General features: G+C 73.9%; 149 protein-coding genes and 4 tRNA genes (1 of these 153 cut by a window edge). 62 read left to right on the top strand and 91 right to left on the bottom strand.

Annotated elements, in window-relative coordinates; genetic code table 11:
* Nucleotides 1-2,907, top strand: partial view of an adenylate/guanylate cyclase domain-containing protein gene (locus Q0963_RS09145; protein WP_299445116.1) — the 3' portion only. 861 nt of this gene lie to the left of the window's left edge; 2,907 of the gene's 3,768 nt are visible here — the last part of the coding sequence; the start codon falls outside the window, past its left edge; its stop codon occupies nucleotides 2,905-2,907.
* Here Q0963_RS09145 and Q0963_RS09150 read toward each other — a convergent pair.
* From Q0963_RS09150 to Q0963_RS09170, 5 genes are all read right to left on the bottom strand, one after another.
* Nucleotides 2,904-4,283 carry a hypothetical protein gene (locus Q0963_RS09150; RefSeq protein ID WP_299445117.1) on the bottom strand — a complete coding sequence of 460 codons (1,380 nt, stop codon included), beginning with the start codon at nucleotides 4,281-4,283 and terminating at the stop codon, nucleotides 2,904-2,906. The genes Q0963_RS09145 and Q0963_RS09150 overlap by 4 nt on opposite strands.
* A gap of 167 nt (nucleotides 4,284-4,450) precedes the next feature.
* Nucleotides 4,451-5,776: an FUSC family protein gene (locus Q0963_RS09155; protein WP_299445118.1), complete on the bottom strand. Its 1,326-nt coding sequence runs from the start codon at nucleotides 5,774-5,776 to the stop codon at nucleotides 4,451-4,453.
* A gap of 40 nt (nucleotides 5,777-5,816) precedes the next feature.
* Nucleotides 5,817-6,674 carry a MaoC/PaaZ C-terminal domain-containing protein gene (locus tag Q0963_RS09160; RefSeq protein WP_299445119.1) on the bottom strand — a complete coding sequence of 286 codons (858 nt, stop codon included), beginning with the start codon at nucleotides 6,672-6,674 and terminating at the stop codon, nucleotides 5,817-5,819.
* Nucleotides 6,671-8,023, bottom strand: a complete 1,353-nt coding sequence (locus Q0963_RS09165) for a 3-oxoacyl-ACP reductase (RefSeq protein ID WP_299445120.1) — start codon at nucleotides 8,021-8,023, stop codon at nucleotides 6,671-6,673. The genes Q0963_RS09160 and Q0963_RS09165 overlap by 4 nt, the downstream gene beginning before the upstream one ends.
* A gap of 1 nt (nucleotide 8,024) precedes the next feature.
* Complete coding sequence (locus Q0963_RS09170; RefSeq protein ID WP_299445121.1) at nucleotides 8,025-9,308, bottom strand: acetyl-CoA C-acetyltransferase; 1,284 nt, start codon at nucleotides 9,306-9,308, stop codon at nucleotides 8,025-8,027.
* A gap of 105 nt (nucleotides 9,309-9,413) precedes the next feature.
* Here Q0963_RS09170 and Q0963_RS09175 point away from each other — a divergent pair, with 105 nt between their 5' ends.
* Nucleotides 9,414-10,121, top strand: coding sequence for a TetR/AcrR family transcriptional regulator (locus tag Q0963_RS09175; protein ID WP_299445122.1), 708 nt, complete (start codon nucleotides 9,414-9,416; stop codon nucleotides 10,119-10,121).
* Here Q0963_RS09175 and Q0963_RS09180 read toward each other — a convergent pair.
* The 11 genes from Q0963_RS09180 to Q0963_RS09230 all read right to left on the bottom strand — a co-directional run bounded on the left by Q0963_RS09180 (nucleotide 10,063) and on the right by Q0963_RS09230 (nucleotide 19,820).
* Nucleotides 10,063-11,322 (bottom strand): class I SAM-dependent methyltransferase, encoded by a 1,260-nt coding sequence (locus Q0963_RS09180; protein WP_299445123.1) that lies wholly within the window; start codon nucleotides 11,320-11,322, stop codon nucleotides 10,063-10,065. The genes Q0963_RS09175 and Q0963_RS09180 overlap by 59 nt on opposite strands.
* Nucleotides 11,323-11,341: 19 nt before the next feature.
* Nucleotides 11,342-12,688: an FAD-binding oxidoreductase gene (locus tag Q0963_RS09185; RefSeq protein ID WP_299445124.1), complete on the bottom strand. Its 1,347-nt coding sequence runs from the start codon at nucleotides 12,686-12,688 to the stop codon at nucleotides 11,342-11,344.
* A 209-nt stretch (nucleotides 12,689-12,897) separates the two neighbouring features.
* Nucleotides 12,898-12,971 (bottom strand) — tRNA-Val (locus Q0963_RS09190).
* Nucleotides 12,972-13,045: 74 nt separating this feature from the next.
* Complete coding sequence (locus tag Q0963_RS09195) at nucleotides 13,046-13,528, bottom strand: TIGR02611 family protein (protein ID WP_299445125.1); 483 nt, start codon at nucleotides 13,526-13,528, stop codon at nucleotides 13,046-13,048.
* 23 nt (nucleotides 13,529-13,551) lie between these two features.
* Nucleotides 13,552-14,391, bottom strand: a complete 840-nt coding sequence (locus tag Q0963_RS09200; RefSeq protein ID WP_299445126.1) for an aminotransferase class IV — start codon at nucleotides 14,389-14,391, stop codon at nucleotides 13,552-13,554.
* A 3-nt stretch (nucleotides 14,392-14,394) separates the two neighbouring features.
* Entirely contained in the window at nucleotides 14,395-15,435 is a 1,041-nt protein-coding gene (locus Q0963_RS09205; RefSeq protein ID WP_299445264.1) for a chorismate-binding protein, read from the bottom strand.
* Between the two features lie 39 nt (nucleotides 15,436-15,474).
* Complete coding sequence (locus tag Q0963_RS09210; RefSeq protein WP_299445127.1) at nucleotides 15,475-15,996, bottom strand: flavodoxin family protein; 522 nt, start codon at nucleotides 15,994-15,996, stop codon at nucleotides 15,475-15,477.
* A gap of 116 nt (nucleotides 15,997-16,112) precedes the next feature.
* A complete protein-coding gene (locus Q0963_RS09215; protein ID WP_299445128.1) occupies nucleotides 16,113-17,963 on the bottom strand; it encodes a phosphoenolpyruvate carboxykinase (GTP) in 1,851 nt (616 codons plus the stop codon).
* Nucleotides 17,964-18,382: 419 nt separating this feature from the next.
* Nucleotides 18,383-19,198, bottom strand: a complete 816-nt coding sequence (locus Q0963_RS09220) for a 1-acyl-sn-glycerol-3-phosphate acyltransferase (RefSeq protein ID WP_299445129.1) — start codon at nucleotides 19,196-19,198, stop codon at nucleotides 18,383-18,385.
* 42 nt (nucleotides 19,199-19,240) lie between these two features.
* Nucleotides 19,241-19,501, bottom strand: coding sequence for an SHOCT domain-containing protein (locus tag Q0963_RS09225; RefSeq protein ID WP_299445130.1), 261 nt, complete (start codon nucleotides 19,499-19,501; stop codon nucleotides 19,241-19,243).
* 175 nt (nucleotides 19,502-19,676) lie between these two features.
* Complete coding sequence (locus Q0963_RS09230; RefSeq protein ID WP_299445131.1) at nucleotides 19,677-19,820, bottom strand: hypothetical protein; 144 nt, start codon at nucleotides 19,818-19,820, stop codon at nucleotides 19,677-19,679.
* Nucleotides 19,821-19,947: 127 nt separating this feature from the next.
* On the opposite strand from Q0963_RS09230, the gene Q0963_RS09235 reads away from it, so the two are divergent.
* On the top strand, nucleotides 19,948-20,463 hold the full coding sequence (locus Q0963_RS09235) for a DUF421 domain-containing protein (protein WP_299445132.1): 516 nt from the start codon (nucleotides 19,948-19,950) through the stop codon (nucleotides 20,461-20,463).
* Between the two features lie 197 nt (nucleotides 20,464-20,660).
* On the opposite strand, the gene Q0963_RS09240 is transcribed toward Q0963_RS09235, so the two are convergent.
* The 4 genes from Q0963_RS09240 to Q0963_RS09255 form a co-directional block, all read right to left on the bottom strand.
* Nucleotides 20,661-20,735 (bottom strand) — tRNA-Val (locus tag Q0963_RS09240).
* Nucleotides 20,736-20,751: 16 nt separating this feature from the next.
* Nucleotides 20,752-20,822, bottom strand: a tRNA-Cys gene (locus Q0963_RS09245).
* Between the two features lie 23 nt (nucleotides 20,823-20,845).
* Nucleotides 20,846-20,918 (bottom strand) — tRNA-Gly (locus Q0963_RS09250).
* Between the two features lie 108 nt (nucleotides 20,919-21,026).
* Nucleotides 21,027-22,166: a YihY/virulence factor BrkB family protein gene (locus Q0963_RS09255; protein ID WP_299445133.1), complete on the bottom strand. Its 1,140-nt coding sequence runs from the start codon at nucleotides 22,164-22,166 to the stop codon at nucleotides 21,027-21,029.
* A 31-nt stretch (nucleotides 22,167-22,197) separates the two neighbouring features.
* Here Q0963_RS09255 and Q0963_RS09260 point away from each other — a divergent pair, with 31 nt between their 5' ends.
* Nucleotides 22,198-23,850 (top strand): acyl-CoA dehydrogenase family protein, encoded by a 1,653-nt coding sequence (locus Q0963_RS09260; RefSeq protein WP_299445134.1) that lies wholly within the window; start codon nucleotides 22,198-22,200, stop codon nucleotides 23,848-23,850.
* Nucleotides 23,851-23,881: 31 nt separating this feature from the next.
* Here Q0963_RS09260 and Q0963_RS09265 read toward each other — a convergent pair whose 3' ends face one another.
* Nucleotides 23,882-24,886, bottom strand: coding sequence for a polyphosphate kinase 2 family protein (locus Q0963_RS09265; protein WP_299445135.1), 1,005 nt, complete (start codon nucleotides 24,884-24,886; stop codon nucleotides 23,882-23,884).
* 39 nt (nucleotides 24,887-24,925) lie between these two features.
* Between Q0963_RS09265 and Q0963_RS09270 the strand changes: the two genes are divergently transcribed.
* On the top strand, nucleotides 24,926-25,669 hold the full coding sequence (locus tag Q0963_RS09270) for a dihydrofolate reductase family protein (RefSeq protein WP_299445136.1): 744 nt from the start codon (nucleotides 24,926-24,928) through the stop codon (nucleotides 25,667-25,669).
* 10 nt (nucleotides 25,670-25,679) lie between these two features.
* On the opposite strand, the gene Q0963_RS09275 is transcribed toward Q0963_RS09270, so the two are convergent.
* Together Q0963_RS09275 and Q0963_RS09280 are read right to left on the bottom strand one after the other, a co-directional pair.
* A complete protein-coding gene (locus tag Q0963_RS09275; protein ID WP_299445137.1) occupies nucleotides 25,680-26,861 on the bottom strand; it encodes a S9 family peptidase in 1,182 nt (393 codons plus the stop codon).
* Nucleotides 26,858-29,026, bottom strand: a complete 2,169-nt coding sequence (locus tag Q0963_RS09280; RefSeq protein ID WP_299445138.1) for an ATP-dependent DNA ligase — start codon at nucleotides 29,024-29,026, stop codon at nucleotides 26,858-26,860. Before Q0963_RS09280 ends, Q0963_RS09275 begins: the two co-directional genes overlap by 4 nt.
* 115 nt (nucleotides 29,027-29,141) lie before the next feature.
* Here Q0963_RS09280 and msrB point away from each other — a divergent pair, with 115 nt between their 5' ends.
* Nucleotides 29,142-29,570 carry a peptide-methionine (R)-S-oxide reductase MsrB gene (gene msrB / locus Q0963_RS09285; protein ID WP_299445139.1) on the top strand — a complete coding sequence of 143 codons (429 nt, stop codon included), beginning with the start codon at nucleotides 29,142-29,144 and terminating at the stop codon, nucleotides 29,568-29,570.
* A 128-nt stretch (nucleotides 29,571-29,698) separates the two neighbouring features.
* Here msrB and Q0963_RS09290 read toward each other — a convergent pair whose 3' ends face one another.
* The 3 genes from Q0963_RS09290 to hemG all read right to left on the bottom strand — a co-directional run bounded on the left by Q0963_RS09290 (nucleotide 29,699) and on the right by hemG (nucleotide 32,995).
* The gene (locus Q0963_RS09290) at nucleotides 29,699-30,634 is read right to left on the bottom strand and encodes a type IV toxin-antitoxin system AbiEi family antitoxin domain-containing protein (protein WP_299445140.1); all 936 of its coding nucleotides are present in this window, start codon (nucleotides 30,632-30,634) and stop codon (nucleotides 29,699-29,701) included.
* A gap of 196 nt (nucleotides 30,635-30,830) precedes the next feature.
* Nucleotides 30,831-31,556: a hydrogen peroxide-dependent heme synthase gene (gene hemQ, locus Q0963_RS09295; RefSeq protein ID WP_299445141.1), complete on the bottom strand. Its 726-nt coding sequence runs from the start codon at nucleotides 31,554-31,556 to the stop codon at nucleotides 30,831-30,833.
* Nucleotides 31,553-32,995 carry a protoporphyrinogen oxidase gene (hemG, locus tag Q0963_RS09300; RefSeq protein WP_299445142.1) on the bottom strand — a complete coding sequence of 481 codons (1,443 nt, stop codon included), beginning with the start codon at nucleotides 32,993-32,995 and terminating at the stop codon, nucleotides 31,553-31,555. The genes hemQ and hemG overlap by 4 nt, the downstream gene beginning before the upstream one ends.
* Nucleotides 32,996-33,158: 163 nt before the next feature.
* Here hemG and Q0963_RS09305 point away from each other — a divergent pair, with 163 nt between their 5' ends.
* Nucleotides 33,159-34,142 (top strand): DUF4349 domain-containing protein, encoded by a 984-nt coding sequence (locus tag Q0963_RS09305; protein WP_299445143.1) that lies wholly within the window; start codon nucleotides 33,159-33,161, stop codon nucleotides 34,140-34,142.
* Between the two features lies 1 nt (nucleotide 34,143).
* On the opposite strand, the gene Q0963_RS09310 is transcribed toward Q0963_RS09305, so the two are convergent.
* The 3 genes from Q0963_RS09310 to Q0963_RS09320 are packed head-to-tail and all read right to left on the bottom strand — an operon-like array spanning nucleotide 34,144 to nucleotide 36,561.
* Nucleotides 34,144-34,641 carry a DinB family protein gene (locus tag Q0963_RS09310; RefSeq protein ID WP_299445144.1) on the bottom strand — a complete coding sequence of 166 codons (498 nt, stop codon included), beginning with the start codon at nucleotides 34,639-34,641 and terminating at the stop codon, nucleotides 34,144-34,146.
* Nucleotides 34,638-35,714: a uroporphyrinogen decarboxylase gene (hemE, locus tag Q0963_RS09315; protein WP_299445145.1), complete on the bottom strand. Its 1,077-nt coding sequence runs from the start codon at nucleotides 35,712-35,714 to the stop codon at nucleotides 34,638-34,640. Before hemE ends, Q0963_RS09310 begins: the two co-directional genes overlap by 4 nt.
* A gap of 22 nt (nucleotides 35,715-35,736) precedes the next feature.
* Nucleotides 35,737-36,561, bottom strand: a complete 825-nt coding sequence (locus Q0963_RS09320; protein WP_299445146.1) for a DMT family transporter — start codon at nucleotides 36,559-36,561, stop codon at nucleotides 35,737-35,739.
* Between the two features lie 80 nt (nucleotides 36,562-36,641).
* Between Q0963_RS09320 and Q0963_RS09325 the strand changes: the two genes are divergently transcribed.
* The 7 genes from Q0963_RS09325 (at nucleotide 36,642) to Q0963_RS09355 (ending at nucleotide 44,313) form a co-directional block, all read left to right on the top strand.
* Nucleotides 36,642-37,226 (top strand): DUF3000 domain-containing protein, encoded by a 585-nt coding sequence (locus Q0963_RS09325; RefSeq protein ID WP_299445147.1) that lies wholly within the window; start codon nucleotides 36,642-36,644, stop codon nucleotides 37,224-37,226.
* 14 nt (nucleotides 37,227-37,240) lie between these two features.
* Complete coding sequence (locus Q0963_RS09330; protein WP_299445148.1) at nucleotides 37,241-38,479, top strand: HRDC domain-containing protein; 1,239 nt, start codon at nucleotides 37,241-37,243, stop codon at nucleotides 38,477-38,479.
* A gap of 139 nt (nucleotides 38,480-38,618) precedes the next feature.
* Nucleotides 38,619-39,830: a thiolase family protein gene (locus Q0963_RS09335; RefSeq protein ID WP_299445266.1), complete on the top strand. Its 1,212-nt coding sequence runs from the start codon at nucleotides 38,619-38,621 to the stop codon at nucleotides 39,828-39,830.
* Between the two features lie 3 nt (nucleotides 39,831-39,833).
* On the top strand, nucleotides 39,834-41,951 hold the full coding sequence (locus tag Q0963_RS09340) for a 3-hydroxyacyl-CoA dehydrogenase NAD-binding domain-containing protein (protein WP_299445149.1): 2,118 nt from the start codon (nucleotides 39,834-39,836) through the stop codon (nucleotides 41,949-41,951).
* A 135-nt stretch (nucleotides 41,952-42,086) separates the two neighbouring features.
* Nucleotides 42,087-43,631, top strand: a complete 1,545-nt coding sequence (locus tag Q0963_RS09345) for a UDP-N-acetylglucosamine 1-carboxyvinyltransferase (protein ID WP_299445150.1) — start codon at nucleotides 42,087-42,089, stop codon at nucleotides 43,629-43,631.
* Between the two features lies 1 nt (nucleotide 43,632).
* A complete protein-coding gene (locus Q0963_RS09350) occupies nucleotides 43,633-43,980 on the top strand; it encodes an antibiotic biosynthesis monooxygenase (RefSeq protein WP_299445151.1) in 348 nt (115 codons plus the stop codon).
* A gap of 87 nt (nucleotides 43,981-44,067) precedes the next feature.
* Nucleotides 44,068-44,313, top strand: a complete 246-nt coding sequence (locus Q0963_RS09355; RefSeq protein ID WP_299445152.1) for a hypothetical protein — start codon at nucleotides 44,068-44,070, stop codon at nucleotides 44,311-44,313.
* A gap of 130 nt (nucleotides 44,314-44,443) precedes the next feature.
* Here the strand turns inward: Q0963_RS09355 and dxs are convergent, their stop codons facing one another.
* From dxs to Q0963_RS09370, 3 genes are all read right to left on the bottom strand, one after another.
* Complete coding sequence (dxs, locus tag Q0963_RS09360; protein WP_299445153.1) at nucleotides 44,444-46,312, bottom strand: 1-deoxy-D-xylulose-5-phosphate synthase; 1,869 nt, start codon at nucleotides 46,310-46,312, stop codon at nucleotides 44,444-44,446.
* A gap of 155 nt (nucleotides 46,313-46,467) precedes the next feature.
* On the bottom strand, nucleotides 46,468-46,872 hold the full coding sequence (locus tag Q0963_RS09365; protein ID WP_299445154.1) for a hypothetical protein: 405 nt from the start codon (nucleotides 46,870-46,872) through the stop codon (nucleotides 46,468-46,470).
* A 68-nt stretch (nucleotides 46,873-46,940) separates the two neighbouring features.
* A complete protein-coding gene (locus Q0963_RS09370; protein WP_299445155.1) occupies nucleotides 46,941-47,399 on the bottom strand; it encodes a hypothetical protein in 459 nt (152 codons plus the stop codon).
* Between the two features lie 107 nt (nucleotides 47,400-47,506).
* Between Q0963_RS09370 and Q0963_RS09375 the strand changes: the two genes are divergently transcribed.
* Together Q0963_RS09375 and Q0963_RS09380 are read left to right on the top strand one after the other, a co-directional pair.
* Nucleotides 47,507-49,216: a nitrite/sulfite reductase gene (locus Q0963_RS09375; RefSeq protein ID WP_299445156.1), complete on the top strand. Its 1,710-nt coding sequence runs from the start codon at nucleotides 47,507-47,509 to the stop codon at nucleotides 49,214-49,216.
* A complete protein-coding gene (locus Q0963_RS09380) occupies nucleotides 49,213-49,929 on the top strand; it encodes a phosphoadenylyl-sulfate reductase (protein ID WP_299445157.1) in 717 nt (238 codons plus the stop codon). Before Q0963_RS09375 ends, Q0963_RS09380 begins: the two co-directional genes overlap by 4 nt.
* Before the next feature lie 18 nt (nucleotides 49,930-49,947).
* On the opposite strand, the gene Q0963_RS09385 is transcribed toward Q0963_RS09380, so the two are convergent.
* The 4 genes from Q0963_RS09385 to Q0963_RS09400 form a co-directional block, all read right to left on the bottom strand.
* On the bottom strand, nucleotides 49,948-51,270 hold the full coding sequence (locus tag Q0963_RS09385) for a NupC/NupG family nucleoside CNT transporter (RefSeq protein WP_299445158.1): 1,323 nt from the start codon (nucleotides 51,268-51,270) through the stop codon (nucleotides 49,948-49,950).
* 99 nt (nucleotides 51,271-51,369) lie between these two features.
* Nucleotides 51,370-54,180, bottom strand: a complete 2,811-nt coding sequence (locus tag Q0963_RS09390) for an aconitate hydratase (RefSeq protein WP_299445159.1) — start codon at nucleotides 54,178-54,180, stop codon at nucleotides 51,370-51,372.
* A 181-nt stretch (nucleotides 54,181-54,361) separates the two neighbouring features.
* Nucleotides 54,362-55,678, bottom strand: coding sequence for a class I SAM-dependent RNA methyltransferase (locus Q0963_RS09395; RefSeq protein WP_299445160.1), 1,317 nt, complete (start codon nucleotides 55,676-55,678; stop codon nucleotides 54,362-54,364).
* Nucleotides 55,675-57,630, bottom strand: coding sequence for an APC family permease (locus Q0963_RS09400; protein WP_299445268.1), 1,956 nt, complete (start codon nucleotides 57,628-57,630; stop codon nucleotides 55,675-55,677). The genes Q0963_RS09395 and Q0963_RS09400 overlap by 4 nt, the downstream gene beginning before the upstream one ends.
* A 137-nt stretch (nucleotides 57,631-57,767) precedes the next feature.
* Between Q0963_RS09400 and Q0963_RS09405 the strand changes: the two genes are divergently transcribed.
* Both Q0963_RS09405 and Q0963_RS09410 read left to right on the top strand, forming a co-directional pair.
* Complete coding sequence (locus Q0963_RS09405) at nucleotides 57,768-58,433, top strand: TrkA family potassium uptake protein (RefSeq protein ID WP_299445161.1); 666 nt, start codon at nucleotides 57,768-57,770, stop codon at nucleotides 58,431-58,433.
* 19 nt (nucleotides 58,434-58,452) lie between these two features.
* Nucleotides 58,453-59,145 carry a TrkA family potassium uptake protein gene (locus Q0963_RS09410; protein WP_299445162.1) on the top strand — a complete coding sequence of 231 codons (693 nt, stop codon included), beginning with the start codon at nucleotides 58,453-58,455 and terminating at the stop codon, nucleotides 59,143-59,145.
* 10 nt (nucleotides 59,146-59,155) lie between these two features.
* Here Q0963_RS09410 and Q0963_RS09415 read toward each other — a convergent pair whose 3' ends face one another.
* The 7 genes from Q0963_RS09415 to Q0963_RS09445 form a co-directional block, all read right to left on the bottom strand.
* On the bottom strand, nucleotides 59,156-59,875 hold the full coding sequence (locus Q0963_RS09415; protein ID WP_299445163.1) for a DUF3159 domain-containing protein: 720 nt from the start codon (nucleotides 59,873-59,875) through the stop codon (nucleotides 59,156-59,158).
* Entirely contained in the window at nucleotides 59,872-60,231 is a 360-nt protein-coding gene (locus Q0963_RS09420; RefSeq protein ID WP_299445164.1) for an OB-fold nucleic acid binding domain-containing protein, read from the bottom strand. The genes Q0963_RS09415 and Q0963_RS09420 overlap by 4 nt, the downstream gene beginning before the upstream one ends.
* Complete coding sequence (locus tag Q0963_RS09425; protein WP_299445165.1) at nucleotides 60,231-61,013, bottom strand: DUF3710 domain-containing protein; 783 nt, start codon at nucleotides 61,011-61,013, stop codon at nucleotides 60,231-60,233. Before Q0963_RS09425 ends, Q0963_RS09420 begins: the two co-directional genes overlap by 1 nt.
* Before the next feature lie 37 nt (nucleotides 61,014-61,050).
* Nucleotides 61,051-61,509, bottom strand: coding sequence for a dUTP diphosphatase (gene dut, locus Q0963_RS09430; RefSeq protein ID WP_299445166.1), 459 nt, complete (start codon nucleotides 61,507-61,509; stop codon nucleotides 61,051-61,053).
* Between the two features lie 20 nt (nucleotides 61,510-61,529).
* On the bottom strand, nucleotides 61,530-61,829 hold the full coding sequence (locus tag Q0963_RS09435; RefSeq protein WP_299445167.1) for a DUF4193 domain-containing protein: 300 nt from the start codon (nucleotides 61,827-61,829) through the stop codon (nucleotides 61,530-61,532).
* A 147-nt stretch (nucleotides 61,830-61,976) separates the two neighbouring features.
* Nucleotides 61,977-62,849, bottom strand: a complete 873-nt coding sequence (locus Q0963_RS09440; protein ID WP_299445168.1) for an inositol monophosphatase family protein — start codon at nucleotides 62,847-62,849, stop codon at nucleotides 61,977-61,979.
* A complete protein-coding gene (locus Q0963_RS09445) occupies nucleotides 62,849-63,952 on the bottom strand; it encodes a ferrochelatase (RefSeq protein ID WP_299445169.1) in 1,104 nt (367 codons plus the stop codon). Before Q0963_RS09445 ends, Q0963_RS09440 begins: the two co-directional genes overlap by 1 nt.
* A 107-nt stretch (nucleotides 63,953-64,059) precedes the next feature.
* Here Q0963_RS09445 and sepH point away from each other — a divergent pair, with 107 nt between their 5' ends.
* The gene (gene sepH, locus Q0963_RS09450; RefSeq protein WP_299445170.1) at nucleotides 64,060-65,172 is read left to right on the top strand and encodes a septation protein SepH; all 1,113 of its coding nucleotides are present in this window, start codon (nucleotides 64,060-64,062) and stop codon (nucleotides 65,170-65,172) included.
* A gap of 35 nt (nucleotides 65,173-65,207) precedes the next feature.
* Here the strand turns inward: sepH and Q0963_RS09455 are convergent, their stop codons facing one another.
* Genes Q0963_RS09455 through Q0963_RS09470 form a run of 4 tightly spaced genes read right to left on the bottom strand, consistent with a single transcriptional unit; the run spans nucleotide 65,208 to nucleotide 70,345 of the window.
* Entirely contained in the window at nucleotides 65,208-65,885 is a 678-nt protein-coding gene (locus tag Q0963_RS09455; protein WP_299445171.1) for a thymidine kinase, read from the bottom strand.
* An 11-nt stretch (nucleotides 65,886-65,896) separates the two neighbouring features.
* On the bottom strand, nucleotides 65,897-67,048 hold the full coding sequence (locus Q0963_RS09460) for an alkaline phosphatase family protein (protein WP_299445172.1): 1,152 nt from the start codon (nucleotides 67,046-67,048) through the stop codon (nucleotides 65,897-65,899).
* Nucleotides 67,049-67,052: 4 nt separating this feature from the next.
* The gene (locus Q0963_RS09465) at nucleotides 67,053-67,643 is read right to left on the bottom strand and encodes a DUF5998 family protein (RefSeq protein WP_299445173.1); all 591 of its coding nucleotides are present in this window, start codon (nucleotides 67,641-67,643) and stop codon (nucleotides 67,053-67,055) included.
* Between the two features lie 35 nt (nucleotides 67,644-67,678).
* Nucleotides 67,679-70,345, bottom strand: coding sequence for a GNAT family N-acetyltransferase (locus tag Q0963_RS09470; RefSeq protein WP_299445174.1), 2,667 nt, complete (start codon nucleotides 70,343-70,345; stop codon nucleotides 67,679-67,681).
* 54 nt (nucleotides 70,346-70,399) lie between these two features.
* Here Q0963_RS09470 and Q0963_RS09475 point away from each other — a divergent pair, with 54 nt between their 5' ends.
* From Q0963_RS09475 to Q0963_RS09500, 6 genes are all read left to right on the top strand, one after another.
* Nucleotides 70,400-71,029 carry a nitroreductase family protein gene (locus Q0963_RS09475; RefSeq protein ID WP_299445175.1) on the top strand — a complete coding sequence of 210 codons (630 nt, stop codon included), beginning with the start codon at nucleotides 70,400-70,402 and terminating at the stop codon, nucleotides 71,027-71,029.
* A gap of 59 nt (nucleotides 71,030-71,088) precedes the next feature.
* Complete coding sequence (locus tag Q0963_RS09480; protein ID WP_299445176.1) at nucleotides 71,089-73,530, top strand: DNA topoisomerase (ATP-hydrolyzing) subunit A; 2,442 nt, start codon at nucleotides 71,089-71,091, stop codon at nucleotides 73,528-73,530.
* 222 nt (nucleotides 73,531-73,752) lie between these two features.
* Entirely contained in the window at nucleotides 73,753-75,129 is a 1,377-nt protein-coding gene (locus Q0963_RS09485; RefSeq protein WP_299445177.1) for an ABC transporter substrate-binding protein, read from the top strand.
* 344 nt (nucleotides 75,130-75,473) lie between these two features.
* The gene (locus tag Q0963_RS09490) at nucleotides 75,474-76,427 is read left to right on the top strand and encodes a carbohydrate ABC transporter permease (RefSeq protein WP_299445270.1); all 954 of its coding nucleotides are present in this window, start codon (nucleotides 75,474-75,476) and stop codon (nucleotides 76,425-76,427) included.
* Nucleotides 76,424-77,368 (top strand): carbohydrate ABC transporter permease, encoded by a 945-nt coding sequence (locus tag Q0963_RS09495; RefSeq protein ID WP_299445178.1) that lies wholly within the window; start codon nucleotides 76,424-76,426, stop codon nucleotides 77,366-77,368. The genes Q0963_RS09490 and Q0963_RS09495 overlap by 4 nt, the downstream gene beginning before the upstream one ends.
* Nucleotides 77,369-77,406: 38 nt before the next feature.
* Nucleotides 77,407-78,423, top strand: coding sequence for a LacI family DNA-binding transcriptional regulator (locus Q0963_RS09500; protein ID WP_299445179.1), 1,017 nt, complete (start codon nucleotides 77,407-77,409; stop codon nucleotides 78,421-78,423).
* Here Q0963_RS09500 and Q0963_RS09505 read toward each other — a convergent pair.
* Together Q0963_RS09505 and Q0963_RS09510 are read right to left on the bottom strand one after the other, a co-directional pair.
* Nucleotides 78,416-79,861, bottom strand: coding sequence for an APC family permease (locus tag Q0963_RS09505; RefSeq protein WP_299445180.1), 1,446 nt, complete (start codon nucleotides 79,859-79,861; stop codon nucleotides 78,416-78,418). The genes Q0963_RS09500 and Q0963_RS09505 overlap by 8 nt on opposite strands.
* Before the next feature lie 25 nt (nucleotides 79,862-79,886).
* Entirely contained in the window at nucleotides 79,887-82,010 is a 2,124-nt protein-coding gene (locus Q0963_RS09510; RefSeq protein WP_299445181.1) for a type IIA DNA topoisomerase subunit B, read from the bottom strand.
* Between the two features lie 235 nt (nucleotides 82,011-82,245).
* Here Q0963_RS09510 and Q0963_RS09515 point away from each other — a divergent pair, with 235 nt between their 5' ends.
* A complete protein-coding gene (locus tag Q0963_RS09515) occupies nucleotides 82,246-82,464 on the top strand; it encodes a hypothetical protein (RefSeq protein ID WP_299445182.1) in 219 nt (72 codons plus the stop codon).
* A 7-nt stretch (nucleotides 82,465-82,471) separates the two neighbouring features.
* On the top strand, nucleotides 82,472-82,966 hold the full coding sequence (locus tag Q0963_RS09520) for a DUF456 domain-containing protein (RefSeq protein ID WP_299445183.1): 495 nt from the start codon (nucleotides 82,472-82,474) through the stop codon (nucleotides 82,964-82,966).
* Nucleotides 82,967-82,981: 15 nt separating this feature from the next.
* Here Q0963_RS09520 and Q0963_RS09525 read toward each other — a convergent pair whose 3' ends face one another.
* The 6 genes from Q0963_RS09525 to Q0963_RS09550 form a co-directional block, all read right to left on the bottom strand.
* On the bottom strand, nucleotides 82,982-83,386 hold the full coding sequence (locus Q0963_RS09525) for a DUF3040 domain-containing protein (RefSeq protein WP_299445184.1): 405 nt from the start codon (nucleotides 83,384-83,386) through the stop codon (nucleotides 82,982-82,984).
* Between the two features lie 61 nt (nucleotides 83,387-83,447).
* Nucleotides 83,448-84,704, bottom strand: a complete 1,257-nt coding sequence (gene dinB, locus Q0963_RS09530; RefSeq protein ID WP_299445185.1) for a DNA polymerase IV — start codon at nucleotides 84,702-84,704, stop codon at nucleotides 83,448-83,450.
* 18 nt (nucleotides 84,705-84,722) lie between these two features.
* Entirely contained in the window at nucleotides 84,723-85,508 is a 786-nt protein-coding gene (locus tag Q0963_RS09535; protein ID WP_299445186.1) for a bifunctional 2-polyprenyl-6-hydroxyphenol methylase/3-demethylubiquinol 3-O-methyltransferase UbiG, read from the bottom strand.
* 54 nt (nucleotides 85,509-85,562) lie between these two features.
* Nucleotides 85,563-89,468, bottom strand: a complete 3,906-nt coding sequence (locus Q0963_RS09540) for a DNA polymerase III subunit alpha (protein ID WP_299445187.1) — start codon at nucleotides 89,466-89,468, stop codon at nucleotides 85,563-85,565.
* 8 nt (nucleotides 89,469-89,476) lie between these two features.
* Entirely contained in the window at nucleotides 89,477-89,917 is a 441-nt protein-coding gene (locus Q0963_RS09545; protein WP_299445188.1) for an SAV_6107 family HEPN domain-containing protein, read from the bottom strand.
* A complete protein-coding gene (locus tag Q0963_RS09550) occupies nucleotides 89,910-90,212 on the bottom strand; it encodes a DUF6504 family protein (protein ID WP_299445189.1) in 303 nt (100 codons plus the stop codon). Before Q0963_RS09550 ends, Q0963_RS09545 begins: the two co-directional genes overlap by 8 nt.
* Before the next feature lie 196 nt (nucleotides 90,213-90,408).
* On the opposite strand from Q0963_RS09550, the gene Q0963_RS09555 reads away from it, so the two are divergent.
* Entirely contained in the window at nucleotides 90,409-90,948 is a 540-nt protein-coding gene (locus tag Q0963_RS09555) for a YbaK/EbsC family protein (RefSeq protein ID WP_299445190.1), read from the top strand.
* Between the two features lie 100 nt (nucleotides 90,949-91,048).
* Nucleotides 91,049-91,699 carry a hypothetical protein gene (locus Q0963_RS09560; RefSeq protein ID WP_299445191.1) on the top strand — a complete coding sequence of 217 codons (651 nt, stop codon included), beginning with the start codon at nucleotides 91,049-91,051 and terminating at the stop codon, nucleotides 91,697-91,699.
* A 69-nt stretch (nucleotides 91,700-91,768) separates the two neighbouring features.
* Here Q0963_RS09560 and Q0963_RS09565 read toward each other — a convergent pair whose 3' ends face one another.
* The gene (locus Q0963_RS09565; protein ID WP_299445192.1) at nucleotides 91,769-94,495 is read right to left on the bottom strand and encodes a LuxR family transcriptional regulator; all 2,727 of its coding nucleotides are present in this window, start codon (nucleotides 94,493-94,495) and stop codon (nucleotides 91,769-91,771) included.
* 101 nt (nucleotides 94,496-94,596) lie between these two features.
* On the opposite strand from Q0963_RS09565, the gene Q0963_RS09570 reads away from it, so the two are divergent.
* Complete coding sequence (locus tag Q0963_RS09570) at nucleotides 94,597-95,685, top strand: class I SAM-dependent methyltransferase (RefSeq protein ID WP_299445193.1); 1,089 nt, start codon at nucleotides 94,597-94,599, stop codon at nucleotides 95,683-95,685.
* 47 nt (nucleotides 95,686-95,732) lie between these two features.
* Complete coding sequence (locus Q0963_RS09575; protein WP_299445194.1) at nucleotides 95,733-97,868, top strand: alpha/beta hydrolase; 2,136 nt, start codon at nucleotides 95,733-95,735, stop codon at nucleotides 97,866-97,868.
* Nucleotides 97,869-97,895: 27 nt separating this feature from the next.
* On the opposite strand, the gene metF is transcribed toward Q0963_RS09575, so the two are convergent.
* Nucleotides 97,896-98,801 carry a methylenetetrahydrofolate reductase [NAD(P)H] gene (metF, locus tag Q0963_RS09580; protein ID WP_299445195.1) on the bottom strand — a complete coding sequence of 302 codons (906 nt, stop codon included), beginning with the start codon at nucleotides 98,799-98,801 and terminating at the stop codon, nucleotides 97,896-97,898.
* 84 nt (nucleotides 98,802-98,885) lie between these two features.
* On the opposite strand from metF, the gene Q0963_RS09585 reads away from it, so the two are divergent.
* A complete protein-coding gene (locus Q0963_RS09585; protein ID WP_299445196.1) occupies nucleotides 98,886-99,971 on the top strand; it encodes a polyprenyl synthetase family protein in 1,086 nt (361 codons plus the stop codon).
* A gap of 22 nt (nucleotides 99,972-99,993) precedes the next feature.
* On the opposite strand, the gene Q0963_RS09590 is transcribed toward Q0963_RS09585, so the two are convergent.
* Nucleotides 99,994-100,377 carry an Rv2175c family DNA-binding protein gene (locus Q0963_RS09590; protein WP_299445197.1) on the bottom strand — a complete coding sequence of 128 codons (384 nt, stop codon included), beginning with the start codon at nucleotides 100,375-100,377 and terminating at the stop codon, nucleotides 99,994-99,996.
* Nucleotides 100,378-100,526: 149 nt separating this feature from the next.
* Between Q0963_RS09590 and Q0963_RS09595 the strand changes: the two genes are divergently transcribed.
* From Q0963_RS09595 to Q0963_RS09615, 5 genes are read left to right on the top strand one after another with little or no spacing between them, the layout of a single operon-like run.
* A complete protein-coding gene (locus tag Q0963_RS09595) occupies nucleotides 100,527-101,651 on the top strand; it encodes a lytic transglycosylase domain-containing protein (RefSeq protein ID WP_299445198.1) in 1,125 nt (374 codons plus the stop codon).
* Between the two features lie 52 nt (nucleotides 101,652-101,703).
* On the top strand, nucleotides 101,704-103,620 hold the full coding sequence (gene pknB / locus Q0963_RS09600; RefSeq protein ID WP_299445199.1) for a Stk1 family PASTA domain-containing Ser/Thr kinase: 1,917 nt from the start codon (nucleotides 101,704-101,706) through the stop codon (nucleotides 103,618-103,620).
* A gap of 6 nt (nucleotides 103,621-103,626) precedes the next feature.
* Complete coding sequence (locus Q0963_RS09605; protein ID WP_299445200.1) at nucleotides 103,627-104,556, top strand: DMT family transporter; 930 nt, start codon at nucleotides 103,627-103,629, stop codon at nucleotides 104,554-104,556.
* Nucleotides 104,557-104,616: 60 nt separating this feature from the next.
* Nucleotides 104,617-105,255 (top strand): class I SAM-dependent methyltransferase, encoded by a 639-nt coding sequence (locus tag Q0963_RS09610; protein WP_299445201.1) that lies wholly within the window; start codon nucleotides 104,617-104,619, stop codon nucleotides 105,253-105,255.
* Nucleotides 105,252-106,412, top strand: a complete 1,161-nt coding sequence (locus tag Q0963_RS09615; protein WP_299445202.1) for a kelch repeat-containing protein — start codon at nucleotides 105,252-105,254, stop codon at nucleotides 106,410-106,412. The genes Q0963_RS09610 and Q0963_RS09615 overlap by 4 nt, the downstream gene beginning before the upstream one ends.
* A gap of 33 nt (nucleotides 106,413-106,445) precedes the next feature.
* Here the strand turns inward: Q0963_RS09615 and Q0963_RS09620 are convergent, their stop codons facing one another.
* The 6 genes from Q0963_RS09620 to Q0963_RS09645 form a co-directional block, all read right to left on the bottom strand.
* Entirely contained in the window at nucleotides 106,446-107,492 is a 1,047-nt protein-coding gene (locus tag Q0963_RS09620; RefSeq protein WP_299445203.1) for a low specificity L-threonine aldolase, read from the bottom strand.
* A gap of 4 nt (nucleotides 107,493-107,496) precedes the next feature.
* A complete protein-coding gene (locus Q0963_RS09625; RefSeq protein ID WP_299445204.1) occupies nucleotides 107,497-108,849 on the bottom strand; it encodes a class II 3-deoxy-7-phosphoheptulonate synthase in 1,353 nt (450 codons plus the stop codon).
* Between the two features lie 73 nt (nucleotides 108,850-108,922).
* Nucleotides 108,923-109,345, bottom strand: coding sequence for an SRPBCC domain-containing protein (locus Q0963_RS09630; RefSeq protein ID WP_299445205.1), 423 nt, complete (start codon nucleotides 109,343-109,345; stop codon nucleotides 108,923-108,925).
* A 72-nt stretch (nucleotides 109,346-109,417) separates the two neighbouring features.
* A complete protein-coding gene (locus Q0963_RS09635) occupies nucleotides 109,418-110,122 on the bottom strand; it encodes a response regulator transcription factor (RefSeq protein WP_299445206.1) in 705 nt (234 codons plus the stop codon).
* Nucleotides 110,119-111,300 carry a MacS family sensor histidine kinase gene (gene macS / locus Q0963_RS09640; RefSeq protein ID WP_299445207.1) on the bottom strand — a complete coding sequence of 394 codons (1,182 nt, stop codon included), beginning with the start codon at nucleotides 111,298-111,300 and terminating at the stop codon, nucleotides 110,119-110,121. Before macS ends, Q0963_RS09635 begins: the two co-directional genes overlap by 4 nt.
* An 8-nt stretch (nucleotides 111,301-111,308) precedes the next feature.
* A complete protein-coding gene (locus tag Q0963_RS09645) occupies nucleotides 111,309-112,133 on the bottom strand; it encodes a 1-acyl-sn-glycerol-3-phosphate acyltransferase (protein ID WP_299445271.1) in 825 nt (274 codons plus the stop codon).
* Nucleotides 112,134-112,267: 134 nt separating this feature from the next.
* Between Q0963_RS09645 and Q0963_RS09650 the strand changes: the two genes are divergently transcribed.
* Complete coding sequence (locus Q0963_RS09650; protein ID WP_299445208.1) at nucleotides 112,268-112,867, top strand: hypothetical protein; 600 nt, start codon at nucleotides 112,268-112,270, stop codon at nucleotides 112,865-112,867.
* A 6-nt stretch (nucleotides 112,868-112,873) separates the two neighbouring features.
* On the opposite strand, the gene Q0963_RS09655 is transcribed toward Q0963_RS09650, so the two are convergent.
* From Q0963_RS09655 to Q0963_RS09670, 4 genes are read right to left on the bottom strand one after another with little or no spacing between them, the layout of a single operon-like run.
* Entirely contained in the window at nucleotides 112,874-113,560 is a 687-nt protein-coding gene (locus tag Q0963_RS09655) for an endonuclease/exonuclease/phosphatase family protein (RefSeq protein ID WP_299445209.1), read from the bottom strand.
* 7 nt (nucleotides 113,561-113,567) lie between these two features.
* Nucleotides 113,568-114,596 (bottom strand): ROK family glucokinase, encoded by a 1,029-nt coding sequence (locus tag Q0963_RS09660; RefSeq protein WP_299445210.1) that lies wholly within the window; start codon nucleotides 114,594-114,596, stop codon nucleotides 113,568-113,570.
* Nucleotides 114,589-115,005, bottom strand: coding sequence for a hypothetical protein (locus Q0963_RS09665; protein WP_299445211.1), 417 nt, complete (start codon nucleotides 115,003-115,005; stop codon nucleotides 114,589-114,591). The genes Q0963_RS09660 and Q0963_RS09665 overlap by 8 nt, the downstream gene beginning before the upstream one ends.
* 7 nt (nucleotides 115,006-115,012) lie before the next feature.
* A complete protein-coding gene (locus Q0963_RS09670) occupies nucleotides 115,013-115,456 on the bottom strand; it encodes an SRPBCC family protein (RefSeq protein WP_299445212.1) in 444 nt (147 codons plus the stop codon).
* An 83-nt stretch (nucleotides 115,457-115,539) separates the two neighbouring features.
* On the opposite strand from Q0963_RS09670, the gene Q0963_RS09675 reads away from it, so the two are divergent.
* Entirely contained in the window at nucleotides 115,540-117,321 is a 1,782-nt protein-coding gene (locus Q0963_RS09675; RefSeq protein WP_299445272.1) for a long-chain fatty acid--CoA ligase, read from the top strand.
* Complete coding sequence (locus Q0963_RS09680) at nucleotides 117,314-118,654, top strand: hypothetical protein (RefSeq protein WP_299445213.1); 1,341 nt, start codon at nucleotides 117,314-117,316, stop codon at nucleotides 118,652-118,654. Before Q0963_RS09675 ends, Q0963_RS09680 begins: the two co-directional genes overlap by 8 nt.
* On the opposite strand, the gene Q0963_RS09685 is transcribed toward Q0963_RS09680, so the two are convergent.
* Together Q0963_RS09685 and Q0963_RS09690 are read right to left on the bottom strand one after the other, a co-directional pair.
* On the bottom strand, nucleotides 118,611-119,909 hold the full coding sequence (locus Q0963_RS09685) for a hypothetical protein (protein ID WP_299445214.1): 1,299 nt from the start codon (nucleotides 119,907-119,909) through the stop codon (nucleotides 118,611-118,613). The genes Q0963_RS09680 and Q0963_RS09685 overlap by 44 nt on opposite strands.
* A 50-nt stretch (nucleotides 119,910-119,959) precedes the next feature.
* Nucleotides 119,960-120,223, bottom strand: a complete 264-nt coding sequence (locus Q0963_RS09690) for a hypothetical protein (RefSeq protein ID WP_299445215.1) — start codon at nucleotides 120,221-120,223, stop codon at nucleotides 119,960-119,962.
* A gap of 108 nt (nucleotides 120,224-120,331) precedes the next feature.
* On the opposite strand from Q0963_RS09690, the gene Q0963_RS09695 reads away from it, so the two are divergent.
* Genes Q0963_RS09695 through Q0963_RS09705 form a run of 3 tightly spaced genes read left to right on the top strand, consistent with a single transcriptional unit; the run spans nucleotide 120,332 to nucleotide 122,822 of the window.
* Entirely contained in the window at nucleotides 120,332-122,050 is a 1,719-nt protein-coding gene (locus Q0963_RS09695) for a DEDD exonuclease domain-containing protein (protein ID WP_299445216.1), read from the top strand.
* A gap of 53 nt (nucleotides 122,051-122,103) precedes the next feature.
* Nucleotides 122,104-122,505 carry a VOC family protein gene (locus Q0963_RS09700; protein WP_299445217.1) on the top strand — a complete coding sequence of 134 codons (402 nt, stop codon included), beginning with the start codon at nucleotides 122,104-122,106 and terminating at the stop codon, nucleotides 122,503-122,505.
* A gap of 35 nt (nucleotides 122,506-122,540) precedes the next feature.
* The gene (locus Q0963_RS09705) at nucleotides 122,541-122,822 is read left to right on the top strand and encodes an Lrp/AsnC family transcriptional regulator (protein ID WP_299445218.1); all 282 of its coding nucleotides are present in this window, start codon (nucleotides 122,541-122,543) and stop codon (nucleotides 122,820-122,822) included.
* Between the two features lie 15 nt (nucleotides 122,823-122,837).
* Here Q0963_RS09705 and trpD read toward each other — a convergent pair whose 3' ends face one another.
* Both trpD and Q0963_RS09715 read right to left on the bottom strand, forming a co-directional pair.
* A complete protein-coding gene (trpD, locus tag Q0963_RS09710) occupies nucleotides 122,838-123,908 on the bottom strand; it encodes an anthranilate phosphoribosyltransferase (RefSeq protein ID WP_299445219.1) in 1,071 nt (356 codons plus the stop codon).
* Nucleotides 123,909-123,914: 6 nt separating this feature from the next.
* The gene (locus Q0963_RS09715; RefSeq protein ID WP_299445220.1) at nucleotides 123,915-124,364 is read right to left on the bottom strand and encodes a hypothetical protein; all 450 of its coding nucleotides are present in this window, start codon (nucleotides 124,362-124,364) and stop codon (nucleotides 123,915-123,917) included.
* A 219-nt stretch (nucleotides 124,365-124,583) separates the two neighbouring features.
* Here Q0963_RS09715 and Q0963_RS09720 point away from each other — a divergent pair, with 219 nt between their 5' ends.
* Genes Q0963_RS09720 through Q0963_RS09745 form a run of 6 tightly spaced genes read left to right on the top strand, consistent with a single transcriptional unit; the run spans nucleotide 124,584 to nucleotide 130,755 of the window.
* On the top strand, nucleotides 124,584-125,168 hold the full coding sequence (locus Q0963_RS09720; protein ID WP_299445221.1) for a heme-copper oxidase subunit III: 585 nt from the start codon (nucleotides 124,584-124,586) through the stop codon (nucleotides 125,166-125,168).
* Between the two features lie 48 nt (nucleotides 125,169-125,216).
* Nucleotides 125,217-126,029, top strand: a complete 813-nt coding sequence (locus Q0963_RS09725; protein ID WP_299445222.1) for a cytochrome c — start codon at nucleotides 125,217-125,219, stop codon at nucleotides 126,027-126,029.
* A gap of 48 nt (nucleotides 126,030-126,077) precedes the next feature.
* The gene (locus Q0963_RS09730; protein WP_299445223.1) at nucleotides 126,078-127,223 is read left to right on the top strand and encodes a ubiquinol-cytochrome c reductase iron-sulfur subunit; all 1,146 of its coding nucleotides are present in this window, start codon (nucleotides 126,078-126,080) and stop codon (nucleotides 127,221-127,223) included.
* Between the two features lies 1 nt (nucleotide 127,224).
* The gene (locus tag Q0963_RS09735) at nucleotides 127,225-128,967 is read left to right on the top strand and encodes a ubiquinol-cytochrome c reductase cytochrome b subunit (protein WP_299445224.1); all 1,743 of its coding nucleotides are present in this window, start codon (nucleotides 127,225-127,227) and stop codon (nucleotides 128,965-128,967) included.
* Nucleotides 128,968-128,983: 16 nt separating this feature from the next.
* Nucleotides 128,984-130,414 carry a serine hydrolase gene (locus Q0963_RS09740; RefSeq protein ID WP_299445225.1) on the top strand — a complete coding sequence of 477 codons (1,431 nt, stop codon included), beginning with the start codon at nucleotides 128,984-128,986 and terminating at the stop codon, nucleotides 130,412-130,414.
* Nucleotides 130,402-130,755, top strand: coding sequence for a metallopeptidase family protein (locus Q0963_RS09745; protein WP_299445226.1), 354 nt, complete (start codon nucleotides 130,402-130,404; stop codon nucleotides 130,753-130,755). Before Q0963_RS09740 ends, Q0963_RS09745 begins: the two co-directional genes overlap by 13 nt.
* A 13-nt stretch (nucleotides 130,756-130,768) precedes the next feature.
* On the opposite strand, the gene Q0963_RS09750 is transcribed toward Q0963_RS09745, so the two are convergent.
* The 3 genes from Q0963_RS09750 to coxB are packed head-to-tail and all read right to left on the bottom strand — an operon-like array spanning nucleotide 130,769 to nucleotide 133,865.
* On the bottom strand, nucleotides 130,769-131,182 hold the full coding sequence (locus tag Q0963_RS09750) for a cytochrome c oxidase subunit 4 (RefSeq protein WP_299445227.1): 414 nt from the start codon (nucleotides 131,180-131,182) through the stop codon (nucleotides 130,769-130,771).
* 3 nt (nucleotides 131,183-131,185) lie between these two features.
* Nucleotides 131,186-132,946, bottom strand: coding sequence for a cytochrome c oxidase subunit I (gene ctaD, locus Q0963_RS09755; RefSeq protein ID WP_299445274.1), 1,761 nt, complete (start codon nucleotides 132,944-132,946; stop codon nucleotides 131,186-131,188).
* A gap of 25 nt (nucleotides 132,947-132,971) precedes the next feature.
* A complete protein-coding gene (coxB, locus tag Q0963_RS09760) occupies nucleotides 132,972-133,865 on the bottom strand; it encodes a cytochrome c oxidase subunit II (RefSeq protein ID WP_299445228.1) in 894 nt (297 codons plus the stop codon).
* Nucleotides 133,866-133,955: 90 nt separating this feature from the next.
* On the opposite strand from coxB, the gene Q0963_RS09765 reads away from it, so the two are divergent.
* Together Q0963_RS09765 and Q0963_RS09770 are read left to right on the top strand one after the other, a co-directional pair.
* Nucleotides 133,956-135,143, top strand: coding sequence for an aminotransferase class V-fold PLP-dependent enzyme (locus Q0963_RS09765; RefSeq protein ID WP_299445229.1), 1,188 nt, complete (start codon nucleotides 133,956-133,958; stop codon nucleotides 135,141-135,143).
* Nucleotides 135,140-135,397 carry a sulfurtransferase TusA family protein gene (locus tag Q0963_RS09770; protein ID WP_299445230.1) on the top strand — a complete coding sequence of 86 codons (258 nt, stop codon included), beginning with the start codon at nucleotides 135,140-135,142 and terminating at the stop codon, nucleotides 135,395-135,397. Before Q0963_RS09765 ends, Q0963_RS09770 begins: the two co-directional genes overlap by 4 nt.
* Here the strand turns inward: Q0963_RS09770 and aat are convergent.
* The 4 genes from aat to Q0963_RS09790 all read right to left on the bottom strand — a co-directional run bounded on the left by aat (nucleotide 135,343) and on the right by Q0963_RS09790 (nucleotide 138,817).
* Nucleotides 135,343-136,056, bottom strand: coding sequence for a leucyl/phenylalanyl-tRNA--protein transferase (gene aat / locus Q0963_RS09775; protein WP_367180048.1), 714 nt, complete (start codon nucleotides 136,054-136,056; stop codon nucleotides 135,343-135,345). The genes Q0963_RS09770 and aat overlap by 55 nt on opposite strands.
* Nucleotides 136,057-136,069: 13 nt before the next feature.
* Complete coding sequence (locus Q0963_RS09780; RefSeq protein ID WP_299445231.1) at nucleotides 136,070-137,053, bottom strand: carbohydrate kinase family protein; 984 nt, start codon at nucleotides 137,051-137,053, stop codon at nucleotides 136,070-136,072.
* A gap of 78 nt (nucleotides 137,054-137,131) precedes the next feature.
* Nucleotides 137,132-137,500, bottom strand: coding sequence for an iron-sulfur cluster assembly accessory protein (locus tag Q0963_RS09785; protein ID WP_299445232.1), 369 nt, complete (start codon nucleotides 137,498-137,500; stop codon nucleotides 137,132-137,134).
* Nucleotides 137,501-137,650: 150 nt separating this feature from the next.
* Nucleotides 137,651-138,817, bottom strand: a complete 1,167-nt coding sequence (locus Q0963_RS09790) for a glycerate kinase (protein ID WP_299445233.1) — start codon at nucleotides 138,815-138,817, stop codon at nucleotides 137,651-137,653.
* A 71-nt stretch (nucleotides 138,818-138,888) separates the two neighbouring features.
* Here Q0963_RS09790 and nadA point away from each other — a divergent pair, with 71 nt between their 5' ends.
* Nucleotides 138,889-140,085 (top strand): quinolinate synthase NadA, encoded by a 1,197-nt coding sequence (gene nadA / locus Q0963_RS09795; RefSeq protein ID WP_299445234.1) that lies wholly within the window; start codon nucleotides 138,889-138,891, stop codon nucleotides 140,083-140,085.
* 19 nt (nucleotides 140,086-140,104) lie between these two features.
* Here nadA and Q0963_RS09800 read toward each other — a convergent pair whose 3' ends face one another.
* The 4 genes from Q0963_RS09800 to Q0963_RS09815 all read right to left on the bottom strand — a co-directional run bounded on the left by Q0963_RS09800 (nucleotide 140,105) and on the right by Q0963_RS09815 (nucleotide 144,034).
* Entirely contained in the window at nucleotides 140,105-141,601 is a 1,497-nt protein-coding gene (locus Q0963_RS09800) for a SulP family inorganic anion transporter (RefSeq protein ID WP_299445278.1), read from the bottom strand.
* 244 nt (nucleotides 141,602-141,845) lie between these two features.
* Nucleotides 141,846-142,388 (bottom strand): hypothetical protein, encoded by a 543-nt coding sequence (locus Q0963_RS09805; RefSeq protein WP_299445235.1) that lies wholly within the window; start codon nucleotides 142,386-142,388, stop codon nucleotides 141,846-141,848.
* Nucleotides 142,385-142,615 carry a hypothetical protein gene (locus Q0963_RS09810; protein ID WP_299445236.1) on the bottom strand — a complete coding sequence of 77 codons (231 nt, stop codon included), beginning with the start codon at nucleotides 142,613-142,615 and terminating at the stop codon, nucleotides 142,385-142,387. Before Q0963_RS09810 ends, Q0963_RS09805 begins: the two co-directional genes overlap by 4 nt.
* 57 nt (nucleotides 142,616-142,672) lie before the next feature.
* The gene (locus Q0963_RS09815; RefSeq protein ID WP_299445237.1) at nucleotides 142,673-144,034 is read right to left on the bottom strand and encodes a dipeptidase; all 1,362 of its coding nucleotides are present in this window, start codon (nucleotides 144,032-144,034) and stop codon (nucleotides 142,673-142,675) included.
* 90 nt (nucleotides 144,035-144,124) lie between these two features.
* On the opposite strand from Q0963_RS09815, the gene Q0963_RS09820 reads away from it, so the two are divergent.
* Nucleotides 144,125-144,703, top strand: a complete 579-nt coding sequence (locus tag Q0963_RS09820) for a DUF3043 domain-containing protein (RefSeq protein WP_299445238.1) — start codon at nucleotides 144,125-144,127, stop codon at nucleotides 144,701-144,703.
* A gap of 10 nt (nucleotides 144,704-144,713) precedes the next feature.
* On the opposite strand, the gene Q0963_RS09825 is transcribed toward Q0963_RS09820, so the two are convergent.
* Both Q0963_RS09825 and gcvT read right to left on the bottom strand, forming a co-directional pair.
* Nucleotides 144,714-144,929 (bottom strand): hypothetical protein, encoded by a 216-nt coding sequence (locus Q0963_RS09825; RefSeq protein WP_299445239.1) that lies wholly within the window; start codon nucleotides 144,927-144,929, stop codon nucleotides 144,714-144,716.
* A complete protein-coding gene (gene gcvT / locus Q0963_RS09830) occupies nucleotides 144,926-146,029 on the bottom strand; it encodes a glycine cleavage system aminomethyltransferase GcvT (RefSeq protein WP_299445240.1) in 1,104 nt (367 codons plus the stop codon). The genes Q0963_RS09825 and gcvT overlap by 4 nt, the downstream gene beginning before the upstream one ends.
* Nucleotides 146,030-146,086: 57 nt before the next feature.
* Here gcvT and Q0963_RS09835 point away from each other — a divergent pair, with 57 nt between their 5' ends.
* The gene (locus tag Q0963_RS09835) at nucleotides 146,087-147,616 is read left to right on the top strand and encodes a leucyl aminopeptidase (protein WP_299445241.1); all 1,530 of its coding nucleotides are present in this window, start codon (nucleotides 146,087-146,089) and stop codon (nucleotides 147,614-147,616) included.
* Between the two features lie 74 nt (nucleotides 147,617-147,690).
* Here the strand turns inward: Q0963_RS09835 and Q0963_RS09840 are convergent, their stop codons facing one another.
* Complete coding sequence (locus tag Q0963_RS09840) at nucleotides 147,691-147,882, bottom strand: DUF5302 domain-containing protein (RefSeq protein ID WP_299445242.1); 192 nt, start codon at nucleotides 147,880-147,882, stop codon at nucleotides 147,691-147,693.
* Nucleotides 147,883-147,955: 73 nt separating this feature from the next.
* Entirely contained in the window at nucleotides 147,956-148,282 is a 327-nt protein-coding gene (locus tag Q0963_RS09845; protein ID WP_299445243.1) for a hypothetical protein, read from the bottom strand.
* 163 nt (nucleotides 148,283-148,445) lie between these two features.
* Here Q0963_RS09845 and lpdA point away from each other — a divergent pair, with 163 nt between their 5' ends.
* From lpdA to Q0963_RS09860, 3 genes are read left to right on the top strand one after another with little or no spacing between them, the layout of a single operon-like run.
* On the top strand, nucleotides 148,446-149,828 hold the full coding sequence (gene lpdA / locus Q0963_RS09850; protein WP_299445280.1) for a dihydrolipoyl dehydrogenase: 1,383 nt from the start codon (nucleotides 148,446-148,448) through the stop codon (nucleotides 149,826-149,828).
* A gap of 39 nt (nucleotides 149,829-149,867) precedes the next feature.
* Nucleotides 149,868-151,811: a 2-oxoglutarate dehydrogenase, E2 component, dihydrolipoamide succinyltransferase gene (gene sucB, locus Q0963_RS09855; protein ID WP_299445244.1), complete on the top strand. Its 1,944-nt coding sequence runs from the start codon at nucleotides 149,868-149,870 to the stop codon at nucleotides 151,809-151,811.
* 9 nt (nucleotides 151,812-151,820) lie between these two features.
* Entirely contained in the window at nucleotides 151,821-152,771 is a 951-nt protein-coding gene (locus tag Q0963_RS09860) for an epimerase (protein ID WP_299445245.1), read from the top strand.
* Here the strand turns inward: Q0963_RS09860 and Q0963_RS09865 are convergent.
* Complete coding sequence (locus Q0963_RS09865) at nucleotides 152,768-154,258, bottom strand: serine/threonine-protein kinase (protein WP_299445246.1); 1,491 nt, start codon at nucleotides 154,256-154,258, stop codon at nucleotides 152,768-152,770. The two genes, Q0963_RS09860 and Q0963_RS09865, sit on opposite strands and share 4 nt — an antisense overlap.
* 81 nt (nucleotides 154,259-154,339) lie before the next feature.
* On the opposite strand from Q0963_RS09865, the gene Q0963_RS09870 reads away from it, so the two are divergent.
* Nucleotides 154,340-155,266: an LLM class flavin-dependent oxidoreductase gene (locus Q0963_RS09870; RefSeq protein ID WP_299445247.1), complete on the top strand. Its 927-nt coding sequence runs from the start codon at nucleotides 154,340-154,342 to the stop codon at nucleotides 155,264-155,266.
* A 10-nt stretch (nucleotides 155,267-155,276) separates the two neighbouring features.
* Nucleotides 155,277-156,011, top strand: coding sequence for a peptidase E (locus tag Q0963_RS09875; protein WP_299445248.1), 735 nt, complete (start codon nucleotides 155,277-155,279; stop codon nucleotides 156,009-156,011).
* A 12-nt stretch (nucleotides 156,012-156,023) separates the two neighbouring features.
* On the opposite strand, the gene Q0963_RS09880 is transcribed toward Q0963_RS09875, so the two are convergent.
* Both Q0963_RS09880 and Q0963_RS09885 read right to left on the bottom strand, forming a co-directional pair.
* Nucleotides 156,024-157,055: a Gfo/Idh/MocA family protein gene (locus Q0963_RS09880; RefSeq protein WP_299445249.1), complete on the bottom strand. Its 1,032-nt coding sequence runs from the start codon at nucleotides 157,053-157,055 to the stop codon at nucleotides 156,024-156,026.
* The gene (locus tag Q0963_RS09885) at nucleotides 157,052-159,319 is read right to left on the bottom strand and encodes an MMPL family transporter (protein WP_299445250.1); all 2,268 of its coding nucleotides are present in this window, start codon (nucleotides 159,317-159,319) and stop codon (nucleotides 157,052-157,054) included. The genes Q0963_RS09880 and Q0963_RS09885 overlap by 4 nt, the downstream gene beginning before the upstream one ends.
* A 34-nt stretch (nucleotides 159,320-159,353) precedes the next feature.
* Here Q0963_RS09885 and lipB point away from each other — a divergent pair, with 34 nt between their 5' ends.
* From lipB to Q0963_RS09900, 3 genes are all read left to right on the top strand, one after another.
* On the top strand, nucleotides 159,354-160,022 hold the full coding sequence (gene lipB / locus Q0963_RS09890; RefSeq protein ID WP_299445251.1) for a lipoyl(octanoyl) transferase LipB: 669 nt from the start codon (nucleotides 159,354-159,356) through the stop codon (nucleotides 160,020-160,022).
* Between the two features lie 199 nt (nucleotides 160,023-160,221).
* Nucleotides 160,222-161,247, top strand: coding sequence for a lipoyl synthase (gene lipA / locus Q0963_RS09895; RefSeq protein WP_299445252.1), 1,026 nt, complete (start codon nucleotides 160,222-160,224; stop codon nucleotides 161,245-161,247).
* 62 nt (nucleotides 161,248-161,309) lie between these two features.
* Complete coding sequence (locus Q0963_RS09900) at nucleotides 161,310-162,035, top strand: DUF4191 domain-containing protein (protein ID WP_299445253.1); 726 nt, start codon at nucleotides 161,310-161,312, stop codon at nucleotides 162,033-162,035.
* A gap of 18 nt (nucleotides 162,036-162,053) precedes the next feature.
* On the opposite strand, the gene Q0963_RS09905 is transcribed toward Q0963_RS09900, so the two are convergent.
* On the bottom strand, nucleotides 162,054-162,497 hold the full coding sequence (locus tag Q0963_RS09905) for an RDD family protein (protein ID WP_299445254.1): 444 nt from the start codon (nucleotides 162,495-162,497) through the stop codon (nucleotides 162,054-162,056).
* Nucleotides 162,498-162,777 lie beyond the last annotated feature (280 nt).

A 162,777-nucleotide genomic window follows, 5' to 3' on the forward strand; every position in this document is an offset into this window, starting at 1 on the left:
CTTGCGACCGACATCGACACCGACGGCGGCAAGTTCTTCCTGGGCTCCGGAGTCCCCGTGAGCCAGGACGACGACGAGGGCCGGATGCTGCGGGCGCTGCGCCGCATCGCCGACACCAGGCTGCCCCTGGCGATGCGGCTCGGGGTGAACCGGGGTCACGTCTTCGCGGCGGAGGTGGGCAGTGCGCGCCGCGCGGCCTACTCGGCGATGGGCGACACGACGAACACCGCGGCCCGGATCATGTCGGTCGCCCCCCCGGGCGTCCTGTACGCCCACCCCGACGTCCTCGCCCACTCCCGCACGACGTTCGCGACCACCACCGCCGGGCCGTTCACCCTCAAGGGGAAGGCCGAGCCCCTGCACGTCCTCGAGGTCGGGCCCGAGACCGGCACGAGAGTGGTCGCCGACGACGCCCGGCTGCCGCTGCTGGGCCGCGACAGCGAGCTGCACGCCGTCCGGGTCGCCCTGAGCCGGGCCCTCGGGGGTGAGGGCGGGGTCGTCGTCGTCCGCGGGGGGACGGGCCTGGGCAAGTCCCGGCTGGTCGCCGAGGCGCTCGCCTCTGCGCCGCGGGCCCGGACCGCGGTCCTGCGCGGCGAGCCCTACGGGGTGACGAGCACGTACCGGGTGCTGCGGGACCCGATGCGCGCCCTGCTCGGGGTGCAGCGGGACGCCCCGGAGCCGATGGGCGCCGCCCTCCTGGACACGCTGCGCCGGTCCGCCCCCGACCTCGTGCCGCTCGCCCCCCTGCTCGCCGACGTCGTCCACGCCGCCGTCCCCCCGACCCCGGAGGCGGAGCGGGTCGCACCGGAGTTCCGCGCCGACCGGGTCGCCGACGTCGTCATCGACCTCCTCGACCGGCTCGTCGAGGGGCGGTTCGTCGTCGTCGTCGAGGACGCGCACTGGGTCGACGGCGCATCCGCGCACCTCCTGGGCCGGGTCGCGACCGCCACCGCGGGGCGGCCCTGGGCGCTGGTGTGCGTCCGGCGGGGCAGCGAAGGGGGCCTCGTGCCGGAGCACGGGACCGAGGTGGACCTCGCGCCGCTGCCGGACGAGGTCGTGGAGCGGCTGGTCCACGCCGCGACCGAGGACGCGCCCCTGCGGCCGCACGAGGCGGAGGCGGTCGTGGCGCGGGCTGCCGGGAGTCCGCTCTACGTCGCGGAGGTCACGCGGCTGGCGGACCTGCGCGACACCGACGGCCTTCCCGACTCGGTGCAGGCGGCGATGACCGTGCAGATCGACCGGCTGCCGCCTCGGCACCGCGGGCTCCTGCGGCGGGCCTCGGTTCTCGGTCGCAGCGTCCGCCGGGAGATCCTCACCGCCACCCTGGCCGCGGACGGCGTGGCGGACGCGGCGGCCCTCCTCGACGACCTGCCGGAGCTGCTCGCGCCCGACGGTGCGCACCGGGTCCGCTTCCGCAACAGCCTGGTCCGCGACGCCGCCTACGCGGGCCTGGCGTACCGCACCCGGGCCCGCCTGCACCGCATCGCGGGCGAGGTGCTCGAGTCGATGAGCACCGACCCCGAGGCGGACTCCCCTGCCCTCGCACTGCACTTCGCCCAGGCCGGCGACGCGGCCCGCACCTGGCGCTACTCGCGGCTCGCCGGGGACCTCGCGCGACGCTCGTACGCCAACGCCGACGCGGCCGGCCACTACGAGACCGCGCTCGGCGCCGCGCGCCGGCTGCCGCACGTCTCCGACGCCGAGCGCGCTGCGCTGTGGACCCTCGTCGGGGAGACCCGCGAGCAGGCCGGCATGTTCGAGGCGTCCGTCGCCGCCCACCGGCGGGCCGCGCGGCTCCTGCGCGCGGATCCCGTCGCCGTCGCCGAGTCGCTCGTGCGCCAGGCGAACGTGCACAACCGCGCGGGGGACTTCACGAGGACGTTGCGCGTCGTGGCGCGGGCCCGGCGGCTGCTCGCCGCCCACGAGGAGGAGGGCCGCGTCGCGCTCGTCCGGCTCGACAACCTCACCGCGCTCGCGCGGCTCGAGCAGGAGCGTCCTCGCGAGGCCGCACGGTGGGCCGAGCGCGCTGTCACACGGGCTCGCGAGGTGGGCGACCACGAGACGCTCGTCCGGTCGCTCATGCTCGTCGACGGCGTCGACCTGCAGCTCGGGGTGCCGGGTCCCGGCGGGCCTCACCTCGAGGCGCTGGCCATCTGCGAAAGCCACGGTCTGCGCCCGCTGGAGGCGACGATCCGGGGCAACCTCGGCGCCCTCGCGTACTACGCGGGCCGCTGGAGCGAGGCCGCGACGTGGTACGCCACGAGCCGTGAGGTGGCCCAGGAGACCGGCAAGTCGGTCGGCGCGGCCGAGACGGGGGTCAACCTCGGCGAGCTGCTCGTCGACCTCGGGGACCTCGACGGGGCCGAGGCGGTCCTCGCCGACGCCGTGCGCGTCCTGCGTGCCGCCGGTGAGCTGCCGTTCGTGGCCCAGGGCCAGATGCAGCTGGCGCGCGTCGCCCTCGCCCGCGGCGAGGTCCAGGACGCGGAGCGGCTCGCCGAGTCGGCGGCGCGGCGGCTGGTCGACCTCGGCTCCGCCTCCAGCGCGCTCGAGGCGGCGCTCGTGCGAGCCGAGGCCCTGACCCGCGACGGACGGCCCGAGGAGGCCCTCGAGGTCGTCGCTGCGGCCGAGCGGACGGCCCGCAGCGAGTCCGTCCTCAGCCTGCCCCGGACCTGTCGGGAGCGGGCCCGGGCCCTGTTGGCCGTCGGTCGGGCCACCGAGGCGGCTGCCGTCGTCGAGACCGGGCTCGAGTCCGCCCGGAGCCAGGACCTCCCGTACGAGGAGGCGCTGCTGCTGCGGGTCGCGGCCCGGGTCCATGACGCGCTGGGGGACGCCCCGGGGGCCGAGCGCGCCGCGGCGGAGTCGGCGCGGCTCCTCGAGCGGCTCGGGGTGACCCGGCCGGGAGGCTAGTTGTAGCTGAGCTTGGCGTCGCCGTACACGTACACCCGGTCCTGCACCGAGATCCTGGTCGACCCCCGGACCGGCTGGGCCTGCCGGGAGATGACACAGGCGAACTGGGTCCCGGGCAGGTCCGGCTCCTGGTCCGCGCTCGGCGGGAAGCCGGAGTAGCCCACGAAGGTGCCGGACAGGGCGTACCCGTCGGCCGGGCACCAGCCGAGCGTGACGCTCTCCTGGCCCGGCGCCGGGTACTCGTAGTCGATGACGACGTCGCCGAGGGCGGTCGTCCCGGGTGCCGGGGTCTCGCTCCACCCGACGTCCCACACGAACTGGGCAGCCGTCTGGCTGTCGAGGGGCTTGACGAACTGCGCGGCGAAGGGGTCGGTGCCGAGGTGGTACGGGACGGCGACGCAGGTGCTGCCGTCGGCGTTGTCGAGCCGGGTGACGGTCACCTGCGGGGAGTCACCCGCGGCAGCGATCGTGCGGGTGCTCGCGCCGCAGTCGAGGACCCCGTCGACGACCTCGATGATCGAGGCGTCGGGCGTGGACAGCGGCGCCGCCGGCAGGACCGAGCCGTCCGCGCCGCCCTCGAGCGAGAACGAGCCGTTGAGTGCCGTCAGCGTCATCGTGTCGAAGACGATGCCGTCGTCGGGTCCGGTCCAGGACGGCGCGCTGATGGGCCAGCGGCAGTTGTCGTTGACGCCGCTGTCGGCACCGGAGTCGGCGGAGTTCGAGCAGACCGTCTTGTGGCCGGCCGGCAGCTGCCCCGGGGCCAGGCCGTCGGGCACCGGGTTGCTGATGGTCGACCCGCTGTACAGGGCGAAGTAGTGCGTCTGGGAGCCCCGGGTCAGGGTGGCGAGGATCTGCGCGTTCTGCTTGAGCTCGACGTCGAGGTAGGCCGAGGACGCGACCGCCTGGTACCCGAGGGTGGACGCCAGCCCTGCCCCGAGCGTCATCCGCAGCTTCTCGGCCGGTGAGTTGACCTGGTAGCACGAGACCCCGCTCTTCTTCTCCTTGACTCCGATCGACCCGCTCGCGAACGAGGCGAGCGACTCGGTGAACTTCGAGGTCGTCGCGCCGGAGAACGTCACGTACCGGCCGGCCGCCGCACCCTGGTTCATCGCGCAGTCCGACGCCGGGGCGAGGGTCTGGGTGGCCCCGGTGGGGCCGGACGCCGTGTGGAGCCCGACGCCGGCGTCGGCCCCGGTCCGGATCGCGATCCAGGACGCGGTGTACGACGGGGTGGTGAGAACAGCGGCGACCGACGCCTCGGGCGGTGCGGCGGCGGGTGGCCGGACGGCCACGAGGCCCACCGGCACCAGGCCGACGACAGCGGTGACGGCCAGGGCGGCCGTACGGCGGGACCGGGTGGAGACGTGCTCGGACATCGTGAGGCCCTCCCTGCTCGTGCGCCACACCGCCCGGCCGCGAGGTGTGGGTGCCCGGGGGAGGTCGCGCGTCCGTGCGGGTCGCGCGGACCTCTGCCACGGTAGGGAGCGGGTGGCTCCGCGGCTATAGCCCGGACGGGCCATCGTCGACGCTCCGGGCTGCTCGGTCAGGGCTTGTCCGGTGACGCCTCCCGGTCCGCGTCCGGGGCGTCGGCGCCACCGGGCGGTGGGACGACGGGCTGGAGCCGCTCGCGCGCCACGGGGATCTGCTCCTGCAGCTGCCGGACGACCGGCACGGCCTCCGCCAGCGGACTGCGCAGCGGCCCGCTGTCGGTCGGCACCGAGGCGTGCGCGTGGTCCGCCCTCAGCTCACCGACGAGCCGGCGCGCCTCGACGAGCAGCGCGCCGTACGCCGGCCAGGCCTCGGGGTCCTCGGGCGGGGTGCGGCGCACGTGGTCCGCGAGCTCGTCCAGGACCGCCGTCGCCGCGTCGAGGTGCTCGACGATCTCGCGCTCGGCGTCCTCCCGGTGGACGCCGAACCGCGACCCGGCCTCGCCGACGTGCTCCAGGACCTGTGCGTAGCGGGTCAGCCAGTCCGGCGACGGGGCCGGCAGGTGCTCGGCGTCGTCCGCGGCGTCCGAGAGCGTCCGGGCCAGGCCTGCGACGGGCCACTGCATCCGCCGCACCGTCTCGACGGCCCGCTCGTACCCGTCCCAGTCGATGCGGGCCGGACGGAGCCGGTGCCGCAGGTTGAACCGGGTGCTCTCCCGGCCGGTGCGGACCGCGTCGAGCACGTCGGGCACGGCCTCGGCGATGCGCGTGGCCCGGTCGTGCCAGTCGCGGGCCTGGCCCGCGTCCCACCCCTCGCGCAGCCCTGCGGCCATGTCCTCGAGCAGACCGCGCACCCGCTCGGTGAGCTCGACGACGGCGCGGCGCGGCGCGGTGAGGTGCATCGGTGCCAGCACGACCGCGTTGACCGCGACGCCGACGGCACCGCCGACGACCGTCTCGACCAGGGTGAGGTACGTGAAGTCGACGTCGTCCCACTGGAAGGTCAGCAACGAGAGCAGCACCATGGTCGGCACCTGGATCCCGTGGCCACCCAGCCGGTCCCAGCGCCCGATGAGCATCGCGACGAGCATCACGAGCACCATCGACCACCACGTGACCCCCACGAAGGTGCCGACGACCCAGGCCATGCTCATCCCGACGATGACCGCGACGACCCGCTCGACGCTCAGCCAGAGGGACCGGACGATCGTCCGGTCCACGACGAGCAGCGCGGCGAGCGGGGCGTAGAACGGCGCCGGGCTGTCGAGGACCCGCACGGCCAGCTGCCAGGCGATCACCGCGGCGACGGCGGCCTTGACGAGCAGCAGGGCGTCGGTGCGCTCGGGCCCCGGACTACGGACGGCGGCCTGGGCGCTCTGCGACCAGCCGCGCAGGGTCGCATGGACTCCGCGGCGGCCGGTGTCAGGCTCGACACGCGCCATGGCCGGGACTCTACCCACGGCGGCAGCCGCCACCGGCTGGTCAGGCGCTCAGGCTCACGACCACGTGCGCGGTGTGCGGCTCGGTCCGGGAGCGGAGGCCGGCGACCAGGGTGTCCCCGTCTCGTCCGCGGACGAGCTCGACGGTGGACGGCAGGAACACCGGCTTGGTGAACCAGACCCGGCTCGTCGACGGCCCGAGCGAGCCGCGCCCGAGGGCGGCCAGCACGCGGGCGTAGGTCCACATCCCGTGAGCGATGTGCCGGGGGAAGCCCATCGCCCGGGCCGTGAGCGGGTGCAGGTGGATGGGGTTGACGTCGCCGGAGGCCGCCGCGTACCGCCGCCCCAGGTCGTCGGCCAGGCGCCAGACGCCGGCCGGCGGGCCGTCGGGCAGGGCGGGCGGGGATTCGCCGCGCGCCGCGTCCTCGGTGCCGGACCCGCGGGCGAGGTAGACGCTGTCGCACTCCCACACGAGCTCGCCGGAGACCCGAGCCTCGAGGCGCACGTCGAGCGTGCGGCCGCGCCGGTGCGGAGTGATCGCCCCGGCCGTGACGTCGAGGGTCAGCGGCTCGGCGGCGTCCATCGCCCGGTGGGTCGTCAGCCGGTTCTCGAGGTGCACGAGCCCCGGGAGCGCGAGCGGGAAGTCGGGCCTGGCCATGAGCGCCGTCTGGACCGGGAACGCCAGCACCCACGGGTAGGGCTGGGGCACGGTGTCCGACACGGCGTACCCGGTGAGACGCTGGTAGGCGGCGAGGCGGTGCCGGTCGATCCGCACGTCCTCGACGCGCAGGGTCCGGTCCGGTACCTCGCTCCCCCGGCGGCCGCGCGCAGTGAGCACCGCCCGGGTGAGGAGCGGCGCGGTGGCGGGCAGCGACGGCAGGGTCTCGACAGCCACGGTCACGCCCCCAGCAGGCTCTGGCCGCAGACCCGGACCACGTTGCCGGACACCGCGGACTGTTCGTCGGCGGCGAAGTAGGCGATCGTCTCGGCGACGTCCACGGGCAGCCCGCCCTGGGCCAGGCTGTTGAGCCTGCGGCCCATCTCGCGGGTGGCGAGTGGGACCTTGGCCGTCATCTCGGTCTCGATGAAGCCCGGCGCGACGGCGTTGACGGTGATGCCTCGGCGGCTCAGCGCGCGGTCCGTGGAGTAGCCGTCGACGAGGCCGATGACCCCGGCCTTGGACGCCGCGTAGCTGCTCTGGCCGCGGTTGCCCGCGATCCCGGCGATCGAGGAGACGAGGACGACCCGGCCCCCGTCGCGCAGGCCGTCCTTGGCGAGGAGGGTGTCGTTCATCGCGAGGATCGAGCGGAGGTTGACGTCCAGGACCGAGGCCCAGCGCTCGGCGTCGGTGTTGGCCAGCAGCTTGTCGCGGGTGATCCCGGCGTTGTGGACGACGACGTCGAGCCCGCCGTGCCGGGTGCGTGCGTGCTCGAGGATGCGGGCGCCGGCGTCCGCGGCGGTCACGTCGACCTGCATGGCGGTCCCCCCGACCTCGTTGGCGACCGCGGCGAGGTGCGCCCCGGCGGCGGGGATGTCGACGCACACGACGGTCGCACCGTCGCGGACCAGGGTGCGGGCGATGTCGGCGCCGATGCCGCGGGCGGCTCCGGTGACGACCGCCACCTTGCCGTCGAGGGGACGCTCCGGGTCTGCCGGCGCGGCGACGTCATCGCCCTTCCCGACCCGCACGACCTGGCCGTCGACGTACGCCGAGCGGGCGGACAGCAGGAACACCACGGTCCCGAGCGCGGCGCCCTCCGAGCCGTCGTCGACGAGGACGAGGTTGGCCGTCGCACCGTTGCGCAGCTCCTTGGCGACCGACCTCGTGATGCCCTCGAGGGCCCGGCGCGCGGCCCGCTGGGCGACCGACGACGCCGCCCGTGGGTCACGCCCGACGACGACGACGCGGGCACAGCGGCCGAGCCGCTTGAGCGCGGGCGCGAGGGTCGCCCGCAGCGACTCGAGGTCGGCCGGGGTCTCGGCCGCGGTGAGGTCGACAACGACCCCGCCGAGGCGGCCGGTCTCGGGCACGACCTCGGTGAGCGTGGCACCCGCCGAGGTCAGGCCCGCGCGCAGGGCCGCGACCGCGGGGGTGTCGGCGTGACCCCCGACGAGCACGGGGCCGTCGACGAGCGGGGCACCGGGGCTGTGCCGGCGCAGGGGGACCGGCCGGGGCAGGCCGAGCGCGGTCGCCAGCTTCGCGCCGACCCCGCTGTTGACGAAGCTCGTGTAGCCGTCCGAGCGCGCCATCTCAGGCCGCCTCGAGGATCGCGACGACACCCTGGCCACCGGCCGCGCAGATGGAGACGAGCCCGCGCGAGCCCGAGCCCTTCTCCTGGAGGAGCTTGGCGAGGGTGGCGAGGATGCGCCCGCCGGTCGCGGCGAACGGGTGCCCCGCGGCCAGCGAGGAGCCGGTGATGTTGAGCTTGTCGCGGTCGATGGCGCCGAGCGGGGCGTCGAGGCCGAGCCGCTCCCGGCAGAAGTCCTCGTCCTCCCAGGCCGTCAGCGTCGAGAGGACCGTCGACGCGAACGCCTCGTGGATCTCGTACAGGTCGAAGTCCTGCAACGCCAGGCCCTGGCGCGCGAGCATCCGCGGGACGGCGTACGCGGGGGCCATGAGCAGCCCCTCGTCGCCCGAGACGTAGTCGACCGCGGCGGTCTCGCCGTCGACGAACCAGGCGAGGGGCTTCAGGCCGTGCGCCGCGGCCCAGTCCTCGGAGCCGAGGAGCACGGCGGAGGCGCCGTCGGTGAGCGGGGTCGAGTTGCCGGCCGTCATCGTCGCGTTCTCGCCGCGGCCGAAGACGGTGCGTAGGGAGGCGAGCTTCTCGAGGGTCGTGTCGGCGCGCAGGTTCTGGTCGCGGCTGAGCCCGAGGTAGGGCGTCATGAGGTCGTCGAAGAAGCCCCGCTCGTAGGCGGCGGCGAGGTGGTGGTGGCTCGCGAGGGCGAGCTGGTCCTGGGCCTCGCGGGTGACGCCCCAGCGCTCGGCGGTGACGGCCATGTGCTCGCCCATCGACATGCCGGTGCGGGGCTCGGTGTTGGCCGGCACCTGGATGCCGAGGTCGGTCGGGCGCATCGTCAGGGCGGCCCGGGCGCGGTCGGCGGGGGTCTTGGCGCGCGAGAGCCGCAGCAGCTTCCGCCGCAGCTTCTCGGGGACGACGATGGGCGCGTCCGAGGCGGAGTCGACGCCACCGGCGATGCCGGAGTCGGCCTGGCCGAGGGCGATCTTGTTGGCGACGAGGATCGCCGCCTCGAGCCCCGTGCCGCACGCCTGCTGGACGTCGTAGGCGGGGGTGTCGGGGGCCAGGCTCGAGCCGAGGACCGCCTCGCGGGTCAGGTTGAAGTCGCGGCTGTGCTTGATGACGGCGCCGGCGACGACCTCCCCGAGCCGCTCCCCGGCGATCCCGTGGCGGGCCACGAGGCCCTCGAGCGCGGCGGTGAGCATGTCCTGGTTGGAGGCCTCGGCGTACGGGCCGAACTGGCGGGCGAAGGGGATGCGGTTGCCGCCGAGGACGGCGGCGCGGCGCGTGGTGGTCACCGGTGTGGCTCCTCGTGCATCGGGACGGCGGCCCGGTCGGGCCCGCCGAAGATATCCGGTACTGACGGTATCAGGTACCCCTGGTCCCTGCTACCGTCCTGACCTGTGACCTCCCCCGCCTCCTCGACCGACGGCCGCAGCGCCCGCTGGGACGAGCACCGGCTGGCGCGGCGCCGCGAGCTCGTCGAGGCCACCGTCCGGGCGATCCGCGAGCACGGCGCCGGCGTCGGGATGGACGAGGTGGCCGCGGCCGCCGGCACCTCCAAGACCGTGCTCTACCGGCACTTCACCGACCGTGCCGGACTGTACGAGGCCGTGGCGCACCGGGTCGACGGCACGATCGTGCGCGGGATCACCCGAGCCGCCGAGGCCGTCGACGACGGTGCGGCCCGGGGCCCGCGGGAGGTCGTTCGGGCGGTCATCGGCGCCTACCTCCACCTCGTCGAGGACGACCCCGAGGTCTACCGCTTCATCGTCAACGCGCCGATCCTGCCCACCGGCGAGCGCCCCGAGGGGGACGTGGCGGCGGGGATGACCGGCCGGATCGCCGAGCGCGTCGCCGAGATCGTCCGGGCCGGGCGCGGAGGGGACGTCGACGACGCCACGGCGCACCTGTGGGGCACCGCGCTCGTCGGCATGGTCCGCGGCGCCGCGGACGCCTGGCTCGCCGACGGCGCGGCACGCAGCGGGCGCAGCGCGGACGACCTCGCCGACGGGCTCACCGCCCTCGCCTGGGACGGGCTCGCCCCGGATGTCAGGCGGTCCACCACGGGCGCAGCGGCAGCCCGTGGCGGCCGCCCGCCCCGGGCTTGACGGCGAGGACGTGGTGCAGCTGCACGTCGTTGCGCTCGAAGCCCAGCCGCGACCCGGCCATGTACAGCCCCCACACCCGTGACGTGCCCTCGCCGACCTCCTCGACGCACTCGTCCCAGTGCTCGACGAGGTTCGCGCACCAGCCGGCGAGGGTCAGGGCGTAGTGCTCGCGCAGGTTCTCCTCGTGGAGGACCTCCAGGCCCGCGTCCTGGGCCTCGGTGATGATCCGCCCCGACCCGGTGAGCTCGCCGTCGGGGAACACGTACCGGTCGATGAACGGCCCGGTCGACAGCGGGCGGTTGTGGGGCCGGGTGATGCAGTGGTTGAGCAACAGCCCGCCGTCGCGCAGCCGGTCCCGGATGAAGCCGAAGTAGGCGGGGTAGTTGCGCACCCCGACGTGCTCGGTGAGCCCGATGGAGGACACGGCGTCGAACCCTGTCTCGGTCACCGCCCGGTAGTCGCTGTGCCGGATCTCGGCGAGGTCGCTCAGGCCCTCGTCCGCGATGGCCTTCTGGCCCCAGAGCGCCTGCTGCTGCGACAGCGTGACCCCGAGCACCGAGACGCCACGCCGCGCGGCGTACCGGACCATCCCGCCCCACCCGCAGCCGATGTCGAGCAGCCGGTCGCCCGGCTCGAGCCCCAGCTTGTCGAAGACGAGGCGGTACTTGTTCTCCTGTGCGTCCTCGAGGGACGCGTCCGGGGTGGGGTAGCACGCGCACGTGTACGTCATCGACGGTCCGAGGACCATCTCGTAGAACCGGTTCGAGACGTCGTAGTGGTGCTGGATCGCCCGGGCGTCGCGGGTCATCGAGTGCCGCACCCCCTCGGCCACCCGGCGCCACCGCGGCAGGGTCTCCTGGGGCGGCGGGGGCGGCGGGGTGAGCCCCCGGAAGCCGATGGTGCGAGACAGCTCGAGCATCTCCTCGAGCCCCGGGCGGTGGAACCGGACGCTCGCGAGGTCGACGAGCAGGTCGTACGGGTCGCCCGGGTGCACCCCCTCGAGCGAGAGGTCGCCCGCGACGTAGGCCCGGGCGAGGCCGAGGTCCCCGGGGGCGGTGGCGAGGTAAGCAACCCCCCGCGGGGTGTCGATGCGCATCCGGCGGGGCCACCCCTCGGGGCCGGCCACGGACCCGTCGAAGGCCTCGATGCGCAGCGGCAGCGGACCGTCCACGACGGACTCGACGATCTGGGCGATGCTCACGGGGGTCCTCCTGCGCTGCTCAGGCACCCTGCACGGCCTTGGCGTACAGGTTCGGTAGTCGGTGGTCGGGGTCGTAGCGTTCCTTGACGGCCGCGTAGCCGGCGCCGCCGTAGTGGCGCCAGAAGGTCTGCTCGTCGTAGAAGGCCTCCGAGTACAGGGACTTGTGCCCGCCCAGCGCGCTCACCTGCTCCTCGATGCGCCGGTTGGTGGCGCCGGGACCCTCCCCCGGGTCGGCGGGCACGGTGGACCAGAAGCCGACGTTGACGTAGGTCTCCCCCGGCGCCAGCGGGTACAGCGTCCAGGGCCGGTCGTCGCGCAGCCGCAGCGGGCACAGCCAGATCGGCTCGATCGGGACCTCCCGCAGGAACCAGCGGAGGAAGTCGGCCGTCGTCGCCAGGGGAAGCTCGACGTCCTGGACGACCCGCTCCCGCGGTGGCCGGCCGCGGCGGGTCTCGAGGCGGTCTGCGACCCCGAACCGGCGGTCGAGCGCGACGAGCTTCCAGTAGACGCTGGAGCGCAGCCACCGCCGCGGCCAGAGCCGGCGGACGAGCGGTCGCTGGGCACCGAAGGCCCGCGAGCACCAGAACCAGTCGGTGTCCCAGCGCCACAGGTAGTCCAGCGTGGTCAGGGTGTCGCGGGTCGGGCGCGGGCCGTCGTGCTGGATCGAGCGGTAGAAGATCCGCCGGCCCGTGTAGTCGCTCGTGGGCCCCGGCTCGTCGCTGCGACGGCCGAGCACGAGATAGGACTCGTCGGCGCTGAAGACGACCCCGTCGAGGTAGTCGACGGACTCCCCCTCGTACTCGCCGGCGTCGACGATGTCACCGATCGTCGCCACGAGGGTGTCGATGTCGTGGAAGCGGACGTGCCGGAGCGAGACGGTGCGTCCGACGGGCTCCAGCGCGATCCGCAGGCGGGTCGCGTAGCCGAGGGTCCCGTAGGAGTTGGCGAAGGCCCGGAACAGGTCGGGGTGCCGGCGCGCCGCGTCCGCCGTGACGACCTCGCCGCCGCCGGTCAGCACGTCCAGCTCGAGGACCGACTCGTGCGGGAGCCCGTTGCGCCACGACGTCGACTCGATGCCGAGCCCGGTGACCGCCCCGCCGAGCGTGATGGTCCGGAGCTGGGGCACGACGAGCGGGGTGAGGCCGTGCGGAAGGGTCGCGTCGACGAGGTCCTCGTACGTGCACATGCCCTGGACGTCGGCGGTGCGGGCGTCCGGGTCCACGGCGATCACGCCGGTGAGGCCGCTGGTGTCGAGGCCCGGGGCGTCCGTGGCGGTCCGGGCCCGGAACAGGTTGCTCGTGCGCTTCGCGAGGCGCACGGGCGACCCCGAGGGGATGGCCCGGTAGCTCATGACGAGCCGCTGCACGCCCGCTGCATGTGCATCGGCTCCGATGGGGGGCACGCGCGCGACCGGCACTCGCGGAGTGGGACGCACGGCCGACCTCATGGGTCTATGCATACACCCCCGGGCCTCGGCTCACGAGGAGCTTCGGTGGATGTGAAGGGTCCGCTCCGCTCCCGAGCCCCCACGCACCACCACAGCCCCCGCTCGCTGGCGCGATCGGGGGCTGTCGGTGGATGTGAAGGGACTCGAACCCCTGACCTCTCGCGTGTGAAGCGAACGCTCTAACCAACTGAGCTACACATCCTGGTGCTGCGGCCTGCCGAGGATACCCGGCCGGTCCGGCACGCGGAAATCGGGGGCTGCCGACCGCGGCCGAGGTCAGAGCCCGGCGTTGACGTGCAGCCAGGTGGCGACGTCGTCCGGGACGAAGCCGGGCACGCCGATGAGCCGGAACGACAGCCACACGACCGTCGCGACGAACGCGAAGGTGGCGAGCGCGACCGCCCCCTGGACGTACCGGGGCTGGTGACGCACCCAGTCCTCCCATGCGCGGACCCGGTCCTTGACGAAGTCGAGTAGTCGCTGGGCGCGCTCGAACTCGGTGGCCCAGACAGCGATCCCGATGATGACGATGAGCCACCCCGGGCCCGGCAGGGGCACGAGCAGGAGCCCGCCGGCGACGAGCACGAGCCCGAGGATGCCGACGACGACCCGGTAGAGACGGTGGGTGGCCGGGTTGTCCCGGAGCCGGTGGCGCCACTGCCAGTCCGGCCCCACCAGATGGCGCTCCCGGGCGGCAGGGTGCCCGTCGCCGTTCTCCGCGCGGGGCGTCCCCGCGGGCGCGTCGCTGTCGTCGGTCACGGCGCTCTCCCCTCCGGGCCCGGTCACGGGTCCACCGTCCGGGCGGCGTGCGCAGCCCACACGCCCATGACCTTCTCGGTCAGGGGGCCCGGGGCTGTCAGAGCCCGGCCGTCGACCGCCGACACCGGCAGCACGTCCTTGATCGAGGAGGTGAGGAAGACCTCGTCGGCGACCTCGAGGACCTCCAGCGGGAGCGCCTCCTCGCGGACCTCGATCCCGTCGGCGCGGCACCACTCCAGGACGAGCTCGCGCGAGATCCCCGGCAGGCAGCCGCTGTCGAGCGGCGGCGTGCGCAGCACCCCGCCGGTGACGACGAAGATGTTGCTGCCCGTCGCCTCGCACAGCTCGCCCCGGGTGTTCCCGAAGACGGCCTCCAGCGCGCCCTGTGCCTGCGCCCGCGCCAGCGCGACGACGTTGTCGGCGTACGACGTGGTCTTCAGCCCGGCCGTCGCGGACCGCTCGTTGCGGACCCACGGCACGGTGACGACGGCCCCGGTGGCGGGCGGGCGGGCGTGCGCCGTCGCGGTGACGATATAGGTGAGCGTCGAGCCCATCCGGTCCGACCCCAACGGGCCCCGCCCGCCGGTCACGGTCCACCGCAGCCGGCCGAAGTCGATCGGCTCGTCGAGGACGGCGGCGACACCCTCGCGGATGCGGTCGTGGTCGGCCGGCGGCAGCCCCAGACCCGCCATGGTCTTGTCCATCCGGGCCAGGTGCCGTGTCATCGCGAACGGCCGGCCGTCCTCGACCTTCGCCGTCTCGAACCCCCCGTCGCCCACGGTGACGCCGTGGTCCACGGCGCTCACGGCCGGAGCGTCGGCCGGGATGCGGGCGCCGTCGACCCAGACACGGATGTCCGTCATGCCTCACACCCTTCCAGAGATCTGGCCGTGACCGGTGGCAAGGGCGACGAGGCGCGCCGCCTTGAGCTCGGTCTCCTGCCACTCGTCAACGGCCGAGCTGCCCCAGGTGATCCCGGCGCCGGTCCCGAACCGCAGGACCCGGCGGCCGTCGGCGTCGCGGGCCGCCCAGAAGGTACGGATCCCGACGGCGAGGACGGCCTCGTCGCGGTCGGCGTCCACCCAGCCGACCGCTCCGCAGTAGGGGCCGCGCGGTACCGGCTCGAGGTCGGCGATGGCCCGCAGCGCCGTGTGTTTCGGCGCCCCGCTCACCGACCCGGGCGGGAAGGTCGCGGCGAGGACGTCACGCCATCCCACGCCGGGGCGCAGCGCGCCGCTCACCTCCGAGACCAGGTGGACGAGACCGGGGTGGTGCTCGAGGCGGCACAGGGCGTCGACCTCCACCGTCCCCGGGGTGCTGACGTGGGCCAGGTCGTTGCGGACGAGGTCGACGATCATGACGTTCTCGGCGAAGTCCTTCGTCCGCAGGCCGTGCGGGTCGGCGGCGGTCCCCTTGATCGGGCCCGACGTGAGGCGCCGGCCGCGGCGGACGAGGTAGGCCTCGGGCGAGGCGCAGGCCACCTCGAGCCCGGCCTCCGGGATGTCGATCGTCGCGGCGTACGGCGCGGGGTTGCCGCGGGCCAGGACCTCGCCGAGGGCCAGCACCGACGCCCCTTCGGGAAGGTCGTGCTCGAGCACCCGGCAGAGGTTGACCTGGTACACCGTCCCCGCGGCGATGCGGTCGCGGATCTCGTCGACGCCCGCGACGTACCCGTCCTCGTCGAGGCTGCTGCGCCACGGGCCGGTGAGCCCCGGCCAGCCGTGCGGGTCCGGCGCGACGGGACGGCCGTGCCGGCTGACCTCAGCCATCCGGACCGCGGTCAGCACGCCCTCGAAGGTGACGACGACGGCCCAGAACCCGCTGGTCAGGTCACCGGGGTCGTCGGTGACTGCCTCGACGCCCCGGGCCACGACCGCTCCGAACCGCGCCTCCGCCACGCCGAGCATCGTAGGGGGCACGAGCCCGGCGACCTGCCGCGCCGTCGGTCAGCGGTGGGCGTGGTGGGCCCTGGAGGCCCGCGCCACGTCCCGGCCCCACGCCGTCGCCCGCTGCTCCTCGCCGTCGTCCAGCGGACCCGCGACGTCCTGGACGTAGAAGCTCTCCGGCCGGGCCACCTCATGCAGGCCGTGACGGCGCGCTGCCCTCGCGGCGCTGCGGGCTGCGGAGCCGGGCATCCGGCGCACCGAGGTCACCCGGGTGTCGAAGGTGACGACATCGGCGTCCTCGTGGCGGCCGAGGGCCTCGAGCCACTCGCGCAGGCCGGTGTCGACCGAGCCCTGGGTGGCGCCGCGCGTCTGAGCCTCCCGCCGGGTCGAGGCCCGGCTCATCGAGAAGGCGTGGGTCGGCCCCCCGGCGAGGACGAGGGCATGGCCCCGCAGCGTCTGCGGGGCGTGAGCGACATCGACGACATCGACAGGCATCACCTCCGCCACACCCTGCGCGACGGCGCGGGCGACGGTCTCGGTCTGCCCGAACATCGACTCGAAGACGACCAGTGCGCGTTCCATGGTGAGCCTCTTCCGGGACGTCCCGGGTCCGGGACGGGTCCCACCTCCACCGTACGGCGACGGGGCGTGGCCGACGATGTCTCGTCGGTCACGCCCCGTCGTTGGTCGGGCTGCCGTCAGGCGATGACGGTGGCCTCCTGCTCGAGCGCCGCGGCGACCCGGCGGTGCGCGGCCCAGATCTCCTCGGGGAGGTTCGCGAACTGGTTGAGGTGCTCCTCGCGGTGCCCGATCTCCTGGCGCCAGCGGTCGACGTCGATCGTGAGGATCGTGTCGAGGTCGTCCGCGTCGATCTCGAGGCCGTCGAGGTTCAGCTCCTCCTTGAGCGGGATGATGCCCACCGGCGTCTTCCGGCCCGTGACCTCACCCTTCTTGTACTGGACGAGCCACAGGAGGGCGCGCAGGTTCTCGCGGTACCCGGGCCACAGGAAGTGGCCGTCCTCGGGGTCGCGCTGGAACCAGTTGACGTGCGCGAAGACCGGCTGGTCGGCGGCCGCGCCGACGATCTTCAGCCAGTGCGCGGCGTACGGGCCCTCCGGGTACGACATGAAGGGCCGCATCGACATCGGGTCGTAGCGGAGCTTGCCCTCGACGCCCTCGGCCGCGGCGGTGGCCTCGGCACCCAGGGTCAGCCCGTCGTAGACCCCCTCCGCGAGGTCGTCGATGGCGCGCACGAGCGGCTCACGGTCGCGGGTGCGGCCGCCGAAGATGATCGCGTCGATCTTGACGCCCCGCGGGTCCTCGAAGTTGGGCGCGACGTTGGGCACGTTCGCCAGGGTCGTCGTGAACCGGCTGTTCGGGTGCGCCCACGGGTCGCCGGCCTCGTCGGGGTTCCGGTCGGCGATGAGCTCGCCCTTCCAGTCCCGCCAGCCCGTGACGTCGGCCGGCTTGTCGGGGGTGCGCCCCTCCCACCAGACCTCCTGGGTCACCTCGTTGTAGGCGACGTTCGTGAAGAGGGCCTGGGTGCCCGGCTCGATGGAGTCCAGGGCCGTCGGGTTGGTCTTCTCGTTCGTGTCCTTGGCGACGCCGAACACGCCGTTCTCGGGGTTGAGCCCGTACAGCTGGCCGTCCTCGGCCACCCACAGCCACGCGATGTCGTCGCCGTAGAACGACACGTGGTACCGGTCGCCGAGGGCGTCCGGCGCCAGCGTCATCGCGAGGTTCGTCTTGCCGGAGGCGCTGGGAAAGCCGCCGCAGATGTGATGGGTCTCGCCGGTCTGCTTGTCGGTGATGCCGAGGAGCATGAACTGCTCGCCGAGGAACTCCCCGGACGCCCAGCCGTCGTACGAGGCCTGGCGCAGACCGTGGGCGATCTTGCCGAGCAGCGCGTTGCCGCCGTAGGAGCTGCCGAAGTGCAGGATGGTCCGCTCGTCGGCCACGGTCACGAAGTAGCGCTTGTCGCCGTCGGTGCCCTGGCCGAGGTTCGGCAGGTCGCCGGTCACGTGGACGGCGCGCACGAACATGTCGGGGTCGGCGAGGTTGTTGATGAGGTCGACGCCGACCCGCGCCATCCGGATCATGTGCAGGCACACGGTGCGGTTGTCGGTGATCTCGACCCCGGCGGCGAACCGCTCGAGCGGGCTGCCGGGAGGCGCCATGAGGTACGGGATGACGTACATCGTCTTGCCCGCCATCGCCCCCTTCATGTGGCCCTCGACGACGGGGCGGATCTCGTCGGTGTGGCGCCAGTTGTTGTAGACGCCCTCGTCCTCGGGGCGGCTCGTGGCGACGATGGTGCGCTCCTCGGAGCGCGCGGTGTCCTTGGAGTAGCTGCGCGAGTAGTAGAGGCCCTCCCCCGCCGGCTGGATCTCGTCGGCGGCGAGCGACTCCTGGATGAGCCGGGCGTCGTCGGACGCGCTCACCACCTCGATGCGCTCGGCCCCGAGGTACTGCGCCCAGTGCAGGACGTACTCCCGCACCGCCACGTTCGTCAGGCCCGCGTCATCCAGGGGCTTCTCCAGGTCGGCCACGTTGCTCACCCTTCTCGGTCGGTCGCGTGTCGGCCCGAGAGCCGACTCCCCACCGTCGGGGTGTCCGCTCTGCGAGATGGCCATTGCACCGCACCCCCATGTGTTGTGGCCACCCCCGGGACCCGCAGACATGGGAGTCCTTTGTCACACTCGGCCCGAGCCGGAGACATGAGTCACACCGCGGCGGGCCTCGAGAGCCATGAAAGCGTTTCCCCTTGTGGGACAACGTTGTCAGTCGCACGAGCGGCGCGGGGCGGTCATCCGGACCAGCACCCTGTTCGGCATGCGGATGGCCCGCCGGCTCCCTGCGCCGACGGGCCATCCCCTGTCCGCCACCGATCCGCGCCCCGCCGACGGCGGCTGGACAGGGCATCCCCGTCCCTCACTCGGAGATGCGTTCCACGACCTCTCCGGTCGCGTCATGCACTGCCCTGTACCCGCCGGGTCGACGGTGTATGCATGCCCAGGTCGGGGTCCGCGACGCCGTCGGCCCGGGCGACGGCGAGCCGGTCGAGGTCACGCGCGCGCTCCAGGGACGGGGCTCCCCCGCCCCGATGAGCCGGCCACCACCAGGCCGGCACCGGACCCTGCGGCGGCTCGGGGTAGCGGTCCAGCAGCTCCTCGATCAGCCCGGCCAGGGCGGTGTGCACGCGACCGGTGAGCTCGATAGCGGTCTCGCCCGGCAGCGGAGCGATCGGCGGGCCCACCCGCACCCCCACCCACAGCCCGCGGCGCAGCGAGGGCCGACGCCCGACCGTCGTCACGCGGTGCAGCCCCCAGTGAGCGACGGGGACGATCGGCGCCCCGGTCGCGATGGCGAGGTGGGCCGCCCCCCGCTTCAGGTCCCCGCGGTCCTTGAGGGTGAAGGCGTGCCCGATGGTGGCCTCGGGATAGACCCCGACGACCTCGCCGCGACGGAGGGCCTGCAGCGCGGCCCGGGCCGCGGTGACGCCTCGGGTGCGGTCGACCGGGATGTGGTGCATCCCGCGCATCAGCGGCCCGCCGAGCGCCGAGCCGAAGACGGACTGCTTGGCCAGGAACCGGACGAGGCGCCCCCGATGCACCGCGGGCAGCCCGACGACCATGAAGTCGATGAAGCTCTGGTGGTTCGCCGCGACGACCACCGGCCCGGCCGCCGGCAGGTGCTCGCTGCCGGACACCTCGAGGCGCAGGCCGAGCACCCGCCACACCACACGGGCAGCGCGGATCACCGCTCGGTACAGGGCGTCGTCCACGGCTGTGGTTCGGCGCGGTCGGCAACCCCGGATGGCCGAGCCTCAGCCCTGCAGGATGTCCCGCCGGCGCCGGTACTCGTCCTCGTCGATCTCGCCCCGCGCGAACCGCTCGTCCAGGACCTTCAGCGCCGGGTTCTCGGGACGGGCCGTACTACCGAACGCGCCGCCTCCGTGGGGACGTGACCCGCCCCCGGCCGACCGGGCGATGACGAGGACGATGGCGACGATGATGCCCAGGAAGAGCAGCATCATCACGCCGACGACCCCGAGCTCGATGATCCCCATGCCTCGGTTCCAGTACATGCGCGAACCTCCTGACCGCGGCCGGGGGCCGCCCACCCCCAGGATGGCGCACCGACCTGGGAAAAGCACCGGCCTGCCGGCCCCGGGATCGCGGTGGCGGAGGTCCCGGAAACCGCTCGGGCCCCGGGCAAGCTGCCCGGGACCCGAGGGGAACGCTGAGTTCTGGTGCGTGGTGCTAGTACCAGCGGCGGGTGGTCCCGCCGATCGGCACGAAGTTCATGACGAGGCCGATGATGACGAGTGCCACGCCGATCCACAGCAGGATCGAGATGCTGGCGATCAGGCCGATCACCGCGAGAATGATGCCGAGAACCACCATGAGCTACCTCCTTGGTCGGGGTATGTAACCGGAGCCTATCGACGCACGCTCCGTCAGCGCGGTTCTCGAACACACGGATTGCCTGCCTGCGAGCACCACGGCATTCGGCGCCGGTACCGTCCCGGCCATGTTCTTCGACCAGTGGTCCGACCTCGTCCGCGTGCTCGTCGTCGGGTCGACGGCGTACGCGGCACTCGTGCTCATCCTGCGCCTGTCCGGCAAACGGACCCTCGCCAAGCTCAACGCCTTCGACCTCGTCGTGACGGTGGCCCTCGGGTCCACTCTGGCCACGGTGCTGCTCAGCAGCGACATCAGCGTCAGCGAGGGGGTCGCCGCGATGGGCCTGCTCGTCCTTCTGCAGTTCGTCGTCGCGTTGCTGTCCTCCCGCTCCCGGGGGGCGCGCCGGGCGGTGAAGTCGTCCCCGACGCTCCTCGTCCACCGCGGCCGCCTGCTCGAGGACCGGCTGTCGGAATGCCGCGTGACGGCGGGCGAGGTGCGCCAGGCGACCCGCAGCGCCGGGATCGGCGGCTTCGACCTCGTCGAGGCGGTCGTCCTCGAGACCGACGGGAGCCTCAGCGTGGTCCCGCGGGAGTCCGTCGGAGCCGGAGACGCCCTTGCGGACCTCACCGTCCCGCAGGGCTGACCGCGGACACCCTCGGCCGCGGCCGGGAACCGGGACGGTGTGCCTTCGGTTGCGTCAGAATGCGAGGACGGCAACGCACGGAGGTGACCGGTCGCATCGTGCGCGACCGTCGGGGCCGCCGGATCCTCCACGTCTCTTCAGCAGCTGACGTGAGAACGGCCCCTGACCGCGTTCCGCGGGTCAGGGGCCGTTCGAGATGGTGGGCGATACTGGGTTTGAACCAGTGACCTCTTCCGTGTCAAGGAAGCGCGCTACCACTGCGCCAATCGCCCGAGGGGGTACTACTCGAGGTGGAGACGGGATTTGAACCCGTGTACGCGGCTTTGCAGGCCGCTGCCTCGCCTCTCGGCCACTCCACCATTGGGGGGCGGCTAACCCTCCGAGCGGATGACCGGGTTCGAACCGGCGACCTCAACCTTGGCAAGGTTGCGCTCTACCAACTGAGCTACATCCGCGCGCGTCAGACGAGAACTCCGACCGGAATCCCCGCTTGGCGTGCTCCGAGACAGTAGCCGATTCGCGCGCCGATCTCCAAACCGGGGACCGCACCCCGAGGGGGCCGCCTACCGCTCGTGATCGCCCGCCCGGACGGCCGCCCGGGCGGCCGCGGCCTCGCGCGCCGCGCCGGCATTGGCGATCGGCGTCAACGGCCGGTTGGCGGCCTCGCGCAGGCTCCGCAGCTCGAGCTCGTCGGCCAGGGTGTCGGAGTGCGCGTACCCCTCGAACGGGTCCGACCACCCGGGCTCGGGGATGACCCCGCGGCGCCGCTCGCGCAGGTCCCGCACCCGGTCGAACAGCCGGGTGTGCAGGGCGCGCCGCTCCTCGTGCGGCCACAGCTCGCGGATGGCGCCGTTGAGCGCCGCGCCGATGAGCACGGAGATCGCCAGGGCGTACAGCCAGATGAGGATGACGATCGGGGCCGACAGCGGGCCGTAGATCGACGAGCCGCCGAGCGAGGCGGCGATGGTGCCCCGCACGAAGAACGACGCGAGCGCCCACAGCACGAGGGTGAGGACCGCACCGGGCACGTCGCGGCTCCACGGGGACCGCCGGGGCGTGGAGACGTGGTACAGGCTCGTGAGCCCGCCGACGGTGAGGACGGTGACCAGCGGCCAGTAGAGGTAGACGAGGGCGTCCCACGGGTCGGGCAGGAACCCCCCGAGGATCGTCGGGCCGAGCAGGACGAGGGGGATGGTGATGATCCCCATGACGAGGGCGACGATGTAGAGCGAGAACGAGAGCGCCCGGGTCCGGACGATGCCGCGGACCCCCGACTGCCCGTACATGATCGAGATCGTGTCGACGAAGACGTTGAGCGCCCGCGAGCCCGACCAGAGCGAGAGGAGGAACCCGATCGACAGCAGGTCGGCCCGGCCGCCCCGGAACACGTCGTCGACGGTGGGGCCGAGCACGCTCTCGATGACGTCGGGGGTGAGGAAGCGCCCCGCGTAGTCGAGGATCGCGTCGCGGACCTGGACGACGTTCTGGGTCCCGAAGGCGTCGCGGAAGTAGCCGAGCCCGCCGAAGAGCCCCAGGACCAGGGGCGGCAGCGACAGGAGCGCGAAGAAGCCCGCCTCGGAGGCAAGGCCGGTGACGCGGTACCGCAGGCAGATGCGGGTCGTCACGACGGTGAGCCGGGCGATCGTCAGGGCCCCCGGCACCCGCGCGAGCGCCCGGCGCACCCGCCGTTTCGCGTCGGTCATGCCTCCACGGTATCCGCCGTAGCCTGGCGCGGTGCGCACCCACGAAGTGACGAACCAGGTTCAGCCGCTGGAGGACCACGACGTCCTCGGGTCCGACGCGACCCTCGCCGAGGCGGTGGCGCAGTGGGTGGCCCCCCACGACGGCTCCGGATCCGCCGCCCTGCGCGACCTCGGCCGGCTCGCCGGGTCCGCCGAGGCCCGGACCTGGGCCGACCAGGCCGAGCGGGTCCCGCCCCTCCTGCGGACCCACGCCCCGAGCGGCGCACGGCTCGACGAGGTCGAGTACCACCCCGCCTACCACCGGCTGCTCGAGGTCGCGGTCGGGGCCGGGCTCACCGCCGAGCCGTGGCAGCAGCAGCCCGGGTCGGGCGCCCACGCCCGACGGGCCGCGGGCTTCGTCGTGTGGTCGCAGGTCGAGGCGGGCCACCTGTGCCCGGTGTCGATGTCGTACGCGGCGGTCCCGGCGCTTCGCGCGGCCCCCGACGTCGCGGAAGACTGGGTCCCCGGCCTCGCGGCCCGCACGTACGACCCCGGCCTCGCCCCGCACGGGCGGAAGGCCGGCCTCACCCTCGGGATGGGGATGACCGAGAAGCAGGGCGGGTCCGACGTCCGCGCCAACACGACGAGGGCGGTCGCGGCGCCGGACGGCCCGCTGACGGGCGAGACCTACCGGCTCACCGGCCACAAGTGGTTCTGCTCGGCCCCGATGAGCGACGGCTTCCTCGTCCTCGGCCAGACGGCGCCGGGCGTCACGTGCTTCCTCCTCCCCCGCGTCCTGGATGACGGCACCCGCAACGACATCCAGGTGCAGCGGCTCAAGGACAAGCTCGGCAACCGCTCGAACGCCTCGTCCGAGATCGAGCTCGACGAGGCCTGGGCCGTCCGCGTCGGCGACGAGGGCCGCGGCGTGCGCACGATCATCGACATGGTGGCCTCGACCCGGCTCGACTGCATCCTGGGGTCCGCCGCCACGATGCGGGCCGCGCTCGTGGCGGCCCTGCACCACAGCCGGCACCGCCGGGCCTTCGGCGCGTTCCTGTCGGACCAGCCGCTCATGCGCAACGTCCTCACCGACCTCGCGCTGGAGTCCGAGGCCGCCACCCTGCTCGGGATGCGCCTGGCCCACGCCGTCGACGCCGGGGAGCGCGACCTCGGCCGGCTGGGCGTCGCCCTCGGCAAGTACTGGGTGTGCAAGCGCACCGCGCCGATGGTCGCCGAGGCGCTGGAGTGCCTCGGCGGCAACGGCTACGTCGAGGAGAACGGCCTCGCGCGGCTGTACCGGGAGGCCCCGCTCAACTCCATCTGGGAGGGCTCCGGCAACGTCAACGCCCTCGACGTCCTGCGCGCCATCGTCCGCGAGCCCGCGGCGCTCGACGCGCTGCTCCACGAGCTCGACCTCGCCCGCGGGCACGCCCCGGTCCTCGACGCCGCGATCGACGCCTGCCGCCTCGTGCAGGACGCGGCCTCCGGGCCCGACGCCCAGTGGGGCGCCCGCCGGCTCGTCGAACAGCTCGCGGTCACCCTCCAGGCGAGCCTGCTCGTGCGGTTCTCCCCGGCCCCGGTCGCCGACGCCTTCGTCGCCAGCCGGCTGGCCGGTGGCCACGGGGTGACCTTCGGGACGCTCGGCGGCCCCGTGGGCGCCGACGTCGCGCCGGTGGTCCTCGACCGCGCGCTGCCCGCCTGACACCCCCGGCCCCGGGGGGCCAGGAAACGGGTCAGGGGGTCATCGCGAGACGCTCGCGTTCGGCCTCCACGTCGAAGTCCGCAGCGGGCCAGCGCGGGTCCATCGCCTCGAGCTGCTCGAGGAGGAGGTTGGTGACGGCCAGCCGCGCGTACCACTTGTGGTCGCACGGGACGACGTGCCACGGCGCGACGGCGGTGGAGCACTTCTCCAGGGCGGCCTGGTAGGCCTCCATGTAGTCGGCCCAGTAGCCGCGCTCGTCGACGTCGCCGGGGTTGTACTTCCAGTACTTGTCGCCGCGGTGCAGCCGCTCGGTGAGCCTGGCCTTCTGCTCGTCGCTCGAGAGGTGGAGCATCACCTTGACGATCACCGTGCCGTCCTCGACGACGCCCTGCTCGAACCTGTTGATCTGGGCGTAGCGCCTCGACCACGTCGAGCGCGGCACGAGCTCGTGGACGCGGACGATGAGCACGTCCTCGTAGTGGGACCGGTCGAAGACCCCGATCTGACCCGGCCGCGGCAGGGCCTTGCGGATCCGCCAGAGGAAGGGGTGCTTCTTCTCCTCGGCACTCGGGGCCTTGAACGAGGTGATGTCGACGCCCTGAGGGTCGACGGCACCGACGACGTGGCGCATGATTCCGCCCTTGCCGGAGGTGTCCATGCCCTGGACGACGAGGAGGATCGAGCGCCGGCCGCCGCCCTTGGACTCGGCGAACAGCCGCTCCTGGAGGTCGGCGAGCCGCTTCTGCAGGTCCTCCATCACCTGCTCGGCGTCCTTCTTCCCCCCGTCGAAGCCGGGCGTCGAGGCCGGGTCGATGTCGGCGAGGGCGAAGCCGGGCTCCACCCGCAGCAGGTCCGACCAGGACGCGACCTCGACCTCGGCCGCCGCCCGCGCCTCCTTGGCCTTCGCCTTCTTCTTCTTCGCCTTCTTCGCGGCCTTGCCGCTCAGGTCGGCGGCCTCGACGGCGGCGCGCTCGAGAGCCTTCGCCTTCGTCGCGGCCTTCGACTTCTTCGACTTGTTCTTCGCGCCCTTGCCCATCGGGGCATCCTCGCAGAGCGGCGCTGCGAGGATGCCCGGATGCGCATCCTGCTCGACCCCCGCCGTCCGGCCACCCCCGGCGGGCGGCTCACCGTCGCCGCCCTCGTCGACCTCTACGCCCCACCCCCGCGGCGCCGATGGGTCCGGTCGAACATGGTCGCGACGGTCGACGGCTCCGCGGTGGGCGCCGACGGCCGCAGCGGGTCGGTCAACACCCCCGCCGACAACCGGGTCTTCGCGATCCTGCGCGACCACGCGGACGCCGTCGTCGCCGGTGCGGGCACGATGCGCGACGAGGGGTACCGGCGGATCGAGCCGACCCGCCGCTCCCCCGTCCCCGCGACCCTCGTCGCGGTGACCCGCAGCGGCAAGGTGCCCGAGGGGCTGCGCACGCCAACGGCGGGTCGCGGACCCGCCCTCCTCGTCACCTGCGATGCGGCCGGGACGCGCGCGCTGAACCGCGCCCGGTCGGTGCTGGGCGCGGAGTCCGTCCTCGTCTGCGGCGACGACCGCGTCGACCTCGCGCTCGCCCTCGACCTCCTGGCCGACCGCGGGCTTCGCCATGTGCTCGTCGAGGGTGGCCCCTCGCTGCTCGGCACCGCCCTGGCGGCGGGGGTCGTCGACGAGCTGGCCACGACGGTGGCGCCCGTCGTCGTCGGCGGGAACGGGCGGCGGATCGTCACCGGTGCGCCGCTGGCCCCGCCGGCGGGTGTGGCGGTGCGCCCGCACCTGATGCTCGAGGAGTCGGGCACCGTGCTCGCGCTGTGGCGGGTCCGCCGCTGAGGGCGTGTGCTCAGCCGGCCGCGTAGGCGCGCACCACCGACTCCCAGCGGGTGGGGTCGGTGTTCCACTCCTGGCAGTGCCGGGCCTCGCGCCACTGCTCGAAGGTCACGAGGTCGGGGCGGGCCTGGGCGAGGGCGAGCGACGGGCCGAAGGGGACGAACTCGTCGTCGGCCGAGTGGATGAGCAGGAGCCGGTGGCGCAGCTCGTCGGCCCGCCGGACCCAGTCGGTGAGGGCGAGGTCGACGCCCTCGTGGACCCCGACGAGGCGGTGCCCCCAGCGGTGGCGCATGAGCAGCCGGGCCAGCGAGCCCACGGGCCGGGGGACGTGGTGCTCGCGCGCGTGGTGGGCCAGGACGTCGCCCCAGTCGATGACGGGGCCGTCGAGGACGACCCGCGAGACGCGGTGGGACTGCGCGGACCGGTCGAGCAGCTGCAGCGTGATGGCCGCGCCCATCGACCAGCCCATGAGGAGGATCTCCGAGGCCCCGTGCTCGACGGCGTACGTGACGGCGGCGTCGACGTCGCGCCACTCCGACAGGCCGAGGGCGTAGCGGCTGTCGGGAGCGGCGGGCACGTTCACGTCGTTGCGGTACGAGGGGACGAGGCACGTCCAGCCCTCGGCGAGCAGCGGCGGCATGGCCCGCACGGTCTCCTCGCGCTGGGCGCCCCGGCCGTGCACGAGGACGGCCCACCGCTCGGTGGCGGTGCCGTCGGGCGTGACCACCCAGGCGGGCATCGCCCCCAGCTCGCCGCGGTAGGTGACGTGCTCGGTGGGCAGGCCGAGGCTGACGTCGGGCGGCGCACCGTGGTAGTAGCTGTTCCACCGGGCGGGGCCGGGCCGGGGCTCGCCCGCGTCGACCCCCAGCAGCTCACGCCGGACCACCCCCGCGGCGGCGTCGAGGTCGAGCACGTCACCGACCCGGCAGTGCCCGCGCCCGCCGTCGAGCCACAGCCCGTACCGGCCCGACACGACCGTGTCGGCGGTGGTGTCGAGGAGAACGGAGCCGGCCGCGACCTCGCGGACGACGACGTCGTCGGGGCGCCGCGGGTCGGGGGTGAGGATCTTGCGGGCGAAGTAGGCCGCACCGGCCAGCGACCCGGCGGCCGACGCCAGGGCCGAGGTGGCGCCCACCGCGGCGCCGGCCGTCGCCGCGACCCTGGCCCGGCTGGGCCCGGCCGACGACCGGCTCACGCGTGGCCACCGTCGAGGACGGCGGAGAGGTCGTAGGACACCGGCTCGTCGAGCTGGTCGTAGGTGCAGTCGGCGGGGTCCTTGTCGGGGCGCCACCGGACGAACTGCGCGGTGTGCCGGAACCGCACGCCCTCCATGTGGTCGTAGCGGACCTCGACGACCCGCTCGGGGCGCAGCGGCACGAACGACAGGTCCTTGCCGGCCGCCCACCGGCTGCCCGCGGCGTTCTGCGGGGTGCGGGTGCCCTCCTCCTGCTTCGCCCACGCCCACGGATGGTCGTCGAAGTCGGTGACGAGCGGCTGCAGCTCGTCGAACAGCTCCTTGCGGCGGGCCATCGGGAAGGCACCGATGACCCCGACGGACAGCAGGCTGCCCTCGGCGTCGTGGATGCCGAGCAGCAGCGAGCCGATGGCGTCGGGGCCGGACTTGTGCACCCGGTACCCGGCCACGACGCAGTCGGCGGTGCGCTCGTGCTTGATCTTGAGCATCGTGCGCTTGTCGGGCTCGTAGGTACCGTCGGCGGGCTTGGCGACGAGGCCGTCGAGGCCGGCCCCCTCGAACTCGGTGAACCAGCCGCGCGCCACCTCGGGGTCGGTCGTGGCCGGGGTGAGGTGGACGGGCGCCCGGGCGCCGGCCAGGGCCTGCTCGAGCAGTGCCCTCCGTTCGGCGAACGGCCGGCCGGTGAGGTCGTCGTCGCCGAGCGCGAGCAGGTCGAAGGCCACGAACCGGGCGGGGGTCTCGGCGGCCAGCTTCTTCACCCGGCTGGCGGCGGGGTGGATGCGCTGGCTCAGCAGCTCGAAGTCGAGCCGGTCCTCCCCCGGGCGGACGACGATGATCTCGCCGTCGACGACGCACCGCTCGGGCAGGTTGGCCAGTGCGGCCTCGGCGATCTCGGGGAAGTACCGGGTCATCGGCTTCTCGTTGCGGCTGCCGATCTCGACGCGGTCGCCGGAGCGGAAGACGATGGAGCGGAAGCCGTCCCACTTGGGCTCGTAGACGACCGCGGTGTCCTGAAGGGCCTTGGCGTCGAGGCCCTTGACGGGCTTGGCGAGCATCGGCGCGACCGGCGGGACCACCGGCATCCCCCACTCGGCCCGCGTCGCGGCGTCGCGCTCGGCCTTGGGCGCCATGTACTCCTCGTCGGCCTTGTCCTGGCGGCGCTTGGACGGCTGGACCCGCGGCGGTTCGCCCGGCATCTTCGGGTAGTCGGGCGGGAAGTTCAGCTCGCCGAGGCCACGCTCCTCGACGTCGCGGTCCCACAGGGCGATCGCCTGGGCCACGTCGCCCACCGCGTCGTCGATGCCGGCCCAGGCGTCCTCGCGGTCCTCGAGGACGTCGGGCACGGTGAGCACGGTGAAGTCGCCCGGTGCCACGGTGGCCAGCTCGGCCCAGGTCACCGGCATCGACACCGGCGCGCCCGGCAGCGGCCGGGGGCTGTAGGCGGACGCGATGGTCCGGTCGCGACAGGCCTGGTTGAAGTCGACGAACACCCGCTCGCCGCGCTCCTCCTTCCACCACGACGACGTGACGAGGTCGGGGAGGCGGCGTTCGAGCTCGCGGGCCAGGCCGATGACGCCGTGCCGGACGTCGAGGAACTCGTGGGTCGGGGCGATCCGGGCGAAGACGTGCACGCCGCGGTTGCCGCTGGTCTTGGCCCACGCGGTGAGCCCGTGCTCGCCCATGAGCTCACGCAGGGCCTGCGCGGCCTCGACGGCGTCGGCGAACGTGCGGCCGGGCTGCGGGTCGAGGTCGATGCGCAGCTCGTCGGGGTTGTCGTTGTCGGCCGTGCGCACCGGCCACGGGTGGAACGTCACGGTGTTCATCTGCACCGCCCACACCGCCGTGGCGACCTCGTCGACGACGATCTGGTCGTGCCGCCGGCCGCTGGGGTAGCGGCACCGCGTGGTGCGGACCCAGTCGGGCATCCCCTTGGGCGGGTTCTTCTGGTAGAACTCCTCCCCCTCGATGCCCTCGGGGAAGCGCTGGAGCGTCACGGGCCGGTCGCCGATGTGGCGGACGAGGACGTCCCCGACCGCCATGACGTAGCCGGCGAGGTCGCCCTTGGTGATGCCGACGTCGGGCCACATCACCCGGTCGGGGCTGCTGAGGCGGACCTCGCGGACCCCGTCCGGACCATCGACCTCGACGATCTGCGCATCGGCCATGGACCGGAGCCTAACGAGCGACGCCGACGCGGGGGTTCGCGCACCTCACGAGGTTCTGTCGGCGCGGGCCGGCGGGAACCATCCGGGGGCGCCCGGTGTTGCCCAGTGCATGACGATGAAGCCGACCGGCAGCGAGTACAGCGTCCGCAAGTCCGAGAGCGAGTGGCGCGAGGCGCTCTCGCCCGCCGAGTACCAGGTGCTCCGCCAGGCCGGCACCGAGCGCCCGTTCACCGGGGAGTACACCGACACCACGACCACCGGGGTGTACTCGTGCCGTGCCTGCGGCGCCGAGCTGTTCCGGTCCGACACCAAGTTCGAGAGCCACTGCGGCTGGCCGTCGTTCTTCAGCCCGCTCGCCGGCGAGGCGGTCGAGCTCATCGAGGACCGCTCGCTCGGCATGGCCCGGGTCGAGGTCCGGTGCGCGGCCTGCGGCAGCCACCTCGGTCACGTCTTCGAGGGCGAGGGCTACGACACCCCCACCGACCAGCGCTACTGCATCAACTCGATCAGCCTCACTCTCACCCCCACCGACTCCCCCACCTGACCCGCCCCGCCTCCTCCCGCGCCGCTTTCTCGGGTGACCCGAGAACGCCGCACTTCCCCCGGCAAGCCTTCTCGGGGGAAGTGACCGGTAACCGGGTGAGGTGGCGGATGCCGGGGCCGGGACGGCTGTCAGCCGGTCGGGGGTAGCCCGCTGGACACGGTGCACGCCCTGGCCCGGGCTGCGTGCAGCCGGGCGGTCAGCCCGACGGGCCGGTCGAAGTCGCTCCAGACGACACGCTCGAAGACGTAGCCCTGTCGCCGGACCCGGTCCTCACGCAGCTTCTCGCGCCACAACGCCTCCGGGTCCGAGGCGTACTTGACCCGGCCGTCGAACTCGAGAAGCAGGTTCGTGCCCTCGACCCCCAGGTCGGCGTAGGCGAACACGCCGGACTCGTCGGCGACCGGGACCTGGGACACGACGGACCACCCCATCGCGCGCACGAACAGCCGGAGACGGGTCTCGCCGACCGACTCGGCCCTCCCGTCGACAAAGGCCAGCATGGTGCGCACGCGCCCGGCCTCGGGCCACCGCCGGACCACGGCGGCCGCCGCCTCGATCTCCGCGCGGGTGGTCAGCCGATGGTGCAGGGCGTGGTCCGCCGCGACGACGGCTGGGACGTGCCCGTGGTCGAGTGCCGTCTGGACGAGGGCGCCGGCCACCGCGGCTGACGACCCGACCGCGCCGGGACACGGCCTGACAACGGGGTGCAGCGCCCGGATCCGACAGAGCCCGGTGAGGATCTCCCGGTGCACGGGCCTGACGATGTCGGCCCGGGCGAGATCGGCACCGAAGGTCGGGACCGTCCGCAGCGCCAGGGTGGAGACGCCGGCCGGTGCGGCGTCGGGGTACAGCGTCAGAGCGCCCCGGGTGCGCACCGCCAGCCGCGCGTCGTCGTGCTCGGGCCAGTCGGCGGCGAGGACGTAGACCGAGCGGGCCAGCGACACCACCTGCCGGTCCCGGCACAGCCGGGTCAGGGCGCGATCGCCCACCCCCACGCGCCTGGCCTGAGCGGTGGTGAACAGCCCGCCCTGCTGCTGGGCCACGAGGTGGAGTGCCGGTTCCATCCGTGCAGACGAGCACACGTCGGAGGCGACCCCAAGGGCCGCAGCGTTTCCTGTGGACGAGCGTCGGCGGCGGGCGGCGCCTGTGGACGACGCCCCCGGGTCACGTCCCCCGGGTTCCCCGCACCTCACCCCGGAAGGCTTCTCGGGTGAGGCGCGGGTTTCTCGGGTCACCCGATAAAGCCGCAGCCCCCGGGGGTCAGCGGAGGCGGGTGAGCAGGTCGCGGACCTCGACGCGGGGCCCGGTGTAGAAGGGGACCTCCTCGCGGACGTGCCGGCGCGCCTGGGACGCGCGCAGTTCGCGCATGAGGTCGACGATGCGGTGCAGCTCCTCGGCCTCGAACGCGAGGATCCACTCGTAGTCGTTGAGCGCGAACGAGGCGATGGTGTTGGCCCGCACGTCGGGGTACTCCCGCGCCATCTTCCCGTGCTCGACGAGCATGTCGCGGCGCTCGGTGTCGCCGAGCAGGTACCAGTCGTAGGACCGGACGAACGGGTAAACGCACACGTACGCGCCGGGGTCCTCGTCGGCCATGAACGCCGGGATGTGGCTCTTGTTGAACTCCGCCGGCCGGTGCAGGGCGGCCACCGACCAGACGGGGTCGAGCGCCTGCCCCAGCTCGGTGCGCAGCAGCCGGTGGTACGCGTCCTGCAGCGCCTCGATGGTCGCGGCGTGCCACCACACCATGAGGTCGGCGTCGGCGCGCAGCCCAGCGACGTCGTAGGTCCCGCGGACGACGACGCCCTCGGCCTCGAGGTCGGCGAAGAGGGCCTCGACCTCGTCGGCGACGGCCCCTCGGTCGGCGTCGCCGAGCGGCTCGGCGAGGGCGAAGACCGACCACATCGCGTACCGGATCGTGTCGTTGATCTCGCGGATGCGGGCGGCGCCGGGCTTGGCGGGGGCGGGGCGGCTCGGGGTGCTCATCGGCTGTCTCCTCGGGATGGGGTGGTGCGGCTCAGGTGGTCGACGACGCCGCGCGCGGCCCGTGCGGCCGACGCCACGACGGCGGGGATGCCCACGCCGTCGTAGGTGGCGCCGGCGACCTCGACGCCGGGGAGGCGCTCGACGTCGGCCCGGACGCCGGCGACGCGGTCGACGTGGCCCACGTCGTACTGGGGCAGGGCGCCGCCCCAGCGCTGGACGTGGTGGTCGACGACGGGCGGCAGGGGCGCCCCCAGGGCCTCGCCGACCTCGGCGACGGCGAGGGCCACGAGGTCGGCGTCGTCGCGCTGGAGGACGGCCTCCTCGCCGGCGCGGCCGAGCGAGGCGCGCAGATGGGCCACGTCCGGAGACAGGGCGCCGACCCACTCCCACTTGGCGAACGAGAAGGTCGCGGCCTTGATGGAGCGCCCGTCCGCGGGCGGGACGAGGAAGCCCGAGCCCGGCAGGTGCCCGAGGCCGTCCCGCCGCACCGCCATCGTCACGACGGCCATCGACGCCGTCGCGACGTCGCCGAGGGCGCGCGCGGCGGACGGCGCGAGGTCCCGCAGCAGGCGGGACGCCGGTGCCGGCGGCAGCGCGAGCACCACGGCGTCGGCGTCGACGGTCGTCGGGTCGGCGGCGGACCCGACGACGAGCCGCCACCGCGACCCGGCGCGCTCGACCCCGCGGACGACGGCCCCGGTGCGCAGCCGGGCCCCTCGGGCGCGGAGCATCTCCTCGGCGAGCTCGGGGAGCAGGCCCAGCCCACCGCGCACGCCGGCGAAGGCCGGCCGGCGTGAGCCGTCGGGGCCGGGTGCCCGCTCGGGCGCGCCCTCGAGCAGGCTCCGCCCGGCGACGGCCCGCTCCCACAGCGCCGGCATCGTGGCCCGAAGCGACAGCCGGTCGGCGTGCCCCGCGTAGACACCCCCGAGCAGCGGCTCGACGAGGCGGTCGACGACGGCCCGGCCGAGCCGCGCCCCGACGTACTCCCCCACCGCGACGTCCTGGGTGAGCGCCCCGCCCGGCCAGGGCTGCTCGGCCGACGCCCGCTCCACCTCGGCCGGCTCGAGCACTCCGAGCGCGCCGGCGGGGTCGGTGGGGACCCCCATCAGAGTCGCGGCGGGCAGCGGGTGCAGCGCGCCCCGGCTCCAGACCCGCGCCGCGGTCGTGGCCGGCGTGACGAGCCGCTCCCCCGCACCGAGCCGCTCGACGAGGCCGACCCCCTCGGGCCGCACGGCGAGCATCGACTCGGCGCCGACGTCGACGCGGTGCCCGCCCACGGCCTCGAGCCGCAGCTTCCCGCCGACGCGGTCACCGGCCTCGAGGACCGTGACCTCCGCGTCGGGCAGGGCGTCGCAGACCTCCAGGGCGGCGACGAGCCCGGCGATGCCACCCCCGACGACGACGACGCGTGGCCGCGTCGTGACGGGGGCCTCGGGCATGCCCTCAGCGTCTCACGCAGTAGCGCCGCCGCCGGAACCGGGCCGAGCGCCCGGGCCGGGACGACCGCCGTCACACCGTGACCGGATCGAGACCGACGACCGGGAACCCGGCCCCCCGGTGCGTGCGCCCTACCGAGGACCGCCACCCGACGAAGGAGTCCTCGTGCGACCGCTCTCCCGCCCCCCGTCCCGCCCCTCCCGACTCGCGGCCGTCGCCCTGGCCGGCACGCTCGCCCTCGGCCTCGCGGCCTGCAGCGCCGGTGACGACTCCGGCGCAAGCGTGGGCGGGGCCGCCGACCTCGCCACCCAGTCCGACGGTGCCGTGCGTGAGGAGGCGGCGGGCGCTCCCGCGCCGGGCGCCGTGGCCCCGGACAAGGCACAGAGCACGACGACCGTCATCTCGGCGATCACCGACCGCAAGCTCGCCCGCCGCGCCGACGTCTCGCTGCGCGTCGAGGACGTCACCGCCGCGGCGTCCCGGCTGCGGGCCATCGCCTCCGCGGCCGGCGGTCTCGTCGTCGCCGAGGAGGTCTCGAGCGACCCGGACGAGGGCCCGGTCCCGCTCGGCGGCGCCGTCACCAGTCCCAGCGGCTGGGGCTCGGTCACCATCTCCGTGCCCGTCGAGCGGCTCGACGCCACACTCGACGAGGTCGCCGAGGTCGGGACCGTCCTGTCCCGGCGCACCGGGACCAGTGACGTCACCGGTCAGTACGTCGACACCGCCTCTCGGGTGGAGTCGCTCAAGGCGAGCGTCGAGCGGGTGCGGGCCCTGATGAGCCGGGCGACCAAGCTCGCCGACATCGTGACCCTCGAGTCCGAGCTGTCCCGCCGCCAGGCCGACCTCGAGTCGATGCAGCAGCAGCTGGCCGCGCTCGAGGACCGGGTCGCGCTGGCGCCGATCTCGGTCACTCTCAGCACCACCGGTGAGACCCCGCCCACCACGGAGGACCCGACCGGCTTCCTCGCCGGGCTGGCCGCGGGCTGGGCGGCCTTCACGACCTCGGTGCGGCTGCTGCTCACCCTGCTCGGGGCGCTCCTGCCGTTCGCGGTGGCCACGGCGGCCGTCGTCGTCCCGCTCGTCGTGTGGTGGCGGCGGCGGACCCGCCCCGTCATGGCGGCGACTCCGCCGTCGGCCCCGACCGCCTGAGTCAGGCCGTGTCGGCGTCCTGCGCGAGCACCTGCTCGCGCAGGATGTCGGCGTGACCGGCGTGCTGGGCCAGCTCGCGGATCACGTGGAGGTACACCCAGCGCAGCGGCAGGGGCCCGCGGCTGTTCCCGCGGACGAGGTCGTCGAGGTCGAGGTCGGCCACGGTCCGGCGGGACGCCTCGCAGGCGGCGTGGTGGGCCGCCTGCACCGACGCGACGGTGTCGTCGGCGGTGAGGGCGAAGGACTCGTCGACGGTCGCCGGCAGCCCGACCTCGGCACGGCTGCGGCATGTGACGGCGATGTCGAACCACACCTGCTCGACGAAGGTCGCGTGCTTGACGAGACCGAGCAGCGTCGTCAGCGACGGGACGAGACGCCGGCGGGCCTGCTCCTCGGTCAGCCCGTCGAGGCAGGCGCGGAGCTCGGCCCGGTGCTCGTCGAGGAACGCGTCGAGCATCGGCCGCTCGGCGGCGTGGTGGACGGCCGGGTCGTCGGTCATCGGGCGGAGGCCTCGTGCACGAGCTCGACGACGCGGGTGAGCACGTCGGGGTCGGTGGCGGGGAGCACGCCGTGGCCGAGGTTGAAGATGTGCCCGGGGGCGGCGCGGCCCTCCTCGACGATCTCGCGGACGCGCCGCTCGAGAGCCTCCCAGGGCGCGAACAGCAGCGCCGGGTCGAGGTTGCCCTGCAGCGGCCACCGCCCGCCGGTGCGGTCGAGGGCGTCGGTGAGCGAGACGCGGTAGTCGACCCCGACGACGTCGGCCCCGGCCTCGCCCATCAGGGTCAGCAGCTCGCCGGTGCCGACGCCGAAGTGGATGCGGGGCACGTCGAGGTCCGCGACGGCGGCGAGCGCGGTGGCGGAGTGCTGCTGGACGAAGCGTATGTAGTCGGCGCGGCTCAGCACCCCGGCCCAGGAGTCGAAGAGCTGGACGACGGACGCACCCGCCTCGGCTTGCACCCGCAGGAACGCGCCCGAGATCTGGGCGAGCCGGGCGCACAGGTCGTGCCAGAGCGCCGGGTCGCCGTGCATGAGCGCCTTGGTGTGCTCGTGGTTCTTCGACGGGCCCCCCTCGACGAGGTAGGAGGCGAGGGTGAACGGTGCCCCCGCGAAGCCGATGAGCGGCGTCGGCCCGAGCTCGGCGACGAGCATCCGCACCGACTCGGTGATGTCGGGGACGTCGGCGGCGTCGAGGGCGCGGATCCGCTCGACGTCGGCCCGGGTGCGCACCGGCTGGGCCACCACGGGCCCGACGCCGGGGACGATGTCGAGGTCGACACCCACAGCGGCGAGCGGGACGACGATGTCGGAGAAGAAGATCGCGGCGTCGACCCCGTGCCTGCGCACCGGCTGGAGGGTGATCTCGGTGACGAGGTCGGGGCGTCGACAGGACTCGAGCATCCCCACCCCCTCCCGCACGGCGCGGTACTCGGGCAGGGACCGGCCGGCCTGCCGCATGAACCACACCGGGGTGTGCGGCACGTCGAGGCCGCGCGCGGCGCGCACGAGCGGGGAGTCGGGCACGGGAGCGGCGGCCGGGGCCTGCGAGGTCGTCACGAGCCGACATCCTCGCATCCGGGGCGGCCCGGGCTCGACGTCAGAGGGCGATGAGCACGGCTCCGCCCACCGCGAGGACGACCCCCACCTGCTGGATGCGCCGGAGCCGCTCGTCGAGGACGATGCGGGCGAGCACGGCGGTGACGACGGGGTAGAGCGAGCCGAGGACCGAGGCGATGCTCACCGCACCCCGCGACGACGCGACCGCGAAGAGCGCGTTGGCCGCGAGGTCACCGCACCCGATGACGAGGAGCAGCGGGGTCTCGCCGGCCCGCACCCCACCGACCGAGCGCACGAGGAGGGCGACGCAGAGCAGCACCGTCACCGAGGTGACGCGCATCCCCCACAGCGTCATCAGGGTCGACTCCCGGGCGCCCCGGTCGAGGAGGTAGAGGGCGAACCCGAACCCGACCGCGGCACCCGCGGCCAGCAGCACCGGCCGCGCCGACAGCCCGACGGCGAGCTCGGGACCGGAGGCGAGGGTCACCCCGAGGATCGCGACGAGCATCCCGGCCCAGGCGAGGGCCGGAGGCCGCTCCCCACCGAGCACGCCGAGCGCCACCGGGATGACGACGCCGAGGCCGGCGATCGGGGCGATGACCCCCATCGTCCCGCGGGACAGCGCCGTGTAGAAGCAGACCAGGCCGAAGAGCCCGGCGAGGCCGGCGCCCGCCGCCCAGAGGACCCACGCGGTGCCTGAGCCCGCCGGGCCCCGGACGAGGATGATGGCGGTGAGGACGAGCAGCGCCAGCCCCTGGGTCCACCCGACGACGGCGACGGGATGACGGCGCCGGGAGGCCATCCCGGCGAGGAAGTCCGCGGCACCCCAGGCCGCCGACGACCCGAGGGCCAGGATGCTGAGCACCGCGGCAGCGTATCCGCCGTCCGGCCCGAGTCGGCGTGGCCTCACCCGCGGGGCGCCGGGATCGGCTTACATTGCTGCACGTGGCACGCAGCACACTCACCGGTCCGGAGTCCCCGGACTTCACCCAGGCACTCGACGAGCTGCACCATGCCCGGCTCCGGCCCGAGGTGCGGCTCACCGAGGTGCCCGCCCCGCAGCGCATCGCGCCGCACGCCGTCGCCCTGACCGCGGACGTCATCGACCCGCGCGACCCCGACGAGGAGCTCGCGTCGGGGCGCTTCGTCCTCCTCCACGACCCGTCGGCTCCCGAGCCCTGGGGTGGGCAGTGGCGTGCGGTGACGTTCGCCCGGGCCGAGCTCGAGCCCGAGTTCGCGGCCGAGCCCCTGCTCGGGGAGGTCGGCTGGAGCTGGCTCACCGATGCGCTGACCGCACGTGGGGTCGAGGTCCTCGCCGCCGCGGGCACCGTGACGCGCGTGGTGTCCGAGAGCTTCGGCGGGCTCGCCGACCGCCCCGCGAGCATCGAGATGGAGCTGCGCGCGTCCTGGACCCCCGTCGGCCCCGAGGTCGGCCAGCACCTCCTCGCCTGGTCCGACCTCCTGTGCACGATCGCCGGCCTCCCCCCGCTCCCGGAGGGTGTCGTCGCCCTCCCCGGCCCCCGCCGGTGACCCCACCCCAGCCCATGACCACCGCCCAGGACGACGCGCCCACCGACCCGCAGGGCGCCGCAGAGCCCACGGTCCCGCTCGAGGAGCCCGCCGAGGGGGTCCCGCCCGTCGTGGAGTCGGAGCGGACCCTGGACGACGTCGCCCGAGCCGTCGGCGCGGGCCAGGGGCCGGTGGCGATCGACGCCGAACGCGCCTCCGGCTACCGCTACGGCCAGCGCGCCTACCTCGTGCAGCTGCGCCGCGAGGGCGCCGGCACCTTCCTCATCGACCCCATCTCGGTCCCCGACCTCAGCCCCGTCGCGGAGTCCATCGGCGGCGCCGAGTGGATCCTCCATGCGGCCACCCAGGACCTCGCGTGCCTCGCCGAGGTCGGCCTGCGCCCCCGCCAGCTCTTCGACACCGAGCTGGCGGCGCGCATCCTCGGGCTGCACCGGGTCGGGCTCGCCGCGGTCGTTGAGCACTACCTGGGGCTGCGGCTCGCCAAGGAGCACTCGGCGGTCGACTGGTCCACCCGGCCGCTGCCCGACCCGTGGCTGCGCTACGCCGCGCTCGACGTCGAGGTGCTCGGCGAGCTGCGCAACCTCATGGGCGTCGACCTGGCCGCCCAGGGCAAGGACGAGTGGGCCCGCCAGGAGTTCGACGCCCTGCTCCGCTGGTCACCGGCCGAGCGGGTCGACCCGTGGCGCCGGACCTCGGGCATCAACACGCTGCGGCAGCGCCGGTCGATCGGGATCGTGCGTGAGCTCTGGTACGCCCGTGACGCGATCGCCCGCGAGCGGGACACCTCGGTCGGCCGGGTGCTGCCCGACGCGGCGCTCGTCGACATCGCCAAGGCCGCCCCGCGCACCCCCGCTGACCTGCCGTCGGGCCACCGCGCCATCGCGCGGTACGGGCGGCACTGGGTCGAGGCGGTCCGGCGCGCCGAGGAGGTTCCCGAGTCCGAGCTGCCGCCGCGCAGCCTGCCGTCCGACGGCCCGCCACCGCCGCGGTCGTGGGCCGACAAGAACCCCGTGGCCGCCGAGCGGCTCGCGGCGACCCGGGCCGCGCTCACCGCCTTCGCCGAGAAGCACACCATCCCGGTCGAGAACGTCTGTTCCCCCGACCCGCTGCGCCGGGTCGTCTGGAGCCCCCCGGAGCAGCGGGACGTCGACGGCTTCACCGCCGCGCTGGAGGGCTACGGCGTCCGGCGCTGGCAGGCCGACATCGTCGCGCCGATGCTCGCCGCGGCGTTCGACGCCCACCCCGACGCCTGATCCCTCCCCTCCCGTGGAGCTGCGCGGGTGATGGTGCTCACGGGCCCCGGGCATCGACGACTAAGCGCTCGCTTAGTAGCATCGGGGCGTGCCCGGCTCGTCCGGGCCGACCCCCGCACCCGACCAGGGAGGCCACCTCGTGCCCCGTGAGCTCCAGGAGGTCGTCTTCGTCGACGGCGTCCGCACCCCCTTCGGCAAGGCCGGCGAGAAGGGCATGTACGCCCAGACCCGCGCCGACGACCTCGTCATCAAGTGCGTCCGCGAGCTGCTGCGCCGCCACCCCGAGCTCCCCAAGGACCGCGTCGAGGAGGTCGCGATCGCCGCGACGACCCAGATCGGCGACCAGGGGCTGACCCTCGGGCGTCTCACCGCGCTGCTGTCCGGGCTGCCGAAGAGCACCCCCGGGTACTCGATCGACCGGATGTGCGCGGGCGCGATGACCGCCGTCACGAGCGTCGCCTCCTCGATCGGGGTGGGCGCCATCGACGTGGCGATCGCCGGCGGCGTCGAGCACATGGGCCGCCACCCGATGGGCGAGGGCGTCGACCCCAACCCGCGCATCGTCGCCGAGAAGCTCGTCGACGAGTCGGCTCTCGTCATGGGCAAGACCGCCGAGAACCTGCACGACCGGTTCCCGGCGCTCACCAAGGAGCGCTGCGACGCGTTCGCCGTCGGCAGCCAGCGCAAGCTCGCCGCCGCCTACGAGGCCGGCAAGGTCCAGCCCGACCTCGTCCCGGTCGCGACCCGCCATGCCGAGAAGGGCTGGGGCCTCGCGACGACCGACGAGCCGCCCCGTCCGGGCACCACCGTCGAGGAGCTCGCCGGCCTCAAGACCCCGTTCCGGCCGCACGGCAACGTCTCGGCGGGCAACGCCGCCGGCCTCAACGACGGCGCCACCGCCTGCATCCTCGCGTCGCAGGCCGCCGCCGACGAGCTCGGGCTGCCGGTGCGGATGCGCCTGGCCTCCTACGCCTTCGTCGGGGTCGAGCCCGAGGTCATGGGCGTCGGTCCCATCCCGGCCACCGAGAAGGCGCTGGCCAAGGCCGGGCTCAGCATCGAGGACATCGGGCTCTTCGAGCTCAACGAGGCCTTCGCCGTCCAGGTGCTCGCCTTCCTCGAGCACTTCGGCATCGCCGACGACGACGCCCGCGTCAACCCCTGGGGTGGCGCCATCGCCACCGGGCACCCCCTCGCCTCCTCCGGCGTGCGGCTCATGACCCAGCTCGCGCGGCACTTCGAGGAGCACCCCGAGGTGCGCTACGGGCTGACCGCGATGTGCATCGGCATCGGCATGGGCGGCGCCGTCATCTGGGAGAACCCCCACCACAGCGACTACGGCACGGAGGCCTGACCGATGACCACCACCACCGAGGCCCCGCAGCTGCCCGCAGAGGTCGTCACCCGCACCCCGGTGCAGGACGTGGCCCTGCCCGGCGGCGCGGGCACCCTGGCGCTCATCACGCTCGACAACGGCAAGGACCACACCCGGCCCAACACCTTCGGGCCCGAGGGGATCGCCGGGCTCCAGGACGCCCTGGACACCCTGCGGGCCCGCGCGGAGGCGGGTGAGATCCAGGCCGTCGGCGTCACGGGCAAGCCGTTCATCTTCGCGGTCGGCGCCGACCTCTCGGGCATCCCGTACGTCACCGAGCGCGAGCAGGCCGTCCGGATCGCCCGCGCCGGGCACCACGCCTTCGCCACCCTCATGGACCTGCCGGTCCCGACGTTCGCCTTCGTCAACGGGGCGGCGATGGGCGGCGGCGTCGAGCTGGCGCTCGCGGCCGACCACCGCACCGTCTCCGCGGGGGTCCCGGCCTTCGCCCTGCCCGAGACCTTCCTCGGGCTGCTCCCCGGCTGGGGCGGCTGCTACCTCCTGCCGCGCCTCGTCGGGCCCGCGGCTGCGCTCAAGGTCATCATCGACAACCCGCTGTCGCAGAACCGGATGCTCAAGGCCGCGGAGGTCGCCGAGCTCGGCATCGCCGACGTGCTCCTGGAGCCGGCGGACTTCCTCGAGGACTCGCTGCGCTGGGCCGCGGGGGTCCTGACCGGCGCCGTGACGGTGGACCGTGACGAGGTGGACCTCGACGCGGCCGCCTGGGACGCCGCGTGCGACCGCGCCCGCACGGTCGTCCTCGCCAAGACCGCAGGGCGCTCCCCCGGCGCGCTGCGGGCGGTCGACCTGGTGCGGGCAGCCCGCACCGCGACCCGGGAGGAGGCCTTCGCCGCCGAGGACGAGGCGCTCGGCGACCTCATCATGTCCGACGAGCTGCGGGCCGGCCTGTACGCCTTCGACCTCGTGCAGAAGCGTGCCAAGCGGCCCGCCGGCGCCCCCGACCGCGGCCTCGCCCGGCCCGTGACGAAGGTCGGCATCGTGGGCGCGGGGCTCATGGCGAGCCAGCTCGCCCTCCTCTTCGCCCGGCGCCTCGGCGTGCCCGTCGTGCTGACCGACCTCGACGAGGAGCGCGTCGCCAAGGGCGTCGGCTGGGTCCACCAGGAGGTTGGCACGCTGCTCGAGAAGCGCCGGATCTCCCCGGACCAGGCGTCCTTCCTCACCCGCCTCGTCACGGGCTCGACGTCCAAGGACGGGTTCGCCGACGCGGACTTCGTCATCGAGGCGGTCTTCGAGGAGATGGCGGTCAAGCAGCAGGTCTTCGCCGAGGTCGAGGCCGTCGTCCCGGCCGAGTGCGTGCTCGCGACGAACACGTCCTCGCTGTCGATCACCGAGATGGCGAGCGGCCTCGCCCATCCCGAGCGCGTCGTCGGCTTCCACTTCTTCAACCCGGTCGCCGTCATGCCGCTGCTCGAGGTCATCCCCGGCGCGGCGACCGACGAGGCGACGCTCGCGACCGCCTTCGCCACCGGCCGGGCGCTCGGCAAGACCTGCGTCCGCTCGGCGGACTCCGCCTCCTTCGTCGTCAACCGGCTGCTCGGCCGCTTCATGGGCGAGTACTCGCGGATCGTCGACGAGGGAACCCCGGTGGAGGTCGCCGACCGGGGGGTCGCCGGGCTCGCGCCGATGCCGCCGTTCGTCCTCCTCGGGCTCGTCGGCCCGGCCATCGCGCTGCACAACAGCGAGACCCTGCACCGCGCCTTCGGGGACCGGTTCTTCGTCTCGCCGACGCTGCGCCGGATCGTCGAGGCCGGAAAGGGCGGCTACTACCGGATGGAGGACGGCCGCCCGGTGCCGGACCCCGAGGTCGAGGCGCTGCGCGAGCGGCCCGAGCAGCCGGTCGAGCTGAACGCCGAGCAGGTCCGGGAGCGGGTGCTCGACGCCCTCGCCGAGGAGGTCGGGCTCATGCTGTCCGACGGGGTCGTCGAGGCGCCGATGGACATCGACCTCGCGATGATCACCGGGGCCGGCTTCCAGTTCTGGAACGGCGGGCTCATCCCCCTGCTCGACCGCGAGGGCGCCACCGAGCGCGTGCTCGGCCGCCGGGTCCTGCCCCGCGGGGTCGCCAGCGTGCCGGCGTGAGCGACCGCTGGGTGAGACGGCGCGGACACCCGGTGTCCGCGCCGTCCTCGCAGGTCATCGGTCTTCCTGAGAGTCGGGCCAGGCGCGGACGGCCGGCGACTCGCAATATCTCACATGTGATCTACCATGGATGACGTGACGACGACCACCAGCGACACGTACCTGACCCGCATCGGCACCCTGATCCGGGATGCCCGGCGCCACCAGGGTCTGACCCAGAACGAGCTCGCCGAGCTGCTCGGCACGAGCCAGAGCGCCGTCGCGCGCATCGAGCAGGGGAAGCAGAACCTGTCCCTCGAGATGCTGGCCCGGGTCGGCGAGAAGCTCGACAGCGAGTTCGTCTCGCTCGGGCACAGCGGCCCGCAGCACCTGCGCATCGTCGGCGGCAAGAAGCTCTCGGGCTCCATCCCGGTCAAGACGAGCAAGAACGCCGCCGTCGCGCTGCTCTGCGCGAGCCTGCTCAACCGGGGCAAGACGACGCTGCGCAACCTCGCCCGCATCGAGGAGGTCAACCGGATCATCGAGGTCCTCACCTCGATCGGGGTCCGGGTGCGGTGGCTCCCCGACAGCAACGACCTCGAGATCGTGCCGCCGGCGAAGCTCGACCTCGACGGCATCGACATCGAGGCCGCCCGGCGCACCCGCACCGTCATCATGTTCCTCGGGCCGCTGCTCGCGGACTACGACACCTTCCAGCTGCCGTACGCCGGCGGCTGCGACCTCGGGACGCGCACCGTCGAGCCGCACCTGTCGGCGCTGCGCCACTTCGGGCTCGACGTCGCCGCGACGCACGGCTTCTACGAGGCGTCCGTCGACCGCAACCGCAACCCCAAGCGCGCCATCATCCTCACCGAGCGCGGCGACACCGTCACCGAGAACGTCCTGCTCGCCGCCGCCCGGTACGACGGCACGACCGTCATCCGCAACGCCTCCCCGAACTACATGGTCCAGGACCTGTGCTTCTTCCTGCGCGGCCTCGGGGTCGTCATCGAGGGCATCGGGTCGACGACGCTCACCGTCACCGGTGTCGGCCGGATCGACCAGGACATCGAGTACTCCCCCTCGGAGGACCCGATCGAGGCCATGAGCCTCATCGCGGCCGCGGTCGTCACCGAGTCCGAGATCACCATCGAGCGGGTCCCGATCGAGTTCCTCGAGATCGAGCTCGCGACCCTCGAGGAGATGGGGCTGCGCTTCGACCTCACCGAGGAGTACCTCGCCAAGAACGGGCACACCCGCCTCGTCGACCTCACGATCCACCCGGGCCCGCTCACCGCGCCGGTCGACAAGATCGCGCCGATGCCCTTCCCGGGCCTCAACATCGACAACCTGCCGTTCTTCGCGCTCATCGCCGCCTGCGCCGAGGGCACGACGATGATCCACGACTGGGTGTACGAGAACCGCGCCATCTACCTCACCGAGCTGACGAAGATCGGTGGTCAGGTGCAGCTCCTCGACCCGCACCGGGTGATGATCACCGGCCCGACGCCGAAGTGGCGCGCCGCCGAGGTCATGTGCCCCCCGGCTCTCCGGCCTGGCGTGGTCGTCCTGCTCGCGATGCTCGCGGCGCCGGGCACGTCCGTGCTGCGCAACGTCTACGTCATCAACCGTGGCTACGAGGACCTCGCCGAGCGCCTCAACGCCCTCGGGGCGACGATCGAGACCTTCCGCGACATCTGAGATGGGCACCGACGTCCCGGGACGGCCGCGCGTCGGCCAGGTCGTCACGGTCTTCCGCAACCGGCTGCGCCCGGAGCACGAGGACGCCTACCGGGACGAGCTCGCCGTCGTCACCGAGCTCGCCCGGTCGATGCCCGGGTTCGTCGAGACCAAGACCTTCGTGGCCGAGGACGGCGAACGCTGCACCGTCGTGACCTTCGCGGACCCCGCGGCGCACCGGGGCTGGCGGGACCACCCGCGCCACCGCGAGGCGCAGCTGAACGGCATCAGCGACTACTACAGCGAGTACTCGATCGCCGTCGGCGAGACGACGCACGCCGCGGCGTTCACCCACACCCCGCCCACCTGACCCACCCCCGGCGCAGGCCCGGCGCGGCCCGGGGGGCGTGGGGCCGGCTGCTCGACACGGGTGCGCGCCCGGGAGCAGAATCGGTGGATGGAACGCGCGGCCGGCGTGCGGCGGAGCGCGGTCGTCCCCGACGCCCGCGACCAGGGGCGCGCCCTGCGGGCGACGTGGCACCACGAGGCCGGCCTGCTCGTCCTGTCGGTGTGGCGCGGCAACGTCTGCGTCTCGACGGCCCGCCTGCGTCCCGAGGACGTCCCGGTGCTCATCGAGGTCCTGGCGTCGGGACTGGCCGAGGCCTACCCCGCGGTGCCGGCCGCGTCCCCGGCAGCGGGCTGAGCCACCGGCTCCCGGTGGCCGTGCTCGCCGGGGTCCTGGCGACTTGCGGGGGTCCAGGCGCGGTCGCGCCAGGACCCGCGCATTCCGCCAGGAGCGGGGTCGCAGGGGATGGAAGCGCCGGGGCCCGGCGTCAGCCGAGGTGGCGGCGGAGGGCGCCGGCGACCGCGTCGGGGGTGAGCTCGACGGCGTCGAGCACCTGCCCGCGCGCGCCGTGGTCGAGGAATCGCTTCGGCAGCCCGAAGAGATCGACGGGCACCCCGAGCCCGGAGTCCCGGAGCACCTGGGTGACCTGGGACCCGATGCCCCCGGCGACGACGTTGTCCTCGACGACGGCGACCCGGCCGGCGGCCCCGGCCAGCGTCACCACGGCGTCCGGCACGGGGAGTGCCCACACCGGGTCGACGACCCGGACCCGGTGCCCCTCGGCCGTCAGCTTCTCGGCGGCGGTGAGCGCGGTCGCGGCCATCGAGCCCACCCCGATGAGCAGGACGTCGACGGCCCCGTCGTCGGGCTCGGTGAGGACGTCGACGCCGCCGACGGCCCGCACGGCCTCGATCGGCTCGGCGACGCTGCCCTTGGGGAAGCGCACGACCGACGGCGCGTCGTCGATGGCGACCGCGGCCCGCACGGCGCGGGCGACCTGCTGCCCGTCCCGCGGCGCCGCCAGGTGGAGACCGGGCACGACCCCGGCGATCGTCATGTCCCACATCCCGTGGTGCGAGGCCCCGTCGGGCCCGGTGACGCCGGAGCGGTCGAGGACGACGGTGACGCCCGCCTTGTGCAGCGCGCAGTCCATGAGGAGCTGGTCGAAAGCGCGGTTGAGGAAGGTCGCGTACACGGCGACGACCGGGTGCTGCCCCGCGAACGCGAGACCCGCGGCCATCGTCAGGGCGTGCTGCTCGGCGATGCCGACGTCGACGGTCCGCTCGGGGAAGCGGTCGCAGAACGGCTGCAGGCCCACCGGCATCATCATCGCGGCGGTGATGGCGACGATGTCGTCCCGCTCCTCGCCCAGCTGCACCATGGTGTCGGCGAACTCGTCGGTCCAGCTGCGGCCGGCGATCTCGAGGGGCAGGCCGGTCTCGGGGTTGATGACCCCGACCGCGTGGAACTGGTCGGCCTCGTCGGAGATGGCGGGGTCGTAGCCGCGGCCCTTCTGGGTGAGGACGTGGACCAGCACGGGCCCGCCGTACGCCTTGGCCTTGCGGAGCGCGTTCTCGATGGCGGCCTCGTCGTGGCCGTCGACGGGCCCGACGTACTTGAGCCCGAGGTCCTCGAACATCCCCTGCGGGGCGACGATGTCCTTGATGCCCTTCTTCACCCCGTGCAGCGTCTCGTACATCGCGCCGCCGACGACCGGGGTGCGCGACAGGTTGCGCTTGCCCCAGTCGAGGAAGCGCTCGTAGCCGCGGGTGGTGCGCAGCGTCGCGAGGTGGTCGGCCAGGCCGCCGCGGGTCGGGGCGTAGGACCGCTCGTTGTCGTTGACGACGAGGACCAGGGGCAGGTCGTCCTCGGCGGCGATGTTGTTGAGCGCCTCCCAGGCCATCCCGCCGGTGAGCGCCCCGTCACCGATGACCGCGACGGTGTGCCGGTCGCGCTCGCCGCGCATGACGCGGCCGGTGGCGATGCCGTGCGCCCACGACAGCGAGGTCGAGGCGTGCGAGTTCTCGACGACGTCGTGCTCGGACTCGGCCCGGCTCGGGTACCCCGACAGTCCCCCCTGCTTGCGCAGCGCGGTGAAGTCGTGGCGACCCGTGAGGAGCTTGTGCACGTAGGACTGGTGGCCGGTGTCGAAGACGACCGCGTCCTTCGGGCTGTCGAAGACCCGGTGGATGGCGATGGTCAGCTCGACGACGCCGAGGTTCGGGCCGAGGTGCCCGCCGGTGCGGGCGACCTGGTCGACGAGGAAGGTCCGGATCTCCTGGGCCAGCGCGGGCAGCTGGGCCGCCGGCAGGGCCTTGAGGTCGCGCGGACCGCCGATCCGTTCCAGCAGGCTCACCGCCTACCTCCTCGTCGCTCTCGGGGTCGGGTCGAACCCGACGAGTCTAGGCGCTCCGGCCGTGCGGGCCCGAACCCGTCGAGGGTCTCGCTGCAGACCATCACGGAGGCTTCACACGTCCCGCACGTCGCGGCCTCGCCCCGATGCCCCAGACGTCAGTGCGCGCGTCCGACGGCGAGGCGCACGCCGACGGCCACGAGCGCGAGCACGACCGAGGCGAAGGACATGCCGATGACGACGAGGAACACCCCCACGAGAGCCAGCCCCGTCTCGTCCCCGGGCACCGAGCTGCTCGCGAACCCCGCGGCGAAACCCACTGTCATGGCCACACCGACCGCGACGGTGTGCATGAGCGCATGGGCGATGGCCGCGACCGCGAGGAGCGTCAGGATGCAGCCGATGACCTGCCACGGGCGGTAGGGCCCCGCGGCCTGCCCGGTTGCCGGGTCGGTGTAGTACTCGTGGTCCCAGCCCAGCCACGCCCACCACGTCCCGGCACTGACCGCGACGAGGAGCGCCCCGAGGGCGGCGGTGCGGCGCGGGCTGTGGGTCATGGTCATGACGCCGATCATGGCGCGACGGCCGAGGCCCGTCATGAGCCGAAGTACTCACCGCACCAGGCCGCACCTCAGAGGGTGGGGACGAACTCGAGCCCGCGCAGGGCGTCGAGGAGCAGGCCGGCCGCGCGGCGGGCGGCGAGGAGCCGGACCCCCTCGCACTCGAGGTCGGCGAGGACCTGGGTGACGCCCTCGGGGCCGATGTCGTCGACGAGCGCGACCCGCACCTCACGGTAGGAGGAGCGCATCGCGTCGAGCTGGGCGTCGAGGTGCCGGACGGTGAGCCACCCGAGCGCCACCGGATGGCGTCGCCACGACGGGTAGAGCCGGTAGTCCGGCGGGCAGTGGTCGAGCAGCCAGGCGACGCCCCGGTGCTCCCAGCCCCGCTGCCCGGGCGGCGGCACCCCCTGCGGCCAACCGGGAGGGCCACCGGTCCCCGTGGCTCCGGCGGAGGACCGCTGGCGCACGGGAGCGGCCGGGGTCGGGGCGCGCAGGGGCGGCCCACCGGCACCTCCCGAACGATCGAACATGTGTTCGATCATAGTCCTGCTTCCACATCGTGGACGCCCCACGCGCGAATAACGCGGTGTTATAGATTGCATGCCGAACGGTAATCCACCCCCTGAGGACCACCGAGATGACGACGACGACCGACACCCCGGCCCGGACCCTGCGTCCGCCCCGCTCCGGACGGTCCAACGGCCAGTGGGCGGTCGACGGCACCGAACCGCTCAACGCGAACGAGGAGTGGAAGCAGGAGGAGGGCGGGCTCGCCGTCCGGCAGCGGATCGAGCAGGTCTACAGCAAGCAGGGCTTCGCCTCGATCCCCCCGCACGACCTCAGCGGCCGGTTCCGCTGGTGGGGGCTCTACACCCAGCGCCGGCCCGGCATCGACGGCGGCCGCACCGCCCAGCTCGACGACACCGAGCTCGCCGACGAGTTCTTCATGCTCCGGGTCCGCCTCGACGGCGGCGCGCTCACCCTGCATCAGCTGCGGGTCCTCGCCGACATCTCCCTCGAGTTCGCCCGTGGCACCGCCGACATCAGCGACCGGCAGAACATCCAGTACCACTGGATCCGGGTCGAGGACGTCCCCGAGATCTGGCGCCGGCTCGAGGACGCCGGGCTCCAGACCACCGAGGCGTGCGGCGACACCCCGCGGGTCGTGCTCGGCAGCCCGCTCGCAGGGATCGCCGCGGACGAGATCCTCGACCCGACGCCGGTGATCGACGAGATCGTGTCGCGCTTCGTCGGCGACCCCGAGCTCGCGAACCTCCCGCGCAAGTTCAAGTCCGCCGTCACCGGCCACCCCAGCCTCGACGTCGTCCACGAGGTCAACGACCTCTCCCTCGTCGGCGTCGTCCACCCCGAGCTCGGCCCCGGCTACGACCTGTGGGTCGGCGGGGGCCTCTCGACGGCCCCGCGGCTGGCCGAACGGCTCGGCACCTTCGTCAGCGAGGACCGCGCCGCCGACGTGTGGCACGGAGTGGTCCGGCTCTTCCGCGACTACGGGTACCGCCGGCTGCGGACCAAGGCGCGGCTGAAGTTCCTTCTCGCCGAATGGGGTCCGGTCGAGTTCCGCCGCGTCCTCGAGGAGGAGTACCTCGGCTACGCCCTGCCGGACGGCCCCGCTCCCGCCCCCGCCACCACCCCCGGCGACCACGTCGGCGTCCACGTGCAGAAGGACGGCTCCCACTACGTCGGGGCCGCCCCCGTCGTGGGACGGGTCAGCGGCGAGACGCTCGCCGGGCTCGCCGACCTCATGGCGGCCGCCGGGAGCGACCGGCTGCGGCTCACCCCGCACCAGAAGCTCGTCGTCCTCGACGTCGCCCCCGCCCGGCTCGCGGCCCTCGTCGCAGGTCTCGACGACCTCGGGCTCTCGGTGAACCCCAGCCCCTTCCGCCGCCACACGATGGCCTGCACGGGCATCGAGTACTGCAAGCTCGCCATCGTCGACACCAAGGTCACCGCCGCGACGGCCGTCGCCGAGCTCGAGCGCCGCCTCGCGGACGTCACCGGCGACCTCGACACCCCGATCAGCCTGCACCTCAACGGCTGCCCCAACTCGTGCGCGCGGATCCAGGTCGCGGACATCGGGCTCAAGGGTCAGCTCGTCACCGTCGACGGCGAGCAGCGGCCCGGCTTCCAGGTCCACCTCGGCGGCGGGCTCGCCTCGGCGGACCGCGACGAGGCCGGCCTCGGCCGCACGGTCCGTGGTCTCCGGGTGACCGCCGGTGACCTGCCCGACCTCGTCGAGCGGCTCGTCCGTCGCTTCCTGGCGCAGCGGAGCGCCGGCGAGACCTTCTCGTCCTGGGCCCACCGGGTCGACGAGGACGAGCTCCGATGACCGCCGTCGCCACCCGTACCCGCCGCTCGACGGCGCACCTGCGGGCCCTCGCGGAGGACGGCGCCCGCCTCGTCGGGGACGCGCCGGCCGACGAGGTCGTCGCCTGGGCCGCCCGGACCTTCCCCGGCACCCTCGCCGTCGCGAGCAGCATGGAGACCGGGGTCCTCCCCCACCTCGTCTCGCAGCACGCCCCGGGGGTCGACGTGCTCTTCCTCGACACCGGCTACCACTTCGCCGAGACGCTCGGAGCGCGGGACGAGGTCGACCTCACCCTCGACGTCACCGTCGTCGACGTGCGGCCCCGGCTCACGGTGCCCGAGCAGGACGCCGAGCACGGGCCGCGGCTCCACGACCGCGACCCGGCCGCCTGCTGCCGGATGCGCAAGGTCGAGCCGCTGCGCGCCGCGCTCACCGGGTACGAGTGCTGGATGTCCGGGGTGCGCCGGCAGGAGTCGGCCGCCCGCGCCGGTACGGCGGCGGTGACCTTCGACGAGACCAACGGCATCGTCAAGGTCAACCCGCTGGCCGCGTGGTCATCCGACGACATGCTGGGCTACGGCCTGCGCCACCGGGTCCCGGTCAACCTGCTGCTCTCCGACGAGTACCCCTCCATCGGGTGCGCGCCGTGCACCGCGCGGGTCGAGCCCGGCGCGGACCCCCGCTCGGGCCGCTGGTCCGGGCGGGACAAGACCGAGTGCGGGATCCACGGCTGACCCGGCCCGCGGGGGTCCTCAGCCGATGAGGATGCCCGCGATCGCGGCGCTCATGAGGTTCGCGAGGGTCGCCGCGGCGATGGCCCGGATGCCGAAGCGGGCGATCTCGGGGCGCCGCTCCGGGGCCAGGCCGCCGAGCCCGCCGAGGAGGATCGCGAGCGAGCCGAGGTTCGCGAAGCCGGTGAGGGCGAACGTCACGATCGCCCGCGTCTTGTCGCTGAAGTCCTCGGCGACCGGGCCGAACGCGCTGAAGGCGACGAACTCGTTGACGATGGTCTTCTGCCCGACGAAGCTGCCCGCGGCCACCGCCTCGCCCCACGGCACGCCGACGACGAACATGACGGGCGCGAAGACCCAGCCGAGGATCTTCTCGAAGGTGAGGTCCTCGGCGCCGAACCAGCCACCGGCCGTGCCGAGCAGCAGGTTGACGAGCGCGATGAGCGAGATGAACGCGAGGAGCATCGCGCCGATGTTGGCCGCCAGCTTCAGCCCCTGCGCGGCGCCGCCGGCGGCGGCGTCGATGACGTTGACGTGCTTCTCCTCGTCCGCGCTGCCCGCCTCCCCCGCCGATGCGGAATCGGTCCGGGTCTCGGTCTGCCCGTCCGACGAGGCGCCCCCTTCGGCCCCCTCCGTCCTGCGGTCGGCGACGGCACCGGCGGCGACCGGCACGCCGTCGGCGTCGACGTCCTCGGTCTCGGGGACGACGATCTTGGCCATGAGCAGGGCTCCCGGCGCCGCCATGAACGCCGCCGCGATCAGCTGGTCGAGCTCGGCCCCGAGCAGGGCGTACCCGACGAGCACCGAGCCGGCCACCGTTGCCAGGCCGCCGGTCATCACGGCGAACAGGCTGGAGGTGGACATCCGGGCGATGAACGGCTTGATGACCAGCGGCGACTCGGTCTGCCCGAGGAAGACGTTCGTCGCGGCGTTGACCGACTCGGCGCGGGAGGTCCCGAGGAGCACATGGAGCCCGGACCCGAGGACGTTGACGACGCGCTGCAGGACCCGCCAGTGGTACAGCACGGAGGTCAGTGCCGCGAAGAAGACGATGACCGGCAGGACCTGGAGGGCGAAGACGACGCCCTCCTCCGGCACCAGCGGCCCGAAGAGGAAGCCGATGCCGGCCTTGGACGAGTCGATGACCGCCTGCACGCCCTGGGTCGCGGCCGACAAGGCCGCCCGGCCCGGCGGGACGTAGAGGACGAGCACCCCGAACAGCACCTGGGCGGCCAGGGCCGCGAGGACGGTCCGCGGGCGGATCGCCCGCCGGTCGGTGCTGATGGCCGCCGCCACCGCGAGCAGGACGAGCATCCCGCCGACGCCCCAGAGCAGGTCGATCACGACGGCCCCTTACTGCCGTGCGCGGCTCCGGTGACGCCGCGCGGGACCGACACCGTACCCGTGGGCCGGCGGCCCCCGGAGACGGGGGCCGCCGGGGGGTCAGCGGACCAGCGAGCGCAGCACGTACTGGAGGATGCCGCCGTTGCGGTAGTAGTCGGCCTCACCGGGGGTGTCGATCCGCACGACGGCCTCGAAGGTGCGCTCCGCACCGTCCTCACCGGCCACGGTCACCGTGACGGTGTCGGGGACGTCGCCGTCGTTCATCGCCTCGACGCCGGAGATCGAGTACGTCTCGGTCCCGGTGAGCCCCAGCGACTCCGCCGACTCGCCCTCGGGGAACTGCAGGGGCAGCACGCCCATGCCGATGAGGTTGGAGCGGTGGATGCGCTCGTAGGACTGCGCGATGACCGCCCGGACGCCGAGCAGCGCGGTGCCCTTGGCGGCCCAGTCGCGCGAGGACCCGGAGCCGTACTCCTTGCCCGCGAGCACGACGAGCGGGATGCCCGCCTCCTGGTAGGCCGCCGACGCGTCGAAGATCGTCGTCTGCTCGCCGCCGTCGAGGAAGTTGCGGGTGAAGCCGCCCTCGACGCCGTCGAGGAGGAGGTTCTTCAGCCGGATGTTCGCGAACGTGCCGCGGATCATCACCTCGTGGTTGCCGCGCCGCGAGCCGTACGAGTTGAAGTCCTTGCGCTCGACGCCGTGCTCGGCGAGGTACGTCCCGGCGGGGCTGTCGGCCTTGATCGAGCCGGCCGGGCTGATGTGGTCGGTGGTCACCGAGTCACCGAGCAGGGCCAGCACCCGGGCGCCGGAGATGTCCGTGACCGGCTCCGGCTCGGGGCCCATGCCGTCGAAGTACGGGGGCTTGCGGACGTACGTGGAGTCGGCGTCCCAGTCGAAGGTGTCGCCCTCGGGGGTCGGCAGCGACTGCCAGCGCTCGTCCCCGGCGAAGACGTCGGAGTAGTCGTCGGTGAACATCTTGGTGCTGATGCTCTCGGTGATCGTCCGCTCGACGTCGGCGGGCGCCGGCCAGATGTCCTTGAGGAAGACGTCGTTGCCGGCCTCGTCCTGCCCGAGCGGCTCGGTCTCGAAGTCGAAGTCCATCGTCCCGGCGAGCGCGTAGGCGATGACGAGCGGCGGGGACGCGAGGTAGTTCATCTTCACGTCGGGGTTGATCCGGCCCTCGAAGTTGCGGTTGCCGGACAGCACCGAGACCACGGCGAGGTCGTTGTCGTTGACCGCCTGCGTGACCTCCTCGACGATCGGGCCCGAGTTGCCGATGCACGTCGTGCAGCCGTAGCCGACGAGGTGGAAGCCGAGCTTCTCGAGGTAGGGCCACATGCCGGCCTTCTCGTAGTAGCCGGTGACGACCTTGGAGCCCGGCGCCATCGAGGTCTTGACCCACGGCGGGACCGTGAGGCCCTTCTCGACGGCGTTCTTGGCGAGCATCGCGGCGGCCATCATCACCGAGGGGTTCGAGGTGTTGGTGCACGAGGTGATCGAGGCGATCGCGACGTGCCCGTGGTCGATGGTCACCTCCTGCCCGTCGATGGTCACCGTGGCGGGGTTGGTCGCCCGGTCGCCGTTGTCGCGGCGGGCCGAGTGGCTGGGCCGGCCCGCGCTCTCGGAGGTCTCGAGCGCGTCGTGGCTCGGGGAGTCGGAGGCCGGGAAGGTGTCGGCGAGCTCGCTGTCGACGCTGCTCTTCTCGATGCCCCCGCCGTCGACGACGTAGTTCTGGAGGTCGCCGCGGAACTGCCGCTTGGCGCCGGTCAGCTCGATCCGGTCCTGCGGGCGCTTCGGCCCGGCGATCGACGGGACGACGGTCGACAGGTCGAGCTCGAGGTACTCGCTGTACCGGGCCTCGGGCTGGTCCGGGCCGGCGGTGAGCCACATGCCCTGCTCCCTGGCGTACGCCTCGACGAGCGCGACCTGCTCGTCGGACCGCCCGGTGAGGCGCAGGTACTCGAGGGTGACCTCGTCGATCGGGAAGATCGCGCAGGTGGAGCCGAACTCGGGGCTCATGTTGCCGATGGTCGCCCGGTTGGCGAGCGGCACCGCGGAGACGCCCTCGCCGTAGAACTCGACGAACTTGCCGACCACGCCGTGCTCGCGGAGCATCTCGGTGATGGTGAGGACGACGTCGGTGGCCGTCGCCCCGTCGGGGATGGAGCCGGAGAGCTTGAAGCCGACGACGCGCGGGATGAGCATCGAGACGGGCTGGCCGAGCATCGCGGCCTCCGCCTCGATGCCGCCGACGCCCCAGCCGAGCACGCCGAGGCCGTTGACCATCGTCGTGTGGCTGTCGGTGCCGACGCAGGTGTCGGGGTAGGCGACGCCGTCGCGGACCATGACGGTGCGCGCGAGGTGCTCGATGTTGACCTGGTGGACGATGCCGGTGCCGGGCGGGACGACCTTGAAGTCGTCGAAGGCCGTCTGGCCCCAGCGGAGGAACTTGTAGCGCTCCTCGTTGCGCTCGTACTCGATGGCGACGTTGCGCTCGAAGGCGTCGGAGCGGCCGAAGACGTCGATGATCACCGAGTGGTCGATGACGAGCTCGGCGGGCGCGAGCGGGTTGATCTTCGTGGCGTCGCCGCCGAGGTCGGCGACCGCCTCGCGCATCGTCGCGAGGTCGACGACGCAGGGCACACCGGTGAAGTCCTGCATGATGACGCGCGCGGGCGTGAACTGGATCTCGGTGTCCGGCTGGGCGTTCTCGTCCCAGGCGCCGAGGGCGCGGATGTGGTCGGCGGTGATGTTGGCGCCGTCCTCGGTGCGCAGGAGGTTCTCGAGGAGGACCTTGAGGCTGTACGGGAGGGACTCGCTGCCCTCGACCGACGCGAGCCGGTAGATCTCGTAGGACTGCTCCCCCACCTCGAGCGTTCCGTGGGCGTCGAAGCTGTTCGTGCTGGCCACCGGGTCTCCTTTGTTCCTCGTGCGTCGTCGCGCGATGTCCCGTGATTTATCTTGACGTCAAGATATCTAACCACACCGGGTCTCCTGCGTCGAGCCTATGCCCGACCCGGCGCGCGGTGCGAGGGTGAGCCCGCACCCCTCCCACGGGTGAGCCACGGGTGGGCAGCGCCGGAGGCGGTGGTCAGGGCGCCGACGGCACGAAGTGGGCGACGCACTCCACGTGGTGGGTCATCGGGAAGGCGTCGAACGCCCGGAGGCTCTCGAGCCGGTACCCCGCGGCCACCAGCGCCGCGGTGTCGCGCGCCAGGGCCGCCGGGTCGCAGGCGACGTAGGCGATCGCCCGCGCGCCGAGCGCCGCGACCGCACGGACCACACCGGTGCCGGCACCGACCCGGGGCGGGTCGAGGACGACGACGTCGGCGGTCGCCGGCAGCAGCGGCGAACGGGTGGGTCGGCGAGGCCGGCCGGTGCGCCGCCGCGGGCCACCGCGGGTCGGCCGCGGGACCCCGAACGCGTCGTCGACCCGGGCCTGCACGGGCAGCACCCACGGGAGGTCGGCCAGCCCCGCGGTCGCCTGCGCCACGGCGGCGGCGTCGGCCTCGACGGCCACGACCTGGCCCCGCGGCCCGACGGACTCGCCGAGGGCCGCGGCGAACAGCCCCACCCCCGAGTACAGGTCCAGGGCCCGCTCCCCCGGGCGGACGTCGAGCCCGGCCATCGCGGCCGCAAGGAACGTCGCCGCGGCTCCGGGGTGCACCTGCCAGAAGCCCCGGGCCGACACCGTGAACTCGCGGTCGAAGGCGACCGTCGCGCCCGCGGCGGCCGACAGCCACGACGCCACGACCCGCTCGCGCACGTCGGGCACCGGGTCCGACGGCACCGGCACCACGACCGGCTCCCCTACCGACGGCGCGACGGCGTCGACCGCCTCGTGCCCCGGCCAGCCGCGGGCCGTGACCTCGCAGGCGGTGACCCCCGGCGCGGCGATCCGGCACCGGTCGACGGCGACGATCTCGTGCGACCGGTGCTTGCGCAGCCCCGCGACCCCGTCGTCCCGCACGGAGAACTCGACCCGGGTCCGCCAGCCGAGCCCGTCGTCCGCGCCCGGGACCGGCTCTACGCCGACGTCGACGGTGAGCCCCGCGAGCCGCTGCATCTGCTCGGCGACGACCTCGGCCTTGAGGGCACGCTGCCGAGGCAGCGCCACGTGCTGCAGGTCGCAGCCCCCGCACCGGTCCGGCCCGGCCCAGGGGCACGGCGGGGTGACCCGGTCCGGGGACGGCCCGAGCACCTCGACGGCGTCGGCCCGCACGAACCGGGACCCGGCGCCGATCTCGGTGACCCGGGCCCGCACCCGCTCCTCGGGCAGGGCGTGCCGGACGAAGAGCACCTGGCCCTCGTGCCGGGCCACGCAGTGACCGCCGTGGGCGACCCGCCCCACCTCGACCTCGACCTCGTCGCCGACCCCGAGGCCGGCGGCCTCGCCGGCGCCGCTCATCCGCGCCGGACGTCGCCGACGACCGGCCCGTCGAAGCGCTCCTCGGCGCCCTCGGACGAGGCGAGCCGCCAGGGCACGGACGCCACCATCACCCCGGGGGTGAAGAGCAGCCGGGTCCGCAGCCGCAGCGCGCTCTGGTTGTGCAGCAGCTGCTCCCACCAGTGCCCGACGACGTACTGCGGGACGTACACGACGACGATGTCGCGAGGGTTGTCGCTGCGCAGGGACCGGACGTAGTCCAGGACCGGTCGGGTGATCTCCCGGTACGGGCTGTCGAGGGCCTTGAGCGGCACCGGGATGTCGCGGCGGTCCCACTCGGCCTGCAGCGCGGCCGTCTCTTCCGGGTCCACCGCGACCGTCACGGCCTCCAGGACCGAGGGGCGGGTTGCCCGGGCGTACGCCAGGGCCCGCAGGGTCGGCTTGTGGACCTTCGCGACGAGGACCATCGCGTGGACCCGCGAGGGCAGCATCGAGGCGCGGGTGTCGGTCTCCTCGACGCTCAGCTCGTCGCGCACCTCGTCGTAGTGCTTGCGGATGCCGGTCATGAGGAAGAACAGGACGCCCATCGCCGCGACGGCGTAGCCGGCCCCGTGGACGAACTTCGTGGCGAGGACGACGACCAGGACCGTCCCCGACATCGCGGCACCGACCCCGTTGATGACCCGGCTGCGCAGCATCCGGGCCCGCGTCCGCGCGTCCTTCTCGACCCGCAGGTGCCGGTTCCAGTGCCGCACCATGCCGATCTGGGACAGCGTGAAGGAGACGAACACCCCGACGATGTACAGCTGGATGAGGCTCGTGACCTTCGCGTCGTAGATCAGGACGAGCGCGGCCGCCGCACCGGCGAGGATGAGGATGCCGTTGGAGAACGCGAGCCGGTCGCCGCGGGTGTGCAGCTGCCGCGGCAGGAACCCGTCTCGGGCGAGGATCGACCCGAGGACGGGGAAGCCGTTGAAGGCGGTGTTCGCGGCGAGCACGAGGATGAGCCCGGTGACGACCGAGACGAGGACGACGCCGGGGTGGAAGCCGTCGAAGACCGCCTTGGAGACCTGGCCCATGACGGTGTCCTGGACGTAGTCCTCGGGGACGAGTACCCCGTCCTTCGCGAGCTGCAGGTGCGGGTCCTCGGCGTACTTGACCCCGGTCCACTGGGCCAGCGCCACCATCGACATGAGCATCGTCACCGAGATGACCCCCATGAGCAGCAGGGTCGTCGCGGCGTTGCGGCCCTTCGGCTTGCGGAACGCCGGGACCCCGTTGCTGATCGCCTCCACCCCGGTGAGCGCCGCGCACCCGGAGGAGAACGCCCGCAGGATGAGGAAGGCCATCGCGAGCCCGCCGAGTGCCTCGTACCCCGGCTCCGGCCGCAGCTCCAGGGCCGCGCTCTCGGCCAGCGGCAGGGTGCCGGTGGCCTCCCGGACGAAGCCGATGACGGCCATCCCGATGACGGTGACCATGAACAGGTAGGTGGGGATGGCGAAGGCCGACCCCGACTCGCGCACCCCGCGCAGGTTCATCGCCGTGAGCGCGACGATGATCCCGACGGCCACGAGTGCCTCGTGACCCCGGACGAAGGAGAACGCCGCCGCGGCGTTCTGGACCCCCGCCGAGACCGACACCGCGACGGTGAGGACGTAGTCGACGAGGAGGGCACTGGCGACGCCGAGGCCCGCCTTCGGGCCGATGTTGACGCTCGCCACCTCGTAGTCACCCCCGCCGGAGGGGTAGGCGCGCACGTTCTGCCGGTAGCTCGCGATGACGACGGCCATGACGACGACGACGACGAGCGCGACCTTCCACGACTGGGTCAGCGCCAGGGTCCCGCCGGCGAGGCCGAGGGTCAGCAGGATCTCGTCCGGGGCGTACGCGACGGAGGAGAGCGCGTCGCTGGCGAAGACCGGCAGGGCGACCTTCTTCGGCAGGAGCGTCTCGCCGAGCCGGTCGCTGCGCATCGCACGACCGAGGAGAACGCGCTTGACGAGACGACCGGGCGTGGACACGGGGACAACTGTAAGCACGCGCGGCCCCGCGCGGGCACAGGTTCCGGACAGCGGTTCGGAGCCACCCCGGTCGTAGTAGCGTCGGCGCCGTGCACTTCGTCATCATGGGCTGCGGCCGCGTCGGCGCCTCGCTCGCCCGGGCCATCGAACGGGCCGGCCACGAGGTCGCCGTCATCGACCAGGACGAGGGCGCCTTCCGACGGCTCGGCACGGCCTTCGAGGGCCGCACCGTCACCGGGGTGGGCTTCGACCGGGACACGTTGCGGGCGGCCGGGATCGAGGGCGCGTACGCCTTCGCGGCCGTCTCCAGCGGCGACAACTCCAACATCCTCGCCGCGCGGGTCGCGCGCGAGAAGTACGGGGTGGAGCACGTCGTGGCGCGGATCTACGACCCCGGCCGCGCCGAGATCTACCAGCGCCTCGGCATCCCCACCGTCGCCACGGTGAAGTGGACGAGCGACCAGATGCTGCGGCGGCTGCTGCCCCAGGGCCACGTCCCCGAGTACACCGACCCCTCCGGGCAGGTGATCATCGCCGAGATGCCGGTGGCCCCCGCGTGGATCGGGCACCGGGTCAGCGACATCGAGCACGCCACCGGCGGCCGGATCGCCTACCTGACCCGGCTCGGCGAGGGCCTGCTCCCGGTGCGTGACACCGTGTACCAGGAGGGCGACCTGCTGCATCTCGCGCTCCGGCGCGACGACCTCGCGACCGCCGAGCGGGTGCTCGACACCGACCCGCCCTCTACCTCCTGACCTCGAAAGGCCACCGACCATGCGAGTCGTCATCGCCGGAGCCGGCAGCGTGGGGCGCTCGATCGCCCGCGAGCTGCTCCGCAACGGCCACCACGTGCTGCTCGTCGACCGCGAGGCCGACGGCGACCGGGTGACCAAGGTCCCCGACGCCAGCTGGCTCCAGGCCGACGCGTGCGAGATCGAGGCGCTGTCCGAGGCGGGCCTCGCCGACTGCGACGTCGTCGTGGCCGCGACCGGCGACGACAAGGTCAACCTCGTCCTGTCGTTGCTCGCCAAGACCGAGTTCGGCGTCCCGCGGACGGTGGCCCGGGTCAACAACCCGAAGAACGAGTGGATGTTCGACGAGGCCTGGGGGGTCGACGTCGCCGTGTCCACCCCGCGGCTCATGACCGCGCTCGTCGAGGAGGCGGTCAGCGTCGGCGACCTCGTGCGGATCTTCGAGTTCCAGCAGGGCCGGGCGATGATGGTCGAGATGACCCTGCCGGTCGGCAGCCCCTACGCGGGCTCACGGGTGGGCGACGTGCCGTTCCCCGCCGACACGGTGCTCACCGGCATCATCCGCGACGGCGCGCCGATCGCCCCGAGCCGGGACGACGCGCTCGAGCCGCTCGACGAGCTGCTCTTCGTCACGACCCCCGAGGCCGAGGCCGAGCTGGAGTCGCTGCTCAGCCCCGGCGAACGGCAGCGCCGCGAGGACACCGACGACGTCTGAGGCCGGCCCGTCAGCGCGACGGCGCGACGGGCGGGTCGTCCTCGTCGGCCCCGGGCCCGGCCCCGGGTTCGATGGGGGTGTGCCCGGCCACGAGCATCCAGCCCATGACCGCGATGCCCCCGACCCACAGCGGCCACCCGAGCACGACCTTCGCGACGCCGAGCAGGGCGACCTGGGCGCCGAGGTACAGGGGCACCATGACCGCGAGCCGGATGACGTACATGCCGACGAGGACCCAGGTGAGCCGCGCGCAGACCCGGACCATCCCGGCATCCCGGCGCCACGCGAACGGGTCCTCCTTGGCGCGGGGGTCCCCCGCGCCGACGAGGAACCCCACCGCAGGCCACCGGGTGACGATCGACAGGAGGGTCGCGACGAGGTAGGCGGCGCTCGTGAGGATGCCGGGCAGGAAGGCGTCCTCGGCACGGCCGGAGCGCAGGGCGAAGAAGGCGGCGATCGCGGTCGCGAACACCGCCCCGAGGACGTGCTGGAGCGAGGACCGCTGCACGATGCGCACGGCCGCCAGGGCGAGCGCCACCGCGATCGCGACGATGGCGGCGGTGCGCACGTCGTGGTCGTTGACCGACCACAGCACGACGAACACGACGGTCGGCAGGGCGGTCTCGACCGAACCGCGCCACCCGCCGAGGGCCGTCGAGAGGCGGTGTCGGATGAGCGCCTCGACCGTCTCGGCCACGGGGGCCTCGGTGGCCCTCTGGTCGGCGCTCACTGCTTGGGGATGATCTCGTAGGAGGGGTTGAAGATCGTGGGGATCCCCTTGACGGTCGCGACCCGGCCCCGGGCGCGCAGGAACGCGCCCGGCTCGATGCCGCCGATCGCGCGGCGCCCGACCCAGACCAGGTTCACCGCGCCCTTGCCGTCCCACACCTCGGCGACGAGCGCCGGGACGCTGCGGTGCGCCGGCAGGGTCACCGTCCGCACCGTGCCGCACACGCACGCCGGGTGGCGGGCGGCCAGGGCGGTGAGGTCGTCGCCGCCCTCGGTGTACGACTGCTCGCGCAGGTCGTCCGCCTCCTGCTCCATCGTGGTGCGGGCGAAGTCGCGCATGCGCTCACGCAGCCCCATCACCGCACCTCGGTGATCTCGGGGCCGCGCTCGAACGGGTCGAGGCCGCCGTCCTGGTCCTCGTCGTCGTCGCCGGTCCCGGCGTCGGCGTCGGTCTCGGGCCGGGCGTCCTGGGGCAGCTGCAGGGGCAGCATCTCGCGGGGGGCCATCGGCTCGACGCCGCGGACGACGACGACACCCCGGAGCGCCGCGAGCAGCGGCTGGGCGGCGGCCTCGTCGATGGCCGCTCGTCCGGACAGGACACCGCGCAGGAACCAGCGCGGGCCGTCGACGCCGATGAACGTCGCGGGGGCGAAGACCGTCCGGCCGTCCGGGCCGGCGGAGGGCATCCGGGTGCGCAGCTCGGTGCCGAGGGGGCCGTCGGCCTCCTCGACGGTGCCGCCCTGCTGTTCGACGGCCATCGCGATCTCACGCCGGATCTCGGTCCACAGCCCGCTCGACCGGGGGGCGGCGAACGCCTGCATCTGCAGGGCCGAGTCGCCGATGACGGCGGTGACCGCGTTGACCTGCTGGGTCTGCTGCTCGACCTCGAGGCGCAGCTCCATGCCGGGGGTGCCGGAGACCCACATCGCGCCGAGGTCGATCCGGCCGCCGCGGCCGTCGACCTCCTCGACGTCGAACGGCCCGTCGGTGCGCCCTGCAGCCTCGTCGCCGCGTGCCGCCTCGGCGTCGGCGCTGGTGTCGGTGCCGGCGTCCTCGACGTCGGCGGTGCTCGCGGCGTCGGTGGTGCCCACGGCGTCCTCGTCGCGGGCGGCGTCCTTGTTCCTGCGGAAGATGCTCACTGCGGTCTGGTCCTCGGGTCTCGGATGGTCGCGGGTGTCACGGGCTACGGTCGGCGCCGAATCCCCCGGTCGACCCGTGCCCAGTGTCCCCCCGGGTGCTGTCCGGAAGCGAATCCGCGTCCGAGAACTCCGCGTGGAGGTACTCCTGGACGACGAGCTGGGCGATCCGGTCCCCGACCCGGACGGTGAAGTCCTCGGTGGGGTCGAGGTTGACGAGGTTGACGAGGATCTCGCCCCGGTAGCCGGAGTCGACGGTGCCGGGGGCGTTGAGCACGGTCACGCCGTGCCGCGCCGCCAGCCCCGAGCGGGGGTGGACCAGGCCCACGGTGCCGGGGGGCAGGGCCACGGCGATGCCCGTGGGGACCAGGGCCCGCTCCCCCGGTCGCAGGGTGAGGTCGGCGACGCTCGTGAGGTCGGCACCGGCGTCACCGTCGGTGCTGTACCGCGGCGGCAGCGCGTCGGGGTGCAGCCGCCGCACGGGGACGGGGGTGGCCACGGCAGGTGCGGGCGCGCCGGTCAGGCCGCGCACTCCCGGCAGACGAGGACGCCGGACTTCTCGCTCGCGAGCTGGCTGCGGTGGTGCACGAGGAAGCACCGGGCGCACGTGAACTCGTCGGCCTGGCGCGGGAGCACCCGCACCGAGAGCTCCTCACCGGAGAGATCGGCACCCGGGAGCTCGAAGCCCTCGGCGTGCTCGGTCTCGTCGACGTCCACGCTCGAGGCGCGCGTGTCGACCCGCCGGGTCTTCAGCTCCTCGATGGAGTCCTCGGACAGCTCGTCGTCGGTCTTGCGTGGCGCGTCATAGTCGGTTGCCATCGTGGACATCCACCCTTCGTCGTGACAATCGGCCGAGACAACGCACGACGACCCGAGTTTGTGCCCGCGGACCACATCGTGCGCGGCGATTGTGCACCATTGCCGTTGCCGGCGCCACGTCGGGTCCGTCCGTGGACACTCGGGGGCTCAGCCGGCCCCGTCCGCGACGTGGGTCCGGGTGAGCGAGCGGACCCGCTCGGACAGCTCGCCGGCGATGCCCGGCGCGGCGGCCCAGAGCAGCGAGCTCGACGCCACCTCGTCGTCGAGCCCCCCGAGCACGGCGCCCGCCTCGGTGGCGACGAGCTCGCCGGCCGCCCGGTCCCACGCGTTGAGGCCCGTCTCGTAGTAGCCGTCGAGGCGGCCGCAGGCGACCGAGCACAGGTCGAGCGCGGCGCTCCCGTGCCGGCGGATGTCGCGGACCAGCGGGAGGAGGTCGACGAGCAGGCGGGCCTGACGCCGGCGACGGTCCGCGTCGTAGCCGAACCCCGTGCCGACGAGCGAGAGCGCGAGCTCGGTGGTGGCCGACGCCCGCAGCGCGCGGGTCCCAGACCCGGTCGTGAGGTGCGCGCCGCCCCCCACGTGCGCGTGGAACAGCTCGTCGTGGCTCGGGTTGAGGACCGCCCCCGCGACGGGCCGCCACGCGCCGGGCACCGCGGGGTCGCCGACGACGGCGGCCACGGACACCGAGAACTGCGGGATGCCGTACAGGTAGTTGGTCGTGCCGTCGATGGGGTCCAGGACCCAGGTGACGCCCGAGGTGCCGGTGCGGGCGCCCTCCTCCTCGCCCATCGCCGCGTCGTGCGGACGCAGCGCGGCGAGGCGGCCGAGGATGAGCTCCTGGCTGCGCTGGTCCATCTCGGTGACCACGTCGGTGCGGGTCGACTTCGCGCTCTGGGCGAGGTCGGCAGGGCGGTGGTCGACGACGAGACGCCCGGCGTCCCGGGCGACCTCGCACGCCACCCGCTCGAGCTCGGCCGGGTCGACGCCGCCGGGCACCTGCAGTGCCGCAGGAACGGCCATCAGTCGCTCCCGCAGAGCGCCGGCTTGGCCGTGCGCAGGTTGGGGCAGCAGCCGGGGGCGCACACCGAGGGGCGGACGTCGCCGCTGAGCCAGGTGTCGGGCACGACGACCTCGCCGCGCGCCTCCGCGGCCCGCTCGAGGAGCAGGTCGACGAGGCCCTCGACGAACACCTCGCTGTCGTGCGGGGTCGGCACCCGGACGAACGGCACCCCGACCCGGGCGGCGGTCTCGGCCGCCTCGGTGTCGAGGTCGTGGACGACCTCCATGTGGTCGGACACGAAGCCGATGGGCGCGAGGACGACCGGCCCGGCGGACTCGGCCGCCAGCTGCTCGATGCGGTCGTTGACGTCGGGCTCCAGCCACGGCTGGGTCGGCGGGCCGGAGCGCGAGCAGAACACGAGCTCGCCCTCGATGGCCGTCCCGAGGGTCGCGTTGACCTCGCCGGTGAGCCGCTGGGCGAGCCGCAGGTGCTGGTCGCTGTAGAGGTTGCCCTCGCCGTCGCCGGGGCCGGAGGTGTCGTCCATCGCGTCCGGGATGGAGTGCGTGACGAAGAGCAGCCGGGCGGCTCCGGGGTCGGGCAGACCGCGCAGCGCCGCGAGCAGGTTGTCGGTCCAGGCCCGGCCGAGCGCCGGGTGGTGGACGTACTGGCGCACCTTGTCGACGACGAGCCCGTCGGCTGCGGGGCCGACGGCCTCGACGGCGGCGGCGAGGTCCTCGCGGTACTGGCGGCACGAGGAGTAGCACGAGTAGGCGCTGGTGAACAGGGCGACGACCCGGGTCGCCCCGACGTCGAGCGCCTCGTGGACGGCGTCGGCGAAGAACGGCTCCGAGTTGCGGTTGCCCCAGACCACCGGGACCGTCAGGCCCCGGCGCTCCATCGCCGCCCGCAGCCGGGCGAGGAGGTCGCGGTTGAGGTCGTTGATGGGGCTGCGCCCGCCGCGGGCGTAGTAGTGCTCACCGACCGCGGCGAGCCGCTCGTCGGGGATGTTGCGCCCCGCCGTCACCCGCCGCAGGAAGGGCATCACCTCGTCCGCCGACTCGGGTCCCCCGAAGGACCCCAGGAGGACGACGTCGTAGGGGGAGAGGTCGGAGGTTCCTGCCATGCGCCCACGGTATCCGGGCAATCCGGCGCGCCCCGGCGTGGGCTACCAGGGTTGGACGCCCGGAGGTGGCATCGTCGTCGTCGACGACCAGTAACCGGGAGCCCGACATGCGAGACCTTCGCCTCATCGGCGTCCACGAGGACGGGGACCACCTCTTGCTCGCGGACGCGGACGGCGGGCGTTTCCGGCTCCCCCTCGACGAGGCGCTGCGCGCCGCGGCGCGGCGCGACCGCCCCCGGCTGGGCCAGCTGCAGATCGAGATCGAGGGCGGCATGCGCCCCCGCGAGGTCCAGGCGCTCATCCGCCGGGGCCTGTCCGCCGAGGAGGTCTCCGACCGCGCCGGCTGGACGCTCGAGAAGGTGCGCCGCTTCGAGGGCCCGATCCTCGCCGAGCGCGAGCACGTCGCCCGCAAGGCGCGGGAGTGCGCCGTCGGCACCCGGGGGCCGGGTCCGGTCACCCTCGAGGAGCGGGTCTCCGAGCGGCTCCGTGACCGCGGCGTCGACCGCGACGACATCGAGTGGGACTCCGCCCGCGACGCCGAGGGTGTCTGGCAGCTGACGATGACGTTCGCCGCCGGTGGCCGGCAGCGCACCGCGGCCTGGCACTACGAGCCGCTCGGCGGCTCGGTCGCCCCGACCAACGACGAGGCGCGCTGGCTCAGCGAGGAGTCGACGTCCGGGCTCATCCCCACCCCGCACCGGGCCCCGACGCCGGGTGACCTCGACGTGTACGACGTCGACGCCGACGGCGGCCTCGAGCCGGCCGCGCCGCGCCGCCGCGAGCCGCACGAGCCGATCGACCTCATGGCCGCGATGCGCGAGCACAGCGCCCGCGGCCGCCGGCACCGCCGCCGCTCCTCCCCCGCGCACACCCCCGGCGACGACGGGCCCCGCGAGGACGCCCTGCCCATCGAGCAGCTGGCCGGCGACCTCGCCGACGCACCACCGCCCCCGGCCACCCGGGAGCGCAAGCGGGTCGGCGACCACGTCGAGGGGGGCACCAGGTCGACGGCGTTCATCGGCGGCTGGCCCGAGGACGACGAGCCGGCCGCTCCCCGGCCCACCGCAGAGCGGTCCGCCGACGACGACGAGACCACCACCGCCAAGGACGACGCCGCGGCATCTTCCGGCTCCCGCTCCGGCGGCGGCCGTCGTGGCCGGCCGAGCGTCCCGGCCTGGGACGACATCGTGTTCGGCACCAAGGGCTCCGGCCCCGCCTGACCCGCTCGCCGCGGTGCCTGCGGCCGGTCCCGGCGTCAGGCGCGGGGCGGCACCGGGCAGGCGTCGAGGTCGAACGGCAGGGTGTCGGGCGTCGGCGACGCCGCCCGGGCGGCGTGGCTGTTCATCCGGCGCATGTGGTGCCGCCGGCACAGCACCTCGTACTCGACGATCCCCGTCGACGCCGCGGTCGTGTCACCGACGACCACCTGCTCCCCCTCGACGACCATGACGCCGTCGACGATGCGGGCGTTGTGCGTGGCCCGCCGGCCGCACCAGCACAGGGCCTCCACCTGGAGCACCTCCACGCGGTCGGCGAGCTCGACGAGGCGGCGGGACCCGGGGAACAGCTCGGTGCGGAAGTCGGCGGTGATGCCGAACGCCGTCACGTCGATGCCCAGCTCGTCGACGAGCCGGGCCAGCTGCTCGACCTGGACCGGGGTGTAGAACTGCGCCTCGTCGCAGATGACGTAGTCGACCCGCGCCCCGGCCGTGAGGCACTCGACGACGACGTCCCAGAAGTCGAGGTCGTCCCCCACCTCGACCGCCCGGGTCTCCAGCCCGAGGCGGGAGGACAGCACCGACTCGCCGGCCCGGTCGAGCTTGGTGAAGATCAGGCCCGACCGGTCGCGGGCCCGCTGGTTGTGGTCGATCTGGAGCGCAAGGGTCGACTTGCCGCAGTCCATCGTTCCCGAGAAGAAGACCAGCGCAGCCACGAGCGTCAACCCTAGGCGACGCGGGCTGGCAGGTGGACCACCGGCACGTCGAGCTCCTCGCCGCTCAGCGCCCCGTGCATCCCGCGGAGGGCGAGCAGCTGCGGGCGCATCCGCGCGGAGTCGACGATCGTGAAGTCGCCGTCCGCGACGACGACGAGGTCGCCGATCCGGGCGAGGTGGGCCGGGTCGACCGGCCCGAAGAGCCCGGCCGCGACCGCCTGGTCGCGGGTGCGCACCCAGGCCCGGTCGCCGAGCAGCGACGACCAGGCGGCCGCGACGTCGGCGCTCGCCCCGGGCTCGCAGTACACGTGGGTGGCCCGCGGCTCGCCGCCGAGGTGGCGCACCCCGGCCCGCAGCGCCGGCTCGTCGGCCACGTCGACCCGGGTCTCGTGCGGGCACGCGAGCATGCCGTGGTCGGCGGTCACCGTGAGGGAGGCGTCGTCGGGCAGGCCGGCGGCGAGCCGGGCGAGCTCGCGGTCGACGGACTCCAGCTCCTCGGTCCACTCGAAGGACTCCGGGCCGTGGACGTGGCCGAGCTTGTCGACCTCACCCCAGTACAGGTAGACGAGGCTGCGCGGCGTCGCCCGCACCGCCGCGAGCGCGGCGTCGACCCGGGCCGCGAGCGACTCGGCCGCCCGGAACCGCCCGCCCCGCAGGGCCGCCTGGGTCAGCCCCGACCCGTCGAAGAAGCCCGGCCCGATCCGGACCACGTCGAGCCCCGCGGCCGCCGCGCGCTCGAACCACGTGGGATGCGGCTGCCACCGCTCGGGCAGCGGGCCGTCCTCCCACGACAGCTCGTTGAACACCCGGTCCTCGTCGGGGACGAGCACCTCGTACCCGAGCATCCCGTGGGCTCCCGGTGGCGTGCCGGTGCCGAAGGTCCCCATCGAGGTCGCGGTCGTCGACGGGAACCCGGCGGTCACGGTACGGCCGAGGTCGACGTGCGCCCGGAACCACGGGGCGTGGCCGAGACGCCGCGACAGCTGGCGCGCGCCGAGACCGTCGACGAGGACGACGACCCCGCGCCGGGCCTGCGGGAAGCCGAACGCCGGGGGCCGGCCGCGGTCGCCGGACGCTGCCGGGACCCCCAGGCTCGCGGCGAGGCTCGGCAGGACGTCGGCGAGGCTCCCGGTGGCGTACGGCGGCGCGACGGGCCCCGGCACCGGGTCAGCCCTGGCCGATGGCGGCCGACAGGTCCCGCGCGAACGACAGGGCGCCGGCGAGCTTGTCGTCGCCGTCGGCGGCGGCCGAGATGCGCAGCGCGATGTCGTCGCCGGTGATCGTCCCCTCGTAGCCGTGGTCGGCGTCGCAGTCGGGGTCGGTGCACGACGCCGGGACGAGGTCGACCCGCGCGACGGTGCCCCAGCCGAGGGTCAAGGTGATCTCGCGGCCGAGGCTCCCCGGGACGTACTCCCCCGGGCTCGCGACGACGTGCGTGAGCATGACGCCCTTGACGGTGGTGAGCGGGATGGCCTCGGTCGTGGCGGTGGCGACCTCCTGCGGCGCCGGCGGCTCGTCGGCGTGGTCGTCGGCGTGGGCGATGAGCAGCCGGGTCGGGGTGAGGACGAGCACGGTGATGTGGCGGCGCACGACGTCGCGGTCGAACGTCGTCTCGAGGTGCACGAGGTGGTTGTCGACGCGCTCGTCCCCGAGAGCCGCCGCGACGACGTCCGCGACGAGGGCCGGGTAGTAGCCCGCCCGCTCGATGGACGCGGTGAGGGCCGCAGGCAGGACGGGAGCGTGGTGGGCGCGGGTCATGGGGCCATTGTGCCGCCCCGGGGGCCGGCGCCGGGTCACGTCAGGGACCGGCGGCCCGGGTCGATCCGTCGCGGCGCCGGGGCGAGGACGATCTCGGCCCCGAGCACCTCGACCCCGCCCGGGTGGGCGTTGACCGGGTTGAGCACGAGCGAGGCGACCTCGGGCATGTCGTCGGCCAGCACAGACACCCGCCCGATGAGGTCGGCGAGCGCCGCCCGGTGGACGGGGGTCCGCCCGCGGTAGCCGTGGAGCACGGGGGCCGCCTTGACCGACGAGATGAGCTCGGAGACGGTGACGTCGGTGAGCGGCGGGATGCGGTGGGCGACGTCGTCGAGGAGCTCGGTGGGCAGCCCGGCGACCGAGAACCCGATGACCGGCCCGAACAGCGGGTCCTCCTCGGAGGTGATGACGCACGGCACCCCCTGGGACGCCATCCTCTGGACGACGAACGAGTCGGCCCGCAGCGGTGCGAGGTACTCGGTGAGCGACGCCCATGCCGTGCGCAGCGCGTGCTCGTCGTCGAGGTCGACCCGCACCCCGCCGCTGCTGCCCTCGTGGCGCACCATCGGCGCGACCGACTTCAGGACCACCGGCCAGCCGAGCCGCTCCGCGGCCGCGACGGCGTCGTCGACGGTCTCGACGTCGTGCTGGCCCCAGACCTCGATGCCGTACGCCGAGAGCAGCGCCGCCGCCTCGTCGTGGGTGAGCCGTCGGCCCTGCGGGGTCACCGAGAGCACCGTGCCGACGACGTCCTCGGCGATCCGCCGGTTGATGCCCACCGGGGCCACCGGCGTGCCGTGGTCGCGGGCCCGCCACTGGCCGTAGCGGGTCGCGGCCACGAGGGCGCGCACGGCGTCCTCGGGCATCGCGTACACCGGGACCGCCCCGCGCGCCCCACCGGTGCCCTTGACCGAGGAGTGGCCGTCGTCGACGCCCCGGAGCCCGAGGAACGTCGCGGCGCACGGCTTGTCGGCCCCTAAGGCGGCGTCCCGTACCGCGGCGGCCACGTCGGCGTCGCCGGTGGCCAGCGGCGGGATGAAGCCCGCGAGCACGGAGTCGACGTCGTCGTCGGCGAACGCGTCGTCGAGGGCGCTGCGGAAGTCCTCGGCGGTCGCCTCGCTGCGCAGCGTGACGGGGCCGCGGGTGACGGTGAGCCCCCAGCTGGTGCACGCGTCTGCGGTGAGCGCGCCGAGGGCGTCGGAGTTGACGACGATGCCCACCCGCGGCCCGCGCGGCAGCGGCTGGTGCACGACGAGCTGCGCCACGTCGAAGAGCTGGTGGACGTTCTCGACCCGGATGACCCCGGCCTGCCTGAGCATCGCGGAGAACACCTCGGGCCGGGCCTTGGTCTCGCGCACCGTGTGCCCCGGGGGCACCCCGAACCGCGACAGCCCCGACTTCACGACGATGACCGGCTTGATGAGGGCCAGCTTGCGGGCGATCCGTGAGAACTTGCGGGGGTTGCCCATCGACTCCAGGTAGAGCCCCACGGCCTCGGTGGAGTCGTCGTCGATCCAGTACTGCATGAAGTCGTTGCCCGACACGTCGGCGCGGTTGCCGGCCGAGCCGAAGGTCGAGATGCCGAGGTTGCGCCGGGCCGCCGACGCCAGCACCGCGATGCCGAGCGCCCCCGACTGCGAGAAGAGCCCCAGGTGGCCCGACGGTGGCAGCGTCGGCGCGACGGAGGCGTTGAGCCGGACCGCGGGGTCGTTGTTGATGATGCCGAAGGAGTTCGGGCCGATGACCCGCATCCCGGCCCCCCGGGCCCGGCGGACGAGCTCGACCTGCCTGGCCGCGCCCTCGGGGCCGGCCTCGGCGAAGCCCGAAGAGACGACGAGCAGCGCCTTGACCCCCGCCTCCGCGCACTCGTCGACGACGTCGAGCACCGCCGGGGCCGCCACGGCGATGATCGCGAGGTCGACCTGCCCGGGGACGGCGAGGATTGAGGGGTACGCCGTGAGCCGCCGCAGCCGCTTGACCTTGGGGTTGACGGGCACGACCCGGCCCGTGAACCCCGACTCGAGGAGCCGGTCGAGCAGCTGGCCGCCGAAGGTGTCGCGGCTGCGGCTGGCCCCGACGACCGCGATCGTCGCCGGGTTGAGCAGCCGCCGCAGGCTCTGGGCCTCGGCGCGGTGCTCCCGGCTCATCTCGACGGCCCGCGAGCGGTCGGTGGGCTCGATGTCGAAGCCGACCTCGACGACACCGTCCTCGACCCGGCGGGCCACCTCGTAACCGGCGTCGGAGAACACGTCGAGCATCCGGCGGTTCTGCGGGAGCACCTCGGCGGTGAAGCGGGCGATGCCGAGGTCGCGGGCGATCGCCGCGAGGTGCTCGAGCAGGACCGAGCCGATGCCCTTGCCCTGGTAGTGGTCGCTGATGTTGAAGGCGACCTCGGCGGTCCCGGCGTCGATGCGGTCGAACCGGCCGATCCCGATGATCTCCTCGCGCATCGTGACGACGAGCGCGACCCGGTCGACGTAGTCGACGTGGGTGAACCGGTGGACGTCGGCATCCGAGAGCCGGCGCAGCGGGGCGAAGAAGCGCAGGTAGATCGACTCGTCGGACTGCGCCGCGTGGAAGCGGTGGATGCCGTCGACGTCGTCGGGGCGGATCGGGCGCAGGCCCGCGACGGTCCCGTCGCGCAGGACGACGTCCGCCTCCCACTCGACCGGGTACCCCGGGGGGAGCGTCCCGTCCTCCATGGCGCCATCCTGCCACCCCCACATGTCGGGGACGTGACGTGCAGACTGGCCTGCGTGGAGCTACGGGACGCGGTCCGGCGGCGGCGGATGGTGCGCCGGTTCGACGAGCACCGCCCGGTGCCGGGCGGGGTCGTCCGCGACCTGCTCGCCCTCGCCGTGCGGGCCCCGAGCGCGGGGTTCAGCCAGGGCTGGGACTTCGTCGTGCTCCTCGACCCGCTGGACCGGGAGGCGTTCTGGGCCGCGGCGGCCGAACCGGGCCCGCCGGACGCCTGGCTGCGCGGGGTCTCCGCCGCCCCGGCCCTCGTGCTGTGCCTGTCCCACCCGGACGCCTACCTCGACCGGTACGCCGAGCCCGACAAGGGCTGGACGGACCGCTCCCCCGACCGGTGGCCCGTGCCGTACTGGGACACCGACACCGCGATGGCGGCGATGATCCTGCTGCTCGGCGCCGAGGACACCGGCCTCGGCGCGCTCTTCTTCGGGGTCCCGGCCGGGCGCCACGACGCCGTCCGCGGCGCCCTGGACGTGCCGGCCGACCGGCGCATCGTGGGGGTCGTCGCCCTCGGGTACGAGGCCGGCCGGACGTCCGGGTCGGCGCGGACCCGGCCCCGCCGGGGCGTCGACGAGGTCGTCCACGTGGGCCGGTTCGGAGTGTCGTGGCAGCGCCCGGACGGCGGTTTGTGAGGATGGAGGGCGCGGGACGCCCCGCACCCCGTCGAGAACCGAAGGACACACCGCACCGCATGGCCACGCGCACGAACACCCCGCCGCCCGAGGACGACCTCGGACGGGTCGTCGACATCGACGTCGAGGACGAGATGCGCTCGGCGTTCCTCGAGTACTCCTACAGCGTCATCTACTCGCGGGCCCTGCCGGACGCCCGGGACGGCCTCAAGCCCGTGCAGCGCCGCATCCTCTACGGGATGTCCGAGCTCGGGCTGCGCCCCGACCGCCCGCACGTGAAGTCGAGCCGGGTCGTCGGCGAGGTCATGGGCAAGTACCACCCGCACGGCGACCAGGCCATCTACGACGCCCTCGTCCGGCTCGCCCAGCCGTTCACGATGCGGCTGCCGCTCGTCGACGGGCACGGCAACTTCGGCTCCCTCGACGACGGCCCGGCCGCCTCCCGCTACACCGAGGCCCGGATGGCGCCCGCGGCCCTGCTCATGGTGACGAGCCTCGACGAGGACACCGTCGACTATGTCCCCAACTACGACGACTCGATGACCCAGCCGGGGGTGCTGCCCGCGGCCTTCCCGAACCTCCTCGTCAACGGCACGAGCGGCATCGCCGTCGGCATGGCGACGAACATGGCCCCGCACAACCTCGTCGAGGTCATCGGCGCCGCGCGCCACCTCATCGACCACCCGGACTGCTCGCTCGACGACCTCATGCGGTTCGTCCCCGGCCCCGACCTGCCCGGCGGTGGCCGCATCGTCGGCCTCGACGGCGTGCGGGACGCCTACCTCACCGGGCGCGGCAGCTTCCGCACCCGGGCCACCGCCCGGGTCGAGAAGGTCACCGCGCGCCGGATGGGCATCGTCGTCACCGAGCTGCCCTACCTCGTCGGGCCCGAGAAGGTCATCGAGCGGGTCAAGACGCTCGTGCAGTCCAAGAAGCTCCAGGGCATCTCCGACGTCAAGGACCTCACCGACCGCAAGCACGGCCTGCGCCTCGTCTTCGAGATCAAGAACGGCTTCAACGCCGAGGCCGTCCTCGAGCAGCTGTACAAGCACACCCCGATGGAGGACTCCTTCGGGATCAACAACGTCGCGCTCGTCGACGGCCAGCCCCGCACGATGGGCCTGAAGGACCTGCTCCGAACGTACGTGGGCTTCCGCGTCGACGTCGTCCGCCGACGCACCGAGTTCCGGCTCGCCAAGCGCAAGGACCGGCTGCACCTCGTCGAGGGCCTCCTCGTCGCGATCCTCGACATCGACGAGGTCATCCAGCTGATCCGGGCCAGCGACGACGCCGCCGAGGCCAAGGGCCGGCTCATCTCGGTCTTCGACCTGTCCGAGGCCCAGGCCGAGTACATCCTCGAGCTCCAGCTGCGCCGCCTCACGAAGTTCTCCCGGATCGAGCTCGAGGCCGAGCGCGACGAGCTGCAGCGCCTCATCGAGGGCCTCGAGGCGATCCTCGCCGACGAGAAGCTGCTCCGCCGCACCGTCTCCGGCGAGCTCGCCGACGTCGCGAAGGCCCACGGCACGCCGCGACGGACCGTCCTGCTCGAGTCCGCGGGGACCCCGGCGACCCAGAGCACCCCGCTCGAGGTGTCCGACGACCCGTGCTGGGTGCTGCTCTCCTCCACCGGCCTGCTGGCGCGGACCTCCGACGCCGAGCCCGTCCCGGCCGACGGCCCGCGGGCCCGCCACGACGCGGTGGTCGGCGCCGTCCGCACCACGGCGCGCGGCGAGTTCGGCCTGGTCACCTCCCTCGGCCGGATGATCCGGCTGTCGGCGCTGGAGCTGCCGACGCTGCCGCCGCTCGGCGGTGCTCCGAGCCTGTCCGGCGGCGCCCCGCTGGCCGTGTACGTCGACCTCCCCCGCGGCGAGGAGCCGCTGACGATCGTGCCGCTCGACGCCGACGGTCCGGGCATCGCGCTCGGCACCGCGCAGGGCGTCGTCAAGCGGGTCACCACCGACTACCCGGGCCGCACCGACTGGGAGGCCATCGCCCTCAAGGACGGCGACACGGTCGTCGGGGCCGCGGCGCTGCGCACCGGCGAGGAGGACCTCGTCTTCGTCACGAGCGACGCCCAGCTGCTCCGCTTCCCCGCCTCCTCGGTCCGTCCTCAGGGGCGGGCGGCCGGCGGCATGACGGGGATCCGCCTCTCCGGCAGGGCGTCCGTCGTGTTCTTCGGCGCCGCCGACCCCGCCGCCGACAACGTCGTCGTCACCTCCGCCGGCTCCTCGGACGCCCTTCCGGGCACCCAGGCAGGGTCGCTCAAGGTGGCGCCGTACACCGAGTACCCGGCCAAGGGCCGCGCGACGGGCGGCGTTCGCGCGCACCGGTTCCTCCGCGGTGAGGACGCGCTCGTGCTGGCATGGGTGGGGGCCCAACCGGCCCGGGCCTCCGGCAGCGGCGGTGTGCCCGTGGACCTCCCGGAGCCGAACGGCCGTAGGGACGGCTCCGGGGCCCCGGCGCCGGCGGTCATCGCGGGGATCGGCGCCCCCGTCCGCTGACGCACCTCACAACCCTCCGCGGGTTCGGCTTCAGCACAAGGGTTCTCGACGGCCTTCACGAGAGCCGCGACCGCCTCACGTGACGGGCCACGTTACGTAATCGTTACCGCCTCAGAGTGCCCTGGCCGTTGCGCCGCATGTGTAAACGCTTTTACGTTTACGGAGGTTCCCCTCACGGCCGAGGCCCCCCGTCTCGGCGCAACCAGTGAAATGGAGGCGGGCATGGCCCTCAACCACAAGCGCCGGTTCACGGCGCTATCCGGAGTCCTCGCGGCGACCTTCGTCGTGACGGCCTGCGGCTCCGGCGACGACGGCGGCGGCGGCACGGACGGCGGTTCCGGCAGCAGCGCGATCGACTGTGCGCCGTACGAGCAGTTCGCAGACATCGACGGCAAGTCCGTCAGCACCTACGCGAGCATCGTGGCTCCCGAGAGCGACGCCTACGAGGCGGCCTGGAAGCCCTTCGAGGACTGCACGGGTGTCGACGTCAAGGGCGAATGGTCCAAGGAGTTCGAGGCTCAGATCGTCGTCCGCGTCCAGTCCGGCAACCCGCCCGACGTCGCGCTGTTCCCCCAGCCGGGTCTGCTGCAGACCGTGGTCAACGACACCGGGGCGGTCGTCCCGGTGTTCGAGGAGACCGAGGCCGTCGTCGACGAGAACTTCTCCGAGGACTGGAAGGCGTACGGCACGGTCGACGGCACGTACTACGGCTTCCCCAACTCCTCGAACTCGAAGTCCTTCGTCTGGTACTCGCCGAGCGCGTTCGCCGACGCCGGCTACGAGATCCCGCAGACGTGGGAGGAGCTGGTCTCCCTCAGCGACAAGATCGTCGCCGACAACCCGGACGGCAGCGTCAAGCCCTGGTGCGCCGGCATCGCCTCCGGCGACGCCACGGGGTGGCCGGTGACCGACTGGGTCGAGGACAAGATGCTGCGCGACCAGGGCGCCGACTACTACGACAAGTGGGTCGCGCACGAGGTGCCGTTCAACGCGCCCGAGTCCGTCGAGGTCTGGGATGCCGTGGGCACCGTCCTGCGCAACCCCGACTACGTGAACGGTGGCTTCGGCAACGTCCAGACCGTCGCCTCCACGAGCTTCCAGGACGGCGGCCTGCCGATCCTCGACGGCTCGTGCTTCATGTACAAGATGGCCTCGTTCTACGCGGCGAACTGGCCCGAGGGCACGGACGTCTCGGAGAACGGCGACGTCTTCGCCTTCTACTTCCCGGCCAACGAGGGCTCGGAGGAGAAGCCGGTCCTGGTCGGCAGCGAGTTCATCGCCGCCTTCGACGACCGTCCCGAGGTCCGCGCGTTCACCACGTACCTGGCCTCGGCCGAGTACGCGAACCTGCGGGCGAAGGAGGGCTTCGGCTTCGTCAGCGCCAACAAGAACCTCGACGTCGCCAACGTCGACTCGCCGATCAGCAAGCTGGCGGCCGAGCAGTTCCAGGACCCGAGCGCGCTCATCCGCTTCGACGGCGCGGACCTCATGCCGGGGGCCGTCGGCTCCGGGTCGTTCTGGCGCGAGGCAACCGCCTGGATCGCCGAGGGCAAGGACACCAAGGCCGTGCTCGACTCGGTCGAGCAGTCCTGGCCGTGACAGCGGGCGCGTGATGCGCCACGGTTGAACCACACTCGGGGCCGGGACCCTCGTCACGCGAGAGTCCCGGCCCCGAGGCCTCTACCCGTCCTAGCCCAACGGAGGTGACTCCGATGTCTGACACCCAGACCCCGGAGAAGGCCGACGCGTCCGCCTCGGATGCGACGGCCGGCAAGCACAAAAACCCGGTCAGCTACGGCGCGCTGGCCGTCGGCTTCTTCATGATCCTCGTGTTCGCCGGGATCGTCGGCCTCGTCGCAGCCAGCTTCTTCGACGCCGTCCCCGAGATCACCTGGCCGTCCTTCCTCGTCGAGTCCGACACGGCGGTCCGCAAGCTCGGCCTCATGGTCTTCGTGGTCCTGCTGTTCGTCGGGGTCATGGCGCTCCTGCTGTTCATGGTCGACAGCCGCAAGCGGGTCCCGAACTGGACGGTCGCCATCGCTTTCGTCGGTCCGGCTCTCGCGGCACTCCTCCTCGGCCTGATCTGGCCGGGCATCAGCACGCTCATCCAGTCCTTCTACGGCAGGTCCCCCTGGTACGACCCCGAGCGCTCCGAGTTCGTCGGCATGGCCAACTTCTCGACCCTGTTCACGACACCGGAGTTCCAGGTCGTCCTGCGCAACACGCTCATCTGGGTCATCCTCGTGCCGCTCGTCGCCGTCGGCCTCGGCCTCCTGTACGCCGTCCTCATCGACCGCACCCGCGGCGAGGCCATCTCCAAGGGCCTGATCTTCCTGCCGATGGCGATCTCCCTCGTCGGCGCGTCGATCATCTGGCGCTTCGTGTACGAGTACCGCGCCCCCGCCCGACCTCAGATCGGCCTGCTGAACCAGCTGCTCGTGTGGCTGGGGCTGGAGCCATACCAGTTCATCCTCAACGTGCCGTGGAACACGACCTTCCTCATCGTCGTCATGGTCTGGATCCAGACCGGTTTCGCGATGACGATCATCTCGGCGGCGATCAAGGCCATCCCCGACGACATCGTCGAGGCCGCGCGGCTCGACGGCGTGAGCGGCCTGCGCATGTTCCGCTACGTCACCATCCCGAGCATCCGTCCCGCGCTGCTCGTCGTCTGGGTGACGATCACCATGACCACGCTCAAGGTCTTCGACATCGTGCGGACCATGACGGGTGGCAACTTCCAGACCAGCGTGGTGGCGAACGAGTTCTACACCCAGAGCTTCCGACAGTTCGACTTCGGCCTCGGCGCCGCGTTGGCCGTCCTGCTCTTCGTCATCGTCATCCCCGTGGTCGTCTACCAGGTACGCCAGCTGCGAATCTCGGAGGAGATCCGATGACCACCTCGAACCCGGGGATCCCCGTCGAACCGTCGGTCGAGCAGAAGCGGCCGTCAGGCCCCCGCAAGCTCACCAAGGCCGAGATCCGCGCCAGCGAGGCCAAGACGAGGCTCACCTCGCCCTGGGCCACGGGGATCGCGATCATCATGGCGATCCTGTGGACCATTCCGACGTTCGGTCTGCTCATCACCTCGATCCGACCGCAGGCCTCGATCCAGCAGAGCGGTTGGTGGACCTGGTTCACCAACCCCGAGTTCACCCTGCAGAACTACGAGACGGTGCTCACCGGGAGCAGCACCGCGTTCGGCACGTACTTCGTCAACACCCTCGTCATCACGATCCCGGCGGTCGTCATCCCGATCACGATCGCGCTGCTCGCTGCGTACGCGTTCGCCTGGATCGAGTTCCGCGGCCGCGACCTGCTGTTCGTCGCGGTCTTCGCCCTCCAGATCGTCCCCCTGCAGGTCACGCTGATCCCGCTGCTGTCGATCTACGTCGACGTGGGCCTCGCAGGGTCCTTCTGGACGGTCTGGCTGTCGCACTCGATCTTCGCGCTCCCGCTGGCGATCTTCATGTTCCACAACTTCATGAAGGACATCCCCCGTTCGCTCGTCGAGGCGGCCAGGGTCGACGGCGCAGGTCACGTCCGGATCTTCTTCCGGGTGCTCCTGCCGCTGCTCGTCCCCGCGGTGGCCGCGTTCACGGTCTTCCAGTTCCTCTGGGTCTGGAACGACCTGCTCGTGGCGCTGACCTTCGCGGGTGGCACGCCGAACGTCGCGCCGCTGACTGTGCGGCTCGCCGAGCTCTCCGGATCCCGGGGCCAGGACTGGCACCTGCTCTCGGCCGGCGCCTTCGTGGCGCTCATCGTGCCGGTGCTCATCTTCCTGTTCGGTCAGCGCTACTTCGTGCGCGGGCTCCTGGCCGGCGGCGTCAAGGGCTGAGTGGGCCCGCGGGCCCTCGGCCGTGAGGTCGCGCGGCGATGAGCACGATCACGGACGTGGCGCGGGTGGCCGGGGTGTCGGTCGCCACGGTCTCCCGCGCCCTGCGCGGGCTGGACCGGGTCTCCCCGGCCACCCGCCGCCGCGTCCTCGAGGTCGCCGAGGAGCTCCACTACGTGGCGTCCCCGACGGCGACGTCCCTCGCCTCCGGGCGGACCAGGGTCGTCGCCGTCGTCGCTCCGTTCCTCACCCGGTGGTTCTTCGCGACCCTCGTCAGCGCCATCGAGAAGGAGCTGCGGGTGCACGGCCACCATGTCATCCTCTTCGATCTCGAGGACGACACGTACGACCAGCGCCTCCCGCTGACGCAGAACATGCTGTGGAAGCGGGTCGACGGGGTCATCTCGCTCAACGTCCCGATGACCCCCGACGAGGTCGAGCTCGTCGACCGGCTCGGCCTGCCGCTCGTCTCGATCGGGTCCGCGGTCCCCGGGCGGCCCTGCGTACGGATCGACGACCGCGCGACGATGCGCACCGCCGTCGAGCACCTCATCGGGCTCGGACACCGCCGGATCGGGTACGTCGGCGACGTCCCCGCCAACGCCGCGCACACCCAGACGCCCCAGGACCGGCTCACCGCGTTCCGGGACACGATGCAGCAGGCGGGCCTGCCGCTGGTGGAGGAGTGGATCCTCGGGTCGGACTGGACCGCCCGGGCCGCGGCTGCCGACAGCAGAACCCTCCTGGCGAGCGCTGACCGACCGACCGCGATCGTCGCCGCCTCCGACGAGATGGCGATCGGGGTCCGCGAGGCCGCGAGGCGCCTCGACATCGACGTGCCGGGCCGGCTGTCGGTCATCGGGATCGACGACCACGTCCTCTCCGAGGTCCTCGGTCTGTCGACCGTGCGTCAGGACGTTGCTGCTCAGGGCCGGGCCGCTGCCGACCTCCTCCTGCGCGCGCTCGTCGGAGACGAGGACGGAGTGGCCGAGGACGACATCGTCATCCCCACGGTCCTGGTCCCCCGCGAGTCCACGGGGCCGGCCCCCGTCAGTTGACCGCGCCGCCGCCGGAGAGGTCCTCCGGCTCGCGCAGGTAGGTCCGCTTCGCGCGCACGGCACGGTTCGCGAACCAGGTCAGTACCCACAGCACGACGCCGATGGCCAGCAGCCAGCCCGCGATGACGTACTGGACCGGGTCGCGCCCGGTCACCGGCAGGGTGAAGAAGAAGCAGACGGCCGCGCCGAGCACCGGCAGCGGTGTCGGGGTGCGGAAGTGGGCGCGGTCGATGGGGTCACGGCGTAGCACGAGGACGGCGATGTTGACGACCGTGAACACCCCGAGCAGCAGCAGGGCCGTCGTCCCGCCGAGTGCCGCGACCGCGCTGCCCTCGCTCGTCGTGACGAGGGTGATGAGCCCGAGCGCGACGACCGTCGTGAACCCGATCGCGACCATCGGGGTCCCACGGCCCCGATGCACCCGGCCGAGCACCGGGGGCAGCACGTCCTGGCGGGCCATGCCGTAGATGAGCCGGCTCGCCATGAGCATGTTGATGAGCGCGGAGTTGGCGACGGCGAACATCGCGATGAACGGCATGATCGCGGCGATCGGGACGCCCGGCGCGCCGACCGAGACGACCTTGGTGAGGGGGGTGTCGCCCTCCCCCAGCTCCCCGACCGGCACGAGCGCGACGGCGACGACGGCCACGAGGACGTAGATGACGCCGGTGATGCTGATCCCCGTGATCATGATCCGCGGGAAGGTGCGCACCGGGTCCTTGGTCTCCTCGGCCATGTTGACGGCGTCCTCGAAGCCGACCATCGCGAAGAAGGCGAGCGAGGTGGCCGCCGTGACCGCGAGGAAGACGTTCTTCTCGCCCGAGGTGTCGAAGAGCACGGCCCGCGAGAAGTCCGCCTTCCCGCCCGTCGCCGCGTACACCCCGACGAGGAGAACGAGGAGGAGGCCCGACAGCTCGACGCAGGTGAGGACGACGTTGACCCGGACGCTCTCGCCGACGCCCCGGAGGTTCACGGCCGCCACGAGGAGCATGAACCCGACCGCGATGGCCAGCACGAGCCCGGCGCGGTCGGGGTCGCCCCCGACGCCCTCGACGAGGTTGGCGGCGAACGCCCGGCTCGCCGTGGAGGCCGAGGTGAGGCCGGAGGACATCACGGTGAAGGCGACGAGGAAGGTGACGAAGTGGATGCCGAAGGCCCGGTGCGTGTAGAGCGCCGCGCCGGCCGCTTTCGGGTACTTCGTGACGAGCTCGAGGTAGGAGAAGGCGGTGACCATGGCGATCGCGAACGCGACGAGGAAGGGCGCCCACGCCGCCCCGCCGACCTCGGCCGCCACCTGGCCGGTGAGGGCGTAGACGCCCGTGCCGAGGATGTCGCCGACGATGAACAGCAGGAGCAGCTTGGGCCCGATGGCGCGCTTCAGCTCGGTGCGCTCCTCCCCCGCGACCGCACCGCCGGGTGCCTCGTCCCGCGCCCCCATGCCCACTCCCGCCGTCCGGACGCCCTCAGGCGTCGATGCGCTCACGGTCGAGTGCGCCGGCGCTCTCGATGATGAAGTCCTTGCGCGGGCCGACCTCGCCGCCCATGAGGAGCTCGAAGACCTTGCCCGCGGTCTCGATGTCGCCGAGGGTGACCTTGCGCAGGGTGCGGTGCTGGGGGTCCATCGTCGTCTCCGCGAGCTGGTCGGCGTCCATCTCGCCGAGACCCTTGTACCGCTGCATCGGCTTGGTCTTCTTGCCGCGCTTGGTCAGGCCCGACATCGTCCGCCGCATCTCGGCCTCGGAGTAGGTGTAGATGACCTCGTTGGCCTTGCTGCCCGGGTTGACCACCTCGATGCGGTGCAGCGGCGGGACCGCGGCGTACACCCGCCCCGCCTCGACGAGGGGTCGCATGTAGCGGAAGAAGAGGGTGAGCAGCAGGGTGCGGATGTGGGCGCCGTCGACGTCGGCGTCGGTCATGATGATGATCTTGCCGTAGCGCGCGGAGTCGAGGTCGAAGGTGCGGCCCGAGCCGGCGCCGATGACCTGGATGATCGCGGCGCACTCGGCGTTGCCGAGCATGTCGGTGACCGAGGCCTTCTGGACGTTGAGGATCTTGCCGCGGATGGGCAGCAGGGCCTGGTGGTCGCTGCTGCGCGCCAGCTTGGCGGTGCCGAGCGCGCTGTCGCCCTCGACGATGAACAGCTCGGTGCGCTCGGGGTCGCTGCTGCGGCAGTCGGCCAGCTTGGCCGGCAGGCTCGAGGACTCCAGGGCGGTCTTGCGGCGCTGGGTCTCCTTGTGGAGCCGGGCGCTGATCCGCGACTTCATCTCGGAGACGACCTTCTCGAGCACCGTTGCCGCCTGCTGCTTGTAGGGCCGCTTCGTCGAGGTGAGCAGGCTCGTCAGCTCGGTCTCGACGACCTTGGCGACGATGGCGCGCACGGCGTTGGTGCCGAGGACCTCCTTGGTCTGGCCCTCGAACTGCGGCTCCGCGAGGCGGACCGTGACGACCGCGGTGAGCCCGGCGAGGGCGTCGTCCTTCTCGACCTTGTCGTTGCCGGCCTTGAGCTTGCGCGAGTTGGCCGCCACCTGGCCCCGCAGCACCTTGAGCAGGGCCTGCTCGAACCCCGCCAGGTGGGTGCCCCCCTTGGGGGTGGCGATGATGTTCGTGAAGGACCGGACGGTCGTGTCGTAGCCCGTCCCCCAGCGGACGGCGATGTCGACCCCGCACTCGCGCTCGACCTCGGTGGGCGTCATGTGGCCGCGGCCGTCGAGGACCGGGACGGTCTCGGTGAACGTGCCGCTGCCCTGGAGCCGCCACACGTCGGTGACGCCGGTGTCGGGCGCGAGGAACTCACAGAACTCCGAGATGCCTCCGTCGTGGACGAAGACCTCCTCGACCGGCTCGTCGCCGCGCTCGTCGCGCACGACGATGGTGAGGCCGGGGACGAGGAAGGAGGTCTGCCGGGCCCGCGCGAGGAGCCCGTCGAGGTCGAACTCGGCGTCCTTGAGGAAGATCTGCCGGTCTGCCCAGTACCGCACCCGGGTGCCGGTGACCCCGCGCTTGGCCGTGCCGATGACCTCGAGCGCGCTGGTCTTGATGTAGGGCGTGAACTCGTGGTCGGGGTCCTTGCGCCCCTGCGCCCCGGCCACGTCCGAGAAGCTGCCGGGCTCACCGCGGCGGAAGCTCATCGCGTACGTCTTGCCGCCGCGGTCGACCTCGACGTCGAGCCGCGAGGACAGCGCGTTGACGACGGACGCGCCGACGCCGTGCAGCCCGCCCGAGGCGGTGTACGAGCCGCCGCCGAACTTGCCGCCGGCGTGGAGGCGGGTGTACACGAGCTCGACGCCGGTGAGCCCGGTGCGCGGCTCGATGTCGACGGGGACGCCGCGGCCGTTGTCGCGGACCTCGACCGAGCCGTCACCGAGGAGCAGCACCTCGATGTGGTCGCAGTGGCCGCCGAGGGCCTCGTCGACGGAGTTGTCGATGATCTCCCAGAGGCAGTGCATGAGACCGCGGGAGTCGGTGGAGCCGATGTACATGCCCGGGCGCTTGCGGACCGCCTCGAGGCCCTCGAGGACCTGGAGGTGGTGGGCGGTGTACTCGGACGCGGACTTGCTGGTGGCGGTCTTCTTCGCTGCGGTCGGCACGTCCTGCAATCTAACCCCCGGCACCGACGCGGCCGCACCGGCACACCGCCGGTGGCCCGATCGGTGCGGGGCCCTCGGGTGAAAGGTCACGATCTCGACACCAGGCAGCCGGTTGGGAGCCCCCTGCGACCCGGGAAGCATCCGGCGTGCTTGACTGTTGCACAGGTCGCCGATCCGTTCGGGTCGGTGGCCACGAACAACCAGCAGGAACCCCGAGCGAGCCGAGGAGGCCGACGTGAACGCCGCACTGGCACCCGCCCTGACCACCGCGGACCGTTGTGACCGCTGCGGTGCCCAGGCCTACGTGCGGGCGCGCCTGCACGCGGGCGGGGAACTGCTGTTCTGCGCACACCACGGTCGTGAGCACGTCCCCGCGCTCGCCGACAAGGCCGAGATCCACGACGAGAGCGACCGGCTCACCGAGCCCTCGCTCCCCCTCACCGCCGACGACTGAGCCTGGCGTGGACGCCCTCGCGGGCGACGTGTGGCTGATCCTGCCGCCACTGCTGATCCTCGTCGGCATCGTCGGCATCGTTGTCCCGGTGCTGCCCGGGATGCTCCTGGTCATGGCGGGGATGCTCGTCTGGGCGCTGGCCGAGCAGAGCACGACCGGCTGGGTGCTGTTCGGGCTCAGCGTTCTCGTCGCGGGCGCCGGCTGGGTGCTGCAGTACCTCGTCCCGGGGCGCCGCCTCAAGGAGCAGGGCGTCCGCACCTCGACCCTCGTCCTGGCCGTGCTGCTCGCCGTCGTCGGCTTCTTCGTCATCCCCGTCGTCGGGGCCGTCGTCGGCTTCGTCCTGGGGATCTGGCTCGTCGAGACCGGTCGCGGCTCCGCGCGGGACGAGGCTTGGACCCGGACGCGGCACGCGGTCGTCGCGATCGCGCAGAGCATCGGGATCGAGCTGACGGCGGCCCTCGGCGTCGTCGCCCTCTACGTCGTGGGGCTGCTCGTCACCTAGTGCGGAGCGGGCCGGTCACCATTTGTTCTCGCGGCGCTCCCAGCGCTCGTCGAGCCGGTCGATGATCGAGGTGCCCTTGCGCCGGCCGCCGCTCTTGCCGCCACCCTTGCCGCTGCGCTGGTCGACGCCGCCGCCCTCACCGACGACCCCGAGCTTGGCCTTGCGCGGGGGCGTCGCGGCGTAGACCGCCGAGGCGACCATGACGGCGAAGCCGGCCGCACCGACCCACATCGTGGTGTTGACGCCGACGAGCACGAGCCCGAGACCTGCGAGCACCCCGATGACACCGACGACCCACCGTCGACGCTGGAGCGCGCCGAGGCCCCGGCTCTGCATCTGCGAGGCGAACTTCGGGTCCTCGGCAGCGAGAGCCTGCTCCATCTGTTCGAGCATCTTCTGCTCGTGGTCTGAGAGGGGCACGGAACCTCCCGTGGTCGGCCCGGGACGCCCGACGGACGTCCCCGATGTCGCTCCTACCCCCTCAGGATAAATCCCGAGGTCGCTGTGCGGTAGTCGATGGCGAAGGTTGGATGAGAGATGCCGGTCTCACCACCCCGGTCCCGAAGCGGGCCCGGGCCCGGTCGACGGCCCGATCGGCGTCCCGCCAGCCGTGTTCGGGCTCCCCGATGACCCCCTGGATCGGGGCCTCGTGGGCGGGCGTCAGTCCCGACATGCGGACCCCGACGAGACGGATCCGGGCCCGCTGGAGGCCGAGGGCGTCGAAGAGCCCCACGGCGGCCTCGTGGATCGCCCGTCCGCTGTCGGTGGGCTCGCGCAGCGTCCGGGCGCGGGTGATCGTCGTGAAGTCACTGAACCTCACCTTGAGGGTCATGGTGCGGCCGGTCGTCCCCGCGGCGCGCATCCGGGCGGCCGTCCGCTCGCTGAGCGCCAGGAGGTGGCGCCGGATCAGGACGGCGTCGTCGAGGTCGGCCTCGAAGGTCTCGTCGCTGCCGACGCTCTTCTCGCGCTGCTCCCGCTCGACGGTGCGGGGGTCCCGGCCCCAGGCGAGCTCGTGCAGGTGCTGCCCGGTGGCGGCGCCGAGCGCCCGGACGAGCGTGGTGAGCGGGGTGTGGGCGATGTCGGCGACGGTCCGCAGGCCGAGCCGGACCAGCGCCTCCTCCGTCTTGTCGCCCACCCCCCAGAGCGCGGCGACGGGCAGCTGCTGGACGAACGGGACGACCTCGTCGCGGGGGACGACGACCATGCCGTCGGGTTTGGCGAGGTTCGAGGCGAGCTTGGCGACGAACTTGCTCGGGGCGACGCCGACCGAGCACGTGATCCCCTGCTCGTCGTGGACGGCGTCGCGGATCTGCCGGCCGATCGTGGCGGGGCTGCCGAGCCGGCGCAGCGCCCCGGAGACGTCGAGGAACGCCTCGTCGAGCGAGAGCGGCTCGACGACGGGCGTCACCGACCGGAACGTCTCCATGACCCCCGCGGAGATCGTCGCGTACAGGTCGTGGTCGGGCGGGAGCACCGTCGCCTGGGGGCACAGGCGCCGGGCCCGGCCCATCGGCATCGCCGACGCCACCCCGAAGCGGCGCGCCTCGTAGGTCGCGGACAGGACGACGCCGCGGTGGCCCCCGCCGATGATGACCGGTGTCCCGACCAGCTCGGGGTGGCGCAGCAGCGTGGCGGACGCGTAGAAGGCGTCCATGTCGACGTGCAGGACGGTGCAGCCGGTGTCGTCGAGCGGGGCGGAGCCGACCCGCTCGGGGAGGGCGAACTGGCGGCGGCTCATCGGGCGCTCCCCCGGCGGTCAGTCCCGGGTGGCCAGCACGTGCAGGGCGCTGCCGAGGCTCCCGAGCAGCGGGTGGTCGGCCGCGGCGGCCGCGGCCTCCTCGAGGGCCAGGAGGGCCGCACGGTCGGCCTCGGAGTCCAGGAGGGCCGAGGGCACGAGGTCGGTGAAGACCCGCACCCCCTGCACGTGGACCGGGGTGAGGCCGTGGGCACGGACGAGGTCGAGGACGGCGCCCTCGTCGAAGCGGCGCGGGGCGGGGTCGTCCTCCCCCCACCGGCCGTCCGGGCGCTCGAGGACGGCCTTGGCACGGTCGAGCTGGCCCGCGAGGGCACGGGTGAGGACGGCGTGGAGCCGCTGGGCGACGACGAGCGAGAACGTCCCCCCGGGGGCGAGGAGCGCGGCGACGGCGCCGACGGCGGCGGCGGGGTCGTCGACGACCTCGAGGGTGCCGTGGAGGCAGACGAGGTCGAAGGCCGCGTCGGGGCCGTCATTGACGAGGTCGCGCACGGTGTCGGCGTCGCCCTGGAGCGCGCGGACCCGGTGCTCGACCTGGTGCTCGGCGGCCCGGCGACGCAGCGAGAAGAGCGCGTCGGGGCTGGGGTCGACGACGGTGAGGTCGTGGCCGGCGACGGCGAGCGGGACGGCGGTGCCACCGGTGCCGCCCCCGAGGTCGAGGACGCGCAGCGGGCGGCCGAGGTCGGCACGCCGCTGCTCGGTGTAGGCGTCGAGGACCCGCTGGACCGCCGTCGTCCGGGAGCCGCTGGCGGGCCCGTGCCGCTGGGGTCGGCCACGGTCGTCGGCCACGGTCGGTCTCCTCGTCGGGGGCGGGGCGTCGGCAGGGCTGCTGACGTGTCCACCCTAGTGTCCCGAGCTGCCCGGGCTCGCGTGCCACAGCTTGCGCGACGGCAGGGCCGGGGCGGTGGCCGCGGCCGGGGCGCCCCGCCCGGAGCGCGGGTCGGCCCCGGGTGGGCGGACGTCGGCGTAGGGCGACTGCCGGAAGCCCGAGGCGTGGACGAGGACCCGGCGGCCGGTGCGCTCGTCGGCCTCCCGGGCCGCCGCCTCGGCCGCCTCGGCGCGGGCCCGGGCGTCGGACTCCCCCGCGGCGACGGCCTGCCGGACCGCGGCGATCCCGCCGAGCTGCCAGGCGTCCCACAGCGCGGCGAGCTCCCAGGCGCCGGTGGCACGGATCGAGACCCCGCGGTCGCCGGTGCGGCGCACGACCCCGCGGACGAGGAGCATCCAGGAGTGGAAGACGACCTCCGCGTAGGGGCCCTGGACGTCCTCGAAGAACGTGCAGTCGGACGGTCCGGTGCCGTCGTCGAGGGTGAGGAAGACGACGCGCCGCCCGGAGCGCACCGGCGGGGTCTGGGTGGCGACCTTGACCCCCGCCACCCACACCTGGGAGCGGCTGCGGGCCGCGAGGAGGTCGCGGCTGCGGGTGGCCCCGAGCGCGGTGAGGAGCGGGTGGTAGAACTCGATGACGTGGGCCGAGACGTCGAGGCCGAGGACGTCGAGCTCGGCCCGGACCCGCTCCGGGCCGGTCATCTCGGGCAGGCCGGTGCCGGCGACGAGAGCGGGCCGGTCGCCGAGGTCGAGGGTGAGCTGGGTCGGCTGGGCCTGCGCCGGGACGACCTGCCGCGCCGCCTGGCTCTGGGCGGCGGCCCGGAGCCGGACGTCGACCCCGGCGCCCTCCACCTCGCGGGCCGCCGAGACGGGCAGGGTCGTGCGGCGGCTGCCGCGGGGTCGCCCCGCGCCCCGCTCCCAGCGGTCGAGCTCGGCGACGTGGAGCAGCAGGTCGCGCCGGGTGACCCGGCCGCGGCGCCCGAGGCCCGCCCCGGTGGTGCCGTGGAGGCTGTCGAAGGCGCCCGCGAGGACGAGCCGTTCAGTGACCGGCCGGCTCACCCGGGCCCGGGTCCAGAAGTCGCCGACGTCGGAGTACGGCTGGCCCGCGACGACCCGGGCGACCTCGGCCTCGCTGATGCCCTTGACGTCGGCGAACGAGAGCCGGATGCCGTAGGGCTGGGGGGTCTGCTTCCAGCCCGGGACCCGCGCGCCCGCACCACCCACCTCACTCGTCCCGCCCGTCGCTCCCGCACCGTCCCGCTGCGTCGAGAGGAGGGGACACGCAGGCGTCACCTCGTCGCCCCCGGTGTGTTGCCTCCTCTCGTCGAGGTCCAGGACCGGCTCGATCCGGTAGGTGTCGCCGGAGGCGTTGACGTCGAGGCCGAGGACGGGGATGCCGAAGGAGCGGGCGTCGTCCAGGAGCAGCCGCTTCGGGTACATCCCGGGGTCGTGGGTGAGGATCCCCGCGAGGAACGCCGCCGGGTGGTGGGTCTTGAGCCACGCCGAGTGGTACGTGGGCAGGGCGAAGGCGGCGGCGTGGGCCTTGCAGAACCCGAACGACGCGAAGGACCTGAGCACCTCCCAGATGCGGTCGCGGTCGGCGGCGTCGTAGCCGCGGGCCTGCGCCGCGGGGCGCCACCACGCCTCGACCTCCTCCTGGCCGGTCGGGGTGCCCATGCTGCGGCGGACCTCGTCGGCCTGGGCGAGGCTCACCCCGGTGGTCTCGGCGACGATGAGCAGCACCTGCTCGTGGAAGACGACGACCCCCTCGGTCTCCTCGAGGGCCGGGACGAGGCTGGGGTGGAGGAAGCGCCGCTCGCGCCAGCCGTGCCGGCTCTCGAGGAACGGGGTGATCATGTCGGACTTGACCGGGCCCGGCCGGAACAGCGAGATGTCGACGATGAGGTCGTCGAAGGCGGTGGGGCCGAGCTTGCCGACGAGCTCGCGCTGGCCGGGGCTCTCGATCTGGAACATCCCGAGGGTGCGGGTGGTGCGGATGAGCTCGAAGGTGTCGGGGTCCTCGAGCGGCACCTGGGCCTGGTCGTCGAGGTCGACCCGCTCCCCCGTGACCCGCTCGATCTCGGCGACGGCGTGCGCCATCGAGGACTGCATCCGGATGCCGAGGACGTCGAGCTTGAGGAACCCGAGGGTCTCGACGTCGTCCTTGTCGAACTGGCTCATCGGGAAGCCGAGCCAGCTCGCCTCGACGGGCGTGCGGTCGAGCATCCCCGCGTTGGACAGCACGACCCCGCACGGGTGCAGCGCGATGTGCCGGGGCAGGCCGTCGAGGGCCTCGACGAGGTCGAAGAACGGTGCGAGCCGCGGGGAGTCCAGGCCCCGGCTGCGCAGCTCGGGGAGGTCGGCGATGGCGTGCCGGGCGTCCTTGGCCCGGATGTGCGGGAACGCCTTGGCGATCTCGTCGACCTCGACCGGCGGCATCCCGAGCGCCGCGCCGACGTCGCGGACGGCGTGCCGGACCTTGTAGGTGTCCATCATCGACACGCACGTGACCCGCTCGCCGCCGAAGCGCTCGAGGACGGCCTCGTAGATCTCGGTGCGGCGGGCGGACTCGACGTCGACGTCGATGTCGGGCAGCTCGGCGCGCAGCGGGGAGCAGAACCGCTCCATGAGGAGGCGGTGCCGGATGGGGTCGACCCCGCTGATGCCGAGGAGGTGGTTGACGAGGCTGCCGGCGCCCGAGCCTCGCGCCGCGACCCGCACCCCGCGGGCCCGGATGAGGTCGGTGACCTCGGCGACGGTGAGGAAGTACGTGGGGTAGCCGAGCGAGCGGACGACGGTGAGCTCGGCGTCGAGCCGGTCGTGGACGACGCCGAGCTCGGTGTCGGAGGCGCCGGGGTAGCGCCGGCCGACCGCGTCGCGGCAGCGCCGGGTGAGGACGTCCATCGGGTCGGTGCCGGGTTCGATGCCGAGGATCTCGGGCTCGGGGAGGTGGACGGCGCCGATGCCGAGGTCGTCCCGGGCATGCTGGACGCACTCCCCGGCGAGCAGCGCGGTCATCGTGAGGAGCCGGTCGGCGCGGGCGGTGTCGCCGGAGGTGACCGTCAGGGCGCGGGCGCGCATGTCGGCGGTCCCCGCGAGGTGGCCGGCGTCGGTGACGCGGTCGAGGTGGCGGGAGTCGAGGGCGACGAGCCGGCGGGCGGCGTCGAGGACGTCGACGGTGCGGACCTGGCCGGGCTCGGCGTGCCGGACGGCGGCGCTGAGGACGGCCGGGACCCCGGCCGCGTCGGCGAGCCCGAGGAGCCGGGCGGCGTGCGAGCGGCAGCCCGGCGTGCCCTCGGGGCCGCCGTGGAGGACGACCTCGACGGCGAGCCCGTCGCGTGGGAGGAGGGCCCGCCAGCGGGCGAGCAGGTCGCGGGCGTGGTCGCGCTGCCCGGCGAGGACCGCGCGCCCGACGTCGGAGTCCGGGCCGAGGAGGACGACGAGCCGGGCCGGGGCGCCCTCGCCCTCGACGGGCCCGGACCACCGGGCGAGGAGGTCGGGGGTCGTCACCGGGATGCCGCGCTCGCCGCGCAGGTGGGTGTCGGTGACGAGCCGGCAGAGGGCGGCCCAGCCCACCCCGGCACCGGCTCCCCCGCCCCGGCCGCGCGCGAGGACGGTGACCCGGGGCCGGCGGGGGTCGACGATGGCGCCGCCGCGGACCGGGGTGCGGGCCCGGCGGGGCTCCCGGCCGGGGACGAGGTCGGTGACGGCGAGGTCGACGCCGAGGACGGGGTCGACGCCCGCCGCGCCGCACGCGCTCGCGAACCGGACGGCGCCGTACAGGCCGTCGCGGTCGGTGAGGGCGAGCGTGCCCTGGCCGAGCTCGGCGGCACGGGCGACGAGGTCCTCGGGCATCGAGGCGCCGTAGCGCATCGAGAAGCCCGAGGCGACGTGGAGGTGGGCGAACCCGTCGGCGGACATCGGTGGTCTCAGGCCGAGCGAACGGGGACGAGCCGGCGCCCCGAGGCGTGGGCCATCGGGACCCCGAGCCGGGTCGCGACGAGGTCGACGAAGGTCTCGGCGTCGCGCAGCAGGTCGTCGGCCTCGCGAGCGCCGACCCGCACGAGCCCGGTCTCGACCCCGACCCGGTGGCCGGTGACGAGGGCGAAACGGTCGGCCCACTCGGTGAGCTCGGGGGCGGCCCGGGCCGTGAGCACCCACACGTCGTGGGGCCCCGGCCCGGAGGACTCCCGGGCGGGCCGGGCGGCGAGCAGCGCGGCCGCGGCCCGCAGCGCACCGAGCGAGGCCGCGAGGTAGCGGGTGGAGGCGGCCGAGGCGGCGTACCCCGAGGTCACGGCCTCACGGGCCCGCTCCAGCAGGTCGAGGGTCGTCGCGGCGTGGGGCATCAGATGGGTCATCTCCTCAGTCATGGGCCCGCAGGAGGAGCCAGTGGTCGTCGTCGCGGCCGAGGTCGAAGACCCCGGTGGTCCCCGATGGCGGGCAGGCCTCGACCCGCCACACCCGACGTTCGGTGTCGGGGGGGCCGCCCCCGGGCTGGTCGCCGACCTCGCGCCACCACGCCCGGCGCTCCTGCCACGAGGCGAGGACCGCGCAGACGACGTAGCGTCGGCCGCGCCACACGAAGGACCGCGGCCCGGTCTCGTCCCAGACGACCGGACCCTGCCGCCCGCCGGCCCGGAGCGGCTCGTCGTGCCGATGGGCCATGGCGCACCTCCGGGGGGCAGGGCCGACCGCCGGGCCCGGGTCGGGGCCCGGTCGCCGGGACGGTCAATGATCGAACAGGTGTTCGATCAGATGTCCACTGTACCCCCGGCCCCCGACGTCACGTCAAGCGGTTCGCAGCACGTCACGCCGGTCGCGACCTCGCCCCGTCGCCCCCGCGGGTCACTACGCTTCGGTCATGTCGCCCGAGCCCGCCGGCGTCGCCTCGGAGAACAGCCCCCCGGAGCGCGACCTCTCCACCCACCCCGCGGTCGCCGCCGTGCTCGCGGCCCTGGCCCTGCACCACATCCGCCCCGAGCTGCGCCAGCTGCCCGGGGCCGTGCGCACCGCGAAGGCCGCGGCCGAGGCCCTGGGCATCACGCCCGCCGAGATCGCGAACAGCCTCGTCTTCGTCGCCACCCGGGCCGACGGCACCCTCGAGCCGCTCCTGGTCATCGCCTCCGGCGGGCACCGGGTCGACACCACGAAGGTCGCCGCCCTCGCCGAGTACGTCACGGTCGACCAGGCCGACCCCGGCTTCGTCCGGGAGCACACCGCGATGGCCATCGGCGGGGTGGCTCCCGTCGGGCACCCGGTCCACCTCCGCACGATCATCGACGTCACGCTCGGCCGCTACGCGACGGTCTGGGCGGCGGCCGGGCACAGCCACACGGTGTACGCGACCACCTACGACGAGCTGATCCGGGTCACCGGCGGCCAGCCGATGGACGTCGCCTGAGAACTCCCTGAGCGCGGGTCACATCCCCGGGCCGCCGGGGCGACGAACGCCTGGGCAGGACACCAACGGTGGTGTCCAAGTCCATGCAGGAGGACGTTCCATGAAGCTCACCCCGTTCCTCGTCGGCGGCGCCGCGCTCGCGCTCACCGCCGCCACCGTCACCACGGCCTCGGCCGCGCACGACACCAACCCCTCGGCCAAGGTGGCGAGCTACTCGTACTCGCTCGACCCGGTGCAGATGGCGTCGGTCCCGAACAGCCAGGCGACCGGCAAGACCCGGATCAAGAGCCTGCCGAACGGCAAGGTGCAGGTCACCGTCGAGGTCGACGGACTCGCGCCCTTCCTCCCCCACGCCATGCACCTGCACGGCGTCGACGGCTCCCCGATGGACCAGGGCTGTCCCGACGGGCACGCCGACACCGACCACGACGGGCTCACCAACGTCCTCGAGGGCCTCCCGTTCTACGGCGGCATCCTCACCTCGCTGACGACCAAGGGCGACATGACGCCCTCGAGCGCCCTCGCCCTGGACCGCTTCCCGGTCGCGGACGCCTCCGGCCACCTGTCGTACAGCCGCACCTTCGAGAACGCGGCGGCGCTCGCGAACGCCGGCACCGTCCAGGTCGTCGTCCACGGCCTCGACCTCAACGGCAACGGGGTCTACGACTTCGAGTCCGGCCCGTCCGAGCTCGGGGCCCAGTTCCCGCTCGAGGCCACCCTCCCGGCGGTCTGCGGCGGCATCGCCAACTGACGCATCACTCCAGGCAGTGGGCGGTCGGGAACCCATCCCGGCCGCCCGCTGTGGCGTGCCCCTGCACCGTCACGCGGTCTCCGGCATGGCGTCCGCGAGCTCGGCGCGCGAGCGGATCCCGAGCTTGAGGTAGACGTGCCGCAGGTGGTACTCGACCGTCTTCGGGGAGAGGAAGAGCGCCGCCGCCGCCTCGCGGGTCGTCGCACCGCCAGCGAGGATGCGGGCGACCTGCCGTTCCTGTGGGGTCAGCTGCTCGACCCCCGAGACCCCCCGCCGCTGGGCGCTCTCCCCCGTCGCCTTGAGCTCGGTCTCGGCCCGGTCCGCCCACACCCGCGCCCCGAGCGCGTCGAAGGTGCCGAGCGCCGAGCGCAGGACGGGCCGGGCGTCCACGCGGCGGCGGGACCGGCGGAGCCGCGCCCCGTAGGCGAGCTCGGTCCGGGCGGTCTCGAACCCGTCGAGGGTGCGGGCATGGTGCTCGAGCGCGACCTGGAAGTGCTCGTCGACCGCGTCGTCGGGGGCGACGAGCCCGAGCCCCCGCGCCGCGCGGGCCAGCGACCACGGCTGGCCCTTCGCGCGCGCCCGGTCGGCGTACCGCCGCGCCTGGCTGCGCGCCTCGTCACCGGAGCCGACCCGGAGCAGCGCCTCGACGAGCTCCGGCCCGGGTGAGATGTCGACGTCGTCGAAGCCCGACGCCGCGAGCAGCCGGTCCACCTCCTGGAACCGCGTGAGCGCCGCCTCGGCCCGTCCGAGGCCGAGGTCGAGCTCCGCGAGCGCCGTCACCGACCAGACCTCGAAGAACCCCAGCTGCCGCTCCCGCGCCGACGCCAGGGCCTCCTCGGCGTGGGCGAGACACTCCGCCTCGGCCCCGCGCCGGGCCTCGAGCCAGGCGAGACCGGCGAGGCACGCGGCGAGGTCCGTCGCCTGTCCCGCCTCCCGGGCGAGCTGGACCCCCTCGGTGTAGGAGGCCGTCGCGTCGTCCCAACGGTCGGTGGTCGCCTGGTCCCGGCCGACGTAGAACAGCAGCACGGGCAGGACCGCGAGGTCGGTCCTGCTCCGGACGTGCCCCATGACGGCGGCGACCTGCTCGCGGCCACCGCTCTCCCGCAGGAACAGCGTCCCGAGGACCACCCACGGCGCGAGCGGAGGGTCCGCCAGCAGGCCGGGGTCCTCCCGGGTCCGGGCCAGCGCCTCGTGCAGGCGGTCCGCGCCCCCGGTGCCCGCGGCGACGCCGGCGATACCGGTCGCCACGAGAGCGATCCACGCGGAGCGGGCCGACAGCCGTGGCCGGAGTGCCTCGATCGCGGCGGCGGCGCGGCTCATCGCGGTCGCGTCCCCGACGAACTGGGCGGCGACCACCGCCTCGCCGAGCAGCTCCACCGCCCGGTCCGGGTGCCCGGCCGCGATCTGGGCGCCGGTCGCCACGAGCGCGTCGTACGCCCGGACCGGGTCGCCCGCACGGACCGCGATGGTCGCGTCGAGCACCGCGACGCGCACCTCCAGCGCCTCGGGCACCGGGCGGAGCCTCGCCCGCGCGAGCAGCTCCAGCGCCACGTCCGCACCGCCGGCCCGCCAGGCGCTCTCCGCAGCCGCGACGAGGTGCTCGGCCTCGTCTGCGGGCCGGGTGGCGAGCGAGGCGGCCCGCCGGAAGCCGGCCGCCGCCACCGCGTACGCACCCCGCAGGCTCGCCCGCTCCGCGGCGCGCGCGAGCTCGGCCGCGACCCGGGCATCCGGGCCGACGGCGGCCTCGCCGAGGTGCCAGGCCCGCCGGTCGTCCTCGGCCGGGAGCGCGGCCGCCACCGCCTCGTGCACGGCCCGGCGCTCGGCCGGTGTCGCCCGGGCGTACACCCCGGACGGCACGAGCCCGTGCCGGAAGACGACCCGCCCGAGGTCGACGGCGAGCAGCCGCGCGGACCGGGCCTCGTCCAGCGCCGACACGTTGACGCCCAGGTGAGCGCAGGCCCGGGTCACGACCCCCAGGTCGTCGACCCCGCTGGCCGCGACGAGGACGGCGGTCCGCGCGCCCGCCGACAGCCCCTGCGCCCGCTGCGCGAAGGCGTCCGCCACCGACTGCGGGACCGGAACGGGGACCCCCTCGGGGAGGGCGAGGAGGGCGTCGAGGTCCTGGGCGAGCTCGAGCACGGCGAGGGGGTTCCCCCCGGTCACCGAGTGGAGCCGGGTCGCCGCGGCATCGGAGACGGCGCCGACCTCGGCCCGGACCAGGGCCGCCGCCTCGGCGTCCGTGAGCCCGCCGACCGGCAGCGACGGCAGCTCGGCGTCACCGACGACGCACGGGATGTCGGCGCGGACCGCGAACAGGAGGCACAGCGGGTCGGCGGACAACCGTCGCGCCGCGAAGCACAGGGCCTGCGAGGACGGGACGTCCAGGTGATGGGCGTCGTCGACGACGCAGAGCATCGGCGCGTCCTCCGCGGCCCGGCTCAGCAGGCTGAGCGTCGCTGCCCCGACCGCGAACCGCTGCGCCCCGGACCCCGGCGTCAGGGCCAGGGCGGAGCCGAGGGCCGCGGCCTGGGGCGCGGGGATGCTCGGGAGGAAGGACAGGACCGGGCGGAGCAGCTGAAGGAGCCCGCCGAACGGGACCTCACGCTCGGCGGCCACCCCGGTCGCCCACAGGACGGGCATCCGGGCCTCGCGGGCGCGGCCGGCGGCGTCCTCGAGCAGCGTGCTCTTGCCGATCCCGGCCTCGCCGATGAGCACCAGGGTGCCGCTGCGGCCGACGCGCGCCGAGGTGACCAGGGCATCGAGGACCTGGCGTTCGCTCTCGCGGCCGACCAGCACCTCGCCAGTCTAGGGAGGAGACCAGGGGGGTCCCCGGATGCGGCGGGGCGGCCCGGACGCGGAGCCTGGCGGGACCAGCACCCACCACCGAGGAGCACCCCATGACCACCATCGAGCAGACCCCCACCCGCGACGTCGACCCCGACAAGCTGATGTCCTTCGTCTTCCAGGCCGTCGGCGAGGTCGGCGCGGCCCTCAACACGGCGCTGGTCGTCATGGGCGACGCGCTCGGGTACTACACGACCATGGCCGACGGGGAGCCGATCACGCCCGCGGCCCTCGCCGAGCGCACCGGGACCGCCGAGCCCTACGCCCGCGAGTGGCTCAGCGCCCAGGCCGCCGGGGGCTACGTCGAGTACGACGCTCCGACCCGCACCTACACCCTCCCCCCGGAGCAGGCCGTCGCGCTCGCGGACCCGACGAGCCCCGCCTACCTTCCCGGGTTCTTCCAGATCGCGCACGGCACCGTCCGCGACACCCCCGCCGTCCTCGGCGCGGCGCGGACGGGTGACGGCATCGGCTGGCACGCGCACAACACCGACGTGCACCACGGCTGCGAGCGGTTCTTCCGCTCGATGTACAACGGCCACCTCCTCGGCGAGTGGCTGCCGGCGCTCGAGGGGGTCGTCGGCAAGCTCGACCGCGGTGCGCGGGTGGCCGACGTCGGCTGCGGTCACGGCGCCTCCACCATCCTCATGGCCCGCGCCTTCCCGGCCTCGACCTTCGTCGGCTCCGACTACCACGCGGCGTCCGTCGAGATCGCCCGGCAGCGGGCGCACGAGGCCGGGGTGGCGGACCGGGTGACCTTCGAGGTGGCCTCGGCGACGGAGTTCACCGGCGCCGGCTACGACCTCGTGACGATGTTCGACTGCCTGCACGACATGGGCGACCCGGTCGGGGCCGCCGCCCACGTGCGCACGGCGATCGCGGACGACGGCACCTGGATGGTGGTCGAGCCCATGGCCGGCGACCACGTGGAGGACAACCTCACCCCGGTCGGCCGGGCGTTCTACGGCTTCTCCACGCTGCTCTGCACGCCGGCGTCGCTGTCGCAGGACGTCGGTCTCGCCCTCGGCACCCAGGCGGGCCCGGCCCGGATCCGGGACGTCACGGTGGCCGGCGGCTTCACCGGCGGCTTCCGCACCGCCGCGTCGACCCCGTTCAACAACGTGTTCGAGATCCGTCCGTGAGGAGGTCCGAGGGTGACGGCGGAGCCGGCCGGGTGGAGACTGCCGGGATGGGGCAGGACCCGAGCCGGGCCGCGGACCCGGACGTGAGCGGCGTCGCGGTCCGGGACGGGGTGGAGCTCGCCTACGAGGTCTTCGGCCGGCAGCACTCCCCCACGGTCCTGCTGCTGCCCACCTGGTCCATCATTCCCTCGCGGCACTGGAAGGGGCAGGTGGCGTACCTGTCGCGGCGCTACCGGGTCGTGACGTTCGACGGGCGCGGCTCGGGACGGTCGAGCCGTCCCGCCGGGGCCGAGGCGTACACGAACCGTGAGTACGCGCAGGACGTGCTCGCGGTCCTGGAGGCCACCGGCACCGAGCAGGCGGTGCTCGTCAGCCTGTCGTGCGGGGCCGCGTGGTCGGTGCACGTCGCGGCGGAGCATCCCGAGCGCGTGCTGGGGATCGTCGCGATCGCCCCGTCGTGCGGGCTCGACGTCCCGACCCCGGGCCGGGACCACCTGCGGTGGGACGAGCGGCCCGCGACGACGCGCGGCTGGGCGAAGTACAACAAGCACTACTGGCTCGACGGGGGGTACGAGGACTTCGTCCGGTTCTTCTTCGCCCAGATGTACTCCGAACCGCACTCGACGAAACAGATCGAGGACTGCATCGGGTGGGCCCACGGCATCGACGGCCGCATCCTGGCCGACACCCACGCCGGCCGCGAGGGGTACGACGGCGCGGTGTGCGAACCGCTCGCCCCGCTGGCCCGGCAGGTGCGCTGCCCGGTCCTGGTCCTGCACGGCACCGACGACCGGGTCCGCCCGCCGGGGTTCGGCGAGCGGCTCGCCGAGCTGACCGGCGGTGATCTCGTGCTCCTCGAGGGCAGCGGGCACGGCCCGCACGCCCGCGACCCGGTCCGGGTCAACCACCTCCTGGCCGGGTTCGTCGACCGGGTGGTGCCGCGGCCGGCGCAGCCCCGGTGGTCACGAGCCGCCGGGCGGCGACCCCGGGCGCTGTACCTGTCCTCCCCCATCGGTCTCGGCCACGCCCGACGGGACGTGGCCGTCGCGGCTGCCCTGCGCGAGCGCCATCCCGACCTGCAGGTCGACTGGCTCGCGCAGGACCCCGTCACCCGGGTCCTGTCCGAGCAGGGCGAGCACGTGCACCCCGCCTCGCGGTGGCTGCGCAACGAGTCCGGCCACATCGAGCACGAGTGCGGGGAGCACGACCTGCACGCCTTCCAGGCGATCCGGCGGATGGACGAGATCCTCGTCGCGAACTTCATGCTGTTCGCCGACCTCGTCGCCGACGAGCCGTACGACCTCGTCGTCGCCGACGAGGCCTGGGAGGTCGACCACTTCCTCCACGAGAACCCCGAGCTCAAGCGCTTCTCGTTCGCCTGGCTCACGGACTTCGTCGGGTGGCTGCCGATGCCCGACGGCGGAGCCGAGGAGGCGCGGCTCACCGCGGACTACAACGCCGAGATGCTCGAGCAGCGAGCCCGGTACGCGCGGATCCGCGACGCCTCCGTCTTCGTCGGCAACCCGGCCGACGTCGTGCCGGACGACTTCGGGCCCGGCCTGCCGAGCATCCGGACGTGGACGGCGGAGCACTTCGACTTCGCCGGGTACGTCACCGGCTTCGACCCCGCGGCGGTGACCACCGGCGCCGACCTGCGGGCCGGGCTCGGCATCGGCGACGACGAGCGGCTGTGCCTCGTCACCGTCGGCGGGTCGGGCGTCGGGACCTCGCTGCTGCGCCGGGTGCTCGACGCGGTGCCCGTCGCCCGCGCGCTGGCCCCGGACCTGCGCTTCCTCGTCGTCGCGGGGCCCCGGATCGACCCGGCGTCCCTGCCGGCCGTGCCCGGTGCGCACGTCGTGGGCTACCTCCCGGACCTCTACCGGTACCTCGCCGCCTGCGACCTGGCGGTCGTGCAGGGCGGGCTCACGACGTGCATGGAGCTGACGGCCCTCGGCAAGCGCTTCGTCTACGTCCCGCTGCGCCACCACTTCGAGCAGACCTTCCACGTGCGGCACCGGCTCGAGCAGTACGGCGCGGGCCGGATGCTCACCTACGACGAGGCCGCCGACCGCGACGCCCTCGCAAGGGTCCTCCTCGACGAGCTGGCCCGCGACGTCGCCTACCGGCCCGTCGAGACCGACGGCGCCGCCCGGGCGGCGGACGTGCTGAGCGCCGTGTTCTGACCGGGCCGGGCGCGGCGGTGCCGGGGCTCAGAGGCCGAGGGCGTCGTGCACCTCGAGGGTGGCGGTCGAGCGGTTCATCGTGATGAAGTGCAGCCCCGGCGCGCCCTCGTCGAGCATCCGCCGGCCGATCTCGGTGGCGATCTGCACCCCGACGGCACGCACCGCCGCCGGGTCGTCCTTGACGGCCTCGAGCCGCGCGACGACCGTCGGCGGCAGCGGCGTCCCCATGAGGTCGGACATCCGCTGGATCTGCCGGACGTTCGTCACCGGCATGAGCCCCGGCGTGATCGGCAGGTCGCGGCGCGCGGCCACCCGGTCCCGCAGCCGCAGGTAGCTGTCGGCGTCGAAGACCATCTGGGTGATGGCGAACGTCGCCCCCGCGTCGGCCTTGCGGACGAGGACCTCGACGTCGTGGTCGAGGTCGGGGCTGTCCGGGTGCACGTCGGGGAAGGCCGCGACCCCGACCGTGAAGTCGCCGAGGCCGCGCACGAGCCGGACGAGGTCGTCGGCGTGGTCGAGACCCTCGGGGTGCGCCGTCCACTCGCCGCGCACGTTGCCGGGCGGGTCACCCCGCAGGGCGAGGATGTTGCGCACCCCCGAGGCGGCGTAGTGCCCGACGACCTGGCGCAGCTCGCGCACCGCGGCGCCGACGCAGGTGAGGTGCGCCAGCGGGGTCAGCGAGGTCTCGTCGGCGATCCGGGCCGTCACCCGCACCGTCCGGTCCTGGGTCGTGCCGCCCGCCCCGTACGTGACCGAGACGAACGCCGGCCGGACCCGCTCGAGGCGCCGGACGGCGTCCCACAGCAGTGCCTCGGCGGCGTCGTCCTTCGGGGGGAAGAACTCGAAGCTGATGGACGGCCGGTCCGAGCGCAGGCGTGTCGGGATGGACGCCACGAGGTGCTCGGGGCGCCCTCCTCCTCCGTACTGGGCCATGGCGCCGAGGCTACGCGAGCAGCCACCCCGTAGGCTCGGTCGCGCCATCATCCGAACCCCCCACGCCCCGCTCCAGGAGCCCTCGTGACCAGCGTGCTCGACACCGCCGACCTGCGGCGCCGGGTACAGGCCGTCCTCGACGCCGAGCTCGGCGCGCAGGCCGGCGTCCTGGCCGAGCTCGGCCCGGACGTCGAGGACCTGCTGCACGCCGTCGGCGGTCTCCTGCGGGGCGGCAAGCGGCTGCGTGCGGCGTTCCTCTACTGGGGGGCGCGGGCGGCCGGGATCGCCGACTCCGAGGCGCTGGTCCGCCTGGCCTCCGCGATGGAGCTGTTCCAGGCGGCGGCGCTCATCCACGACGACGTCATGGACGACTCCGACACCCGCCGTGGCCGGCCGGCCGCGCACCGGGCCCTCGCCACCCGGCACGCGGCCCGCGGCTGGTCCGGCGACGACGAGCGCTTCGGCCTCGCCGGCGCCGTCCTCGCGGGCAACCTCTGCCTCACCTGGACCGACGAGATGTACGCCCGCTGCGGCCTTCCCGAGGCCGACCTCGCCCGGGGCCGCCCGGTGTTCGACCGGATGCGCACCCAGCTCATGGCCGGTCAGTTCCTCGACGTCGTCGAGTCGATGCGCCCGTGGGACGGCGTCGCCGACGCCGAGCGGGTCGAGCGGGCCGGGCGGGTCATCCGGTACAAGAGCGCGAAGTACACCGTCGAGCACCCCCTCCTCATCGGCGCCACGGTCGGCGGGCTCGACGACGCCGGGCTCGCGGCGCTCTCGCGCTACGGCCTCGACCTGGGCCGGGCCTTCCAGCTGCGCGACGACCTGCTCGGCGTCTTCGGCGACCCCGAGCAGACCGGCAAGCCCGCGGGCGACGACCTGCGCGAGGGCAAGCGCACCGTCCTGCTCGCGCACGCCCTCGCCGGCGCCGGGGACGACGGCCGGGCCCGGGTCGAGCACCTGCTCGGCCGGGCCGACCTCGCCGCCGACGACGTCGACGAGCTGCGGGCCGTCATCACCGGGTCCGGCGCGGTCGACCTCCTCGAGGACGAGATCGGCCGGCTCGCGGCCACCGCCCGGGAGGCGCTCACGGGGGCCCCGGCCCTGGACGACGAGGCCCGCGGGGTCCTGCTCGACCTCGTGACGACGGCCACGGCCCGCTCGGCCTGACGGCCGGCGGGGCGCTGGGGCGCTAGAAGGCCTCTTCCATCGCGCGCCGCCGGACCTCGGTCTTGAAGCCGGCGCGGATGGCGTCGATCGGGGTGCCGGGCACCGGCAACGTGGGGTCAGGGGTGTGCAGCCAGCGGACGATCTCCTCGTCGTTCATCCCGCCGTCGGCGAGGACCGTGAAGGTCCCCTTGAGCGCGTGGAGGGGGCCGTCGTCGCCGATGAACCCTTCGGGGACGGCCAGAACGCGACGCTCCCCGACGCGGACCGCGAGCAGCTCGCGGTCCTCGATGAGCCGGCGGGCGTCGGCGAGCCGCAGGCCGAGGCGTTCGGCGAGGTCGGGCAGGGTCACCCAGGCCGGGACGAGGGCCTCGACGTCGGGTGTGGGGTCGGGCGCGGAGTCACTCACGCGGCCAGGGTGCCACAGGCGACACGCCCGCCGTGCGGGTCCACTCCTGCGAGTACCGGGCGTATCATGCGTCACTCCGCTACCGTTGGCCATCACAGTACCCATCCGCCCCAATCGCACCGGGCGTCTCGAGGCCGAAGGACCGTGTCATGGTTGCCGCCGCACCACCCCCCGCCGCTCCCCCCGTCGAGCAGGTCATGGCCGTCGTCCACCGCTCGACGACGGCTCCGCACGGCTGGACGACGTACCGGGTCCGCTCGGGCGACACCCTCGACGGCATCGCGGCCAGGTACCGCACCACCGTCGGCGCGCTCGTCGCCCGCAACCGCATCCGCACCCCGGGGCTCATCCACCCGGGCCACGTCCTCAGCGTCCCCCGTACGAGCGCGGCCAAGGCCAAGGCCAAGGCCGCGGCCCCGTCCCGGACCAGCGCCCGGACCCACGTCGTGCGCAGCGGCGAGACGGTGAGCCACATCGCGGCCCGATACGGCGTCTCGGTGCCCAGCGTGCTCAAGGCGAACCGCCTCAAGGCGACGAGCTTCATCCACCCCGGTGACCGGCTCACGGTCCGGGCCGGCACGACGTCGACAGCGAAGGCCTCCCGCAGCGCCAAGCGCACCGCCGGGCCGTCGACGCGCAGCTACACCGTGCGCTCCGGCGACACCCTGAGCGGCATCGCCGCCCGCAACGGCACGACCGTCTCGCGGATCGCGTCGGCGAGCGGCATCGGGACGCGCTCGGTCCTGCGGGTCGGGCAGCGCCTGCGCCTGCCGGGCAAGAGCACCACGCATGCGGTCCCCAGCACCTTCGGCGGGGTCACCTACCCCGGATCGGTCGTCGCCGCGGCCCGGCGCAACCACGACACCCTCGCGAAGCGCTCGGTCCCGAGCCGCAGCGAGGTGAAGAAGATGGTGGCCCGCACGGCTCGCCGCCACGGGGTCGACCCCCGGCTGGCTCTCGCGGTGTCGTACCAGGAGTCGGGGTGGAACCAGCGGGCCGTGTCGCCGGCGAACGCCGTCGGCGCGATGCAGGTCATCCCGGCCGCCGGGGACTGGGCCTCCTCCCTCGTGGGCCGCAAGCTGAACCTCCTCGACGCCCAGGACAACGTCACCGCCGGGGTCGTCATGCTCCGGGCGCTCGGCCGCTCGACCTCGAGCACCGAGATGACGGTCGCCGCGTACTACCAGGGGCTGGCGTCGGTCCGCTCCCGCGGCCTGTACTCCGACACCAAGGTCTACGTCCGCAACATCATGCGGCTGCGCAGCACGATGTGACGGGCCCTGGGCGTGAATCGGGGATGAGCCGGTGACTACGTACACTCGTGCGGTGTCATCGACCGGCGACGCCCTCATCGGGCACATTCTCGACGGGCGCTACCGCGTCGTGTCGCGCGTCGCCGACGGCGGAATGGCCACCGTCTACCTCGCGGTCGACGAGCGGCTCGAGCGCGACGTCGCCCTCAAGGTCATGCGCCCGCACCTCGTCCACGACGAGACCTTCGTCAGCCGGTTCCGCCGCGAGGCCAAGGCGGCCGCGTCCCTGTCCCACCCCAACGTCGTCGCCGTCTTCGACCAGGGCCAGGACGGGGGCCACGTCTTCCTCGCGATGGAGTACGTCCCCGGGCTCACCCTGCGCGAGGTGCTCACCGCCGAGGGGCCGCTCTCGCCCCGGGCCGCGCTCGACCTCCTCGAGTCCGTGCTCATGGCGCTGGCGGAGGCGCACGCGAAGGGTCTGATCCACCGCGACGTCAAGCCCGAGAACGTCATCATCAACGACAACGGCACCGTCAAGGTCGCCGACTTCGGCCTGGCCCGGGCGGTCTCGAGCCAGACGATGACGAGCTCGAGCGGGGTCCTCCTCGGCACGGTCGCCTACCTCTCCCCCGAGCAGGTCGAGCGGGGCATCGCCGACGCCCGCTCCGACGTGTACGCAGCGGGGCTCGTCCTGCTCGAGATGCTCACCGGCAGCAAGGCGTTCACCGGCGAGACGCCCATCCACGTCGCGTACCAGCACGTGCACGGCGGCGTGCCGGTGCCGTCCAGCCGGGTCGACGGCCTGCCGCCCGCGCTCGACGACCTCGTCGCCGTCGCGACGGCCCGCGACCCCGACGAGCGGCCTCGCGACGCGGCGGAGCTCCTCGAGCTCGTCCGCCGCACCCGCGCCAGCCTCTCCCCCACGACGCTCGACGCACGCCCGGCCGCCGGGGCCGCCGCGGCCGCCGCCGCGTCCGTCCCCACCTCGACGACGGCGCTCCCCCTCGGGGGCGCGGGCGCCCCGCCGCGCCACGGGTCCGGCGACACCACCGCGCTCGCGGTGCCACAGGCCCCGCTCGAGGGCGTCGTGGTCGCCGGCCACGGGCGCCGCCGCCAGGGCCGCAACTGGTGGCCCGCGGCCGCCGCCTCGGTCCTGGTCGCCGCCCTCACGGCCTGGTTCTTCCTCCTGGGGCCCGGAGCGACGGCCACCGTCCCCTCCGTCCTCGACCGCCCGCTGGAGCAGGCCGTCACGGCGGTCGAGCAGGCCGACCTCGACGCCACGGTGTCCGAGGCCTTCTCCGAGGACGTCGCCGCCGGCACCGTCATGGGCGTCGACCCCGCCGTCGGCGCCACCGTCGGGCGCGGGTCCGAGGTGGTGCTCACCGTGTCCAAGGGCCCGGAGCGCTACACCGTGCCCGACGTCGGGGGGATGACCCTGGCCGAGGCACGACGCCAGCTCGAGGAGAACAGCCTGGCGCTGGGCAAGGTCACCGAGAAGTTCAGCGAGAAGGTGCCCGACGGGCAGGTCGTCTCGCTGACCCCCGAGGCCGAGGCGAGCGTCAAGAAGGGGACCGAGGTCGCGCTCGTCGTGAGCAAGGGCCGCCAGCCCATCGCCGTGCCCGACTTCACCGGCAAGGACGCCGGGGACGCCGAGAAGGCCATCTCCGACCTCGGGCTCGAGGTCGACGCGTCGGCCCAGGAGAACAGCGACTCGGTCGCCAAGGGCGACGTCATCAGCCAGTCGCCGCGCGACGGGACCCTGTTCCGCGGCGACACCGTCACCCTCGTGGTCTCGAAGGGGCCGGTGATGGTCGAGGTCCCGAACGTCGTCGGCAAGCAGCTGCAGGAGGCCCGGCGGATCCTCGGGGACGCCGGCTTCGAGGTGAAGGTCGAGCGGGCCCTCGGGGGGATCTTCGGGACGGTCCGCTTCCAGGACCCCGAGAAGGGCAAGGCCCCCAAGGGCAGCACCGTCACGGTCACGATCGTCTGACCCGCGGTGACCGAATCCCCCCGGCTCGCCCGCGTGGCGACGCTGCTGCTCCTGCTCGTCACCGCCGTCTGGGGCTCGACGTTCTTCCTCATCCGCGACCTCGTCGTCACCGTCCCGCCCACCGACTTCCTCGCCGTGCGCTTCGCCATCGCCGCGGCCCTGATGTTCGCGCTGTTCCGGCGCCAGACCCTCGCGCTGTCGCGGGCCGACCTGCGGCTCGGCATCGGCCTCGGGGTGCTCTACGGGCTCGCCCAGGTGCTCCAGACCATCGGGCTCCAGCACACCGACGCGTCCGTCTCCGGGTTCGTCACGGGCACCTACGTCGTGCTGACGCCGGTGCTCGGGGCGCTGCTGCTGCGGGACCGCATCGACCGGGTGACCTGGGCCGCGGTGCTGCTGACGACGGCCGGGCTGGCGGTGCTGTCGCTGCGCGGCTTCGCCGTCGGCTTCGGTGAGGGCGTGACGCTGGCGTCGGCCGTCCTGTACGCCGGCCACATCCTCGTCCTCGGCCGGTGGTCGACGCCGTCGGCCGCCGTGGGGCTCGCGACGGTGCAGGCCGCCGTCATCGCCCTCGTGGCGTCGGTCGGAGCCGTGCCCGGCGGAGTGACCCTGCCCGCGGGCGCCGGCCAGTGGGCGTCGCTGCTCTACATGGCCGTCGTGGCGGGGGCGCTCGCGCTGTGGGCCCAGACCTGGGCGCAGGCACACCTCACGGCGACCCGGGCGGCGATCGTCATGGCGATGGAGCCGGTGTTCGCGGCGTTCTTCGCGGTGCTCTTCGGCGGGGAGTCCCTCACCGTGCGGCTCCTGCTGGGGGGCGCGCTCGTCGTCGGCTCGATGTACCTCGTCGAGCTGCGCGGCATGCTCGCGCGCCGGCGGCGCTCGGGTGCCACCGCCGCCGAGGACCCGCCCGTCGAGGCGCTGCACCACGACGTCTGACGCCCGCGCCGGGCCGGGCTCGGGCAGGATGGGCCGCACGAAGGCATCCGGAGGTGCGCCGTGGGCACGACAGGGCGAGGACCCCGCTCCCGGCCGTCCTGGTCGACGTACCGGCAGAGCATCGGGGACCGCTCCGGCCTGTTCGCGGCCCTCGCGGCGGCCTGGCAGCCGCGGCGGGCCCTGTACCCCGGCAGCTACCTCGACCTCGCGCCCTCGACGGCGATCCCGTCGGTCACCTACGTCGACACCGACCGGCGGGCCGCAAGGTTCTTCGCCGACCCGGACGCCGTGGCCGCCGACCTCGCGGGTCGCACCCGGCCCGGAGCCGGGGCCGAGATCCGGTTCCTGCACGCCGACTACACGGCGGCCCTGCCGGTGGCCGACGCGGCGTTCGACCTGCTCGTGTCGCTCTACACCGGACCGGCCTGGGACTCCTGCCGGCGGTACCTGGCCCCGCGGGGCCTCTTCCTCGCCAACAGCAGCCACGGTGACGCCGGCCTGGCCGCCCTCGACCCGCGGCTGACGCTCGTCGCCGCGGTGCACCACCGCGGGGACGCCTACCGCCTCGACCGGGAGGAGCTCGGGACCTACCTCGTGCCCACGGCACCGGCGCACGCCGACCCCGACCACATCCGGCGCACCGGCCGCGGGATCGCCTACACCCGGAGCGCCTTCGCCTACGTGTTCCGGCTGACGTGACCAGGTACCGGCCTCGGGCAGGTGGCGGGCTCCGGATCGGCGGGGTCGCCCTCGCCGTGATGCTGGCTGCCGCCGCCTGTACCGACGGGGCCGGCGACGGTGCTGACCGGACGCCGAGCGCCGCCGGGCCCGAGGTCACCGCGGCCGAGGTCGTCGGGGTGGAGGCTCGCGCGGCACACACGGCCACCGGGCTGGCGGACGGGTCGGTGCTCGTCGCGGGTGGCTGTGTCGTCGACGGGTGCGGACGGGCAACCACCTCGGCGTTCCTCCTCCGCGACGACGGCGACGTCGAGGTCGCTCCGATGACCTCGGCCCGGGACGCCCACACCGCGACGCTGCTGGCGGGCGGGGAGGTCCTCGTGACCGGGGGGTTCTCCGCCGAGGGCCGGCCACCGCTGGCCGGCGCCGAGACCTACGACCCCGCCACCGGCGCCTGGGCGGCGACGGAGCCGATGCGGGTGGGCCGGGGCGGCCATGCCGCGGCCCGTCTCGGCGACGGGCGGGTCGTCGTCGTCGGGGGGTGGGTCGGCCCGCGGCAGTACACCGCCACCACGGAGGTCTTCGACCCCGGAGTCGGGCGCTTCGAGCCGGGGCCCCCGCTGCCCGAGGCCGTCGGCGCGCTGGCCGCGGTGAGCCTGGCGGACGGGGCCGTCCTCGTCACCGGCGGCCAGACCGGGCCGGAGGCTGCCTCCGCGACCGCCGTCGTCGTCTCCCCCGACGGCACGCTCCGGCGCGTGGGGTCGCTGGAGCAGGCCCGGTTCAAGCACACGATGGTGGCGCTGCCCGACGGTCGGGTCCTGGTCATCGGCGGCACCAGCACCGACGAGGACCTGCTGGCGAGCACCGAGGTGTACGACCCGGCGACGGGGCGGTTCACGGCGGGGCCGACGATGAGCAGCGGCCGCTACAAGCTGACCGGGTCGGCGGCCCTGCTGCCCGACGGGCGGGTCGTGGTGGCCGGTGGCGGGCCCGGCATCGAGGTCATCGACGTCACTCGTGGCACGAGCACGCCGGTGCCGGGCGTGGGGACCGCACGCGCCTCGTTCTCGACCGCCAGCGTCGTCGGCCCGCAGGTGCGGGTGGTCGGCGGGTACGACGGACGCATCCGCCTCACCCACACCGACCTCACGATCCCGCTGGCGTCGCTCGGGCCATGACCCGGCCGCCGGGAACCGCCCCGGGCACCCGGGTCAGGCGCGGGCGAGCACCGCGGTCGCGGCGTCGACGGCCGCGGCCGTGCCCGCGTCGTCGACGTCGAGGTGCCAGACGAGGCGCACGGCCGTCGGGCCGACGGCGTAGGTACGCACGCCCCGCTCGAGCAGCGCCTCGACGAACGCGGCGGCGCGGAGCCCGACGGCCCCGACGTCGAGGACGACGATGTTCGTCTCGACGGTCGCCGGGTCGACGACCTCGGGGGCCGCCTCGGCGCAGGCGCGTGCGAACCGGGCGGCGCGCTCGTGGTCGTCGGCGAGCCGCTCGACGTGGTGGTCCAGGGCGTGCAGCCCGGCCGCCGCGAGGAAGCCGACCTGGCGCATCCCGCCGCCGTAGCGCTTGCGCCACACCCGTGCCTCGGCCATCGCGTCCGCGGAGCCCAGGAGCACCGACCCCACCGGGGCGCCGAGGCCCTTCGACAGGCACACCGAGACGGTGTCGAACTCGGTGCCGTAGTCGGCCAGCGCGACCCCGGACGCGACGTGCGCGTTCCACAGCCGGGCGCCGTCGAGGTGCATCGCGACCCCCAGGTCCCGGGTGGCCGTGCGCACCTCGCGGATCGCGTCGAGCGACTGCACCGTGCCGCCGCCGAAGTTGTGCGTGTTCTCGACGACGACGAGCGCCGTCTCGACCTGGTACGGCCCGACCCCCGTCGTGACGAGCGACATCGGGCCGGCCGGCTCGAGGCGGCCCCGCACGCTCGGCCAGGTGCGGCTCGTGATGCCCGAGAACGCGGCCGCCGCGCCCAGCTCGGCCCGCACGACGTGCGCCTGCTGGTCGGCGACCATCTCCCGGCCCGGTGCGACGTGCAGCCGCAGCCCCAGCTGGTTGGCCATCGACCCGGTCGGGGTGAACAGCCCCGCCTCGTGCCCGAGCAGCCCCGCCACCCGCTCCTCGAGGGCGCGCACGGTGGGGTCCTCGCCGAAGACGTCGTCGCCGACGTCCGCGCGGGCCATCGCCTCGCGCATCGCCGTGGTCGGGCGGGTCAGGGTGTCGGACAGCAGGTCCGCGACGATCTGGGGCACCGGCTCAGTCCTGCGCGAGCATCTCGGCGACGAGGAACGCCAGCTCGAGGCTCTGCTGGTGGTTCAGCCGCGGGTCGCACACCGACTCGTACCGCATGCCCAGGTCGGCGTCGAGGATCTTCTCGGACCCGCCGATGCACTCGGTGACGTCGTTGCCGGTCAGCTCGACGTGGATGCCGCCCGGGTGCGTCCCGAGCCCCTGGTGGACCTCGAAGAAGCCGCGGACCTCGTCGACGACGTCCTCGAAGTCGCGGGTCTTGAAGCCCGAGGCCGACGAGAAGGTGTTGCCGTGCATGGGGTCGCACACCCAGCTGACGAGGGCGCCCGAGGCCGTGACCTTCTCGACGATGCCCGGCAGCGCGTCGCGCACCTGCCCGGCCCCCATCCGGGTGATGAACGTCAGCCGGCCGGGCTCGCGGTCGGGGTCGACGAGGTCGATGATCCGCAGCAGGTCGTCGACGTCGGCGGTGGCGGACACCTTGACGCCCACGGGGTTGCGGACCCGCGACACGAAGTCGAGGTGGGCGCCGCCGAGGTCGCGGGTGCGCTCGCCGACCCAGATGAAGTGCCCGGAGGTGTCGTAGAGGTCGCCGGTGCGCGAGTCGACCCGGGTCAGCGGCCGCTCGTAGTCCAGGAGCAGCGCCTCGTGGGCCGAGAAGAACTCGGTGGTCCGCATCGCGTCGAAGTCGGCGCCGCAGGCGGCCATGAAGCGCATCGCCTTGTCGATGTCCTTGGCGAGCCGCTCGTACCGGGCGAAGGCGGTGTTGCCGACGAAGCCGCGGTTCCAGTCGTGGACGTGGCGCAGGTCGGCGAAGCCTCCGGTGGTGAAGGCCCGCACGAGGTTCAGCGTCGCGCTGCTCGCGTGGTACGCCCGCACGAGCCGGTCGGGGTCGGGGGCGCGCGACTCGGGCGTGAACTCGTAGTCGTTGACCATGTCGCCGCGGTACGCGGGCAAAGTGACGCCCTCACGGGTCTCGTCGTCGCTGGAGCGCGGCTTGGCGTACTGCCCGGCCATCCGGCCGACCTTGACGACCGGCATCGACGCCCCGTAGGTGAGCACCGCCGCCATCTGCAGGATCGTCTTGACCCGGTCCCGGATGTTGTCGGCCGTCGCGGACGCGAAGGTCTCGGCGCAGTCCCCGCCCTGGAGGACGAAGGCCTCACCGCGCGACACGGCGGCCATCCGGTCCTTGAGGACGTCGCACTCCCCCGCGAACACGAGCGGCGGATAGGTCGCGAGCGTCCCCACGGCCGTCCGGAGCGCGGCAGCATCGGGCCAGACCGGCTGCTGGGCGGCGGGCAGGTCGGAGCCGGCGGCGAGCCGCTGGTGGGGGTCGGCGGGGGTGGTCGTGCTCACGAGCGTCAATGGTAGGCGGGCGCCCGCGATCCGAGACGCCGGGCCCGCATCCCGGATGCCTCTCCCCGACCGGTCAGGCCTCGCTGTCGGCCTTGAGCGCGCGGGCGAAGGTGTCGAACGAGGACTGGAAGTCCGGCAGCGACCGGATGATGAGCGGGGACAGCGGCCCGACGAAGTCCTCGGCCATCGTGAACGTGCAGGTCTGCTCGCCGGAGGGCTCGAGAACGAAGCTCCGTCGACCGGTGCACAGGCCCAGCGGCATACCGCCGGTCCAGGTCATCCGCTCGCTCGGCCGCATCTCCGCGACGGTGAGGGAGAACCCACGCTTCGGTTGCAGCTCGGAGACCAAGGTGATCTTCTCGCCCTCGCGGATGGCGCCGTCGACACTCACCACGCCGTTCTCGGCACGGTTCCACCACTCCGGGTCGGTCACCAGCTGCCACACCCGCTCGGGTGGGGCGCCGATGGAGATGGTGGTGCTGGTGGTCGTCGTCATGAGCTGGTCCGTCGCATCCGGCCATCGTGGCACACGGGGTGCACGGGCCACCCGCGCCGAGGACCCTCCGGCTCAGCGGCCGGCGGGGTCCTCGTCCTCGAGGCCGTGGGCGAGGGCGAACCGGACGAGCTCGACCCGGTTGTGCAGGTGGAGCTTGCCGAGGGTGTTCTGCACATGGTTCTGCACGGTGCGGTGCGACAGCCCCAGCTGCGAAGCGATCTCCTTGCTCGACATGCCCGTCGCGACGAGCCGCAGCACCTCGGTCTCGCGGGCGGTGAGCTGTGGGATGGGCCGGGCGGGGTCGGCCGTGGCCTCGTGCGCGGCCTCCGCGGAGCGCAGGCGCCGGAACTCGCCGAGCACGAGGCCCGCGAGACCCGGCGTGAACACGGCCTCACCCCGGGCCGTCGCGAGGACCGCGTCGAGGATCTCGGCGGGTGAGGCCGACTTCACGAGGTAGCCGGTGGCCCCGGCCTTGATCGCGTCGAGGACGTCCTGCTGCTCGCCGCTGGCCGAGAGGATGAGCACCCGGGTCGGCAGGTCGCCCAGGGCCCGGCACACCTCGTCGCCGCGCAGCCCGGGCAGGTTGAGGTCGAGGACGAGGACGTCGGGGCGGGTGGCCCGGGTCCGCCGCACCGCTGCGGGGCCGTCGGCGGCCGTCCCGACGACCTCGACCCCCCGGCCGACGAGGTCGCGCTCGAGCGCGGCGAGCCACAGCGGGTGGTCGTCGGCGACGAGCACCCGGGGGGCGGCGGCCACCGGCGGGTCGGCCTGGCTCATGGCTGCTCCTGGGGTCGACGCGGGACGACGATGCGCACGGTGCATCCTGCCCCGGGGCGGGTGGTCCACGTGGCCGAACCGCCGAGGTCCTCGACCCGACCGCGGATGGAGCCGCTGACCCCCATCCGTCCCCGCTGGGCAGCCCCGTGCAGCTCGGCGAGGTCGGCCCCGACGCCGTCGTCGCGCACGGTCAGCTCGACCCCGTCGACGTCGCCCTCGAGCAGGACCCACGCCCGGGCGTGGTCGCCGGCGTGCCGGGCGACGTTGTCGAGCACGGCGGCGAGGGCGGCGTCGAGCTCGCGGGCGACGAGGTGGTCGACGAGCAGTGGGTCGGCCGGGACGGCGACGGTGACTCCGGGCCGCTCGTGCCCGGTGACGGTGACCCGGAGGTCGACCTCCCCGCCCGCCGCGCCGTGCAGGTCGGCCGGCGCGTCGCCGGGGGCGCCGGACCCCGAGACGAACCGCCGCAGCGCCCGCTCCTGGTCGGCGGCCAGGACACCGAGCTCGCCCGCCGGCCCACCGAGCTCGGTGCCGCGGCGGTGGATGAACGCGAGCGACTGGAGCACCCCGTCGTGGACGACCCGGGCGATCCGCTCCCGCTCGCGGAGCCGCTCCCGCTCCAGCAGCACCTGCTCCTCGCGCTCCAGCCCCGACCGCGCGAGGTCGACGGCCAAGCCGATGAGCCCACCGAGCAGGACGAGGATGACGATGTTGTGGGTCGTGGCCTGGGTGGGACGCCCGGCGATCTCGACGAGGTCGGCCACCGCGACCGCCCCGGCCGCCAGCAGCCCCCCGCGCGTCCCGGCGACGACCGCAGCGCCCGCCACCGAGCCGGCGGCCCACACCGTGGGGAGGGTGAACTGCCCGGCGCTCACCGCCTCCATGCCGTCGGCCAGGGGGGTCGCGAGGATGGCGAGGACGGCGATGACCACCTCGGCCGCGACGACGCGGCGACTGCGGCGGCGGTACACGAGCAGCCCCAGCGACCAGGCGAGCATGACGCCGAGGGTGGCGACGGCCACCCACGGCCGGACCATCGACTCGTGCCGCTGCCAGGCGAGCAGGGCCGCGTACGCGACCGCGATGGGACGGAACACGTCGAGCCCCCGGTGGAAGGCCTCGACGACGACCGGCTCCCGCCGGCCGGTCCGCGGCGACCGCGGACCCAGGACCCCCACGGCCCGGCTCAGCTCGCGCGTCGCTGCCGGCCGGGGTGGCCGGCCTCGTCGGCGTCACCCTCGAGGCCGTGCGAGTCGAGCTCCTTCTCCAGCTCGCTCACCGCGCGGCCGGGGCTGGCGGCCTCGGCGGCCTCCTTGGCCCGGTTCTTCTTCTCGCGGGCGATGCGGTCCTTCATCGCCGTCGCGTACATGTCGACGTACTCCTGGCCGGACAGCTCCATGAGCGCGTACATGATCTCGTCGGTGACCGAGCGCAGGACGAACCGGTCGCCCTCCATCCCCTCGTACCGCGAGAAGTCCAGCGGCTCACCGATCTTGACCCCGACCCGCACGAGCGAGGGGATCTTCTTGCCGGTGGGCTGCGCCTTGTCGGTGTTGATCATCGCGACGGGGATGACGGGCACCCCGGCCTCGAGGGCCATCCGGGCGACCCCGGTGCGGCCCTTGTACAGGCGGCCGTCGGGGCTGCGGGTGCCCTCGGGGTACAGGCCGAGCAGCTCCTGGCGCCGCAGGACCCGCAGACCGGAGGCGAGAGCGGCCTCACTGGCCCGGCCACCGGCGCGGTCGATGGGCAGCTGGCCCACCCCCCGGAAGAACGCCGCCGTGAGCCGGCCCTTGAGCCCGACCCCTGTGAAGTAGTCGGCCTTCGCGAGGAACGTCATCCGGCGCGGCACGACGAGCGGCAGGAAGATCGAGTCCGAGAAGGACAGGTGGTTGCTCGCGAAGATCGCACCCCCGGTCTCGGGGATGTGCTCGGAGCCCTCGACCCAGGGCCGGAAGAGCAGGCGGAGGATCGGCCCGAGGACGACCGTCTTCAGCACCCAGTAGAACAACCGGACCACCCTCCTGTGCGTGTTCCCGGAAGCCTAGTGCACCGGGACCGGCGAGGGCCTGGCCTGCGCGCGGTCCGGGCACGGGGGACCTCGTGCGAAGATCGTGGGTGTCGGCCCCGACGTCAGGAGAACCCGTGAGCGACCGCCCCGGTGAGATGGACGAGCGCGACGTCGACGCGCGCTTCGCCTCCATCGTCGCGGGGTGGGAGGCACACCCGGACCCCGCCGGTGGCTCCCCCGGCGAGTCCTCGGGTGAGCCGCCCGCCGAGCCCCGCGACGCCGCGGCCGAAGGCGCCGCGGACTCCCCCGAGCCCGGCTCCGGTCCCGCGGGCGACGGCGCACCCGACGACGACGCCTCCGGTCCGCCCCGGCCGGCCTGGGTCAACCCGTCCCCGCTCGACGGGCTCGTGCCGGCGTCGTCCTGGCGCGTCGCCCCGCCGCCGTCCTCCGGCGACGGCGAGGCGGCCCCGACGGCGTCGGTGGCCGAGGACGACGACGAGCACTTCGAGCCGCCGCCCGTCGAGCTGCCGCCGCAGGAGGACCTGCACTTCTGGGGGGCGGTCATCGGGCTCGTCGCCGGCCCGCTGTGCCTCGTCTACGTCGCGATGGCCCGCCCGTTCCACAGCACCCGCTGGTTCCTGGCCGGGCTCGCGCTCTCGCTGATCGGCTTCGCCCTCCTCGTCCTGCGGCAGCCACGCGAGCGCGACCACGGGGACGACGGCGCCCGGATCTGACCGGGTTCACCCCACCTCGAGGTCCACCCACGCCGCACGATGGTCGCTGGCCCGCGCCCACACCCCGTCCGGCACCGCGACCTCGCCGGGCGGCACGACGCCGACGTCCGGTGACGCGAAGAGCACGTCCAGGCGCCGCCGCGGCGCGTGCGCCGGGTACGTCGGCCCGGGCGGGCCCGCCACCTCGAGTGCCCCCTCCACGCCGACGAGGCCGAACGCCTCGCCGCCCTCGGTCTCGTTGAGGTCGCCCGCGACGACGAGCGGCCGGACCCCGGCCAGGGCCGCGAGCACCGCGCGGACGTGGCGCACCCGTTCGGCCGCGTCGAGACCCAGGTGCAGCGAGACGACGGTCAGCTCCTGGCCCCCCGGCAGGCGGACCCGGGCCTCGGCCCACCCGCGGGTCCGGTTCGGCCAGCGCACGGGGAGCCGGTGGTGTGCCGCGGCGACGAGCTCGACCCGCTCGCCGGTGAGGATCGTCGTCCCCCCGCTACCTCGGTGCGGCCCGCTCCATCGCATGCCGCAGGCGTCGGCGAAGCGGCGCAGGCGCCACGGCGCGAACAGCCGGCGGGGCGCCTCCTGGAGGCACAGGACGTCGGGGTCCACCGCGCGGACGAGGCGGGCCGCGAGCCGGTGGTCGTCGAGGAAGTCCCGGGTGTTGTACGTCGCGACCCGGACCCGCACGGGCTCGGCCACGGGCGGGTCAGCCCGCGGGACCGAGGTCGGGCTCGTCGGCCCGGTCGCCGGCCGCGGCCCACGCGAGGTCCGCCGCCCCGACCCGCGCCAGGTCGGCCGCCCCGACGAGACCGGCCTCGTTGCCGAGCTCGGCGGCGACGATCCGGGCCTCGGGGCGGTAGCCGCGCCCGGTGAGCTGGCGCCGGAAGGCCTGCCGCGCCGGCTCGAGGAGGAGGTCACCGGCCGCGCTCACGCCACCGCCGACGACGAAGGTGCCGGGGTCGAGCGCCGCCGCGAGGTCCGCGATGCCGACCCCGAGCCACCGCCCGATCTCGCCGAGCAGCTCGCACGCCAGCGGGTCGCCGTCGCGCGCGGCCTCGGTGACGAGCGGGCCGGTGAGGTCCTCGGGCTTGCCGCCGACGCGCTCGAAGAGGTCGGAGACCACCGGGCTGCCCGCGGACATCAGGGCCCGCGCCTCCCGGACGAGGGCGTTGCCCGACGCGTACTGCTCCCAGCAGCCCCGGTTGCCGCACTCGCAGCGGATGCCGTCGGGCACGACCTGCATGTGGCCGAACTCGCCGGCGATGCCGAACCGCCCGCGGTGCACGCGCCCGTCGAGGACGATCCCGCCGCCGATCCCGGTGCCGAGGTTGACCATGACGAGGTGGCCCTCGCCGCGCCCGGCCCCGAAGCGGTACTCGGCCCAGGCCGCGGCGTTGGCGTCGTTGTCGACGAAGATCGGCAGGTCGAGCCGGTGCCCGAGGGCCGCCCGCAGCGGCTCGTTGCGCCAGGAGAGGTGGGGGGCGAAGACGACCGTGGCCCGGTCCGCGGCGACGAACCCCGCGGCCCCGATGCCCACCGCGACCGCCTCGCTCTCGGCCTCCAGCAGCTCCTGGACGGCCGAGACGATGGTGTCCTCGACGATGCGCGGGCTCTTCGAGCGGTCGGGGGTGTCGCGGCGCGCCCGGCGCAGCACGACCCCCGAGGCGTCGACGACGCCGGCGGCGACCTTCGTGCCGCCGATGTCGACCCCGATCGACAGGGGCCCGTCACTCATCGTGGTGGCCGTCGGGTCGCTCCGCGCGCTCCCGGGCGGACGCGAGGTCGGCCAGGACGGTGGCAGCGAAACCGGCGAACTCGGCGAGCCCCGAGAGGGTCTCGGGGCTCAGCTGGCGGATGAACGCCGAGGCACGGCAGACCGGGCACCACTGGCAGACGGGGTCGGTGCAGGTGAACCCGGCATCGGCGCGAGGGGCGGGGCCGCCGTGCGGGGTGTCGGCGCCGGCCTCGGCCCATGGGTCGGCGGACCCGCCGGGCGCCGCGCCTCGGCCGTCGGCGGCGGGCGGTGGGTCGCCCGCGGGATCGGACGTCTCGGGGTCGCCCCCGACGCGACGCAGGCTCTCGAGGAGCCGCGCGGCCTCCTCGGCGACGCTCCCGGCGTCCTGCGGCCAGCGCTGCGCGGTCATCGGCGGGTCACCCCTCGACGCGCTTCTTCAGCTCGGTGAGCGCCGTGCTGATGATGTGCTTCTCGGCCTTGCGCTTGAGCATCCCGATCATCGGCATCGTGAGGTCGACCTCGAGGTCGTAGGTGACCCGGGTGCCCCCCGCCGCGCTCTCGAGGGTGTAGCTGCCGGTGAGGCCCTTGAGCAGCGACGCCCGCACGAGGTGCCAGGAGATGACGCCGGTGCCGTCGTCGGCCACGTCCCAGTCGTACTCGAGGACGTACTGGTCCTTGATGGCGCCCGCGTCGAGCGTGAACTCGACCTGGTCCGCCCACCCGTCGCCGTCCTCGGTGAGCACCGTGCAGTCCTTGACCTGCTCGGCCCACTCCGGGTAGGCGTCGAACGCGGCGATGACGTCGAGGACCTCGCCGGGCTCGGCGGCGATGTCGACGGAGGATCTGGTGCGGTCGGCCATGGCACCGCAGGCTACCGGTCGGGTGGGGCCTAAGGTTGAGGGGCCGCCCACCCGCGTTCTGAAGGAGCCCGACGGTGCACGAGATGTCGACGCCGCTCATCCTGCCTGCCACGACCGAGGGGACCCTCGGCGACGTGCCGGCCCGCCTGGCGTCCCGGCACCCGGCTCGGGTCGCCTTCTCGATCCGCACCGACGGGGGCTGGACCGACGTCACCTCGGCGACGTTCGCCGCGGAGGTCGCGGCCCTCGCCAAGGGGTTCCTCGCGGCCGGCATCCGCGCCGGGGACGTCGTCGGCATCATGAGCTGCACCCGGTACGAGTGGACGCTCGCGGACTTCGCGCTGTGGGCCGCCGGGGCCGTCCCCGTGCCGATCTACGAGACCTCCTCCTCCGACCAGGTCGGCTGGATCCTCGCCGACTCGGGGGCGGTCGGCATCGTCGTCGAGACCGAGGCCCACCTGGCCGCCGTCGAGAAGGTCCGCGGCACCGTCCCGACGCTCGAGCACGTGTGGGTCGTCGACCACGGCGACATCGACACCCTGAGCCGCGACGGGGCCGACGTCGAGGACTCCGAGCTGGAGGCGCGCCGTGAGGGCCTCGACCGCGACAGCCTCGCCACGGTCATCTACACCTCCGGTACGACCGGCCGGCCGAAGGGCGTCGAGCTCACCCACGGCAACTTCCTCACCCTCGCCGAGAACACCGCCGAGGAGATCGCCGAGGTCGTCAAGGCCGACCAGGCCTCGACCCTGCTGTTCCTGCCACTCGCGCACGTGTTCGCCCGGTTCATCGAGGTCCTCGCCGTCACCTCAGGGGTCCGGATGGGCCACTCCAGCGACCTCAAGACGCTGCTCGCCGACTTCGCGGCCTTCCGGCCGACGTTCATCCTCGCCGTGCCGCGGGTGTTCGAGAAGATCTACAACTCGGCCGAGGCCAAGGCCGAGGCCGGCGGCAAGGGCAAGATCTTCGACGGCGCCGCGACCACCGCGATCGCGTGGTCGGAGGCGCTCGACGCCGGCACCGTGCCGCTCGGCCTCCGGCTGCGGCACGCGGTCTTCGACAAGCTCGTCTACGCCAAGCTGCGCGACGCGATGGGCGGCCGGGTCCAGTACGCCGTCTCCGGCGGCGCCCCGCTCGGCACCCGGCTCGGGCACTTCTTCCGCGGCATCGGGCTCTCGATCCTCGAGGGCTACGGCCTCACCGAGACCACGGCCCCGGCCACCGTCAACCGCCCGCAGTCGATGCGGATCGGCACCGTCGGCCCGCCGCTGCCCGGCGTCGACGTGCGGATCGCCGACGACGGCGAGATCTGCCTCCGTGGCGTCAACGTCTTCTCGGCCTACCGCGGCAACGAGGAGGCCACCCGCGACGCCGTTCGCGACGGCTGGTTCCACACCGGCGACCTCGGCGAGCTCGACGACGACGGCTACCTGCGGATCACCGGACGCAAGAAGGAGATCCTCGTGACGGCCGGCGGCAAGAACGTCGCCCCCGCGGTCCTCGAGGACCTCCTGCGGTCGCACCCGCTCGTCAGCCAGTGCATCGTCGTCGGCGACGGCAAGCCCTTCATCGCCGCCATCGTCACCCTCGACGAGGAGATGTACCCGGCCTGGGCCGGCAACCATGGGCTCAGCGACGTGCCGTTCTCGAAGGCCTCGGGCGACGAGCGCGTCCACGCCGAGATCCAGAAGGCCGTCGACACCGCGAACGCCGCTGTCTCCAAGGCCGAGTCGATCCGCAAGTTCGTCATCCTCGACACCGACTTCACCGAGCAGTCCGGCCACCTCACGCCGTCGCTGAAGCTGAAGCGCAACGTCGTCATGCGCGACTTCGGTGACGAGGTCGACGCGCTCTACGGTGGCTGAACCCGCCCCCGCCCGCCGCGGGCTGTCGCCGGCGGTGGTGCTCGCGGCGTCGTGGCTCGCCTGGTTCGGGGTGGCGCAGTGGAGCGTCGTGCGCTTCCGGGTGCCGATCCTGATCGTCCTCACCGCCGTCACGGTGCTGCTCGCGGTGTGGCTGGCGCGGCGGACCCCGGTGCCCCTGCCGCGGTGGTTCGCCCCCGTGGTCCTCGCCGGCTCGGTGGCCGTCACCCTGCTCGTGCCGCTGTTCTCGTACCTGCCGCCGGCGTCGGCAGCGGCCGCCCTGGGGGTCCTCGCGGTGGGTGGCCTCGGCTGCGCGGCCGCGCTGGCGCTGCGACGGCCGTGGGCCGGTGCCGCCGCGGCGGGTCTGGCGGCGGCGACGCACGTCGTCGTCGCGACCATCGCCGTGCTCGGCGACCGCGCCCCGAAGATCGACGTGTGGGTCATCCTCCAGCAGGGCGCCGACGTCACCGCCCGCCTCGGCAACATCTACACCGCGCGCTGGACGGACTCCCCCGGCGTCCAGGACCACTTCACCTACCTGCCGTGGATGGCGATGCTCACCGCCCCGGGCCGCTGGCTCGCCGGCGACGTCCGCTGGGCGATCCTCGTGTGGACCCTCGTCCTGCTCGCCGGGCTGTGGGCGCTCGCCGGCGGCCGGCGCGGCGACGCGGCCCGCGGCGCGACGGTGGTGGCACTCGTCGTCCTCGCCCCGGGCACCCTGACCCAGGTCGACCAGGCCTGGACCGAGCCGGTGCTCGCGGCGCTGCTCGTCTGGTGGGCGGTGCTCGTGCGGCGCGGCCACGCCTGGTGGGCCGTCGTGCCCCTCGCGCTCGCCTGTGCGAGCAAGCAGCATCTGGCGCTCCTGGCGCCCGTGCTGCTCGTCTGGCAGCCGTTCGGCTGGCGTCGCACCCTCGTGACGGGCGGGCTCGCCGGCGTGCTCGTGTCCCCCTGGCTCGTCGCGGACCCCGCGGCGTTCGTCGACGACACCGTGACGACGCTGCTGACCTTCCACCCGATCCGCTTCGCGAACACGTGGTACCTGTACTTCTTCAACGAGCACGGCATCGAGCTGCCCTTCGCCGTCACCGGCCTCGCGATGCTCACGGCCGTCGGGGTGGCCGTGTGGGCGGTCCATCGCCGCCAGCCGCCCGTCGACGAGGTGCTGCGCTGGCTGGCCCTGGTCCTGGCCGTCGCCAACCTCGTGAACAAGCAGGCCTTCTACAACCAGTTCTGGCTCGTCGCGGTCCTCGTCGCGGCGTCGCTCGCCGTCGCACCCGCGGTGACGTCCCGGGTCACCGCGCGAGGGCGGCCAGCCGCTGCTGCCACCGGCGGGTGAGCGCGGCCCGGTCGAGCCCGAGGACGCGCGGCATGGCCGCGTCGCACCGCTGCTGCGCGGCCTCCTCCCCGCCCGGCCCGGTGCAGGCCCGCACCAGCGCCCGCAGGCCGCTCTCGCCCACCAGGTCGGCGACGGTCTCGGCGGCCTGCCACGACGCGAGGTAGCCGACCTCGATGTCGGTGACCCCGGGGTCGAGGTCGCCCGCACCGGGCAGCGCAGTGGGCGCCGTGCCGGCCCGGACCGCGGCGAGCAGCGGCGCGGCCAGGGTGCGGTGCGGCAGGCCGGCCCGGGCGTACCCGACGTGGTCGGCGTAGCCCTCGGCGAGCCAGACGGGTGCGGTCCCGGGCCTGCTGGCCCGCACGGCGACGTGGACGAGCTCGTGGGTGAGCACGACGTCGCGCCCGGTGGCGGTGAGCCGGCGGCGGGCGTCGGGGTCGAGGACGACCCGGTCACCGGTGGCCAGCCCGTCGGCGGCGGTGGGGCCGTCGGTGGTGGCCGCGACCGCGCCGACGGCGGGGCCGGGGGTGCCGCGCAGCGCGTCGGCCTCGGCCGCGGTGTCCGGCACGAGGACCAGGGTCGAGCGCGGCGTGCCGCTCCACACCGCGCGCAGCGGCGGCAGCGCCCGGTCGACGGTGGCCACGGCCGCGCGCAGCGCCTCGTCCCCGGCCGTCCCGGCGACGACGGCGTGCTCGCCGCGGCGGACGGCGAGGCCGGGCATCGCCAGCCAGGGGGGCGCCGCGTCGGCTCCGGTGGGCGCCTCCGAGACGACGCGCCAGCCCGACCCGGCGCGCTGCACGGCGTAGCGGACCGTCGCGGTGCGGTCGGCGCGGTCGACGCCGGCGACCCGGTAGCGGAGCGTGACGTCGACGGCCGAGGGGTCGTCGACGGGCGGCACGACGTCGTGGGCGACCCCGGTGGCGCGCAGGGCGCGCGCAGCCCGGAAGGAGGCGACCTGGCGCCGGCCCTCGGGAGTGGTGGGGTCGGCCACGGTGGCGGCGAAGGCGGCGGCGTCCGCCGAGGCGAGGGCCGCGTCCCGCCGCGCGAGGAGGGCGTCGACGGCGGTCGCCACGGTGCTGGGGTCCGGGCCGGTGGCCGTCGGCGACGGCGGCGGTGCCGTGGGAGCCGGCGCCTCGCTCGAGGTGGACGTCGGTACGGCCGGCCCGGCGCAGGCCCCGAGGAGGGTCAGGCAGGCTGCGATGACGGCGGCAGCGACGACACGGGCCCGCCGCGGGCGGGACGTCGGACGGCGCGGCACCGCCTCATCGTAGGGAGGCGCCCCGCTCCGGGGACGCCCGCGGTGCGCCGTCAGCCGGCGGCACGACCCGCCCCCAGGCCGGCAGCCGCGGCTCCCGGGTCGAGCCGGGCCCGGGCGGCGGTGGCGGTCTCGGCGTCGACGAGCCCGGCCCGGACGAGACGGGTCACGACCGCCCGCTCGTCGGCGTCGAGGGCGGTGTCGGTGCGGCTGCTCGTGATGCCGAGGAGGACCGGCACCATGCAGTCGTCGCAGTGCAGCTCACGCACGGGGCAGGTGCGGCACTCGACGGTCATCGTCAGATCGGGTCGGGTCATGCGTCTCACCCCTTCCAGGTGGTCGGGAACCACGCTAGGACCGAGCACCGACACCCCTGCGCCGCGCGCCTCGGACGCGGTGTCGGCGGGCCGACCTACGGTCAGGGCATGACGATGGTCCAGGGCACGTTCGACGACCTGGGCACCCCGCTGTCGTCGGTGACCTTCGTCGTCGTCGACCTCGAGACCACCGGCGGCAGCCCGGCCGAGTGCGCCATCACCGAGATCGGCGCCGTCAAGGTCCGCGGCGGGGAGGTCGTCGGCGAGTTCCAGACCCTCGTCAACCCCGGCGAGCCCATCCCGGCCTTCATCTCGGTCCTCACCGGCATCACCGACGCCATGGTCGCCGACTCCCCCCGCATCGAGTCCGCGCTGCCGGCGTTCCTCGAGTTCGCGGCCGGCTCGGTCCTCGTCGCGCACAACGCACGCTTCGACGTCTCCTTCCTCAAGGCCGCCGCGGCGCGCACCGAGCAGGCGTGGCCCGGGTTCCCCGTGCTCGACACCGTCCACCTCGCCCGCCAGGTCGTCCGGCGCGACGAGGTCCCCAACCACCGGCTCGCCTCCCTCGCCACCCTGTTCCGCTCCCCCACCACCCCCGACCACCGGGCCCTGCACGACGCCCGCGCGACGGTCGACGTCCTCCACGGGCTCATCGGGCGGGTCGGCAACCTCGGGGTGCACTCGCTCGAAGAGCTGCTCGACTACACCGCCAAGGTGTCCCCGGCCCGGCGCCGCAAGCGGCACCTCGCCGACGGCCTGCCCGACGCGCCCGGGGTCTACCTGTTCAGGGACGGCCAGGGGCGGGTCCTCTACGTCGGCACCTCGGTGTCCATCCGCACCCGGGTCCGCTCGTACTTCACCGCCTCCGAGCACCGGCGGCGGATGGGCGAGATGGTGCGGCTCGCCGAGTCGGTCAGCCCCGTCGTGTGCGCGACGACGATCGAGGCCGAGGTCCGCGAGCTCCGCCTCATCGCCGAGCACAAGCCGCGGTACAACCGCCGGTCGCGCCACCCCGAGAAGGCGCTGTGGGTCAAGCTCACGGTCGAGCCGTTCCCCCGGCTGTCGGTCGTGCGCTCGGTCGCCGACGACGGGGCCCGCTACGTCGGCCCGTTCGGGTCGCGGCACGCCGCCGAGGCCGCCGTCGCGGCCGTCCACGAGGTCCTGCCGCTGCGGCAGTGCGTCGAGCGGCTCTCCCCCAAGCGCACCCGCGCCGCGTGCGCCCTCGCCGAGATGGGTCGCTGTGGCGCCCCGTGCACCGGCGCGCAGAGCGTCGAGCAGTACGCCGAGGTCGTCGAGCGCGCCGCGCGCCTGCTCGGCGGCGCCACCCGCGACCCGTTCGTCGCGCTCCAGGCCCGGATGGGCGAGCTCTCGGGGGCAGAGCGCTTCGAGGACGCACAGGTCGTCCGCGACCGGCTCGTCGCCCTCGTGCGGGGCGCCACCCGCAGCCAGCGCCTCGGCCCGCTCGCGCTCATCCCCGAGCTCGTCGCCGCCCGCCGCTCGGCCACCGGCGGCTGGGAGGTCGTCTGCGTCCGGCACGGGCGCCTCGCGGGCAGCACCACCTCCCCCCGGGGCGCCGACCCGATGCCGTACATCGGCGCGCTGTGCGCCAGTGCCGAGGTCGTGGCGGCGCCGCGCGCACCGGCGACGGCGGCCACCCCCGAGGAGAGCGAGAAGCTCCTGCGGTGGCTCGAGGCGCCGGGGGTGCGCATCGTCGACGTCGACGGGGCCTGGACGTGCCCGGTCGCCGGAGCCGCCGCCCTCCGCGAGCAGCTCGAGCCGCTGGAGTCCTCCCGCCGCCGCACCGCCGGCTTCGCGGGCGTCCGCTGACCGGGCGGGGTAGCGGACGCGGACCGTCCGCAACGGTCGCTACCGTCGGGCCCATGACCACCACCCCGATCCTCGACCTCGTCGTCCTCGACTGCCCCGACGCCCTGGCCCTCGGCCGCTTCTACGGTCAGGTCCTCGGCTGGGACCTCGAGGACGAGTCCGACCGCGACTGGGCCACGCTCGTCCCGCCCGGCGGCGGCGTGAGCCCCGAGAACCCGCAGGGCCGGGCCACGCTGGCCTTCCAACGCATCGACGACTGGGTCGCCCCCACCTGGCCCGGGGGCGCGCACCCGCAGCAGTTCCATCTCGACCTCTCGGTGGCCGACATCGACGCGGCCGAGCCCGCCGTGCTCGAGGCGGGGGCGCGCGTCCACGACGTACAGCCCTCCGAGAGCGGCAGCTTCCGGGTCTACCTCGACCCGGCGGGCCACCCGTTCTGCCTCGTCCGCGGCTGACCCCGCCGGCCGACGGCGGTGGCTAGGCTGACGGCGTGATCACCGCCATCGTCCTCATCACCGCCGACGTCGACCGCATCCCGGAGGTCGCCCAGGCGATCGCCGACCTCGACGGCGTCACCGAGGTCTACTCGGTGGCCGGCGACGCCGACCTCGTCGCGATGGTCAGGGTCCGCCAGCACGAGTCCCTCGCCGACGTCATCGCCGACCGGCTCAACAAGATCGACGGCGTCACCGGCACGAACACCCACATCGCGTTCCGGACCTACTCCTCGCACGACCTCGAGACGGCGTTCAGCCTCGGCATCGAGGACTGACCCCCGCGGCCCGGCTCAGCCGGCGAGCTCGCGGGTCGTGCGGGCCCAGCGGTCCAGCAGCTCCGCCGCGGACCCGGCGTCGAGGGCCTCCTCGGCCCGCCGCACCCCCGCCCCGAGCGCCGCCACCAGCGCGTCCCGCGTGGGCGCCCCGCCCAGGCCCGAGGCCACGGCCAGCGCCATCCCGGCGTTGAGGACGACGGCGTCACGCACCGGCCCGGCCTCGCCCGCGAACACGCGACGGGCGACCTCGGCGTTGAAGGCGGCGTCGCCGCCGCGCAGCGCCTCGACCGGCGCCTCCCGGACGCCGACGTCGCCGGGCGCGACGGACAGCTCGGTCACCTCACCGCCGGCCACCCACCACACCGTCGAGGTGGTGGCGAGGGTCAGCTCGTCGAGGCCGTCGTCACCGCGGAAGACCGCAGCGGGGCGGCCCCGCCCGGCGAACACGCCGGCGATGAGCGGGGCCAGCCGGGCGTCGGCCACCCCCACCGCGGCGTAGGTGGGCTGCCCGGGGTTGGTGAGCGGGCCGAGAGCGTTGAACGCGGTACCGACGGCCAGCTCACGACGGGCGACGGCGGCGTGGCGCATCGCAGGATGGAAGGCGTTGGCGAAGCAGAAGGTGATGCCGACGCTCGCCCCGACCTCGGCGACCTGCTCGGGGGTCAGCGTCAGCGCCACCCCGAGCTCCTCGAGGACGTCCGCGGAGCCCGACGAGGACGACGAGGCCCGGTTGCCGTGCTTGACGACCCGCAGCCCGGTGGACGCGACGACGACCGACGCCATCGTCGAGATGTTCACCGAGTGCATCCGGTCGCCGCCGGTGCCGACGATGTCGGTGCTCGGCCCGGGCACCTCGATGCGGTGCGCGTGCTCGAGCATCACGTCGGCGAGCCCCCGCAGCTCCTCGACGGTCTCGCCCTTGGCGCGGAGCGCGACGAGGAAGCCGGCCAGCTGCACCGGCGACGCCTCGCCGGTCATCGTCCGGTCCATCGCCCAGCGGGCGGCGTCGGTGGGCAGGTCCTCCCCGCGGAGCAGGGCGGACAGCAGGTCGGGCCAGGTGGGCTCGCCGGACGGCGTGGCGGACACGCGAGGTCAGCCGACGGCGACCCGCTCGCGGGCGAGGCGCGCGATGCCCTCGGCGACCGCGATCGGGTCGAGCGGGTGCGGGACGGCGTCGTCGGCCAGCGACCAGCCCGCGAGCCAGGCGTCCTGCGGGCGCCCGGTCAGGACGAGCACCGGGGGGCACCGGAAGATCTCGTTCTTCAGCTGCCGGCACAGCCCGAGCCCGCCCATCGGGGTGGCCTCGCCGTCGAGGACGACGACGTCGATCCCACCGGCGTCCATCGCCTCGATGACCGCCTCCGCCGTCGCGCACTCGTGCCAGGACACGACCTCGACGTCCCGCGCCGGGCGGCGACCGGCGGCGGCGCGCACGGCGTCGCGCGTCGTGATGTCGTCGCTGTAGAGCAGGACGTGGACCCGGTGGACACCGTCGGCGGCCGGGGTGGTCGGGGTTCCCGCTGCGGCGTGGGAGTCAGTCATGCGTGCATCGTAGCGAGCGGGCCGGGCGCACCCGCCGCTGCCCGGCGCGGATCGGCGCCGCCGCCAGGACATCGATGTCGAGGGTTTCGGGGGGTCGGCTCGGCACGGGGTGGACGGAGTCGGCATAATGCCTGCGTGGCGTCTTCTGCAGCAGCTTCGCTCAAGCCCTCGGGTCCGGTCCCGTCGATCGCCGGTCATGGCCCCGCGACGCGGCCCAACATGGTGGCCGTGGGCACCATGGTGTGGCTGTCCAGCGAGCTCATGTTCTTCGCGGCCCTCTTCGCGTTCTACTTCACGCTCCGGGGCAACCTGCCCGAGCTGTGGGGCCAGCGCACGGAGATGCTCAACGTCCCGTTCGCGGCCGCCAACACCCTGATCCTCGTCATCTCCTCGGTGTGGTGCCAGCTCGGGGTGTGGCAGGCCGAGCGCGGCGTGCCGGCCCGGCCCGCCGGGTCGCCCCTGCACCGCATCCGCGAGTGGGGCATGCGCGAGTGGTACGTCCTCACCTACATCTTCGGCTCCATCTTCGTGGCCGGGCAGGTCCTCGAGTACGCCGAGCTGGTCGCCGAGGGCGTCACCCTCGCGTCCGACTCCTACGGCTCGATCTTCTACCTCGCCACCGGTTTCCACGGCATGCACGTCACCGGCGGGCTCTTCGCGTTCCTCCTCATCATCGGGCGGACGTTCACGACCCGGCGGTACACCCACGCCCAGGCCACCGGCGCCGTCGTCACGTCCTACTACTGGCACTTCGTCGACGTGGTGTGGATCGCCCTCTTCGCGATGATCTACCTCCTCCAGTAACGTGCCCCGCCCGCCGGTCCGACTCGCAGCAGACGACAGGAAACACCCGTGAACGCACTCGCAGCCCGCCGCCGGCACCCGGCCGCGATCGCCATCCTCCTCATGATCGGCCTCTTCCTCACGGGAGCGGCCTACGCCGCGGTCGCCCCCAAGCCCGCCGACGCCACGACCAAGGCCCTGCCGGCCCAGTCGGTCGAGGAGGGCAAGTCGCTGTTCCGGGCCAACTGCGCCTCCTGCCACGGGCTCAACGCCGAGGGTCGCGCCACCGGCAACGGCGACAAGATCGCCGGCCCGCCGCTCGCGGGCGTCGGGGCCGCCGCCGTCGACTTCCAGGTCGGCACCGGGCGGATGCCGATGACCGCGCCCGGTATCCAGGCCGCGCGGGCCGACGACGTCGTCTTCACCCAGGAGCAGATCGACGCGCTCGCCGCCTACGTCGCCTCCCTGGCGCCCGGGCCCGCGGTGCCCAGCGAGGAGGCCGTCGACCCGACGAAGGGCAACCCGGCCTTCGGCGGTGAGCTCTTCCGCGTCAACTGCGCGATGTGCCACAACTTCGCCGGCTCCGGCGGCGCCCTGACCCGCGGAAAGTACGCGCCGTCGCTGCGGGACGTGTCGGGCAAGCACATCTACGAGGCGATGCAGACCGGCCCGCAGAGCATGCCGGTGTTCAGCGACACCAACATCACGCCCGAGAACAAGCGGGACATCATCGCCTTCCTCGACACCCTCGACTCGCAGGAGAACCCCGGAGGCATGACCCTCGGCTCGCTCGGCCCGGTCACCGAGGGCCTCTTCGCCTGGGTCTTCGGCCTCGGCATCTTCATCGCCATCGCGATCTGGCTCGGAGCCAAGGCCGCCTAGCGGCCCCCCGACCGTCCCTATCCCCATCGACGAGAGAACCGGCACCCGATGAACGAGCAGGACACCCCCACCACCGGCACCGAGGTGGCCCACACCGACGGCCACGGGGACGCCGTGCGCCTCGACCAGGGGCACGTCGTCGGCTCGGGCGGCATCCCGGAGCGCTTCGCCAACCCGGGGCTGCCCGCGCACGTCCCGCGGATGGCCGACCTCGCCGAGGCGGCGGCGAGGCGGGCCGAGAAGCAGGTCGCGACACTCTTCGGCATCTCGATCCTGTCCACCCTGCTCTTCCTCGTCCTGTACTTCGCGATCGACGTCACCCAGACCGTCTTCATCCCCGGGATCGGCACCACGAGCGCCTCCAACGTCGCCCTCGGGCTCACCCTCGCGTTCTCGATGCTCGGCATCGGGCTCGGCGCGGTGCACTGGGCCAAGACCCTGATGCCCGACGAGGAGGTCGTCGAGGAGCGTCACCCGATGGCGTCCAGCGAGGCCGACCGCCGCGAGGTCGTGCGGGTCCTCGCCGAGGAGGGCGGCTCCTCCCAGATCACCCGGCGCCCGCTCATCAAGTACACCCTCGGCGGGGCGCTCGGCCTCTTCGCGGTGCCGCTCGTCGTGCAGGTGGCGGGCTCGCTCGGTGAGATGCCGCAGAAGAGCCTGTCGCTCACGTGGTGGCACGGCGGCCCCAGCGGCCCCGGCGAGGAGCCCGAGTTCCGGCCGCTGCGCCTCATGAAGGACCCCGAGAACACCCCGATCAAGGCGTCCGACGTCACCATCGGCTCGGTGTTCCACGTCATGCCCGAGGGCCTGCTGCCGGACCCCGAGACCGGTGAGGGCGGCGCCGACCACCTCCTCGAGGAGAAGGCGAAGGCCGCGGTGCTCCTCATGCGGCTGGACCCCGCCGTCATCGAGTCCCAGAAGGAGCTCGACTGGGGCTACCAGGGCATCGTCGCCTACTCGAAGATCTGCACCCACGTCGGCTGCCCCGTCGGCCTGTACGAGCAGCAGACCCACCACCTGCTCTGCCCGTGCCACCAGTCAACCTTCGACGTGACCCAGGATTGCAGGGTCATCTTCGGCCCGGCGAAGCGTGCCCTGCCACAATTGAAGATCACCGTCGATGACGAGGGCTACCTCGTCTCCGCCCAGCCGTTCCGCGAAGCGGTCGGCCCGAGCTTCTGGGAGCGTGGCTGAGATGTCCACGACCTCGCACGACCCGCGTCCGGCCGACGCGCTCCGCGACGGCGACACCGCGCGTCACGCCGCTCCCTCCACCGCGGTCCGCAAGGTCGGCGGGTTCGCCGGCTGGGTCGACGACCGCACGGGCGCCGCCAAGCCGGTCGGCTACCTCATGAAGAAGGTCTTCCCCGACCACTGGTCCTTCATGCTCGGCGAGATCGCGATGTACTCGATGATCATCTGCCTGGTCACCGGGGCCTTCCTCACGTTCTGGTTCGTGCCCAGCGCCGGCCACACCGTCTACGACGGCTCCTACGTGCCGCTGCGCGGTGTCGGGATGTCCGAGGCCTACGCGTCCTCGCTCAACATCTCCTTCGACATCAAGGGCGGCCTCATCATCCGCCAGATCCACCACTGGGCCGCGCTGATGTTCGTCGTCGCGCTCGTCGTCCACATGTTCCGGGTCTTCTTCACCGGCGCCTTCCGCAAGCCGCGCGAGATCAACTGGGTCATCGGCTCGGTCCTCGCCCTCCTTGCCATCGTCGAGGGCTTCGCGGGCTACTCCCTTCCCGACGACCTGCTGTCGGGCACCGGCATCCGCGCCATGGCCGGGTTCGTGCAGACCGCTCCGGTCATCGGCACCTACCTCGTGTACGGCATCTTCGGCGGCCCGTTCCCCGGCGAGATGATCATCCCGCGGCTGTACTCCGCGCACGTGCTGCTGATCCCCGCCATCCTCGTGGGGCTCTTCATCGCCCACGTGGGGCTGGTCGCCCTCCAGAAGCACACCCAGTACCCCGGCCCGGGCCGCACGAACAACAACGTCGTCGGCTACCCGGTCATGCCGGTGTACGCCGCCAAGGCCGGTGGCTTCTTCTTCATCGTCTTCGGCGTCATCGCCCTCATCTCGGCGCTCGTGCAGATCAACCCGATCTGGGGCTACGGGCCGTACGACCCGTCGCCGGTCACCGCGGGCTCCCAGCCCGACTGGTACATGGGCTTCGCCGACGGCGCGCTGCGCCTGCTGCCCGGCTGGCTCGAGTTCACCGTGTTCGGCTACACGATCTCGGCGAACATCTTCCCGGGCGCCCTGATCCTGCTCCCGCTCGTCTACATCGTCCTCGGGGTCTATCCGTTCCTCGAGCGCTGGGTCACCGGCGACGACCGCGAGCACCACCTCCTGCAGCGCCCCCGCAACGCGCCGGTGCGCACCGGGATCGGCATGGCAGGCATCACCGCCTACACGATCCTCATGTTCGCCGGTGGCAACGACATCCTGGCGATCAAGCTGGGCATGTCGATCAACGACCTCACGTGGTTCTTCCGCATCGGCTTCTTCGTCCTGCCTCCGCTCGTGTTCTGGGTCACCAAGCGGGTGTGTCTCTCGCTCCAGCGCCGTGACCGCGAGCAGGTCCTCCATGGGCGCGAGTCCGGCACGATCATCCGCACGCCCGACGGGCGCTTCTTCGAGCGCCACGAGGCCGAGCTGCCCGAGGACCAGTGGATCCTCGTCCAGCACGAGGCGGTCGCACCGCTCGAGCTGGAGCCGGCCGTCGACGAGCACGGGGTCGCGCGCCCCGCGGCCCGCGGCGACCGCCTCCGCGCCGCCGTGTCGCGGTTCTACTTCCGCGACGCGGTCAACCCGGTCACCCCGGCCGAGCTGGCGGCTGCGCACCACCACGGCGAGGAGACCGAGGCGATCGAGGGTGGCGAGCCCGCCGAGCAGCTGGAGTCCCCGGAAGCGGCGTCCCGGCGCTGACGCCCGCGTGACCTCGGTGAGGCCGAGCCCCGGGCTGCCCCACAGCACGCCGGAGGAGCAGGGCGTCCCGTCCCCCGCTGTCCGCGCCCTCCTGGCCCGCTGGGAGGGCCGCGGGCTGGAGCCGCACAGCGTGAGCATCGTGCGGCACGGCCACGTCGTCGCAGAGGGGTCGTGGGCGCCCTACCACCGGGCCGGCCGGCAGCTCGTGTACTCCGTGAGCAAGACGTTCACGGCGTGCGCCGTCGGCCTCGCCGTCGACGAGGGCCTGCTGCGGCTCCAGGACCGCGTCGTCGACCTCTTCCCCGAGGCCGCACCCCTCGCGGGACCGCGGGCGGCCGCCCTGACCCTCCACGACCTGCTGGCGATGCGCACCGGGCACCGCGCCGACAGCCTCGTCTGGCGCGAGAGCCGCCCCGCGACGTTCCCCGAGACCTTCCTCGGCACCGAGCCCGAGGAGGACCCCGGCTGGTTCGTCTACCACAACGGCGCGACGCTCATGGCGGGCCTGGCGGTGCAGCGGCGCAGCGGGCAGCGGCTGCTCGACTACCTCACGCCCCGCCTGCTCGAGCCCCTCGGGGTGTCCGACGCCGCCTGGAGCGGCGAGGACGGCCTGGACGCCGGCTACTCCGGGCTCCACGTGCCGACCCACGCCCTGAGCCACCTCGGGGAGCTCCTCATGCGTGACGGGGTGTGGCACGGGCGGCGCCTCCTGCCGCAGGGGTGGGTGAGCCTGATGACGACCGCGCACACCGACACCACCCACCACCCCGAGACCGTCGACTGGCAGCAGGGGTACGGCTACCAGATGTGGCGCTGCCGCCACGATGCCGTGCGCGCGGACGGCGCCTACGGGCAGTTCTCGGTCGTCGTCCCCGGGGCCGACCTCGTCGTCGCGCTGACGTCGTGCACCGACCGCACCCAGGAGACGCTCGACGCGATCTGGGAGGAGCTGCTGCCGGCCCTTTCCGACGCACCCCTCCCCCCGGATCCCGACGCGCACGGCGAGCTCACCCGGCACCTCGCGGGCGCCCGGCTCGGTGCCGAGGGCTCGCGCGCCCCGGCCCCGGGCGACGGCCCGTGGGCGTTCACCCACGCGCCCACCGAGGACGTGCCCGCCCTGACCGGGGTCCTGGTGCACCGGGCGCCGCACGGTCCCGGATGGTCGCTGACCCTGCTCGAGGGCGACGCCGAGCTGGAGGTCCCGTGCTCCGACGGCGCCTGGCCCGACCCGGCCGGGGCGCCCTGGGTCGCCTCGGGCGGGTGGACCCAGGCGGGCGCCTTCTCGGCACGGGTCGCCGCGGTCGAGACCCCCCACGCCCTGCTCGTGCACTGCGCCGACGGGGTCGCCACGGCGCGCTGGAACGGGATCCCCCTGACCGCACCGGTGCTCGGCACCCTGCTCGCGCCGGGCCCGCGGGACGGCGGGGCGGTCACGTGGAGCCGCTGAGCGCCGAGCACTTCGACCGGATCGTCGAGGACGCCCTCGACGAGGTGCCCGAGGAGCTGATGGCGATGCTCGACAACGTCGTCTTCCTCGTCGAGGACGAGCCGCCGCCGGACGACCCGGACCTGCTCGGGGTCTACGAGGGCATCCCCCTCACCGAGCGCGGCGACGCATGGTCGGCCGGGGCGCTCCCGGACCGCATCCTGCTCTTCCGGGGGCCGCTGAGCCGGATGTGCGGCGACATCGAGGAGCTGACCGACGAGATCACGGTCACCGTGGTGCACGAGATCGCCCACCACTTCGGGATCGACGACGCCGCGCTGCACGACCTCGGCTGGGGCTGACGGACGAGTCCGCTCAGAGGGCGTGCGGGCCCTTCCAGTACTCGAAGGTCCACGTGACGACAGCCGGGACGGCGAAGAACACGCCGATGATGACGAGCCACCACCCGACGGCGAGGCCGAGGAAGATGATCGCCGCGGAGCCGGCGAGGAACAGCGGCTGCCAGCTGTGCGGGCTGAAGAACCCGTACTCGCCCTGGATCTCGTCGATCTCACCGAGCGGGTCGTCGGAGGGGTCCCGGTCGAGCCGGCGCCGGGTCATCCAGAGGTACCAGGCGATCATGAAGCCCAACAGCGCGGCGAGGATGAGCCCGAGGACCCCCACCCACTCGACCCCGAGCTCGGTGGAGCTGGTCCAGGCCCAGTAGAGCACCGCGACGGCGCCGGCGAACACCCCGAGGAGGATGCCGATCTTCTCCATGGCGCGCATGCGTCAGTCCTTCTTCGTCGGGGTCTCGTCGACGAACGCGGCGTCGTCGATGTCGGCCGGGCCGAGGGCCGAGACCATCGCGTGCTCCTTGCTGGCGCGGGCCTCGGCGTGCGTCCCGGCGGGCGCTGCATGCGGGTGGTGCAGGTCGAACGCGGGGCGCTCGGAGCGGATCCGCGGGATGCGGTCGAAGTTGTGCCGCGGCGGCGGGCACGACGTGGCCCACTCCAGCGAGCCGCCGTACCCCCACGGGTCGTCGGACTCGACGTGCGGCGCGGTCCTCGACGTCTTCCAGAGGTTGTAGAAGAACGGCAGCATCGAGGCGCCGAGCAGGAACGCGCCGGCGGTCGAGATCTGGTTGCCGAGGGTGAAGCCGTCCTCGGGCAGGTAGTCGGCGTAGCGCCGCGGCATGCCCTGCGCGCCGAGGATGTGCTGGACGAAGAACGTCATGTGGAAGCCGATGAACAGCATCCAGAAGTGGATCTTGCCCAGCCGCTCGTCGAGCATCCGGCCGGTGAACTTGGGCCACCAGAAGTAGAAGCCGGCGAACATCGCGAACACGACGGTGCCGAAGACGACGTAGTGGAAGTGCGCGACGACGAAGTAGCTGTCGGAGAGCTGGAAGTCCAGGGCCGGGCTGGCGAGGATGACCCCGGTCAGGCCACCGAAGAGGAAGGTGACGAGGAAGCCCAGCGACCAGATGAGCGGCGTCGCGAACTCGAGCTTGCCGCCCCACATCGTGCCGATCCAGTTGAAGAACTTCACGCCTGTGGGCACGGCGATGAGCATCGTCATGATCGCGAAGAACGGCAGCAGCACCTGCCCGGTGGCGTACATGTGGTGCGCCCACACCGACACCGAGAGCGCCGCGATGGCGATCGTCGCGTAGACGAGGGTCTTGTAGCCGAAGATCGGCTTGCGCGAGAACACCGGGAGGATCTCGGAGATCAGCCCGAAGAAGGGCAGGGCGATGATGTAGACCTCGGGGTGCCCGAAGAACCAGAAGATGTGCTGCCACAGCATCGACCCCCCGCTCTCGGGAGCGAAGATCTGCGCTCCGAAGCGGCGGTCGGCCCCGAGGGCGAACAGCGCCGCGGCGAGGGCCGGGAAGGCGATGAGCACGAGGATCGAGGTGACGAGCACCGTCCACGTGAAGATCGGCATCCGGAACATCGTCATGCCGGGCGCGCGCATCGTGATGATCGTCGTGATGAAGTTGACGGCGCCGAGGATGGTGCCGAAGCCGGCCAGGGCCAGCCCGAAGACCCACAGGTCGCCGCCGAGCCCCGGGCTGTACGTGCTGTCGGACAGCGGGGCGTAGGCGAACCAGCCGAAGGCGGCCGCGCCGTTGGGGGTGAGGAAGCCGGCGCCGACGATGAGCCCACCGAAGAGGTAGAGCCAGTAGGCGAACATGTTGAGGCGGGGGAACGCGACGTCGGGCGAGCCGATCTGGAGCGGCATCAGTGCGTTCGCGAAGCCGGCGAACAGCGGCGTCGCGAAGAGCAGCAGCATGATCGTGCCGTGCATCGTGAAGAGCTGGTTGTACTGGTCGGGGTTGTCGACGACCTGGAGGCCCGGGACGGCGAGCTCGGCGCGGATCACCAGGGCCATGAGGCCGCCGACGAGGAACCAGACGAAGGAGGTGATGAAGTAGAGGTTGCCGATGACCTTGTGGTCGGTCGTCGTCATCCACTTGACGGCGATCGAGCCCGGCGAGACGCGACGGGCGCGGGCCTTGGTCGTGGTCGTCGTCGTCTCACGCAGCATGCGGGCGTCGGAGGCGGTGCTCATCTCAGTTCCCTCCGCCGGTCGTGACGGTCTGGCCATCCATGAGCTGGCTCCTGTTGAGGGTGTTGTTCAGCAGCCCCGTCTGGCCCGCCGCGCGCAGCTCGGCCATGTGGGCGTCGTACTCGGCACGGGGGACGACCTTGACGTTGAAGAGCATCTGCGAGTGGTACGCCCCGCACAGCTCGGCGCACTTGCCCTTGAACTGGCCCTCCTGGGTGGGCACGACCTGGAACCGGTTGACCCGGCCCGGCATCATGTCCATCTTCTGGAGGAACGCGGGAATCCAGAACGAGTGGATGACGTCGCGCGAGGTGAGGACGAACTCGGTGCGCTCGTTCACCGGCAGGTAGAGCGTCGGGATGGTCTCCTCGGCGCCGGGCTTGCCGGTGAGGATCGCCTGGGTACCGACCTCGTGCACGTCGTCCTCGAGGTAGTTGAAGTCCCAGCTCCACTGCTTGCCGACCACGTTGACCGTGACGTCGGGCTCCTTGGAGGTGTCGATGAGGGCGGCCTCGTCGCGGGCGGTGTAGTAGAAGAACACGACGACCATGAGCATCGGCACGACCGTGTACAGGATCTCGATCGGGATGTTGTACCGCAGCTGCACCGGCAGCTCGTTGTCGTCCTTGCGGCGGCGGTAGGCGACCATGCACCAGACGGTGAGGCCGATGACGAGCAGGCCGACCGCGATGAGGGTGATCCACGCGCCGATCCACAGCGTGGTGACGCGGTCGCCCCCCTCGGTGACGGCGGGCGGGAGCCACCCGGTGGACGCGTCGCCGCGCAGGTTGCCGGCCGCGCAGCCGCCGAGGACCGTGGTCGTCAGTGCGCCGATGACGGCCCAGGCGCCGAGACGGCGACCTGGGCGACGGGGCGAGGAGAGGTCGTGCTGGCGCACCGCTTCACCCTTCGGGGTCGAGTGGACGAACGGTGCAAACCCTACTGCACCGTGCTCGGAGACGGCAGTGCGGGGGGCTAGTGTCGAAGGGTGGCGCACACCACGGTTCACCCCCCCTCAGACCCCCGCTCGGAGCCCCCGGCCGGCCCGTCCGCGGCCGGGGTTCTCGACGCCTCCAGGGGGCCGCTCCATCCGCTGGCCGCCCGGACGCTGGGCGCCGCCGTCGAGGCGGCCTGGGCCGACCCGACCCGGCTGCACGGCCCCGGCCGCCGGGCCCGGGCCCTCCTCGACACCGCCCGCGAGGTGCTCGCGGAGGCCGTCGGGGTCCGCCCCGACGAGCTCTCGGTGCACGCCAGCCCCGAGGACGCCCTCGCGGTGGGCCTCGACGGGCTCCGGCACGCCCGCCGCCGGGTGGGCGGTCGGGTCGTCGCGTCCGCCGTGGAGCGCAGCGTCGTCCTCCTGCGCTGCGGTGACGACGAGCCCGTGCCGGTGAGCGCGCAGGGCCGGGTCGACCCCGACGCCTACCGGGCCGCGGTGGGCCGGCCCGAGGTGGCGGCGGCCGTCGTGCAGACGGCCAACGGCGAGGTCGGCACCCGCCAGCCGGTCGCCGAGCTGGCCTCGGCGGCCCGCGACGCGGGGGTGCCGCTGCTCCTGGACGCCACCGCCTCCCTCGGTCGCGACCCGCTGCCCTCCCACGGCGACGTCGTCGTCGCCGACGCCGCGGCGTTCGGCGGTCCGCCGGTCGGGCTGCTCGGGGTCCGCGCGGGCACCCGGTGGGGGCTGCCGGGCCCGCGCCGGGAGTCCGAGCAGGGCCGCACGCTCGCCGCCCCGTGGGTCCCGCTCGTCCTCGCCGCGGCCGAGGCCTGGCGCCAGACGTCGGCCGCCGCGTCCGCGGACGCCGCTGCGGCCGGCGTGCTCGTCGACCGGGTCCGCGCTGCGGCGGCGGGCGTCCCCGACGTCGAGGTCGTCGGCGACCCCCTCGACCGCCTCCCCCACGTCGTGACGTTCAGCGTGCTGTTCACCGACGGGGAGGTGCTCGTCGACGAGCTCGCGCGGCGCGGGGTGGCCGTGGCCTCCGGCTCCGCGTGCAGCTCGAGCGCCCTGCGCCCGAGCCACGTGCTCGCGGCCATGGGCGTGCTCACCCACGGCAACGTGCGCGTGTCGCTGCCCCTGGAGTCGGTCTCCCCCGGCCGGGCCGACGACGTCGAGAGGCTCTGCGCGGTGCTGCCGGACGTGGTCGCCGACGTCCGGCGGCGGCTCGGGACGGCCGGGCTGTGAGCGGGCCTGCCGTCGTGGACGCCCGCGGGACGCGGTGCCCCGTGCCGGTCATCCGGGTGGCACGGGCCAGTCGCGACCTCCCGGCCGGGACCACGCTCGTCCTCCTCGCCGACGACGAGGCGGCCCGCTCCGACGTCCCTGCGTGGGCCCGGATGCGGGGGCACGCCGTGACGCTGGAGCCCGAGGGCTCCTGGACCCGCTACTCGGTGCTGCTCGGGGGCGGCGCGGGCACGACGCCTGCCAGGTCCACCTGAGGCGCCTCGAGCGCCGCCGCGAGCCGCTCGAGGTACATCGCCCTGGGCCACTCCTGCGCGCCCAGCCGGCGCAGGTGGCCGGTGGCCCACTGCACGTCGATGATGCGCCGCGGGTCGCCGTCGGCGTGGAAGCGGCGCACGAGCCCGACGAGGGCGACCTTCGAGGCGTCCCGCACCGTGTGGAACATCGACTCCCCGGCGAACAGCCCGCCGATCGACACCCCGTAGAGCCCGCCGACGAGGTCCCCCTCCTGCCGGACCTCCACGCTGTGCGCCCACCCCAGCTCGTGCAGGCGCAGGTAGGCGGCCTCGACCGCCGGGGTGATCCAGCGGCCTTCCCGGCTGGGGTCGGCGCAGGCCGCCACGACGTCGGGGAAGGCGGTGTCGACGGTCACCTCGAAGCGAGCGAGCACCTTGCGCAGCGAGGGGCGGACCTTCAGCGCCCCGGCGGGGATGACCCCGCGGGGGTCCGGGGACCACCAGCCGATCGTCCCGTGGCCGTCGGGGCCGAGACCCATCGGGAACAGCCCGAGCCGGTAGGCCTCGAGCAGGGTGCCGGGCTCGAGGTCGGCACCGGCCGCGACGAGGTCGTCGCCCTCCATGGCGCGCGCGGCATCGAGCTGCCACGGCGTCGGCGGTGGCGGGACGGGCGGGAACACGGCTCCGGACGGCTCAGTCTCGGGTGCACCGCACGAGCGGGGCGACCTCGGCTGCAGCCACGTCGCCGTACGCGGCGGTGAACCGGTCGAGGAACCCCTGCCGGCCGACGAGGTACTCCTGGGTCCCGACCGTCTCGAGGACGTAGGCGGCCAGCACCGACCCGATCTGGGCGCACCGCTCGTGGTCCAGGCCGCCGCTGAGGCCGACGAGGAACCCGGCCCGGAAGGCGTCCCCGACCCCTGTGGGGTCGACCCGCTCGACCTCGCCCGCGACGGGGACGTGGATCGTCTCGGCGCCCTTGGTGCGGATCTCGGCGCCGTCCTTGCCGAGGGTGATGACCCGGGTCGTCACCCGGTCGTCGATCTCCTCCTGGCTCCAGCCGGTCTTGGACGAGGTGAGGTGGGACTCGTACTCGTTGGTGATGAGGTAGTCGGCGCCGTCGACGAGCTTGCGGATGAACGGGCCGTCCGCGAACGCGAGCTGCTGCGAGGGGTCCGCGACGAAGGGGATGCCGCGGGAGCGGCACTCCTCGGTGTGGCGCAGCATCGCCTCGGGGTCGTCGGCGCCGATGAGGACGAGGTCCAGGCCCCAGCGCTCGTGGATCGGGCCGAGCTCGATCATCCGGGCCTCGCTCATCGCGCCCGCGTAGAACGTGGCGATCTGGGCCATGTCGTCGTCGGTCGTGCAGACGAACCGGGCGGTGTGCCGGGTGTCCGAGATGTGCACGTGGTCGGTGACGACGCCGTGCCGGCTCAGCCAGCTGCGGTAGTCGGCGAAGTCCTCCCCCGCCGCCCCGACGAGGAGCGGGCGGGTGCCGAGGACGGCCATCCCGAAGCAGATGTTGCCCGCGATCCCACCCCGGCGGATCTCGAGGGCGTCGGCGAGGAAGCTGACCGAGATCTTGTCGAGCTGCTCGACGACGAGGGAGTCGGCGAACCTCCCCTTGAAGGTCATGAGGTGGTCGGTGGCGATGGACCCGGTGACGGCGATCTGCACGACACGCAACCTACCCGCCCCCGGGGACGCGAACGGGCCCGGACCACCGAGGGGGTGGTCCGGGCCCGGAACGGGTGCTCAGCTGAAGCTGTCGCCGCAGGCGCAGGAGCTGCCGGCGTTGGGGTTGTCGATCGTGAACCCCTGCTTCTCGATGGTGTCGGAGAAGTCGATGGAGGCGCCCTGGAGGTAGGGGGCGCTCATCCGGTCGACGACGACCTCGACCCCGCCGAAGTCGCGCACGAGGTCACCGTCGAGGGTGCGCTCGTCGAAGTAGAGCTGGTAGATGAGCCCGGAGCAGCCGCCGGGCTGGACGCCGACGCGCAGCCGGAGGTCGTCACGACCCTCCTGCGCGAGCAGGGACGCGACCTTCGAGGCGGCCAGGTCGGTGAGCTCGACGCCGTGCGTCGCCGTCTCGGTGGCCTCGGTGGTCTGGAGCTGGTCGCTCATCGGAGGACTCCTCAGTGCTTTCTGGAGAATGGCCGGAGGGCCTGTCGGTGCGTGCAACCGCACGCCGGCCCCCGGTGTTCCCGGACGCCTCCACTGTACGTCCCGGCCCCCCTCGATCGTGCATCGACCGCACGATGGACGCCCGCGCCGTCAGCGCCCCGGGGACCAGGTCCGCGCCACCCGGGCCGTGCGGGCCTCGAGGGTGGCGACGGGGTCGGCGATCATCGCCTCGAGCTCGCGGGGGTGGTCGGCGACCGCGTAGCAGCCCGCCAGGCCCATCGACATCGTCTCGCGCCGGCCCACGAGGCACTCCCCCGCGACGCACACGACGGGGCGCGCGGTCTCCATCGTCGCCTCCGCCACCCCGGACACGACGGACCCGCGCATCGCCGCCCAGTCGAGCCGCCCGGTGGCGGTGACGACGAGGTCGCTCCCCGCCACGGCCACCCCGAAGCCGGTCACCCGGAGCAGCTCGGCGACGGCCCCGACGGGGCGCGCCCCGAGCGCGAGCAGCGCGTAGCCCAGGCCACCGGACGCGCCCGCCCCCGGTTCCCGGTCGAGGCGGCGGGGCTTGCCGGTGAGCAGGTCCAGGGGTGCGCTGGGCAGCGACCGCGCGAGGATGTCGGTGAAGTGCCCGAGGGCGAACTCCAGGGACTGCGCCTGCTCCGGGGTCGCCCCCTTGCGCGGCGCGTCGACGGCGCTGGTGCCCGAGAGCCCGAGCAGCGGGGTCTCGTCGTCGGTCGCGAGGACCAGCTCGACCCCGGCGAACCGGTCCAGGACCGCCGGCAGCCCGATGAGGCAGTCGCCCCGCGCCTCGCCGAGCGCCCGGCCGCCGCGGGCGAGGGCGGTGGCGGGCCCGGCCCCGAGGGCGGCGAGCATCCCGGCGCCGGCGTCGTTGGTGGACCCGTCGCCGACGCCGACGACGATGCGGGTGGCGCCCTCGGCCAGCGCGGCGTCGAGCAGCTGGCCGACCCCCCAGGTGCTCGTCAGCGAGGGGTCGCGCTCGTCCGCGTCGAGCAGGTGGAGCCCGGTGGCCTGGGAGGACTCGATCCAGGCGGTGCGGTGGCGCTCGTCCTCGACGAGCAGCAGGGCCGCCGGCACCTCGCGACCGAGCGGGTCGCTGACGGTCGTCGCGACGGTCGTGCCGCCGAGGGCGTGCTGCAGGACGTCGAGGAAGCCCGGCCCGCCGTTGGAGAGCGGCAGGACCCGCACCGCGTCGTGCGGGGCGCCCGCGGCCCAGCCGGCGGCCATCGCGGTCGCGACCTGGGTGGCGCCGAGGGTGGACCCGAAGGCGTCCGGGGCGATCAGCACACGCACCCGGCGAGCGTATCGGTGCAGCGGCCCCCGCTGCCGACCCGGGCCCCGGGAGGAGCGCCTAGGATCGAAGGGTGACGACGACGACCGGCACGCCCCAGCACGCTCCGCTCCCCCTGCTCGTCCTCGGCCAGGGCCGGGACCTGGCCTCCGAGCGCGGCGTCGAGTGTCCGGGCGACCTGCCCGCACCGTCGGACCCCGGCCTCGTCGAACGGGCCCGTGCCGCCAAGGCCGCCCTCGGCGACCGGCTCTTCGTCCTCGGCCACCACTACCAGCGCGACGAGGTCATCGAGTTCGCCGACGTCACGGGCGACTCCTTCAAGCTCGCCAAGGAGGCCGCGGCCCGGCCCGACGCCGAGTACGTCGTGTTCTGTGGCGTGCACTTCATGGCCGAGTCGGCCGACATCCTCACCGCCGACACCCAGACCGTCGTCCTGCCCGACCTCGCCGCCGGCTGCTCGATGGCCGACATGGCCGCCATCGACCAGGTGCAGGAGTGCTGGGACGAGCTCGCCGCGGCCGGGGTCGCCGACGTCACCATCCCCGTCACGTACATGAACTCCTCGGCGGCCATCAAGGCGTTCACCGGCCGGCACGGCGGGACCATCTGCACCTCCTCGAACGCCGCGACGGCGCTCACCTGGGCGCTCGGCGAGGCCGGCGAGGGCGGCAAGGTCCTCTTCCTGCCCGACCAGCACCTCGGCCGCAACACCTACGCGCGCGACCTCGGCGGCCCGCTCGAGGACTGCGTCGTGTGGGACCCGCACCGCCCCATGGGCGGGCTGACGGTGGAGCAGCTGCGGGCCGCGACGATGATCCTGTGGCGGGGCCACTGCTCCGTGCACGGCCGGTTCTCGGTGGAGGCCGTCGAGGCGGCCCGGCGCGAGATCCCGGACGTCAAGGTCATCGTGCACCCGGAGTGCCGGCACGAGGTCGTCGAGCTCGCCGACGAGGTCGGCTCGACCGAGAAGATCATCAAGACCATCGCGGCGGCACCGCCCGGCACGTCGTGGGCCGTCGGCACCGAGCTCAACCTCGTGAAGCGGCTCGCGGCCCAGTTCCCCGAGCAGCGCATCGTCTTCCTCGAGAAGAACGTCTGCTACTGCTCGACGATGAACCGCATCGACCTGCCGCACCTCGTGTGGGCGCTGGAGTCGCTGGCCGTGGGGCGCGTCGTGAACCCGATCCGGGTCGACCCCGACACCGCCCACCACGCCAGGGTCGCGCTCGAGCGGATGCTCTCGCTGCCCGGCGAGACCGCCAAGGACTGACCCGCCGCTCCTGTCGTCGTCAGGGGCCGCCGGCCAGGTGGCCCGCGAGCCGCTCGTGGCGGTCGAGGCTGTGCCCGTCGAGCCCGATGACCTCGACGCGCTTGCCCTTGCGGGCGTAGCGCGTCGTCACCGCGTCCAGCGCGGCGACGCTCGAGGCGTCCCAGACCCGGGCGCCACTCAGGTCGACGATGACCCGCTCGGGGTCCCCGACGTAGTCGAACTGGGTCACGAGGTCGTTGCTCGAGGCGAAGAACAGCTCGCCGAGCACCGCGTAGACCTTGGTGTCGGGCTCGACCGTGGGGACCTCGACGACCCGGGTGAGGTGCGCGACCCGGCGGGCGAAGGCGACCATCGCCGCGAGGACGCCGACGACGACCCCGATGGCGAGGTTGTGCGTGACGACGACGACGGCGACCGTCGTCACCATGACGACCGTCTCGCTGCGCGGCATCCGGCGCAGCGTCGACGGCTGGATGCTGTGCCAGTCGAAGGTGGCGACCGACACCATGATCATGACGGCGACGAGCGCGGCCATCGGGATGAGGCCGACGATGTCGCCGAGCACGACGACGAGGATGAGCAGGAAGACGCCGGCGAGGAAGGTCGAGATCCGCGTCCGCGCCCCGGAGGCCTTGACGTTGATCATCGTCTGGCCGATCATCGCGCAGCCGCCCATGCCACCGAAGAACCCGGTGATGACGTTGGCGACACCCTGACCCCACGACTCGCGGGTCTTGGCGGAGTGGGTGTCGGTGATGTCGTCGACGAGCTTGGCCGTCATCAGCGACTCCATGAGACCGACGAGGGCCATCCCGACCGCGTACGGGCCGATGATCCGCAGGGTCTCGACGGTGAAGGGGACGTCCGGCAGGACGAACCCGGGGAGGCTGTCGGGCAGCGCGCCCTCGTCACCCACGGTCGGCACGGCCACGGCGGCGCCCACGGTGAACAGGGTGAGGGCGACGATCGCGACGAGCGGCGCCGGCACGACCGTCGTGAGCTTCGGCAGCAGGACCATGACGGCCAGCGCCACCGCGACGAGGAGGTAGACCGTCCACGGCACGCCGGTGAGGTGCGGCACCTGCGCGAGGAAGATGAGGATGGCGAGCGCGTTGACGAAGCCGACCATCACCGAGCGCGGGAGGAAGCGCATGAGCCGGGCGACGCCGAGCAGAGCCAGCACGACCTGGATGATCCCGCCGAGGATGACCGTTGCGAGGAGGTAGTCCAGGCCGTACTCGCGCACGACGGGGGCGATGACGAGGGCGATGGCGCCGGTCGCGGCGGAGATCATCGCCGGGCGTCCGCCGAGGAAGGCGATGGAGACGGCCATCGTGAACGACGCGAAGAGCCCGACCCGCGGGTCGACGCCGGCGATGATCGAGAACGAGATCGCCTCGGGGATCAGGGCGAGCGCGACGACGAGGCCGGCGAGCACCTCGGTGCGCAGGCGTCGGGGCGAACGGAGGGCGGCACGGACCGAGGTGACCTGCTCCTCGTGGGGGAAGCGGTGCAGCTCGGTGGTGGCGGCGGCGGGGGCGGGACGGGACAAGGGGGAGCTCCGGAGTCGGCGGTGGCCCCGGACGGTGCGGGGCGGCCCCGCACGGCGTCGGGCAGGGATGAGGACTGGGGTGGCCGCCGGCGACGGCGGATCATGGGTGCGCCTCAAGCAGGAAATGCGAGCGCGGGCTCCAGGGTAGCGGGCCGGGCCTGCCCCCGCGGAATCGTCCAGGGGGCGCCCGGCGGACCGCGGACGCCCCTCACCGCTCCGGGGGGGTCCCCAGGTCGCGGACGAGGTAGAGCCAGGGGAAGGCGCGGACGGCGACGATCCAGCCGTCCGTCTCGTAGGACCCGGCCGGCTGACGCCACACGACGCGACGATGCTCCCATTGGGTCGCCGTGCGCATCATCCGGTGCTTGAGCATCCCCGCGCCGACGGTCCGCCATCCGCGCCGGCCGGCGAGCTCGAGCTCGGGCATCTCGTCGATCGCCGTCACCGGACCGAGCCAGCGGTACTCCGGCCCCTCGTCGGGGTCGTCGTCGCCGCCGAACCGTTGCTGGACCGCCTGCCGGCTGAGCCCGAGCACCCCGCCGATGGCGGCCCAGCTGTGCCCGCTCCCGCGCGCCGCCGAGACCGCCTGCCGGAGCAGGTCACGACCCACCCGCTCGGCCGCGGCGGCCCGCTCGACGATGGCGAGGTGCTGCTCGGACCGGTCCGGGTCGAGCGGCTCGAGCCCGTCGCCACCGCGCAGGACGACCCGTCCCAGCGCGTCGGCGAGCGGGTCGACGGGCGGCTGGGTCACCCGCGGTTCTCGTCCCGGGTGGGCAGCCACAGCTTCTCCTCCCGGCCCCGCGCCCCCCGCCAGGCGGACTCGAGCAGGTAGGCCGCGGCGACCATCAGCGCGATGGTCGCCCCCTGGAACAATCCGCGGACGAAGCCGCCGGAGGGGACGGTGCTGAGGACCGAGGTCAGCAGGCCGAGGAGCACGAGGACGATCCCGGTCCGCTGCTCCGTACGCATCGATGCCATGCGTCAAGAGTATCTTGACGCGCGGCCTCCGTCAACGAGGGGTTGACACGGTCCGTCTCAGCGGGGCAGCGCGCCCAGGCGAGCGAGCAGCAGAGCCTCGGCGAGGCACACCTTCTCGAACTCCTCGAGGTGCAGCGACTCGTTGGCGCCGTGGGCGCGGGTGTCGGGGTCCTCGACCCCCGTGACGAGGATCGCGGCGTCCGGGAAGCGCTCGGCGAACGCGGCGACGAACGGGATGGACCCTCCGACCCCGATGTCGACCGGCTCGACACCCCAGGCGTCGGCGAACGCGGCCCGGGCCTGGTCGTACACCGGGCCGTCGGCGTCCGCGGCGAAGCCGAGCCCGCGCTCCTCGAGCTCGACGTCGACCTCGGCACCCCACGGCGCGTGCGCCTCGAGATGGGCCTTGAGCAGCTCGAAGGCGGCGAGGTCGTCCTGGCCGGGTGCGATCCGCATCGAGATCTTCGCCCGGGCCGACGGGACGAGGGTGTTCGAGGACCGCTCGATGCTCGGGGCGTCGAGGCCGATGGTCGTCAGTGCCGGCTTGGTCCACATCCGGGACAGCAGCGAGCCGGAGCCGATGGTCTCGACGCCGTCGAGCAGACCCGACTCCGCCCGCAGCCGCGACTCCGGGTAGTCGAGGTCGGACGCCACCCCGGCGTCGAGCCCGGCGACCGCGACGTTCCCGTCGTCGTCGTGCAGCGAGGCGAGGAGCCGCACCAGCGCCATGAGCGCATCGGGGACGGCCCCGCCGAACATCCCGGAGTGCACGCCGTGGTCGAGCGTGGCCACGGTGACGACGACGCGGATCATGCCCCGCAGGGTCGTCGTGAGCGCCGGCTCGCCGATGGCCCAGTTCTGGCTGTCGGCGAGCACGATGGCGTCGGCACGCAGCGCGTCGCCGTGCCGCTCGAGGATCGCCGGCAGCGAGTTCGAGCCGATCTCCTCCTCGCCCTCGACGAAGATCGTGACCCCGACGGGCAGGTCGTCCCCGTGTGCGCGCAGCGCCGCGACATGGGCCATGACCCCGGCCTTGTCGTCGGCCACGCCGCGGGCGTAGACCCGGCCGTCGCGCTCGGTGGGCTCGAACGGCGCGCTGTCCCACAGGGCGTCGTCCCCGGGCGGCTGGACGTCGTGGTGGGCGTACAGGGTGACGGTGCGCGAGCCGGGCGGGCCGTCCCGGTGGCCGATGACGGCGGGGCGGCCGCCCTCCCGGATGATCTCGACCTCCAGCCCCTCGGCCCGCAGCAGCGCGGCCGTGGCGGCGGCGCTGGCCTCGACGTGCGCCTGGTCGAAGGCGTCGAGCGAGACGGACGGGATCCGGGTCAGCGCCTCGAGGTCTGCGCGGATCTGCGGCATGAGGTCACGGACCCGCTCTCGCAGGGCGGTGATCTGGGCATCGTCGAGTACGTCGGTCACAGCGCCCGACCCTACCGACCGACGGGCCGCCCGATGCCCCGCCCCCGACCACCGACGACGCGCCCAGGGAGACCACCTAGAGTTGGCGTCGTGTTCGGACGCAGCAAGACCTCAGACCAGGGCCACGGCGAGGAGGCGCACCCCGAGCGTGAGGGTGCGAAGAACCGCCCCACCCCCAAGCGCCGCGACCAGGAGGCCGCGCGCAAGCGCCCGCTCGTGATCTCGGACCGCAAGGAGGCCCGCCGCCTCGACCGTGCGAAGCGCCGCGAGCAGCTGGCCCGCACCCGGGCGGCACTCGAGAGCGGCGACGAGCGCTACCTGCCGCAGCGTGACAAGGGCCCGGTGCGCCGCTTCATCCGCGACTACGTCGACGCCCGCCGCAACCTCGCCGAGTTCCTGCTGCCGATCATGCTCATCGTCCTCGCGCTCAGCCTGATCCAGAACGACGCGATCTTCTCGTTCAGCGTGTTCCTCACGTGGGGCGCGGTGCTCGCGGTCATTATCGACACCGCGCTCATGTGGCGCGGCCTGCGCGCCCGCCTCGTGACCGCGTTCGGGGAGGACGGGATCGCCCGCGGCAGCTGGCGCTACGCGGCGCTGCGCGCGTTCCAGATGCGTCGCCAGCGGATGCCCAAGCCCCAGGTGGCCCGCGGGGAGTACCCGGGCTGACCCGGCTCGGCTACGGCGCGGCCTCCAGGCTCATCGGCCCGTAGACGACGGCACCGTCGCGGTGCAGGGTGACCGACGCGACCCCGGCCTCGGCCAGGTCGTGCCACACCTCCCCGAACCAGCTCTCGGCGTCGGACTGCGTCGGGAAGCCCGTCCCGGTCGTCGGCTCACCCGTCACCGGGGCGCCGTCGGCGTCGGCGAACGTCCACGTCCACTGCTCGCTCATGACGTGCGCACCCCCGCCTCGACGAACGGCGGCTTCGTCACGGTGGCCGTCACCTCGCGGCCGCGCACGTCGACGCGGACCTCGTCGCCGAGGGTGACCGAGCGGTCGAGCAGCGCGAGGGCGACGCCCTGCTTCCGGCTCGGGGAGAACGTCCCGGACGTCACCTCGCCGACGACGCCACCCGAGGCGTCCTGGACGGCGCAGTGCGGGCGCGGGATGCCGCGGCCGGTGACGACGAGCCCCCGCATGAGCCGGCCGGCCTTGGCGGCGCGTTCGGCCGCCAGCGCCTCCTTGCCCCAGAACGTCTCCTTGTCCCAGCCGACGGCCCACGCAGCGCCCGCCATCACCGGGGTGATGTCGAGGGACAGGTCGTTGCCGTGCAGCGGGTACCCCATCTCGGTGCGCAGGGTGTCGCGGGCGCCGAGGCCGGCGGGCAGACCGCCCTCGGCCCGGACCGCCTCGAGCAGCGCGTCCCACACGGAGGCGGCGACGTCCCAGGCGGGGACCACCTCGTAGCCCCGCTCCCCCGTGTACCCGGTGCGGCACACGATGACCGGGCGCCCCTCCCACTCGGTCTCGACGAAGCTCATGTAGTCGTGGTCGACGGGCAGCCCCAGCCGCGCGAGCACCTCGTCCGAGCGCGGGCCCTGCACGGCGAGGACCCCGTAGTCCTCGTGCAGGTTCTCGACGAGCACCCCGTCCGGCGCCGCGGCGGCCAGCAGCTCGACGACCCGGCCGGTGTTCGCGGCGTTCGGGATGAGGAACACGTCCTCGTCGGAGCGGAGGTACTGGATGAGGTCGTCGACGACCCCGCCGGACTCGGTGCAGCACATCGTGTACTGGGCCTGCCCCGGGCCGATCCGGCGCAGGTCGTTGGTGAAGCACGCGTTGACGAACTCCGCCGCGCCGCGGCCGCTGACCCGCGCCTTGCCCAGGTGCGACACGTCGAAGAGCCCGACGGCTTCGCGGACGGCGGTGTGCTCGGCCACGACCCCTCCCCCGGGGTACTCGATCGGCATCGACCACCCCCCGAAGTCGGCCATCTTGGCGCCGAGGGCGACGTGCCGGTCGTGCAGTGGTGAGTGCCGGAGGTCGGTCATGACCGGCACGTTACCGCGCCCGCCGGAGCAGCCCGGGCCCCCGGATAGTCTGCCCGCATGACATCACTGACCGTGACGACCAAGTCCCCTGCCGACCTCCCGGCCGACGCCCTCGTCGTCGGTGCCGTGGGCACCGACGAGGGGCCCGACCTCGCTGCCGGGCACGGCCTGCCGCGCAAGGCGGCCGTGCACCTGAAGGCCGTGCTCGCCGACCTCGAGGCCACCGCCAAGGCCGGCGAGGTCCACCGGGTCGTCGCGGTTCCCGGGGTTAAGGCGACCTCCGTCGTCGTCACCGGGCTCGGCACGGGCACCGCCCGCACGACGGCGTTCCCGCGGACGGTCCTCGGCGACGCGGCCGCGGCCGCCCTGCGCGTCGTGCGCGGGAAGAAGGCCGTCGCCCTGGCGCTGCCCACCCCCGACCTCGAGAGCCTCGGCGCGGTCGCCGACGGCGCCTGGTCCGGCTGCTACGTCTACGACAAGGCGGCCCCGTTCGGCTCGGGCCGCAAGGGGGGCCGGGGGTCCTCCGCCCCGGCCTCCGCGGGCCCGCGCATCACCGTCGTGTCCGCCGTGGGCCAGGGGAAGCCGGCCCGGGAGGCGGTGGCGCGTGCCGCCACCGTCGGAGCCGCGCGCGACTGGGCCCGCGACCTCGTCAACACCCCGCCCAACGTGCTCTTCCCCCAGTCGTTCGCCGACGCCGCCAAGCAGCGGGCCTCGGCCTCGTCGGCGAAGATCTCGGTCTCCGTCCTCGACGAGAAGGCGCTCGCCAAGGGCGGCTACGGCGGCATCGTCGGGGTCGGCCAGGGCTCGGTCAACCCGCCCCGGATCGTGACGATGTCGTACGCGCCGTCGGGCGCGAAGGCCTCGGTGGCGCTCGTCGGCAAGGGCATCACGTTCGACTCCGGCGGCCTGAACATCAAGCCCTCCACCGGCATGGTGACGATGAAGTGCGACATGGCCGGCGCGGCCGCGGTGGCCGCCGCCGTGCTCGCCGCGGCCGAGCTGGACCTGCCGGTGGCCGTCACCGGGTACCTGTGCCTCGCCGAGAACATGCCGAGCGGCACGGCGCAGCGCCCCAGCGACGTCGTCGTCATGCGGGACGGCACGACGGTCGAGATCCTCGACACCGACGCCGAGGGCCGGATGGTGCTCGGCGACGGCATCTGCCTCGCGAGCGAGAAGTCCCCGGACGTCATCGTCGACATCGCGACGCTCACCGGGGCCCAGCAGATCGCGCTCGGCAACGACCTCGCCGGTGTCATGGCCAACGACGACGACCTGCGCGAGCGGGTCGTCGCGGCGGCGGGCACCGCGGGCGAGGGCGCCTGGGGCATGCCCCTGCCGGCCTCGCTGCGGGCCAAGCTCGACACCCCGACCGCCGACATCGCCCACAAGGGCGACCGGGACGGCGGCATGCTCACCGCCGGCCTCTTCCTCCAGGAGTTCGTCGGCGAGGGCATCCCGTGGGCGCACATCGACATCGCCGGCCCGGCGTTCAACACGAACGCGCCGACGGGCCGCACCCCCAAGGGCGGCACCGGCTTCGGGGTCGGGACCCTCGTGGCGCTCGTCGAGCAGCACGCCGGCTGACACCCACGCCGACGAGCGCGACACCGACGAAGGACCGCCCCGGCCGGGGCGGTCCTTCGTCGGTCGTGGGCCGGTCAGCCGCTCTTGCGGCGGAACATCTGCTGGCGGGCGCTGGTCTCCGGGGAGTGGGCGTGGTCGACCTTGCCGTGCTCGGACTGCTCCGACACGTCACCGCCGCCGTGCGCCTTCTTCGCGTCGAGGGCAGCCCGGAACTTCGCCTTCACGTCCTCGTTCACCGCGGCCCGGGGCCGGTCCTTGGATGACATCGTCACGCCTCTCGTCGTTCGCTTCGGACCCTCACGCTCGCACGTCCCGCGACGCCGGGCCACCGATATCGGCTCAGCGCCGGTCCTGGTCGCGCTGGCGTGCCGTCCAGGCCCGCATCCGGGCGGGGTAGCCCGTGAGGTTCACGTCGTACACCGGGATCTCGAGCCCCCGCGCGATGTCGAAGGCCGTGGGCCGCGAGGGCAGGGCCCGCCGGGTCCACTCCCCGTCGTGCGCGATGAGCACGACGGTCGTCGCGGTGATGTTCGTGGCCGGCTCGACGTACGCCTCGACGCCGCGCCGGCTGCGCGCGAAGTCCTCGAGGTGCGCGCGCGCGCTCGTCAGGTCACTGCCGTCGTGGGGCGCCGCGCTGCGGCGCCGCCCGCGTCTCCACCACGCCATGAGCGCAACGATACGTGCTCCCCCTGCACGTCACCTGTGTCCACCGCGCGTCGCGCCCTCGTGCCGCCGGTCGGGGAGTGGAAGGATGCGGTCCAGCGCCGAGGACGCCCACCCCTGCGACCCGGTGCACCACCACGCCACCAGCGAGAGGGAGCCACACCGGATGCCGGCCACCGCCGAGACCACCCATGACGTCGTCGTCCTCGGAGGCGGGAGCGGAGGCTACGCCTGCGCCCTGCGCGCGGCCGAGCTCGGGCTCACCGTCGCCCTCGTCGAGAAGGACCTGCTCGGGGGGACGTGCCTGCACCGCGGCTGCATCCCCACGAAGGCGCTGCTGCACGCGGCCGAGGTCGCCGACTCCGCCCGCGAGGCGGAGCGCTTCGGCGTGCGGGCCACCCTCGAGGGCATCGACATGGCGCGGGTCACGTCCTACCGCGAGGCCGTCGTCGGGCGGCTGCACCGGGGGCTCCAGGGCCTGGTCAAGTCCCGGAAGGTCGACTACGTCGAGGGCGAGGGGCGGCTCGACGGCCCGCACACCGTCGTCGTCGGCGACCGCCGCCTCGTCGGGCGCCACGTCGTCCTCGCCACCGGGTCCTTCGCCCGGACCCTGCCCGGGCTGGAGGTCGGCGGCCGGGTCATGACCAGCGACCAGGCACTCGGGCTCACCGACGTCCCCGGCCGGGTCGTCGTCCTCGGGGGCGGCGTCATCGGGGTCGAGTTCGCCTCGGTGCTGCGGTCCTTCGGGTCCGAGGTGACCGTCGTCGAGGCGCTCCCGCGGCTCGTCGCGGCCGAGGACCCCGCCTCGTCGGCGGCGCTCGAGCGGGCCTTTCGCAAGCGCGGCATCACCGTGCGCACCGGCGCCCGGTTCGCCTCCGCCACCGACGGCGCCGACGCCGTCACGGTGCGGCTCGAGGGCGGCGAGGAGATCGAGACCGACCTGCTCCTCGTCGCGGTCGGGCGCGGCCCGGTCACCGAGGGCCTCGGCTACGAGGAGACCGGGGTCACCCTCGAGCGCGGTTTCGTCGTCACCGACGACCGGTGCGCCACGGGGGTCGACGGCCTCTGGGCCGTCGGCGACATCGTGCCCGGCCTCCAGCTGGCCCACCGCGGCTTCGCGCAGGGCATCCTCGTCGCCGAGCAGATCGCCGGGCTCTCCCCCGCCCCGCTCGTGGAGTCCCAGATCCCGCGGGTCACGTACTGCGAACCCGAGGTGGCCTCCGTCGGGCTCACCGAGGAGCAGGCCCGCGCCGAGCACGGGGACGCCGTCCGCACCTACGAGTACAACCTCGGCGGGAACGGCAAGTCCCAGATCCTCGGCACGCAGGGCTTCGTCAAGCTCGTGCGGGTCGAGGACGGCCCCGTCGTCGGCATCCACATGGTCGGGTCCCGGATGGGTGAGCAGATCGGCGAGGCCCAGCTCGTCGTCTCCTGGGACGCCTTCCCCGAGGACGTCGCGGCCCTCGTGCACGCCCACCCGACCCAGAACGAAGCGCTCGGTGAGGCTCACCTGGCGCTTGCCGGCAAGCCGCTCCACGCACACAACTAGAGTGATGAACGCCACCGCCCACGAAGGAGAGCACCACTGATGTCCGAACGTGTACAGATGCCCGCACTCGGCGAGTCCGTCACCGAGGGGACCGTGACGCGGTGGCTCAAGAGTGTCGGCGACGACGTCGCGGTCGACGAGCCGCTGCTCGAGGTGTCCACCGACAAGGTCGACACCGAGATCCCCTCCCCCGTGGCGGGGACGCTGCAGGAGATCCTCGTCGAGGAGGACGACACCGTCCCGGTCGGCGCCGACCTCGCGGTCATCGGCGACGGCGCGGCCTCCGACGGCGGCGGGTCCGGTGGCGAGCAGGCGTCGGGCGACGACGCGGCCGAGGACTCCGGCGAGGACTCGGGCGAGGGCCCGGCCGACGAGGTCGAGGACCCCGCCGACGCCGACTCCGTCGCCGAGGCCGGCGACGAGGGCGGCCAGGAGCCGGCCGAGCCGCAGTCCGGTGGCGACGAGGAGCCGGCGCAGGCCGCTCCCGAGGAGTCCGCCGGGTCCGAGTCCTCCGACAGCGACTCCGGTGGCTCCGGTGGCTCCGGTGGCGGCTCCGGGGACGGCACGACCGTGACGATGCCGGCGCTCGGGGAGTCCGTCACCGAGGGCACCATCACCCGCTGGCTCAAGTCCGAGGGCGACGAGATCGCCGTCGACGAGCCGCTCCTCGAGGTCTCCACCGACAAGGTCGACACCGAGATCCCCTCCCCCGCGGCCGGGACGCTGACCAAGATCCTCGTCCAGGAGGACGAGACCGTCCCCGTCGGCGCGGACCTCGCGGTCGTCGGTGGTGGCGGCGGGGGGTCCGCCCCGGCGCAGGAGCAGGCCCCCGAACCCGAGGCGAAGGACGAGCCGAAGGAGGAGCCCGAGGCCGAGGAGCCGAAGGACGAGCCCAAGGACGAGCAGCCCAAGGCCGAAGAGCCCAAGGCCGAGGCTCCGCCGCAGGAGAAGCCCGACGAGGCGGCCGCCGCCGCCGACGGCGCACCGGCAGCCCAGAGCACCACCGCACCGGCCGCCGGCAGCGCCGACGGCACGGAGGACGCCGCCGCCTACGTGACGCCGCTCGTGCGCAAGCTCGCGGCCGACCACGGCATCGACCTCGCGACCATCACCGGCAGCGGCATCGGTGGGCGCATCCGCAAGCAGGACGTGCTCGCGGCCGCCGAGGCGGCGAAGGCCCCGGCCGAGGCGCCCGCGCAGGCGGAGGCCCCGGCGGCGGAGGCTCCCGCGGCCAAGGCCGCGGCCGCGCCCGCGGTCGACAGCAGCAAGCGGGGCACGACCCAGCCGATGTCGCGACTGCGCAAGACGATCGCGCGCCGGATGGTCGAGTCGCTGCAGACCTCGGCGCAGCTGACGACGGTGGTCGAGGTCGACGTCACCCGCATCTCGCGGCTGCGCGACCGGGCCAAGGCCGACTTCGCGTCCCGCGAGGGCACCAAGCTCAGTTTCCTGCCGTTCTTCGCCCTCGCGGCCGTCGAGGCGCTCAAGGCGCACCCGACGGTCAACGCGAGCATCGAGGACGAGTCGGTCACGTACCACGGCGCCGAGAACCTCGGGATCGCGGTCGACACCGAGAAGGGGCTCATCGTCCCGGTGATCCGCAACGCGGGCGATCTCAACATCGCCGGGCTGGCCCGGGCCATCGCGGAGCTCGCCGAGCGGACCCGCAGCAACAAGATCATGCCCGACGACCTCGCGGGCGGGACGTTCACGATCACCAACACCGGCTCGCGCGGTGCGTTGTTCGACACCCCGATCATCAACCAGCCGCAGGTCGCCATCCTCGGCACCGGCGCGGTCGTACGCCGCCCGGTCGTCGTGACCACCGACGACGGGGGCGAGACGCTCGCGATCCGCTCGATGGTCTACCTCGCGCTGTCCTACGACCACCGGATCGTCGACGGCGCCGACGCCGCCCGCTTCCTCACGACGATGAAGCAGCGGCTCGAGGAAGGGGCGTTCGAGGCCGACCTCGGTCTCTGACGCGCCGTCATGGCCCGCGTCCTCGTCACCGGCTCGTCCGGTCTCATCGGCACCCCTCTCGTCGCCGCGCTCCGCGGGCGCGGCGACGAGGTGGTCCGCCTCGTCCGCCGGCCCCCGTCCGCTCCGGACGAGGTGCGCTGGGACCCGGGCTCGCGCCGGCTCGACCCGGGAGTCCTCGACGGGGTCGACGCGGTCGTGCATCTCGCCGGCGCCGGGGTCGGGGACCGCCGGTGGACCCCCGCCTACAAGCACGAGATCCTCTCCTCCCGGACCGACGGCACCGCCGCGGTCGCGTCGGCCATCGCCGAGACGGGGCGGGACGTCAGGTTCCTGTCCGGGTCCGCCGTCGGGTTCTACGGCGACCGCGGCGAGGAGGAGCTCACCGAGGGGAGCCCGCCCGGCGCGGGGTTCCTCGCCGACGTGGTCCTCGCGTGGGAGGCCGCCGCCCAGCCGGCGGTCGACGCCGGCGCGCCCGTCGCCTTCCTCCGGACCGGGCTCGTCCTGGCCCCGCCGAGCGGCTCGTCCCGCTCCCTCCTCAAGCTGGACCGGTCCGGCGTCCTCATCGACACCGAGGGCGGGGCCGCGGGCCCGCTGGTCCGGCTGGCTCGGCTGGGTCTGGGTGGGCCGATCGGCTCGGGCCGGCAGTTCTGGCCGTGGATCACGCTCGTCGACGAGGTCGGCGCGATCCTCCACCTCCTCGACCACGCCGACGTCACCGGACCGGTGAACCTGACCGGGCCCGAGCCCGCGCGCCAGCGCGAGGTCGCCACCGCACTCGGCCGGGCGATGCACCGCCCGGCGGTCCTCCCGGCGCCCGCGTTCGCCGCCAGGCTGGCCGTCGGCGAGTTCGCGGGTGAGATCGTGGCCAGCCAGCGCATCGTCGGTGACGTGCTGGTCGCCAGCGGCTACCGGTACACCCACGCCGACCTCGACAGCGCGGCCCGCTGGCTCGTGGGCTAGGCCCCCCGGAGGTCGTGGATGCGCCAGCCGTCGATGGTGCGGACGAGGTCGACCAGCACCTCCTGCCCCGGCCGGGCGGGGCGCCCACTGCTCGCTCCCGCGCCCCGGACCGTGTAGGCCCCGGTGCCGAGCCGGGCCCGCAGGACCGCCCGGCGAGCGGCGGCCTGGACGGTGACGACATGCTCGACGGTGTAGACGAGCCGGTCGTAGTGCTGCCCCGCCCGGGCCAGCTCGGCCACACCCGCGGCGTCCCGCGCGTACATCGGCCCCGCCGCGGCCTCGGCGCCCGCCAGGTGCCGCACGTCGGCCGTCCGCCAGGCCGTGGCGCGGGCCTCGGCCAGCACCTCGAGCAGCTCCTGGGCACGCTCGCGCGGTGCGTCCGGGTCGGCCCGGGGGTCCGCCGCCGGCACGTCGGTGACGACGGGACCGGGCCGCGGGTCGAGCGACGGCCGGGCGACGGCCGCTGCCGGCCGCGCCGCCGGCGGCCCCGGCTCGTGGGGCCGGACCCACCCCGCCACCCCGAGTGCCACGCCCGCGACGACGCCGGCCGTGGCGAGCGCCGGCCGCCACCTCGACGCGAGGACGGGCAGCGCTCGCCGGGCCCGGTGTCGTGGTGGCCGGTCCGGAGCCCGGTCGGCTGCGGACCCGGCGGCGGCCCGCAGCCGGTAGGTGACGGCGCTGACGTCGTCGTCGGCCTCGACGAGCCGCAGTGGCTCGGGGTCGGCCGCGCCGAACAGCGCGCACGCCAGCTCGTCCGCGCCGGGCCGTTCGTGCGGGCGGGGCGAGACCGCGGACTCGACGAGGGCCACGAGCGGTGCCGCCCCGGACCCGGCCCGGGACACCTCAGCCAGCGCGGGACGCAGGCCCGGCGCACCGGGGACGTCACCGGCGAGGCACAGCCACCCGAGGGCCCCGAGCGCGTAGACGTCGGCGGCCGGCGACGGGTCCGCGCCGAGGAGGACCTCGGGGGCGATGTGCCCCGCGGTGCCCCACACCGGCGCGGGGGCCTCGCCGACGACCCGGCCGAGCCCGAGGTCGGCGAGCACCGGGCGACCGTCGAGGTCGAGCAGCACGTTGCCGGCCGACACGTCGCCGTGCACCACCCCGGCCCCGTGGAGCCGGCCGAGCGCGGCGGCGACGGGCGCCAGGACGGTGACGACCTCGCCGGGCGAGAGATGGCCGCGAGCGGCGACGAGCCGCGCCAGGCTGCCACCGCGCAGGAGCGGCAGGACGAGGGCCGTGCGGCCGTCGTCGAGCGGCACGCAGGACTCGACGGCCAGCACGTGCTCGGCGGCGGTGCGGGACGTCACGGCCGCCTCGCGTGCGGCGGCCTCGAGGGCCTCGGGCTCGGCGCGGACGACCTTGAGCGCGACCCGGCGGCCGTCGGCGACGCACACCGCCTGCCAGACCTCGCTCGTGGCGCCCACGCCGAGCAGGTCCCCCACCTCGAACCCCGGCACCCCCGGAGCCACCGTCGTCGCCTCCATCCCGCCACTCTGGCCGACCCGCGGGATCCGGCCGCGAGGTTTTCCACAGGCGCCGCGCACCCGGTGTCCTAGCATCGACGGATGCGCATCGGCCCGGCCCTCGGCCTGGACGCGACCGCGTCGTCGGCCGCGGAGGTGAGCTGGCCCCACCTGCTCGACCTCGCCCGGCACGCGGAGACGCTCGGGTTCGACCTCGTGGCCCTTCCCGACCACCTCTACTACCCGGCGGGCGGCGACGGTGACTACTCGGACCCGGACGAGGACGTCGGCGTCCGCGAGAGCACGGTCATGGCGGCCGCCCTGGCGGCGGCGACGACCCGCATCCGGCTCGCCCACTCGGTGGTCAACGCCACGTACCGGCCACCCGCGCTGCTCGCGCACGTCGCCGACACCCTCGACGAGATCTCCGGCGGCCGGTACTCCCCGGGGGTGGGCGCCGGCAACACCGTCGACTTCGAGGCGATCGGCGTCGGTCACGACCACCGCGTCGCTCGCCTCGAGGAATACGTGGCGATCCTGCGGGACCTGCTGCGCGACGGGTCGACCGACCGCGCCGGGCGGTACTGGTCCGCTGTCGCGTCGGCGCTGCCGTTGCGTGACACCGCCCGCACCACGCCGGCCCTGGTCGTCGCCGCGGCCGGGCCACGGTCGATGCGGCTCGCCGCCCGCCATGCGGACGGATGGAACGGCTGGGTCCGCACCCGGGACGCCGGGGCCCACGCCCGCGACCTGATCGACGCGCTCGATCGGGCCTGCGCGCAGGTGGGACGCGACCCGGGGACGCTGGCCCGCACGGTCGACCTCACCCTCGACCCGCTCGACGTCGTCGGTGCGGCGGCGGCCTCACGCACCGCGCTCGAGGACCTCGCCGCGCTCGGCGTCGACGAGGTCCGGTGCTACCTCGCGAGCGACCCGACCCACACCGCTCGGCGGGACGCGATGTCGGCCCTGGCCGAGCTCGTCGACGGCCTCGTGGCCGGATCGCCTGCGGGACCCAGCGCCTCCTAGGGTGGTCGGCGTGCCCGCAGACCAGCCGACGATCCTGGCCACCTCGGGCGGCTACCGCCCCGGCCGCCGCACCCAGCTCGAGTTCGGACCCCTCGTCCACCACGCCGTCGAGCTGTCGGGAGCCCATGGCCGGCGTCCCCGGCTGACCTTCGTCGGCACGGCCTCGGGCGACCCGCGGTTCATGGACTACTGGGCCCACGAGGCCGGCCGGGTCGCGGGCTTCGACGTCACCTGCCTCGACCTGTTCCCCATGCCGAACCTCGACGACGTGCCCGGCCACCTCCTCGAGGCCGACGTCGTCTGGGTGAACGGCGGGTCGGTCGCCAACCTCCTCGCCGTGTGGGACGTCCACGACCTCCGCCCGGCGATGCGGGCGGCGTGGGAGGCCGGGGTCGTCCTCTCGGGGGTCTCGGCGGGGTCGATCTGCTGGTACGTCGGCGGGACCACCGACTCCTTCGGGCCCGAGCTGCGGGCCGTCACCAACGGCCTGGGCCTGCTCCCCTACGGCAGCGGCGTCCACTACGACTCCGAGGAGGGCCGCCGCCCGCTCGTGCACCGGCTTGTCGGTGACGGGACGCTGCCCGAGACGCACTGCACCGACGACGGTGTCGGGCTCGTCTACCGGGGCACCGACCTCGTCGAGGCGGTCAGCGAACGCGACGGCAAGAGCGCCTACCTCGTGACCCGGGCGGGCGACGAGGCGCGCGAGGAGCGCGTGGAGCCGCGTCGGCTGCCGGGCGCCTGACCGACCGGCCGCTCACCGCTGCGGAGTGACGACCTCGACGACCCGCTGCTCGGCGGCGGCGACGCGCGCGGCGTCGATGACGGCGAGGGTGTGCACGGCGTCCCACGGGTCGACGGGCATCTCGGCCTGCGGGTCGGGCGAGCCGAGGGCGGCGACGACGGCCCGGTAGAGGTCGGCCTGGGTGCTGCGGGCGCGCGGCACCGGGCGGCGCTCGTCCCCGCGGTAGAGCCAGCCGCAGTGGTCGGGGTCGGGATCCGCCTGCCCCGTCCACGGGTGGGCCTCGGCCTCGAAGTCGGCCTGGACGTAGGCGCCGTCGCGCCCGAGCAGCCGGACGCGGGGCCCGGGTGCCCCCGCCAGCGACGTGGCCGACAGGTGCGAGACGACCCCCGAGGCGTGGGTGCACAGGAGGAAGGCGTCGTCCTCGGCCCGGGTGGTGCGGGCCTCGACGGTGGCGGCGACCCGCAGGACGGGACCGAAGAGCTGGACGGCGGCGTCGACGAGGTGGGTGTGCAGGTCGAGCAGCAGCCCCCCACCGTCCTCGGCCGTTGCCGTCTCGCGCCACCGGTCGCGGGCCACGGGCCGCCACCGCTCCCAGCGCAGCTCGTACCGGAAGGGCTCGCCGACCAGCCCGGCGGCGACGACCTCGCGCACCGTCACGTGCTCGGGGTCGTAGCGCCGGTTCTGGAAGACCGTGAGCGGGACGCCCGCGCGCTCGGCGTACCGGACGACCTCGCCGGCGGACCCCGCGTCGACGGCCAGCGGCTTGTCGACGACGCACGGGACTCCCGCGTCGACGACCGCGCGGACCTGCTCGGCGTGCCCGCCGCTCGGGGTGGCGAGGACGACGAGGTCGACGCCACCCAGGGCGAGCAGGTCGGGCAGGGCCGCGACGACCTCGACGCCGGGCAGGTCCGAGCGGGCCGCCGCCGCCCGCTCGGGGCTGCCGGTGCAGACGGCCACGACCTCGACCCCCGCCTCCCGCAGCCGCGGCGCGTGGATGTCGCGGCCGGCGAACCCGTAGCCGGCGATGACGGCGCGTGTCATCGGGTGACGGCCGGCTCGACGGGGTCGGGCGGCGGGTGCGGCCCGGCGGCGTGGTGCCCCGGGCCCGACCGGCCCCCGTCCGCGACGAGCCGGGCGGGCCACCACACGCGCGGCCCCAGGTCGTACGCGAGCGCGGGCACGAGCAGCGAGCGGACGACGAAGGTGTCGAGGAGGACGCCGAAGCCGACGATGAAGGCGATCTGGACGAGGAAGACCAGGGGCAGGACGCTGAGCGCCGAGAACGTCGCGGCCAGGACGATCCCCGCGCTCGTGATGACCCCGCCGGTCACCGCCAGGCCCACGAGGACCCCCGGGCGCGTGCCCCGGATGAGGGACTCCTCGCGGACCCGGGTCATGAGGAAGATCGAGTAGTCGATACCGAGCGCCACGAGGAACACGAACCCGTACAACGGGATCGACGGGTCCCCGCTGGTGAACCCGAAGATGTGCTCGAAGACGAGCGCCGCGATGCCGATCGTCGCGCCGAACGAGACGACGTTCGCCACGACGAGGACGAGCGGAGCCAGGAGCGAGCGGAGCAGGAGCGCGAGGACGAAGAAGATGACGACGAGGATCGTCGGGACGATGACCCGCAGGTCGCGGGTGCTCGCGTCGAGGACGTCGAGGTTGGTCGCGGCGGCGCCGCCCACGATCGCGTCGGGGCTCACCGCATCGAGGTCCGCCCGCAGCCTGCGGACGGTCTGCTCGGCCTCCTGGCTGTCCGCGGCGTCCTGGGTCGTCGCCTGGAGCAGCACCGTGCCGTCCACGACCGTCGGGGGCGGGCCCTCCTGCCCGGGCTGCGGGGGGACGAGGCCGAGGTAGGCGCTCTCGATGCCGGGGTCCCCGCTCACGACGTCGAGCGCGGCCTGCGCGTCGGGCTCGGGGACGACGACCTGGAGCGGCTGGGCCGCGCCCGCGGCGAAGTGCTCGCCGATGATCTGCTGGGCGGTGATGGAGTCGACCTCGGTGAGGAACGTCTCCTCGATCGTGGCCCCGCTCGCCTTGAAGGTCGGCACGAAGGCCGCCGCCGCGAGCAGTGCGACGAGGGTGATGCCCCACGTGCGCCGGGGGTGCGAGCCCACCATCCCGGCGACGCGCCCCCAGATGCCGGCCCCGGACCCGACGACGTCCTCGGCGTGCTGATGGTCGATCGTCGGCGCGAACGGCCAGAAGACCTTGCGCCCGAACAGGAGCAGCACGGCCGGCAGGAAGGTCAGCGAGGCGAGCAGCGCACCGGCGATGCCCAGCGCCCCCACGGGTCCGAGCCCGGAGGTGCTGCGCAGCTCGGCGAGCAGGAGGCAGAGCAGGCCGAGGATGACGGTGGCCGCCGAGGCGCCGACCGGCTCGATGGTGCCCCGCCAAGCCTGCTTGAGCGCCACCCACGAGCTCTCCTCGTCGTGCAGTGCCTCCTTGAAGCGGCTGACGAGGAGCAGCGCGTAGTCGGTGGCGGCGCCGACGACGAGGATGAAGAGGATCCCCTGGGACTGGCCCGAGAGGGTGATGACGTCGTTGCTCGCCAGCTGGTAGACGACGAGCGAGGCCGCCGACAGGCCGAAGACCGCGCTGAGCAGCACCGCGAACGGCAGGATCGGGCTGCGGTACACGATGAGCAGGATGATGAGGACGACGAGCAGGGCGACCCCGAGCAGGATGCCGTCGATGCCCGCGAAGGCCGCCGAGAAGTCTGCGATGAGCCCGCCGGGGCCTCCGACGTACGCCGTGAGGCCGGCCGGTGCGAGGGTGCGGTCGATCTCCTCACGCAACGCGTCGGCGCCCTCGGCGAGGGCGGTCGTCTCCTCGGCCGCCGCGGTGCCGGTCGCCCCGTCGAGCGGGATCGAGACGAGGACGGCCTCCCCGTCCTCGGCGGGGATCGGCGTCACCGAGCGCCCCTCGACGAGGAACCCCCCGAGGGTCTCGCCCTCCAGGGCCGGCAGGGCGAGGCCCGGCACGGCCTCGGCGAACGCCTGGACGGCGGCGAAGTCCTCGGGGGTCAGCGCGCCGCCCGCCGAGCGTTCGACGACGACGAGGTACGGCAGCTCGGTGCTGTCGCTGAAGCGCGCGACGGCCTCGCTGACCAGGGTCGACTCCGCGTTCTGCGGGAGGAACGTCGCGTTGTCGTTGGACTGGACGCCGGAGAGCTTGCCCTGGGCCTGGCCGCCGAGCCCGGCGACGACGAGCCACGCGAGCAGGACCAGCACGGCACCGAGCAGGACCTTCCGGGGCCGTCGTGCACGCTGTCGGTCCGTGGCCTGGTCCTCGCTCATGCCCTCAGCCTAGGAGGACGGCCGCCGACATGCCGTGAGCCCCTGGCGGACTCGGGCGTACCGTGTCCCCATGCGCTTCGTGCACCTCGGCTTCGCCCCCGACCTCGTCGACTACGAGGAGGCCTGGGCCACCCAGCGCGAGGTGCACGCCCAGGTCGTCGCGGAGGCCGTCGGCGACACGACCCTGCTGCTCGAGCACGCCCCGGTCTACACGGCGGGCAAGCGCACCGAGCCGCACGAGCGGCCGGTCGACGGCACCCCCGTCATCGACGTCGACCGCGGGGGGAAGATCACCTGGCACGGGCCCGGTCAGCTCGTCGGCTACCCGATCGTGCACCTGCCGGAGGTGCCCATCGACGTCGTCGCCCACGTGCGCCGGCTCGAGGAGGTCATGATCCGGGTGTGCGCCGACTTCGGCGTCGACGTCGTCCGGGTCGAGGGCCGCAGTGGGGTGTGGGTGCTCGCCGACGAACGCGGCGCCGACCGCAAGCTCGGCGCCATCGGGGTGCGGGTCAGCAAGCGGGTGACGATGCACGGCTTCGCCCTCAACTGCGACGCCGACCTCGGCTGGGCCGACGCGATAGTGCCCTGTGGCATCAGCGACGCCGGCGTCTCGTCGCTCACCCGCGAGGCCGGTCGGCCCGTGACGGTCCGCGACGTCCTCCCCTACGCCGAGAAGCACCTCGCCGACGTCCTCGGCTAACTCCCCCGACCTCCCTCCCCGGCCCCGGTCGGCTTTCTCGGGTCACCCGAGAAGACGGCACCTCACCCGGGAAGCCTTCCGGGGTGAGGTGCGGCGTTATCGGGTGACCCGAGAAAGCCGCGGGCTGAGGGTGGGCGCCGGGCCCGACGGATGGGCAGGGGCTGGGGGGCGGTCGGGAGCGGGGCGTACCCTGGCGTGCGTGACTGTCGCACCTGAGGGACGCCGCATGCTGCGGGTGGAGGCGCGCAACGCGCAGACGCCGATCGAGCGCAAGCCCGACTGGATCCGCACGACCGCGAAGATGGGCCCCGAGTTCACGGCCATCCACGCGATGGTCAAGGGCCAGGGCCTGCACACCGTGTGCCAGGAGGCCGGCTGCCCCAACATCTTCGAGTGCTGGGAGGACCGCGAGGCCACTTTCCTCATCGGCGGCGACACGTGCACCCGGCGCTGCGACTTCTGCGACATCGCCACCGGCCGCCCCCAGCCGCTCGACCCGGACGAGCCGCTCAAGGTCGCCCAGTCCGTCGCCACGATGGGCCTGCGCTACGCCACCGTCACCGGGGTCGCCCGCGACGACCGCCCCGACGGTGCCGCCGGGCTCTACGCCGACACGATCCGGCAGATCCACGCGCTCAACCCGAACACCGGCGTCGAGATCCTCCCGCCCGACTTCGGGGCCAAGCCCGAGCTCGTCGGGCAGGTCTTCGACGCCCGCCCCGAGGTGTTCGCCCACAACCTCGAGACCGTGCCGCGCATCTTCCGGCGCATCCGCCCGGCCTTCACCTACGAGAAGTCGCTCGCGGTCCTGTCGATGGCCCGCGAGGCCGGCCTGGTCACCAAGTCCAACCTCATCCTCGGGATGGGCGAGCAGGACCACGAGGTCGAGGAGGCCATCCGCGACCTGCACGACGCCGGGTGCGACATCCTCACGATCACCCAGTACCTGCGCCCCTCCCCCACCCACCACCCGATCGACCGGTGGGTCAAGCCCGAGGAGTTCGTGCACTGGAGCGAGGTCGCCGAGGACCTCGGGTTCAAGGGCGTCATGGCCGGCCCGCTCGTGCGCTCGTCGTACCGCGCCGGCCGCCTGTGGGCGACGGCGATGCGGCGGTGGGGCCGCCCGATCCCCGAGCACCTCTCGCATCTGGCCGAGGCGGCGTCCGACCCCGCCCGCCAGGAGGCCTCGGCGTTGGTGGCCAGGGCCCGCGGCGCCGTATCCTGAGCCCAGCCCCCCGCCCCCGCACCCGCGTGCGGGGCACCCCCGACCAGGAGCAGCGACCCCCCGTGTCCGACGCACCCGCAAAGAAGCAAGGCCGCATCGCCGAGATCCGGCAGGCGTACCGCGCGCTGAAGTCCCTCGACCCGAAGCTCGGGTGGTGGATGCTCGGCGTCGGGCTCGCGACCGCGGTGGCCATCGTCGCCGTCGGCTTCCTCGTCGGCGACTTCTGGCGCTGGTACGGCATCCTCGTCGCGATCCCCACCGGGGCGCTCGCGGCGACGATCGTCATGAACCGGCGCGGCAACAAGGCGATGTACGGCGCGCTCGAGGGCAAGGTCGGCGCCGCCGGGGCGACGCTCACCGGCCTCGGCAAGCGCGGCTGGTACGCCTCGCAGGAGCCGGTCGCCCTCGAAGGCGCCCGCGGCACCCGCCCCCAGGACATGGTCGACGCGGCGATGGTGTTCCGCGCGCTCGGGCGCCCGGGCGTCGTGCTCATCGGTGAGGGCCCTCCCGGTCGGGTCGCGAAGATGCTCAAGGCCGAGGAGAAGAAGGTGGCCCGGGTCGCCCCCGGCGTCCCCGTCCACCTGTGGACCGTCGGCGAGGGCGAGGGCCAGGTCCCGATCCGCAAGATCTCGAGCAAGCTCACCCGGATGAAGCCCAGCCTCAGCAAGGCGGAGGTGTCGGTCGTCAACAAGCGGCTCACCTCGCTCGGAGGCATCCGGCCGCCCATCCCCAAGGGCGTCGACCCCACCAAGGCCCGGATGGACCGCCGCGCGATGCGCGGCAAGTGACCTGACGGTCGCGAGGCGCTAGGCGCCGTCCGCGCCCGGGCGCACGATGCGCGTCCCGGCGAGGTAGTCGTGCAGCAGGCGCCCGTCCCCGGCGCGGACGAGGCCCGGCAGGAACAGGCAGGCCAGGGCCGAGCGGGCCAGCACCTGGAGGGTGAAGGACCCGGCGCGCACCTGCCACACCTGGAGGCCGAAGAGGCGGTGCCCGAGCGTCGACCCGGTGAGCCGGACGAGGACGACGTTGAGGACGAAGAACACCCCGAGGGTCGCCCACGAGCTCTGCGGGATCCCGAGCAGCAGCGGCGGCTGCTGACCGGGCTCCAGCAGCAGGTCGTAGGGCAGGAGCACGAACGTCACGAGTGCGGACACGACCCAGTCGACGACGAAGGCGCCGATGCGGCGGAGGAAGGACGGGTCGAGGGGGTCCTCGTCGCGCTCGCTCTGGCGCTCGTCGGTCGTCGGCACGAAGCCCAGCCTAGGTGGCCGCGCCGAGGAACTCCGACCCCCTCCACGCCCCAGGCCTCTGTCGGTGGTCGTCGGTAGGTTCGAGGCATCGGAAGGGGGCAGTGATGGCGACGGCAGCGGGTCCGCAGGATGTGCTCGATGCCGTGCGTGTCGCCCGGTCGGCGTTGCGTCGGGTGGTCGACCCCAGCGGGGTGCGGGGGTCACGGGCTGAGTGGGCGGCGGTGGCCGGTGAGCTGCAGGGGTTGGTCAACGAGGCGGCCGCGGCGCAGGACGCGGCGGT

The organism is uncultured Phycicoccus sp., from assembly GCF_947495705.1.
In the GTDB taxonomy this organism is placed as follows: Bacteria; Actinomycetota; Actinomycetes; order Actinomycetales; family Dermatophilaceae; genus Phycicoccus.

Excerpts from the sequence above, each read along its gene's own strand:
- Q0963_RS09150 (WP_299445117.1), bottom strand. The coding sequence starts at position 4,283 with ATGTCCGAGCACGTCTCCACCCGGTCCCGCCGTACGGCCGCCCTGGCC.
- Q0963_RS09155 (WP_299445118.1), bottom strand. The coding sequence starts at position 5,776 with ATGGCGCGTGTCGAGCCTGACACCGGCCGCCGCGGAGTCCATGCGACC.
- Q0963_RS09165 (WP_299445120.1), bottom strand. The coding sequence starts at position 8,023 with ATGGCGCGCTCGGACGGCTACACGAGCTTCGTCAACAGCGGGGTCGGC.
- Q0963_RS09200 (WP_299445126.1), bottom strand. The coding sequence starts at position 14,391 with ATGACGGACATCCGTGTCTGGGTCGACGGCGCCCGCATCCCGGCCGAC.
- Q0963_RS09205 (WP_299445264.1), bottom strand. The coding sequence starts at position 15,435 with ATGCTCGGCGTGGCGGAGGCGCGGTTCGGAGCGGTCGTGGCCCGGGGC.
- Q0963_RS09210 (WP_299445127.1), bottom strand. The coding sequence starts at position 15,996 with ATGGAACGCGCACTGGTCGTCTTCGAGTCGATGTTCGGGCAGACCGAG.
- Q0963_RS09225 (WP_299445130.1), bottom strand. The coding sequence starts at position 19,501 with ATGTACTGGAACCGAGGCATGGGGATCATCGAGCTCGGGGTCGTCGGC.
- Q0963_RS09230 (WP_299445131.1), bottom strand. The coding sequence starts at position 19,820 with ATGGTGGTTCTCGGCATCATTCTCGCGGTGATCGGCCTGATCGCCAGC.
- Q0963_RS09235 (WP_299445132.1), top strand. The coding sequence starts at position 19,948 with ATGTTCTTCGACCAGTGGTCCGACCTCGTCCGCGTGCTCGTCGTCGGG.
- Q0963_RS09255 (WP_299445133.1), bottom strand. The coding sequence starts at position 22,166 with ATGACCGACGCGAAACGGCGGGTGCGCCGGGCGCTCGCGCGGGTGCCG.
- Q0963_RS09265 (WP_299445135.1), bottom strand. The coding sequence starts at position 24,886 with ATGGGCAAGGGCGCGAAGAACAAGTCGAAGAAGTCGAAGGCCGCGACG.
- Q0963_RS09270 (WP_299445136.1), top strand. The coding sequence starts at position 24,926 with ATGCGCATCCTGCTCGACCCCCGCCGTCCGGCCACCCCCGGCGGGCGG.
- Q0963_RS09280 (WP_299445138.1), bottom strand. The coding sequence starts at position 29,026 with ATGGCCGATGCGCAGATCGTCGAGGTCGATGGTCCGGACGGGGTCCGC.
- msrB (WP_299445139.1), top strand. The coding sequence starts at position 29,142 with ATGAAGCCGACCGGCAGCGAGTACAGCGTCCGCAAGTCCGAGAGCGAG.
- Q0963_RS09290 (WP_299445140.1), bottom strand. The coding sequence starts at position 30,634 with ATGGAACCGGCACTCCACCTCGTGGCCCAGCAGCAGGGCGGGCTGTTC.
- hemQ (WP_299445141.1), bottom strand. The coding sequence starts at position 31,556 with ATGAGCACCCCGAGCCGCCCCGCCCCCGCCAAGCCCGGCGCCGCCCGC.
- hemG (WP_299445142.1), bottom strand. The coding sequence starts at position 32,995 with ATGCCCGAGGCCCCCGTCACGACGCGGCCACGCGTCGTCGTCGTCGGG.
- Q0963_RS09310 (WP_299445144.1), bottom strand. The coding sequence starts at position 34,641 with ATGACCGACGACCCGGCCGTCCACCACGCCGCCGAGCGGCCGATGCTC.
- hemE (WP_299445145.1), bottom strand. The coding sequence starts at position 35,714 with ATGCGAGGATGTCGGCTCGTGACGACCTCGCAGGCCCCGGCCGCCGCT.
- Q0963_RS09330 (WP_299445148.1), top strand. The coding sequence starts at position 37,241 with ATGACCACCGCCCAGGACGACGCGCCCACCGACCCGCAGGGCGCCGCA.
- Q0963_RS09340 (WP_299445149.1), top strand. The coding sequence starts at position 39,834 with ATGACCACCACCACCGAGGCCCCGCAGCTGCCCGCAGAGGTCGTCACC.
- Q0963_RS09350 (WP_299445151.1), top strand. The coding sequence starts at position 43,633 with ATGGGCACCGACGTCCCGGGACGGCCGCGCGTCGGCCAGGTCGTCACG.
- Q0963_RS09355 (WP_299445152.1), top strand. The coding sequence starts at position 44,068 with ATGGAACGCGCGGCCGGCGTGCGGCGGAGCGCGGTCGTCCCCGACGCC.
- Q0963_RS09365 (WP_299445154.1), bottom strand. The coding sequence starts at position 46,872 with ATGACCATGACCCACAGCCCGCGCCGCACCGCCGCCCTCGGGGCGCTC.
- Q0963_RS09370 (WP_299445155.1), bottom strand. The coding sequence starts at position 47,399 with ATGTTCGATCGTTCGGGAGGTGCCGGTGGGCCGCCCCTGCGCGCCCCG.
- Q0963_RS09375 (WP_299445156.1), top strand. The coding sequence starts at position 47,507 with ATGACGACGACGACCGACACCCCGGCCCGGACCCTGCGTCCGCCCCGC.
- Q0963_RS09380 (WP_299445157.1), top strand. The coding sequence starts at position 49,213 with ATGACCGCCGTCGCCACCCGTACCCGCCGCTCGACGGCGCACCTGCGG.
- Q0963_RS09395 (WP_299445160.1), bottom strand. The coding sequence starts at position 55,678 with ATGAGCGGCGCCGGCGAGGCCGCCGGCCTCGGGGTCGGCGACGAGGTC.
- Q0963_RS09400 (WP_299445268.1), bottom strand. The coding sequence starts at position 57,630 with ATGCGCAGCGACCGGCTCGGCGAGACGCTCCTGCCGAAGAAGGTCGCC.
- Q0963_RS09410 (WP_299445162.1), top strand. The coding sequence starts at position 58,453 with ATGCGAGTCGTCATCGCCGGAGCCGGCAGCGTGGGGCGCTCGATCGCC.
- Q0963_RS09420 (WP_299445164.1), bottom strand. The coding sequence starts at position 60,231 with ATGGGGCTGCGTGAGCGCATGCGCGACTTCGCCCGCACCACGATGGAG.
- Q0963_RS09435 (WP_299445167.1), bottom strand. The coding sequence starts at position 61,829 with ATGGCAACCGACTATGACGCGCCACGCAAGACCGACGACGAGCTGTCC.
- Q0963_RS09440 (WP_299445168.1), bottom strand. The coding sequence starts at position 62,849 with ATGGCCGTTCCTGCGGCACTGCAGGTGCCCGGCGGCGTCGACCCGGCC.
- Q0963_RS09445 (WP_299445169.1), bottom strand. The coding sequence starts at position 63,952 with ATGGCAGGAACCTCCGACCTCTCCCCCTACGACGTCGTCCTCCTGGGG.
- sepH (WP_299445170.1), top strand. The coding sequence starts at position 64,060 with ATGCGAGACCTTCGCCTCATCGGCGTCCACGAGGACGGGGACCACCTC.
- Q0963_RS09465 (WP_299445173.1), bottom strand. The coding sequence starts at position 67,643 with ATGACCCGCGCCCACCACGCTCCCGTCCTGCCTGCGGCCCTCACCGCG.
- Q0963_RS09470 (WP_299445174.1), bottom strand. The coding sequence starts at position 70,345 with ATGGAGGACGGGACGCTCCCCCCGGGGTACCCGGTCGAGTGGGAGGCG.
- Q0963_RS09480 (WP_299445176.1), top strand. The coding sequence starts at position 71,089 with ATGGCCACGCGCACGAACACCCCGCCGCCCGAGGACGACCTCGGACGG.
- Q0963_RS09485 (WP_299445177.1), top strand. The coding sequence starts at position 73,753 with ATGGCCCTCAACCACAAGCGCCGGTTCACGGCGCTATCCGGAGTCCTC.
- Q0963_RS09490 (WP_299445270.1), top strand. The coding sequence starts at position 75,474 with ATGGTCTTCGTGGTCCTGCTGTTCGTCGGGGTCATGGCGCTCCTGCTG.
- Q0963_RS09495 (WP_299445178.1), top strand. The coding sequence starts at position 76,424 with ATGACCACCTCGAACCCGGGGATCCCCGTCGAACCGTCGGTCGAGCAG.
- Q0963_RS09500 (WP_299445179.1), top strand. The coding sequence starts at position 77,407 with ATGAGCACGATCACGGACGTGGCGCGGGTGGCCGGGGTGTCGGTCGCC.
- Q0963_RS09505 (WP_299445180.1), bottom strand. The coding sequence starts at position 79,861 with ATGGGGGCGCGGGACGAGGCACCCGGCGGTGCGGTCGCGGGGGAGGAG.
- dinB (WP_299445185.1), bottom strand. The coding sequence starts at position 84,704 with ATGAGCCGCCGCCAGTTCGCCCTCCCCGAGCGGGTCGGCTCCGCCCCG.
- Q0963_RS09540 (WP_299445187.1), bottom strand. The coding sequence starts at position 89,468 with ATGTCCGCCGACGGGTTCGCCCACCTCCACGTCGCCTCGGGCTTCTCG.
- Q0963_RS09545 (WP_299445188.1), bottom strand. The coding sequence starts at position 89,917 with ATGACTGAGGAGATGACCCATCTGATGCCCCACGCCGCGACGACCCTC.
- Q0963_RS09550 (WP_299445189.1), bottom strand. The coding sequence starts at position 90,212 with ATGGCCCATCGGCACGACGAGCCGCTCCGGGCCGGCGGGCGGCAGGGT.
- Q0963_RS09555 (WP_299445190.1), top strand. The coding sequence starts at position 90,409 with ATGTCGCCCGAGCCCGCCGGCGTCGCCTCGGAGAACAGCCCCCCGGAG.
- Q0963_RS09560 (WP_299445191.1), top strand. The coding sequence starts at position 91,049 with ATGAAGCTCACCCCGTTCCTCGTCGGCGGCGCCGCGCTCGCGCTCACC.
- Q0963_RS09570 (WP_299445193.1), top strand. The coding sequence starts at position 94,597 with ATGACCACCATCGAGCAGACCCCCACCCGCGACGTCGACCCCGACAAG.
- Q0963_RS09575 (WP_299445194.1), top strand. The coding sequence starts at position 95,733 with ATGGGGCAGGACCCGAGCCGGGCCGCGGACCCGGACGTGAGCGGCGTC.
- metF (WP_299445195.1), bottom strand. The coding sequence starts at position 98,801 with ATGGCCCAGTACGGAGGAGGAGGGCGCCCCGAGCACCTCGTGGCGTCC.
- Q0963_RS09595 (WP_299445198.1), top strand. The coding sequence starts at position 100,527 with ATGGTTGCCGCCGCACCACCCCCCGCCGCTCCCCCCGTCGAGCAGGTC.
- Q0963_RS09630 (WP_299445205.1), bottom strand. The coding sequence starts at position 109,345 with ATGACGACGACCACCAGCACCACCATCTCCATCGGCGCCCCACCCGAG.
- Q0963_RS09635 (WP_299445206.1), bottom strand. The coding sequence starts at position 110,122 with ATGAGCCAGGCCGACCCGCCGGTGGCCGCCGCCCCCCGGGTGCTCGTC.
- Q0963_RS09660 (WP_299445210.1), bottom strand. The coding sequence starts at position 114,596 with ATGAGTGACGGGCCCCTGTCGATCGGGGTCGACATCGGCGGCACGAAG.
- Q0963_RS09665 (WP_299445211.1), bottom strand. The coding sequence starts at position 115,005 with ATGACCGCGCAGCGCTGGCCGCAGGACGCCGGGAGCGTCGCCGAGGAG.
- Q0963_RS09670 (WP_299445212.1), bottom strand. The coding sequence starts at position 115,456 with ATGGCCGACCGCACCAGATCCTCCGTCGACATCGCCGCCGAGCCCGGC.
- Q0963_RS09675 (WP_299445272.1), top strand. The coding sequence starts at position 115,540 with ATGTCGACGCCGCTCATCCTGCCTGCCACGACCGAGGGGACCCTCGGC.
- Q0963_RS09690 (WP_299445215.1), bottom strand. The coding sequence starts at position 120,223 with ATGACCCGACCCGATCTGACGATGACCGTCGAGTGCCGCACCTGCCCC.
- Q0963_RS09695 (WP_299445216.1), top strand. The coding sequence starts at position 120,332 with ATGACGATGGTCCAGGGCACGTTCGACGACCTGGGCACCCCGCTGTCG.
- Q0963_RS09700 (WP_299445217.1), top strand. The coding sequence starts at position 122,104 with ATGACCACCACCCCGATCCTCGACCTCGTCGTCCTCGACTGCCCCGAC.
- Q0963_RS09715 (WP_299445220.1), bottom strand. The coding sequence starts at position 124,364 with ATGACTGACTCCCACGCCGCAGCGGGAACCCCGACCACCCCGGCCGCC.
- Q0963_RS09720 (WP_299445221.1), top strand. The coding sequence starts at position 124,584 with ATGGTGGCCGTGGGCACCATGGTGTGGCTGTCCAGCGAGCTCATGTTC.
- Q0963_RS09730 (WP_299445223.1), top strand. The coding sequence starts at position 126,078 with ATGAACGAGCAGGACACCCCCACCACCGGCACCGAGGTGGCCCACACC.
- Q0963_RS09735 (WP_299445224.1), top strand. The coding sequence starts at position 127,225 with ATGTCCACGACCTCGCACGACCCGCGTCCGGCCGACGCGCTCCGCGAC.
- Q0963_RS09750 (WP_299445227.1), bottom strand. The coding sequence starts at position 131,182 with ATGCGCGCCATGGAGAAGATCGGCATCCTCCTCGGGGTGTTCGCCGGC.
- ctaD (WP_299445274.1), bottom strand. The coding sequence starts at position 132,946 with ATGCTGCGTGAGACGACGACGACCACGACCAAGGCCCGCGCCCGTCGC.
- Q0963_RS09785 (WP_299445232.1), bottom strand. The coding sequence starts at position 137,500 with ATGAGCGACCAGCTCCAGACCACCGAGGCCACCGAGACGGCGACGCAC.
- Q0963_RS09810 (WP_299445236.1), bottom strand. The coding sequence starts at position 142,615 with ATGGCATCGATGCGTACGGAGCAGCGGACCGGGATCGTCCTCGTGCTC.
- Q0963_RS09825 (WP_299445239.1), bottom strand. The coding sequence starts at position 144,929 with ATGAGCGAGCAGTGGACGTGGACGTTCGCCGACGCCGACGGCGCCCCG.
- gcvT (WP_299445240.1), bottom strand. The coding sequence starts at position 146,029 with ATGACCGACCTCCGGCACTCACCACTGCACGACCGGCACGTCGCCCTC.
- Q0963_RS09835 (WP_299445241.1), top strand. The coding sequence starts at position 146,087 with ATGACATCACTGACCGTGACGACCAAGTCCCCTGCCGACCTCCCGGCC.
- Q0963_RS09840 (WP_299445242.1), bottom strand. The coding sequence starts at position 147,882 with ATGTCATCCAAGGACCGGCCCCGGGCCGCGGTGAACGAGGACGTGAAG.
- Q0963_RS09845 (WP_299445243.1), bottom strand. The coding sequence starts at position 148,282 with ATGGCGTGGTGGAGACGCGGGCGGCGCCGCAGCGCGGCGCCCCACGAC.
- lpdA (WP_299445280.1), top strand. The coding sequence starts at position 148,446 with ATGCCGGCCACCGCCGAGACCACCCATGACGTCGTCGTCCTCGGAGGC.
- sucB (WP_299445244.1), top strand. The coding sequence starts at position 149,868 with ATGTCCGAACGTGTACAGATGCCCGCACTCGGCGAGTCCGTCACCGAG.
- Q0963_RS09860 (WP_299445245.1), top strand. The coding sequence starts at position 151,821 with ATGGCCCGCGTCCTCGTCACCGGCTCGTCCGGTCTCATCGGCACCCCT.
- Q0963_RS09865 (WP_299445246.1), bottom strand. The coding sequence starts at position 154,258 with ATGGAGGCGACGACGGTGGCTCCGGGGGTGCCGGGGTTCGAGGTGGGG.
- Q0963_RS09870 (WP_299445247.1), top strand. The coding sequence starts at position 154,340 with ATGCGCATCGGCCCGGCCCTCGGCCTGGACGCGACCGCGTCGTCGGCC.
- Q0963_RS09880 (WP_299445249.1), bottom strand. The coding sequence starts at position 157,055 with ATGACACGCGCCGTCATCGCCGGCTACGGGTTCGCCGGCCGCGACATC.
- Q0963_RS09885 (WP_299445250.1), bottom strand. The coding sequence starts at position 159,319 with ATGAGCGAGGACCAGGCCACGGACCGACAGCGTGCACGACGGCCCCGG.